The organism is Actinoplanes sp. NPDC051343 (assembly GCF_044455125.1).
Classification (GTDB): Bacteria; Actinomycetota; Actinomycetes; order Mycobacteriales; family Micromonosporaceae; genus Actinoplanes.
The window spans coordinates 342,978-532,342 of the sequence record NZ_JBITEL010000003.1; the positions used below are offsets into that span (position 1 = coordinate 342,978).

The window sequence follows — 189,365 nt, forward strand, 5'->3', positions numbered from 1 at the left end:
TGAATCCCGCGGCGGTGAACAACGCGTCGACCGCCGCGTCGGGGCTGGACGGGCTCAACGGGCCTTCTGTCCGGGCATCCAGCATATGGGCCGGCAAAAACGGAGCGAAGACCTCGTCCACCTCGCGCCAGGCCCGGCCCGCAACTCCGAACGTCGAGATCACACATCGCCCATCAGCGACCAGCCGGCCACGCCAGTGCCGCAACGCGGCCACCGGATCAGGCAGGAAGAACAACACCAGCGACGCGGTGACCGCATCGAACATGCCCAGGCCAGGGTCGGGCCGTTGGGCGTCGCCGAGCTCGACCCGCACATTGGGCGACCCGGCCGACGCCGCCCGGCACTGCGCCACCATCGCCGGCGACACGTCGACCCCGACCGCCGAGCCAACGAGCGGGGCGACCCGAACGAGGACCGCGCCCCGGCCGCATCCCAGATCAATAACCCGCTGGCCCGGGCGTGGGTCGAGCACCTGCACCAAACCATCGGCAATCGGGCCGAAGAACTCGACGCCAGTCGTGTCATAGACCGGGGCGAGCTGGTCAAACATCGAAGCGACCCGGGCCGCCTCGGACGACGTATCCGACATCGCGTCATTGGATCGACCCACCCCACCGATGTCAATGACCGGCCACCACCGGAAGTCGAGCACCGCAGTCACCTACCGGGCGCGTCGACGGTCCCGACATCGCCGTATGACGACGCCGACAACCGGCCCACCGACGAGCAGGCCGCGATGGTCCCGCGCAGGCCGGCGGGTCATGCGCACCAGCTGTTACGCGCCCAGATCGGCGAGGCGGTGGCGGAGGGTGGCGGCGGCGGACTCGTCGATCGTGGCCAGCAGGTCGATGGCCGGCCGCCACGCCGCGCCGGCCGCCTCCCGGTCGCCGGTCGCCACGTACGTGTCGCCGAGGTGGGTCAGCAGGGTGGCCTCCAGGTAGCGGTCCTCGGCCTTGCGCGCCATCGCGAGAGCCGTGCGGTAGGCGTCGGCGGCCCGGGCGTACTCGCCGAGGTGGTGATGGGCGTAGCCGATGGTGTCCCAGGTGTCGGCCAGGGTGCGGTGGTTGGCCGGGTCGATCAGGGTCAGCGCCCGCCGGCAGTAGGTCAGCGCCCGGGCATGGTCACCGAGCCGGACGTGGCACCAGCCCACGGCGTTGAGTGCCCGGGCCAGCTCGTCGGTGTCGCCGGTCCGTTCCGAGCACGCGACGGCCAGCTCGGAGTGGTGCAGCGCCCGGTCGACGTTGTCGAGGGTGTCGTACATGTAGGACAGCGAGTGGTGGGTGATCGCCTGTCCGGTCAGGTCGCCCGCCTCCTCGTACAGTCGCAGCACCGCCCGTAGCTGGGCCTCGGCCTCGGCCTCGCGGCCCAGCAGGGTGAAGCCGTGCGCGAGGCGGCGGTGGGCGTACGCCCGCGCCCGCGGATCCCGGGTGACTCCCAGCGTGAGCTCCCACGACCCGACGAAGTCCTGCCAGTGGCCCAGTCGCTCGAGAGCCGTGTCGGCCGCCCAGGCCAGCTGCCACGTCTGCCGGTCCAGGCCGGTCTCGGCGGCCCGGCCGAGGACGGCGAGCAGGTTGGCCCGTTCGGCGGCGAACCAGACCGCCGGGTCGGCCGCGTCGTCGATGCTCGTTCCCGTCGCTGGTTCGGCCAACTCGAGGATGCGCGTCGATCGCAGCGGGTTGAGCAGCCGGTCGGCCGCGGCGGCGGAGTGCAGATAGTGGTCGGCGAGCCGGGCGAAAGCCTCGTCCGGCCGGTCGCTCTCGGAGATCAACTCCATCGCGTACGCCCGGAGGAGGTCATGCAGCGCGTAACGGCCGGAGCCGTACTCGATGAGCAGTGACGCCCGGGTCAGTTCGGTCAGGCCGGCCCGGACGTCGATGCCGGCCAGACTTTCGGCGGCGCGGATCCCGAAGTCGGTCCCGGGATGCAGTCCGAGAAGGCGGAACAGGTGGGCGCCCGCGGTGGTGAGGGCCCGGTAGGACCAGGAGAACACGGCCCGGACCCGAGTCAGCGAGTCGCCGGCGTCGAGCGAGTCCAGTTGCCGTCCGGCCTGGCCCAGCTCACCGGCGAGCGCCGCGAGCGGGAAGCTCGTCTCCTGTGCGCGGGCGGAGACGATGGCGAGGGCGAGCGGCAGTCCCGCACACAGGGTGACGACGCGCGCGGCGTGCTCCTCCTCGCGCTGGACCCGATCGGCGCCGAGGCGCCGCAGCAGCAGCTCGCGCGACTCGGCCGGGGACATCACGCCGAGCGACAGCGGCCGGGCGCCGTCGATGGCGACCAGACCGGTCAGCCGGTTGCGGCTGGTCACCAGGACGATGACGGACGCGTTGCCGGGCAGCAGTGGGCGAACCTGGTCGGCGTCGTGCGCGTTGTCGAGGACGACCAGCATGCGGCGGCCGCTGATCAGGCTGCGGTAGAGGGCCGCCTGCGCTTCCAGGCCCCGGGGTACGGCGGTGGCCGGCACTCCGAGCGCATCGAGGAACCGGCGGACGGCGTCGGCGGGCTCGGTGGTGCGGCCGCCGGGGTCGAAGCCGCGCAGGTTGATGTAGAGCTGCCCGTCCGGGAAACGCCCGGCTACCCGGTGCGCCCAGTGCACGGCCAGCGTGGTCTTGCCGACCCCAGCGGTTCCCGACAGGCCGACGATGACGACGGCGCGGTCCTCCTCGGTGAGCCCGGCGGCATGCCGGTCGAGCTCAGCGATCGCAGCCGTCCGTCCCGCGAAGCCCCGGATGTCGGCCGGCAACTGCGCCGGTCGCACCGGCAGCTCCTCGCCCGGCCGCGCGGCGCCGTTCGCCAGGGCGCGGTCCGGACCCTGCAGCATCTCGACGTACATCCTGTGCAGGAGCGGACCGGGATCGACGCCCAGCTCCTCCCGCAGTACCGCCGCCTGTTCGTGGTAGACGCTGATCGCCTCCGCCTGGCGCCCGTCGCCGGCGAGCGCGGTCATCAGCAACCCGGTGACCCGCTCCCGCAACGGCAGCGCGCGTGCGATGGCCTGCAGCTCCGGGATGAGCTGACGGTGCCGCCCGAGCCGCAGCTCGCATTCGGCACACTCCTCGAGGACCGCCAGCCGCAACTCCTCCAACCGCGTCGCATGCTGCTCGACGACACTGCCCGGCAGCCCGGCCAGCGGGCGTCCACGCCACAGTCGCAACGCCGCCCGGAACCCGTCGGCGGCATCGCCGAACTCGCCGCGGGCCGCACTCACGCGGGCTTCGCCGACCATGCCGGAGAACCGGTTGAGGTCCAACTGTCCGGCGCCGACCACGAGCTGATAGCCGAAACCGTGAGTGCGTACGAGCCCCTTCGCCGTCCCGAGCGCGCGCCGCACCTGGGAGACCGCGGCCTGGATCTGTTTGCGGGCCGTCGCCGGCGGGGCGCCGTCCCAGACCGTGTCGGCCAGTTCGTCGACGGTGACGGTGCGGCCCTCCTGCAGCAGCAGGGCGGCGAGGACCAGCTGATTCCGGACACCGCCCAGTGGCAGGCTCCGTCCGTCGAGCCGTACGTCCAGCGGTCCGAGGACGGCAAAGAGCGGCTGTGTGGTCCCCATGATTGCTTCGCCCACCGCAGCACGCTATCGAAGAGATTCGCTCCACAGGGGGCACTGGTCCGCATGGCAGGAACTCGCCAATACCGGATCGATACCGAGCGCAGACCGGTCCACCGAACACTACGGGGACATCGCGACACACACGGTGCGTCGCGCAATCAGCCCATCGACGCAGGAGCACTCATGACAACACGAAATGTTCGGATCCGACTTGGCATGGCGGTCCTTGCCGGTGCCGCCGCCATGCTTGCGCCGGCCGACGCGCAGGCCGCCACCGCCAACAGCACCGGCGGCTACAGCTTCGACTGGAGCTACGGCCACCGCGTTTCGAGCTGCGACAACCGGTCGGACAGCCACTCGGTGCTCGCCCGGTGGTACGACGGCAGTCACTTCGGCACTGTCATCGACGGCAACGGCGCGAACAACGGTTGTGCGGACAGCTCGTACCAGGACGTCGCGGCCAAGAAGCACCAGTCGTGTTACCGGGGCACGCTCGGTGAGAGCTGCGGCGACTACGTCTACACCGGCTACTAGCAGACCGGGGCCGGCGGCCACCCGCCCTGGTCGCCGGTCCTGTAGTCCCCGGAACTCCAGATTGGGTTTGTCGTGCCTCGATTCGTGCAATTGGCGGCGCTCACGGCCGCTGCCGCCGTCGTGGTGCTCTGCGGTTGGTCGATCCTCGCCGGCCACGCCGTTGACACCGCCCGGCAGACACGCCTGGCCCAGCGCGTTCCCGCCACGGCCGGCCCGGCCGACGCTGCCGCGGCCCGTTACGCCGAGACTGCGGACGTCATCAACGGACGGCAGTATCCGGTGATCGCCCTGCTCCCGGGGGGCGCCGCCGTCGCACCGCCGCCCGGTCTGCCACGCTGGCCGGCGCCTGGCGAGGCATGGCTGTCGCCGGCGTTGCTGGCCCTCGACCACGACGGGGACCTCCGCAGCAGGTACGGCCACACCGGCGGATCGATCCTCCCGGCCGGCCTCACCGACACCGGTGAGCTGCTCGTCTACTACCAGCCGGCCACCGACCCGGCAGCCTTCACCCAACGCTGGACACCCATCTCCGGCTGGGGTGGGCACCCCCCGACCGGCGATAGCCTGCCACGTCCGTCGATCTTGCCGGTGTGGCTCGCCGCCGTCCTGACGGCCGGCCTGGTCCTCGCCCTGGCCTCGGCGGCGGGCGCTCGGACGACAGTGACTGGAGCGGGCATCTCCATCCAGCGATCCGTCCGGATGCTGGCCGCGGCCGGCCTGGGTGCGACGGTCGCAGCCGTCGCATCGTGGCTGACCGTCCGCTTCGGGGTGGCCTTGCCGGGCACCGGTCACGGCCTGGCGGGAGACGATCTGGAACCGGCGGGAGGCCGGCTCCCGATCCTGGCGGGTGCCGCGGCCGCAGCCGTCACCGCATCCGCGCTGCTAGGGGTGGCCATGGCCGGCGCCCTCCGGGGTCTGCGTCGCCGGCTGTCCGCCTCCTGTCACCGGTTCGCGGGCAGCGGTTGGCCGGGCACGCTGCTGGTCGGCAGCGGCTTGATGCTCGGTGCCGGTGTGATCGGCGTGCCCATCTCGGACCGACTGCTCCTGGCCGCGGGCGTCACGCTGGTCGCTGCGACACCGTTCCTGCTGCTCCGCCGCGTCGCCGATGCCGGTCACCGGCTGGCCCAGCACCCCTCCGCCCTGGCCAAGATCATGGGTCGGTGGCTACGCACTGAACCGACAGCACTGGTGGTCCTCGGGACCGTCCTGGTCGTCATGCTCACCCCCGCCGCCTGCCTGCAGACCGCATTGACCCGCACGGACGGCGACCCGGGCCGATCCTTGTGGCTGCAATCCACGGTCGGCTATCAGATCGTCGAGATATCCGGAGTCGCCGACCCCGCTGACCGGGCGCGGGTCGTCGGCCTCATGGGCGCCGACCATGTTCTGGAAGTCGACACTGCCGGCCGGACCCCGGTGCTTACCGGCACCTGCGCGGCGCTCCGGCAACTCGGTCGTTCGCCGGGCTGCCCGACGGCACCGACACCGGCGACCGAGGCCTACGCCGAGTTCAGCGCGTTCGGCCGGGCCTTGACCGCCATCGGGATGCTCGCTCCGGGCCCCTCCGGTGCCTCCGTGTCCTCGGTACGGACCGGCGACGAGACACGCGCGCTGCTGGTGCTCAACGCCGACGGCGCGGCCGGCTACCGGGTCATCGCACGCCTTGCCTTCATGGCACTGCCGGTGCCCTCGCTGCGTCTCCCCGGCCAGGAGTGGCTCGGTGCGGTGCGGAAGCACCAGGACGACGCCGCGTGGGTCCGCCTGGTCGCCGTCCTTGCCGCGGCGATGACCGCGACCGTTGCGATCTTCGGTGCGGCGGCCGGCCTGAGCGCCGCATCGGCCAAGTTCCCAGCGCGTCGACGAGACGTCTTTGCCGCCTTCGTGTTACCTGTCGCAACCGTGAGCATCTTGGCCGGTGCAGTTGCGCTGGTGGCAGCCCTGGCGGTCTACGGCGCCCATGGCACCGGCAAGATCGCCCTCGCCATCCCGCTTGTCGCCCCGCTTACCGTCGTGGTCGCCGCCGTTGTCGGCGGGGTTCTCGCGATATCTACCCGCGGCCCGTCGGTCGGGGTGCGGATCGGGCCGATCGGCCATCCTGTCGCAGCGCGCTCGGACGCTCCTCGGTGACCTCACGGCAGATGCTCAGTGCTCGCCGATACATCTGCTTGTGGCCGCTTACAACGGGGATTTCGCGTAGCGGCGGCAGGGAACCGCGACGGTGCCGGTCGCCGTTGCCGCCTCGTAGTCGAAGCCGCCGGCGTCGTGCCAGCCCTGGCGCTCGTAGAACCGCCGGGCGCGGGCGTTGCCCGGCACCACCGCCAGCCAAGCGCCGGCGAAACCGGCCGCCGCCACCTGGCGCTCGGCCTCGGACAGCAGGACGGCGGCAACCCCGGCGCCCCGGTGCGCGGCGGCAACGTAGACCTGCTCGACCTCGTCGCCGCGGACCATGATGAAACCGGCCACCTCGCCTCCGACGACCGCCACCGTCGTGTCGCCCACCCGGGCGGCCGCGCGCACCGCGAACGACTCCGGTGTGCGGAGGGAGGCCAGCGCCTCGGGCACGTGGCCGGCATGGCCGTCGCGCCAGCCGTGATGCCAGATGTCCGTGATGACATCGGCGTCGTTGGCCGTCGCGGCGCGCAACTCGACATCTGTCATGTCCGGCCGCCGATCCACAGTGGAATGCAATGATCGCCGGTATCAGGATACGTCTCTGACGGGAGGCCGTGCGTTCCTCAAACGGGCCGTCACCCCACCTGGTCCGCGACGCCGGCATCCGGCAGTTCCTCGACGTCAGCACCGGCATGCCGACCGCGGAGAACACCCACCAGGTGGCCCAGGCCGCCGCGCCCGAATCCCGTATCGTCTACGTCGACAACGACCGATACTTGCCGGGTAGTACGCACACGTTCGGATACAGGTCGTACGCACGGCCCACGCTGGAAAGCGACTCAGTGGCGGCGAGCACCTTCAGCAGCACCAAGACCTGCCGCTCCGGCGAGGCCGGCACCTTCTCCACCTCGTCGTGCGCGAAGCGGTGCGCCTTGTATGACGGGGCCATCTCGACGCGCCAGGCCGGTCGCCAGTGCGCGTCCAGCGCGCCGACCAGGCGGTCGGGCCGCCCGGTCGGCCCAAGCTGGGCGATAAACCCGCGCATCGTCTTGACCAGTTCCCCGGCCTCGGTTCGTGCCGCCCTCTCCCGGATGCCGTGAAACGCCCGAAAGGAAAACTCGGCCAGCAGCGGCCAAGTCCACCCGCTCACGCTGCCACACCGGTACGACATCCTCGGCGATCGGCGGCGCGCCGTTACATCCCGAGCGGCTCCGGCGGGACGTTGCCGAGGCTGGTGTCGCCGCCCAGCGACGGCGGCAGGTACTGCTGCTGGGCATGGCTCGACTGCTTGTGCTCGCGCAGGTACTGCCGGAGCTGGTGGATCATGTCCTCGGGCGCGGGGAACTCCGGCGGCTGCCCGTTCGCGATCCGGAAGCGGGCCTTGCCCGAGATGCCCATGACCATCTCGATGGCCGGCTGACCGGAGACCATCAGGCGCAGCAACTGCCGCTGCGTGACCTCCACCGTCTTGTCGTCCTCGGAACCGGCCTCGGTCAGGCCGGTGCGGTGCAGCGGGAAGCTGACCCGGTTGCTCTCCGTCTCCAGGCCGCCGACATCCTGCAAGTGGTATTCCTTGGTGCCATCGGCGATGGTCGCCCCCGTGCTCATCTCCCAGATGCACTCGTAGGTCGAGAAGCGGTAATTCGTCGCGAAGACGACGAGGACCTTGTAGTGCGAGGCCCGGACGGCGTTGTCGTCACCGATCGCGAACTGCAGGTGGAACCCGTTGGCGGAGGAGGGGAAGCCGGAGAAGACCAACAGGTTCACGCCCTTCTGGATCGTGAACTCGCCGCCCATGTTGATCTTGAGTTGTCGATGGGCGTTCTCCACTGCCAGGTTCAGGCCCTCGGACAGGTAGCCGTCCATCTCCTCGTCGGTGGCGCGGGGGTACGCGCGAGCCATCGCCCCGTTGTAGGCGTTGCTTCGGCTGATCAGGGTGCGGGCGCCGCGGAACCCGGCCACCGACCCAGCGATGAGCATGATCAGGCCGAGGCAGGCGCCGCTGCCGGCGTCACCCGCGGCTGCCGTGATGATCCCGATGAGGACCAGCAAGCCGCCTCCTGCGGCGAGGATCCCGGGCTTGGTGTAGTCGGGCGGTTGCGGAACGGGGACGAAGTACTTGTTGACCCGCTCTTCGCGGAGTTCGAGCTGCTGGGGATACATGGTGGTCCTTGTTCTCTAGTACCGGTTGAGGAGTTGCCAGACCCGGCATTCGCGCGCGGGCACGTGCCGTCGGATCTCTTCCGCATGGGTGGTGCTGACCTGGCCGATGCCGGACAGGTCGGGTCGCGGTCCGGGCATGTGCCCGCGGACGTAGTAGTCCTCGTAGACCAGCGCGAGCAGCGCACCGGCGTGCGGTGAGCCCGGGGCCCGGCGCAGCGCCGCGTTCAGGACCCGTTCAACCGCTTCGACGGCCATGGCGGAGTGCATCGCCGGACGGCGACCGCCCAGCATCGTGAGCGCCCAGTAGTAATAGGTGTCCGAGGACTGCCGTTGGCGGCCCTCGACCACTCGCAGCGTGTCGAGCGCCTCCGGGTAGCGGCCGAGCGCCAGCTGCCCGAGGAAGCGCACGAAGTCGGGATCGGTCCGCAGCGGGTCGCCGAACGTGCCGGCCAACCATGGCTCGTGGTCGACGAGGGTCGCGAGCGGGATCATCCACGCGGCCGTTCCCGGCACCGAGGCGACCACCATGCCGATCACGCAGCCGGTCTCCTCCTCGACAACGGCGCCACCGCTGAACCCCTTGTCGATCTGGCTGGTCCAGCCGTCGAGCGGGTCCATCTGCAGCCAGCGCCCGGACGGGTCCGTGCCGGACACGCGGGCCTTCGCCCACCGGCCGAAGTCGTCCCTGGCGTTGCGGGGCAGGCCGAGCAGGCGCACGGTGCTCCCGGTCCGGGGAGCGGAACGTGGAGCCATCGGCGCGAGTTCGCCGGAGTGTCCGGTGATGTCGACGACCGCGATGTCGGCCCGGTCATCGGCGGGCCAGCCGCCCGTGGGCCGCACCGGCCGCTCGCCGAGCGACCTCACCTCGCAGGTCCGGCTCTCGCCGATCACGTGCGCGCAGGTGAGCCCGCGGGTGGCGGTGACCGCGAAGCCGGAGCCGGCGCCCACGATCGTCAGCCGCCAGGACTCTTCCGCCGGAGTCATCGAGGTGTCCGTTTCCAGACCATCTCGATGCCGATGTTGGCCTCGACGCCGGTGCGGGCGATGACCGCCCCCGCCTCGGCGTTGAACTTGATCCCGAACACGAGCTTGATCTCGTCCGGTTCGGTCGTGGTCCGCATGGTCGCCAGGACCGAACGGGTCGCGTCCCGGATCCGGAGCAGGTTCTCGTCGAACGTCTCCTGGGCTTCCCGCATCCGGTCCCGGCCGCCCACGCGGACCGCGCCTTGGTCGCGGTCGTCGACCTCGACGATCACCGACTCCCCGCCGGAGAGCCGGAAACGCACCAGATCTACCGCGGAATGATCACTCACCGAGGCCGCCTCCATCGATATGAGTTACCGAGTGGAGGCAAGCTATCAATGTGCTAATTGGACGCATACGGCCGACCGGACCGCCCTCGGGAGCGCTCGGGCAGCTCGGGCAAGCTGCGCGGGTGACCGCGGGCCCCGATGTTGTTCGCGCTTGAGCGGTTCTGTCCGTGTGGGGAACCGGAAGTAGGCGCCGTTCCGCACCGCCACAGGGCGCGCGCCCGGACGGACAACAGGACGGCCCTTGCCAGCCGGACCGGGACCGGTGGCCCCGTCGCACCGGAGTGGTTTGGTCGGGACCACCCGGAGCAGGGGTGGGGTGAGACCATGATCCGGTGACGATCGCGGATGCCTATCGGGAATTCGATCTCTACGAGCGCTTCCTCGGTTGGTCGACGCCGTAGGATGCGCGGCGTGACGCTTGAAAGGTTCGACGCCGGCACGCCCCACCCCGCCCGGCGTTACAACTATTGGCTCGGCGGCACGGACAATTTCGCGGCCGACCGGGAGTCCGGTGACCTGCTCGCCCGGTCGTACCCGACGGCCCGGATCGCTGCCCTGGCCAACCGGGCCTTCCTCGGCCGAGCGGTCGGCTATCTGGCCGGCGAGGCCGGCCTGCGGCAGTTTCGTCGACATCGGCACCGGCTTGCCGACCGCCGGCAACACCCACGAGGGCGCGCAGCGCATCGCGCCCGACTCCCGCATCGTCACGTCGACAATGACCCGCTCGTGCTGGCGCACGCGCGGACGCTGCTCACCGGAACGCCCGAGGGCGCCACCGAATACCTCGACGCCGACCTGAGAAGCCCGGCTGCGATCCTCGAGGCGGCGGGCCGCACCCCCTCGACCTGCCCCGGCCGATCGGGCTGATCCTCCGAAGGGTTGGCGATCGTCGAGCCGGGTCTGGTGCCCTGTAACCGTTGGCGTCCGGAGCCCGGCCAGGATCTGCGCGAGGTCGACGAGTTCGGTGCCGTTGCTTTGAAGCGCTGACCCCCGGCGTACGGGAAATGGCGTCGGCCTCGCAAGGCCGGCGCCATTTCGCTCAGGACCATGCGCTTCGGCGGCGTTGCAACAATTGCCCGCCGATTTGCAAAGAGGGGGCGTGCTCTATTGCCACACCGTCGGATAAGCGTTTCCGGGACGGATTTGATTGCCGAAATCTCTCACCGGCGGTGTCGCCGACGGTGGCTGATCAACCTCAACCTGTGATCTACCAGGGCATACGCATAACGATCCGATCTCGGGGCGGCGGGAAAGTCGCCCACCCAGTACCGTCCGCGTGGCTGAACCAACGAATCGCGGATTGGACTCCACCATAATGTCGGTCGACCAGCAGTATCCCCCGCCGCCCGGGCAGCCGGGTTATCCGCCGGCGCCGCCGCAGCAGCGCGGCTTCAGCGGCCTGGCGATCACCGGCTTCATCCTGGCCTTCCTGATCGCGCCGCTCGGCTTCATCCTGAGCCTGATCGCGGTCTTCACGACCGGTGCCGCCAAGGCCCGCGGCCGCGGCCTGGCGATCGCCGGCGTGATCATCTCGCTGATCGTCATGATCGGCGTCGGCTCGCTGATCTACGCCGTCTCCAAGTCGACGGTGGCCGACCCCGGCTGCGTCGCCGGTAAGGAGGCCATCCTCAAGGGCCCGAGTCAGCCCGACCAGGCCCAGCTCCAGAGCATGATCGACGACCTCAACGCGGCGGCCGGCAAGGCCAAGCACGACAACGTGCGCGACGCGATGAAGGCGCTGGCCAACGACTACACGAGCCTGCTGAACGGCATCAAGTCGGGCAAGGTCCCGGCCGGCATCGTCGACAAGGTCACCGCCGACGGCCAGAAGATCGACGACCTCTGCACGATCAGCACCAAGTAACTCAGGCATCGAAAGGGCGGCACCGGCCATTCGCCGGTGCCGCCCTTTCGTCGACAGCGACACCGGTGCGGTGCCGGCGTTCACGGGCAGGACTGGACCGGCCTGATCATGGTGGCGGTGGTCAGCGGCACCTGGACGGTGCCGGTCGCCGTGCGGATCGTCGTCACGCCGTTCGATGTGGAGGTTACGGTGCCGCAGGCGGTGCCGACCTGGAGGAACGGGCCGGATTTCGGCGGGGCGTACCAGGTCGTGCCCACGGCGGCGACCAGGAGTGCGGCGCACACGAGCACCAGGCGTACGCCCAGGCGCAGCGCCCGGACCGCGGCAATCACCTCTTGATGGTCGCCGGCCGGCGGGGGTGGCAGGTCGGCGACCGGTGTGACCGCGAGGCGGCCGTGCGCCGCCCGAAGCAGCGCCAGCGCACCCGCCGCGCCGCTGATCAGCGCGGCCAGCAGCAGGACGCCGACCAGCGCGGCCCAGCCGGTCGCCAGCGTGGTGACGTCGGTGCGGCCCTTGATCAGGCCGAAGCCGAGCAGGGCGACCAGCAGGGCGCCGAGGCCGTTGCGCCAGGCCAGGGCCGCGGTGCGGACGCGGTCGAGTTCCGACTTGAGGAGGCCGGCGATCTCGCGGGCCCGGCGCAGGTCGTCCGGGGTCGGGGTCGGGCCGGGACGCAGGCGGATCACGGCTCGGTGTCCAGCTCGACGGTCCAGTAGGCGCCGCAGCCGGCCTGGCCCTCGGCCCGGGGCGGATGGTCGGCCACGCATGTGCAGAAGATCGTCCGGTAGGTCGGTGCAGGCGTCGCCGGGTCGTCGCGGAACACCTCGGTGACCAGCGTGAAGCTGAACGGGTCGTGGCAGCGGGGGCAGCCGCCGCTGAGTACTACCGCCGAGCCGAACTCGCGTGCCGTCAGGGTGGCGGCCGCCTCCTGGGCGTAGGCGTCGTCGGTTACCTCGGCGTACGGCAGCGGCTGCATGCCGTCGATTTTAGGGGTGCGGGGCGAAATTCACGTTTATCTAGATAGGCACGTCGAAGCCCGCTTCACACGTAATTTACAAAAATCAATATTTTCGAGCATCAATTTCTGTCCTATGGTGACGCTCAACCCCCTTACTTCGCGAAGGAGCCACCATGCGACTGCGCTCGGCCCACCGGCTGGCCACCGTACTGGCCACTGCCGCCCTGCTCAGCCCGGTTTCCGCCGGCACGGCAACCGCCGCCGCCGACGGGTTCGGGCCCGCCCACCACCCGGCCGGGGCCGCTGCCCTCCGGACGGTCGGCGGCACGTTCAACATCAACGGTTACAACTGGGGCGGCTACGCGGCCACGGGCACCTTCAGCTCGGTCGCCGCGACCTGGTCCGAGCCGACCGTGAAGTGCAACTCCCGCAGCGACCTGTACGCGCCGTGGGTCGGCATCGACGGCTACTCGTCCTCGACCGTCGAGCAGACCGGCGTCGCGACCGACTGCTCCTCCGGCTCGCCGGTCTACCAGGCCTGGTACGAGATGTACCCGGCCGCGCCGGTCTACCTGAGCTCGTCGAGCTACCCGGTGCGGGCCGGTGACAGCATCCACGCCTCGGTCACCCACACCAGCGGCAGCACCTACACGCTGGCGATCAGCGACACCACCCGCGGCTGGAACTACTCGACCAACAAGTCGCTCTCCGGCGCCCGCAACGCCAACGCCGAAGCGATCATCGAGTCGCCTCCCGGCAAGTACCCGAACTTCGGCACCCTCAAGTTCACCTCGGTGACCGCGAACGGCTCGCCGATCGGCAACTACAGCCCGGTCGCGATGGACCCGAGCGCCAACGGCGTCTACGAGGCGCACGCCAGCGCCCTGTCCGGCGGCAACAGCTTCACCATGACGTACTCGCACGAGTGATCGGGGCGCGCCCGCCCGCGACCGGCCGGGAAACTTCCGGTACGACGCCGGCCGGGCGGGACGCGCGCTAGATTTCTGGCGTGACGATCGCCGATCTCGACGTCGAGCCGGCATCGACCGGCCGGGCGCGCCGGATCATGGCGCCGTCCCGGTCGGTCGCGCTGTTCGTCATCGGGCTGTGCACGCTGATCGTGGTCACCGGGTCGGTCCGGTGGGCTTCCCGCGCCGCTCACCTGCTGTGGGTGAGCCCGTACGACCGGGACAACGACACCGTGACGCTGACACCGACGACGCTGTTCGTTTCCCATCGGGCGACCCTGACGGCGTACGACCTGGCCGGCGGTGCGGTGCGATGGTCGGCCCCGGCACCCGCGGTCGTGCCGACGACCCCGTCGGAAGCCGGCGGGGTCGTCGTGGCACCGGCGGCCTTCGAACGATACTTCGAGCGGCCCGACCTCCTCCTGTCCCGGACGACCCTCACGATCGCCCGGGACGCGCGGACGGGCGAGCAGCTGTGGATGGCGCAGGGGGCGCCGCAGGACGTGACCGCGCAGTCGGTGCTGCTGCTCGACGACACCGGCGACGTTCCTCAGCTGCGCGCGGTCGCGCCGCGCGACGGCCGCACACTGTGGAGCCGGGCGGCACCGGGCCTCGCCGGCGTGGTCGTGGCCGGCGATGCGGTGGTCACGGCCGACACGGGCGGGCGGCTCACGGTCGTGAGGTACGCCGACGGTTCCACTACGCGTACGGAAAAAGTGCCGTGGCCGGGCAACGCCCGGCTGACCGTCGCCGCGGGCCGTCTGATCGTCACCGGCCAGGGACCCACCGGACAGACGAATACCGTGTACCGGCCCGACACGCTCACCGAGATGTGGCGGGCCGGCGGCGCACTCTTCGACTGCCACGCCGTCGTGTGCGGCGCCGAGCCGCGCGGCCTGGCCGGCTACGACCCGGACACCGGTGCACGCCGCTGGCGGCAACCCGGCATGACGGTCGCCTGGCCGGTACGCACCGACCGGATTATCGCGTCGTCCGAGCTCAGCGGCCAGTTCCAGCTGCTCGACCCGGCGACCGGGCGGCCGCTCGGCGAGGCCGGCGCCGGCGGCGGCGCCGGCACCTGGCGTCCCGACGGGCGAACTGTCGTGTCCGACCCGGCGGCGCCGTCGTCGGCCTACGAGGTACGCGGCGACGGCACGATCGTCCGCCTCGACCTGGGTACCGGCGGTCAGGACGTCGAGGGCACGATCGACGGCGGGGGCTGGGTGGGCTGCCGCAATGTTGCGAAGTACCTGGTGTGTCTGCAGAGCTCGCGCCTGACGGTCGCCGCGATCGGCTGATCTCACTCCTGGACCGCACGCGCATCGGCGAATGTCGAACGTTCGGGGGAGATCAGCTACCGGGAGCGGCCGATAGTCTCGGGCCGTGACGCGGACGGGCCCGGTCGACGCAGCGCGGTGGTACGTGGCCGCCACAGTCGCCGTTGCCGTACTCGGCACCGGATGGTGTGTGGCCTACCTGACGGTCGGCGCCGGGTCCGAAGCGATCGCCTATGTCTTCGTTCCGGTCGGTGGTGCGCTGGCGACCGCCTCCATCCGCCGGCTCGCCCGGGGCGGGGCCGGCCGTCGTTTCTGGCGCGCCGTCCTGCTCGCCATGGGCGCGATCACGATCGGATACGCCTGGCTGGCCGTGGACATGATCACCCACGCGGCCGAGGCCCGTACCCGCAGCACGCCGGTGCCCGCCGCGGCCTGCGTGGCGCTGGGGTTCCTGATCGCCATCTGGGGGCTGGCCCGGGTGCCGGTCGCCGCGACCGGTGGCGTCGAGCGGTGGCGCATGGTGCTGGACCGGACGATCGCCTTCCTCGGCTGCGCGGCCGCCCTCTGGTACGTCGGACCGGCCCCGATGCTGTCCGCCCGCGAGCCGTGGAGCCGGCAGGCGATCCTGCTGGTCGGCCTCGGTTTCGTGGTCGCGGTCGGCGCGGCGACGAAGGTGTCCTACATTGCCGGCGGCCCGGTCGACCGGGTGGCGATGCGGCTCATCGCGGCGGGCGGCGGTGTCCCGGCCGGGGTGGTCGCCGTCCTCGCGGTCCAGTTCGGATATATCGCCAGCGTCCCGGCCCAGGCGATCGTGATGCCGCTGGCCCCGGTGCTGCTCACGCTCGGCGTGGCGGCTCAGGGACGCGCCGACCGGGGACTGCGCCGGGACACCGGCGGTGCCGGCGTGCTCCTGCCATACCTGGCCATGGTGGCGGTCGACGTGCCGCTGGTCGCGGTCGCGTTCGGCGCGCCGCTTCGCTGGCCGGTCCGCGTCGCCCTGATCGCCGCGGTCGTGGTGACCGCGCTGGTCACGGTCCGGCAATACCTGGCGTACCGGGAGAACGCGCGGCTGCTGGAGAACACCCGGGTCCAGGAGGAGCGGCTGCAGTACGAGGTCAGCCACGACGGCCTGACCGGGCTGCCCAACCGGGCGCTGTTCCGCGACCGGCTCGCGGCCGCCCTGGCCACGGCCGGCCCGGTGTCGGTGCTCCTCGTCGACCTGGACGACTTCAAGACGGTCAACGACCTGCTCGGCCACGGGGTCGGCGACCGCCTGCTGGTCTCGGTCGCCGGGCTGCTGCGGGCCGAGGCCGGGGACGCCGGCCTGCCGGTACGGGTCGGGGGTGACGAGTTCGCGGTGCTGCTCGCCGGCGACGGCGCCGGCCCGGAGGACCTCGCCGGGCGGCTGCTGGCCGCGCTCAGCCGTCCGATCAGCGAGCACCGCCTGCTGGTGCAGGCCAGCATCGGGATCGCCGACGCGGGGCCGGACGCCACCGTCGACTCGGTGCTGCTGGACGCCGACGTCGCCATGCACACCGCCAAGCAGGGCGGCAAGGCCCGATTCATGCGCTACGCGGACGGCATGCGGGAGCCCGTCCTCGCTTACATGCAGCTCGGTGGCGAACTGCGGCGAGCCCTGGAGAACGATGAGTTCCGGGTGGTCTACCAGCCGATCATGCGGCTCGGCGACAACCGCCTGGTCGGCGTGGAGGCCCTGATCCGGTGGCATCACCCGGCCCGCGGCGTGGTCGGACCGGCCGAGTTCATCCCGGCCGCGGAACGCACCGGCCTCATCGTGCCGGTGGGACGCTTCGTGCTGCGCGAGACCTGCCGCCAGGCGGCGGCGTGGCTGGCCGAGTTCGGCCCGGACGCGCTGAAGGAGGCCGGCCTGAACGTGTCGGCGCGGCAGCTGCACGACCCCGATTTCGTGGCCGAGGTGGCGAGCGCGCTCGCCGACTGCGGGCTGCCCTGCGAGCGGTTGGTGCTCGAGGTGACCGAGTCGGCGGTGCTCCGCGGCCGGCAGGTTTCCCGGGCGCTGTACGAACTCGACCGGATGGGCGTCCGCCTCGCCCTGGACGACTTCGGCACCGGCGAGTCGTCGCTGAGCCTGCTGCGGGCCTTCCCGGCCGCGGTCATCAAGCTTGACAAGTCGTTCGTGGACGGCATCGAGATCGACGACGGACGACCGGCCGCCGCCGACGCCCGGAAGGCGGTGGCCCGCGCCGTGATCCAACTCGCTCACGCGCTCGGCCTCGACACCGTCGCCGAGGGGGTCGAGAGCGCCGAACAGGTGGCCGTGCTCCGCGATCTCGGCTACACCGTCGGCCAGGGGTTCCACCTCGCGGAACCGATGACCGCCGACGGCGTTTCACGCCTGCTTGCCCGTCAGCAGTCCGGAGCGCTGCATCTCTGAACGTATTCGTGTGAGCACTGTTTGTTCGTGCGGATCACGAGGGTATGGTGTGGGCCACAGTGCCCGTCCGGTCTCGCGACGGCCGTACGGAGGAGAGAGCGTGCCGGTCACCGGTCAGCGGGTCGTGCGTCGGACCCTGGGGCGCCGGTTGACCCGGCTGCGCGTGGCGACCGGGAAGAGCAGACGCGAGGTCGCGGAAGCGAAACTCGGCATCTCCGAACCGACCCTGCATCGCATCGAGACCGGCAAGGTCCCGGTGACGGTGGCCAACGTGCGCGCGCTGTGCTGGCTGTACGGCGTGGACGAGAGCGTGACCAACGCCCTGTCCGACCTGGCGCTGGGCACGTCCCAGGAGGAGTGGTGGGACGCGAACCCCGCGATTCCGGACTGGTTCAAGCTCTACGTCGGACTCGAGGCGAGCGCCAGCGCCATCCGGACGTACGAGGGCGAGGTCGTCCCCGGCGAGCTGCAGACGGAGCAGTACGCCCGCGCGATCTACGGTGCCGAGCGGTCACTGGAGGGCGACGCGATCGAGCGGCACGTGAAGCTGCGGATGCAACGCCAGGCCGCGACGGCGGCCCGGCACCCGAAGCCGCAACTGGTCACCGTGCTCGGTGAGGGGGTGCTGACCCGGCAGGTGGGCGGCCCCGGCGTGCTGGCCGCGCAGATCGAGCACCTGTGCGGGGTCGCGCGACAGGAGCACGTCGAGATCCTGGTGGTGCCCTGGTCGGCCGGTGCGCACGCCGCGATGGCCGGGGCGTTCCGGATCATGGACTTCGACGACCCCGAGGACCCGGACGTGGTCTATCTGGAGTCCCACGTCGGCGCGTTGTATCTGGAGGAACCGGCCGAAGTGCAGGAATACCGGCGCATCTTCGGCTTGATCTGCGAGGCCTCCGTGCCGATCGCGACCTACGCATCGAATGGCGGCCATCGTTAAATGAGTGACTCCCGCAAGGCGGCGACCGCCGCCCGCATGTACGACTACTACCTCGGCGGCGTGCACAATTTCCCCGCCGACCGGGAGGCCGCCGACGCGGTCATCGAGCGGTTCCCGTTCATTCCCGGTGCTGCCCGGGCCAACCGCGCCTTCGTCGTCAACGCGGTACGGCACCTGTCGGAGTCCGGCATCCGGCAGTTCCTCGACATCGGCTCCGGAATTCCGACCGTGGACAACGTGCACTCGATAGCCCGGCGGATCCATCCGGAGACGCGGGTCGCCTACGTCGACATCGATCCGGTGGCGGTGGCCGAGAGCATGGAGATCCTGGAGGGCGACGATTGCGCGCTAGCGGTGCGCGGCGACGTCCAGCAACCACGGGCGGTCGTCGGGCACACGGAGGTGCGCCGGTTGCTCGACTTCGACCAGCCGATCGGTGTGATCCTGGCCGCGGTCCTGCATTTCGTCCCGGAGCATCGGGTCGCCGACGATGCGGTGACCGAGCTGATCGGGTCGGTCGCTGCGGGCAGCCACTTCGTCGTGTCGCACAGTGCCGCCGAGAGTTTCCGGCTGTTCACCGCCACCGAGGACGTCTACCAGCGCCGCACCTCGACCCCCGGCACCGTGCGGACCCGTGCGGAGGTCGAGCGTCTGTTCACCGGGCTCGAGCTGCTCGATCCCGGAGTGGTGTGGGCTCAGGAGTGGCGCCCCGGCGCCGTGACGCAGCGCGTCGACAACCCGGGTGCCGGCGGTATCTGGGTCGGTGTCGGCCGCAAGCCCTGACCGTCACCCGGTCAGCAGCTGGTCGAACTCGCCCTTCTTGGCCCCGTCGAGGAACGAGTCCCACTCTTCGACGGTGAAGCGCACCGTGCTCACCTCGGGTCGCTTGCTGTTGCGTACCTCGATCAGACCCGCGTGCCGCCGCACCTCGACACAGCTACCGCCGTTGCCGGTCGACCTGCTCGACATGATCCAGTCGCTGTCGCCATGCATTGCATTGCTCCTTATAACCGACGTCACTCTTCGTGATCTAGTCGCACTGACGCGTGTTTCAACACCGGACCAATACGTACAAATGCCTTGGCCAGCGATTGCCTCTTCTTTCGTGATGAAATTTCGCGTACCGAGCGTAGGCGATGGCCAGAAGTCGCTGCGAGGGGCCGGACTGAACTTCTGCACTGTGAAATCTTGCACCGTGGAAGTTTGACAGGGGATGATGGCGATCACGCTGCGGCGTGAATCGTTCGGCAAGCTCCACTGTGTCAACGGTGACAATCCGCTGTGGTCAGAGGGGACGTCAATGGAAATCCTCGGTCAGGCCGACCGTCTGCCGGCGCACGCGCCGGACGGCGAGGAGGCGGCCGGGGCCGAGCTGGAGCGGCTACGGGCACAGGTCGCCGTGCTGGAGTCCGAGCGTGCCGCGCTGTGGTGGGCCATCCACCATGACGACCTCACCGGCCTGGCCAACCGCCGGCTGCTCAACACCGTCGGCCCGGAGATGCTCCGCAAGGCCGCGCGCTACGCCGTGCTGGTGCTCGACCTCGACGGCTTCAAACCGGTCAACGACCGGTACGGCCACGCCGTCGGCGACGCGGTGCTGTGCACCATCGGACGGCGACTGTCCAATCTGGTCGACGGCCTGGTGGTCCGCCTCAGCGGCGACGAGTTCGCGGCGATCCTCACCGAGGCGTCACTCGCCGGCGCCCACCGCGACTGGACCCGCCTGGTCGGCGCGATCTCGGACGCGGTGGCCGAGCCGATGACCATCGACGGCAACCGGCTCGCCGTCACCGCGTCGATCGGCGTCACCACCGGCCACTGCGGCCCGGCCACGATGACCGAGCTGATCCGCCGCGCCGACCTGGCGATGTACCACGCCAAGACCAGCCGCCACCGGTCGTACATCGCCTGGGACCGCCAGTAGAGCGTACGGTTGCGGACGTGGAACTCGTCGGGGTTCAGAAGACTCTCGGCCCCGTCCTCAAAGCCAAAGCGCTGGACAACCGGCTGCCGGCCCCGATCCTCGGCGACCCCTACGCCGAGCAGACGATGCGCCGCCTCGACCCCGGCTACGACCGGGGCCGCTTCGGCGCCAGCCAGCTGGGCCTCGCCGCGCGAGCACACCACCCTGATCGGCTCCGACGTCACCGACCTCAGCTGGCTGGAGCGAATCCCCCGTGGCCGGGCGGTGCTGGTGATCGCCGAGGGACTGGTGCCCTACCTGACGGAAGTCGACGCCCGGCGGCTGCTGACCGGCATCGTCGACACCTTCCCCGCCGGGCAGATACTGTTCGACACGGTTTCGGTCTCGGCGTGGCGTACCTCGAGATGGGATCCGCTCGCGCGCAGATACAACGCGCAGTTCCACTCCGGCTTCGACGACACGGCGGCTCTCGCGGATTGGCACCCGCGGCTCGAATACGTCGACGAGGCGCCGATGAACGACTCGCCGGTGCTGATGGCCAAGGCGCCCCCGGCCATCCGCAGCATGTTCCGCCTCATGAACCTGTTGCCAGGCTTCAAACGGTCCAGCCGCATCCTCCGGTTCCGGTTCTGACCCACCGAGGCCGAGAGCCGCGCGATCCGCCGGCTACTCGAGGAGGCGGAAGCGGTAGAGGCCGGCCGCGCCGGCGACGGTGAGGGTGTGGGCGGAGGTCCAGGTGCAGGTGTACGCCACCTGGTCGACCCGCATCATCGCGATCGCCCCGTCGGCCGGGTGCCAGATCTGGATCGCGCGCCGGCTGTCGACGGTGGCCAGATGACGGCCGTCCGGGGAGACGGCCAGCGATCGGATCAGGGCGCCGCCCGCGGTGCGGAAGCGGGTGCGGTGCTGGCTTTTCAGGTCGAACAAGTCGAGTACCGGGCCGCGGGCGACCCCGATCCTGCCGCCGTCGGACGAGACCGCCACGGCTCCGATGATGCCGCTAGCGCCCGTCGCGCGGCGGCGGATCGTGCCGGTGGCCGGGTCGAGCAGCAGGATGTCGTCCTCGGCGGCGACCACCAGGGTGTTGCCGTCCGGGCTGAACGCGGCCGTGGCCGCGCCCCGCAGCAGCCAGAGTGCGCGCCCGTCGGTGCTGTCCCACATCTGCAGCGGCGCGTCCGGTCCCCAGGTGGCGATCAGCGCGCCGCCCGGCGCGATGAGGGTCGAGGCCGCGTCGCCCTGGTGGCCGAGCAGGGCCGCCCGGATGCCGCCGGTGACCGTGTCGCGGATCGTACGGTCGTCGCCGAGCACGAACCAGGCGCCCTCGTCGGCGACCGCGGCCGCCGAGACCGGGCCGGGCGCCGCCACGAAATGCGAGCCGATGTTGATGGCCTGGTCGGTCGCGGTCAGCAGCGTCCGGCCGTCGGGGGAGAGGGACACCGCCCGCAGTGGCCCGCCGGTCGGCACCGACCGCGGCCCGAAGCCGGCCTCCCAGACGCGCACCAGTTCGTCCTGACCGCCGGTGGCCAGCCACCGCCCGCCGGGGGCGACCACGAGCGCGTCGACCCGCCCGTCGACCCAGTTCAGGGAGTCGGTGCTGCCCCGGTGGCCGGGGTAGCGGCGAAGCTCCCGGCCGCTCGCCGACCACAGGAGAACCCGGTTGTCGGTGCCGCCGACCGCGAGCCAGCTCTCGTCGGGCGCCCAGGCCAGGCATTGCGCCGGTCCGCCCAGCCGGGTCTCGTCCGATGTCCGCAGGTCCCACCGGAGGGTCGCCGAGGACCAGAGGGTGGCGGCCAGGAACCGGGCGGACGGGCTGACGGCGAGCGCCGAGACGACGCTGCCGGTCGAGAAGTGGAGGGTCTTGCGGCCGGAGCCGACGTCCCAGACGCGCACCTCGCCGGTGAAGTCGCCCGCGGCCACGAAGCTGCCGTCCGGGGCGACGGCCAGCGACCGCACCGCCGCTCCCGCCCCGCGCAGCGTGCGTTTCGCCCGCCCGCTGACCGCGTCCCACAGCCGCACCGAGCCGTCCTCGCCGCCGGTCGCCAGCCAGCCGCCGCCCGGCGAGATCGCCACCGCCCACACCTGCCCGGTGCCGCAGTCGAGTTCGGCCAGCGCCTCGCCGGAGGCGGCGTCCCACAGACGTACGAGGTGGTCGTTGCCGGCGGTGGCCAGCCACCCGCCGCTCGGCGCGATCGCCAGCGCGTGGACCGCGTCCGGATGGGCGTCGATGCGCAGCCGCAGCGAGCCGTCGGTGAGATCCCATGCACGCACCTGGCCGGTCACCGTCCCCGCGGCGAGCCAGCTTCCGTCCGGTGCGACGCCGAGGGCCTCGGTCCACGTTCCCGCGGCGAGGGTGCGGACCAGCGCCGGATCGAGCGGGTCGGGCAACGCCCCGTCGACCGCCAGGACCGGCCGGCCGGGCGTCCGTAAGCGGCTGTGCAGGATGTCGGTCACGGCATGTGGCGGGTCGGTCGGTGCCAGCAGGTGCGCGGCCCGGGTCAGCTTCCGGCGCAGATCGCCGGAGGGCGTCCGGGCGAGGTCGGCGAGCGGTCCGGCGAGGCCGTCCCGCTCCAGGCGTACGGCGAGCCAGTCCGGTCCCGGCGGTTCCCGGTCGGCGGCGAGCAGATGTTCGACGTAATGGTGCCGCAGGTAGTGGGAATCGGCAGGCGTCGGGGTGCTGTCGAGCAGGGCGGCGTGCAGGGCGGGCGCGCCGGCGGCGGCTCCCGGCAGCCGTACGGTGGCGCCCACGCCCGTCGAAGCCCGCGCGATCAGCCGCAGGTCGGCCAGCCGGGAGAGCAGCGCGTCACCCTCGTCCGGAGTCAGCCGGCCGGTTTCGAACCAGAACCCCAGCACCAGCTCGACCGGCACCGCGTCGTCGGCGAACACCGCCAGTTCGGCCCACCGGTCCCGCTGGTCCGGCCGGAGCAGGTCGGCGAGCGCGGTCACGGCGCCGTCCCGTTCGAGCGCGAAGGCGACCACCCGCGGGTCGGGCCGGTCGGCGAGCAGCCGGTTGGCCCGACGCAGCGACCGCGGCAGCCCGTCGCCGAGCGCGGCCAGCTGGGCGACCGTCTCCTCGGGCAGCGGCGGCCGCCCGGCCATCAGCACCGATCGGGCCAGTTCGGGCGGCATGCGGCCGAGCGGTACCGACAGGCCGGTCCCGGCGGCCAGCGACGCGTCGTGGGTCGTGACGAGACGAGACGAGACTCCGGTGACCGGGAACGCGGCGAGCTGCTCGGCCGAGCACACGTCGTCGAGGATCAGCAGGTAGGGCGGCCGGTCGGCGAGCACCGCGGCGAGCTGTCCGGCGGCGTCGGCCACATCGGACCCTGGATGCGCCTGGGCCGCGTCCCACCCGCGTACGAGATTTGTCACCTTGGCCGCCAACGCACCCAGCCGGGCGTGCGGTCCGAGAGTGACCCAGTGGATGCCGCGGAAGCGGCGCTTGATGCGCGGGTCGGCCTGCACGAGCCGGGCCAGCGTGGTCGTCCCGGAACCGGTCGGCCCGTGCACCGTGACCGTCATGCGCGGCTCGCGCAGTGCCTCGGCGACGCGCGCCACTTCCTCGGCCCGGCCCAGCTTCCCGCCGCGCGGTATGAGCTCCCCGGGAGGCGTCCTCGCGCCTCGGAGACGGGCCGTGACCTGGCGGAAGTCCATGATCAATTGTTCCGGCCGGCCGCCGGTCCGTCCTTGCCGCCGAGCCGGTAGTGGGAGCGGCGAGCCGGGCGGACGACCGGCGTGTCGAGCTGATCCATGGGCGACATCATTTCGTTCGGCGGCCCGCGTGCGAAACCCCGGAACGGGGGTAAGGTCTGATCTCGTGGGCGTACGAACCTGGATCGAGGGCTGGCCGGTCTATCGTCAGCTGACCGGGACCGATCCGCTCGGCCGGGGTGCCGCGGCGCAGTCCGACCATTCCAGGTCGCTGACCTCCCGCACCGAGACCGCCGATTCCGTGGCCCGCTCCGTGTGCCCCTATTGCGCGGTCGGTTGCGGACAGAAGGTCTTCGTCAAGGACGGCAAGGTCGTCCAGATCGAGGGCGACCCGGACAGCCCGGTCTCGCGCGGCCGTCTCTGCCCCAAGGGCTCGGCGAGCCTGAGCCTGGTGACCAGCGACCGGCGGCAACAAAAGGTCCTCTACCGGCGGCCCTACGGCACCGACTGGGAGACGCTCGACCTCGAGACGGCGATGGACATGATCGCCGACCGGGTGCTGGCCGCCCGCGAACAGACCTGGGCCGACCAGGACGAGAACGGCAAGCCGCTCAACCGCACGCTGGGCATCTCGAGCCTGGGCGGCGCCACGCTCGACAACGAAGAGAACTATCTGATCAAGAAGCTCTTCACCGCGATCGGCGCTATCCAGATCGAGAACCAGGCTCGCATTTGACACTCCGCCACCGTCCCCGGTCTGGGGACTTCGTTCGGCCGTGGCGGGGCCACCAGCTTCCTTCAGGATCTGGCTAACGCCGACTGCATCGTGATTCAGGGTTCCAACATGGCTGAGGCCCACCCGGTGGGCTTCCAGTGGGTGGTGGAGGCCAAGAAGCGCGGTGCCAAGATCATCCACGTCGATCCGCGATTCACCCGCACGAGCGCGCTGGCCCACACCTATCTGCCGGTGCGCGCGGGAGCGGACATCGCGTTCCTCGGTGGGGTGATCAACTACATCCTCACCAACGAGAAGGACTTCCGGGAGTACGTCCTTGCGTACACCAACGCGTCCATGATCGTGAGCGAGGACTTCCGCGACACCGAGGACCTCGACGGCCTGTTCTCCGGTTACGACCCGGAGACCAACACGTACGACCAGTCGAGCTGGATGTACGCCGGCAACGAGGAAACCGCGGCGGACTCGGGTGACTCCCATGTCGGCCGGGAGACCGCGTCCGGGCTGCGCAACGAGTCGCACGGCGTACCGGTGCCGGGCGACGTGCCGCGCGACCCGACGCTGCAGGATCCGCGCTGCGTCTACCAGATCCTCAAGCGGCACTACGCCCGCTACACGCCCGAGGCCGTCGAGCGGCTCTGCGGCGTGCCCCAGGACAAGTTCCTCGAGGTCTGCGAGGCCTGGACGGCCAACTCGGGCCGCGAACGCACCAGCGCGCTGGTCTACTCGGTCGGCTGGACCCAGCACAGCGTCGGCGTCCAATACATCCGCACCGGCGCGATCATCCAGCTGCTGCTGGGCAACATGGGCCGGCCCGGCGGTGGCGTGCTGGCGCTGCGCGGGCACGCCAGCATCCAGGGTTCGACCGACATCCCAACCCTGTTCAATCTGCTGCCCGGCTACCTGCCGATGCCGCACCACTCCAAACACGAGTCGTTCCGGGACTGGGTCGACGAGATCCGCCAGCCCGGCCAGAAGGGCTTCTGGTCCAACGCCGAGTCCTACGCGGTCAGCCTGCTCAAGTCCTACTTCGGCGACGCCGCGACGAAGGACAACGACTGGGGCTTCGGCTGGCTGCCGAAGATCACCGGCGATCACGGTACGTACCGGCAGACGCTCGACATGATCGACGGGAAGATCAAGGGGTTCTTCCTGCTCGGCCAGAACCCGGCCGTCGGGTCGGCGCACGGCCGCGCCCAGCGGATCGGCATGGCCAACCTCGACTGGCTTGTGGTCCGCGACCTCTACATGATCGAGAGCGCCACGTTCTGGAAGAACGGTCCCGAGGTGGCGACCGGGGAGATGAGTCCTTCCTCGGTCAAGACCGAGGTGTTCTTCATGCCGGCGGCCTCACACGTCGAGAAAGAGGGCACCTTCACCCAGACCCAGCGGATGCTGCAGTGGCGGGAAAAGGCGGTCGAGCCGCCGGGCGACGCCCGCAGCGACCTCTGGTTCTTCTACCACCTCGGCCGCCGCATCAAGGAGCGGCTGGCCGGCTCGACGCTGCCCCGCGACCGCGGCATCCAGGCGTTGACCTGGAACTACGGTGACGATGAGCCGGACGGCGAGGCCGTGCTCCGCGAGATCAACGGGTACGACCTGACCACCGGCGAGCCGCTGTCCACGTTCAACCAGATGAAGCCCGACGGCTCGACCTCCGGCGGCTGCTGGATCTACACCGGTGTCTTCGCCGACGGGGTCAACCAGGCCGCCCGCCGTAAGCCGGGAAGCGAGCAGAACTGGGTGGCCGGCGAGTGGGGCTGGGCGTGGCCGGCCAACCGGCGCACGCTCTACAACCGCGCCTCGGCCGACCCGGACGGCAAGCCGTGGTCGGAGCGGAAGAAGTACGTCTGGTGGGACGCCGACAAGGGCGAATGGACGGGCGAGGACGTGCCCGACTTCGAGAAGGGCAAGGCGCCGAGCTATCGGCCGCCCGAGGGCGCCGAAGGCGTCGCCGCGATCTCGGGTGACGACGCGTTCATCATGCAGGGCGACGGGAAGGGCTGGCTCTACGCGCCGAGCGGCCTGATCGACGGCCCGATGCCGACCCACTACGAGCCGGCCGAGTCGATGGTCCGCAACCCGCTCTACACCCAGCAGGCCAACCCGACCCGCAAGGTCTACGACCGGTCGGACAACCTGACCAACCCGAGCCCGCCCGAGCCGCACGCCGACGTGTTCCCGTTCGTGTTCAGCACGAGCCGGCTCACCGAGCACCACACCGCGGGCGGCATGAGCCGTCAGCTGGCCTACCTGTCCGAGCTGCAGCCGGAGATGTTCGTCGAGGTGTCGCCCGAACTGGCCCGCGAACGTGGTCTCAGCCACCTCGGCTGGGCGCACGTGGTCACCGCGCGGGCCGCGATCGAGGCGAAGGTGCTGGTCACCGACCGGTTGACGCCGTTGCGCATCGAGGGCCGCATCGTGCACCAGATCTGGCTGCCCTACCACTGGGGCGGCGAGGGCCTGGTCACCGGCGACTCGGCCAACGACCTGATCGGCATCACGCTCGACCCGAACGTGCTCATCCAGGAGAGCAAGGTCGGCACCTGCGACATCCAGCCCGGCCGCCGGCCCATCGGTCCGGCGCTCCTGACGTACGTCGAGGACTATCGTCGGCGCGCGGGCCTGACGCCCGACCACCACACGCCGATCGTGACCAAGGACGAGGTGCCGGATGCCCAATAGCCTGTTCGGCCCGCTCGACCCGGCCCCCGAGGCGGGCTACGTCGACGCGCCACCGCGGGTCGGCTTCTTCACCGACACGTCGGTCTGCATCGGCTGCAAGGCGTGCGAGGTGGCGTGCAAGGAGTGGAACGCCATCCCGGACACCGGGTTCAACCTGCTCGGCCAGTCCTACGACAACACCGGCGGCCTGTCGGCCAACTCGTGGCGGCACGTGGCGTTCATCGAGCAGCCGCGGGCGTCGACCGGCGCGGGCACCGACGTGCCGGGAGCCTTCGCCGGGCTGCCGGTCGGGCCGTCGGTGAGCGCACAGACCGCGGTCGTCGCTTCGACCACGACCGTGCCCACCGGCACCGAGCCCGGCATCACGCCCGCCGTCGATGCGCTCGCCGCGGCCGCGACCATCGGCACCTCTTCATCCGGTTCCTCCGGCACGCAGTTCCTGGGCATGCCGGGATCGGACCTGCCCGGCCGCACGATCGACGCGCCGCGGAGCGATTTCCGCTGGCTGATGATGTCCAACGTGTGCAAGCACTGCACGCACGCCGGCTGCCTCGACGTCTGCCCGACCGGGGCACTGTTCCGCACCGAGTTCGGCACGGTCGTCGTGCAGGACGACATCTGCAACGGCTGCGGCTACTGCATTCCGGCCTGCCCGTACGGGGTGATCGACCGCCGCGAGGACGACGGCCGGGCCTGGAAGTGCACGATGTGTTACGACCGCATCGGCGACGGTCTGCGGCCGGCCTGCGCGACCGCCTGCCCGACCGAGTCGATTCAATACGGCGAGCTCGACGAGTTGCGGGAGCGGGCCGCGGCCCGGGTCGCCGCGCTCCACGAGCAGGGCGTCGAGTCGGCCCGGCTCTACGGCCACGACCCGTCCGACGGCGTCGGCGGCGACGGCGCGTTCTTCCTGCTGCTCGACGAGCCCGAGGTGTACGGGCTGCCGCCCGACCCGGTCGTGGCGACCCGCGACCTGCCGCAGATGTGGAAGAAGGCCGGCCTGGCCGCCCTGACGATGGCCGCCGCCGTGGTGGTCTCGTTCTCCGGAAGGCGCCGATGAACGATCACCAGTCGAGCAACGGGTCCGGCGGGAGCGACAGTGGCTCCCGGGCCGAAAGCGTCTCGCAGCCGGTGGCCGGATCGCAGCCGGTGGCCGGATCGCAGCCGGTGGCCGGATCGCAGCCGGCGGGCGGGTCGCAGCCGGCGGGTGAGTCGCGGGCCGGGGATGGCGCGGGGGGCGGCGGGGGCGGCGCGGGGCGCGGCGGGGATGCCGGGGAACGGCGGCGCCGCGGTGGCGGCGACCGGGCGATGGTGCCGCCGGCGAACTTCCGGTCCTACTACGGGCGGCCGATCGTGCGGGCGGCGCCGTGGGAGAAAGACATCCCTTCCTACCTGTTCACCGGCGGTCTCGCCGCCGGGTCGGCGCTGCTTGCGCTCGGCGGCCAGCTCAGCCGCCGGACGGCGCTGCGCCGGGCCGGCCGGCTGAGCGCGCTCGCCGCGGTCGGCGTGAGCACCTACTTCCTGGTCAACGACCTCGGCCGGCCCGAGCGGTTCGTCAACATGCTGCGGGTGGCCAAGCCGACGTCGGCGATGTCGATGGGCACCTGGATCCTCTCCGGCTTCGGCGTCGCGGCCGGCGCGGCGGCGGTCGCCGAGGCGGCCCCGCTGCTGCCCCGGCGCGGGTTGCTCGGGCTGGTGCGCAAGGTGCTGCCGCCGGTAGGCGCGGCCGCGGGTCTCGGGGCGGCGGCGTTGGCGCCCGGCCTGGCGACGTACACCGCGGTGCTGCTGGCCGACACGTCGACGCCGAGCTGGAACGCCGCGCGCAACGAACTGCCGTTCGTCTTCGCCGGGAGCGCGATGGCCAGCGGCGCCGCGGTCGGCATGATCGCCGCGCCGGCCGACCAGGCAGGGCCGGCCCGTCGGATGGCCGTGCTCGGCGCCGGGCTCGAGCTTTACCACGCCCACCGGGTCGAGAACGGGATGGGCCTGCTCAGCGAGCCCTTCCATCAGGATCAGGCCGGGAAGTGGCTGCGCGCCGCCCGTACGCTCACCGCCGCGGGCGCCCTCGGGGCGCTCGCCGGGCGACGCAGCCGGCTGATTTCCGCGCTGTCCGGGGTTGCCCTTCTCGCCGGTTCCGCATTGACGCGTTTCGGCGTCTACGAAGCGGGTATCGCGTCGGCCAAGGACCCGAAATACACGGTCGTCCCGCAACGGGAACGGCTCAACGACAAGCTTCGCTGATCAAGCGTTCCTCCTGCTCGAACACAAGATGCGCAAGGGCGTCGGGGCCGGTAGCGTCATTGACTAAAGTCGATCAAGGCGCGCCCCCGGCGAGGAGGTCGAGATGGCGACGTCCAGCACCAATACCCCCGAACAGGTGACCGACGAGAGAAATCCCACCCGTGGCCGCTGGTGGATCGTTGTCGCCGCAGTTCTCGTCCAGCTCGCCCTCGGCGCGGTCTACGCGTGGAGTGTCTTCAACAAACCACTGCAGGCGGAGTTCGGCTGGAGCAAATCCGAGGCCGTACTCCCGTTCGAGTTCGCGATCGGCACGATTTTCATCGGCAGTCTGATCGGTGGCCGCATTCAGGACCGTCGTGGTCCGCGCACGGTCGCGCTCGCCGGTGTCGTGCTCTATGCGATCGGCACCATGCTCGCCTCTCTGGTCAACACCAGCGGCCAATTGTGGCTGCTCGTCGCGACCTATGGAGTGCTCGGCGGCATCGGTCTCGGCGCCGCCTACATCACGCCGATCGCGATGCTGTCGAAATGGTTCCCGGACCGGCGTGGCCTGATCACCGGCATCGCGGTGGCCGGCTTCGGCTTCGGCGCCGTGCTCACCGCCCCGGCGGCCAAGGCACTGCTGAACGGCACCGACGACAAGACGAGCGTCTTCCTGCCGCTCGGCATCGCCTATCTGATCGCGGGTGTGGTCGGGGCGCTGTTCTTCCGCAACCCGCCCGAGGGCTATCAGGTGCCCGGCTTCGTGCCCGCCTCGACCGGGCGGGCGGTCGCCGGAACCCGCAACTACACGCTGCCCGAGGCGCTGCGCACCAAGCAGTGGTACATGCTGACGGCCGTTCTGACGCTGAACGTGACCTGCGGCATCGGATTCATCTCGCAGGCCTCCGACGCGGCCCAGAGCGTGGCCGGGGTGTCCGCGGGCACGGCGGCCACGATGGTCGGCGTGCTCGGCCTGTTCAACGGCGGCGGCCGCATCTTCTGGGCCTGGCTGTCGGACCGTACGGGCCGGATGACGGCGTTCCTCGGCATGCTGGCGTTGCAGCTCGTGTGTTTCGCGATCCTGCCCTGGGCGTCGGCGTTCGCGCTGTTCGCGGTCCTGGCCGCGCTGATCTACCTGGCCTACGGCGGCGGGTTCGGGACGATGCCGGCCACCGCGGCCGACTACTTCGGCACGCCCAACGCGGGTGCGATCTACGGCGCGATGATCGTGGCGTGGAGCATCGGCGGCGTGGTCGGGCCGCTGCTCACCGCGGCGCTCTACGATGCCGACAACCAGAGCTACACGCTGCCGTTCCTGGTGCTGGCCGCGATCGCCCTGGTGTCGCTGGTCCTGCCCCGGATCACCCGGATGCCCTCCGAACCGGCGACGGTCGAATAGCGGCCGGGGGCGGCACGGTCCTCGAGGCTGTGCCGTCCCCGCTCCGACCGGGACGCGGATCTCGGGGAGCCCGCCCGGCGTCTAGCATTCACGGCCATGGACGCCAGCGAAATCGCCACTGACGAACCGGATCCGCGCGCGATCGCCGCCGAGCGGCTGACCTTCTTCGCCGACGCGGTCATCGCGATCGCCATCACGCTGCTCGCCCTCGAGTTGAGTGCCCCCGAGGGGCGCACCAACCGCGAAGTGCTGCACTCGATGTATTTGCATCGCGACGAATACATCTCGTTCGTCATCAGCTTCTATGTGATCGGTTTCTACTGGGCCCACCATCACAAGGTCTTCCGCTATGTCACCGTGCTCGGCGGCCGGCTCGTCTTCCTCACCCTGCTGTGGCTCTTCCTGCTCGTGCTCGATCCGTTCGCCACCCGCGTGCTCAGCGGAGACGGCGGATTCCAGGTGCGATTCGTGTTCTATGCGCTTGTGCAGACGCTGGCCGGCCTGGTGTGGCTGTTGATGGTCGCCCAGATCCAGCGGCACGGCCTCTATCGAGCCGCCACCCCGCCCGACCTCTTCAAGAACGCCTATTTCGGTACGGGCGGGCTGGCGGCCGGTTTCCTGCTGTCCATTCCGTTCGCGTTCTTCCTCAGCGATTACGCCTACGACCTCTGGATCGTCGTGCCGATCGGGACGGCGCTGGTCCGGCGGCTGTTCTTCAGCGGATCTCCAGCGTGATTCCCTCGCCCCGCGAGGGGAAAAGCTCGCCGACGATCGGGTGACCGGGGATTTCGCCCGCGATCAGCAGCCCGCCCGACGTCTGAGCGTCGGCCAGCAGGAGCAGTTCGTCCTCGGTCGCCGAGCCCGGGTCGAGGTGCGGGCGCACCCAGTCGAGGTTGCGCCGGGTGCCGCCACTGACGTACCCGTCGCGGAGCGCCTCCCGGGCGCCGTCCAGATAGGGGACCGCGGCCGCGTCGACGCGGGCCGTCAGGCCGCTCGCGCGGGCAAGTTTGTGCAGGTGGCCGAGCAGTCCGAAGCCGGTGACGTCGGTCGCGCAGACCACGCCGGCCTTGAGGGCGGCCTCCGACGCGTCCCGGTTGAGGGCGGTCATCGTGGCGATCGCCTGCGCGAACACCTCCCCGGTCGACTTGTGCCGGCTGTTGAGCACGCCGATGCCGAGCGGCTTGGTCAGCGTGAGCGGCATGCCGGCCGCGCCCTGGTCATTGCGCATGATCCGGTCGGGGTCGGCGACGCCGGTGACCGCCATGCCGTACTTCGGTTCCGGGTCGTCGACGCTGTGCCCGCCGGCGACGTGGCAGGCGGCCTCCCGGGCCACGTCGAGGCCGCCGCGCAGCACCTCGGCGGCCAGTTCCATCGGCAGCAGCTCCCGCGGCCAGCAGAGCAGGTTGACGGCGACGACTGGCGTTCCGCCCATCGCATAGACATCGGAGAGCGCATTCGCCGCGGCGATGCGGCCCCAGTCGTACGCGTCGTCGACCACCGGCGTGAAAAAGTCGGCCGTGGCGACGATCGCCGTGCCCCGCTCGATCTTCACGACCGCCGCGTCGTCCCCGTCGTCGAGGCCGACCAGCAGCTCACCGGGCCCGTTCGGCGGGGCGCCGACCAGCCCGGCAACCACCGACTCGAGTTCGCCGGGCGGGATCTTGCAGGCGCAACCGCCGCCGTGGGCGTACTGGGTGAGCCGAGTGATCGTCATGCGTCCACTTTTACACCGTTGCCGTCGGTTAGGGTGATCGGCGGAGGCGTTCAGGTGGCTGGTGCCCCTCCCGGTCTTCAAAACCGGTGTGACCCGGCACCCGGGTCAGGCGGGTTCGATTCCCGTCCGCCTCCGCTATCTGTTTCACAACAGACTGTTCAGAACAGCTGGGTCGCCGGCGTGATCGAACGCCACCACAACCACCGCATTCACGGCCGACAGCTGCCGGAACCGCATCCTGCTTCCCCGCCTCTTCCCGCTGAAAATCATGAATAGCGGGCCACTTTGGCCGGATACGATCCGTCGATGTCTACGGTAACCATTCGGCGGGGCGGCCCGGCCGACGTACCGGCCGTGCTGGCGGTTTTCGACGGTGCGGTGCGGTGGCTCGTGGCGCGCGGGCAGGCCGGCCAGTGGGGGAGCCGGCCGTTCTCCTCGATCCCGGAGACGGTTGCCCGCGCGGAGAGGTACGCGAGGTGGGACGGCTTCTTCGTCGCCGTCGGTGCGGGCCAGGTCGTCGGTGCCCTGGTCGTCGGCGAGTCGTCCGAGCCGGTGCCGGCGCCGGTCGAGCCCGAGCTGTTCGTCAACCTGCTGGTGACCGACCACTCGGACGCCGCCCGGGGCGTCGGCGCACTCCTGCTCGAACACGCGGCCGTCCTGGCCGTCGCGCGCGGAGTCGGCGTGCTGCGGCTGGACTGCTACGCGGGCAACGGCGGCGGCCTGGTCCGCTATTACGAGCGGCAGGGCTTCACCGCCACCGAGACGTTCACAGTCGACCAGCCGGGCGGCCCGTGGCCGGGCCAGGTGCTGGAGCGGCGTCTGCCAGGGCGGCGGTGATCTGCCGCGTGGTCTGCTCGGCGATGCGCGCGTCGCCGGCCGCGTAGGCGCGGTGGGCCGGCAACCCGCCGGTCAGGGTCCAGCCGCGGCCGCGGGCCCACGTTGCCTCGTCGAGGTCGAGCGCCGCGCGGAAGGCGGCCCTCGGGGCCGGTTCCAGCAGGGTGTACGCGATCTGCAGGTCGGTCGCCGGATCGCCCGCGCCGAGGCCGCCGAAGTCGATGACCGCGCTCAGCCGCCCGTCGGCCGCGAGCAGGTTGCCGGTGTGGAAGTCGCCGTGGAACCAGACCGGTGGGCGGTTCCAGGCCGGGGCGTCGAGGGCCGCCTGCCACACCCGGGTCAGCGCCGCCGCGTCGAACACCCCGGCGAGGTCGGCGATCGCCGACCGCGTGACCTCGTCGCGAGCCGCGAGCGGTCGACCCGACAACGCGGCCGCCGCGGAGGGAACGGGCAGCCGCTGCAGAGTGGACAGGAACTCGGCCAGGGTGCGGGCGGTCCCGACCGAGGCGCCCAGCCCGGCGGCGGACGACCCCGGCAACCAGCGCGACACTCCCCACGGCCAGGGATAGCCGAGGTCGGGCCGCCCGACCGCGACCGGGGTCGGCACGGCCAGTGGCAGGTGCGGTGCGAGGAACGGAAGCCACGCCAGATCCTTGGACGCCTGGCCGATCGGGCCCGGGTGCCGCGGGAACCGCGCCGACAGGCCCGGCCCCAGCCGGTAGATGACGTGGTCGGATCCGGCCGGCTCGAGGCGGCGGAGCGGCAGGTCACGCCACTGCGGGAACTGCGAGTCGACCAGCCGCCGGGCCAGCGAGACGTCAACCGGAAACACCCGTCGAAACTGTCAGGCGGCGGGACGGATCTCGACAGGATTACCGTACGGGGGTGACGGATGCGCGACGGCTGGTGCCGCGTACGGATGTGGTGTTGAACGATCCGCGCCTGAGGGAGGCCGCGGAGCGCTTGGGCCGCCCGGTCGTGAAGGCGGCCGTGGCCGCCGCCCAGCAGCGGGCCCGCGAGGGTGATCTGGCTCCCGAGGCGGTGGCCGGGGCGGCCGTCGCGGCGTTGCCGGGCACCGCGGGCGGCCTGCATCCGGTGCTCAACGCGACAGGCGTCGTGCTGCACACCAACCTGGGCCGGGCGGCACTGTCGGGCGCGGCCCGGGAGGCGATCGTGGCGGCGAGCGGGCACACCGATGTCGAGCTCGATCTGGGCACCGGCAAGCGGGCGCGGCGGGGCCGCGGTGCGATGGCGGCGCTGCACGACCGGGTGCCCGAGGCGGGCGCCGTCCATGTCGTCAACAACGGCGCGGCCGCTCTGGTCCTCGCGGCGACCGCGCTCGCCCGCGACCGGGAGATCATCGTCAGTCGCGGCGAGATGGTGGAGATCGGCGACGGCTTCCGCCTGCCCGACCTTCTGGCCTCGACCGGTGCCCGGCTCCGGGAGGTCGGCACGACCAACCGCACGACGGTAAAAGACTACGCAGACGCCATAAATCCGGACACCGGCTTCGTGCTCAAGGTCCACCCGTCGAACTTCGTCATCAAGGGCTTCACCAGCGGCGCGGCGGTCAGCGACCTGAAGACGCTCGGGGTCCCCGTCGTTGCCGACATCGGCTCCGGCCTCCTGCAACCGGATCCGCTCCTGCCCGACGAGCCCGACGCGGCCACCATGCTGAAGAAGGGCGCCGACCTCGTCACCGCCAGCGGCGACAAACTGCTGGGCGGCCCCCAGGCCGGCCTCATGCTCGGCACCCAATCCCTCATCGAGAAGCTCCGCCGCCACCCCCTGGCCCGGGCTCTGCGGGTCGACAAACTCACCCTCGCCGCCCTCCAAGCCACCCTGGAAGGCCCCGAGACCCCCACCTGGCAAGCACTGAGGACACTCCCAGAAGCCCTCCGGCTCCGCACCGAGCAGGTCCTCGAAGCGATCGGAAGCGGGCCCGTCACCCTCGAGAAAACCGAGGCCGTCGTCGGTGGCGGTGGGGCGCCCGAGGTTGCGCTCCCGTCGTGGTCACTGTCGCTGCCCGAGGCGTACGCGAAAAGCCTGCGCGAAGGCACCCCGCCGATTGTCGGAAGGGTCGAGCACGGCCGCCTTCTGCTCGATCTCCGCTGCGTGCCCGCCGACCGGGACTCCGATGTCGTCGAGGCCGTCCAGCGATGCATGTCGTAGCCACCGCCGGCCACGTCGATCACGGCAAGTCGACGCTGGTGCGCGCCCTGACCGGCATGGAGCCGGACCGCTGGGCGGAGGAGAGGCGCCGGGGCATGACCATCGACCTGGGCTTCGCCTGGACGACGCTGCCGTCGGGGGCGACCGTCGCGTTCGTCGACGTGCCCGGCCACGAGCGGTTCGTGCCCAACATGCTGGCCGGGGTCGGCCCGGTGCCGGCCGCGATGATCGTGGTCGCGGCCGACGAGGGCTGGATGCCGCAGTCAGCCGAGCATCTGGCTGCCCTGGCCGCCCTGGACGTGCGGCACGGCCTGCTGGTCGTGACGAGAAGTGACCTCGCCGATCCGTCGGCCGCGATCACCGAGGCGCGGGCGGAGATCGCGAAGACGTCGCTGGGTGCGGTGCCCGCGGTGGCGGTGAGTGGCGCCACCGGCGCCGGCCTGGACGATCTCCGGCTCGAGATGGACGCCTTGCTGGAAGCGCTGCCGGCTCCGCAGCGGGAAGCGCCGGTCCGCCTGTGGATCGACCGCGCGTTCACCGTCAAGGGCGCGGGCACGGTGGTCACCGGCACCCTCGGCGCCGGCAGGATCAAGATCGGCGACGAGCTGCGGCTGGGCGATCGGACGGTCCGGGTCCGCGGGCTGCAGAGCATGGGCGCGGCCGAGACCGAGGTCGCCGCCGTGGCCCGGATCGCGGTCAACCTGCGAGGCGTCGAGAAGGACGCGGTCAGCCGGGGCGACGCGCTCCTCAGCCCGGGGCATTTCCGCGACACCGACCTCATCGACGTGCGCGTGCACGGCGACGCCGCCACCGACCTGCCCGCGGCAATCACCCTGCACGTCGGCTCGGCCGCGGTCCCGGTGCGGGTCCGGCCCCTCGGTGCGGACACCGCCCGGCTGCGGCTCGCCCGCCCACTGCCGCTGCGCATCGGCGACCGGGCGCTTCTCCGCGACCCGGGCAAGCATCACGTGGCCGGGGGAGTGACGGTGCTCGACGTCGTACCCCCCGGTCTTGGCCGCCGGGGAGCCGCCGCGGCCCGGGCCGCCGATCTGTCCCGCATGGACGGTGTCCCGGACCTGGCCGCCGAGGTCGCCCGGCGACGGTTGATCCGGGCCGGTGATCTGGCTGCGATGGGCGTCCCCTTGTCGTCGCCGCCGACCGTGCCGGGCTGGTTCGTCGCTCCCGATCTGTGGTCCGATCTGTCCGACCGGGTGGAGTCGGAGGTCGCCAGTTACCAAAAGCAGAATCCGTTGGAGCCCGGCATGCCCGTCGATGCTCTTCGGCACCGTCTGAAACTGCCGGATCGAGCCCTGGTCGAGGCCCTGATCCGTCCGCCGCTGTCGCTCCGCAACGGCCGCGTCGCTGCGGGCGACAAATCAGATATGTCCGAGCTGGCGGGTCTCATCGATCAGGCCTTCAGCGGTCTGGCCCCCTTCGCCGCCCCCGAAGCCAACGACCTCACCGCTCTCGGACTCGGCCCCCGCCAACTGGCCGCCGCGGTTCGCATCGGACTCCTGATCCAACTGGCTCCCCAGGTCGTCCTCCGGGCCGGGGCCCTCGACGAGGCCGGGACCGTTTTGTCGAAGGTATCGACACCCTTCACTCTCAGTGAGGCCCGGCGGGCACTCGGCACGACCCGCCGGGTCGCGGTTCCCCTGCTGGAACTGCTGGACCGCCGAGGCATCACCCAGCGTCACGCCGATGATCGGCGGACAGTGACCTGACCGGATCAGTTCTTCTCCGGGACGCCCCCTGTTTGCGGTCGCCGGGAGAAGAATGGCGGCCATGAGCCCGATCAACCGCCGTGGATTCCTGGCGATGGCCGGCGGTGCCACCGCCATGGCCACGCTGTCGCCCAGCATCGCGCGTGCGGCGGCCATCCCGGCCGACCGCCGCACCTCCAGCATCAAGGACATCGACCACATCGTCGTCCTGATGCAGGAGAACCGGTCGTTCGACCACTACTTCGGCTCGCTGCGCGGGGTGCGCGGCTTCGGCGACCGCACACCGGTGACCCTCCCGGACGGTCAGTCGGTGTGGCACCAGAGCGGTGTCCTGCCGTTCCGTCCCGAGGCCGACGACCTGGGCCTGCAGTTCATCCAGGACCTGGCGCACGGCTGGAACGACGGGCACGACGCGTTCGCCGGCGGCCGCTACGACAACTGGGTGCCGGCCAAGACGCCGACCACGATGGCGTACCTGACGCGGGAGGACATCCCGTTCCACTACGCGCTGGCCGACGCGTTCACGGTCTGCGACGCGTACCACTGCTCGCTGCTGGGTCCGACGGACCCGAACCGTTATTACATGTGGACCGGTTACGTCGGCAACGACGGCAAGGGCGGAGGCCCGGTCGTCACCAACGACGAGCTGGGCTACGGCTGGACGACCTATCCCGAGCGGCTGGAGCAGGCCGGCGTCTCCTGGAAGATCTATCAGGATCAGGGCGTAGGGCTCGACGCGGCCGGCTCGTGGGGCTGGACCCAGGACGCCTACATCGGCAACTACGGCGACAACTCGCTGCTCTACTTCGACAACTACCGCAACGCGGCACCCGGCAGCCCGCTCTACGAGAAGGCCCGCACGGGAACCGCCGGCAGCGACTTCTTCGCGCCTCTGCGGAACGACGTCGTCAACGGCAAGCTCCCGCAGATCTCCTGGATCGTCGCCCCCGAGGCGTACACCGAGCACCCGAACTGGCCCGCCAACTACGGCGCCTGGTACGTCGCCCAGGTCCTCGACGCGCTGACCGCCGACCCTTCGGTGTGGGCCCGCACGGCGCTGTTCATCACCTACGATGAGAACGACGGCTTCTTCGACCACATGGTCCCCGGCTATCCCACGGCCGGCCAGTCAACCGTGTCGACCGCGGGCGAGTTCCTCGACGAGAGCGGCTTCACCCCGGGCCCCTACGGTCTCGGCGTCCGCGTCCCGATGGTCGTCGTCTCCCCGTGGAGCACCGGCGGTTACGTCTGCTCCGAGGTCTTCGACCACACGTCGATCATCCGGTTCATGGAGAAGCGGTTCGGCGTCCACGAGCCCAACATCTCGCCCTGGCGCCGCGCGGTCGCCGGCGACCTGACCGCCGCATTCGACTTCGGCAAGACCCGCACGACGCCGCCCCATCTGCCCGGCACCGCCGGCTACCAGCCGCCGGACCGCGACCGGCACCCCGATTACGTGCCGACACCACCGGACGACCCGAAGCTCCCGCACCAGGAGCCGGGCCGCCGCCCGGCCCGGCCGGTGCCCTACGACCTGGCCGCCGACGCCCGCTACCACGGGTCCAAGCTGGAGATCACCTTCGCCAGCCGGGGCTCGATCGGCGCGGTCTTCTACGTAACCCGACCCGGCACCGACCCGCAGACCTTCACGGCCGCCGCGCACACCCACCTGACCGGCACCTGGCCGGCCACCGCCGACGTCACGGTCCACGGCCCGAACGGCTTCCTCCGCCACTTCCGCGGCGCCGGCGTTGACGCCACGATCCGCCACGACCGCCTCACCCTGGCCAACCCGTCCGGCCGCCCGGCCCGCGTCCTGCTCACCGACGCCTACACCGGCGACCGCACGGTGGTCCGCCTCAACCCCGGCCAGAGCCAGGTCCACAAGATCCGCCTGCGCGACGGCTGGTACGACGTCTCCCTCACCGGCGACCTCGACAAAACCTACGCCCGGCGGCTGGTCGGCCACATCGAGGACGGCAGGCCGAGCCTCAGCCAGCCGTAGTAGGGGGGTGCCCGACGGCGCCTGCGCCCGCTACGAGGCGTCTCCCGGCTGCTGCCATCTGCCCCGGCGGACCACGTCGGCCCGGGGAAGCCGCCGGGAGCGAAGGTCACGGGCCGGTTCCTGGCTGTACCCGACGGAGATCGCCCCGATCGGGTTGTACTGCGGTGGCACCCCGAACTCCTGGCGGAACGTGTCGATCCGGTCGGCGGGCAGGCCGAAGAAGCAGGCACCGAGGCCGGCGTCGACGGCGCTCAGCAGCATGAGCATCGAGGCGAAGCCGGCGTCGATGTCCCAGTACGGCGCCGGCCACCAGGCGTCCGAGCGGTCGGTGTGGCCCTTGTCGGACTGGGCGTACCGGTCGAGGTAGGCGTCCTTGTTCGCGAGCGGAACGATCAGCAGCGGCGCCTGAACGTTCGCGGCGAACCAGCGGTCGGGGTCCTCGGCGGGGCGCGCGGCGGCCCGGAAGAGCTCGATGTCGGCGGGCGTGTCGAGGACCAGGAAGCCCCAGCCCTGCGAGAACCCGGCCGAGGGCGCTCGCAGTCCATTGTCGATGATGCGGTCGACGACCTCGGGCGGAACCGGCCGGTCGGTGTCGTAGTGGCGAACCATGCGGCGCCGCCGCAGAACGTCCTGAAAGTCCATCTGCGCAACGTACCCGGGGCGCGCTATCGCTGCCGGGCCGTTGAAATCGCCGATCCGGCAGAATCTGGGTATGCGACTGGAGCCGATGACCGACGACCGCTACCGGAGCTACTACTCGGAGCAACTCAACTCCTACGCCGTCAGCATCGAGAAGAGCGGAGTCCCACGGGAGGAAGCGGTCCGGCGCGCCAAGGAGGGCACCGACGCCCTGCTCACCCGGGGTCTGCGCACCCCGGGCCACCATCTCCTCGTCGCCTGGAACGACGACGAGGAGGAGGTCGGCCACATCTGGATCAAGCTGACCGACAACCGCGCCTACGTGTACGACATCGCCGTCCCGGAGCACCTGCGCCGCCGGGGTTTCGGACGCTCCATCATGGAGCTCGCCCAGCAGTGGTGTCGCGATCAGGGCGCGACCGAGATCGGCCTGCACGTCTACGCCCACAATCCGGGCGCCCGCAGCCTCTACGAACAGCTCGGCTTCACCGAGACCGGCCGCCTGATGAACAAGCCTCTCTGAAGTTACCCACACGGCCACGGTCGGACCGTGCGGGTCGATCAAAGCCGGAGGCTACGGCAACATCACTACCTTCCCGCTGGCCCGGTTCTCCTCCATGTAGCGGTGGGCCGCGGCCACCTCGTCCAACCCGAACACCCGGTCGACGTTCGGCCGGTAGACGCCGGCCGCGACGTCGTCGACGATCCGCTGGAGCGTCGCCGCGCCCGCACAGCCCCGGAGGTCGTTGCTGTGGAAGGCGGTGAGCCGCGTCCCGGACGGGATCGTCGCGATCGGCTCGAAGTCGCGGAGCAGCCACCCGCTCAGCGAACCGGCCACGCACACCGTCCCGCCCCGCCGGACCAGGCGCAGCGACTCCGCCACCGTGTCCGTGCCGACCAGGTCGAGGACGTGGCTCGCCCAGTCGTCCCGCGGCCGTCCCGGCTCGACCAGGACGTGTTCGACGCCGGCCGCGGTCAGCGCCGCCGCCTTGTCCGGCCGCCGGGTCGTCGCCGCGACCTCGATGCCGCGGCCGGACGCGATCGACGCCGCGGCCGTGCCGACCGAGGACGTCCCGCCCCGGATCAGCAGCCGGTCACCCGGACCGGCACCCAGGGCGTCGAGGGCACCGTACGCCGTCAGGTAGGTCTCCGGCAGCGCGGCCAGCACCTCCCGGGGCAGCGCGGTGGTGATCGGCATCAGCAGGTCGTCGGGCAGCAGCGCGTACTCGGCATAGCCGCCGTCGAAGTCGCGCCCCATCTCGCCCATCACGGCGGCGACGGTCGTCCCCGCAGGCACTGCGGCCGAGGCCTGAACGTTCGTCCGCCCGGGCGGCGGCCGTCCACCGGTAGATTGCCAAGTTATGCCCGAGGCCCGCCAATCCCGCGTCTGGCCGTCCGGCGGCGTGCACCTGTGGCCGTCGGGCGGAACGAGCGAGGCCCATTCCCATTCCCGCGGCCATCTTGTCTACGCGGCCCGTGGCGTCCTCGCCGTCCACTCCGACCGGGGCACGTCGATCGTCCCGGCCAACCGCCTCGCCTGGACGCCGCCCGGCGCCACCCACCACCACCGCGCCCACGGCGAAACCGACATGCGGATCGTCTTCCTGACGGCCGCCCTGACCGGGCGCCTCCCGCCGCGCCCGGGCCGACAACTCCCCGCTGGCCGCGCTGGGCCGGGCGGTGGGTGCCGGGGCCCGCACTCTGAGCCGCCTCTTCCGCGACGAGCTGGGCATGACCTTCTACGAGTGGCGAACCCAGCTACGCATCTGCCACGCCCTTCTGCTGCTGGCCGACGGCCACGACACGACCCGCGTGGCCCACGCCTGCGGCTGGTCCAACCCCAGTCACTTCATAGCCGCCTTCACCGCGGTCGTCGGCACCACCCCGGGCCGTCACCGCTTGACGGACTCAACCGTAAGTCGTAGCTTACGGTAAGCCATGACGAACGCAACCGCGATGCTGAGCGCCCTGGGTGACCCCACCCGGCAGGCCATTCTCGACAAGCTGACCCACGGGCCCCTCGCCGTCGGCCAGCTCGCCGACGTGCTGCCGGTGAGCCGCCCGGCCGTCTCCCAGCACCTCAAGGTGCTCAAAGAAGTGGGCCTGGTGATCGACCGGCAGGAGGGCACCCGCCGGCTCTACCAGGCCGATCCCGAGGCCTTGGCGGTGCTGCGCGCCTACCTCGACGCGTTCTGGGAGCGTTCGCTGGCCGCCTTCCGAGACCGGGCAACCGACGACAGGACCGGAGAAGCCCATGATTGAGACAGATAGCGCGGTGCGCCGGGAGGTCGTCGTCGACGTTCCCCCCGCGCGCGCCTTCGAACTCTTCACCGCCGACATGACCTCGTGGTGGCCCGCCGACCATCACATCGGCTCGGCCCCGATCGCCGAGATCATCGTCGAGCCGCGGACCGGCGGCCGCTGGTTCACCCGGCACGAGGACGGCACCGAGACCTCGACCGGCGTCGTCGTGGTCTGGGAGCCGCCCGGCCGCTTCGTGGTCACGTGGCAGATCGGCGCCGACTGGAAGTTCCACACCGACCTGGTCACCACCGTCGAGGTCCGCTTCGAGCCGGTTGGGGACGGGCGCACCCGGGTCCGGCTGGAGCACCGCGACCTCGACGCCTTCGGCGCCGATGCGGCCGCGATGAAGGAGACCTTCGAGGATCCGGGCGCCTGGCAGGCCACGCTCCGGGCGTACGCGTCGGTCGCGTCATGACAACCCGCTACGTGGTGCTCTACCACTCGGCCGAGGATGTGGCCGCGAAAGCACCGGCCCATTTCCCCGCCCATCTGGCGCGCATCCACGAGTTCCGCGACCGGGGCGAGATCCTTTCGATCGGCACGTTCGCCGATCCCCAGGAGCAGGGCGCCATGGCGATCTTCCCGACCCGTGAAGCGGCCGAGGCGTTCGTCGCCGACGACCCGTTCCTCCTCCACGGCGTCGTCAAAGATCATGAGATCCGCGAGTGGACCGACATCATCGGTTGAGGGCCGGCTCCAGCCGCAGGAACGGCAGCCGGCGGCCCAGTTCGCGCAGGTCGGCGTCGGAGCCGCCGATCTCGTAGCCCGTCCGGCGGGCGACCACACGGGCCGCCCGCCGGTGGCGCCGGCCGTAGGCGAGCAGCACCGCCGAGCCCTCCTCGGCATCGAGCGCCCGGGCCTCGACCGGCTGCTGATGCGCGCCGATGATCATCGTCGTGCGCGGCGCCGCGAGCAGGTTGCGGTACCAGTCGCCGCGCGGCCCGAAACCGGACGCGACCGTCACCGCGCCACCGGACCGGTCAACCACTTCGAGCACCACCTCGTGCCGCCGCCCGGTGCGCCGCCCCACGTGGTGGACCAGCACCAGCCGCCGCCCGAAGATCCATCCGAGCCGGGCTCGGTAGAAGCCGGGCTCGGTAGAAGAAGGTCGGCAGCCTGAGAAGCCGTCGGCCAAGGCCGCCGGGAGGGTCCGGCTTGCTGAGCGTACGCACGGAATCAGCGCTTGGCCCGTGCCGGCTGCACCGGGCCGTGGTCGTCCGGATCGAGGCGCAGGACGCCGTCGATCGCCGCGATCATCGGCATGATCACCCAGTTGTAACAGGGAACGGCCACCGCCTCGGCGAGCTCGTGCACCTTGGGCGCGGTCACCGTGGCGTCGATGTGCGGGATGTCGGGCCGGACGTCGCTCCTGACTGCCCCCAAGTCGTTGCTCAGCGCGATCATTGCCCTATGCACTGGTTGTGCGCCAGCCCTTGGCCCACACGGTCAGGTCAGACGTATAGGGCCGTCCACCCCGGGTATCCGCAGCTAGGAGACCGGGAAAGACGACATGACACGCACGACGGCGCTCGCAGGCGGCCGCCGGCAGTTGCCGGCACACCCCGCGCAACGGGCCCGGCCTGGCTCGACACGTACCTCTTCAGGGGGTTGCCATGCTCTTCGCCGACCGTGACGAGGCGGGCCGCGAGCTCGCCCAGGAGATAGCGCGCCTCTGCCCTCCGCGCTCGGGCAGCCAACGGCCGCTGGTGCTGGCGCTGCCCCGTGGCGGCGTACCGGTGGCGGCCCACGTAGCCGCCGCGATCGGCGCCGACCTCGACGTGGTCGTAGCCCGCAAGATCGGGGCGCCCGCCCGGCCCGAGTACGGCATCGGCGCGATCGCCGAGGACGGACCGCCCCTCTTCGACGTCGACGCCCTGGACGCGCTCGGCCTGACCGAAGCCGACCTGGCCGAGACCGTAACCGCCGAACGCGCCGAGCTGGCGAGGCGCATCCAGCGCTACCGCGGCGACCGGCCGCTCCCGTCGGTCACCGGTCGCACGGTCATCCTGGTCGACGACGGGCTGGCCACCGGCGTCACCGCGGTCGCCACCCTGCGCCGGCTGCGGCTACGAGCCCCGGCCAGGCTGATCCTCGCCCTGCCGGTCTGCGCGAGCGCCGCCCGCGCCCTGGTCGACGCCGAAGCCGACCAGGTGATTTGCTTGCACATGCCGCCGCTGTTCCGTGCGGTCGGCCGGTGGTACGACAACTTCGACCAGCTGACCGACGCCGACGTAGACCGCGTGCTCCACGCCCCGGTGCACTGACCGGCCGGCCTGCTGCTGCGGGCCCGTCAGTCTCCACCGCAGGACGGGCCGCTTACTGAACGGCCGGCCTGCTGCTGCCGGCCCGTCAGTCTGCACAGAGGGCCGCCACACCCCCCGGCCCGCCGCGCAGAGGACGGCCGCTTACTGAACGGCTGGCCTGGTGCTACCCGCGCGTCAGTCTCCACCAGACGGACGGGCCGCTTACGGTGCGGTCGGCGCGCAGGTCGATGCGTACGGCTGCAGGCCCGGGAAACGCCTCGGCCGCGCCGATCGTCTGGCCGGCGCGCACCGAGGCGCCCGGCGCCGAGGTGGTGACCTTGACCGGTACCGTGAGGCCCGGCCAGCCGATGACCTTCAATGCGGACGCCGCGCTGACCGTCGCCTCCTCGCCCCACTCGGTCGTGATCTTGCCGATCGGCTGGGCCGGGATGATCGAGTAGCTGCGGATCACCGACCGGGCCGAGGTCAGCAGTTTGTGCACGACCTTGTTGACCCGCGCGAGCTGGGCCGGCGTGCCCTCGCCGGGCTGGTTGAAAACCGCGCCGACGATCGTCAGGACCTGCCCGTCGAGCTCGATGCGGCTCGCGAACACCAGGTTGCCGCCGGCCTCCGTCGTCGACCCCGTCTTGATGCCGAAAACGCCGTCCTTGCCGAGCATGCCGTTGTAGTTCTTGATCTTCCCGGCGACCGGGATCGTGGCCGACGGCTCGGCGATGATGTCGGCGAACACCTCGTCCTGCAACGCCGCGCGGGCAAGAATTACCTGGTCGGCGGCGGTGCTCACGGTGGTCGGCAGGAAGCCGCTCGGATCGGTGTACTTCGTGCCGGTCATCCCCAGCTCGGCGGCGGCGTCGTTCATGTCGTCGATGAACGCGTCCTCGGTTCCGGCGTGCCACACGCCGAGCATGTGGGCGATGTTGTTGGCCGACGGCAGCATGAGAGCCTCGAGCGCCTGCCGCTCGGTGATCCGCTCACCCGTCTTCACCTTGACCAGCGACTGCCCGCTCGGCATGCGCGACTGGTAGTCCTCCACATCGGCGGCACTCACGGTCAGCACGGGACCGGGGCCGCCGGCGGTCAGCGGATGGTTCTTGAGAATCAGGTACGCCGTCATCACCTTGGCGACACTCCCGATCGGCGCCGCCTTCTTGCCGTTGACCCCGCCCAGGCGCCCCAGCCCCTCAACCATCATCTCGGCCGAGCCGGCCTTGGGCCACGGAAGCTTGAGCGCCGACCCCGGAATCCTGATGCTCCGAGCAACGTCGACCGTGATCGTGGGCGAGGGCGGCGTCCGGCGAAGCTGGACGGTGGCGCCGGAGGTGAGCGCGGCCAGAACCACGATCAGCGCCAGGAGCAGGGCGCGGCGCTTGGTCAGACGCAGCCGGAGGGCGATCGGCGCGGGGTGGGCGGTCTCGCCGGGCTCCTTCTGAGGCGCGACAACCTGCGTGGCGTCCGCGGGGGCAGCATCTCCGGTCGGCGACGACGATGCGGCGGCCGCGGTGGTTTCCGCCGCCGACGGCGCAAGCGAGGTGCTGTCCGCCGTCGCGGGTGACGTGCCGTTCGCCGATGCGGTTCCCTCATCCGGCGATGGCGGTGCGGCGGGTTCAGGGGATGGGGTGTCCTTGGCCAGCGGTGACGGTGCGGCGGGTTCGGCCGATGCGGTTCCGATGGCCGGCGAGAGCGGCCCGGCCGGTTCGGCGGATGCCGCGTCCTCAGCCGGCGATGGTGGCGGGGCCGGTTTGGCTGTTGCAGTGCCCTTTGCGGGCGCGGAGGCGGGTTTAGTCTTCGGATTGATCGGCTGGGTTGCTTCCGCGGGTGGAGCGGTATTCGACGGGAGCACCATCGGCCGCGTGGCATCGCCGCCGGGCCCAGGCTCCTCGGTTTTCGGTGTGGCCGCTGGCTGAGCCGGTTGGGTGGGCGCCACGGCCGCGCCAGCTCCGGCGGTCTTGTCGGGTGCCGAAGGCGGGGCAGCCGAAGGCGTGGCGGCCGGGGGCGCGGCAGCCGAAGGTGGGGCGGCGGGGGGCGGGGCAGTCGAAGGTGAGGCGGGCGGAGCGGTCGACGGCTCGGCGGCAGCCGAGGGCCCCGCGGTCTTCGGAGACGCTACGGACGCGGTGCCTTTCGCGGATCCCTTCGGGTGCGCGGCAGTCGGCGGTTCCGCGAGAGCCGAACCTCGTCGGGGATCGGGCGGCACAACTTCGGGCGACGCGGGTGCGGCCGGTGGCGTGGCCCCTCCGGAGGCCTTGGCCGGTGTCACTGGTTGAGCTTCCGTCGGCGTCTCCGCGCCCTTCGCGGGCATGGCGGAGGGTGTCGCCCGTCCGGAGGCTTTGACCGGTGTCACCGGTTGAGCTTCCGCGCCCTTCGCGGGCATGGCCGATGGTGTAGCCCGCCCCGAGGCTTTGACCGGTGTTGCCGGTGGGGCAGCGGCCGCCGGCTCCGCGGCCTCCGGCTGGCCGGAATCCGGCGGCGTTGTCGGTCCGGAGGCCTCCTCCGGCGCCGCCGATTCGGGAGCACCTTTCTCCCGAACAGGCGACGAGGCCGTTTCCTTCGAATCCCCGGCCGCCGGTGACATCGGCCGCGCGATGCCCTTCGCCGGCGTCCCCGGCCGGTCAGCGGTCGGCTGCGCTTCCGGCGTCGTAGCCGCCGCGTCGTTGTCAGCGTCCGTTGTCTCCGGGGTCGGCTCGGCACTCCCCGATGCTGTCGGTTCCGGCGCCGCCCTCGCAGCCACCGCCTGAGATCCGCCCGCGCCGGGGGAGTCAGCCGACCCGGCCGCGCCTTCAACGCCGCCCGACCGTTCAGGATCGGCCGCGTCCCCAGAGGCTTGCGGAGCACCACTCGACGACCCGACGTTGGCCGCGGTTGCCGGCCCCGGAGCCGAAGCCGGCTTCGAGGGTGACGCGGCTTTGACCGGCGAGGTCGGCGCCGCGGCCGGGGGTGGCCATGGCGGCGGCGCGGACGGCGAGGCCGAGTCTGCAGCGGCCGGCTTCGTCGGTACTTTTGCTTCCGACTGGGCGATAGGCTGCGTCGAAGCGTCCGCCTCAACCGTGCCCGGGCCATCCGGCTCGGCCGCCTTCGCCATCCGTTCGCTCCTTTCCCGGCCCGGACCACCCGGGCGCCGGGCCATTATTCCCGGGTTCCCCAAACCGGGAAATGTCGCCTGCACGATTGCGCACCCGAACCAACCACCACTAGGAGTGGTACACCCTGGCAACGTCGACTCCCGGGAGTTCGGATGACCGCGACACTGCCTCAGACCAGCACCGCTACCTCGCCGGCACGCGTCGCCCGCATTGCGGCCGTCGTGTTCGTCGTCGCCAATCTGGTGATCGTCGAGGGGATGTTCTTCACCGCCGGTCCTCCGGCCCACAACACGCTGAGGGCGGTCGGCCGTTTCCTCGGTCTGCATCTGGCGTTCGTGATGGCCTTGCAGCTTCTGCTGATCTCCCGCCTGCCGTTCCTGGATCGGCGTATCGGCATGGACCGTCTGACCACCTGGCACCGCTGGACCGGTTTCACGATCTTCTGGCTGGTGTTGTTGCACCCCACGTTCGTGCTGCTCGGCTATTCCGAGCTCGACAAGCTCTCGTTCTTCGGCGAGTTTTCCAACCTGGCCGGGCAGACCCCGGTCCTTTTCGGCATGGTCGCGGCGGCCCTGGTTGTGCTCATGGGCTTGTTCTCCATGCGTTTCGCACGGCGCCGCCTTTCGTACGAGGCATGGCACGCTCTCCACCTCGTCGTCTACGTCGTGATCGTCCTCGCCATCCTGCATCAGCTGTCCGAGGGCACCGCTTTCCAGACGAACGCTCTGACGCGGCTCTATTGGTGGGCGCTCTGGGCGTTCGCGATCGGCGCCCTGGTCGTCGGCCGCATGATCGTCCCGCTGGTTCGTAATGCCCGGCACCGGCTGACCGTCGCCGCGGTGGTGCCCGAGTCCGGCGATGTCGTCTCGGTCTATGCGACCGGCCACGATCTGGGCCGCCTCAATTGTCGGGCCGGCCAGTTCTTCCTTTGGCGGTTCCCCGGCGACAACGGCTGGTTCCAGGTCAATCCGTGGTCGTTGTCGGCGGCTCCCGACGGCCGGCGTCTCCGCCTCACGGCGAAGGGCATCGGAAAGACCAGCAGCTCTCTGCGCAATCTTCAGGTGGGGGCGAAAATCTTCGCCGAGGGACCGTACGGGGCATTCACCGCCGACCAGCGCACTCGCCCGAACGCGCTTCTGATCGCCGGGGGGATCGGTGTCACGCCGATTCGGGCGCTGCTCGAGGACGAGCAGATGACGGGTGACATTGTTGTTCTCTATCGGGTGCGGGACGAGGCGGAGGCGGTGCTTCTCGGCGAGTTGCGCAATCTGGCGTCGATGCGCGGCGCCCGGCTTCACCTGGTCACGGGGCGTACGGGTGCGGGGTCACCGCCGTTCGACCCGTTCGGCGCCGAAAACCTGAGTCGTATGGTTCCGGACGTGACCGACCGTGACACGTACGTCTGCGGCCCGATGCCGATGACCGAGGCGGTCCTGCGGGGTCTCCGCGGGCTGAACGTGCCGTCCGCGCAGGTCCACGCGGAGGTTTTCCGCCTGGCGAGTTGAGGTTGCGGGCATCCCCTAGGGTGCCCGAGTAACTACGTTCCGGCGCCGTCTGATCACGACGTTGTTCCGCTCACTTCGCTCGTGAGGGTGGCAGGATGCCGTCATGCCTTCCTCCACCCGGCACTTGGGCGAACGCATCGGCCGCCCCGCCGCCGAGGTCTACGCGTTCGTCGCCGACCCGGCCAACCTCCCGCGCTGGTCCTCCGGCCTCGGCAGCTCGATCCGGCAGGTCGACGGCGAGTGGATCATCGAGTCGCCCGAGGGCGAGCTCCGCTTCGAGTTCGTCGCGCGCAACGACCTCGGGGTTCTCGACCACCGCGTCACGTTCCCGAGCGGTGACATCTTCTACAACCCGATGCGCGTCGTCCCCTACGACGACGGCTGCGAGGTCACCTTCGCGGTCCGCCGCTTCGGCGACATCTCCGACGCCGACTTCGACCGCGACACCGCCGCCGTGGCGGCCGACCTGGCCAAGCTGCGTGAGGTGCTGGAAGCAGGCGGTTGACCGCCGCCGGGGTTAACCGCGGGGCAGATAGCGCGCGGCCACCGCGGCCGGTTGCTCGACCACCCGTCCGGCCTGCAGATCCCAGGCCAGGCGGATGAACTGCGCGTGCGTCCACGCCAGCGGCGTAGCCGAGAACGTCGGACGCCCGGGGGCCGGACCCGCCTGATCCCACACCTGCTCCGGCAGCATGTCGCCCGGCCCGGCCGCGGCGGCCATGGCCGCGAGCTGTCGTGCGGCGGTGGACGAATCGCCAGCGGCCAGCGCCCATTCACCGCGTTCGCCGTTCAGCAACGGCCACGCGCGCCCCCGCGACACCATCGAATCGGGCGGTTCGTCGTACTCCCACTGGCTTCCGTCGGCCTGTTCGCCGTAGCCGTCGAACGACGCCCGATGCCAGTAGAACCCGTTCGGCGTGGCCACCCCGAGTTGGCGATCCACCACCGACAGGCTGTTCACGATGTCCCGGTCACGCGCCGGGAGGACGCCCAGCCGCACCAGCTCGAGGAAACTCGGGTCGACGACCTTCCGCTGGTCCATCGCCGACGGTCCGCTGTCCCCGATCGCATACGTGGTACCGAGGTCCGGGTGGCCATCTTTGGTGAGTCGCAGGAAGTAGGGCCGCGGAGAATAGGGCCCATTCGTGGTGACCGTCCATTCCTTGACCCGGGCCCGCCAGTTGTCCGCCGTGGACAGATATCGGCGAGCGGCGGCGGCATCGCCGTTGGCCGCTGCGATCGTCGACGCGCAGACCAGCCCGGCAATGGAAGCAGCGATAGTTCCCGGTGAATAGCCCGACTGGTTTTCCCACCTGTCCTGCGGTGTGAGCGGCGCTGGAGGATAGTTCACCAGGAAATCGGCCGCGCGCCGCACGTGGGCCCAGGTGGAGGCGTCCCGCCTGCCCAGCTGATAGGCGAGCACGATCGGCAGCGCCACCTCGTCCAGTTGCAATCCGCCCCACACCGGTGTGCCGTCCACGCGGGAATTCTGCGGGAACGACCCGTCGGCTTTCTGCTGCACGCCGAACAGGAACGACAGCGCCCGCGAAGCGCCGGAAACGTCGCCGGCGGCCAGCAGGCCGGTCGCTATCTGATAGAGGTCACGCGACCAGACCAGGTGATAGGGCCCGGACGGATCGTCCTGACCGAAGGCCCACGGTGCCGCCGGCGCCGCCACGAAAGCGCCCGGATGCGTCTTGTCCTCACTCGCGGCGAGCACCATCGTCGACATTCGATAGAGCCGCCGTTCCGACGACGTCTTCAAAACCGAGGGCGGCGGCTTCAGAGCCGAGAGATAACGGTTCCAGCCGTACGCGTACGCCCGTTGTATGCGCGGGAATCCCGCCCGGAGTGACCCCCGTGCCGTGTCGAGCGCGGCGGAGGCGCTGGCGCCGAACGCCAGTGCGAGGGTGGCATGCCGCCCGATCTGTCCGGTCTGCACGAGGCTGCCGGCCGAGGACGACCGGTAGTGCCAGTCCATCCGCCCGTCGGCCAGCAGGTCGGTCCGGCCGTCGCTGATCCCGGCGAAGCCGCTGGACGTGGCACGGAACCCCGGCGAGGCCATCAGCGCGCTCGACATCCCACCGTCGGTAGCGGTCAATGCGTCACCCTCGGTGCGCCCCGCATCCCCGCCGCGGCTGTTCGCCAATGCCGGGTCGAAGATCACGTAGGCGGTGACCGGCCCGGACACCCGCACGTCCACCAGCACCGTGTTCTGGGCCGGATCGGTCGTGTACGACGCGCTCAGACGCCATCCGGGCCCGCGGAACGCCTGCCGGAAGTCCAGGGTCGGGGATGTGGAGGTCGCCGTGGCCGGCCATGCGTGCCCGTGACCGTCGGCGACGACGAACGTGAGGCCTCGCGCGGCGGGCGCGTCGACCGTCGGGTAGAAGATCTCCCCGAGCCCGCCCGAGCGCTGCACGGTGGCCCAGACCGTGCTCGCGCTCGATCGCGCGGTCAGGAAGCCGGCCTTGTCCGCCGGGAGATATTGCTGGTCAACACCGGGAGCCCCGGGCGCATTCGCCGGGGTCAATCCCAAACTGAGTGCGACCAGACCGCTCACGAAGCGTCGTTGCCTCATACCGAGCGGTATACACCCAGCCGCCCGGGCGCGCCATCCGGGAACGGGTGCAGTGATGTGGATCCGGTGGACAAGCGGGTACCTCTGGAGTTGGCTGATGAGGCGCAATCTTTACCGGAGAGAAGGACAACACATGCAGTACCGGCAGCTTGGCCGTACCGGCCTGAGGGTCTCGACGTTCACCCTCGGCACGATGGGCTTCGGCGGCACCGGCTGGGCCACGCCCGTCGGCAAGATCGACGTGGACGGGGCCCGCGAGGAGATCGAGATCGCCAAGGACGCGGGCGTCAACATGATCGACACCGCCGACGTCTACTCGGAGGGCCTGGCCGAGGAGATCCTCGGCCAGGCGCTCGGTAACACCCGCGAGGACTGGTTGATCGCGACCAAGGTCCGCATGCCGATGGGCGACGGCCCGAACGACGCCGGCCTGTCCCGACACCACATCATCCGTGGTGCCGAGGCCAGCCTGCGGCGGCTCGGCACCGACTACATCGACCTCTTCCAGGTGCACGAGTGGGACGGCCACACGCCGCTGGAAGAGACCCTGACCGCGCTCGACGACCTGGTCCGCAGCGGCAAGGTGCGCTACGTCGGCTGCTCCAACTACGGCGCCTGGCAGATGATGAAGGCGCTCGGCATTTCCGACCAGCGGCACATCGAGCGGTACGCGAGCAACCAGCTCTACTACTCGCTGCAGAACCGCGACATCGAGACGGAGATCGTCCCGGCCGCGGTCGACCAGGGCGTCGGCATCCTGGTCTGGAGCCCGCTCGCCGGTGGCCTGCTCTCCGGCAAATACCGTCGCGGCGTCGACGCCCCGGCCGGCAGCCGGCACCTGACCGAGTGGTCCGAGCCGCCGGTCCACGACGAGGACAGGCTCTACGACACGATCGAGCTCGCGGTGAAGATCGGCGAGTCGCACGGCGTCTCGGCGGCCCGGGTCTCCCTGGCGTACATCGCCCAGAAGCCGGCGGTAACCTCGATCATCGTGGGCGCCCGCACGCCGGAGCAGCTGCGCGACAACCTCGCCGCGGCCGACCTGGTGCTGACCGCGGACGAGGTGAAGGCGCTCGACGACGTGAGCAGCACGCCGCTGAGCTACCCGTTCTGGCACCAGCGCAACACCAGCACCGACCGGCTCTCCGAGGCCGACCTGACCCAGATCAACCACTACCTGTAACGGCCGGCCGCTTAGATCAGAAGGCCACCGACGGCAGCCCCAGCGCCTCACCCACCGAGGCGTTGGTGAGCTGCCCGGCGTGCACGTTCAGCCCGAGCGCGAGCGCCGGGTCCTGCTCGAGCGCCTTCTCCCAGCCGAGGTCGGCCAGGCGCAGCGCGTACGGCAGGGTGGCGTTGGTCAGCGCGTACGTCGAGGTGTTGGGCACCGCACCCGGCATGTTGGCCACGCAGTAGAAGACCGACTCGTGCACCCGATAGACCGGGTCCTCGTGGGTCGTGGCGTGCGAGTCCTCGAAGCAGCCGCCCTGGTCGATCGCGATGTCGACCAGCACCGAGCCGGACTTCATCCGCTTCACGAGGTCATTGCTGACCAGCTTGGGAGCTTTCGCACCGGGCACCAGCACCGCGCCGATCACCATGTCGGCCTCGAGCACCGACTGCTCGATCGCGTACGCCGACGACACAAGCGTCTTGACCCGCCCGCCGAACTGGGCGTCGATCTGCCGCAGCCGGTTGATGTTGAGGTCGAGGATCGTCACCTCGGCACCCAGGCCGAGCGCGATCGTCGCCGCGTTCACCCCGGAGACGCCGCCACCGATCACCGTGACCTTGGCCGGCGCCACGCCCGGCACGCCACCCGGCAGCACGCCCCGGCCGCCGCTGTTACGCATCAGGCTGTACGCCCCCACCTGCGGCGCGAGCCGTCCGGCGACCTCGGACATCGGCGCGAGCAACGGCAGCGAGCCGTCGGCCAGCTGCACCGTCTCGTACGCGATGGCGGTCGTCCCGCTGTTCATCAGCGCCTTGGTGCCCTCGGCGTCGGCGGCGAGGTGCAGGTAGGTGAACAGCACCTGCCCGGCCCGCAGCCGGTGGTACTCCTGCGCGATCGGCTCCTTGACCTTGAGCAGCAGGTCGGCCTGCGCCCACACGCTGTCCGCATCGGGAATGATCGTCGCGCCCGCGGACCCGAAGTCGCCGTCGGTGATCGCCGATCCGGCACCGGCGCCGGCCTGGATCAGGACCTGGTGACCACGACGCACGAACTCCGCAACCCCGGCCGGGGTGATGGCCACCCGGTACTCGTGGTTCTTGACCTCGGTCGGCACACCGATCCGCATGACTTGTTCCCTCTCCGTAACTGCGAGCGCCGTTGCTCCCTTGCCGTTAGCCTGAAACGATGTGCTGCGGAGATGCAACAGTGGCGCATAACATTCTGGCGGTAGCGCCGAGCACGAACAACATGCGAAACGACGGTGGTCAATGACCGACGTACCGAAGGATCTTCGAAGTGTCGACGACATCGACAGAGAGTTACTGACCCTCCTCGAGGCCGACGGCCGCATGCCCAACAACGCCCTGGCCGAGCGCGTCGGCATAGCCCCGTCGACCTGCCTGACCCGCATCCGCCGCCTCCGCGAGATCGGCGCCATCCGCGGCTTCCACGCCGACGTCGACCCGGCCTGGATCGGCCGCCCGATCGAAGCGATGATCGCCGTCCGCATCCGCTCCGAGTCCCGGGACGCCATCGGCAAGTTCGCCGAGTCCCTGGCCGGCATCCCCGCGGTCCGCGACGTCTACTTCGTCTCCGGCTCCTACGACTTCCTCCTCCACGTCGCCGCCGCCGACGTGGACGACCTGCGCACAGTCATCACCGAACGCCTCAGCGGCACCCGCCTGATCGCCGGCACCGAGACCTACCTCATCTTCGAACACCGCCGCGGCGCCTGACTCACCCGAGCGACCCGCTGCCGGCTTTCCAGACGTACGCGGGTGGATGACGCTCACGGGCCCGTGTGCTCGCGACCTCGGCGTCACCCAGCCTCCTGCCGCGCGTCGCGCACCTTTGCATGGTCACCCTGCCTCCGCGCATGGTCACCCTCCGGCTCCGGCTCCGGCTCCGGCTTCGCTTCCGCTTCCGTCGGTCCGCTCCGGCCCGGCCGGGTTCCGGGCTCTTCCGTCGCGGCACACCCACGGCGATGCGACCGGCCGGTCGGTAGCGGAACCGGCTGCGCTTTCAGGCCGTGGGCGTCGCCGACGGGACAGCAGTCGAGTCGTCCGACGGCGCGGGTGTCGCGTCGTCCGAGGGCTCCGGGGTGACGTCGTCCGAGGGCTCCGGGGTGACGTCGTCCGAAGGCTCCGGCGTAGCGTCGTCCGACGGGGTGGTCGGCGACGCGGCGGGGGTCGATGCGCTCGGTGCGGGCGTGGGGGAGTGCTTGACCGGGGGAAGCGTCGCCTCGATCTGCGTGGCCGTGTAGGCCGACGCCTGGTGGAAGCCGATCACCGAGATCCGGGCACCGGCCGCCAGCGCCGCCGCCGACTTGTTCTTGCCGCTCAAGTGGACGCGGGTGGTCGCGGTCACTGCGATGGTCACGGTCTTACCGCGTACGTCCTTGGTGCCGCCCTTCGCAGCGACCGTGACTGTCCCCGCGACCGAATCAACCGCGGTGATCGTGCCGGTCGCCGTGAAGGCGACCTTGGCCGGCTTGACGGGCTTGGCCGGCTTGGCGGGGCGGTGGGACGAGGCCGGGGCGGGCTTGGCGGGATGCCCGGAGGATGACGATGCGGACTTGGCGTAAGCCGCCGTGGTGGCCGAGACGGCCGGGGCGATGACCGCGACGGCCAGCGCCACCGCAGCCGTGGTGCGACGAATCCGCACGTGAGCTCCTAATTTCGAGGGGAGCTCGATCGTGACCCCGCTGAGTTGCAAGGCCGGGTGCCGGCCGGTTGCAAGCAGCGGCGCCCCCCGGGCTGGAGGGGGCGCCGCCGCCGTTTACCGGGACCTACTTGTTGAGGGTGCAGGGGGCCGTGCCCTCGACGTTCAGGTCCGGCCGGGCTGCGTTCCGGCCGATCGCCGTGGCGATCCGGTTGATCGTGGAGACCCGCTTGTCCGCCAGCGGGCCGAGGATGGCGTTCTGGATGAAGTTGGGTCCGCCCTGGCCGATCGTGCTGGCCAGGCGGGCGTTCGCCTCGCTGATCTGGGTCTGCAGGAGGGCGAGGTTGCGCTGCACCTCGGCCTGAGCCTGGGCCGGGACGGACGGCAGGCCGGTGAGTTCGGGGCAGTTCACGGTCGGCGCGGCCGCGGTCTGGTCACCGGGGCCGGCCGTTGCGACGGCGGTCGGCTCGGGCGTCGCCACGGTGCCGCTGTTGCCGACCGCGCAGGTGCCGAGGCCCTGCTCGTCGAGGACCGGCTTGGTGGCGTGCCGGCCGATCGAGATGACGATGCGGTCGATTGTGGAGACTCGCTTGTCCTTGAGCGGGCCGAGGATGGCGTTCTGCACGAAGTTGGGTCCGCCCTGACCGGCGGAGCTCGCCAGGCGGTTGTTGGCCTCGGCGATCTGGGTGTTGAGGAGCGTGAGGTTGCGTTCGACCTCGGCCTGTGACTGAGCCGGGATGGCCGGGAGCTTGTCGGCCACGCTCGGGCAGGAGATGGTCCCGGCGGCCGAGCCGTTGGCACCGGAGTTCGCGCCGGTATTTGCGCCGGAATTTGCGCCGCCCGCGGCGGTGGGCACGGCCGTGGGCTCGCTCGCCGAAGCGGCGCCGCCCTGGTTCACCTTGCAGGTCCCGAGCGCGTTCTCGTCCAGGCTCGGCTTGGCGGCGTGCCGGCCGATCGAGATGACGATGCGGTCGATCGTGGAGACTCGCTTGTCCTTCAGCGGGCCGAGGATCGCGTTCTGCACGAAGTTGGGTCCACCCTGACCGGTCGAGGTCTTCAGGCGGTTGTTGGCCTCGGCGATCTGGGTGTTGAGCAGGGCGAGGTTGCGCTCGACCTCGGCCTGTGACTGGGCCGGTACGGCGGGCAACGCTTCGGCGACCCCGGGACAGACGATCGTGGGAACGGTAGACTCACTCGCCGACGCCACACCGAGGCCGACGCCGACGATGGTCACCGCGACCGCCGCGACGCCGGCGATCTGCCAGCGTCGACCGACCCGGAGCCCGGCGAACCTGCCCGGCCGCCGATACGCGTTGGTACGGGTTCGATACATGGACCTGTGCCTTCCTGGGGGACCGCGAGCGCTCGGTCGTTCCGCGCTCTCACCCGGCCTTACGGGAGCGCTCCCACGGAGGGATCAGGTTCTAAGGAATTCTTAAGATTCGCCCCCGGTCGGGCGGTCGGAAGGTCCTTCTGAACAGCCACGAGGCTTCATGTCGAATCCCGGGGTGCGGCCGGTCGCCGCTCGACGAAGCCGCCGGAAGAGGCACGTCCGTCGCGTGCCTCTTCCGGCGGAGTAAAGGCGGCGAGCCCGATTTGCAGAGAGAGGCGGGCCCGCCGCGGTCCTTTATGAGCAGGCCGCCGAGCTGAGCTTCACCGAGGCCGGCGGGCTCGCAGTCCCGTTGGCAGTGAAGCCGATCGTCACCGAGGCCCCGGCCGCGAGCGTTGCGGCATAGGAGGGCGCCGCCGCGGTCACCGTCGTCCCGCTCTGGGTCACGGTCGCGTTCCAGCCGCTGCCCAGCGTCACTCCGGACGGCCAGGTCCAGGTCACCTGCCACGGGTTGACCGCCGCGCTGCCGGTGTTCTTCGCCGTCACCGAACCTTGGAAGCCGCCCTGCCAGGCGTTGTCCTGCTTGTAGATAGCCGTGCAGCCGCCGGTGGCCGGAGGAGTGGTGCCGCCGCCCGGAGGCGTGGTGCCGCCGCCCGGAGGCGTGGTGCCGCCGCCCGGAGGCGTCGTGGTCGTGCCGCCGCCGTTCGGCACCGGCGGGATCAGGTACGGCTGGAGGATCGACTGCTTGGCCTGGTTGACCGTGGTCCAGTCGTCACCCACGATGCCGCCGGTGTCGCCCGAGTCCGGGTTCCACGACCAGTACGTGAACGACATCCCGTTGACCCCGGAACCCATGTACGCCATCAGGCTCTGCAGCCAGACCTTGTCGATGTTGCTCTGCAGCGTGGTCCCGAACTCGCCGACCATGATCGGGGCGATGTTCTGCTTGTAGAGGTAGCCCCAGTAGTTGTCCCAGATCGCCGGCATGTTCGCCGGGTAGGACGGGTCGTCGAACCACGTCTGGTGGTACACCGAGGTCGCGTACTCGTGCGGGGAGTAGACGACCCGGTTGGCCACCGACAGCTCGACCGGCTGCGCGCCCGCCTTCGTCAGGTTGCCGCCCCACCAGCCGCAGTTCTCGTCGTTGCTGGTGTCGTTGTCATAGACGTTGTTCTCGCCGCCGCTCGGGCAGCTCACGCCCTCGACGAAGATCAGCCAGTTCGGCTGCACCGAGAGGATCGCGTTGCCGGCTCGCTCGGCGGCCAGCCGCCAGTCCCGGGCCTGGTCGCCGCAGCCCCAGCAGGCGCCGGTCGAGTTGGGCTTGGTGCCCTCGGCGTGCGGCTCGTTGTGCAGGTCGGCCCCGATCACCGTGGTGTTGCCCGCGTAGCGCCGGGCGAGCATCTGCCAGTCCGCGATCCAGGTGCTCTCCGGGACCGCCGACGTGTACCAGAGCGGGGTCTGCTGGGCGGTTGTCGGGCGGTGGCGGTCGAGGATGACCCGCATGCCCTTGCTGCCCATGTAGTCGATGACCTTGTCGAGGATCTGCAGCGGCGAGAGGCCGACCAGATCGGGGTTCGTGTTGGTGTTGATGCTGGTGGCGACCGCGTTCGACTTCAGCGCGTCATCCGAGAACGGGATGCGCACGGTGTTGTAGCCCAGCGAGGCCATCTGGTCGATCATGTTGTGCCACGGGTTGCTCGCCCAGAGACCGTGGAAGGTCTTGTTGTCGGTCTCCATGCCGAACCAGTTGAGGCCGGTCAGCCGGACCGTCGCTCCGGTGCTGTCGACGATCTTGTTGCCGCTGGTGTGCAGGTAGCCGGTGCCGGTTCCGCCGGTGGCGGCGGAGGCGGTGACCGGTAGGGCGGTGATCAGTGCCGCGGTGGTGACAACCGCGGCGAGTCCGCCGATCAGGGCGGACAGGCGTCTGCGGGACATGCGACTCCTTCGGGGACGGGGAGAGGGGTCACCCGGCTCATCGTGACATGGGAGCGCTCCCATCACAAGTCACCACCATCGATGTATAAGCACTGTTACGTTGAGGCCATGGATCTGCTCGACAGCAGCTACTGGCACAACATCCATGCCGTGCTCGGCGCCATCGACCAGGACATCGCCGGCCTTTACACCGAGACGGGCATCGAGGGCGTCCGCACGCGTTTCGTCGGTCCGCTGATCAGCATCAACCGGTTCGGCCCGATGACGATCCGCCGGCTGGCCGACCGCTGGGACGTCTCGCATTCCGCGATGAGCCAGACCGTGGCCGCCATGCGCACCGCGGGCCTGGTCGAGAACGCCCCGGCCGCCCCCGGCGTCGACGCCCGCACCCGGCCGGTCCAGCTGACCGGCCGCTCCCGCGAGCTGATCCCGTTTCTCGAGGCCGAATGGCGTGCGACCGAGCTGACCGTGCGGGAGCTCGACGCCGAGCTGCCGTACCCGTTGAGCCGCGTCGCCGACGACCTCGCCGCCCTGCTCAAGCGGCGCTCCTTCGCCGAGCGCCTGCGCGGCAACCTCTCATGAACGCCCTCGTCGACATTCGCCCCCTGCGGGAGAACCGCACCTACCGGCGACTCTGGCTGGGCACCACCGCGTCCGGGTTCGGCGGCCAGTTCAGCGGTTTCGCGACCATCTACTACGTCTGGCAGCGCACACACAGTGCCGCCGTGGTGGGGCTGGTCGGCCTCGCCGTGGGGGTTCCGCTCATCGTTCTGGCCCTGGCCGGCAGCGCTTTCGTCGATCACGTCGACCGCCGCCGGCTGGCCGTCGTCTGCACCTGGGTCCAGCTACTCGTCTCGGCCACGATGACCGCGGTCGCGTTCACCGATTTCGGCGGCGTTCCCGCCATGATGCTGCTGGTCGCCGTCTCGTCGGGGGCTTCCGCGCTGGGCGGCCCGGCCCGGCGGACCTTCCTGCCGGCGCTGCTGGCCGGCGAACGTCTGGCCGCCGGCCTCGCCCTCAACCACTCGTCGTTCCAGCTCGCCATGCTGACCGGCCCGGCCGCGGCCGGCGCCCTGACCGCCGCGTTCGGCCTGCCGTGGTGCTTCGCCTTCGACACGCTCTCGTTCGTCGCCGCACTGATCGGTCTCGCGGGCCTGCCCGGGGGCATCACCGGCGGCGAGGGCCCGGCCGGCCTTGCCGCGGTCAAGGCCGGCATCTCGTACGCGGCCCGCACCCCCCAGGTGCGCGGCGCCCTCCTGGCCGATCTCGCCGCCACCGTGTTCGCCATGCCGTTCGCCTTGTTCCCGGTCATCAACGCCGAGCACTTCGGCGGCCGCCCGGAGGTCCTCGGCCTGTTCACCACCGCCGTGGCCGTCGGCGGAGTGACAGCATCCGTCCTGTCCGGCCTGGCCACCCGCCGCCGCCGTCCCGGCGTCGTTCTGCTGACCTGCGGCTCGGTCTGGGCGGTGTCGCTGGGCCTGGCCGGCACGGTGACCCACCTTCCCGCGGTGCTCGTCCTCCTGGCCTGCGCGGGGGCGGCCGACACCTGGGCCGTCGTCTCCCGGGGCACGGTCGTCCAGACCGTCACTCCCGACGCCTACCGGGGCCGGGTGTCCTCGTTGGAATTCGTCGCCGGGGCGGCCGGTCCCCAGCTGGGCAACATGCGCGCAGGACTGGTCGCCGCGGCCACGTCCGGGGGAGCGGCCCTGGCCATCGGCGGCCTGACCGGTGTGGCCGCGACGGCCTTGATCGCCGTCACAACGCCGGCGCTCCGCCGGTTCACGACCGATCAGTGAAGGATTGCTCAGGCCGAGCCGATTCGCTCAGGCCGAGCCGATTCGCTCAGGCCGAGCCGATTCGCTCAGGCCGAGCCTCGCACGACGAGCCGGGTGCTGAGGATGACCTCGTCGCCACCGGTCTCGTCGCCGTCGAGTTTGGCCAGGAGCAGACGCACGACCTCGCGGCCCATCTCGGCGATCGGCTGGTCGACGCTGGTCAGGGGCGGGTCGGTGTGGCGGGCGATGACCGAGTCGTCGAAGCCGATCAGCGCGACGTCATGGGGAACCCGCCGGCCGTGCTGGCGCAGCACGCGCAGAGCGCCGACCGCCATCATGTCGGAGGCCGCGAAGACCGCGTCGACCTCGGGGTGGAACTCGAGCAGCCGCTGCATCGCGGCCGCCCCGCTCTCCTCGCTGAAGTCGCCGAACGCGACCGGCCCGTCGCCGACGACGTCGCGATAGCCGTCGAGCCGGGCGATGCCGGCCGCCATGTCGAGCGGACCGGTGATCGCCGCGATCCGGCGGCGACCCTGCCGTTGCAGGTAGGCGACCGCCTCGCGCGCGCCGCCCCGGTTGTCGGCGTCGACGAAGGTGCCCCGCTCGGCATAGGTCGGCCGTCCGACCCGCACCGTGGCAACCCCGCGCTCCTCGAGCAGCGACGGAAGCGGGTCGTCGCCGTGCACCGAGAGCAGCAGCGCCCCGTCCACGTGCTGGCGCGTCAGGTACCCCTCGAGCGTCCGGCGTTCCTCCGGCGACTGCCCGATCATGAGGACCATCTGCAGGTTGCGCGCCACCAGCACCGACGAGATCGTCTGCACGATGCGCCCGAAGAACGGCTCGGCGAAGAACCGTTCACCCGACTCGAAGATCACAAGCGCGATCGAGTCGGTCCGCTGCGTCACCAGGGCCCGCGCGGCCCGGTTGGGCACATAGCCCAGCTCGGCGATGGCGTCCTCGACCGCCTGCTTCGCCCGCGGGCTGACCTGCGCCGATCCGTTCACCACGCGGGAGACCGTGCCGCGTCCGACGCCGGCTCGCAGGGCCACTTCTTCCAGGGTCGGTCGCCCGCTGGCCCGGTTTCGCTCCGTCGTCATGGCGTTGCACCTCCTCCGCGCGATCAGAGGTCGCGCCCGACACAAAGTACCTGTCACGCGCAGCCCGCACGGCCCGCGCTCGACACAAAGTACCTGCATCACCCGCCCAAAAGCATGATCACTTTGTGCCCAACCCCCACTAACCCGATATCAAAACCGGTCTTTCGGGCGTCGGCTCGCGTCTCGGCACAGCCTGAACAAGTACGCCTTTTCCCCTCCCCCGCAAGCACAGCGCCAGCACTCCGCCTCCGGCGGCTGCCGCGGCCACCCGCCTGCCACAACAGGCCGTCCCCGGCCGCCGGCCGGGCGGCCGGCAGCTGCTCTCGCCAGGCAGCAGTCGCGCCGAGCAGCCACCGGCCGAGCCGACCACCAAGGCGCCGGGGCCAACGTTTTCCGAGGTGCTTTCGGAAAGCGTCCGCGCAGCGTTGACCGCGGATGCCGCACTCAGGCGCACCAGAGCCGTCATGGTGCCAACGACGAGCCGCCATCGAACGCGGCTCCCGCGCTGCCCGTCGGAGCGGCCCGCTATGTGCCGGCAGCCCGGTCAAGGTCTTCGAGGCGGGACTGGAGCACGGCGGCCCGGGCCTGGGTGATCCCGTCCTCGCCAACCCGGATCTGGATCTTCTTCCGCAACGCCTGAACCTGCCCGGTCAGGTCGGAACCCTGCGCGTTGGAGAGGGGCCCCAGCAGGTTGAGCAGATCCTGCGCCACATCCCCCCGAATCTGCCCCGAAGCCTCACCACCCTCGACGGCGTCCCGCATCCGGCTGACCGCATCCTCAAAACTCAGGCTCGCCTTGGGGGAGGGACGCCCCGACGTCGCTGCCGCGGTCGTAGTCGTAGGAGCCGCGGTAGTAGCAGTCACGCCAGGTAGCGCCGAAGCCGTAGCCGCCGGCGGCACCGCAACGTCCCGATCGGCGTCCCGATGCGTCCAGGTGAGCACAGCAAAGGCCCCGGCCAGCGCCGCCAGCACCACCGCCGCACCGATCCCGAAGGCGGTCCGCCGCCGAGGCGCCCCAGCCATGTCCAGCGTGGCCGCCGAAGCCCGCCCGGTCGCAAAATCCCGCGTCCCACCGGGCCGCCGCACCCCGGGAGGTCCCGATCCCGGCCGCAGCACCCCGCCGCCGGCGCCCCGCCCACCCGGCCGCCACCCTTGAGCCTCATCACTGTCGGTATAGGCAAACGACGACCGCCCAGCCCCACCCGAAGACCGCGCCACGCGCTCCCCGGCCCCGTCGTAGCCCCCACGCCGCCTGGACGATCCGCCCGCCGCAGCGCCCCCGACCCGCGCGCCCGTCGGCGTGTCCTGACCCGCGGCCGAGCCGCCGAGGCCGGCCTCGCCCACCCCCGCGTAGCCGGGCAACCCACCCCGCACATCCGCAGCCCCGGGTGCCTCGGCCGCACCGAGCCCGGCCGCAGGGCCCGGCCGCCCACCGCCCGTCCCGAACTGGCGCGCCGGTCCGCCTTGCCCTTCCGCTGCTCCAGCGGAGGCGGCCGCTACCCACTGGTCGGCTGATACGCCGGCCGCCCGCACCAGATTGCCGACCGATCCGCTAGCCCCGGCCCGCGACGTGTTGCCGCCGTTCCCTCGGACCTGAGAAGCGTCGCCGCCGTTCTCTCCGGCCCGAGATGCGTGGCCGCCGTTCTGCCCGGCCCGAGACGCGTTGCCGCCGTCCCCTCCGGCGCGCGAAGCGTGCTCGTCCTTCTCCTCAGCGTGAGATGCGTGGCCGCCGTTTTGCCCGGCCCGAGACGCGTTGCTGCCGTTCCCTACGGCCCGCGAAGCGTGCTCGTCAGTCTCCCCGGCCTCGGGAATGTTGCCGCCGTTCTCCCCGGTCTGAGGAGTATTGCTGCCGTTCTGCCCGGCTTGTGAAGCGTTATCGCTGTTCCGCCCGGCCCAGAAAGCGTGGTCGTCGTTCTCTCCGGCCCGAGGAGCGGGAACGCCATTCTTCCCGCCCAGGTCTCGCCCGTCATTTGCTGCCTCGGGCCAGGCGGCCTGGCTGACCGTGGGGCCCGCCGCCGGGCTGACCGTGGGGCCCGCGGCTGGGCTCACCGCCAGGCTGACCGCGCGGTCAGCCGCTGGGACGACCGCGGCGGCTGCCGGTGCCGGCGGCCGTGACCGCAGCGCCACCGCCAGCAGGTCGGCCCGCAGCCGGGCCGCTGTCGGGCGTCCGGCCGGATCGGCGTCCAGGCACCGATCGACCACGTCGCGGAAGTCGGCCGGAAGCGATTGCGGCAGCTCGGACGGCCCGTTCACCCGGGCCGCCGCCAGTTCCTCCCAGGTCTCCACCGGGTAGGGCGGGTCGCCGGTGACCATTTCGAACAGCAGCACCCCAACGCCGTACACGTCGGTGGCCGGCTCGGCCGGCATGCCGTCGAGGCGCTCCGGTGCAACGTAGGCCGGGGTTCCGAAGGTCGCCCCGGTGTCGTCGTCGTCCGGCTCGCCTGCCGCCACGCTGATGCCGAAGTCGAGGATCTTCACGCCGTTCGGGGTGAGCATGACGTTGCCCGGCTTGATGTCGCGGTGGACCACCCCGCTGGCGTGCGCCGCCGCGAGTGCGTCGGCTACTGCCGCCCCGATGTGGGCCGCCTCGGCCCAGCCGATCAGCTCGCGGTCAACCCGGGCCGCCACCGATTCGCCGGTCAGCAGCTCCATGACCACGAACGGCACCACCGTGCCGTCGGGGCGTACGGCCTCGCGGTAGTCGTGGACCGCCGCGATGCCGGGATGCGACAGCCGGGCCGCCATGCGGGCCTCGCGCCAGACGACCTGGGGCCCGGTGGGGAGCTTGACCGCGACCGGCCGGTCGAGCAACTCGTCCTCGGCCCGCCAGATCTCGGCCATGCCACCGGTCTCCAGCAGTGAGACCAGGCGATAGCGGCCCGCCATCAACGCGCTCGCGACCGGCCAGTCAGAGCTCATTGAGGAACATTCGCCCAGCCGGGTCCCGGTGTCAACCGTCCTGTGAAGCTTTAAGACGGACCGAACTTATCGTTCGATCGCTACGTAATCGAGGTCGCCGGCGAAGTAGTCGCACCCCACCGACCGCTGGTCGCACTCGGTCTTGCCACCGATCGACAGCGGCCAGTTGTTGGCGATGCGCCCGGTCGGGCCGTACTTGCCGGCCGCGGTACGCCCGTCGATCGTCAGGCTCACGCCTCCGTCCGTCCGCTCGCAGCGGATGACGTGCCACCTTCCGTCGTTGATCTTCTGCGACCCGGTGACCAGCACCTGGCCCGCCGATCCGCGGAACCAGCACTGCACGTGTCCGTTGGGGATCTGCAGTTTCCAGCTGCCGCCGGGCACGGTGGCCTGGCCCTTCTGGACGATGTTGCCGAACTGGTAGATCGTGCGTAGTCGCATGGTGACCGCGAAATCGCCGCTGCCCGGGTTGAGCAGGTCGCTGCTCGGAACGACGATCAGGTGCCCGGGGTGGGTCGGCGGGGTGTCCGGCTCGAGGCGCGGGAACCGGAAGCCGAGCGCGCCGTCGTAGTAGGAGCCGACGCCGACCTCGTCGCCGACCCGGCCATTCAGCCCGTTACCGGAGCTGTCGTGCATGGTGCGGGAGCCGGCCGGCTCGTCCATGGCCCAGATTGCCACCGGGTAGTCGGCCGCCGCGCTGGCGGTTCCCGAGGTGCAGGCGAGGACCGCCGTGGAGCCCGCCAGCACGACGATAAGGCGTCGGATCTTCATGGTTCATCCCCGATGGCGACATGTATGCCCAATATAACGAGGATGATCTTAAGCGGCGTTTATGACCGAATAATGGCAAAGTAAGCGATCCGGGGGCGCCGGGGTTCCCCGCACGCTTGACATCTGGTTGACCACGAGACGCCGGATGACATGATGACTGCGACCACCCGGCGTCAGGTGTCCGGCGGAAAGGACTGCGGCCATGGCGCGCTTCGAGGCGACGACCTCCGACGAGGCCGGCCGCGTCCGTGTTGCACTGGCCGGCGAGTGCGATCTCGAGGTGCGCGAGGAAATGACCGCCACCCTGCTGGACGCCCTCCATCGCAGCCCGGTGGTGGTCGTCGACCTGGGCAGCCTCGACTTCCTCGACTCCAGCGGCGTGCACGGGCTGATCACCGCCCACCACGCGGCCAAGAAGTCCGGCCGGAAGCTGTTCGTGGTCAACCCGACGGGTGCCGTGGCGACGGTTCTCGATCTCACCGGCGTCGGCGCTCTGCTCAGCCCGCCCCCGGGCTCCGGCTGTGTGAGTCCATGACCGGAGGCCTGCGGCACTACGAGATGAGCTACGACCGTCCGGCCGACCTGGCCGAGGTGCGCGCGTTCGTGCGAGCCAGTGCCGGCCATCTCGGCCTGCCCGAGCGCCGGGCCGACCTGCTCACTCTGGCGGTCAGCGAGCTGGCGACCAATACCCTGCAGCACACCGCGGGCGGCGGCCGGGTGCGCCTTCGGGCCGAGCCGGGCCGCCTGCTCTGCGACGTCATCGATCGGGGCCCGATGCGCCTGCTCGGCCGGGAGATGCCGGCCGCCCAGGAGGTACGCGGCCGGGGCCTCGCCATCGTGGAAAGCATCTGCGACGAGGTGGGCATCGAGTCCGAGGACGGTAGCACCCGGGTGTGCCTGACCTTCCTGCTCGAGGTCGAGCCTTAAAGCACCCGTGCCGTAAGCGTGCACGTGTCGTCGTCCGGGCTCGGGCGGTTGAGACGCGACGCGAGCTGGGCAATCGTTGCGTGGTCCACATCGGCCGAGGCGGCCACGACCAGGTCGGTCACCTCCGTCAGGAGGGGCGGATCACCGAGCGTACGGCGTTCGACCAACCCATCGGTGTAGAGCAGCACCAGGTCGTCGCGGGCGAGCCGGAGCGTGCTCACCGGATAGATCGTGTCCCCCTCGGCCCCGAGCAGCAGCCCTGTCGGCAGATCGAGGGGTACCGCCGCGCCGCCCCGCGCGAGCAGCGGTGGCGGGTGGCCGGCCCGTGCCCAGCACAGCTCGCCGGCCACCGGGTCGAAGACGGCGAGCACCGCGGTGCCGGTGATCTGCAACTGCAGGCAGAGCCGGTTGAGGTGGGCCAGCAGCAGCGACGGGTCGTCGATGCCGATCGACAGCCAGGCGATCAGGGCGAAGCGGAGGTGGGCCATGCCGCTGGCCGCACCCACCCCGTGCCCGGCCACGTCGCCTACCGCCAGCACGGCCCGGCCGCCCGGCAGCTCGTCGGCGTGGTACCAGTCGCCGCCCACCCGGACGGCGCTCTCGGCCGGGAGGTAACCGGCCATGACCTCGAGGCCGGGCAGCGGGAACGGCGCCGCCGGGATGGGCTGGATCAGGTTCTGCAACTGCCCGGCCAGCCGGTGCTCGGCCAGGGCGGTGATCTCCCGCGTACGCAATCGGTCGTTGAGTCGTTGGATCGCCGAGCGTGAGCTCTCCCGGGTGGTGACGTCCTGCAGGACGGCATTGATTTTCAGCGGGGTTCCGTCCGCGTCGCTGACCACGTCGGACAGGATGCGCAGGTGCTTGACCACCGGCCCGGTCCGGAACCGGACCGTGACGTCGGACGCCGATCCGCTGTCCATGGTCTGCCAGGCCGCCTCGCTCATCCCGCGATCATCGGCCAGCATCGCCGCCGCCTGCTCGGCCCGCGACAACGGGCCCAGCGTCGGGTCACGTTCGAAGATCCGGTACATCCCGGGCGACCACTGGCTGGCCCCGGTCGTCATGTCGTACTCGGCCCAGCCGAGGCTGCCCAGCAGCTCGGTGATCTCCAGGCGGCGACGATCCTCGTCGAGGCGCTGCCACCAGACGAGCAGCCCGCCGAGGACCCGGTGCACGGTGACGTCGAAGGTCGAGTGCGCGACGATGCCGGAGCGCTTCTCCTCGTACCGGAACTCGCCCATCTCGTCCGGCTCGCCGGTGCGCAGCACGTCGAGGTACATCTGCCAGAGCCGGCCACCGACGATGGTCGGGTAAAGGTCGCTGAGCCGGGCGTGGAGCCGGGAGGCGCCGCGGCCGTAGATGTCGTGCGCGTCGCCGCTGGTGGCGGCGATCAGGAAGTCGGCGACCGAACCGTCCTCGCCGATCTCCGGCAGCAGCCAGGAGCATCCCGCCGGCACGACGGCGAGGATCTGGCGCACCACGGCCTGCACGGCCTCGTCTGCCACCCGCTCAGCCTAGTGCGGCATCCCGGATATGCGGTTTGTCTTCCACCGCGCGGATGACCACTATCGATCGCAGTCGACGTCGGGGGTGTCGGTGATCGCTGCGCGCATTCGCCTGCTGCGCCTGCTCGGGCGGGCGGGTACGGCCCTTTCGTCGCTGCTCGGGGTGCTGCAACTGATCCGGGCCGCCCTGCCGGTGGCCCAGGCTCTGGCGGTGGGCCGTCTCGTCGCCGTCCTGTTCCGGCGCTCACGACAATCGCCGGGCCCTGACCGCGGCCACGCTGGTCGCCGGTCTGTTCCTGACCGAACAGGCGGCGTGGCAGCTGACCGGCATGGTCCGGGCATGGTGGTCAAGCGGATCGACGGCCGAGTCACCGAGCAGGGCACCCACGAGGAGCTGATGGCGGCCGACGGGGCTGATGCCCAGCTGTACCGGTTGCAGGAGCGCGCCTACCGCTTAAGCGCCGGCCTGTCGACGCGTGACCCGTCAAGCGGGCGGCGCCAACCGCTGAGGGGCCGGGCCCGTCGACTCCCGGATGGTCAGGTGGGTCGGCAGTACGACAGCGCGCCGCTGAGGTTGGGCCGACGAGGCGTCCAGGTGGGACAGCAGGAGTGAGACGGCGACCCGGCCGGCCTGTTCGATCGGAGCGGTCAGGGTTGTCAGCGGCGGGTTGCAGAAGTCGGCGCCGAAGATGTCGTCGCAGCCCACGACGCTCACGTCCGCGGGCACCCGCACGCCCCGCTCGCGCAGCCGCGCCAGGATGCCGATGGCGAGCAGGTCGTTGAAGGCGATGTAGGCGGTCGCCCTGGTGTTGAGCAGCGCGTCGGCGGCGGCCGAGCCGAACATGCGGCCGCGCGGGAACGGCCCGACCCGCTCGAACGCGCGCCCGTAGCGCTGCCCGGCTGCCTTCAGCGCCTGCCAGCGGGCCCGGTTCGACCACGAGTTCTCCGGGCCGTAGGCGTACGCGATGTCGCGATGCCCGAGCGATACGAGATGCTCGACCGCCAGTGCCATGCCGGCCGGAGTGTCGATCACCACGCTGGGCACGCCACGCACGTTGCGGTTGACCGTGACCAGCGAGATTTCGGCTGCGAGATCGGCCAGTGCCCGCTCCGGCAGCCGGGACGCGGTCAGGATCGCGCCGTCCATCCAGCGGCGCATCTTGCGCAGCATCTCGGCCTCGTGCTCGCCCGAGTCCTCGGTGTCGATGAGCAGTTGCGCGTACCCGGCCGCCTTCAACTGCTGCTGCGTGCCCCGAATCAGACCGAAGTAGAACGGATTGGTCACGTCGGAGACGAGCACGGCGATCGTGCCGGTGCGCCCCGAACTGAGTGCCCGCGCCTGCGAGTTGGGCACGTAGTCGAGTTCCCGGGCGGCGGCTTCGATGCGCTCCCGGGTGGCGGCGCTGACCCGGCCCGGCTTGTTCAGCGCGCGCGACACCGTCGAAGGCGCCACCCCGGTCGCCTTCGCGATGTCGGTGATGGTGACGGCCCGCCGAGCTCTCATGCCTGTGCTCCCTTTTGGGCCAGCCAACCAGGCGTGGCAAAATTTGGCAAACGATTGCCATCCACATTGATCGATTGTTAACTTCCCGGCATGACCACACGGCGAGTGTTGATCGCGCTTACCGGCGCGGTTCTTGTCACCTCCGGCCTCACGGCCTGCGGCGGGTCCGGCGATTCCGCTGGTGGCGCCGGCACGACGATCAACGTGCTGATCGGCGCCAACACGATCTATCCCGAGCAGCAGCGGCAGTGGTTCTCCGACGTCTCGGCGCGTTTCGCCAAGGAGAACAGCGGATCCACGATCAAATTCGAGACGTTCGCTTCCGCGAACGACGAGCTCACCCGCATCCAGACGTCGGTGCTTTCCGGTCAGGGCCCCGATGTGTACGCGCTGGGCACCACGTTCACGCCGACCGCGTACGCGACGGGAGCCTTCCAGACGCTCAGCGCCGACGACTGGACCAAGATCGGCGGCCGCGAGAAGTTCGTCCCCGCCGATCTGGGCATCTCCGGCCCGGACGCCCAACACGAGGCCGGCATCCCGTTCGCCAGCCGCCCGTTCGTGATGGCCTACAACAAGGACATGCTCGCCGCGGCCGGCATCGACAAGCCGGCCAACAGCTGGGACGGTCTCCTTGCCCAGGCCAAGAAGACGACCGGTGCCGGCAAGTACGGCCTGGCGATCGGCTACGCGGACGGCTTCGACCCGTGGAAGTTCGTCTGGGCGATGTCGGTGCAGGCGGGAAACCCGCTGGTCGACGGCAAGACGGCCACGCTGAGCGACCCGCGCACGATGACGGCTTACAAGACCTACCTGGGCTGGCTCGCGACCGACAAGGTCGTCGACCCGGCCGCGGTCGCCTGGAAGAACGCCCAGGCCGTGGCGGCGTTCGGCGAAGGGAAGGCGGCTTTCCTGCCGATGGTGTCGGCCAGTTCGCGGCCGGCCCTCGACAAGTCCTCGGTCGCCGGTAAATATGCTTACGCCCTGATGCCGACGATCCCGCCCGGCGCGACCGCCGTACCGGCCGGCGGCAAACCCGCCGCGAGCATCCTGTCGGGCGACAACCTGGTTGTGGCGAAGTACTCCAAGCACAAGGACCTCGCCCTCGCCCTGGTCAAGCAGCTCACCAGCGCCGACAGCCAGGAGGCGTACTACAAGCTGCTCGGCGAACTCCCGACCAACGCCGAGGCGGCCGCCACGCTGAAGAACGACCCGGTTCTCGCACCCATCGTCGACTCGGCCTCGAAGTCGGTCGGCACCCCGTTCACCGGCGGCTGGAGCCAGATCCAGCTGGCCCTGGTCAACGTGGTTGTCCAGTCGATCCCCGACCTGTCGGCGGGCAAGGTCGACGACGGCAAACTCAACGGCCTGGTGCGGAAGGCGCAGGCCGACGCGCAGGGCGCACTGGACAAGGCGAAGTGACGACCCGCACCCCGGCCCCGTCGTCCGAGCAATCGGCCGGCGGCGCCGAGCTGTACCGGTCCGGTCCGGACCGGCCCCGCCGGGTGACCCGAGCCAACCGCCCACTGTGGATGCTTCTACCGGGCGGCCTGCTCACGCTGGTCGTCATCGTGGTCCCGCTGGTGGTGGCCGTCTACATCTCGCTCGCCGACCTCGACCAGTACACGATCCGCGAGTGGGTGCACGCCCCGTTCATCGCCCTGGACAACTACCGCGAGGCACTCACCGACTCGCCGCTGCTGCACGGCATCGGCCTCAGCGTCGCGTACGCCGCGCTGGTCACCGTCGTGACCCTGCCGATCGGGGTGGCGGCCGCACTCGCCACCCAGGACCGCTTCCGGGGCCGCGGGCTGGTCCGTTCCATCTTCCTGGTGCCCTACGTGCTGCCGGCCTTCGTCGTCGGCACGGTCTGGCGCATCATCCTGCAGCCGGAGGGGATCGCCAACAGCTGGCTGGGCCACCTCGGCTGGCATCCCGGGCTCTGGCTGAACGGCCCCAAGAGCTTCTGGGCCCTCGTGATCGTCCAGGTCTGGGCGTCCTGGCCGCTCATCTACCTGCTCGCGGTCGCCGGACTGCAGTCGATCGACCCGACCGTGCACGAGGCGGCGGCGCTCGACGGAGCGGGCTGGTGGGCGAAGTTCCGGCACGTGATCGGACCTCACCTGCGCGGCCCGCTCGCACTCGCCCTGATCATCGCCTTCCTGCACAACGTCAACAACTTCACACTGCCGTTCGTCCTGTTCGGCGTTCCGGCACCGCATGATGTGGAGGTGCTGCCGGTGCTGACCTGGGTGGAGAGCTTCCAGAACCTGAGGTTCGGGCTGAGCGCCGCGATGGCCGTGATCTCGCTGGTGCTGATCGTCATCCCGATGGCCGTCTACCTGCGGGCGGTCCGCCTCGCCACCGGCGAGGACGGGGCACAGCGATGACCACCGCCCGGTCCGACGAGGTCGCCCGGATGCTGCCTCGGCCGCTGCGGGCGGTCGTCCTCGTGCTGCTCCTGGTCCTGGTGCTCGGACCCGTCCTTTACGTGATCTTCGCATCGGTCAGCCCGGATCTGTCGGTGGCGGCCGGCCATTTCCTGCCCAGCCGTTTCGAACCTGCCAACTACGTGCACATCTGGTCGACCGTGGACCTGGGCGAGGGGCTGGTCAACAGCCTGATAGTGGCCGGGTCGGTAGCCGTGTTGTGTGCCTTTGTCTCGCTGCTGGCCGCGTACGTCCTGGTGGCCTTTGCCTTCAAAGGCCGGCTTTTGATCTTGCGCGGGTTGCTCGCGCTGCAGAGCGTGCCCGGCACGCTCCTGCTTTTGCCGGTGTTCGTGCTGTTCTCCAGCATCGGCAGCACTCTCGGGGTGACTGTGATCGGCACCCGGTGGGCCCTGTTCCTCACCTATCTGACCTTCGGTCTCCCGTTCTCGACCTGGGTGATGGTTACCTACCTGCGCGGCCTGCCCCGCGAGCTCGACGAGGCCGCCCGCGTCGACGGCGCCTCGTCGTGGACCGTCCTGACCCGCATCGTTCTCCCGCTGAGCTGGCCCGGCCTCATCGTGTCGGCAATCTTCGCCTTCCTGCTCGGCTGGAACGATGTCCTGTTCGCCTCGGTGATGACCAACCCGGAAACCCGGACCGCGGCGGTCACCCTGCAGGTCTTCGGAGCGACCCAGGAGGGCGGTGCCCTGCCGCTCTACGGCCAGTTGATGGCGGCCGCGCTGGTCTGCGCGGCACCGGTCGTGGCCCTCTATCTGATCTTCCAGCGCTATCTCATGAGTGGGCTCACCTCGGGAGGGGTCAAGTGACCTGGAAGCTGTCCGGCTTCGGCGATGAGATCGACGCGGACCCGGTGGTCCAGCTGAGCGTGCTGAGTGCGCTCGGCGCGGGGTTCATCGAGGTACGCAGTGCCTGGGGCGCCAACGTCGTCGACCTGACCGATGACCAGCTGGCATCGCTCGGCCGGCTGATCTCCGAGCGGGGGATGGGCGTCTCGGCGATCGCGTCGCCGCTCGGCAAGGTCGACTATCAGTCGTCCTTCGACGCCGAGTTGCACCGTTTGTCGCGGGCACTTTCGGCGGCCCACGTGCTCGGTGCCCGGTACATCCGGATCTTCTCCTTCTACCGTCCGGCCGGCGTGGCCCCGGCGGCGATCCGCGACGAGGTGCTGCGGCGCCTCTCGACGATGGCCTCGGTCGCCGAGCGCAACGACATCGTGCTGCTGCACGAGAACGAGAAGGAGATCTACGGCGACATCCCGTCCCGAGTTCTCGACCTGATCGAGTCGGTCGGCTCGGACGCCCTGCGGGTGGCGTGGGACAACGCCAACTTCGTCCAGGTCGGCGTGAAGCCCTTCACCGACGGCTACGCCATGCTCCGCCCTCACCTCGAATACCTCCAGGTCAAGGACGCGGTCGCGGCGACCGGCACGGTCGTGCCGGCCGGGGAGGGCGACGGCGAGCTTCGGGAGACGCTCACGGCGCTGCGCGATGACGGGTACGCGGGATACGCCTCCCTCGAACCTCATCTCGCCATGCAGTCGTCGACCGGTGGCTTCTCGGGGCCGGCCGAGTTCGGTCGCGCCGCCCGCGCCTTCGCGGCACTGACCCAGGAGATCGGAGTATCGCTGGCATGACTGATCAGCTCACCGTGGCGATCGTCGGAGCGGGGATCATCGGCCGCAACCACGTGGCCGCGATGCTGCGAATCCCGCAGTTCCGCATCGTTGCGGTCGTCGACCCGATCGCGCCCGCGGCCACTCGGCTTGCCGCGGCGATCCCTACTTCGCCCGCCTGCTTCGCGAGTCTGGACGAGGCCCTCGCGGCGGCGAGGCCGCAGGTCGTCGTCATCTGCACGCCGAGCGGCCAGCACGTCTCGCAGGCTCTCATGGCCCTGAACTCCGGCGCACATGTGGTCATCGAGAAGCCCCTCGACGTGTCCGTCGCTAAGGCCCGGCCGCTGGTCGACGCCGCCCGATCGGCGCCCCGGCAGGTCGTCTCCGTGATCAGCCAGCACCGCTTCGACCCGGCGACCGTCACGGTGAGCGCGGCGATCTCGGCCGGCCGCTTCGGCACGCTCACCTCGGCTGTCGCGACCGTCCCCTGGTGGCGCGGCCAGGACTATTACGACTCCGCCGGCTGGCGGGGAACACTGGCGCTGGACGGCGGCGGTGCCCTGATGAATCAGGGCGTCCACACTCTCGATCTTCTTCTGCACTTCCTGGGCCGTCCGGTGTCCGTGTTCGCGTACACGGACCGGCTCGCCCACACCGGGATCGAGGTCGAGGACGTACTGGTGGCGGTGCTGCGGTTCGAATCCGGGGCGCTGGCGACGCTGCATGCGACCACGGCCGCCTATCCCGGCTCCGGTGTTCGGCTCCAGGTGCACGGATCCGAAGGCTCTGCCGTCCTCCATGACGATCAGCTCGAATCCGCTTCCTTTGCCGAGCCGGACACCCTGGCCGATGCCGAGCCGGCGGGGACGCCCAAACCGGAGGACAACTTCATCATCGGGCATTTACGGCAGTATGAGGACATAGTGGAGGCGATATTGACCGGGCGGCCGCCGGGAGTCGGCGTCGAGGACGGTTTCCTCGCACTTTCGGTGGTCGAAGCCATTTACAGGTCGGCAAGCTCCGGCCAGCCCGAGTCGATTGATGGGGTCTCTCGATGAAGTTTTCGGTCTTCACGGCCTCGACACCCGAGTGGACTCCGGCCGAGGCGGCCCGGAATCTTGCCGACCAGGGTTGGGACGGCGTCGAATGGCGAGTCACCGACCAGGCACCGGCCGATCCGCCCAGCTTCTGGGCCGGCAACCGGGCGACCTGGCCACTGACCGGTCTCGAAGAGAGCGTTCCGGAGATCGGGCGCGTCACCAGCGAGGCGGGTCTCGAGTTCTCCGGCGTCGGGGCGTACGTCAAGGTCAGCGACCGGCCGGACGTCGTCCGGGTGCTCTCGGCGACGGCCGCCCTCGGGGCCGGGCGGGTTCGGCTCACCATGCCGGCGCTGGGTGACGACACGTATCCGGCGCTGTTCGCGCAGGCGCGCGCCGACCTCGAATGGGCAGCCGCCCGAGCCGAGGCTCACGACGTCAAGATCCTCGTCGAGCTGCACCACCGCACGATCGTGTCGTCGGCGTCGGCCGCGGTGCGACTGGTGGACGGCCTCGATCCGTCGCATGTCGGGGTGATCCACGACGTCGGCAATCTGGTGATCGAGGGCCACGAGGATTTCCGCGCCGGCCTCGAGATGCTCGGCGACCACCTGGCTCACGTCCATGTCAAGAATGTCGCCTGGCAGGTGGACGGCGCCCACCCGGACGGGTCGGTCGCGTGGCGGGCCGAGTGGTCACCGTTACGGTCCGGTCAGGCCGACCTCTCGGCCTATTTCCGCGCTCTATCGGCGGTGGGGTACGACGGATGGGTGACCGCCGAGGACTTTTCCGTCGATGTTCCGCTCCCCGAACGCACCCGCGACAACCTCGTTTACCTGCGGTCTCTCAGCGAATCGGCGGAACTCTCGTAATGGCGTTATCACGTCCCACTTGCTCTCGCTAAATACCAGTTCAGCTTGGTAGAGTCCGCGCCGATCACGCCAGCGCCGTCGGCGCCTACGGAGGTCTCCACGTGTCTGACAACCGCATGAAGGATCGGGTCAAAGTGCTGCTGAATGGGACGTCATCGGAAGGTGAGACCTCCGAGCACGCGCTGGTCTCTCCTCCGCAGCAGCCGGCTCACCCCAACCAAGCCCTCCAGGTGCTGACGCTCGCGCAGCGCACTGCCGAGGAACACGTCGCCCGGGCTCACCACCAGGCCGACAAGATTCGCACCGACGCGCTGGCCGCGGCCGAGCAGATCGCCCGCGACGCACAGGTGCACGCCCACAACGTCCGGCGCGAGGCCGACAAGGTGCTCACGGACGCCCGTGCCGCGTCCGAGCAGGTCGCTCGCGACTCACACGCCCGAACCGAGGAAGCGCGGCGGATCGCTGACAAGATCGTGGCGGAGGCCCGTGCCCAGTCCGAGCAGATAGTGGCCGAAGCCCGCGCCAGCTCGGAGCACCTCAACCACCAGGCCCGTCAGCGCTACGACGATGTCGTAGGCAGCCTGGGCACCAAGCGCGAGGCGCTGCAGAACCAGATCGAGGCTCTGGAGCACTTCGACCGGGAGTACCGGTCGCGCCTCACCGCGTTCATGCAGAACCAGCTGCGTGCGCTCTGGGTCGATCAGCCCCAGACGAACATGGACCTGCCCGAGCACGCGCTGCTGCCCGAGGTAGCGGCCCATCCGAACGCGCAGAACATGCACCAGGGCCAGCAGATGATCGTCGACGAGCGCGCTCCCGAAGCGTCCGTGGGCGGCCCTCGTCACGGCGTCGAGGAGTCCGAGGACTCCGTGCCGGCGCAGCGACAGAGCCCCGAAGAGGACGAGAACGACGACGAGGAGGAGCTCACCGAGCGGTGAGCTGTGCCTCCGCGGCGTGATCAAGCCGGTGCCGGCCCTGAGGGGCGGGCGCCGGCTTGCTCTTTTCGGCGCCCTCGTCGCATCGGCCCTCGTCGCGTCGGCTGTCGTCGCTCAAACGTCGGGTCAAGCCTCGAAACGTCTGGTCGCGCCTTGATGCGTCTCGATCCGGCGAGGCAGGGGGCATGACGGGGTCCCTGCAGAGCAGCAGAGACTGCAGGGACCCCGGTTCATCATGCTATCGCTGCCGATTCGGCAGGTCTCCCGCCCCCGTCCGGTCGGTTGGCCTCGTCAGCCATGGTGCGTCGTCGCACCCGAGGCTGGGCGGGAGCCCTGCCCACACTGTGGAGTTGTCAAGAAACGAGTCTGTTCATGCCGGGACAGGGGTCGACTCCCGGCGCTATCCCGGCGTGACCGTGGCCGGCACGTTCAGCTGCCAGCGGTCGTCGAGCGTCAGCGTGACCGTCTCCCGCGGAATGACCGGCTCGGGCGAGTCGACGGACTGAAACGTCTCGGTGCTGCGGATGAGCAGGTCGCCGGCGGCGATGTCCTGACGCCAGATCACTCCGTCGAGCCGCCCGGCGCGTGTCACCGGCACCTCCAGTGACCCCGGGAAGCCAGGTGCGGCGGCGCCTTGTCCGAATGCCGCCTCGGCCACGACCTCGCGGTCGGTCAGCTGGGTCATGGTGTTGCGATCGGGAAAGCCGAAGCGGGCGGTCAGCCGGGCGTCGGGAGAGAGCGGAGGCACGGCCAGGCCGAGCCGACTCTTGCGCCAATCGGGATCGACCAGGAACCGTGCCGCGCGCATGGACAGGCCGGTGTGCGACTCGGTCCGCTCGATCGTCTCGCGCCAGGCCGTGCTCTTGGTCTCGCCGGTGGCATCCGCGGTTCGGGTGTCGAAGCCGGCCACGCTCAGCCGCACCCGATCGGGAATGAAGACTGTCGCCGGGTGGGCGAAGCGCTCCGCGACCCGGGCCATCAGCTGTTGGCGCGCCAGGTCGAGTCGCGGATGGTTCAGGTAGACCATGCCGATGATGACGTCGAACGGGCCGATCGCCGCGTCGGCGTCGTCGAGATCGCAATCCAGGAAAGTCACGCGGTCGCCGACGCCGTTTTCCTCGGCGAGCCGCCGGGCCATCGGGAGCGGGCCACCGTCGATGCCCACCACGTGGCGCGCGCCGAACTTCGCGGCCATGATGGCCAGGGTGCCGAGCGCGCCGCAGCCGGCGTCGAGCACTGTCGACCCCGCGTGGACGTGTCGGGCCAGGGCAAGACGCAACGCCAGCAGGCGCTCGGGGTGATGAGCGAGCAGGGACAGGTGGGACAGAGGAGCGCTTCCCTCGGGGTCGAACGGCATGCGTCAACAGAACCATTGACACCTACGCGGTGTCAACTACGATGTTGACATGACCGCGATTCCTCCTCTCTTCGATCTCATCCGTGACGTCCTCCTTGATGGGACAGCCGAGCCCCGAGATCCGATCCGGCACATCGGCCACGCGGAGCGACTGGCCGGCGAGTTGACGCATCTCGGCGAGAGCCTGGTCGGCTTTTTCGTCGAGCAGGCGCGCGCCGAGGGGCTTTCGTGGGCCGACATCGGTGCGCCGCGCGGCTTGAGCCGGCAGGGCGCTCAGCAAAGATATGGGCCGTTGCTGACCCACCTGACCATCGCCGACCTTGTCGAGGCGGGCGCACTGCGGCAACTCGGCGAGGCGGCGTTGGCCGCGCTGCACCGCGCCGAAGTGCACTCGGCCCGTCTGGGCCGCGATGCGATCGACAGCGGCGATCTACTTCTGGGCGTGCTGGACGATGACGAAAGTCCGGCCGTGGCCGCGATCAGGGAGCTCGGGGTCGACCCGGTCGTCCTCCGCTCGGAGCTCGAGCAGTCGGCGGAGGGTTCGGGTGGCCCGGGGCAGCGTCATGGCTCGGCCGCATTCGAGTCCGGGAAAGCGAGCGACACCGGCGGGGACCAGTCGGTCAGGCTGTCTCTGAGCGTAGAAGCGCGACGAACTCTCGACGGAGCGCTCGCCGAGGCGCGAGGCCACCGCGTCGGTCCCGGTCACCTGCTCCTGGGCATGTTGCGCAACCCGGCCGGTCGGGCCGGTCGGGTCCTCGGCGCGCGCGGCATCACCAAATCTTCGGCGATGGGAGCCATCCTCGCCGTCGGCAATCACCAGACCGCGGAAAGGGAATGACGGCGATGGATCAGGTGATGGCAGGCCTTCGTGCCCTACCGACGACGGGCTTCCTCGTGCTGAGGGGCTCCGAGACCGTCCTCGACTACGGCGACAACACCAGTCCGGCATATCTGGCCTCGGTGCGTAAGAGCGTGTTGTCCGTGCTGTTCGGGCGTTCGGTCGGGAACGGCTCCATCGCGCTCGACGCCACTCTGGGGGAGCTGGGCATCGACGATGTCGGCGGCTTGCTGCCGATCGAACGGCAGGCCCGGGTTCGTGACCTGCTGACGGCAAGGTCCGGCGTCTATCACGCGCCATCGACGGCGACCGGCCTCGAGGAGGGTGCTCCGGAGCGAGGGTCCCAAAAGCCGGGAGAGCACTTCTTCTACAACAACTGGGACTTCAACGTGCTCGGCACGATCTTCGAGCGCTGCACCGGGCGGGCGGTCTTCGACGCGCTGGCCGAAGACATCGCGGAGCCGCTCGGCTTCCAGGACTTCGACCTCGGGCGGCAGCGACTGCTCGGCCGGTCCGACCGGTCGGTCCATCTCGCCCATCACTTCTTCCTGTCCGGCCGCGACCTCGGCCGCATCGGTCAGATGATGCTCAACGGCGGCCGCTGGGGCGATCGGCAGGTCGTGCCCGCCGAGTGGGTCGCGGCGAGCACGACGCCACAGGTAGGGCTCGAGGCCGGGGCGCCCATGGGGTACGGCTACCTCTGGTGGATCCCGCAATCGCTGCCCAAAGGCACGTTTCTGGCGATCGGTAACTGGGGGCAATACCTGCTCGGCATCCCGCCGAACACCGTGGTCGTGCATCAACGAGCCGTCCCGGACGACCTGGTCGTCGCTCGAGCCGACGGATCCGCGCCGGCCGGGCCCGTCGGCGCCGTCACCCCGCGGCAGTTCATGGGCCTGGTCCGCACGGCACTCAAGGAATTGGGAGGATGAGGCCTCGACGGGTGAAACAGAGATTGCCGAATTCGCCCGAAAGAGCGGGAAGTTATCCGGCGTGTACACCACCCGGACGCAAAACGGCCGCGAGAGCATCCGGGATAGAGCAAAAGCACCACGGCGCACCAACGCCCGGCGCATGCTGTTCTGAATAACGCCGGAAGCGAGATGGCCGGAGCGCGCATGGCTGTAGTGCTGATCGCCGAGGATGACGAGGACATTGCCGTGATCCTCACCCGGCTACTCAAGCGGGCAGGACACACCGTGTCGCGCGAGCCGGACGGTCTGGCCGCATTCGAGTCGGCGATCGCCAACCGGCCTGATGTGGTGCTGACCGATCTGGGCATGCCTCGGATGGACGGCCTGGAGCTGTCGCGGGCTATCCGCAGCCACCCCGATCTCGCCGGCATCCCGATCCTCATGCTCAGCGGTCAGCTGCATCCCGGTGACACCCAGCCGGCCGAGGCCGGAGTCTGTGCGGTGCTGCTCAAACCGTGCCCCAACGACCGCGTCGTCGCCACAGTCGGCGAGCTCGCCCAGTACGGCAGCCACGCGCACGGCACCGGCGCGGCGGAGTGCCCCCGCCGCAGCGTCGTCACCGCCTGACGGACCGGATCGCCGACGCCAGCGGTAGTGGGCGCCAGCGGTGGTGGGCGCCAGCGGTGCCGAGTGCCAGCGGTGCTGAGTGCCAGCCGTGGTGGGCGCCGCCGTGGTGGGCGCTGGCCTTGGTGAACGCTGGCCCTGATTAACGCCCGCCTTGATGGGCCGGCGTCCGCGAGTCGGCGTCCGCGAGTCGGCGTGCGCGAGTCGGCGTGCGCGAGTCGGCGTGCGCGAGTCGGCGTGCGGAGTCGGCCTGCGCGAGTCGGCCTGCGCGAGTCGGCCTCCGTGAACAGGCCTCTGTGGGCCCGGCGCCTAGGTCGGGAAACGGCTGCCCGTTTCACGTCACTGCGTTCTTGCGCACCTAGAGTGGTCGGATGCTGTCGTCGACGCCCCGTACTCGGCACCGCCGGATCAAAGAGAACGGGCGTAGCGAGCCCGCCGAGCTGCTTGCCGTGCTGGCGGCGGGGCGGATTGCGCACCTCGGCGTCGTCGTCGACGGGCATCCGATGGTGGTGCCTACTGTCTATGGGTTCGACGCGGAGCGGATCTATCTGCACGGGTCGGTGGCCAGCCGGAGCCTCACCACGGGCGCCGAAGTGTGTGTGACGGTTACGGTGTTCGACGGGCTGGTGCTTGCACGGTCGGTGTTCGAGCACGGCATCAACTATCGGAGCGCGATGATCTACGGGGTGCCGGAGTGGGTTCGCGACGACGAAGCTAAGCTGCACGGCTTGCGGGTGCTCACCGAGCACGTGGCGCCCGGTCAGTGGGACTATGCCCGGCAACCCTCGCGCAAGGAGCTCGCTGCCACCGCACTGCTCGCGCTCTCCCTTGGAGAAGCCTCGGTCAAGGTCAGTGACGGCCCGCCGGACGACGGTGACAGTCCGGACGCTGCGCTTGGGCTCTGGGCGGGTCAGCTCCCGGTGGTCACGACATGGGGCGTGGCGGTCCCCGATCCGGCCCTCCCATCCGGAACCGGCCTGCCGTCCCACCTCGCGGCCTACGAAGGCCGCCCGGCCTGAGCCGGGAGAGCGGGAAGAGTTGGGGGATGAGGTCCGGCGCGGCCTGAGGTGGGCGAGCCGTGAGGACGGGCGAGGTGGGCGAGCCGTGAGGACGGGCGAGGTGGGCGAGCCGTGAGGACGGGCGAGGTGGGCGAGCCGTGAGGACGGGCGAGGTGGGAGAGCCGTGGGCTGAGAGCCGAGGTCGGAGAGTCCCGAGTTGAGAGCCGCGGTTGGAGAGTCCAGATGCGAGAGCGGCGAGCTGAGAGCCGAGGCGGAGAACCGCGAGCTGAGAGCCGACCCGGTCGACCCGCAGAAGAAGCCTCGTCGACCCGCAGAAGAAAGCCTCGGAGCGGGTCAGTGCACCACGGCCAGGCCGCGGTCGGTGTTGTTGAAGCGCCTCCCGTCCGTCTCCGTCACCGTCACGATGTCTTCGATGCGGACGCCGAAGCGGCCCGGCAGGTAGATCCCGGGCTCGATCGAGAAGCACATCCCCGGCACCAGCGGCCTCTCCTCGCCTTCCACCAGGTATGGCGGCTCGTGCGTCGTCACCCCGATGCCGTGGCCGGTGCGGTGGATGAACTGCGGGCCGTACCCGGCTGCCGTGATGACTTCGCGGGCGACCCGGTCGATTTCCTGGCAGCTCACCCCGGGCCGCACCGCCGCGAATGCCGCCTCCTGGGCCTCCCGCACGATTCCGTGCACCTTGACCAGCAGGTCGGACGGCGCGTCGACGACCACCGTGCGGGTCGTGTCCGAGCCGTATCCGTCCATCAGGCCGCCGAAGTCGAGTACCACCGCGTCCCCGGGGGAGATGGTCCGGGGGCCGGCCGAGTGATGCGGGTCGGCGCCGTTCGGCCCGGACGCGACGATCGTGAAATCGACCGACGAATGCCCGAATTGTCGGAGCAGGCCGGCCAGGTCGAGAGCCACGTCCTGCTCCCGGCGCCCGGCGAAGGGCACGGACAGGATCGATGTGTAGGCCGCGTCGGCCGCCGCCCCCGCGGCCTCCAGGCGGGACAGCTCGGACGAGTCCTTCACCGCCCGCAGCATGGGCAGCGCGTCGGAAAGGCCCCGATAGCCCGTTCCCGGCCGCGCCCCCATCAGCCCCAGCAGGTGCAACGCCCACGTCGAGTCCGACACCCCGTACGACCCGGAGGGCGTGAGCAGCCCGGCGGCCAGCGCGTACGGGTCGTCGCCGTCGCGCCAGTCGAGCAGGTCCAGCGTGAGGACCGCCGCCGCGTCTCCGCGTTCCAGCGCCGGAACGATCAGTGCCGGCGGGTGGGCGCGGGTCAGGACCAGCAGCGTGAGCCGTTCGGTCTCCGCCGGCGGCCGGTAGCCGGTCAGCCAGGTCAGGTCGGGTCCGGGGCTGACGAGAATCCCGTCCAGGCCTTCCGCCGTGGCGGCCGCCACGGCCCGCGACATCCGCACGGCGTAGTCAACAGAATCCATGCGTCGACCTTAAGCAGCCGCCGCGACCAGCTCCTGGGAAACACTGGTCACCGCGCGCCCCGCCACGTCGGCCCGATCGTGGAGTTCCCGGAGGGTGGCGGCCTGGCCGGCCACGTCACGCTTCTGGGCGTACGCCTCGAGCCGCGCGCAGGCCCCGGCCAGCCGATGGGCGCCGAGCGTGCCCGACGACCCTTTCAGCCCGTGGGCCAGCCGGTCCACCCGCGCGTGGTCGCCGTCGACCACCGCGTTGTCGATGTCGGCCAGCACCGCCGGGAGGCGCCGGGCGAACGCGAGCAGGATGTCGGCCAGCCGCACCTGGTTGGCGAAGTCGGCGCCCGCGATCGCAGCGATCGAGGCGCGGATGTCGTCGTCCTCGCCGGTCGGGGGCGCCGCCGGGGTGGCCCGGGGGTGGCCTCCGGACAGCACCAGGTCGAGGTCGGCCTCCTGGATCGGCTTGGCCAGGAAGTCGTCCATCCCGGCCCGTCGCCCCGCCGCCTGGTCGTCGGCCGTTGCGTTCGCGGTCAGCGCCACGATCCGCGGCGAGCCGTGCGCGGGCGGCGCCGAGCGGATCTCCTCGGTGGCTGACAGCCCGTCCAGGACCGGCATCTGCACGTCCATGAGCACCAGGTCGTACGCCACCTCGTGCACCGCCCGCACCGCGTCGGCCCCGTTGTCGACGATGTCAACCGTGTGACCGCGGCGGGTCAGCATCAGCTCGGCCACCCGCTGGTTGATCGGGTTGTCCTCGGCGAGGAGCACGTGCAGGGGCGGCTGGTGCGTCCGGCGGCGCCGGGCCGGCGTACGGGAGGAAAGCGCGACGTTTTCGTCGCTCAGCCCGACCGCCGCCTCGACCGTGAAGGTCGAGCCCGATCCGGGTGTGCTCGTGACCTGGATCGTGCCGCCCATCGCCTCGGCGAGCCGTCGGCTGATGACCAGGCCGAGCCCGGTGCCGGTCCGCCCGCGGGTGCCCGGATCGGCCTGGCTGAACGCCTGGAAGAGCCGGTCGAGCTGGTCGGGCGGTATGCCGATGCCGGTGTCGCGGACCGCGATCCGTAGGCGGTCTTCAACGAAGGTGACCCGTACCGAGACCCCGCCCCGATCGGTGAATTTCACCGCGTTGCCGAGCAGGTTGACCAGGATCTGCCGCAGCCGTGTCTCGTCGGCGATCACGGTCAGCGGGCAGTTGGGTGCCATCTCGACCGAGAGCCGCAGGCCTTTGGCATCGGCGGTGAGCGCGACCAGGTTGACCGCGTCGTCGAGCAGTCCGTGCAGGTTGACCGGCTGTTCGTCGAGGACCAGTTCGCCCGCCTCGATCTTGGAGAAGTCGAGGATGTCATTGATGATCACGAGGAGCGACTCGGCGCTGCCCCGCACGATGTCGACGAGTTCCTGCTGCCCGGCGTCGAGGGGGCCGTCGTTGAGCAGGCTGGTTCCGCCGATCACCGCGTTCATCGGGGTGCGGATCTCGTGGCTCATCGCGGCCAGGAACGCCGACTTGGCCGCGGTCGCGGCGAGCGCCTCGTCGCGGGCGGTCGCCATCGCGGCCATCGAGGAGTTGACCGCCCGGGCCATCTGGGCCAGTTCGGCCGGGCCGGTCACCTCGGCCGGCCGGGTCAGGTCGCCCTCGATCACCCGCTCGGCCGCTTCGGTGACCACGTGGGCGGCCGAGGTGATCCGCTTGGTGATCCAGCGGCCGGCCGCGGCGACGAACAGCGCGGTGCCGACCGACACCGCGATGATCAGCAGCCGGGTGCGGCGGGCGCTCTGGTCGATCGCGTCGAGATGCTGGTCGAGCACCGCGTTCTCGCGGTCGTGCATCGCGTCGACCAGCGCGGTGACCCGGTTGAAGTCATTTTCGGCCGGCGCAGCGAGGTCGGGGGCGGCCAGCAGCGGCCGGATCTGGCCGATCAGCCGCTGCTGCGCCGGATCGTCGGCGGTGTCGTGCTGAACCTCGTCGAGGGTCTGGTCGAGCAGGCCGGCCGTGTCGCGGTAGAGCTGCAACGAGGCCGTGTTGTGGTCGCTCAGGTATTCGCGCTGGGTGCGGTCGGTGGCGTTGACCAGGTCGCCGAGCTTCCCGATCCCGCCGAGCACCCGGTGCGACCGGGTGAGCGGCTGCTGGGCGTGCATGAGCGCGCCGATCCGGGCGTACGCCGCGGCGCCGACCACGCCGAGGGCGACCAGGGCGACCGCGAATCCGGCGGTGAGCATGCGGCCCACCGTCCAGCGCACGCCCTTCCGGCGGGCGGGCGTCGTCATATGGTTACTCGAAGTAGAGGCGCCAGCTTTTCCAGCGCCGCCTCCACCCGCGCCAGCTCGGCGCCGACCCGTCCCAGCGTGAGATCGGGGTCGGGCACCCGTCCGTCGCGGGCGGCGCGCTCGATCTCGGCGAAGATCGCGGCAAGGGTGTCGGCGCCGAGGTTGGACGCCGACCCCTTCAACCCGTGGGCGTGGTTGCGTATCTCGCCCGGGGTGCCGCCGCGCAGCAGTTCGGCCAGCCGATCCACCCCGACCGGGGTCTTGGCCAGGAAGGAACGGATCAGCCCGCCGACCAGTGCGCGTTCCGGCCCGTCCGGTTCCGGACCGGTGATGTCCGCCAGCCGGGTGCGGATCTCGTCCTCCCGGCTGTGCACGTCCATGCGTACATCCTGCTGCGCCCGGCTCCCGGGCGCTCCGCTTTCCGGCAACGCCCGGCACCGGGCGTGTCGCACCAGACAGCCGAATCGCTCACCCGCCCCGAGCTTCGGCCGATGGATTACGCGTGACCACCCAGACCCGCGCCCCCTGGCGATACGTCCTGGTCACCGGCGGGATCATCGCTGTCTCCACGATCTGGTACCTGCTGCAGGTCACGGTCGGCGCCGGTCCGGATGCCATCGCATACGTGACCATGCCGGTGACCGCGGCCGTCGGCGCCCTCGCGGCCCTGAACCTGGTGCGCCGCGGCTCGCTGAGCCGCCAGGCCCGCCGGTTCTGGCGGTTCATGATCTTCGCCTTCGGCTTTCTCAGCGCGGGCTACGCGCTGCTGACCGTGGCCGCCTTCCGCGAGTCCCCGGTGCTGCCGTCGATGCCGGTGCCGGCGGCGGCGCTGGCCGGAGCGGGCTTCCTCACCGCGATGTGGGCGATGGTCCGGGTGCCGCTCGGCATCACCAACTCCGGCGAGCGGTGGCGGCAGTGGCTCGACCGCTCGATCGCCTTCCTCGGCTGCGGAACCGTGCTCTTCCACTTCGGGTTGGCGCCGCTCATGATGTCGGCCGGGCAGTGGAGTGTCCAGGCGATCACGCTGATCGGCATGTCGTTCGTGCTCGCGATCGGCGCGGTCACCAAGGTCGCCTACATCCGGGGCGGCCCGATCGACCGGTCGGCGTTGCGGATGATCGGCGGAACAGGTCTGGTCGCGGCTGCGACGGCGGTGCTGATGACGACCGCCGGCAACCCCGGCACGATTCCCGCTCAGGCCGTCCTGATGCCGCTCGCGCCGGCGCTCGGCGTACTCGCCGCCCGCCGGCAGTGGAACTCCACCGGCGCCCGGCCCCGGCGGGCGAACACGTGGCTGCCCTATCTGGCGGTCGCGGCGGTCGACGTACCGCTGGTAGCCGTCATCCCCGGAAGCCTGACCTGGACCGACCGGTTGGTGATCGTCGCCTCGGTGATCGTTACCGGTCTGGTGACCGTCCGGCAGTTCGTCGCCTTCCGCGAGAACGCGCGGCTGCTGCGCGAGAAGCGCGCCTCCGAGGAGCGCCTGCAGCACGAGGTCAGCCACGACGGCCTGACCGGTCTGGCCAACCGGGCGCTGTACCGGGAGCGCCTGGCCGTCCAACTGGCGACCGGCGACACGACAGTGCTCCTGGTCGACCTCGACGACTTCAAGACCGTCAACGACTCGCTCGGGCACGACGTCGGCGACCGCCTGCTCATCGCGGTGGCCGAGGTGCTGCGCGCCGAGACCGGCGCGGACGGCCTTCCGGTACGCCTCGGCGGCGACGAGTTCGCCGTCCTCGTCACCGAACCGACGGCCCTCGGCGAGACCATCGCCCAGCGGATCCTCGACGCGTTCGGGGGCCCGGTCAGCGAGCACCAGCTGCTGGTGCACGCCAGCATCGGCATCGCCACCGGGGCGGCCGGCAGCCCGCTCGACCGCCTGCTGCGCGACGCCGACGTGGCGATGTACTCCGCCAAGCAGCGCGGCAAGGCCAACTGGGTCCGTTACCACGAGGGCATGGAACAGCCGGTCTCCACGCACGCCCAGCTCGGCGGCGAGCTGCGGCGGGCACTGGACGGGGGCGAGTTCGCCGTCTTCTACCAGCCGATCGTCGCGCTCGCGACCGGCCGGATCGTCGGCGTCGAGGCGCTCGTCCGCTGGCTGCACCCGGCCCGCGGCGTGGTCGGCCCGGCCGAGTTCATACCGGCCGCCGAGGGCACCGGCCTGATCGTCCCGCTCGGCCGGTATGTGCTCCGCGAGACGTGCCGGCAGGCGGCCACCTGGCTGGCCGAGTTCGGCCCGGACACGCTGCAGAAGGTCGGGCCGAACGTGTCGGTGCGGCAGCTGCACGACCCCGACTTCGTCCGCGACGTGCGCGAGGTGCTGGCGGAGACCGGGCTGCCGGCCGACCGGCTGGTGCTCGAGCTGACCGAGTCGGCCGTGCTGCGCGGGCCGCAGGTGTCGCGGACCCTGCACGAGTTGCACGACTTCGGCGTACGGATGGCGCTCGACGACTTCGGCACCGGCGAGTCGTCGCTGAGCCTGCTGCGCTCGTTCCCGGCTTCGATCGTCAAGCTCGACAAGTCGTTCGTCGACGGCATCGAGCTCGACGAGCCCGGCTCGGCGGCGGCCGACGCCCGGCAGGCGGTGGCCCGTGCGGTGCAGCAGCTGGCGGGCGCGCTCGGCCTGGACACCGTGGCCGAGGGCATCGAGAACCAGGAGCAGGCGGACCGGCTGATGTTGCTCGGCTACACGCTGGGTCAGGGCTACCACATGGCCCGGCCGATGCCGGCCGCCGACATGACTCGGCTGCTCGCTTCCCAGCGCGACCACGCCGCCGCTTAAGGTACGGCCCATGACTGAGCTGGAACAGGACGACGGCACCCGAACCGCCCGGTCGCTCGAGGCCTGGCTCGGCACGCTGACGTTCGCCGATCTCACCACCGACGAGGTCACGGCCCGGCTGGTGGACGGGGTGGCGCGCTGGGGCGAGAGCCAGGGCTGGCGGGTCTACCGCCGGGCGCCCAGCGTCTTCCCGCTCCCGCCGCCGCTGCGCGGCAACTCGGTGGTCGACGTGGCCTGCGCCCGGCCCGAGGCGCCGCCGATCGTCGTCGAGGTGGACCGGCTGGAGCGCCGCCGCACGGTCGACAAGCTTCTTGCCGAGGCGGCCGCCGGTCGCCTGGCGATCCTGGTGCGGTGGGGGAGCGGACCGTTCACTGCGCCGCCGCTGCCGGTGCACCTGGTGACCCGGGAGGCGTCCCGGCAGCGCGGCCGCTGGCACACGATCGTGGAGCTCCCGGCGCCCCGGCATTCCGGCGCGCTCGCGGCCGAACCGGAGGAACTCCCGTGGGGGGAAAAGTGAATAATTCGGGTACCGTGTCCGCGCCCCTGGGACAGGCTGGAGGGGTGCAGCCCGGCCGCTCCTCCCGACACCCGGCGTCCTGGTGGTCCCAGTTCCAGGACGTCACCGACCGGTTCGATGCCGCCTCGGTGACCGAGGTGCTGGCCGACGAGATCATCCCTAAGATCTCCAACCCGCTGCTGCGCCGCGAGGCCGAGATCGCGACCGAGGTGGTCGTACGCCACCTCAACAAGATTTCGAGCCCCGAGCTGGCCGAGCGGGCCGCCAAGTCGACCGCCCGGCTGATCGCCACCGTCGAGCGCCTGAACGAGCGCGCGACCAGCGAGGACCTGGCCACCGGCGAGACCGCCGCGCTGGTGCACGTGCTGCAGGGCCGGTACGCCGACGCGGCCAGCGAGGCCGAGCCCTTCGTCGGCACGGTCCCGCTGATCAAGGCGTTCGTGGCCGCGCTGCGCCTGGAATACTTCGACGTCGCCCTGACCGTGAAGCTGATCGGTGCCGGTCAGGGACCGTCCAGCGCGGTGCAGACCGGTCTGGCGATCGGCCGCTACGGCTGGTGGCCGGACTGGTTGCTCAAGATCGTGGCCGACCGCGCCATGGCCGGCAAGCTCGACAAGGAGACGATCGCGGCGCTCGACCGCTGCGCCTACGCCGAGCTCAGCCCGGCCCAGTCGCGCATCGCCAGCCGGATCCTCAACGGCGACCAGAACATGATCGAGGCCTCGGCGAACCGGCTCGAGGACCTCGGCGAACAGGACGCCGCGAACAAGCTGCGCCAGGGCGACCTGACCGCGGTCGCCCTGGCCGCCCGGCTGATCCCGCTCTAGGCACCACCGGCTTCCAGCGTGACCGTCTGTGGCTGGAAGGATGCCCCGGTCACGTCGACACCGGCCGCCTTGACCTGCGCGAGCGCCTGGTTGATGTAGTCGTTGGTGTAGGCCGAGGCGTCCGGCTCCTTCTTGAGCACGGTGTCGCCGGTCTGGTTCTTGGTGTGCAGCGAGATGTCGACCGTCTGCTTCCACGCCGCGCTGTCGACCAGGCCGATCCCGCCGGTCGACGGCCAGATCAGTTTGTTCACCTCGTTGACCTGCCACAGCTGGTGGCTCTTGCCGAGCTTCGAGCCCTTGGCCACCACCATGTCGCGGCACTTCTGCAGGTTGTCCCGGCAGAATGCCCAGCCCTTGATGGTGCCGGCCAGGAACTTGACCGTCTGCTGCTGGTAGGCCGGGTTGCCGAGCTTGGCCGTGTTGGCCCACACCGCGTCCTGCAGCATGGCCGAACCGTTCTGCTTCCAGTCGATGATCGAGAAGTCGTCCGGGGTGTACAGCTTGCCGGTGGCCGGGTCCCTGGCCTCCAGCAACTGGGCGTACTCGTTGTAGCTCATCGCCTGGGCGGCGTCGATCTCGTGCTTGAGCAGCGCCTGCATGTCGAACTGCTGCTGCACGAGGGTGACGTCCTTGCCCGGGTCGAGCCCGGCCTTGGTCATCCCGGCGAACAGCTCGAACTCGTTGCCGAAGCCCCAGTTGCCGATCTTCTTGCTCTTGAACTGGGCCGGCGAGGTGATGCCGCTGCTCTTCCACGCGACCTGATAGGTGCCCGAACGCGCGAAGATCTGCCCGACGTCGGTGATCCCGGCGCCCTGCTCCCGCGAGGCCAGCGCCTTGGGCACCCACGCGACCGCGTAGTCGGCCCGGCCCTGCGCGAGCACGGTCTGCGGGACGATGTCGGTGCCGCCCTCGAGCAACTGCACGTCGAGGCCCTGCTCGGAGTAGAAGCCCTGGTCGACGGCGGCGATGTAACCGGCGAACTGGGCCTGGTAGAACCACTGCAGCTGAAGCTTGATCGGGATGAGCCCGCTCGCGTCGGCCTTTCCGGTAGAGGTCTTGTCGGCGGTTCCGCAGCCGGCCAGCACGAGCACCGTTGCTGCGGCCATGGTGGACAACAGGCGAATCTTCGACATCGGAGCACCGTCCTATGTGATGAGTCGAGCCCGGTACGGCATGGCCAGCCGCTCGATGAGCAGCGTGGTGAGGTAGAAGACGAGTCCGAGCAGGCAGGCGCCGACCACGAAGGCCCAGGCACGGGGATAGGCGGTGAACGCGGCCGCGGACGTGATCCGCGAGCCGAGCCCGGTCTGCAGCCCGCCGAAGTACTCGGCGACCACCGCGGCGATCACGGCCAGCGACGACGCCTGCCGCAGGCCGGTGAAGACGTACGGGAGCGCGCCGGGCAGGCGCACCTTGGCGGCGAAGGTCCACCCGCTCGCCGCGTACGAGTGCATGAGCTCGCGATGGATCGGGTCGACCTCGCGCAGCCCGCGCAGCGTGTTGACGAAGACCGGGAAGAACACCACGATCCCGGTGACCAGCCGGCGGGGGATGCTGCTGGTCGTCTCGAACATGTTGTTGAGGATCGGCGCCAGCGCGATGATCGGCAGCGCGTTGGCGACCGCGGCGAACGGGATCGACGCCTCGCTCAGCGGCCGCCAGCGGGAGGCGGCCAGCGCGACGAGAATCGCCACGACCGACCCGCCGATCAGGCCGACCAGCGCATTGGCGCCGCTGGCCAGGGCCGCGTGCCAGATGTTGGCGCGCTGCTCGACGAACTCGCTGCCGATCTCCGACGGCGCCGGCAGGATGAACGGCGCGATCCGGCCCAGGGTCACGGTCGCCTGCCAGGCCGCTAACGCGACCAGGCCGACGACGACCGGCGGCAGGACGACCCGCATGCGCTTCATGCGGCTTCCGCTCTTTCGGTACGCGGTGACCGCAGCGCCCGGCGCACCTCGGTGATCTTCGAGAAATACGCCTCGGACTGCCGGCCGGCGTCGTCCCGCGACGGCAGCGACACCTCGATCGAGGCCGTGATCCGGCCCGGCCGGGCCGACATCACCACCACCCGGTCGGAGAGGAAGACCGCCTCCGAGATCGAGTGGGTGACGAAGACCGTGCTGGTGCCGGTCTTCCCGCAGATCGCGAGCAACTCCGACTGCAGCCGCTCGCGGGTCATCTCGTCGAGCGCGCCGAACGGCTCGTCCATCAGCAGCAACGGCGGCTGCACGGCGAGCGCCCGGGCGATCGCCACCCGCTGCTGCATGCCGCCCGACAGCTGCGCCGGGTAGTGCGAGGCGAACTCGGCCAGCCCGACCAGCCCGAGCATCTCCTGGGCCCGGGCCCGCCGGTCGGCTCGGGACATGCCCCGCAGTTCGAGCGGCAGTTCCACGTTGCGCAGCACGGTCCGCCACTCGAACAGCCCCGACTGCTGAAAGGCGATCCCGTACGCCTGCTGCTTGCGCGCCGCCCCGGCGCCCTGCCCGGCGACGGTGACCGTGCCGGCGCTCGGCGGGATCAGATCGCCGATCAACCGCAGCAGGGTGCTCTTGCCGCACCCGGACGGCCCGATCAGCGAGACGAACTCGCCGTCGCCGACCGTCAGATCCACCTCGGACAGCGCGACCACCTCGTCGGGCCGGCCGGGGTTGAACACCTTCGTGACCTTGTCGATGATCACCGCGCTCACAGGGTCACCACCTCCACGTGGCGCCGGTGCCGCATCAGCGGCAGTTCGAGCAGGCTGACCGCGCCGGCGACGAGCAGACCCAGCAGGGCCGCCCCGAGCATCGCCGTGTAGACCTTCGCGGGGTCGGTGGTCGCCTCCCGCGAGTATTCGATGATCAGGCGGCCGATGCCGCCCCGGGTGCCGGTGGAGATCTCGCCGACCACCGCGCCGACGACCGCGGCCGCCCCGGCGAGCCGGAGGGACGGGAACAGGTAGGGCAGCGACGCCGGGAGGCGAAGCTTGACCAACGTGCGCCACCACCCGGCCGCGTAGCTGCGCATGAGCTCCACCCCGCTCACCGACGGCGACTCCAGACCGCGCAGCATGCCGACGGCGACCGGGAAGAAGGCCAGGTAGGAGGCGATCACCGAGACCGTCGCCCAGGGCGGCATGATGGTGCCGCCCCACCCCGCCACCAGTGGCGCCAGCGCCACCAGAGGCACGGTCTGGCTGAGGATCACATAGGGCAGCAGGCCTCGCTCGACGATGCGGAAGTGCTGCATCAGCACCGCCAGGACCAGCCCGACCACCGCGCCGACGACGAAACCGGCCGCGGTGATCCCGAGCGTGAAGCCGCAGGCCGACAGCACCACCAGCCAGATCGGCTGCCCGCCCGTGATCTCGGGGCGGCCGAGCCGCTGCAGCACCGTCCACAGGTGTGGCATCGAGAGGTCGTCGGCCCGGGGCAGGATGCGCACCCCGAACAGGAGCGTCCCGTCCGGACTCCCGACCGCCTTGTAGCCCTCCCACAGCGCGACGAAGACGGCCAGGCCGGCGACAGCGAACAGGAGGCGTCTCACGGCAGGACCGGGATGATCTGCGACCCGTAGGCCGCGAGCGTCGACTCCTTCGCATCGTGTTGCAGGTAGACGGCGAACTGGTCGACGCCGAGGTCGCGCAGTTCGCTCAGCCGCTTGAGGTGGTGCTCGACCGGCCCGAGGATGCAGAACCGGTCGACCACCTCGTCGGGCACGAACGTGGTGTGGGTGTTGCCGGCCCTCCCGTGCTCGGCGTAGTCGTAGCTCTGCCGGCCCTTGATGTAGTCGGTCAGCACCTGCGGCACCGCGCCGTTGCTGCCGTAGCGCGCCACGATGTCGGCCACGTGGTTGCCGACCATCCCGCCGAACCAGCGGCACTGCTCGCGCTGATGGGCCAGATCGTCGCCCACGTACGCCGGCGCGGCCACGCAGAACTTGATCGCCGCCGGGTCGCGCCCGGCCTTCTCGGCCGCGCGGCGCACGGCCGCGATCATCCAGGCGGCGATGTCCGGGTCGGCGAGTTGCAGGATGTAGCCGTCGCCGACCTCGCCGGTCAGGGCGAGCGCCTTCGGCCCGTACGCCGCGACCCACACGTCGAGCCGGCTCGCCGACGCCCAGGCGAGCTGCAGTTCCTGCCCCCGCACCGTGACCCGTTCGCCGCTCGCCAGTCCGCGGATCACCTGCACCGACTCGCGCAGCTGGGCCAGCGTCTGCGGCTGGAGCCCGAGCACCCGCAGCGCCGAGTCGCCCCGGCCGATCCCGCAGATGGTCCGGTTGCCGTACATCTCGTTGAGCGTGGCGAACAGCGACGCCGTCACGGTCCAGTCGCGGGTGCCGGGGTTGGTGACCATCGGCCCGACGATCACCCGCTCGGTCTCGTCGAGGATCTTGGAGTAGATGACGAACGGCTCCTGCCAGAGCACGTGCGAGTCGAACGTCCACACGTGACTGAAACCGGCCGCCTCGGCCTTCTTCGCCAGGTCGATCACCACCCGGGCGGGTGGGTCGTTCTGCAGCACGACGCCGATGTCCATCGCGGCCCCCTCAGAGCAGGTAGTCGGAGAGACCGCGCGGCAGGTATTTGCCCCGGCCGGCCCGGCCGGTGTACGTGCCGCCCGTGCTGATCACCTCGCCGCGGGAGATCACGGTGTCGACCTTGCCGGCGATCTCCCAGCCCTCCCAGGCCGAGTAGTCCATGTTCATGTGGTGTGTCTCGACGCTGATCCGGGTGCGGCCGTCGGGGTCGTAGAGCACCACGTCGGCGTCCGAGCCGGGTGCGATCACGCCCTTGCGCGGGTAGAGGCCGAACATGCGGGCCGGTGTCGTCGCGATCGTCTCGACCCAGCGGGCCAGTGACAGCTTGCCGTCGACCACGCCCTGATAGAGCAGATCGACCCGGTGTTCGACGCTGCCGATGCCGTTCGGGATCTTGGAGAAGTCGCCGAGGCCCATCTCCTTCTGATCCTTCATGCAGAAGGGGCAGTGGTCGGTCGAGACCACCGACAGGTCGTTGGTGCGCAGTCCCTGCCAGAGGTCGGCCCGGTGGCTTTCGTGCTTACTGCGCAACGGCGTCGAGCAGACCCATTTGGCGCCCTCGAACCCGGGCGCGCCCAACTGGTCTTCCAGCGTCAGGTAGAGGTATTGCGGGCACGTCTCGGCGAACACGTTGCGGCCGAGGTCGCGGGCGTTGCGCACCTGTTCGAGGGCCTTCGACGCCGACAGATGGACGATGTAGAGCGGGCAGTCGGCGGCCACGCCGGCCAGCCAGATCGCCCGGCTGGTCGCCTCGGCCTCGAGTTCCTGCGGCCGGGTGATGCCGTGGTGGATCGGGTCGGTCTGGCCGCGCTCGAGCGCCTGCTTGACCAGGACGTCGATGGCCGGCCCGTTCTCGGCGTGCATCATGATCATGGCGCCGTTGTCGCGCGCCTTCTGCATGGCTCGCAGGATCTGCCCGTCGTCGGAGTAGAAGACGCCCGGATAGGCCATGAACAGCTTGAAGCTGGTGATGCCCTCGCTCGCGACCAGCTGGTCCATCGCCTTGAGCGCGTCGTCGTCCACGCCGCCGAGGATCATGTGGAAGCCGTAGTCGATGTGGCACTGACCCTGCGTCTTGGCGTGCCAGGCGGCCAGGCCGTCCTGCACGACCTCGCCCGTGCGCTGGATGGCGAAGTCGATGATCGTGGTCGTCCCGCCGATCGCCGCCGCCCGGGTGCCGGTGTCGAAGGTGTCGCTGGCCTGGGTGCCGCCGAACGGCATCTGCATGTGGGTGTGCGCGTCGATCGCGCCCGGAATCACGTACTTGCCGGTCGCGTCGATCGTCTCGACGTCCTCCGGGCCGCGGCCGGGCGCGAAGACCGCCGCGATCGTCTCGCCGTCGATCAGCACGTCGGCCGCGCTCGCCCCGGTCGGCCCGACGACCGTGCCGCCCTTGATCAGCATCATCGTCACAGCTCCACCGTGCGCGTGTACGACTCCGGGCGGCGGTCGCGGTAGAACTGCCAGCGCTCGCGGACCGTCCTGATCAGGCTCAGGTCGAGGTCGCGCACGATCAGCTCGGGGTTGTGCGTGTCGCCGACCTCGCCGACGAACTTGCCCTCCGGGTCGGCGAAGTAGGACTGGCCGTAGAAGTCGTCGTCGCCCAGCGGCTCGATGCCGACCCGGTTGATCGCGCCGATGAAGTATTCGTTGGCCACCGCGCTGGCCGGCTGCTCGAGCTGCCAGAGGTAGCTGGAGAGGCCACGGCTCGTCGCCGACGGGTTGAAGACGATCTGTGCGCCGCCCAGGCCCAGCTCGCGCCAGCCCTCCGGGAAGTGCCGGTCGTAGCAGATGTAGACGCCGACCTTGCCGACCGCGGTGTCGAAGACCGGGTAGCCCAGGTTGCCGGGGCGGAAGTAGAACTTCTCCCAGAAGCCGTTCACCTGCGGGATGTGGTGCTTGCGGTATTTGCCGAGGTAGCGGCCGTCGGCGTCGACCACCGCGGCGGTGTTGTAGAGAACGCCCTCCTGTTCCTTCTCGTACATCGGCAGGACCATGACCAGGCCCAGCTCGGCCGCGAGGGCCTGGAAGCGCTCGGTGGTCGGGCCGGGGATCGACTCCGCGTACTCGTAGTAGGCGGCGTCCTGCACCTGGCAGAAGTACGGGCCGTAGAAAAGCTCCTGGAAGCAGATCACCTTGGCGCCCTGTGCGGCGGCGTCGCGCGCGTAGTCCTCGTGCGCCTTGATCATCGATTCCTTGTCGCCCGTCCACGTGGTCTGGACGAGGGCGGCGCGGATGACGTCGGTCATGAAACGCCCCTCTCCTTGATCATCCGCGCTGGTCAAGCGCGTCCTGTGATCACTTGTTCTACTCCCCGTTAGACATCTTGAGCTAGACCAGAGCTTCCTGGCTCCGCTTCGATCGCCTTGCTTTCGCGTCCCGAATGCCGTAGGACTCTAGCGACACAGGTTCGGGCGGACAATTGCCCGAATGTAACGGAACGTTTCGGAGACGTAACTTGCTCGGGTTGATCAGCGGCGCCGTCGACGACCGCAGCGCGCGGGGGATCGCCGCGGCCGTGAGCCGTCTGGTGACCTCGGGCCGCCTGCCCGCCGGCAGCCGCCTGCCGACCGTCCGCGACGTGGCCCGCGAACTGGGGGTCAGCCCGACCACGGTCAGCGAGGCCTGGCAGAGCCTGGGGCGGGCGGGGGCGATCCGCACCCGCGGCCGCTCGGGCACGTTCGTGGCCGGCCCGGTGCTGTCCCGCGGCGACTGGCGTTACACCCAGCTGGCCGGTCCCGCCGTCCCGGTCGCCCGTGACCTCTCCACCGGGGTGCCCGACCACGACCTGCTGCCCGACCTGACCGAGGCGCTGCGGCGCATCGGCGACGGCCGGCTGACCAGCAGCTATCTCGACGAGCCGGTGCTGCCCGGCCTCGAGGCGGTGCTGCGCGAGCGGTGGCCGTTCCCGCCCGAGCGGCTCACCGTGGTCGACGGCGCCCTCGACGCGCTCGACCGCATCCTCGGCGCGGTCGTGCGCTTCGGCGACCACGTGCTGGTCGAAAATCCGACCTTCGCCCCGATCCTCGACCTGCTGCAGACCGTCGGCGCGACCGTGGTCGGGGTGCCGATCGACGACCAGGGCCTCGAGCCCGCGGCGCTGGCCGCCGCTCTCGACGGCTACCCGCCGGCCGCGCTCGTTCTGCAGCCGCGCGCGCACAACCCGGCGGGGGTGAGCATGTCGCCCGGGCGGGCCGCCGAGCTCGCCGGGGTGCTGGCCGGGCACCCGGACGTGCTGGTGATCGAGGACGACCACGCCGGCGACATCGCCTCGGCGCCGCCGGTGAGCATCGGGCGGCATCGGCCCGAGGGCACGGTCCACGTGGCCAGCTTCTCGAAGAGCCACGGTCCCGACCTGCGTCTGGCCGCGGTCGGCGGGCCGGCCGCGGTGGTCGGCGCGGTGGCCGACCGGCGGCTCCTCGGGCCGGGCTGGTCCAGCCGGCTGCTCCAGGGCGTACTCCTGGACCTGCTGACCGACCCGGCGGCCGTGGCCCGGGTCGCCGCCGCTCGCGACGCTTATGCGTCGCGGCGGACGGCCCTGCTCAAAGAGCTGGCCGGGCACGGCGCCGAGGCGACCGCGGCCGACGGCATCAACCTCTGGTTGACCGTCGACGACCAGCAGATCGCCATGGTCTCGCTGGCCGCGCAGGGCATCGCGGTGGCGCCGGGCGCGCCGTTCTGCGTGACTCCGCTGCGCTCCGATCACGTCCGTGTCACCGTCGGGCTGGTGGCCGGTGGTTTCGACGACCTGGCCGGCGCGCTCGCGTCGGCCGCTCATCTGGACAGCCGCGGCAGCGGCGCCCGGGAGCGGGCGCACCCGCGCGGCTGGCGCTGACCCTTGGAGGATTCCTTGTCCGACGACCTGCTCGCCCGCCACCGCGCCGTGATGCCGGGCTGGATGCCGATCTACTACGGCGACGACGCCATCGAGCTGGTCGCAGGCTCGGGGCGGCGGGTGACCGGCTCCGACGGCCGCACCTACCTCGACTTCTTCGGCGGCGTGCTGACCAACATGATCGGCTACGACATCGCCGAGATCAACGAGGCGGTGCAGCGTCAGCTGTCGAAGGGGATCGTGCACACCTCGACGCTCTATCTGATCGGCGAGCAGGTCGCGCTGGCCGAGAAGATCGCCCGCCTCAGCGGCATCCCGGACGCGCGGGTGTTCTTCACCAACTCGGGCACCGAGGCCAACGAGTCGGCGCTGCTGTTCGCCACCAACATCCGCCGCTCCAACCAGATTCTGGCGATCAAGAACAGCTACCACGGCCGCACGTTCGCGACCATGGCGATCACCGGGCACCGCAGCTGGTCGTCGAGCTCGCTGAGCCCGCTCAACGTCTCCTGGCTCGCCTCGGCCGACCGGCTGCGCGGGCGGATGGCCGGCCTGGCACCGGGCGACCTGGCCGAGGCGGCGGTCGACGACCTGCGCGAGGTGCTGACGACGGTGACCGCGGGCGACGTGGCGGCGCTGATCGCCGAGCCGATCCAGGGTGTCGGCGGCTTCGTGGCCGGACCCGACGGGCTGCTCGGCGCCTATCAGAAGGTGCTGGCCGAGCACGGCATCCTGCTGATCGCCGACGAGGTGCAGACCGGCTGGGGCCGCACCGGCGAGCACTTCTGGGGTTACCAGGCGCACGGCGTGACCCCCGACCTGATCACTTTCGCCAAGGGCATCGGCAACGGGTTCGCGCTCGGCGGCGTGGTCGGCCGGGCCGAGGTCATGAACGCGGTGCAGGCCATCAGCTTCTCCACCTTCGGCGGCAACCCGCTGTCCGCGGCGGCCGGCAACGCGGTGCTCGACTACGTGCTCGACCACGACCTGCAGGGCAACGCGTCCCGGGTGGGCTCGATCCTGCTCGACGGGCTACGGGCGCTCGACCTGCCGCTCATCGGCGAGGTGCGCGGCAAGGGCCTGATGATCGGCATCGAGCTGGTGCGGCCGGGCACCACCGAGCCCGACCCGGCGGCCACGGTGCGGGTCTTCGACGAGTGCCGGGCCGGGGGCCTGCTGGTCGGCAAGGGCGGCCTCTACAGCAACGTGCTGCGGATGGGGCCGCCGCTCACCCTGACCGAGGACGAGGCGCGCGAGGGTCTGGCGATCCTGACCGATGCCCTGACCCGGGTCAGCGCCGAGGCCCACGTCGCCTGAACGACCCGGGCCGGAAAACACCGCAGACCCGTCACCTGGAAGGGGTGACGGGCCTGCGGCTGTGACGGAATCCGGTTTTAGACCGCCGGTTCGGCGCGGTCCGCGTCGGGGGAGGGCACGCGAGGAACCGGCGGCGGTCTAGGTGCTGCTGTGATGGGCGATCGGCTGTTCCGAATCGGTCAGCGAAGCCAGGGGATCGAGCGGTCGAGCAGGCCGCGCGAATTCAATTCATGCCGCAGCGGGATCTTGTCGTCGACGAAACCGTCCCAGTTGACGCCCCAGTAATTGGCGGTGTGGGGCGAGTCGCCGAGCAATTGCTTCTGCACCGGCGTGCGGTTGGACCACCATTCGCTGTCGCGGTCGATCGGCATGTCGTCGAGCGGCCGGATCCACCGGTAGGTGTAGCCCACGAACAGCATTTTGCGGGTCACCGTGCTGGTGTTGGGCGAGCGGGAGTGCCAGAGGCGGCGATCGAAGATGAAGCAGTCGCCCGGGTTGGCGGTGATCTCGACGGTGCCCTTGGGGTCGGGGTTCTCAACCGAGGTGTCGGCCGGACGCTCCAGCGAGTTGTCGAGGTGGCTGCCCGGGATCACCTTGGTCGCGCCCCGGCCGGTGCGCGACAGGTCGGACAGCACGTACCCGATCTTCAGGGAGAACATCGGCCGCGGGACGTCACCGCCGAACACCTCGGGGTCCGAGTTCTGCCGGTAACCGTCCTGGTGCCAGCCCCACGACGGCTTCTCGTCCGGACCCTGCGGCGGCGTCACGTCGAGGTGGTTGTGGTGGGAGTAGATGTTCCACCCGGCGAGACCCCAGATGAACGGGAAGGTCGTGGGCTGGGTCAGCAGTTCGCCGAACGCCTCGTCGCGCGGCAGGAAGCCGAGCATGTGCAGCGTGCCGTCCTTCTTGAGCTTGCCGGCCGCCTGCTCCTGGGCGTACACCCGATCGACCGCCTCCTCGAGCCGGGCCCGGTGCTCCTCGGAAAGGGCGTTGCGCACCAGCAGCACGCCCTGCTCGAGGAATTCGGTGCGCTGCTCCGGCGTGATGCTCTCAAAACCGGTCAGGCCCGGATAAAACTCGGCGGAACTCATTCCCGTTGTCCCCCTTGAGATCTCCACATAGATCTGCGCGGGCCCCTGGTTTCTGGGCGCGCGCTCGATGGAGAAGACGTGACCAGCCCTCGTTTACGTTGCAGCTCTTTCGAAAAAAATCAAAGAATTACTGATCGTGATCGCAGAAACGGGAAAATGAGGACTTCGGGCAATTTGGGGTCCTTGCACCGATCGGATATCCTTCGGCATCCTGATCGGACGAATCCCAGGTTTCCGGTACGGTTTGCCCGTCAGTTCCTTACCCGCCGCACAACGGTCGGCGAACCATGGCGCGCGGTGTCGAGCTTGGGAACCCGCAATGGCGGTCGCCCCAACACAAGTTGAACATTCAATCCATGGTCGTCGACCTCTTCAGGTCTGACGTTTCGGGCGCGACGCTGGCGGAGTGACCCAGTCAACCGTCATCTTGGCCCTGGTGGTCGTCACAGCCCTCGGCTTCGACTTCACCAACGGGTTCCACGACACCGCTAACGCGATGGCGACGTCCATCGCCACCGGGGCGCTGCGGCCGAAGGTGGCCGTTGCCCTCTCCGGCGCCCTCAATCTCGTCGGCGCCTTCCTCTCCGTCGAGGTAGCGCTCACCGTCTCCAACGCCGTCGTGAAGATCCAGAATAAGGACGGCTCGCCCAAGGCCGACCTGGTCGGCGACGGCGGCAAGGCGCTGCTGCTGATCGTGCTGGCGGGCCTGATCGGTGGCATCGTCTGGAACCTGCTGACCTGGCTCCTCGGCCTGCCGTCGAGCTCCTCGCACGCGCTTTTCGGCGGCCTCGTCGGCTCGACCATCGCGGGGCTGGGCTGGACCGGCGTCAACTGGGTCGGCGACGGCACCAAGCTGGACGGCGTCGTCGGCAAGGTGATCCTTCCCGCGGTGGCCTCCCCGATCATCGCCGGCATCGTGGCCGCCGCCGGCACCTGGCTGATCTACAAGGTGACCCTCGGGGTCGTGGCGCGCTTCACCGACAACGGTTTCCGCTGGGGCCAGATCGGCAGCGCCTCGCTCGTCTCGCTGGCGCACGGCACCAACGACGCGCAGAAGACCATGGGTGTCATCACGCTCGCCCTGATCGCCAGCGGCAACTGGCACGACACCAAGGGCATCCCGTTCTGGGTCAAGATCGCCTGCGCGCTGGCCATCGCCCTGGGCACCTATCTCGGCGGCTGGCGGATCATCCGCACGCTCGGCAAGGGCCTGGTCGAGATCGCCCCGCCGCAGGGCATGGCCGCCGAGTCGGCGTCGGCCGCGGTCATCCTGGCCTCGAGCCAGCTCGGTTTCGCGCTCTCCACCACCCACGTCGCGACCGGCGCGATCCTCGGCACCGGCGTCGGCAAGCCGGGGGCCCAGGTCCGGTGGAAGGTCGCCGGCCGGATGGTCGCGGCCTGGCTGATCACCCTCCCGGCGGCGGCTGTGGTCGGCGCCCTGATGTGGTACATCGGACACATCGTCGGCGGCGGTGTCGCCGGCGCGGTCGTCGTCTTCGTGATCCTGCTGGGCCTGGCCGGGTTCATGTTCTACCGCTCACGGATCGACCCGGTCGACCACAACAACGTCAACGACGACTGGGAAGGCACTCCGCAGCAGCCGGAGCGCGTCCCCGCCGGCGCGGCAAGCTGAGAGGGCACCCGACATGCACAACGTGACACTGGCTCTCCAGGGCGCCTGGAAGGTGCTGGCCGCCAGCCTGATCCTGGGCGCCGGCCTCCCGCTGATCTTCGCTCTCGGCATCCGCTCGCTGGCCTGGGGAGCGGGCGGCGACGCCGAGGTCCACGCCACCGGCGTGACCGGCCCGAAGGCCAACCCGGCCGGTACGGTCCTTGCCTGGGTCCTCTTCATCGTCGTGCTCGCGGGCGTCGCGCTCGGGATCACCTTCGTCGTGGCGACCGGTTTCGGCAAGGTCATGACCTTCGACCACATTTATCCGACGATCCACTCCAAGTGACAGATAGGTAGGCGAGTGCGGTGGGAGATTCCCGCTCCAGCTTCCTGACGCGCGCCGTGGACTGGCTGCGCGCCGGTTACCCGACCGGTGTGCCTCGGCAGGACTACGTCGCCCTGCTCGGCATCCTGCGCCGCAAGATGACCGAGGAGGAGGTCAAGAAGATCGCCACGGCCCTGGCCGACCAGTCGATGGGCAGCGACGACCCGATCTCGGCCGCGGACATCGAAAACATGATCAGCGGCGAGATGCTCCAGAACGCCACTCCGGAGGACGTCGTACGGGTCTCGGCCCGGCTCGCCGCCGGCGGCTGGCCGCTGGTCGACCCGCCTAACGACTGAGTGAACTGAACAAGAACGGCCGGGGCCTGGAGGCTCCGGCCGTTTGCTGTCCGTGCGGCAAAGGCGACATACCGCTCACCTTAGGGAAACAACAGGTTAACAGCGGCGGAACATCGAAAAGGTTCCGTTCACCCCCTAGGCCCCGGTCGGCAACGTCGGTGACGATCACCTGGTGACCCAGACTTCAGTGATCCTGGCACTGGTGATCGTCACGGCTCTTGCCTTCGACTTCACCAACGGGTTTCACGACACCGCGAACGCGATGGCCACCACCATCGCCACCAACGCCCTGCGGCCGAAGACCGCTGTCGCTCTGTCCGGCGTACTCAATCTGGTCGGCGCCTTCCTGTCCGTACAGGTCGCGCTCACCGTCACCAACGCCGTCGTCAAGATTCAGAACAAGGACGGCTCGCCGCAGGCCGGCCTGACGTCCGACGGAGGAAAGGCGTTACTGCTCATCGTGCTCGCCGGCCTGGTCGGCGGGATCGTCTGGAACCTGCTCACCTGGCTGCTGGGCCTGCCGTCCAGCTCGTCGCACGCGCTCTTCGGCGGGCTGATCGGCGCCTCGATCGCGGGCCTCGGCTGGGCCGGGGTCAACTGGAACGGCGACGGCTCCAAGCTCGACGGCGTCGTCGGCAAGGTGCTGCTACCGGCCGTCCTGTCGCCGGTCATCGCCGGCGTCATCGCCGCGGTCGGCACCTGGATCGTCTTCAAGGTCACCACCGGACTGGCCGCCCGCTACACCGATCGCGGCTTCAAGTGGGGCCAGATCGGCAGCGCCTCGCTGGTCTCCCTCGCGCACGGCACCAACGACGCCCAGAAGACGATGGGTGTCATCACGCTGGCTTTGATCGCCAGCGGCGACTGGTCCGACACCAAGAGCATCCCGCTCTGGGTGAAGGTCGCCTGCGCCCTGGCCATCGCGCTCGGCACCTACTTCGGTGGCTGGCGCATCATCCGCACGCTGGGCAAGGGCCTGGTCGACATCAAGCCCGCGCAGGGCATGGCCGCCCAGATGGCGTCGGCCGCGGTCATCCTGTCCTCGAGCCACCTCGGGTTCGCACTCTCCACCACCCACGTGGCGACCGGCTCCGTGGTCGGCTCCGGCCTGGGCCGGCCCGGCGCGCTGGTGCGCTGGCGGGTGGCGGGCCGCATGGTCGCCGCCTGGCTGATCACCCTTCCGGCCGCCGCGGTGGTCGGCGCGGTGATGTGGTGGCTCGCCCACCTGCTCGGCGGTCTCGCCGGCGCACTGATCGTGTTCGCCGTGCTGATCGTCACCGCGGTCGCGGTCTGGCTGCGGGCCCGCAAGACCCCGGTCGGCCGGCACAACGTCAACGACGAATGGGAGGCCGCAGCCGACGACCGCGGACCCCTCGAGTTGGTGGGCTGAGGAATGAACAACCTGCATTTCGCCCTCGACGGCGCCTGGCGAGTGTTCCTGGCCAGCCTGATCCTCGGTGCCGGCCTGCCGGTGCTCTTCGGCCTCGGCATCCGCTCACTGGCCTCCGGCGGAGAGGCTCCGGCCCCCGTCCCGGCCAGGATCACCGCCTACCTGCTCTTCACCGTCGTGATCCTGGGCGTGCTGCTCGGTCTCACGTTCATCGTGGCGACCGGCTTCGGCAAGGCGCTCAGCTTCGAGCACATCTATCCCACGATCGTCGCCAAGCACTAGTTTTCCGGCCAGATGGTGACCGGGCCGTCGGTGAGGTGGCAGACCACCGCACCGGCGGCCGCGTCGCAATGGCCGAACGCGTCGTCGGTGGTGCCGAGGACGCGCACGGCCATCCGGTCCGGGTCGAAGCGGCCGACGAAGCCGGGGTGGCCGTTGCTCACCGCGTACGTCAGGAAGCCGTCGGATCCGACAACCTGGCGCCAGCCGCCGAGATCGAGCCGCACCTGCCCGGTCTCGGGGTCGAGGACCGTGAGCGGTACCTGATCGGGCGTGCCGTCGCCGTTACCGGCCAGCAGATATCTGCCGGTCCGCGCGGCGTAGGTCCAACGGTCGGAGGTCCAGCGGGTTTGCCCGGTCGCCGGGTCGAGGGCGACCAGTTCCGGCAGATAGGCGCACAGCACGGTGCCGCAGTCCGGTTCCAGCGAGGCGTCCGGGAACTTCCACGAGCCGGTCGGCACATGCCAGCGCGGGGTCAGGCCGGGCAGCGTGTAGGCGGTCGCCCCGGATGCGTCGTCGCCGACCAGGAACAGGGAACCGGCCGGCGCGGCCAGCGCCCCGGACGCCGCCGCCTGGACCGTCGCGACGTGCTTGCCGGTCAAGGCGTCGTAGCTGTCCAGCCGGCCCTGGGGGCCGGCGGACACCAGCCACCGCGGCATCGAGCCCGGCTGCTCGGCGGCCAGCAGCAGGCCGCCGGCGGGCGCGAGCACCTGCCAGCGGTACAACCCGGTCCGCAGGTCGACCGCGTCGATGTCCTCGGACGAGTCACGGTCGTCGGCGAGAAGCACGACCCCGCCGGTGGCCGAGGCGCCGCGCACGACACCGAACTGCCACCAGTCCGACCGGCCTGTCGCGTTGTCCATCGCGATCACCGCCGAGCGCTGGCCGACCGTGGTCTCCACAAGCGTGGTCGCGCCGGCCGCCAGCACCCCGGCCACCGGCTCCGGGATCTGCAGCGTGGTGCGGGCCAGCAGCGTGCCGTCGGGCAGCCGGTAGGTGCGCATCAACCGCGGCCGGCCGGTCGGGGCGGCGTCGACCACGTACAGGCGGTTGCCGCTGACGAAGACGTTGTCCTGGTTCTGCGCCGTGATCAGGGTGGCGCGCACCTGCTCGGGCACCGGCGGCGTGGCCGGACCGAGCAGGGCGATCAGGAGCAGGCTCAGCACGGCGAGGGCGGAACGGCCCCGGGGATGCGACCGCCCCGGCCGATCGTGCACGGCCGGGGCGGTGTCGAGGCCGATCAGCGCGGAGGGCACGCCGCATTCTGCCTGCCGGTCAGCCCTTGGTCGAACCGAGGGACAGGCCGGCGATGAACTGCTTCTGCAGCAGCACGTAGATCAGCACCGTCGGGACGGCCGCGATCAGGGCGGCCGCCGCGATCAGGTTCTGGTTGGCGACGAACTGGCCCTGCAGGTTGGCCAGCGCCGAGGTGATCGGGCGCTTGTCGCCGGTCGAGATCAGCGTGATGGCCCAGAAGAAGTCGTTGTAGACCCAGGTGACCAGCAGGGTCGCCAGCGCCGCCAGGGCCGGCCGGCACAGCGGCAGCGTCAGCCGCCAGTAGCGGGTCCACAGCGAGGCGCCGTCCAGCAATGCCGCCTCGTCGATCTCCAGCGGCACCGACTTCATGAAGTTGCTGAGCACGAACACGCAGAACCCGAGCTGGAACGACAGGTTGATCAGGATCAGGCCCAGGTACGAGTTGTAGATGCCCAGCGCCAGGTAGATCCGGTAGAGCGGGGTGATGATGACCTGCTGCGGGAGCAGGTTGCCGGCCGTGAACAGGATCAGCAGCGGGATGTTCCACTTGAAGCTGAGCCGGGACACGACGTACGCCACGCAGGACGCGAGGAACAGGGCCAGCAGCACCGCCGGCACCGTGACGTAGATCGAGTTGAGGAAGAACTTCCACATCCCGGACTGGCTCCACGCGTTCGCGAAGTTCGACAGCGTGAGGTGGTGCGGCAACGACACGTATCCGAGCTTGTTGGTCTCGGAGATCGGCCTCAGCGCGACGTAGAGCGCGAAGACGATCGGCGTGATCCAGAGCACGGTCATCACGATCATGAACAGCTGGGACGCCCAGCTCGCCACTCGTGGGCCCATCGGCGCGCCTTGCTTCGCGGCGTGGGCCGGATGCTCGGTGTGCGAGGCCGGCGAGGTCGTCACGGCGGTCATGGCTGCTCCTCCCGGCGGAACGCCTGCCAGAGAAAGATCGAGATCGGGACGAGAGAGATCACCAGCAGGATGACGCCGAGCGTGGAGCCGAAGCCGATGCGCTGGGTCTCGCCGACGATGTTCTGGGTGACCGCGACCGAGAGCAGTTCCAAGCCGCGCAGCGGATTGCCGCCGCTGGTGATGTAGACCAGGTCGAACGCGCGCAGCGACTCGATCACGGTGACCACCAGGACCACGATGTTGATCGGCCGCATCGCCGGGAAGATCACTCGCCAGAACGTCTGCCAGCCGGTCGCGCCGTCCACGGTCGCGGCCTCGCGCAGCGACGGGTCGACCGCCTTCAGGCCGGCCAAGTAAAGGATCATCACGTACGGCGCCTGCCGCCAGCTCGCCTCGACCAGCAGCGCCCACAGGTTGAGGTGCGGGTTGCCGAGCCAGTCGATCACGTTGTCGTTCTGGTTGTGGTGCACCAGCGTGTTGATCAGCCCGAGGTTGGGCGAGTAGATCAGCTCCCAGATGATGCCGATCAGCGCCAGGGACAGCATCACCGGCAGGAACAGCAGGCTCTGGTAGACGCGGGTGCCCTTGATGCCGCGGTCGAGGATGACCGCGAACAGCATGCCCAGCGGGGTGGCGATCACGATGAAGACCCCGAGCCAGATCGCGTTGTGCTGCACCGCGGGCCAGAAGTCGGGGTAGTTGGTGAACGCCTGCTTGTAGTTCTGCACGCCGTTCAGGCAGCCCGGCTGCGGGATGCCGGGTGCGGTCGGGAAGTTTGCGCAGGACTGGAGCTTGATGCTGCCGATGCCGGTCCACTTGGTGAACGACAGGAAGATCGAGCCCAGCGCCGGGATCCAGATCAACGCGAGGTCGAGCAACAGCGGGATGCCGAGCATGCAGGCCGCGACGAGCTTGTCGCGGCGGGTGAGCGTACGCCCGCGGCGGCGGCGCCGAGGCGCCGCCGCCGGAGCAATGGTGGTTTCTGCCATCAGCTGAAGATCGTCTTAGCCTGCGACTCGGCGTTCTTCTGGATGGTCTGGATCGTGCCCGGCGTCGGGTCGTCGATGAACTGCTGGATCAGCTTGATCATCGCGTTGGCCATGTCCGGCACCGTGTCCCGGTCCATGAACTGCGAGACGTTCTTGCACTTCGCGATCTCGGCGACCGACTTCTTCTGGATCGCGTTGTAGGTCGGCACCTGCAGGCCCTGGGCCAAGCCGACGTCCCATGCGTCGGTCTTGAGGAACGCGGCCTCGGCGTCGCCGGTGCCGATGTACTCCAGGACCTTCTTGGCCGCGGCCTGGTTCTTGCCCTTCTTGGGCAGGATGAAGCCGTCGGCGGGGGCGTCCATGAAGTCGGTGCCCCACTGCGGGTCGATCGCCGGGTAGACGAAGAAGTCGAGGTCGTCGAGGTTCTTCTTGTCGTAGTTGGCGGCGACCTGGTTGGAGCCCTGGAACATCAGACCGGCCTGCTTGTTCTCCAGCGCCTTGGCACCGTCCTGCCAGGTGCGGCCGTTGGCCGCGCTCTGCATGTACGGCATGATCTCGCGCCAGTGGTCGAAGACCTTGGTGACGCCGGGGTCGGTCCACGGAACTTCGTGCTTCATCAACTTGATGTGGTAGTCGTACCCGTTGGTGCGCAGGTTGATGATGTCGAAGGTGCCCAGCGCCGGCCAGCCGTCCTTGTCGGCGAACGCCTGCGGCACGATGCCGTCCGACTTCATCTTCTTGAGCAGGGCGACGTAGGCGTCCCAGGTCGTCGGGACGGTGTAGCCCTTCGACGAGAAGACGCTCTTGTTGTAGAAGACGACCCACGGGTAGTTGTAGATCGGGACCAGGTAGTAGTGCCCGTCCAGGCCTTTGGAGAGGCTCTTCGCGGCGTCGTTGAAGTTGCCGCCGATCTTGTCCCACACGTCGTCGAGCGGGGTGAGCAGGCCCTGCGCGGCGAAGAACTGCAGCCGGTAGCCGGCGAACCAGGTCGCCAGCGAGTCCGGCGTGCCCTGCAGGTAGTTGCTGATGTTGTTCTGGAACGTGTTGTGGTCGGTCGTGTTGACCGTGACCGGCACCTTGGTCGAGGTCGTCGCGCCCTGGGTGAGCGTGGCGAACGCATCCTTGGGCGCGGCGTCGGAGTAGTTCGAGCCGAACGTGATCGGGCTGGTGTCGGAGCCCGACGAGCTGCCGGACGATTTGTCGTCGTCGCCGCACGCGGCCAGCAGCGGCGCGGCCAGCCCGGCAGCGGCGACCGCACCGGTGCCCTTGAGCAGGTTACGCCGGCTCATCCCGGACCGGTTGCTTGCGAACGGACTTGACATGGACCGCCTCCTGAGTGGACCTGCCGCCTCGTGGGACGGCGGTCGTTATCGCGTTTGGGAGTAATTATGAAACCAAACGAACAAAGTTCAACGGATACGGCCAAGTCAAAACGCAGTTATGCACGACTGTCAAGGCTCTGTTTCATCAAGATTTCACCGAAAGATCAACTGTCCAGGTCAGGGGCGGTCGGCTGCGCCGGGCGAGTCCGCTTGCGCTGGTCACGGTCCAGCTCCCGAGCGTACGGTCGGGGGCCGCGCACCCGGCTCCTGGACCCCTCCGCCACCCTAGGCCGCACAATTGTGCACGTGCACAAAGGGGCCCCGGGCGTGCCGGCAGTGCGGGCCGGCTGGGCCGACCCGCACCTCGCCTCAGCCGCGAAGGGCCCGCGCCAGCACGCCGATGTCGGCCTGGTCGGTGAACAGGCCGTCCACGCCGGCGTTCAGGAACGTGACCTGCTCGTCGATCGCCCGGCCGTACGCGTTCGGGTCGGTACCGACCCGGTAGTCGGCCGGCAGGAACTGGTTCTCGGCCCGGAAGGTGTACGGGATGACCTTGAGCCCGGCCGCGTGGGCGTCGTGCACCAGCGACGTCGGCTTGCCCAGCGTGTCGTCCGCATTGCGCCCGATGACCTGCACCTTGTCCGGTCCGATGCCGTCGACGAAGGTCGACAGCTCCTTCAGCCCGGCCGGGGTCAGATAGTCGGCGTAGCTACGCGGGTCGCTGAACGGTGTCCCGGCCGCACTGGTCAGGAAGACCAGGTGGACGTCGACCCGGTACCGGTCGTTGAGGTCGCGCAGGTTGTGCGCCTCGAACGACTGGATCCAGACGTTCGCGCTCCGATGGTTGAGGTGGTTGCGGTCGAGGGCGCGCACCAGCGGGGTCTCCAGCTCGAGGCCGAGCCGCCGGAAGTACGTCGGGTGCTTGGTCTCCGGGATCACGCCGATGTCGCGGCCGAGTTCCTTCGACAGGCGGGCCCGCAGATCGAGCATCTCCTGGAACGTCGGCACCTCGAACAACCCGTTGTACATCGTGTTGTGCTGCCGGACCGCGGGCAGCCGCTCGACCGCGCGCAGCGTCTTCAGCTCGGCCAGCGTGAAGTCGTGCGTCCACCAGCCGGTCGTGCTGACGCCGTCGAGCAGCACGGTCCGCTTGCGGTCGGCGAACTCCGGCCGGGCCGCCACGTCGGTGGTGCCGCCGATCTCCGGCTCGTGCCGGCAGACCAGCACGTGGTCCTTCGTCGAGACGAGGTCCGGCTCCATGTAGTCGGCGCCCATGCGGGCGGCCAGCTCGTACGAGGCGAGGGTGTGCTCGGGGCGGTATCCGGCGGTTCCGCGATGACCCATGACCAGCGTGTGCGTGGTCTTGCCGTGCGCGAGGGCCGGCGTGGCCACGGCGGCGGTCAGGGCGGGCGCGGCGGCGGCGGCGGCGCCCATCCGCAGCACCTGGCGGCGGTCTGCCACAGATTCTCCACGGGGCTTCGCGCCCGGCGACGGTCGCCGGGCGTCCCGTGGGCAGTCGACCGGCCTCAACCGTCCGTCAGAAGAAGATCGTGTGGCGTGTTCCGGAACGGCTCGGTAAGCGTCGAAACAGGTCACCTGTCCGGGGGACCCGCGCCGATGTGTCGGCGATTTTCATCGGGGAGTCTCATGCGGTCGTTCGTCAACGAGCCTCGCCCGCCCGGCGCGCCCGGGCGTTCCGGTCGCGACTGGACGATCGTCGGCGTGTTCGCTGCGCCGGCCGTCCTCGAGGCCCTGACCCGGCCCGGCCGTACGCGAGCGAACTGGCCCGCCTGGCTACCCCGGCCCTGGCCGGGCCGCCGGTCCACCTGGCGATCGACGGCAATCTCGACAACCTCCCGCCGGCCGTCGGCGCGGCCCTGTTCCGGCCGGCCCAGGAGGCGGTGACCAACGCCCGGCGGCACGCCCGGCACGCGACCCGCATCGAGATCCGGGTCGCCGCCGACGACACCTCGGAACGCGCCGTCCTCCTGGGCGGCGTCTTCACCGCCGGCCCCAACCCCGACCGCGGCTGGAGCGTGACTGCGACCCTCCCGCGGGCGGTTTCAGCCGGCTGACCCCCAAACAGCTGAGTAGGTTGGGCCGCATGGCGGGTGCGGTGATAGTGATCGTGGCGGGCGTCGTGGTCGCGCTGGCCGGCGCCCTGGGCCTGACCGGCCGACTGCCCCGCAACCGGCTGGTCGGCGTCCGCACGGCCGCCACCATGCGCAGCGAGGAGGCCTTCCGCCAGGGCAACCGCGCGGCGGCGCCGGCGATCATCCTCGGCGGCCTGCTCGCCGTCCCGGGCGGCGCGGCGGTGCTGCTGGGCGCCCCCAAGGCCACGGTCTTCCCGGGCATCCTGCTCATGGTCATCCTGGCCTTGGCCGGCGCCGCACGAGCCAACCGGGCTACCCGCATCCAGTAATACTGTCCCTATGGGCCCGGCGCTGAGCTACCACGACGCGGCGCGGATGCTCGGCGGCGACACGGCGAAGATCCAGAAGCTGGTCGACGTGCTGATCGGGGCAGGCATGATCGCCCTGGTCGGCCCGTTCCGTGACGTCCTGGGCTGGTTCGACGCCAAGGCCGAGCTGAGCAAAATCACCGAGCACCTGATCACCGGCCTGGTCGAGCGGCAGCGCTCGCTGTCCCGCCACGAACGCTCCGAACGCCTCCGAGCCGCCCACGTCGTCCTGGTGACGGCCGCGTTCTTCGAAGTCCTGGCCGAGGCCGAGGTGCCGCTCGACCCGGGCGGCCTGCGGTTGAGCCCGGCCGAGCAGCAGTCGCTCGCCTCCCGCGCCGCGCGGATCGCGGCGGCACCGGCTCCCGGCCCGGCCGAGTCGCACGAGGAGTTCCGGGCCCGGCTGACCGGCTTCTACCGCGAACTGGCCACCGTGGTGACCGACTTCGGTTCCGGGCTCACCGTCTGGGAGCACCTCGGCCCGTTCGCTCTCGACCAGGCGAAACGCACGCTGGCTGACCTCGCCGAACCGGCCGTGGAACGTTTCGACAGCCTGCTCGGCCGGCTCGCCGCCGAGTTCCCGGAAGTCGCGTTCTGGGCCGGCATACGCGAGCACAACGCGATGCACGCCCGGCTGCGGGACACCACCGCGGGGCTGGCCGCTCTCGGCGAAGTGCTCGAGGCCATCGCGGTCGGCCGGGCACCGGACGACCGCCGCGCGGGCCTCGCCCGGACCTACGCGGCGGCGCTCGACCGGCCGATCGCCGAGGCGGGCGAGGTGCCGCCGGGGCTTCGCCTCCCCACGCTCGGCCGGGCCTTCGTCGCCCAGGCCTACCGCGTCGCCGAGGTGACCGGCCCGGCGCCGCTGAGCAGCGAGGACTGGTGGGAGAGGCGTCCCGCTCGTAACGATCTGCTGGCGTTCCTCACCGCCCGGCTCACCTCGCCGGAGCTGACGGCCGCGCCGATGCTGGTGCTGGGGCAGCCCGGCTCGGGCAAGTCGGTGCTCGCCCGTGTCCTCTCGGCCCGGCTGCCCGCCGGCGACTTCTTGCCGGTGCTGGTGGAGCTGCGGTCGGTGCACGCCGCGGCCGACGTGCAGGAACAGATCGAGCAAGCGGTCCGGATCGACACCGGTGAGCGGGTCGAGTGGCCGGCGCTGAGCCGCTCCGCCGGCGAGGCGCTCCCGGTCCTCATCCTCGACGGCTTCGACGAGCTGCTCCAGGCCACCGGGGTCAGTCAGACCGACTACCTGCTGCGGGTGGCCGCCTTCCAGCGCCGGGAGGCCGACCAGGGCCGCCCGGTCGCGGTGATCGTGACCAGCCGCATCAGCGTCGCCGACCGGGCCCAGGCGCCCGAGGGCGCGGTGGCGGTCCGGCTGGAGCCGTTCGACCGCGCCCGGGTCGGCGCGTGGCTCGACATGTGGAACCGCACCAACGCCGCGGAGGTCGACCTGGAGACCGTCCTGCGCTATCCGGACCTGGCCGGCCAGCCGCTGCTCCTGCTGATGCTGGCGGTCTACGACGCCGAGGGCAACAGCCTCCGCGACGTCGGGACGCTACGCACCGATCAGCTGTACGAGCGTCTCCTCGAACGGTTTGCCCGGCGCGAGGTCGAGAAGCGGGGCGCCGGCCTGCCGGTCCGCGACCGTGACCGCCGGACCGAGCTGGAGCTCCGCAAGCTCAGCGTGGTGGCGTTCGCCATGTTCAACCGGGGTGCGCAGTGGGTGACCGAGGACGAGCTGGACGCCGACCTGCGCGCCCTGCCCGGGCTGGCCGGTGGTGATCCGGCCGGGTCGCCACCAGCGGGTCTGCGGGCGCCGATCCGGGCCGCCGAGCTGGCCCTCGGGTCGTTCTTCTTCGTGCACCGGGCTCGCGCGACCCGGGACGGCCTCGGGCTGTCCGCGTTCGAGTTCCTGCACGCGACGTTCGGCGAGTTCCTGGTCGCCCGGCTGATCCACCGGATCGTACGGGACATGGTGGCCCGGGAACGCGCGTCCACCTTCGCGACCGGCGTGGCCGTCGACGACGCCCTCCTGCGCGCACTGCTGTCGTTCGCGCCGCTGGCCGGCCGCCGCCAAGTCGTCGCGTTCGTGCACGGCATGGCCGGTGACCTGTCGCAGGAGGACCGCGCCGACTGGGCCGGCCTTCTGGTCCGGCTCTTCGGCGCGGCCCAGCAGCCCCGCCCGCCCGACGTCTTCGACGCCTACCTGCCGGGCCGACTGACCGTGCCGGCCCGGATCGCCGCGCACACCTCGAACCTGCTGATCCTCATGCTGTGCACGACCGACGTCACCGCCGGCCGTCTGTCCGGTGCCACCGAGGCCGACGACCCGTACGGCATCCGGACCGTCCGCTCCTGGAAGGAGCTGGCTTTGCTCTGGCACTCCCAGGCGGGCCCGAGCGGCTGGGGCGGGCTGCTCGACCATGTACAGGTCGACCGTGTCCGGCGCGACCGGTACCGGGACGTCGCGCTCAGCCTGCGGCTGGACGTGCCGACGACCGTCCCGCCGGTCGACATGAACTGGGTGCTCGGCGTCGAACGGCCGGAGGAGGACGCGCTGGGGGACGCCCGCACCTGGATGTTCCTCGACGAGGGACGGCAGGTGCGGAGGGAAACGCACTTCAGCTGCGATCGGACCGACGACTTCCAGCAGCACGCGGTCGAGCCCCTGCATCAGGCCGGCATGGCCTATGCCGGCGACCTCGTCTACCTGCCGCGGGGCGAGGCGCCGGTCAACGTGCTCGGCGCTTTTCTCCGCCTCCAGTACGACCGCGAGTTGGGCCGCGCCGACCGAGACGCCTTGTACCGGCGGGCGGAGGCCTGGACCGACGAGTTCCCGGGTGCCGGCGAACTGCTGCTCCGGTGCGTGGAACTCGATCGGGACGCCGACCCGCACGTAGTGATGGAAATCGTCGGCGTGATCGTCGCCCGCGACATCGACTCCCGGACGCGCGAGGCGGTTCTCCGCTGCATCCTCGCGCACCCCGGCCTGGCCGGCCACGACAACATACTGAGTGTGGTCGGGCCGATCCTGGACACCCACGACTGGACCGATCTGCACCTGGAGGTCGCGATCCGGCTGTGCGAGCAGAAGGTCTTCCGCTACTTCCTCAGCGGGGACCGCGCCCACCGGCTGATCGAAACCTACGGGAAGACCCGCCCCGACTTCGCCTCCCGCATCGGCATCCTCGTCGACGACTAGCTGCGCTCTCAGAGGCGGAGTTCCGACCAGTCCAGCAGCCCGGCTCCCAGGTCGCGGACCGTGGCCAGCAGGCCGAGGCGGGCAGCCCGCAGGGCCGGGTTCTCGTCCATCACGAAGACGTCGACGAAGAAGTCGGCCAGCGGCACCGCCAGTCGGCGGGTGATGGCCGTGAACCGGACCAGGTCGGGTTCGTCCAGGGTCGACAGTTCGGCCGCCACCTCGGCGACCGTGGCGTGCAGCCGCAGCTCGGCCGGCTCGACCAACGCCGACTCGTCGTAGGAGTCGGGGGTGTCGGGTGGCACGATCCGGCGGCAGCGCTGCAGCGCCTCGGCCACGCGTACGAAGTCCGGGTCGAGGACCAGGGAGTCGAGCTGGGAGAGGAGCCGGTCGGCGACCGACGGGCGGGCGTGGTGGGGCAGCACGGCCCGTACGCGGTCGACCGGCCGGCCCTCCTCGACCAGCACCTGCTCGAGCCGCTTGGCCAGGAACTCGCGGGCCGACAGCAGCACGTCCTCGCTGACCACGACCGGCTGCCGGGCCGCCGCGAACGCCAGTCCGTCGGTCAGGCTCAGCCCGGACAGCGCAGGCAGGGCGCGGTGCACGGCGATCAGGCCGAGGAACGCCCGGCGTACGGCGAACGGGTCGCTGCTGCCCGTCGGCAGGCCGACCGTGGCGGCCAGGCCGGCGATCAGGTCGAGCCGGTCGGCGAGCGACAGCAGCGCGCCGGGCAGCGACGACGGCAGCCGGTCGCCGGTGTTGCGGGGCAGTTCCGCCTCGAAGATCGCCGTTGCGACGGACGGGGTCTCGCCCGCGTTCTCCGCATAGTCCTGGGCGAGGACGCCGGCCAGCGACGTCATCTCGGTGACCAGTTGCGAGCCCAGGTCGAACTTGACCAGCTGGGATGCCCGTTCCAGGGTCGCCGACCAGAGGTTCAGCGGCGACGCCAGATCGGCGGCCACGCCCGCGATGCGCGCCGCCCGGTCGGCCATCGACCCGAGCTTGTCGGTGAACGTGAGCCGGGTCAGGCGTTCCCGCATCGCCGGGAGCGGCACCTGCCGGTCGGCGCGGTAGAAGAAGGCGGCGTCCTCGTAACGGGCCCGCAGCACCGCCTCGTTGCCGGCCCGGACCAGTTCGAGATCGACCGGCCCGTTGGCGACGGTCACGAACATCGGCAGCAGCGAACCGTCCTCGGCCGAGCGTACCGGCAGATAGCGCTGGTGCTTGCGCATCACGGTCGTCAGCACCGCCTCGGGCAGCGTCAGGTAGCTCTCGTCGAACGTGCCGAGCAGCGGAGCCGGGGCCTCGACCAGGTAGGTGATCTGTTCGATCAGCGCGGCCTCCCCGGCCACGTCGACGCGACCGTCCGGGTACACGCTGTCCTGCGCTCCGGTGACGATCAGCTCTTCGCGGTCCTCGGGGTCGGCGACGATGCCGTTGATCGCCAACGTCTCCATGAAGGTCTCGGCCGACGCCACCTCGACCACCGGCTGGGCCGCGGTGCGCAGCACCCGGGTGGTGCGGCCGGCCGCCATCGTGCCGACCGCGACCGGGATGACGTCGTCGCCCCACAGGGCGGTCAGCCAGCGGATCGGCCGGCTGTAGCTGAGCTGCGGATCGTTCCACCGCATGTTCTTGGCGCCGCGCAGGCCGGAAACCACCTTCGCGAGCAGGGGGGCGAGGACCTCGGCGGCCGCGCCGCCGGCTTCGTGCCGGCTCACGGTCACATGACGTACGCCGTTGAAGTCGGACTCCTCGACCTCGCCGGCCGTGATGCCGTGGCCCCGCAGGAAGCCCTCGAGCGCCTTGGTGGGGGAGCCGTCGGGGGCGTACGCGGCCGTGACTTTGGGGCCACGCACGACGCGTACGGAATCGGACTCGCGAGCCGCGACCGAACCGACCACCGCGACCAACCGCCGGGGTGTCGCGAACACCCGGACCTCGTCGTGAGTGAGCCGCGTCGCGGCCAGGCCATCGGTGACCGCTTTGTGCACGTAGTTCTTGGCGGTGCGCGCTTCGGACGGCGGCAACTCCTCGGTGCCGATCTCGAAGACCAGGGCGCGGGGCTGCGCCCGCTCGGCCGGAAGCGCGACCGGGCGGGCCGGCGGCAGCGCCTGGACCTCACCCAGCGGATGCCCTTGCTCCGCGCGGCGGGCCTCCCAGAGCCGGGCCACGTCGCCGGCCAGCCGGCGCATGCGGGCGAACTCGGCCGCCCGGTCGGCGGTCGAGACGGCACCGCGGGCGTCGAGCACGTTGAACGCCTGCGAGCACTTCAGCACGTACGTGTGGGCGGGCACCGGCAGCCCCGCGTCGATGAGGCGTTGCGCCTCCGCCGCGTACAGCTCGAGCAGCTGCCGGTTGGCGGCGACGTCGGCGTCGTCCAGGTAGTAGCGCGACATCTCGTATTCGCCCTGGCCGAACACCTCGCCGTACGAGATCCCCGGCGCGTACTCGATGTCCTTGAAGTGGGTCTTGTCCTGCAACGCCATGATGATGCGCTCGATGCCGTACGTGATCTCCACGCTGACCGGGTCGAGGTTGATGCCGCCGGCCTGCTGGAAGTACGTGAACTGGGTGATCTCGAGCCCGTCGAGCCACACCTCCCAGCCCAGACCCCAGGCGCCGAGCGCGGGGGAGGCCCAGTTGTCCTCGACGAACCGCACGTCGTGCGCCTTCACGTCGATGCCGAGCGCCTCGAGGCTGCCCAGGTAGAGCTCCTGGGGGTGGCCCGGGTCGGGCTTGAGGATCACCTGGAGCTGGGTGTGGGTCTGCAGGCGGTTGGGGTTTTCGCCGTAACGCGAGTCGTCGGGCCGCACCGACGGCTCGACGTAGACCACCCGCCACGGCTCCGGACCGAGCACCCGCAGGAACGTCGCCGGGTTGAGCGTGCCCGCGCCGACCTCGGTGTTCATCGGCTGGACGGTCAGGCAGCCCTGTTCCGTCCAGTACGCGGTCAGCCGGGCCAGCGCGTCCTGCATCGTCAGCATGGGTCCGAAGTCTAGGAGGTGGGCTGGAGGGGTACGTGCGATATATGACCGAGCTGCTCGTAGGTGATCTGTACAACTTCCAGGACCTGCTGTCTTCCTCGGAAGCCGCCCTGGTGTCGAAGGTGCGTGAGTTCCTCGCAGCCGAGGTCGTCCCGATCGCGAACGATCACTGGGCGCGTGCCGCCTTCCCCTCGCACCTGGTGAAGCGCTATGCAGACCTGGAGATCGCCGGCAAGGTGCACTCGTCGCTGCTCAACGGCTGGCTGGCCCTGGAGATGGCGCACGCCGACGCGTCGATGGCCACGTTCTACGGCGTCCACTCCGGCCTGGCGATGGGCAGCATCCGCACATGCGGCTCGCCCTCGCAGCAGGAGCGGTGGCTGCCCTCGATGGCCTCCTTCGACAAGATCGGGGCATTCGCACTGACCGAGCCGACCGGCGGCTCGGACGTGGCGGCGGGCCTGCGCACAACGGCCCGTTTCGCCGACGGCACGTGGATCCTGAACGGCGAGAAGCGCTGGATCGGCAACGCCACCTTCGCCGACCTGATCGTGGTCTGGGCCCGCGACGTGGCCGACAACCAGGTGAAAGGCTTCGTGGTCCCGTCTTCCGCCCCCGGCTTCACCGCCACGAAGATCGAGAACAAGATCGCCCTGCGCATCGTCCAGAACGCCGACATCGCCCTGCGCGACGTCCGGGTGCCCGAGGAGGACCGCCTGCAGAACGCCAACTCCTTCAAGGACACCGCCAAGGTGCTCCGCCAGACGAGGAGCGGCGTGGCCTGGGAGGCGGTCGGAGTCATGCTCGCCGCGTTCGAGATCGCGCAGGAGTACGCCTCTTCGCGAACCCAGTTCGGCAAGCCGATCGGCGCGTTCCAGCTGGTACAGGACCTGCTCGTCCGTATGGTCGGCAACCTGACCGCCTCGCTCGGCATGTGCGTGCGCCTCGCCCAGCTGCAGGACGCGGGCCGCTACCGGGACGAGCACTCGGCGCTTGCCAAGGCGTACTGCACGACCCGCATGCGCGAGGTGGTCGGCTGGGCGCGCGAACTGCTGGCCGGCAACGGCATCGTCCTCGACTACGACATCGGCCGCTTCGTGGCCGACGCCGAGGCCCTCTACTCCTACGAGGGCACCCGCGAAATCAACACCCTGATCGTCGGCCGGGCCATCACGGGCCAGAGCGCCTTCGTCTGATCCCAATCCGTCTCGTCACAGGCGCCGACAAATGACCACGACGCTTACGGACATCGACCGGCCGGATTCGGCGGGCTAATACACCGCGACCTTGCGTAGTCATCAATGCAACATCAATTCCGCTGGGTATTACTGGAACCCTTTAGCGCTCGAATTTTTTCCTCGATTTGTTCGCGCGCCGCCAACGTGGTATCCCGGAACTGCGAGTCCAAAATCACCACCGCCTGCTCTTCACTCAGCGAGAAGGCCTCTACGACCTGGGCGACAGCGACCTCCGAAGAAGACGCGTGCTGAGCGATCGTAATAACGTCAAGGGCCCGGGTCGCGGCTATCAGCTTGGCTTCAAGCAGCCGGAGTTGACGTACGTTCTCGCTCTGATGATCAGCCTGAGTCATGCGCGAATCATAGTAATCGGTCTCCCGGAACGCCTCCTGGTTTACCCGTAGGGCGTTACCGATCTGCCGCGGATGACGCGCGGCGACCGGCGCGGTCGTGACGTGTCGTACGTGTCGCTAGGGTCCGGGCGCGCGCTCTTACCGATGAGAGTGCTTGCCGGATTACGAGCAGAACCACTCGAAAGATTGCCACCGTACCGTTCGGCGTTCGCCATGTGCTCGTTGCCGACGACTGCGGGACGACTGAACCAAGGTTGTTGTCATGATGACTGTTGAAGCGCGGTCGTCCCGTCGACCGAAAGGTCAGAGCTTCTGGCGCTCGGTGCTGTACACGGACTTGGCGACGGTGGTGGTGGTGGTGGTGGCGGCGGGCGGCCGTTGCTTGGTGGTCACCAGGATCGCGATGTCGGAGGAGGCGCCGATCACCAGCACCTGTTGGAGGCCGTTCTTGATTTTCGGTTGCACGAAGCTGGCTGCGTTCCGGTCGCCTTTGATGTTTCGCCGGGCGCTGCCCCAGATGCCGCCGTCGGTGGCGCCGGCCTTTGTGGTCGCGAATTTCACGCCGCCACCGGGGTGGTCGAACCGGTAGATCCGGATAGTGACGTAGGCGCCGTGCTTGTCGATCCACCGCCGGACGTACCCGTCCGTGAAGTCGACATCATCCAGGTTGAACTCGCCGAGATCGCCCGGGGCGCCCATGCCGAGGCCGGCGAGTTCGGCGGCCGCGGTCGTATCGGTGAGGGTCTCGGCGGCCTTGACGCCCGGCCACTTACGGGCACCCTCCGGCGCCCCCATCATGAAGCCCTTGAGGTCGCCGGTGTGCACGACGTCGCTGTCCGAGGGCTCGGTCGCCGGGTCGGTCGGAGCGTCGGCCGGGGTCTCGGCCGGGTCGGCGGTGGGCAGGGCGACCGGCCGCCCGGTGCTGGGCTGCGGTTCGCTGAGGTGGTTGACCACGAAGAACGTCGTCGTACCGGCACCGAGGCACAAGAGCGCGACGATTCCGGTCACCACGCTCACGATCAGCCCGGCCCGGGAGGGCTTCGGGGGCGGCGGGGGCGCGGCATAGCCAGGCTGTGCCCCCGGACCTGGGAAAAACGGACCGGGCGAACTGCCTGGTGAGTGATCGAGCACCGCGACAGTGTCGTGACCGGCTCCAGCCGGGGCAATACTCTGATCGGCCAAGATCAGAGCAGGTGGGTCCGGCTACGTCTCCACCAATGCGGCTGTAGCGCCGTCCTCGGTGCGGGCGCGGCGACGCTCGCAGCGGATCTGCGCCGCCGCCACCCCGCCGAGCATTGCCGCCCAGACGACGGCCATACCGGCGCTGATGAGCGCCTGGCGGGTCGGGCCCGCGTGCAGCACCGCCACGGCCGGAAGCGGCAGCACGGCAGTCCAGGCCGCCGCAACAGCACCGACGGTCAGCCCGGCACGGGCACGGATGCTGCCGTGGCCGGTGAGCGTGGCGGCGCGCAGGCGGCGCCGATAGCCCGGTCCCGCGACGTCCACGGCGGCCTTGGCCGCTTCGTCCGGGAACGCGAGCCGTACGACGTCGTCAGCGCGCAGTACCTCGACCGTGAGGAGCCGCCGCCACACCGCCAACAGGGTCACGACCGTGGCAGCGATCAGAGCCGCTACCAGCACGATCGAGAACCCGGTGCCGGCGATAGCCGCGCAGGTCATCGCGGCGAGCGACAGCGTCCAGAAGCCCGGATGCAGGAGCTTCCGATGGGCCAGCGGGCTGCGAAGGTGTTCGAGTTCATGGGCGAGGAACGCATCACCGGCAGATCGATTCCCGGCGTGCATTTTCAGGAAACCTACGTTCAGGACCAGGATCTGACGGCTGAACCACCGATAGCTGTGCAACACGGTGCGGGAAGGCACCGTGTCGATCCGCACGCTGATGGTAGGAGCGGAGTGAGACATGGTGCCGAGGACATTCTTGACGGCGTCGTCGAACTGCCCGCCGGTTGATCCCCACTCAGTGTCGCGTGGGGGCACGCCCCGCATGCCGGACAGCCGGTGGGTCTGGTCCTGCAACCACCACACCAGATCGTCCCAGCGGTGCGGACGGCGACGCCGGCGCGTGGCACCGGACAGGGCGAGGCTCGTACGGCGAGCGCCACCCAGCAGCCATAAGGCGCTCAACACCTTGGTCAGCTTTCCCGGGCACCGCTCGATCAGCGCCGCCCACTCCTCGGCGTACCGTTCCCGCGCCTGCGGATCGCCGATCCGCCGGGCCGCCACCCGCACGATCCGCCGCGCGATCGACGGTGCCAGCTCGCCGAGTTCGTTGGTGATCAGCGAGAGGACGAACCCGCCGCCGGCGGTCAGGAGGGTGACCAGTACGCCGGCCATCACGCCCAGCCCGGGAGGTACCAGGGGCGCCGCCGCGGCGCCTGGACGGGTGCGGGCCGGATCGGCGCGACCTGCACGTGGACGGCGGCCAGTTGCTCCACATCCGCGCGGTACGTCCGGCGTCGCGGGCCGTCGGGGCGTACGGCACTGTCCCACTGGCTGCGGATCCAGCCACGCTGTTCCAGCCCGATCAGAGGCGGATAAACCGCGGCGAGGCCCCGACCGGCGGTCGCGGCGATGTCGGCGCCGTCCAGCGGGCGGTCGGAGCCGAGAAGGACGGCCAGCACGGTGAGCTCGTCGCTGCTCGCCGGCGGCCTGGCCACGTTGCCCATCGTATCGAGGGGCAGCTCGAACAGGCTTCACCCAGGCGGGGCATCATCATGGCCGCCGCAACCTCCGGCCAACCGCGCGAACCGTGGAACCAGAGGCGGCGAGGCGATGGCTCGCGAGCCCTCGGGGTGGAAAGATTCCTGGCCGTGAGGTCTCTGGTGGGGTGGGTGCGGGGCAAGGATCCGCAGCTGGTGGCGGTGCGGCGGGCAGGTCGCATCATGATCGTGGCGTGTCTTGGGTTCTACATCTGCCGGTACGTGCTCGGCCGGCCCGCGATGGCGCCGTACGCGCTGTTCGGCGCCGTCGCGCTCGGTGCCCTGTCGCAGATTCCCGGCAGTCCGCGGCAGCGGGCCCGCACCCTGCTTGCCGTGCTGCCGGTGGGCTGGGCCCTGGTCACGCTCGGCACCGTGCTGTCGGTGACCAACTGGGCGGCCGCCGGCGGCATGTTCCTGCTCGGCTTTGCCGTCAGCTTCGTCGGTGTGGGCGGCCCCCGGCTGGTCGGGCTGGCCGCCGGCATGCAACTGCTCTACATTCTGCCCTGCTTCCCGCCGTACGATCCGGGCTCGCTGCCCTCTCGGCTGGCGGGCCTCACCATGGCCGTGTTGCTCCTGGCCGCGGCCGAGGTTCTGCTCTGGCCGGATCCCGCGCCGGTGCCCTACCGGAAGCGGCTCGGCGATGCGGTCGGCGGGCTCGGTGCCTGCCTGTTCGCGCTGGCCGACAGCTGGGGCGGTGACCCGACCGGCCGGGACCGGCTGGCCGCGCTGCTGCCGGAGGCTACCGACGCGGCCGACGCGCTGCGGCCCTCGCGGCTTCCTCCGACGCAGCGGCCCGCTTCGGCCGGGCGGCGGGACCGGGCGCTCAGTTCGGCCGCCGGCACTTCGCGGCTGATGCTGGGGCGGGCCGTCGACCTCTACTTCACCGAGGTGGAGGACGCGATCACGCTGCCCGCCGCGACGAAGCTGCTGCGGGAGACCGCCGGCTGTGTCGAGGCGGCCGCGGCCTGGCTGCACGGCACCGGGCCGGTGCCCGACACCGGGCGCATCTCGGGCGCGCTCAACGAGTTTCGCATCGCCCGCATGAACACCGACCCGAACGGGCTGCCGCCGGAGCGGTTGCGGCTGGGGTCGATGGCGTTGGCGCTCGGCGAGTGGACGAAGTCGCTGATTTTCGTGATCCGGGTGGCGGCGGGGCTGCTGCCCGATCACCCGGACCCGACGCCGCCGGCCGCGCAGCCGGGCCAGTTCTGGTTCGCGTACCGGAAGGTTCCGAACCTCTGGTGGCACCGCCTGCGGGAAAATCTCACCCCGCGCTCGGTCTATTTCCAGGGCGCCCTGCGTCTGGCCGTCGCCTTGGCGGCGGCCCGGATGCTGGCCGGGGTCTTCGACCTGTCGCACGGGTTCTGGGTGCTGCTGACGATTTTGACCGTGCTGCGCACCAGCGCCGCCGAGACGCGGTCGGCGCTCAAGCCGGCGCTGGTCGGCACCGTGGCCGGTTCGGTCGTGGCGGCGGTGCTGCTGGTCGTGGGCGTCGACCCGACCGTCTACGCGATCATCCTGCCGTTCGTGATGTTCATCGGGTTCGCGGCCGGGCCGCTGCTCGGGTTCGGCTGGTCGCAGGCACTGTTCACGCTGGTCATCACGCTGGTGTTCGCTCAGGTGACGCCGGTCGACTGGCGGCTGGCCGAGGCGCGCGTGCTCGACGTGCTGGTCGGGGCCGGCGCGGCGGTGCTGATCGGCCTGTTCGCCTGGCCGCGGGGCGGGGGCGGCGAGTTGCACCGGGCGGTCGGCAACTTCATCGGCGCCGCCTCGCGGGTGATCCGCGAGACGGTGTCGGTGATGGCCGACGGCGAGCGGCCGGGCACCGCGCTGCCCGAGGCCCGGGCGGCGGGCATGCTCGCCGACGCTTCCTACGCGCTCTATCAGAGCGAACGGCACGATGCGTCGACCATCGATTGGCAGGCCACTCTCGTGGCCGGGCATCATGCCGTACGCGGGGCCGAAGTGCTGATCCGGTCGTGCCCGGCCGGCGGCCTGCTGCCGAGCGTGGGGCCGTTGACCGCGACCGCGTGGGATGTGGCCCGCCGTTTCGAGCGGGCGTCGGAGGGGCTGCTGGCCCGGGACCGGGGTTTCGTCGACCGTCCGGCGCCGGATCGTGCCGAGCCGGTCGAGTGGCCCAACGACCTCGGCCCGGAGCTGTACGTCATCGCCGACCTGCGGGCCTGGTTGGACGGTCTGCGCGACGACGTCACGCGGATCGCCGGCCGTCCCGAGCGGGTGGACCGGCTGCGTGACCGGGTTTCGCAGCTCGCCGACGGCGCTACCTGAAAGATCATCAACTTCACCCTCCTGGGCCTCTGGTGGGTGGCCGTCCAGGAGCTCGAACACCTACGCCAGACCGGGGCGGGCCGGATGGCCTGTCGCGGTGGGGCGAGGTGGCCGCAGAGGAGGAAGAGGCCACCCGGATCAGCATTCCAGCGACTCCTCGGATCCACTGACCAACCGACCTTCGGCCATGCTGTCGGCGATCTCCCAGAACGATTCGGGCCATTCGCCGGCCGCGTTCATCTGGTTGAGCACCTGCCAGTGGTGGCTGCTCTCCATGGCGTTCTGCGCCCGCTTCACCTCGACCTCGTTGCCGGCCGCGCGGGCGCGTTTCCAGTCGGCGATCCAGCCGCAACCGACCACCTTGGTCACCTCGGCCCCGAACTGGTAGGGGTCGTTGGCGCCCAGGTCCTGCAGTGCCGCCTTGGTGAAGCCGGGCGGCAGCGGGATGTCGACCAGCACCTTGTCGGCCGCCGACCCGGCCCGCTCCGGGGTGACGATCTCCGGCGGCATCGCGGCGAGGAACGTCCGGGCGTCGACCTGCCTGATGTGCGTCAGCGTCGCGGCGAAACTTTCCGGGGTCCAGCCGGTCGGCCCGGTGCGCATCTCGACGAACAGGCCGTTGCGCGGTTTGAGCATGACCGCGAAGTCGGACGGGCTGTACGTGAACCGGTTGCCGGCCATGCCGTCCACCGTGACCGCCACCGGCGGGCTGACGTCGAGCCGGTCCTGGTAGTAGGAGTCGTACGCGGACGCGGGGTACCAGTCGAATTCCAGCTCGCGGTCGCCGTCGGCGAACCTGATCGTCCCGCTCTGCCCGGCGAACCCGTAGACGGTGGTGGCCTTCCAGCCCGGTTCCTGGATGAGCATCCGCGGGCTGTCCTCGACCGCCTTCAGGGCGATCGCCGGGGACGCGGAGGCGGAGGCGGCCGGCTCCGCGACGGGTGAATTTCCCGGCCGGCTCTGCAGCGTGGCGACCGTGACGACGGCCGTCACGGCGGCCGCCGCGGCGATCGGTCCGGCGAAGCGTCGCAGGCGGGACGGCCGCCGCTCGGCGACGATGTCGTCCAGGAGGTCTTGGTCGGCGCCGTCGAGGTGTTGCATCACCTCGGGCCGGTAGGGGTCGGCTTCGCGCAGCATGTCGTCGGTCATTTGCCCTCCTCGGGGAGGCCTATGGTCAGCACGTCACGTTCATGTCCGGCCGCGTCGGAAGCGTGACCGAGGAGATTGCGCAGCCGGGTGCGCGCCCGGGACAACCGCGTGCGGACGGCGGACGGGCTGATCCGGAGCACCGCCGCCACCTCCCGCGGCTCCAGCCCTTCCCAGGCGGTGAGCATCAGCAGTTCGCGGTCGGGCTCGCCGAGCATGCCGAGCGCGTCCCGGACGGCGAGCCGCGAGGGCAGGTCGAGGTCGGGGGAGGACTCGGCGAACGAGAGCAGGCGCTGGCGGAGCCGCTCCCGGCGGGCGTCGCCGCGGTGGTGGTTGGCCAGCACGCGACGGGCCACGCCGTACAGCCAGAGCCGGGCCTCGTCGCCCGGCGGCATTTCCTTGAATCGCCGCCAGGCGACCAGGAACGTCTCGGCGACGACGTCGGCCGCGTCGGCGGGCTGCGGGACCCGCCGCGTCGCGTACGCCAGCACCGCCTCGAAGTTGTCGGCGTACACGCGCCGGAAGCGTTCCTCGGAGCTCATGACCCTTCCATGTCCGGCTGTCGGCCGAACGTTACCGGCTCAGGCGGCCTGACCGGCCCGGCGATATCCGCCGCCGGACGCCTTGGTGTCCCGTTTCGCCTCGTACATCGCGGCGTCCGCGACCTTGATCAGGGCGTCGTACTCGGTGGCGTCGTCCGGGAACAGCGCGATCCCGACGCTCCCGCCGATCTGCACCTGGACGCCGTCGATCTCGAACGGCGACCGCAGCTTGTCGACGATCCGCTCGGCCACGTGCTCGGCCGCGGCGGCATCCGGGTCGCAGGTCAGCAGGATCGCGAACTCGTCGCCGCCCAGCCGGGCGACCACGTCGTTGTCCCGCACCGAGGAGAGCAGCCGCTTGGACACCTGCTGCAGCAGCACGTCGCCGGCCTGGTGCCCGGCGGTGTCGTTGACCTCCTTGAAGCCGTTGAGGTCGAGCAGCATCACGGCCGCCCGGGTGCCGGTGACCGCGGCCTGTTGCACCGCCTCGGACGCCCGCCCGTGCAGCCGGGAGCGGTTGGGCAGCCCGGTGAGGGAGTCGTGGTACGCCTGGTGACTGAGCTGGGCCACGTGGGCCTGGGCGGCCTGCCGCATCTCGGCGCTGTCGACGATCAGGGCGCCCTCGACCGAGAGCTGTTCGGCCAGGATGCGGTCGCGGCTGGTCCAGTCCCGGGTGCCGCTGGTGTCGCCGCACAGGATCATGCCGACCGCGCCCTGGTTGGAGAGCAGCGGCAGCGCGAGATAGCAGCGCAGGCCGACGCTCTGCACGAGCCCGCCCGGCCGTACCTGGGCGGTCGACGCGTCGCCGACCAGGGCCGGCCGGCGGTCGGCGGCGATGCCGCGCCAGATCGGGGAGCCGGCCGCCGGCTGGCCGACCAGGGTCTCGATCTCCGACGGGAGGCCGGCGCTGTGCACGTACCGGATCCGCCCGTCCCCGTCGACCAGGTAGAGCGCGGCGAACTCGGTGCGGAACGCCTCGGCGGTCGAGGCGGCGAGGACCCGGCCGGCCGCCTCGATGCTGGTCGCGGCCATGCCGCCCTCGAACAGGCGGCGGATGATCGTCGAGGTGTGCGACACGAACTGCCGCTGCTTCTCGGCCGTCAGCCCCTGCAGCGTGCTGGCGAAGTGCAGCGCGATCTCGGCCAGCACCTCCGGGCGCAGGGCGTCCAGAACGCTGCCGGTGAGCAGGAGGACGCCGACGGTCTGCCCGCCGATTCGCAGGCGTACGGCCATCTGCTCGCCGCTGATCAGCGGTGGCGCACCGGCCGCCATGCGGAAGACCTTGCCCGCGGTGAGCAGGTCGCGGCGGCCGGCCGGGCCGACCTGGGCGCACGCGTTCATGAGGCCGGTCTCGGAGTCGAGTTCGAAGACGGTGGCGGCGGTGAGCCCGCCGGCGGCCCGCAGGTGGGGTTCGGCGAGTTCGAGGACGTGCTGCATGGACGGGGTGTCGCGGGTCATGAACGAGACGAGTTCAGCGAGCAGCGCTTCCTGCGCATCTTCGAGAGTCGTCTGGGTCATGGCCCAAGAAATCGGCACCGCTGTCAAGGGGTTGAGGGTTCGGTTTGCACGAACCTACCCGTGCATTGATGCCGATCGAACCTTGACGGAACCTGAGTAAAATTGTTGGATTGTGTTGCCTTCTTTCTCGCGGAAGGGAACATCAAGCATGAAATCTCCCGTCCTCTTGCTCGTCGCCGCGCTCCTGGGTGTGCCCGGCGCGGCCGCGCCACCCACCTGGCACGCCGGCATCCCGCCGCTGGCCACCCGCTGGACCTCCCAGGTCGGCCCCACCAACGCCCTGCCCGAATATCCTCGCCCCCAGATGACCCGCTCGAAGTGGCAGAACCTCAACGGTGTCTGGGAGTTCGCCGCCGACAAGGGCCAGGCCGTGCCGGCCGGGCAGAGCCTGGGCGAGCGCGTGCTGGTGCCCTATCCGATCGAGTCGGCCCTCTCCGGCATCCAGCGCCACGAGGACCGCATGTGGTACCGCCGCACCTTCACCGTCCCCGCGGGGTGGAAGGTCGGCTCCGGCAACCGGCTCGAACTGCACTTCGGCGCCGTCGACTACGACGCCAAGATCTATGTCAACGGCACCCAGGTCGCCACCCACCGCGGCGGCTACGACGGCTTCGACGTCGACGTGACCGACGCGCTGAAGGGCACCGGCCCGCAGGAACTGATCGTCTGGGCCGAGGACCTGACCGACGCGACCGGCCAGCCGATCGGCAAGCAGCGCCGCACCTCCGACCACGGCATCTTCTATCAGGGCAGCTCAGGCATCTGGCGCACGGTCTGGATGGAGCCGGTGCCGGCCGCGCACATCGCTTCGCTCACGCTGACCCCTTCGGTCACGCAGGGCGTCCTGAAGATCAAGGTCAACACCGTTTCCGGTACGGGGTTGAGCGTGCGAGCCTCCGTGCCTGGCGGCGGCTCGGTAACCGGCCCGGCCGACACGGTGTTGTCGCTGCCGATGAAACACGCCCGGCTGTGGTCGCCGGACAACCCGTATTTGTACGATCTGACGGTCAAGCTCTCCTCCGGTGATCAAGTCGGGTCCTACTTCGGGATGCGCGAAGTAGGCACGGCCAAGGGCGCCGACGGCAAACTCCGGATCACGCTGAACGGCAAGATCACGTTCAACATGGCCAACCTCGACCAGGGCTTCTGGCCCGACGGCCTCTACACGGCTCCCACCGACGCCGCCCTCAAGTGGGACCTCGAGCAGGACAAGACGATGGGCTTCAACGCCGTCCGCAAACACATCAAGGTCGAACCCGACCGCTGGTACTACTGGGCCGACAAGCTGGGCCTGATGGTGTGGCAGGACATGCCGTCGTCCAACACCGGTCCGGTCCCGGCCGAGTGGCGGGCCCAGTTCGAATCCGAACTTCGCGCGTTGGTCGACACCCACAAGTCGTGGACGTCGATCGTCGCCTGGATCCCCTTCAACGAGGGCTGGGGCGAGTGGAGCAGGGACGACACCGGCCGCATCGCCGACGACGTCAAGGCGCAGGACCCGACCCGGCTGGTCGACCCGATGAGCGGAGTCAACTGCTGCAACTCGCACGGCGACTCCGGTAAGGGCGACGTGATCGACTTCCACCAGTACCTGGGCCCGGCCTCACCGGCGCCGTCCGGCAACCGGGTGGCGATCGACGGCGAGCACGGCGGGTTCGGCCTCAAGACCTCCAACCACATGTGGTTCGGCGACGGGCAGGCCTACGAGATGGAGCCCGACTCGGCCACGCTGACCGCGAAGTACGTCGCCAACCAGCAGGACGTGCTCACCTCGGCCCAGTACTGCGGGATCAGCGGGGCCATCTACACCCAGCTGTCCGACGTGGAGGGCGAGCTCAACGGGTTCTTCACGTACGACCGTACGGTCACCAAGATGGACCTGCGGCAGGTCCGCACCATCAATCAGAAGATCATCAAGCAGGCGGACGGTTCGGGTTCCAGCGTGCCCACTCCGCCGCCCGGCACGCCGGGCCTCACGGGCGTCGCGTTCTGGCCCCTGGACGGCTCGTACGGCACGTTGACTCCGGCCGGCGACCCGTCGTTCGTCGCCGGGCACAACGGGCAGGGTGTCGCCTTCAACGGCACGTCGCAGTACCTCGACGCGGGCAAGCCGGTCCTCAACACGGGCTCCGACTACTCGGCCGCGGCGTGGGTCAAGCTCGACAAGGCCGACGGTGCCTTCCAGACCGTGGTGAGCCAGGACGGCCCGTCGAACAGCGACTTCTTCCTGCAGTACTCGGGGGCCGACCAGAAGTTCGCGATGAGCTTCGCCGGCGTGCGCGCGCTGGCGTCGTTCAAGCCGGCCGTGGGCCAGTGGTACCACCTGGTCGGCGTCCGCGACACGGTCAAGGGGGAGCTCCGGCTCTACGTCGACGGCGCCTTGGACGGAACGGCAAGCGCCTGCCTCCCGCAGGCCGCTCCGACCGGCAACACGGTGATCGGCCGCGGCCGGTACGGCGGCAACCCGGTCGACTACCTCGATGGCACCGTCGACCAGGTGCACCTCTACGACCGGGCCCTGTCCGCCGACGAGATCAAGCAGCTGTACGACTCGGGCCAGTAATCAGCATCGCAGTGCAATGAACAGCCCTCGCCCCCATCCGTCCCCGGGTGGGGGCGAGCTCGTACTTGACCACCACCGGCCCCGCCGGATCAGTCGGAGGCCGTCTCCAGGGAGCTCTTCCGGGCGTCGGCCACGTCGGCCATCAGGTCTTCCCAGGCCGGGTCGCGGCGCAGCGGCGGCAGCGTGACCGCACCCGCGGAACGCGCCGCACTGTATTCCCACCATGCCGCCACCCGGATCGGCCACAGTCCCATGCGGACCGCCCCGGCGAGGAAGCACCGGTGCGCGAGCAATGTCGCGGCCAGGATGTCGGGGTCGAGCGCGGCGCCCGGCGTATCGAGGGTCCGGCCGAGCGCCCGCACGTCGCGGTGCATCTCCGAGTACGCGATGAGGTTGGGCATCGCCGGGACCCGCAGGTCGTGGCCGGGGATGACCATGCTGTCGGCGTAGGCCGGAGCGAAGACCAGGTCGTCGGTGGTGACGATGAGCGGCAGGATCTCGCGGCCGCGGCGCACGTCGAGCTGGACCGCCGCGGCGCCGGTCGGCACGAAGACGCTCTCCGCCGCGGTGATCTCGCCCGGGTCGAGTTCCGCCGTGTCGCCCAGAGCCGGGACGTGCACATGCAGCGCCCCGCGCTTGACCGCGACCTCGACACCGGAGATGGAAGACAGCGCGTCGGTCAGCTCGAATACGTGCACGCTCCTGTTATACGCCCCCGTTAAGACACTCCTAAAGATCGCTTGTTAACCGAACGTTTCTGGGTCATTGCGGTGGGAGCGCTCCCATGTAATGCTGTCCCCAAGCCGGGTAGCGATGCCCCTCGATGCGCTAACCGGCCTGATCCCCTCGGCGCACACGTGCGCCGCCGCATGTCTCGAGGAGCCACCACATGAGACCTGTCCTCATCCGCGGACTGACCGCGGCCGCCGCCGTAACGCTCATCTCCGGTCTCGGCATAGCCGTCGCGACCAGCGCGAGCGCCGCGGCCGGCTGCCGGGTCGACTACTCCGCCAACTCCTGGTCGACCGGCTTCACCGGCACCGTCAACGTCACCAACCTCGGTGACGCGATCTCCGGTGGGTGGACCGTGGCCTGGGACTTCCCCGGGAACCAGACGGTGACCCAGGGGTGGAGCGCGACCGTCACCCAGTCGGGTAAGCACGTCACCGCGACCAACCCGTCCTGGTCGCCCGCGATCGCTTCCGGCGCATCGGTCAACTTCGGATTCAACGGGAACTACTCGGGGACCAACACGAACCCGGCGACGTTCACGCTCAACGGTGTTGCCTGCACCGGCTCCACCGGCCCGACGACCGGCCCGACCACCGGCACCACCACGCCGCCGACGACGTCCCCCACGACGCCGCCGACCACCGGCCCGACCACGCCGCCGAACAACGGCACCAAGGCCGACAACCCGTACGCCGGCGCCAAGGGCTACGTGAACCCGGAATGGAAGGCCAAGGCCGACGCCGAGGCCGGCGGCAGCCGCGTCTCCAACAGCCCGACCGCGGTCTGGCTCGACCGGATCGCCGCGATCAACGGCACCACCGACAGCAGCTCGAACGGCAGCATGGGCGTCCAGGCGCACCTCGACGCCGCTCTCGCGCAGGGCGCCGGGTACATCCAGTTCGTCATCTACGACCTGCCCGGCCGCGACTGCGCCGCGCTGGCGTCCAACGGTGAACTGGGCCCGAACGACCTGCCCAAGTACAAGAGCGACTACATCGACCCGATCGCCGCGATCGAGGGCAACGCCAAGTACAAGAACCTGCACATCATCAACATCGTCGAGATCGACTCGCTCCCGAACCTGGTCACGAACACCTCGGGTCAGGCCGGCGCGACCGCGATGTGCGACACGATGAAGGCCAACGGCGGATACGTCCAGGGTGTCGCGTACGCCCTGAACAAGCTCGGCGCCATCGGCAACGTCTACAACTACGTGGACGCCGCGCACCACGGCTGGATCGGCTGGGACTCCAACTTCGCCCCGACCGCCGACCTGCTCTACCAGACCGCGGTGGCCTCCGGCAGCGTCAACAACGTGACCGGCTTCATCACCGACACTGCGAACTACTCGGCGCTGCAGGAACCGTACTTCAACATCAACACCACGGTGAACGGTACCTCGGTGCGGCAGTCCAAGTGGGTCGACTGGAACCAGTACGTCGACGAACTGTCGTTCGCTCAGGCGTTCCGCACCAAGCTGGTCTCCGACGGCTTCTCGTCCAACATCGGCATGCTGATCGACACCTCCCGCAACGGCTGGGGCGGCGCGAACCGGCCCACCAAGGCGAGCACGGCGACCGACGTCGACACCTTCGTCAACCAGTCGCGCATCGACCGCCGCATCCACGCCGGCAACTGGTGCAACCAGGACGGCGCCGGCCTCGGCGAGCGCCCGAAGGCCGCCCCGGCCACCGGCATCGACGCCTACGTCTGGGTCAAGCCCCCGGGCGAGTCGGACGGTTCGAGCTCCCTGATCCCGAACAACGAGGGCAAGGGCTTCGACCAGATGTGCGACCCGACCTACACCGGCAACGCCCGCAACGGCAACAACAAGACCGGCGCCCTGCCGAACGCGCCGATCTCCGGCGCCTGGTTCTCAGCCCAGTTCCAGCAGCTGATGACCAACGCGTACCCGCCGCTCTCCTGACCTGACCCGCCCCCGAAGAAACGCCGGGTCCCGCTTCCTTCCCACGAGGAGCGGGGCCCGGTGCTGTACTTATGGCTTCGCTTCGCTCCGCGGAGCGCTCGCCCCTTTTGGTCGGCGTCATGACACGGCGTTTTCTGACGCCCGTGCTCTTTGCGGGCGTCAGAAAACGCCGGGCCATAACGCCGACGGGCGAACGCTGGGTTGCTGACTGGTGGGGGCTAGGTTGCTGGGGTATGGAGCTGTTTGCGGCGGCGGGGACCGTTACTGGGAATCGGTACTCGGCGAACTTTGATGCCTACCGGCTCGAGGTGGCGGGGCCGCTGGCGGTGGTCGCCGACGGGATGGGCGACGGTGCCGGCAGCGCCTTCGCGAGCCGGACCTCGGTCGAGCAGTTCGTCAAGACCGTTCGCGAGGCCACGGAGCCTCACTCGCCTGCCGCGCTGCGGCAGGCCGTCGCCTCCCTGCATCTTTCGGTACGGAAGTTCGCCCGCGACCACCCCGGCCTCGCCGGCTGTACCCTCACCGCCCTGGTCGGGGACGCGGGCGCAGGAGGCTGGGTGGTGCAGATCGGGGACAGTCGCCTCTACCGCCTCCGCAACGGCCTGCTCGAACTCCTCACCAGCGACCACACCGCGGCCTGGACGGGTCTGCTGCACGGCTGGTTCGGCCACGAGTCGGCCGAGGCGCGGGCGGCCCGTTACCGCCTGACCCGCTACATCGGCCACCCCGACACCCCCGAGCCCGACGTCCTCAACGTCAGCCTGCAGCCCGGCGACGTCTATCTACTGTGTACGGACGGCGTGGCCGACCAGCTCACGTACGACCAGATCGGCGACGCCCTGCAGACCCCGCCCACCGCCGTGGACCGCCTCCTCGACCGCACCCTCACCGCCGGCGGCGCCGACAACGCCACCGCGATCGTCCTCGCCGCCTAGCGAAGCCGCGGCTCGGGACCGGCGACAATGCCCGTGTGGCGCAAGACGAGATGCCGCTGCCCGCGGGCCGCATGACGGCCGGCATCACGCGGCGGGGCGGGAGCGTGTTCAGGCCGGTCGGGTCGTGGAGTGCGGCCGTTCACGAATACCTGGGCCATCTCGGCAGGGCCGGGTTCGACGGTGCGCCCCGGGTGCTCGGCGTGCGGGACGGGCGGGAGGAGCTGACCTTCCTGGAGGGTGAGGTCGGGGTCGACCCGGACTGGGAGCCGGGTCTTCCGCCGCACCTGCCCGGCTTTGCCCGCAGCGACGACGCTCTGGCCGCCGCCGGGCGGCTGATTCGGCGCCTGCACGAGGCCTCGCGCGGGTTCGTGCCCGAGCATGTCGGCTACCGCTTCCATCCGCATCCGCCGCGGCCCGGCGAGATCGTCTGCCACGGCGACCTGGGCCCCTGGAACACCGTCTACCGCGACGGACTGCCGGTGGCGTTCATCGACTGGGACGCGGCCGGTCCGCGCGACCCGGTCGTCGACGTCGCGGCGGCCGCCCGCGCGTTCGTGCCGCTGGCGTCCGGGGTGCCCGTCGAGGGCGCCCGGTTGCGGCTGTTCGCCGACGCCTATGGCTTGGCCGACCGTCGCCGCATCCTGCCCGCGCTGACCGCGGCGACCCTGGCGACCACCGAGAACATCCGCTCCTGGCCCCTCGACGCGGCCGGGCTGGCCGGGGCGCTGGAGTTCGTGGCCGGCGAGCTGCGGTGGCTGCACGGTGTGCTGCCGTCCCTCGAGCGGGCACTATCGGGTCATGACTGACTTCACCACGCTGCCCGCCGGCCTGCCGGTGCCCGAGGATGACGGCGCCGCCGCTCATCTGCCCGGGGCCGCGCTGCCCGCGCTGACGCTGTCCGCCAGCGACGGCAGCCGCGTCGACCTGCGTGGGCTGGGTGAGGGGCGCACGATCCTCTACCTCTACCCGCTCACCGGCCGTCCCGGTGTCGACCTGCCGCGGGGCTGGGACGAGATCCCGGGCGCCCGCGGGTGCTCGACCGAGGCGTGCGATTTCCGCGACCACTTCGCCGAGTTGCGCGAGGCCGGGGCGTCGAGGGTGTTCGGGCTGTCCAGCCAGGATCCGGCCTACCAGGCCGAGGTGGTCGAGCGGCTGAGGCTGCCGTTCGTCATGCTGTCCGATCCGGGGTTCGCGCTCGGCTCGGCGCTCGGCCTGCCGACGTTCGCCGCGGACGGGCATGAGCGGCTCTACCGGCGCCTCACGCTGGTCGTCATCGGCGGACGCATCGAGCACGTCTTCTACCCGGTGTTCCCGCCCAGCACGCACGCCCAGGAGGTGCTCGACTGGGTCCGGCGAGCCGGCTACTGAGATGAGCGCAGCTCGGCCGCCTCGGCCGTGCGGGACTCGATGATCTGCTTGGCGAAGGCCAGGGCGGCCCGGTTGCTGCCCTGGGCCTGTTCCTTCTGGGCGAGGGCGACCGCCTCTTCCTGGTGGGCGGCCAGGGCCTTGACCGGGTCGTCCTTTCCGGCCGCCGTTTTCGGGGCGGGGGAGAGCGTCACGCCCCAGGTCGTCAGCCATCCGGTCATCCGGCTGATCTCGTCCCGCTCGGTGCTGATGATCGCGTCGGCGAGTACCTGGCGGTCCGGCTGCTGGGCGACCTGCTCGGCCAGTTCGATGCCGGCCCGGTGGTGGGGGATCAGCGCCTCGACGAAGGCGACGTCGCCCGCGTTGTGTTCCGGTCCGGCGGTCGGCGTCGCCGGTGCGGCGCTCTGGCACGCGGCGAGACTCGCCGCGCCGAGCAGGGCAGCGACGAGTCTCGATGAACGGCGCATGGGCCGACGCTATCAGTAAACAGTCTTATCGGTCCCGGTGCCGGGGCATGCTGTAGAAGCCGGTCGGCAGCGTCTGGGTTTCCTGATGCCAGCCGGGCCCGCCGGCCGCCGCCCGGCGGTTGCGGGAGCGCACCCGCATCAGCAGGGCCACGCCGGCGAACACGAACACCGCGCCGACCCCCAGGCCGGGCAGCAGTACGCCGGAGCCGCTCGACTTCTTCGCCAGGGCGGCCGGGTCGGCGTTGGCCGACGACGGCAGGTTGGCCACCACGGCTTCGGTCGGCTGCGGACTGAACGTCGGGGTCGCCGAGGGCGAGGCCGACTTGGACGGCTTGTTGGCGACCGCGGTGACGATCCGGGACGAGGCGCTCCCGGTCGCGAGCACCTGCCCGCGCTGGCTGAGCGCCTGGGTGGAGAAGTTCACCGAGCCGTTGTCGGGGCCGGTGAAACTCACCGTCCACTTGGCGGTGACGTTCTGGTTGCGGCACAACTGCCCCGGGTCGAGCTGCTCGTCGACCACCCGGGCGTCCTCACCCTGGAAGCGGGCCCGTACCGGAACGGATTGACCGTTCTCGACCCGATTGACCCGGACCTGGTCGAGGCTGACCCCTTTGGTAGATATGACCAGCGCCCACTTGACCTTGGCGCATCGGCCCTGCAGGCGATCGCTCGTGGTCGAAACGACCGCGCTGAGTGTATGAGCATCCTTACCGACAGTGAACGTGTCCGGCGCTTGCGTGACCTTTACGTCAAACCCGGGCAGATCGGCCACGGCGGGGGCGGCCCAGGTCATCGTCGCGGCGACGACGGCGAGGGCGGCGGCGGCCCAGGTGGCGTACCGCTGGGGCATGGTTCTCATCTCCTCAACTGCGGCTTTGCGTCCGCATGCTTACCGGATGGTTCGTCGCAGGGCGACGAAAGGTTCATCCGGCGTGACGAGTCACTCTACGAGTCGCCTTATTTTTTGCTTAGCCAGCGGCTCCTCATAGGTGTCTGCCCAGCTCAGCACCCTTCTTCGCGGCGGAGGAGGAAAGTACCTGACAAAAGACGGGCGCGGCGTTCATCCGATCCCGGTCGCGCTACGTAGATGGGGGAGGGCACGAAGGGGGCGACTTTCTCCAGCGTGCCTGCCAAGAGCATCAGCACGGGGCATCCCCCACGGATGCCGGCGTCCCACCGCCCAAGGGGACGTGACCGCTGCGGAGAACGAGGAGTCAATGGCCCGGACGAAGAACAACCAGCGATCCGCCAGTCGTGTGGCAGTCGAGGTCGGTGCTACCGGAACCAGCCCAGTATCCAAGATGACCGTGCTCATCCTGATCGTCAGCGTCATCGCGGCGATCTGGGCGGTGTCGATGATGCTTCCGGCGGGACGAGTCGGCTACTACTACTTCTTCCTCTACGCCGAGTACTACTTCGGCGTCATCGCGCTGGTGGCCCTCTCGATCACCATCATGGTGGGCCTCGTCGCGACCGACCGATTGGTCCTGTCCATCCGGCAACGGGTGATGCTCCAATCGGCTCACCGCACCACCGGCCTCATCGCCGTCTCCTCCCTGGTCGTGCACGTCTGGACCAAGGTGGTCGACACCCAGCTCCCGATCAGCGTCGTCGACGCCTTCATCCCCTTCATGGCGCCGTACAACCGGGTGCTGATCGGCTTCGGCACGATCTCCGCCTGGATCATGATCCTGGTGATGTGGACCGGCATCGCCCGCGCCCGCTTCATCGGCCAGGACCGGCCGTGGCTGTGGCGCTCGATCCACGCGATCTCGTACCTGATGTGGCCGATCGCGCTGCTGCACGGACTCGGCGCCGGCCGCCCGGCCAAGGCCTGGGTCAACGTCAGCTACATCCTCTGCATCCTGGTCGTGCTGATCGGCCTGGCCGTACGCCTCTCGGTGAGCCTCAACCGCAAGAAGGACTTCTCGTCGACGATGGGTACGTCCGGCGCGTCCGGCATGCGCCCGGCCGGCCAGATGGTCCCGACCGCGGCCGCCCCGGCCAAGCGCGGCCGAGGCCGCGAGCGCGCCCCCGAGCCGGAGACACTCGGCCCGGTCGCGGTGCTCGACTGGGCACCGGCCGCCGCGCCGCCGATGCCGCCACCGGTCATGGAGGAGCCACCGGCTCCGCGCCAGCGCCGCCCCCGCGACGACGACTTCGACTACGAGGACCAGCCGCGCCGCCGCCGGTTTGCGGACGACGACGAGTTCACCGGCACCCAGACCCGGATGCGCCGCCCGGACTTCGAGGACACCTCGGCCCGGATGCGCCGCCCCGAGATGGACGACACCTCGGCCCGGATGCGCCGCCCCGAGATGGACGACACGTCGACCCGGATGCGCCGCGTCGAGATGGACGACACCTCGACCCGGATGCGCCGCGTCGAGATGGACGACAGTCGCTACGACGAGGCCCCGCGCGGTCGTGGCTACGAGGAAGAGGCGCCGCGCGGCCGCCGGCGGGCCAACGACGACTTCGAGTACGACGACGCCCCCCGCGGGCGGCGGCGAGCCGACGACGACTACGACGACATCCCGCGCCAGCGCGGCGGATCCCACTACGCGGCCGACGGCCGCTACGGGAGGGATGAGGTCGACGCGCCCCGGGCCCGGCGTGACCGGGGCGCCTACGACGACGAAAGCGCCGACCCCATTCGCTCCGATTCGGGGCGGCACAGCCGCAGCCAGTTCGTGGACTTCACCGACGAAGACCAGGGCTACCTCGAGCCGGACGACACCCCGACGCTTATCGACATGGCGTCGCGCCGGGCCCGCCGCGAGGCGGCTCAGCAGGAAACCGTACGGGGTCAGGCGGGCCGGGGGGCTCGCCGCGGTGGCCGCGGGCGGGGCAACGACGATGCGGCTGACGACGGTTACTGGTCGCAGTTGCGAGGGGAAGCGAATTGAGCACGGCCCAAGTTCCGCCGGTCACCTCGATCGGCGTTCCGCGGATCACCGCGGGCTTTGACGAGTACGGTCGCCTGGACCTTCTGGCCCACCAGGAGGTGCACGGCGGATTCGCGGCGCTGTCCTCCGGCGAGTTGATCGGGCTCGCCGAGCGGATCGAGCTGCGTGGTCGCGGCGGGGCGGGCTTCCCGTTCGCCCGCAAGGTCCGTGCCGTCGTCGACTCCTGCCGCCGGCAGGAGCTTCCGCCGGTCGTGGTCGTCAACGGCACCGAGGGTGAGCCGCCGTCCTGGAAGGACAAGGCGATCCTCACCCGCGCCCCGCACCTGATCCTCGACGGGGCCGCGCTGGCCGCGGCCGCGCTGGACGCCGAGGAGATCGTCATCGGCATCGCCGACGACGGCATCGGCCAGAGTTCGATCACCGCGGCGCTGGCCGAGCGTCGGATGCCCTGCCCGACCCGCATCGTGACCGTTCCACACCGGTTCATCTCCGGCGAGGGCGGCGCGCTGGTCCGCGGCATCAACGGCGAGGCGCACATCCCGCCCGGCCGCAAGGTGCGGTCGAGCGACAACGGCGTGATGGGCCTGCCCACCCTGCTGTCCAACGCCGAGACGTACTCCCAGCTGGCGATCGCGGCGCGGCTCGGCCCGTGGGAGTACAACGCGGTCGGCATCCCCGAGGAGCCGGGCACGGTCATGCTGACCGTAGGCGGCTCGTCGACCGCTCCGGCCGTGGTCGAGGCGCCCAGCGGCACACCGCTGCTGGACGTGCTCGAGATGTGCGGCGCCGACATCGGTCCGGGCCTGCTCGTGGGCGGCTACCACGGCAAGTGGATCACCGCCGAGGCGGCGCAGACCGTGACGATCTCCCGTAAGGGTTTCGCCAAGGTCGGCGGCACGCTCGGCGCCGGCATGCTGATCCCGATCGGCTCCAAGACGTGCCCGCTCGGCGAGGTCGCCCAGGTCGTGCAGTACCTGGCCGGCGAGTCGGCCGGTCAGTGCGGCCCGTGCCGCCTCGGCCTGCCCGACCTGGCCCGCGCGGTCCAGCTGGTGTCGCTGGGCGGCAGCGCGCTGGAGAACGTCCGTCAGGCGGCCGGTGTGGTGAAGGGCCGTGGCGCGTGCAGCCACCCGGACGGCACCGCGCGCTTCGCGCTGTCCGCGCTGGAGACTTTCACCGCCGAGGTGGAAGCACACGCCAACGGCGAGGGCTGCGGCAAGCCGATCCGCGGCATCCTGCCCCTGCCGTACACGGCGGAGCAGGGCGCCCGGAAGCTGGCGCTGGACTGGTCCCGCTGCGACGGGCACGGACTCTGCTCGGCCGTCGCCCCCGAGATCATCCGCCTCGACGCGAACGGGTTCCCGGCGTTCCCGCAGACCCCGCTGCCGCCGTGGCTGGAGAACGGCGCCCGCAAGGCGGTCAACGTCTGCCCGGCGCTCGCCCTGCGGCTGACCGAGGCCGTACCGGCCAACTGAGCAAGCGGCCGCGGCGAACCTCGATGTCGTGGGCGGTCGCGCCGAGGACCGCGGCCCAGAACGGCGCGACGGCGGTTCGGTCGGGGCTGTCGAGGCCGAGTCCGAGCTGGACGACCCCGGCGGACGAGGGGCTCAGGCCGGCCTGTGCGGCCAGGTCCGAGATCGTACGGGCGCGGCGCCGGCCAGCTCGTCGAGGGCGCGCGGGAGGGCCAGGTCCCGCTCGGTCACGCCGCCCTCGTCGTGGCTCGACAGAAGGACCCCGACCGCGGAAGGCCGCAGGTCGAGGTCCGGGTGGTGATTTGCCGCCTTGGCCGCCGCGCCGATCCGGTCGATCAGCGCGAGGCCGGTGGCGAAGTCCCCGGTCGGAATGCGGGTGGCGATCCGGCTGAGCAGAAGCGTCCAGCCGGGTGGCAGTGCCCGGGCGCCCTCGGGGTACGGGAGCTTGGTCATGGCTCCCATAGTGCCGTCAGACGGCGGGCGGGTAGGCCGTGGCGTACTCCGGCTGCTCGGCCGGCATCAGGATCCACAGGACCGGGTAGATCAGGATCTGGCTGCCCGGGATGACGAAGAGGATCAGCATGAACAGCAGACGTGCGATCCACGGGTCGAGCCCGAACCGGCGGCCGAGGCCGGCGCACACGCCACCGAGCAGGCGGCCCTCCCGCGGCCGGACAAGGCCCTGGCGGGACATCGCGTCGTGGACGGTGTTCATTGGGGTGTCTCCCTCGCTCGAGTAGCTGACTCGTCAAGAGTGGCTGCCGGGGACACCGGGAAACCATCGGGAAAGGCCCTGAGCTGTCCCTGAGGCCGGAACCTGGGGAAAAACCGGCAGACGTAGCCGAACCGGCCGTCAATCGCGAGAAACGTACATGTTAGCTGCACAATCCCGTTGTTTCGAGAGATCATTACTTCATGTACGTAGCACCTCACGCGCTGTGCCCGTTGTCGTGAAAAGCCGTACGTTCGGGATCTTGTCGCCGTTCGTCGGCGGCGACTACTACGGCGCGATCATCGCCGGCGCCAATGACGCCGCGGTGGCCGGCGGCGACCGGATCATGGCGATCCAGACGCTCGACCCGGGCGCGCACAGCGCCGACCGGGCCGGGCTGCCCGACTTCCGGCGCCCCGTTTCGTGGCGCCACCTCGCCGGTCTCATCGTGCTGCCCGGTGCCGTGCACACCGACTACGCCCGGGGCGCCCGCGCTGCCGGCCTGCCGGTCGTCTTCGTCGGCCACGACGCGACCGACGCGGGCTGCTCGGCGGTACTGGCCGACAACCGCAGCGGGGTGCGCGAGGCGGTCGCCCACCTGATCGGGCACGGCCACGAGTGGATCGGCTTCGGGGGTCATCTCGCCCACTTCGACCTGCGGGAACGCCACGAGGGGTACCGCGAGGGGCTGCTCGCGCACGGCATCGTGCCCCGGCCCGAGCTGCTCTTCGAAACCGGGGACAATCACGAGAGCGGCGGCGAGGCGGTCGCCGACGCGCTGATCCGGGGCGGCATGCCGGCCACCGCGGTGGTGCTGGGCACCGACCGCAACGCGATCGGGCTGGTGCAGCGGCTGCGGGCGGCCGGCTACGCGGTGCCGGGCGAGCTGGCCGTGGTCGGCTTCGACGACATCGCCGACGCCACGTTCCTGCGGCCCAGCCTCTCGTCCGTGCGGCAACCCCTCGACCGGATCGGCGCGACGGCGTACGAGCTGGTCCGCGAGTCGCGTGCGGAGCCGGAAGCACGGCACGTGCCGACGATTTTCCTGCCGCGCGACTCGTGCGGTTGCGCGACCGGCGGGCTCGCGGTCAACGACGAGCAGACCCGGCGGCTGTTCGCGCAGGTGCAGTACCTGCAGACGACCCTGAACACCCAGCACGAGCTGGGCATCGAGCTGCTCGGCAGCCGGGAGCACGAACCCCGTACGCTCGCCTGGCTGGGGGACACCCCGGCCGTCGCCGGGGTCCTCGCCATGTGGCCCCTCGGGGTTGTCCCCGAGCCGGCCGGAGATCCCCGGCTCGAGATCGTCGGCACCTACCAGGGCGGTGCCGCGGCCGAACCGGGCCGCGAGATGCCGATCAGCGAGTTCCCGCCGAGCGGCCTGTTCGAGCTGGCCGACGGTGCGGCCGGCAACGCCGTGTTCGTGGTGCCGGTGCGCAGCAGCACCAACGACTGGGGTCTGCTCGCCGCGGTCGGCCGCATCCAGGCGACCACCCCGCCCGGCCGCGAGCTGATGAACCAGTCCGGTGCGCTGCTCGCCGCGGCGCTCGACCGGCAGGCGATGGTGGCCTCGCTGCGGGACAAGGAGGAGTCGCTGCGCAGCGCCGCCCTCCACGACCACCTGACCGGCCTGCCCAACCGGGTGCTGCTGGAGGACCGTCTCGACCAGGCCCAGCTGCGGGCGACCCGCCAGCCCGGCCACCGGTTCGCGATCCTGCTGCTCGACCTGGACGGGTTCAAGGCGGTCAACGACTCGCTCGGGCACGCGGCCGGCGACCAGCTGCTGATCGAGGTGGCCAGGCGGCTGCTCGGTCTGCTCCGCAAGTCGGACACGGTGGCCCGGCTGGGCGGCGACGAGTTCGTGGTGCTGCTCGACGGCATCGCGAGCCCCGGGTGGCAGAACATCGTCTGCGAGGCGATCACGTCGTCGATCGCGGAACCGTTCGAGATCGACGGGCGCTCGGTCGAGGTCGGCGTCAGTATCGGGGTCGCGGTTTCGGCCGAGGGCGTCTCCGATCCCGACCATTTACTGCGTGAGGCCGATGCGGCAATGTACAAGGCCAAAGAGCTCACTAAGCGCCGCTGATTCGGCGTTCTTATCTTGCATTTCATATAGCCGCGTAGTGCTTGAGATGCCTGGGCATTCGCGCTTTCCGGAATGTCATGGGTCGATTGTTACGCCATTGATCGACACGGTCGTCCTGGTGAGCCCGGTCGCGGCCGGACGGCGTGGCGTGCTGCCATCCGCGAGCGGCGCCGGGCCTTAAAGTACCTGGTAGGAGCCCGCGCCGGGGCCGGCGTCGCTCGAGACTAACACAATGGTCCGTGCCGCTCCAATGAACCTTTACTGAACTCACAACGGCGTTTAAATCGGTTGACAAGACTGCAGGCGTATATAACAGACGTTGGTGACTATCAATGGGTTGACCCATCGATCTTGATCGTGTTAGCTTGTGGCTCCACAGGGGACGCAATCGAAGGAGTCAGAGTGCGAAAAAAGATTCTCGCTCGCCTCGGAGTAGTAACCATGGCCGCCGCTCTCGGCGTGTCCGCCCTGCCGCAGTCGGCATTGGCCGCAGGGGCCAGCAACCATTGTTCACTTCGCACCTGCACCGTCACCGCGAGAAACTTCCCGGGTGGGACGATCTCCGTGGACGCCGACTCGGGCGGCACCTCGGACACCGCCTTCTGGGGCCTTACCGACGGCACTTCGCCCAATCCTCGGTGCAGCGTCAGCTTCCCGACCAACGACCCGCCGCGCTCGTGGACGTGCTCCGGCATTCACTCCGGAACGGTGACGGTGATCCTGACCGGGCCGGCGCCGCTCTCCATCGGCGTCCGGTGGTAAGTCCGCGGACGCGGTAATCGGCTGATCTCCGCAACTTCGTGGTAGATCCGCACGATCGGTAGTTGCGTGGAGCCGTCTCGAAGGCATGTTCCTGCCGGCGGCTCCACGCCTGCCTCCAGCGGCGCCCGATCACGCGTCGCACGCAAGGCCGTCCGACGCGCCGCGAGGCCGACGCGCTGAGCGGAACCGGCCGGCGGTGGTCCAGTGCCGCGGTGGTCCAGTGCCGCGGTGGTCCAGTGCCCCGGTGGTCCAGTGCCGCCGTAGTCCAGCGCCGCCGAGGTTCGGTCCCGGCCGGAGTTCAGTCCCGGCCTGAATTCGGTCCCGCCGGCGTTCAGTTGTCGCGGTCGGCCAGCGCCGTTGCCGCCTCTTCGAGGAGCGCCTCGATCGCGGCGGCCGGGTCGGCCGGCGGGTCGGGGAAGGGTGCCGGCTGCTCGCAGCGGTCGAGGAGCAGCTCGATCAGGCCTGCACGGTCGAGGATCGGGCCGGCGTCGATGCCGCCCGGCAGGATGCGGATCTCGACCGTGTCCCGCAGCGGCGGGTGGTCGGTCAGCACCTGGGTCAGGTTGATGTCGAAATACTTCGTCAGCTCGCCCTCGTCGGCCGCCTTGCGCAGCTGCTCGACCGGCGCGCCGCCGTCGGCGGCCGCGACGAGAGCCTGCGGCAAGGGGGCCAGGCGCCGGCACCGGGGGTTGGTCTGCAGGAGCGTACGCAGGGGCTCGCGCCAGTGTGCGAAGAGGCGGACCAGGTTGCTCAGGGCGTGCGCCGAGCGGAACGGCCCGCCGTCGACGTGCAGGTGCACCGCCGCCTCGGCCGGCACGGTGAAACCGAGCTCGCGGGCCGGCCCGAGCAGTTCCTCGAGGGCCGCCTCATGATCGCCGGTGAGCGGCGGTGTGACGATCTCGCAGGGCCGTTCCCGCTCGCCGCCCTGCGGAGCGGCCAGCGCGATCGTGACCCCGCCCAGGTCGTCGAGCCGGTAGATGTCGTCGATGCGGTGCACGACCGAACCCCAGAGCTGGGCGGTCGCGTCGAGCGCGGCGTCAAGCGTGCCGCCCGGGTCGCTGTGCCGTTCGAGCAGGCGCAGCAGCCGCGGGTCGTCGCTGAGGACGCGCCACCAGCCGGGCGGCGGCGTGGCCCGCGCATCGAGACCGGCCAGCAGGGTGATGTCGTCGACCAGGGTGCAGAGGGGCGAGCCGTCGGCCCGCCGCACCTCGAACCCCTGGGTGAGATGCAGGAACCGCCCCAGGCCAGGGACCAGGGACGGTTCGCTGTCGGCATGCCACACCGGGTGGATCCGCCCCCCGCAGCGGCCGGCCAGCTCCACCGCGAGGGTGCGCCGGCTCAGCCCCTGCGGGGCCATCAGCTCGATCTCGAATCCGGTTCGCCGGTGCAGCAGTGCGGTCACGGCTTGATCGGGAGACTTTCCCCGGCGAGCAGCTTCTGGCCGCCCTCGACCTTGGCCTGGTACGTCGACACGTGCCAGATCTTGCCCAGCTTGACCGCGTCCGCCTGGGTGTAGCCGGCGTCCCAGAACTTCAGCTCGGCGGCCTGCTCCTTGGCGGCCTTGACGTTGGCCGGCTTGGGCTTGAACGGCAGCGCCTGGTGGGCCTCGATCTTCTTACCGGCAACGACCTTGGCGTCCGACGGGTCGGAGAGGTGCCATGCCTTGGCCAGCTTGACCGCGTCGTCCCACACGTAACCCGCGTTGAAGAACGCGTCGAGCGCGGCCTGGTCGGCCTTGACCTGCGGGTCGTCCTGTGACGGCGGCGGCGTGTCCGGGTTGCCGGTCGGCTTGATCGGCAGGGTCTCGCCGGCGAGCAGGCGACGGCCGGCCTCCGACTTGACGTTGCCGATGTTGGCCTTGCTGTGCCACAGGGTGGCCAGCTGGACGGCGTCGTTGTAGCCGTAGCCGGCGTTGAAGTAGGCGTCCCAGTCCTTCTGCTGGTCGGCGTCGCTGTAGGAAGCGGCGACCGACGGGACGTCATTGGGCAGGCCGGCGGCGTTGATGCCGGTGGGGCCGGTGTTGCTGTGGGCGTTGCCGGGCAGGAACGCCGGCAGGTTGATGCCCGCGGCGATCAGGCCGGCGCCGAGCACGGCGCCCCCGGCCACCTGGGCACCCCGGCGACGACGCTTGTATTTGCGGGAAAGCTCCTGCACGCGGGCATAGACGGCGCCCGGGTCCGGAGTGTTCTTTTCGTGGGACTCGAAGGCCTCGCGCAGCTGGTCTGCGTGCTGGGTCACGACTTCTCCTCGGCGTGAATCCGGTTCTGCTGCTCCGAGAGCCGGAGCTTCTTGATCGCCCTCGACGCATGGCTGCGGACCGTGGCCGGCGAACAGTTGAGCAACTCGGCGATCGCCTCGTCGTCCTGCTGCTCGTAGTAGCGCAGCACGAGCACCGCTCGTTGCTTGCGCCCCAGCGTGGCCAGCCGGCTCCAGAGTTCGTCCGCCTCGACGACCCCGTCGGCGTGGTCGAGGACCCCGCCGCGGGCGTCGTGGATGTCGACCAGCCGTTCGCCGACCGTGTGCACGTTGCGGAAGGCCCAGGTGCGACGCCAGGAGAGGTACTCGTTGAGCACCATCCGCCTGACGTAGGCCTCGGGGGAGTCCGCCTCGCTGATCCGGCGCCATTTGACCTGCGCCCGGGCCAGCGCCTCCTGTACGACGTCCTGTGCCAGGTCGTGGTCGCCGGTGAGGACGACCGCGTAGCGCAGGAGACTGGGAAGCCGGGCCACCGCGAATTGCTCGAAGGTCACGGTCATAAGACGGATCCCATGCCTGAGTTGTGCACCGTTTACCGAGAAGAATTTCCCCGCCGGACTAGTCCCTGGTCAGGCCCGCTCTCCGCAGGGCCTCGGCCATCTCGCTGTTGATCGGGGCGGACTGCTGGCCGCCGCGCGGGCCGCCACCCTGCCGCTGCTGCCCGCCGCCCTGTCGCTGCTGGCCGCCGCCCTGTCGCTGCTGCCCGCCGCGGCCCTGACCCTGGCGCCCGGGCTGGCCGCCGCCCTGTCGCTGCTGCCCGCCGCCGCCCTGGCGTCCCGGCTGGCCGGGCTGGCCCGACTGGCTGGGCTGGCCCGACTGGCCGGGCTGGCCCGACTGGCCGGGCTGGCCCGACTGGCTGGGCTGGCCCGACTGGCCGGGCTGGCGGTCGTCGCGCGGGCGGCCGCCGCGGGTCGGCTCGTCGGTCAGGCGCATGGTCAGCGAGATCCGCTTGCGGACCTCGTCGACCTCGAGCACCCGCACCTTGACCACGTCGCCCGACTTGACCACCTCGCGCGGGTCCTTGACGAACGTGTTCGACAACGCCGAGACGTGCACCAGGCCGTCCTGGTGGACGCCGATGTCGACGAACGCCCCGAACGCGGCCACGTTGGTCACCACGCCCTCGAGCACCATGCCCGGCTTGAGGTGGGAGATCTTCTCGACGCCCTCGGCGAAGGTGGCGGTGGTGAACTCGGGCCGCGGGTCGCGCCCCGGCTTCTCCAACTCCTTGAGGATGTCGGTGATCGTGGGCAGGCCGACCGTGTCGGTGACGAACTGCTCCGGGCGGATCGCCTTGAGCAGCGGGCTGTTGCCCATGGCCGCCTTCAGGTCGGCGCCGGCCGAGCTCAGGATCGTGCGGACCACGGGGTAGGACTCCGGGTGCACGCTCGACGCGTCGAGCGGGTCGTCGCCGTCCGGGATGCGCAGGAAGCCCGCGCACTGCTCGAACGCCTTGGGGCCGAGCCGGGCCACCTTCTTGATCTCGCTGCGGGTCTTGAACGGCCCGTTCGCGTCGCGGTGCAGCACGATGTTCTCGGCCAGGCCGGCGCCGATGCCCGAGACCCGGGTCAGCAGCGGGGCCGAGGCGGTGTTGACGTCGACACCGACCGCGTTCACACAGTCTTCGACCACGGCGTCGAGGGAACGCGAGAGCTTCATCTCGGAGAGGTCGTGCTGATATTGCCCGACGCCGATCGAGCGCGGGTCGATCTTGACCAGCTCGGCCAGCGGGTCCTGGAGGCGGCGGGCGATCGAGACCGCGCCGCGGAGCGAGACGTCCATGCCGGGCAATTCCTGGGCGGCGTACGCGGAAGCGCTGTAGACCGAGGCGCCGGCCTCGGAGACCATCACCTTGGTGAGCCCGGCCTCCGGGTGCCGCTTGATCAGGTCGGCGGCCAGCTTGTCGGTCTCCCGCGAGGCGGTGCCGTTGCCGATCGCGATCAGGTCGACGTTGTGCTTGCCGGCCAGGGTGGCCAGGCGGTGGATCGACTCGTCCCACTTGTTCTGCGGTACGTGCGGGTAGATCGTGTCGGTCGCGACGACCTTGCCGGTCGCGTCGACCACGGCGACCTTCACGCCGGTGCGGAAGCCCGGGTCGAGGCCCATCGTCGCGCGGGTGCCGGCCGGCGCGGCGAGCAGCAGGTCGCGCAGGTTGGCGGCGAACACGCGTACGGCCTCGTCCTCGGCCGCCTGCCAGAGGCGGACCCGCAGGTCGGCGCCGAGGTGGATGAGGATGCGGGTGCGCCAGGCCCAGCGGACGGTGTCGAGCATCCACCTGTCGCCCGCGCGCCCCTGGTCCGAGATGCCGTTGCGGCCGGCGATGCGGGCCTCGAAGTTGCCTTCTTCGCCCGCGGGCGTCGGCTCCATCGTCAGGTCGAGAACGTCCTCCTTCTCGCCGCGGAACATCGCCAGGATGCGGTGCGACGGGAGTTTGACGAACGGCTCGCCGAAGTCGAAATAGTCCGAGAACTTGGCGCCGTCGGTCTCCTTGCCCTCACGCACCCTGGCGACCAGGCGTCCCTTCGTCCACATCTGCTCGCGCAGGTCACCGATGAGGTCGGCGTCCTCCGCGAAGCGCTCGATCAGGATCGAGCGGGCGCCGTCCAGAGCGGCCGTCGCGTCGGCCACGCCCTTTTCCGCATCGATGAACGCCTCGGCCGACGCCCGCGGGTCGAGGGTCGGGTCGCCGAGGAGTTGGTCGGCCAGCGGCTCGAGGCCGGCCTCCCGGGCGATCTGGGCCTTGGTGCGCCGCTTCGGCTTGTAGGGCAGATAGATGTCCTCCAGCCGGGCCTTCGAATCGGCGGCGAGGATGGCCTGCTCGAGGGCGTCGTCGAGCTTGCCCTGGGAACGGATCGACTCGAGGACGGCCGCGCGGCGATCCTCCAGCTCGCGCAGGTAGCCCAGGCGTTCCTCCAGGGTGCGCAGCTGGGTGTCGTCCAGCGTGCCGGTGACCTCCTTGCGGTAGCGCGCGATGAACGGCACCGTCGCGCCGCCGTCGAGCAGCTCGACCGCCGCTGTCACCTGGCCCTCGCGGACCCCGAGTTCCTCTGCAATGCGCTGATGGATCGCTGTCGTCACGTCGACGATTCTTACCGAGCCGCCGTGCCCTTGTCGCGCCGCCCCGCTCGATGCATTCTCTGATCACCCGCCGGAGCGGGGATAGGGTCATATTTATGCAGGCGACCATGTTTTACGGGCCCGAGGACATCCGCTGGGAACACCGGCCCGACCCCAAGATCGAATTGCCGTCCGACGTCGTCGTCCGCGTCACCGCGGCCTGCGTCTGCGGCTCCGACCTGTGGGGCTTCCGTGGCTTCCACCCCGAGGGCGACCCGCGTCCGATCGGCCACGAGTTCGTCGGCGTGGTCGAGGAGGCCGGCGCCGGGGTCGCCACGGTCAAGGCCGGTGACTTCGTGGTCGCCCCGTTCGTGATCAGCGACAACACCTGCGTCAACTGCCGCAACGGCGTACAGACGTCGTGCCTGCACCGGCAGAACTGGGGCGGCCTCGACCTTCACGGCCGCCAGATCGACGGCTGCCAGGGTGAGTACGTGCGGGTCCCGCTCGCCGACGGCACCCTGGTCGCCACGCCCGGGCAGCCGGGCAAGGAGCTGATCCCGGGCCTGCTCGCCCTCTCCGACGTGATGGGCACCGGCCACCACGCGGCCCTCGCGGCCGGTGTCGGCCCCGGCCGGACCGTCGCGGTGGTCGGCGACGGCGCGGTCGGCCTCTGCGCGGTGCTCGCCGCCGTACGCCTCGGCGCCGAACGCGTCATCGCCTGCTCCTCGCACGCCGACCGTCAGGCGGTGGCGACCCGCTTCGGTGCCACCGACGTCGTCGCCGAACGGGGCGACGACGCCGCCGCCGTGGTGCGCGACCTGCTCGGCGACACCGGCGCCGACTGCGTGCTCGAGTGCGTCGGCACCGAGGCCTCGATGGACCAGGCCATGGCGACCGCCCGGCCCGGCGGCAGGATCGGCTTCGTGGGCGTGCCGGTCGGAGGCTCCCAGGTGCGGATCGGTCCGATGTTCCAGCGCAACATCGCGGTCGGCGGCGGCGTCGCCCCGGTCCGCGCCTACCTCGACGAACTGCTGCCCGAGGTGCTCGACGGGCGGCTCGACCCGGGCCCGGTCTTCGACCTCGAACTGCCGATGGCCCAGGTCGCCGACGCCTACCGGGCCATGCACGAGCGCCGGTCGATCAAGACGTTGCTCTGGCCCTGACGTTGCGCTCCAGGGCCCACAGCGCCGCCTCGGTCCGCGAGGCGGCGCCGGTCTTGCGCAACAGGTTGGAGACGTGCACGGTCACGGTGCGCACCGAGATCTCGAGGGCGCGGGCGATCTGCTTGTTCGACATCCCCTCGGCGATGCAGCCGAGCACCTCACGCTCGCGTGCGGTGAGATCGTCCGTCTGCGGTGCCGCCAGCTCGCGCAGGCCCGCAGGGCTCAGGCGGGCGATCAGCTCGGTGATCAGGTACGGGTTTCCTTCGGTACGCCGCCACACCGCCGACGTGATCTCCACGGTCACGGCTTCCACGCCGTACGCGTGCCGCAGGAGCTCGCCGACCTCAGCCTGCGCCAGACCGCTCAGATGGCGCCGGACGGCGCCCGGTCGCCCGGTGAGCCGGGCGAGCGTCCGGGCCGTGAGCTGGGGCGAAACGGCCTCCTCGGGAAGCTGGCTGGTGACCAGCAGCAGGGCCGGAAGGTCGGTCGCGGCGAGCTCGGCGACCAGGTTGAGGCTCGCCGGGTCAAGAGCATGAAGATCTTCCACCACGAGTACGGCCGGGGAGGTGCCGATCAGCGCCCGCACGGTCGTCACGGCGATGCGCAGCAGGGCGTCCGGCGTGTACCGCTCACGAGGGACATCCGGGTCCTGTTTCAGCCAGGACAGGGCGCCCTCGGGCACGTCGGGGATGTCGGCGTCGCTTTTCGCCAGCACCGCGGCCAGCCAGTCGTAGGGCGCCGGGGAGTGCACGCGGGCCGCCCCGGACAGGACCGTGGTCGATCCGGCAGCCTGCAGCAGCGCCCCGACCAGCGCACTTTTGCCTGTTCCGGCGGCACCTGTCAGCACGGCGGTGACCGGCCGGTTTTCTGCGCGCACGATGTCGAGGGCCCCCCGCAACTCCTCGAGCGCGGGCGCCCGCCCCACCATCGGCACCGCCATCACCACCCAACACTACGTAGGAGGTACTAGAGACTTCTGCGAGGGTGTTTGGCAGTCTTGTGACATGACGCTAGTTGTCCGGGCGGTCGCCGCCACCGATCAGGGCCTGGTGCGGTCCAACAACGAAGACGCGGTGTTCGTCGGCAACCGCCTCCTCGTGGTGGCAGACGGCATGGGCGGTCTCCCGGCCGGCGAGCTGGCCAGCGACATCCTGGTGCAGGCAATGGGCGTCGTCGATGAGCTGCCCGACACCGGCGAGCCGCTGCAGGATCTGATCGCCGCCCTGCAGACCGCCAACGAGCGCATCGAGGCTGCGGTCGCCGACGACGACGCCCGCGACGGCATGGGCACGACGGTCACCACGCTGCTGCTGTCGGGCGACCGGGTGGCGATGCTCAACGTGGGCGACTCCCGCTGCTACCGCCTGCGCGACGGCTCACTGAGCCAGCTCACCCGCGACGACACGTACGTGCAGGCGCTGGTCGACCAGGGCGTTCTCACGCCCGACGACGCGCGCCGGCACCCGCAGCGGGCCCTGGTGACCCAGGCCGTGCAGGGCGGCCCGTTCCGCCCGGCCGGCCGCATGATCCCGGTGCAGGTCGGCGACCGGTTCCTGCTGTGCAGCGACGGCCTGTCGGACTACGTGGAAGACAGCGTGATCGCCGAAACCCTGCGGTCCAACGCCGACCGCAAGACGGCCGCGGCCGAACTGGTCCACCGCACACTGGACAACGGCGCCCCCGACAACGTCACCGTGATCGTCGCCGACATCGACGAGGTCGACCAGGGCCCGTCCTAGGCGCACGGCCGCGAGGTCGCCTTGCTCCTGCGGATCCGGTAGGCGCCGCTGTTGCTCACGGTGTAGCGGATGGTCCAGTGCGTGCAGGTCTCGGAGGAGCGGCCGCGCGGGCCGTCACCCGCGGTCTGGTGGCTGACGAAGGTCACGTCGGCGGCGAGCAGGCCGCCGGAGGTGTCGGCGAGGCCGGTCAGCGCGATGTCCGAGTCGGTGGTCGAGCGGGTGCCCCGGGCCAGGGCGTTCATCTCGGCCGGGTCGGACGGGTCGACCGAGCCCGCGGGGTCGAGCACCGAGCCGACCGCGTCGTAATTCTTGTCGTTGACGCCGCCGAAGTAGGTGTCGAACATCGCGGCCACGCCGGGCGCCCGTTCGTCGGTCACGCCGGGGCCGATGGCGACGATGCCGCTCGGGGCGGGCGGGTCGGTGGTCGGGTCGAGCGTCTCTGCGGTCTCGGGCGGGTCCGAGGTGTCGGTGGGGTCCGTCGTGGCCGGGTCCGTCGTGTCGACGGTGGCCGGGGCGGCGATCGGTGCCGTCGTGGTGGAGGCGGGCGCCGGATGGTCGTCCTTGGAGAGCAGACGGGGCACCACGATCGCGGCGGCGACTCCCGCACCGACCAGGGCGACCGTCGCGACGGCCACGATCCAGCGGACGGGGAGCGGCTGGTGGCGGCTGTGGTGATCGTCGGGCGCCGTCGGCTCGGCTTCCCGGGCCGGCGTCGCTTCCCAGGTCGGCGTCGAGTCCCGGGCCGGCGTCGCTTCCCGGGCCGGCGTCGCTTCCCAGGCCGGCATCGCGGGCGTCCACGGGTCGGCGGCCGGCGAGGGAGGCGCGGGCGCGGGCCTCGGCGCCGGTCTTCCGGTGGCGAGCGGGCGCGTTGCGCACACCGCGCAAACCGGTGCGTCGTCGTCGTTCGGCTCGGCACAGCTAGGGCAGATCCACATGCGACGACTTTCTCGAGACCGGCGATTCTCTCCGCCAATGACTAGCACTTTTCGTCGCAACCGGAAATGCTGCCCGTACCCGAATTAGACGGAACGATGTCGGCCGCCTGACCAGGCCGTTTCGCCGTTCGGGGGAGGCGCCGCAGGTGGCCGGTGACGCCCGGAACTCCTCATCTCTTCGGTCCATTCTCGCTGACTGATCGATGTGGTCGACTACGCATCGTCGCGAAAGGGAAATCAGCGAGATGACTTATACCGACGCCGAGCAACACGCGTTCATCCATGCCGACGGCATCTCGAAACAGCCGGGGACGCCGCTCACCTCGACCACCCGCTATCTGAGCGGGGCGGCCTACGTCGACCAGAAGTACGCCGAGATCGTGATCGACGAGATGATCGGCGAGAGTCATCGGGCGGTCGCCCCGGCCCTCGGCTACGACCTCGTGACGATCATCCGGCACTGCTTCCGGGCCCAGCGCCTCTGGTTGCGGCAGAACGCCCTGCTCACGCTCGTGTTGCTGGTCGGGGCGTTCGTCTTCACCGGGCCGACCGTGACGCTGTTCGTGGTCTGCCTGCTGGCGTACCTGTTCATGCCCGACCGCACGCGGGTCCGCCGGAAGGGCCGGCCGGCCTGGCAAGTGGTCGTCGGGCTGCTCCTCGTGGTCGGGCTCGGCGGCTGCCTGTTCGGTCCCGCCGCGGCGCTGCTCTCGATCGTGGGGTCGGGGTCGTTCTCGGGCTCCAGCCTCGGATCGACATACGATTCGCCGGCCGGTAGCGACTCGACCGGCTCGGTGGTCAAGTTCGGTCTTGGCCTGCTCGCCGTGGTCGTCGGGCTGATGGTCGTGCTGACCCTGCACCGCTACTGGATGATCGACATCATCACCACCGACCTGGCCCGCGGCAAGCCGGCCGGGCGGCTGCGTCCGGAGGCCCGCGAGGTGGAGCACCGCCTGGGGGTCGTCGGGGCGGCTCAGTCCGGCAACATCGTGCTGCACGCCGGGTTCGAGCCGTTCGTCGGCGCTGGTGAGCGCATCAACGCCTGGGCGGTGGCGACCGAGTTGCGGGCCCGGCCGCCCCAGGGCGCCGAACCGGGGGCGGGTCCCGGTCCCCGGGTCGACATCGACCCGAACGGGCTCATGCATCACCTACGGCACCGGCTGGCCTCGATGCGGGGCCGCGACCTGCCGGGCCCGGCCCAGATCATCGGTCTGCAGTTACGCGACCAGGTCGTCTCCTCGGGCACCCGGTGGCACGACTACCCGCTGATCGACGACCGGACCCGGCTGCCGTACTCGTTCGCCGAGCCGGCCACCGTCGAGGCGATCATCCGGTCGCCGCAGACCAGCGCACGGCACTTCCTGCGGGCCAGCGTCGGCGCACCGGACCGGGCCGCGCTCGGGGCCGACGGCCGCACGATCATGCCGGCCGAGCACCAGAGCGCGATCAGCTCGACGTTCATCCACGTCGCGGTCGAGGGCGGCCTGCTCTACGTCGAGCTGGTGTCCACGGTGCTCGGCCCGATCCGGCAGGCCTACCTGGACATCGACCGGTACTCGGCGACCGACGACCGGCTGAGCCCGGCCGTCGGCGAGGCGTTCCGGAGGTTCCTCGGCGACGTCGCGGTGGCGCCGTTCCGGCTGGTGCGGGCGCTCTACCGGCGGCTCACCCTGATCGGCGCGATGCACAAGGCCGACCAGGAGGCGGCACGCGAGCCGGTGTACGACTTCGGCTCCCGCATCGACGTGCGGGAGCTGGCGAGCCGGCCGTCGTACGCGAACTATCTGCAGGGGCTGGACGCCGAGAAGTACACCCGGCTGATCGACAAGCGGGTGACCGAGGCGATCGACGAATACCTGGTGTCCCAGGGTGTCGACTCGGCCGACTTCGTGGCCAAGGCGAACTTCTACCAGTACAACAACAGCGCCGTCGTCGCCGGGGACGTGAACGGCTCGATCGCCGTCGGCATGGGTGCCAAGGCGAGCCAGGCCGGCGTGACCATCACGACCGGACAGGGCAGGGGAGTGTGACGTGAGCAACGAGATCCGCATCGGCGGTTCGGCGTACGGGGCCATCGCCAACGGGCCGAAGGCCCGGGCCGTGCAGCGGGATGTCTCGATCAACCACGCCGGAGGCGGCAGCGAGGCCTTCCTCTCCGCGCTGGCGGCGTTCCGGACGCTGGTCGACCAGAACGCGGACCGGATCCCCGAGGCGGCCAAGGTCCGCAAGGACGCACAGTCGATCGAGGACGAGTTCCGGAGCCCGGAGATCGACGCGCCCGCGATGCGCGACACGATCGTGCGGATCATCGGCCGGGTCGGCATGGTCGGCACGGTGCTGGAGGCGGCCAACAACCTGCGGGAGCTGATCGACACTCTGGTGCACTGAAACGGCGGCTCAGTCGGCATCTATCGTCAGGCGGACCGCTACGGTGTCGCCGACGTCCAGCTGCTCGGCCTTCCGGACCCAGGTTTTGATCGGGACCAGGTAGGCGCCGTCCTTGGGCCACAGGGACGTCGTCCACTGGGTGGCGCCGACGGTGACGCCGACCGGAATCATGCCCCAGCCGTAACTGACCAGCGACGCCGCCGAGGCGATGTCGCGGCAGTGCGGCTCCGGCACCGTCACGAAGTGCCAGGGGGCCGGGCCGCGCCAGAACCACAGGTCGCCGGTGAACTCGATCAGCATGGCTCGGACTCGGCGTCGCTCTGGCGGATCCGGTACGCATCGTCGTGGCTCAGGGTGTAGACGATGTCCCACTCGGTGCAGGTCTCGGCGGGCCGGTCGTGCGGACCCTCGCCGGCCTTCTGGTTGCTCCGGAAGGTGACCTCGGCCGAGAGCAGCCCGTGGCCGGCGTCGTCGAGCGAGGTCAGCGTGACGTGCGAATCCCTGGTCGAGCGGGTGCCGTCGGCCAGCTCCTGCATGTCGTCCTCGTCGTCGGGGTCGGTGGTGCCGTCGGGGTCGAGGACCGTGCCCACGGCCGGGTAGTCCTTGGCGTTGATGCCGTTGAAGTAGACGTCGAGCATCGCGGCCACCTCGTCGGCGCGGTCGTCCGTGATGTCGGGTGCGATGGCTACCGCCGGGCCGCCCTCTTCCGGATCGGGGGAGGACGGGGGTGCGCTGGAGCCGGTCGCCGTCGTCGGGGTCGGTGTGCTGCCGCCGTTGTCGTGCGAAAGCAGCTTGGGGACCACGATCGCCGCGGCCACGCCCGCGCCGGCCACGAGCACGGCCGCGATCGTGATGACCCGGCGGGGCCGGACGCCGTTGCGCTGCGTGACTTGGATCGTTGCCGGGCGGGTCGGCGGTTGCGGGGCGGGGACGATCGTGCCCACGAAGGGCCGGGTCGGCGCCGGTACCGCGGCCGAGGTCGGGGCGCCGGAGCCGGGGGCGTGGTGGAACGGTGACAGGACGGTCTCGGTGTCGGCCCGCGAGGCCCAGGGATCGACCGGAACCGGGTATTCCGGGCGGGATCCGCCACCCGGGCCGGATCCGCCACCTGGGCTGGGCCCGCTACCTGGGCTGGGCCCGCTACCTGGGCTGGGCCCGCTACCTGGGCTGGGCCCGCCACCTGGGCTGGGCCCGCCACCTGGGCTGGATTCGCCACCCGGGCTGGATTCGCCACCCGGGCTGGATTCGCCACCGGGACCGGATCCGGCACCCGGGCCGGAAAGCCAGCGGGTGCCACAAACCGGGCAAACGTGGGTCTTGTCGTCGTTGTGTGCGGCACATTTGGGGCAGATCCACATACGACGGCATCCTCAGCTGTGCCTCGGCGATTCCTCGGGACCCCATTCTTACCGGAGGCGCTGCTCAGCGAAGCCGGGCGCCCTGGTGAACTAGCCTCGGGGGCATGCTGATCACGACTGAGCGGCTGGTGCTGCGGCGCTTCCGGGCGGCCGACGCCACCGCCCTCGCGGAGTACCGGTCCGATCCGGAGGTGGCCCGCTACCAGTCGTGGGATGCGCCGTTTCCGCTGCTGCGGGCCGAGACCGCGGTGACCAACTTTATCGCCTCCGACCCGGACAAGGCGGGCTGGTTCCAGTACGCCATCGAGCACCCCGGCGAAAAGGCGCTGATCGGGGACGTGGCCGTGCACCTGCACGACAACCTCAAGCAGGCCGAGGTCGGGTTCACGTTGGCTCGCGCGTACCAGAAAAAGGGTTTTGCGACCGAAGCCGTCGGGGCCGTGCTGGATCGGCTCTTTCGCGTGCAAGGTCTGCACAAGGTGACCGGGGAGTGCGACGCCCGCAATGCCGGCTCCGCCGCTCTGATGGAGCGGCTCGGGTTCACGCGGGAAGGGCACCTGCGCCAGCAGACCTGGATCAAGGGTGAGTGGACCGACGACCTGATCTTCGGCCTGCTGGCGGAGGAGTGGTTGCTAGACCGGGCGCAGCCAGACCGCGCCGAGCGGCGGCACCCGCAGTGACACCGAGAAGTCGAGCCCGTGCCAGGGGAGCGCCTCGGCCTCGACCGAGCCCAGGTTGCCGACACCGGAGCCGCCGTAGAGCTCGCTGTCGGTGTTGACCACCTCGGCCCAGTGGCCGGGCCGGGGCAGGCCGATGCGGTAGCCCTCGTGCGGCACCGCCGCGAAGTTGACCACGCAGACCAGCGGGTCGCCGTTCGGGGCGAAGCGGATGAACGAGAACGTGTTGTGCTGCGAGTCTTCGCTGGTGATCCACCGGAAGCCGGACGATGACGTGTCCTGGCTCCAGAGGGCCGGGGTTTCGCGGTAGACCCGGTTGAGGTCGCGCACCAGGCCGTGGACGCCGGCGAACTGGGGGTTGTCGAGCAGGCCCCAGTCGAGGCCGCGCTCCTCGCTCCACTCCCGCATGTCGCCCAGCTCGCCGCCCATGAACAGCAGCTGCTTGCCGGTGAACGCCCACATGAAGCCGAGCAGCGCCCGCGTGTTGGCCAGCTTCTGCCAGTCGTCGCCGGGCATCTTGCCGGTCAGCGAGCCCTTCCCGTGCACGACCTCGTCGTGGCTGATCGGCAGGATGTAGTTCTCACTCCACGCGTAGACCGTCGCGAAGGTCATCTGGTGGTGGTGCCACTGCCGGTAGACCGGCTCCTTCTCCATGTACGAGAGGGTGTCGTTCATCCAGCCCATGTTCCACTTGAAGCCGAACCCGAGACCGCCCAGGTGGGTTGGGCGGGTCACGCCCGGCCACGCGGTCGACTCCTCGGCCACCGTGATCACGCCGGGGTTGTTCTTGTAGACGGTCGCGTTCATCTCCTGCAGGAAGCTGATCGCGTCCAGGTTTTCCCGCCCGCCGTACTGATTGGGCGTCCACTCGCCTTCCTTGCGCGAGTAGTCGAGGTAGAGCATCGAGGCGACCGCGTCGACCCGCAGGCCGTCGGCGTGGAACTCCTCGCACCAGTAGACCGCATTGGCGACCAGGAAGTTGCGCACCTCCTTGCGGCCGAAGTCGAAGACGTACGTGCCCCAGTCGGGGTGCTCGCCGCGCCGCCAGTCGCCGTGCTCGTACAGCGGTGTCCCGTCGAAGCGCGCGAGCGCCCATTCGTCCTTCGGGAAGTGCGCGGGCACCCAGTCGAGGATCACGCCGATGCCGGCCTGGTGCAGCTTGTCGACCAGGAAGCGGAACTCGTCGGGGTTGCCGAACCGCGACGTGGGGGCGAAGTAGCCGGTGACCTGATAGCCCCAGGAGCCGCCGAACGGGTGCTCCATGACCGGCATCAGCTCGACGTGGGTGAACCCGGCGTCGACCACGTATTCCACCAGCTGAGTGGCCAGTTCCACGTAGGACAGGCCCGGCCGCCACGAGCCGAGATGCACCTCGTACGCGCTCATCGGTTCCTGGTGCCACTGCTTAGTCGCCCGCTCACGCATCCAGGCCTCGTCGCCCCATTCGTGGGACGACTCGAAGACCACCGACGCGGTCGCCGGCGGCACCTCGGTGTGCTGGGCCAGCGGGTCGGCGTGCTCGCGCCACACACCGTCGCGCCCGAGGATCTTGTATTTGTACCGGGTGCCCACGTGAGCGTTCGGGATGTACAGCTCCCAGACGCCGGAACTGCCGAGCGAACGCATCGGCCATCCGTCGTACGGCCCCCAGCCGGCGAAATCGCCGACCACCTGAACCCCCCGGGCGGCCGGCGCCCAGACCGCGAACCCGACACCGGTGCCGCGAGGCTGGGCCCCCAGCACCTTCCACAGCTTCTCGTGCCGGCCCTCGCCGATCAGGTGCAGGTCGAGCTCGCCCAGGGTCGGGAGATGACGGTACGGGTCGTCGCACTCGACACCGTCGACGTCGAGCCGGTAGTCGAGAACCGTGCCAGGAAGTTCGGCGGCGAAGACGCCGTCCGGGTGCACCTGCACCATGGCGACCCGCTCGTCGCCCGCGATCACCGACACCGCCTTGGCGCCCTTGCGCAGCGTGCGGATCACGGTGTGGTCGCCGCTCGGATGGGCACCGAGCACCGAGTGCGGGTCGTGGGTCTCGCCGGCCACGATGCTGTTCAGGGTGCGCTGGTCAGCTGCCAGGGCGGAGGTCACGAAAGGCTCCTTAATGGGGTTCAGCCGACGAGCCGGGCGATGGATCGCAGCGGGATGCGCAGCCACCCCGGCCGGTGCCGTGCTTCGTATGCGGCCTCGTAGACCGCCTTGTCGAGCTCGTACGCCGCCAGCAGGTCGGCGTGCTCGCGCGGGTCGAAACCGGCCGCCTTGGCGTATCCGTCGCAGAACGCCGCCCGGTTGCGGTCGACCCACTCGCGGGCCCGGGCGGCCAGATGCTCGTTGTCGGACTGGTCGACGAGCAGTTGGTAGGCCGCGTATTCGTAGCTGCGCAGCACGCCCGCGATGTCGCGCAGCGGCGAATCGGGCATGCGTCGCTCGTCGAGGGGTGCGCCCGGCTCGCCCTCGAAGTCGATCAGCAGCCAGCCGCCCGGGGTGCGCAGCACCTGACCCAGGTGCAGGTCGCCGTGGACGCGCTGAACTGTCACCTCGCGGCCGGTGAGGTTGCGGAACTGCTGCTCGATGCGCGGCACGTACTGCTGGATCTCGCCGACCGCGTTGGCCGCCGACCGCAGCCGGGCCAGCACCGCGTCGACCGGGAACGGCGCCGGGCCGCTGCCCAGCGCGGCGGCCAGGTCGGAGTGCACCGACGCGACCGCCTCGCCGAGACGGTAGGACTCGCTATGGAAGTCGCCGCCGACCTGGTCGGCCCGCATCTCGGCGTCGGCGAACAGGTCGCGGGCGCTGGCCGTGGCCATCGCCCAGCCCTCGGCCGAGTTGGCCGCGTACGCCGTGACCATGCCCAGCGGGCACGACTCGCCGCTCTCGGTCGTCTCGAACGAGCCCAGGAGCTTGGCCACGTGGACGTTGCCGGACCGGCCGAGCACCCGGTTGAGCTCGATGTCGGGGTTGATGCCGGCCGAGACCCGGCGGAAGACCTTGAGGATGGCCTCCTGCTCGAAGATCACGCTGGTGTTGCTCTGTTCGGCGTCGAACACCCGCGGCGCCGTGTCGAGCGGGAACGTCGCTCCCGGCTCGGGCTGGAACACGACGTCACCGACCGTACCGCCGGCGGCGATCAGCTCGAGCAGCCGGCGGGCGGCCCGCGGATCGTAGAGCGCGTCGTAGCCGGTGCGGTTGTCAGCGGTGCCGATCGTTGCGACGGTGCTGTATTCGACGATCGGGCCCGAGTCCCAGGCCACCACCACCTGGTAGCGCTCGGAGCTGCCGTCGGTGTATTCGACGTCGATCAGCACCAGGTCGAGATTGTCGGCGAGCGTCGTAGACGACGCCTGCTTGACCGAGGCGAGGGTGCGGGCACGCCCCGCGTACCACCTCTGCTCGGGGAGCCACTCGGCGAAAGGCAGCGTCATTGCTTCTCCTCGGCACCGCACAGCTGGAACCAGTAGAAGCCGTGGCCCGGCAGAGTCAGAAGGTAGGGCAACTGGCCGATCCGCGGGAAGTTCACGTGCCCGGTCAGCTCGACCGGCGTGTACCCGTTCCAGTGCTGCAGGTTGAGTTCGATGGGTTGCGGGAACCGCGACAGGTTGTTGACGCAGAGCACCACGTCGTCGCCGTCCTCGCGCAGGTAGGCCAGCACGGACGGGTTGGACCCGCCGAGCTCGCGGAACGTGCCGACGGCGAACGCCTCGTGGCGGCGGCGCACGGCGAGCATCGTACGCGTCCAGTTCAGCAGCGAGGTGGAACTGTCCCGCTGGGCCTCCACGTTGACCGACTGGTAGCCGTACACCGGGTCCTGGTTGGCCGGCAGGAAGAGCCGGCCCGGGTGGGCGGTGGAGAAGCCCGCGTTGCGGTCGGGCGTCCACTGCATCGGGGTGCGTACGCCGTCGCGGTCACCCAGCCAGATGTTGTCACCCATGCCGATCTCGTCGCCGTAGTAGAGCACCGGCGAACCGGGCAGCGACAGCAGCAGGGCGGTGAACAACTCGATCTGGTTGCGGTCGTTCTCCAGCAGCGGGGCCAAGCGCCGGCGGATGCCGACGTTGGCTTTCATCCGCGGGTCCTTGGCGTATTCGGAGTACATGTAGTCGCGCTCTTCGTCGGTCACCATCTCGAGCGTCAACTCGTCGTGGTTGCGCAGGAAGATGCCCCACTGGCAGTTGTCCGGGATGGCCGGCGTCTGCGCCATGATCTCCGAGATCGGGAAGCGCGACTCCCGCCGGACCGCCATGAAGATGCGTGGCATCAACGGGAAGTGGAACGCCATGTGGCACTCGTCGCCGCCGCTGCGCGGGTCGCCGAAGTATTCGACCACGTCGGCCGGCCACTGGTTGGCCTCGGCCAGCAGCACCCGCCCCGGGTACTCGTCGTCGATCACCTTCCGGCAGTGCTTGAGGAAGGCGTGGGTCTCGGGCAGATTTTCGCCGTTCGTGCCCTCGCGCTCGTACAGATAAGGGACCGCGTCCAGCCGGAAGCCGTCGATGCCCAGGTCGAGCCAGAAGCGCAGAACGTCGATCATCGCTTCCTGCACGGCCGGGTTGTCGTAGTTGAGGTCGGGCTGGTGGGAGAAGAAGCGGTGCCAGAAGAACTGCCGGCGCACCGGGTCGAACGTCCAGTTCGACTCCTCGGTGTCGACGAAGATCACTCGAGCGTCCTTGTACTGGTCGCTGGTGTCGCTCCATACGTAGAAATCGCCGTACGGGCCGTCGGGGTCACGGCGTGACTCCTGGAACCACGCGTGCTGGTCACTCGTGTGGTTCATCACCAGGTCGGTGATCACCCGGATGCCGCGCTTGTGTGCCGCGTCGAGCAGGGCCACGAAGTCTTCGACGGTGCCGAACTCGGGGAGCACCCGATAGAAGTCACTGATGTCGTAGCCGCCGTCGCGCAGCGGCGACTGGTAGAACGGCGGTAGCCAGAGACAGTCGACGCCCAGCCACTGCAGGTAGTCGAGCCGCTCGATCAGGCCGCGCAGATCGCCGGAACCGTCGGAACTCGAGTCGTAGAACGCCCGGACGAGGACCTCGTAGAAGACCGCGCGCTGAAACCAGGTGCGGTCCGCGGGTAGCGAGCGTGCGTGGCCGAAGTCGTCCGCGTTGGGATGCTCGACCACACCGTCCTCGACATGGCTGCCCTCGGCCGGATCGAACTCGCTCTCGAGATCAGTCATCAGGTTCCCACCTACCCACGTGCCGGAAAATGAATCAAAGACGCGGCTGCACAACGAAGATGTGGGCCGGTTCGACGTACGGATCGATCCGGACCGGGTTGTGCTGCCCCCACTCGTAGGTTGCCCCGGTGACCTGGTCGGTGACCGTGAAACGGTCATGCCAGTCCATTCCCAGGGCCGGCATGTCCAGCACGGTGTTGCCCCACTGCACGTTGCCGGAGTCGAACGTGACCACCACCAGCACGGTGTTGCCGGTCGTCTCGTCGCGCTTGGAGAAGCAGAGCAGCGCGCCGTTGTCGACCTCGTGGAACACCAGGTTGCGCAGCCAGTGCAGGGCCGGGTTGGCGTCCCGGGTCCGGTTGAGCATCGTGATGTAGGGCGCCAGGGAGCGGCCGTTGCGCTCGGCGGCCGCCCAGTCGCGCGGCCTCAGCTCGAACTTCTCGTTGTCGAGGTATTCCTCGGCGCCCGGCCGCGCGACGTGCTCGAACAGCTCGAACCCGGAGTACATGCCCCAGGAGGGCGAGAGGATCGCGGCCAGCACCGCCCGGATCTTGAACATCGGCGGGCCGCCGTGCTGCAGCGACTCGTGCAGGATGTCCGGGGTGTTGGGCCAGAAGTTGGGCCGCATCCAGTCGAGCGAGGCGATCAGCTGGCCCATGTATTCGCGCATTTCCCAGGCCGAGGTGCGCCACGTGAAGTACGTGTAGGACTGGCTGAACCCGATCTTGCCGAGGCCGTTCATCATGGCCGGCCGGGTGAACGCCTCGGCCAGGAACAGGACGTCCGGCTCCTCCTCCTTGACCTTGGCGATCAGCCACTGCCAGAAGTTGAGCGCCTTGGTGTGCGGGTTGTCGACCCGGAAGATCTTGATGCCCTGCGCGACCCAGTGCCGCACGATGCGCAGCACCTCCTCGCGCAGGCCCTTGTAGTCGTTGTCCCAGTTGAGCGGGTAGATGTCCTGATATTTCTTGGGCGGGTTCTCCGCGTAGGCGATCGTGCCGTCGGCCCGCGTGGTGAAGAACTCGGGGTGCGACGTCACCCACGGGTGGTCGGGTGCCGCCTGCAGCGCCAGGTCCAGCGCGACCTCGAGCCCGTGCTCCTCGGCCTTCGCGACGAACGCGCGGAAGTCGTCCAGGGTGCCCAGCTGGGGGTGGATCGCGTCGTGGCCGCCCTCGTCCGAGCCGATCGCCCACGGCGAGCCGACGTCCTCCGGGCGGGCCACCAGCGTGTTGTTGCGGCCCTTGCGGTTGACCTTGCCGATCGGGTGGATCGGCGGAAGGTAGAGCACGTTGAAGCCCATCGCGGCGACGGCCGGGATGCGTTCGGCCGCGGTCGCGAACGTGCCGTGCCTGATCGGGGTCCCCTCGGGACTGACCTCGGCGCCCTCCGAGCGGGGAAAGAACTCATACCACGACGAGTAGAGCGCGCGCGGGCGATCGACCCAGATCGCGTACGACCGGGTGGTCGTCACCAGGTGACGGACCGGGTTGTCCCACAGCAGTTCCTCGAGGTCGAGCGCGGGGGAGACCCGGGCGAACAGCGACCGCTGCTCGTCGCGCAGGGCGGCCGCCGCGTCGCGCACCCGCTCCTCGTGCTCGCTCGGCACGATCTTGGCGGCTAGGTCGAGCACCTCGGCGCCCTCGTCGATGTCGTTGTGCAGATCCTCGAGGCCCTGGCCCGCCCCGATCTTTTTCACCACGGCGTCCCGCCACGTGCGGTAGGGGTCGTCGAACGCCTCCACCGTGAACGTCCACCGGCCGACCCGGCTGGGGCGGATCACCCCGTGCCACTGGTCGAGGCCGGGCTCGCCCGGCAGCATCCGGGTGAACGGCTCGGCCTCACCGTCGGGGCCACGCCAGACCACGTTGACACCGAGAGCGTTGTGGCCTTCGCGATAGGACACCGCGGCGACCGGCACCAGTTCGCCGACGACCGCCTTGGCCGGGTAACGGCCACAGGACACCGAGGGCGTCACGTCCTCGATGGGGAAACGACCGGTCATGATCTCCACCGTAGTCAGAAGGGCGTGGGCGGGGTCGGCAAAAAGTGAGACATCGTCAAGGCATACTTCTCCGCAGTGGAGCCGTCGCAAACGACGCAGAGCCGACCTGTTCAACCTACCGGAGCGCGCCCGGCCCGCCTCATCCGCACCGCGCCTTGGCGCCGCCCACGAATTCGCTGATTCGGCCCCGCACAGCACCCGTTCATGCTTACCGGGCTTGATCATCGGCACGTTACCGGCCGGCAAAATCACGTTTCCCGATCGGCGCCCGCGCGGGAAAGCCGGCGGACGCAACAGCCGCCCCGGCAGTCTGCCCGGGATCGTCGAGGTCGACACATGACTGCGCCCCGCGGCCGGACCGGATCCGGTAGCAGAACGGTTTCGCCGAAGGGCGTTCGAGCCCTCCGGGGAGCACGTCGGTTGCCGGAGGGTCCCACTCCGGTGACCCTGCTCAGCACCCCTGCCCCGCCCGCCGACCAGATCCTCGACGCGGCACCGACCGGCTGCCGCGCCCGAACGGATCGGAGCACAACGTGGCGAGTCCCTCTGGTGAGCTTTCCCCGGTGATCGCGGCGAGCACCCACTGGCTCTCGCGCGCCTACCCGGCGGGCAGCCCCGACTCCATCGCGCACACCCTGTCCGAGCTGCAGGCCCGGCAGGCGATCACGGTCGCCGCCTGGCTGCGCTACCCGACCGAGATGGACGCGGCCCTGGTCGCGATCGCCGGCCCGGGCGGCTCGGCCGTCCTGGACTGGCGCGCCGGCAGCGAGCCGGACGACGAGGCGCTCGAGGCCGAGGGCTGGCGCACCTGGGTCGACGAGGTCGTCGTCTCGTGGGCCGCCTGCCTGCTCGCCGACCCGATGCTGGCCCGCCGCGGCGTCGACGCGGTGCTCGCGGCCGTCCCGTCGGACACCTCGCGACCCAGCCCGTACCCGCGCATCCCGGGCGACGTGCCGCACGAGTTCCGCCGGCTGCTGACCCCGGACGAGCGCGACCTCAAGGCGGCCGTCCTGCTGCGCCACCCCGACCTGCTCGAGTCGATCGCCGAGCTGCACCGGGACACACTGCTCTACCTGCTGGACGCTGAGCAGAACGAGGCCGCTCTGCCGGCTTGATCTGGTTGTTGTTCTGAGTCCCGCCCCGGCACTGGGTGGGGCCGAGTACAGCACGGGGGTGCGACACATTCGGCGGGCTGTCCACCGGCTCGACGACGCGTACACAAGAAAGCCGCCGCCCTCGATGGGCGGCGGCTTTCTCGGTCTTGGTCTCAGCTGTCAGCGAGCCGGGCGGGGAAGCCGCCGGTGGCGATCGGGCCCCAGCGGTCGATCGTGATGCGGATCAGGGACTTGCCCTGGTCTTTCATCGCCTGGCGGTATTCGTCCCAGTTGGGGTGTTCGCCTGAGATGACGCGGAAGTATTCGACCAGGGGCTCCAGCGCCTCGGGCAGGTCGAGCACCTCGGCCGTGCCGTCCACCTGCACCCAGGCGCCGCCGAAGTCGTCCGACAGGATCAGGGCGGAGACCTGCGGGTTGCGACGGATGTTGGTGGCCTTGACCCGCTCGGGGTAGGTCGAGATGACGATGCGGCCCTCGGTGTCGACGCCGCAGGAGTTGGGCGACGACTGGGGACGGCCGTCCCGGCGGGTGGTCATCAGGATCGCGTGGTGCCGGGGGCGGATGAACTCGAGCAGTTGCTCGCGGTCGGCCCGGGTGTTGGTCGCGATGGTGCGGGGCACGGAAACTCCTCAGTTGTTCGCGGGTGCGCGGCCGGCCTGGGCGCCGCTGGTCCCGCCGCCCTCGGCGTGGGCCTGCGCCGCGGCGTCGACCGGGACGACCCCGGGGCCGTGCGCCTGCTCGGCGGTGACCGCGGCGCCGATGATGCCGGCGTTGTTGAGCAGCGTCGCCGCGACCATCGGGGTGCGGATGTCGATCAGCGGGAAGAAGCGGTCCGACTTCTTGCTGACGCCGCCGCCGATGATGAACAGCCGCGGCGAGAGCAGCGCCTCGACGGCGCGCAGGTAGTCCTGCACCCGGCCGGCCCATTTTTCCCAGCTCATGTCGTCGGCCTCGCGGGCCCGGTCGGACGCCCGGGTCTCGGCGTCCTTGCCGTCGAGCTCGATGTGGCCGAACTCCGTGTTCGGGATCAGCTTGCCGTCGAGGAAGAGCGCGCTGCCGATGCCGGTGCCGAAGGTCAGCATCATGATGAGGCCGGCCTGGTCGCGGCCGGCCCCGAACGCCACCTCGGCCACACCGGCCGCGTCGGCGTCGTTGAGCACCGAGACCGGCATGCCGAGCCGGTCGGTGAAGAGCTGCGCCGCCGGGGCGTCGAGCCACGACTTGTCGACGTTGGCCGCGGTGCGGGTGACGCCGTCGACGACCACACCGGGGAAGGTGATGCCGACCCGGTCGTAACCGCTGAACTGCGCCGCGACCTCGGCCACCGCCTCGACCACACTGGTCACGTCCGACGGTTGGGGTGTCACCACCCGGTAGCGCTCGGCTAGGAACTCGCCGCGCACCGTGTCGACCGGTGCGCCCTTGACCCCGGAGCCGCCGATGTCGATGCCGAGAATGGCCATCCTGTTTCCCGTCTCCAGTTCCGAAGATGTTTCTCGCTGTCTACCACGGGGCACCGACATCGCATGGTGGGCGGTTGACCCGCTGGGGTCCTCTTACCCTCATCGTGGGGGGTAAGACTCATACTTTCGGCTAGGCACGGCTCCGCTAATCAGATAACCTCAACGCTGAACGGTCGCCGCACGCGGGCACGGCTCTCTGCCCGCCCATGGAGGACCACAGCGATGACCCTGCTCTACGCCGAGACAAGCACCGACAGCGCCACCGAGCTGCTCCACGCGCTCGCCGACGACCCCACCCGGCCCGGTCTGCGTGACCGCACGATCGAGGCGTGGCTGCCGCTGGCCCGCCACCTCGCCCACCGCTACTCCGGCCGCGGAGAACCCGCCGACGACCTGATCCAGACCGCCACCGTCGGCCTGATCAAGGCGGTCGACAAGTTCGACCCGGACCGCGGCGTCGACTTCGCCGGCTACGCCATCCCGACCATCATCGGCGAGATCAAGCGGCACTTCCGCGACCGCACCTGGTCGGTTCGCGTGCCCCGCCGCCTGCAGGAACTGCGCCTGGCGATCACCGAAGCCAACAGCACCCTGACCCACACGCTGGGCCGTTCGCCGACGGTGCCGGACATCGCGGGGCACCTCGGAGTCTCGGAAGAGGACGTGCTGGAAGGGCTGGAAGGCGCCCGCGCCTACAACGCCACCTCGCTGTCCACCCCGGTCTCCGCCGACGGGATCACCGAGCTCGGCGACACGCTGGGCGGCGAAGACCACGAGTACGAGCTGGCCGAGACCCGGGTGGCGCTCGGCCCAGCGCTGGCGACGCTCGACGAGCGCGAGCAGAGGATCCTCACGCTGCGCTTCTACGGCAACCTGACCCAGTCGCAGATCGCCGACCAGATCGGCATCTCCCAGATGCACGTCTCGCGTCTGCTCGGCCGGGCGCTCACCAAGCTGCGCACGCAGCTGGCCGCCGGCCTCTAGGCCCGCGCCCCTTTCGCGCCTGCCGGCGGGGGAAACCCGCCGGCAGTTGTGCGCCCGTGACCTGCTCCCACCGGTAGGGTCCCCGGGCAATCGCGAGGCCCTTGTCGAAAGCTCAGATCGGGACGCCCCGGGCCGATCTGGCCGGAGAACAACAGGGCGGACCGAGGGGAGCACCGTGGCGGGCAACCAGCTGGTGGCTGTCTCGCCCTATGGCCCGCTGGCCGACCTGGCTTTCGAGACCTACGACCTCACCGCGCACGGCCGGCACCTGGAAGCCCTCGCCGAGGCGGACCGGGCCGAATTCGTGGTCCACCTGTTCGGCGACCATCGCACCGCTCGGGTGATCCGGCTGGGCCGGGTCTATGCGCTGGCCGCCCTGGGCCGGCTGGACGAGGCGCTCGCCGTCGGAGAGGCACTCGTGGCCGAAACCGGGGAGGCCACCGCCCCGCTCGCCACCAAGGCCAAGATTCTGGCCGACGTCGCCGACTCCCTGCTGCGGCTGGGCCGGATCGACGACGGCCTCAACTATGTCGCCCGCGCCTGGGGACTGCTCGAGGTGGCTCCGCGCGGCACCGTCCGGTACGTGTCCGCCATGTCCTCGCTGTGTGACGCGGCTCGGGCGGCCGAGCTGTTCGAGCTGGCCGACGACTGCATCCGTACGGCGATCGAGACGTTCTCGACCGGCGCCGACCCGGTCTATCGGGAGGCCGTCCTTCTTCAGAAGGCCGAGCTCCTGCTGGAGTGGGGGCTGCGCCTGGAGCAGATCGGCCGGCAGGAGGAGGCGGCCGGGCTGTTCGCGCGCAGTGCCGCGACCCTCGACGACTGGGACGAGCTGCAGGAGTCGGGGCCGATCGGTGCCGCGCTGCTGGCGGTCGGTGCGGCCAAGACCGGGCGGCCCGAGCTCGCGTTGGACCTGATCGAGAAATATCTGTGGCCGATGCGGGAGGCGGGTCAGAAGCACGAGGCCCGGTTGCTGCATCTGGCGTACGGCCTGGTGCTGCGCGACCGCGGTGATCTGGCCGGCGCGCACCGCGAGTTCGTGGCCGCCGACGAGCTGGCCGGTCTTCCGGGCCAGCACCTGCTGTTCCGTTACGAGCTGGCGCAGGTGGCTGCGCTGGAGTCGCCCGGGGTGGCCACGCAGACCATGTTCCGCGCGCTGACCAACCAGTTGGAGCTGCTGTGGCGGCTGCGGCTGGATCGGCGGACGATGCTGCGGCAGGCGATCCGCCGGGTCGAGCTGGAGGCGGCGCGGGAGCGGGCCGACCGGGCCGCCGCGTCGGACGCGCTGACCGGGCTCGGCAACCGGCGGTTGTTCGATCGGCTGATGGGTGATCTGCGGGGCGCCGGCGCGCTGCTGCTGATCGACGTCGACCATTTCAAGGGGATCAACGACACGTTCTCGCACAGCATCGGCGACCGGGTGCTGGGTGAGATCGCGGGAGTCCTGCGGGACCACTGCCGGCAGGGCGAGGTGGCGGTGCGGTTCGGCGGGGACGAGTTCGCGATGCTGCTCAAGACCGGGCCGGTCGAGGCGGCGCGGGTCGGCGAGCGGATCCGCCAGGTGGTCGTGAGCTACGACTGGAATGTCGTGGCGCCCGGTCTGCGGGTCACGCTGAGCATGGGGCTGGCGACGTTCGCCGACGGAACGAGCGGCCACGAGCTGTTCGACCTGGCCGACCGGCATCTCTACACGGCCAAGCGCAACGGTCGCAATCAGCTCGCAGCCGCCTGAAAGCCGAAGTCACTCGGCTCCGCTCGCGTTCCAGTTGAGCTGGACCAGCAGGGTGCGGGCCTGGTCGGCGACCTCGGGGTCGGTGGTGACCGCATATTGCCCGGCCTGCAGCGAACTGCGGGACGCGAAGTCGCGCCGGCCCCCGGTGGCGGCGTGGGCGATCGCGCCGAAGACCGCGCCCCAGACCGCGCCGATCAGCAGGCAGACGAAGATGACGGCGAACCAGTTCGAGTTGCTGAAGATGCCCAGCAGCAGGCCGATCAGCAGGCCGAACCAGGCGCCGCTGGCCAGTCCGGCGCCGGCCGCCCGGAGGGTGGTGAGGCGCCCCAGCACGTTTTCGACCAGGCGCAGGTCGGTGCCGATGATCGCGGTGCGCTCGACCGGGAACTTGTTGTCGGACAGGTGGTCGACCGCCTGCTGCGCCAGGGCGTAGTCGGCATAGCTGCCGACGACGACCGTGGCGGTCGCGGCGATCGGGCCCCCGGTCTGCGACGGCAGGCGGGGCACGCCGGCTGGTCCGGGCGGTACCGAGGAGGTGGCGGGGCCGGCGGCCGGAGGAACTGCGCCGGCTGCCGGGGAGTCGTCGGCTGGAGTGGTCATTTCGGGCCTCCCGATGAGGGGGATCAGTCCGTTTCCGAAGTGGCGGGTGCAGGGGCCGGGGCGGTCACGACCGGAAGGGGCCGCCGGCGGGGGCCGGAGGTGAGCCGCACCCAGAAGACGAAGGAGCCGGCCGTGGCGGCGGCCATCACGGCCGAGCCGGCGAGGAAGGCGATCCGCCCGGACACCAGGCCCGGGTGGAACCGCTCGGAGAAGGCGACCGCGAGCATGCCGAGCACGCCCGCGGTAGCGGTGATCGCGAAGGCGGCGAGCAGCGGCCACTGGGCGAGCCGGCTCGGGCGTTCGCCCGGCTCCGGCTTGCGCAGCCGGAGAACCCGGATGACGAAGACGGCGGCCGCGCCCCAGGCCAGCACGACAAGCATGGCCGCCATGGTGTCGCTGGGACGGTGCCATTCGGCCCACACCGTCGCGATCGCGATCACGGTGACGTAGACGAAGCCGATCAGGGCGACCGTACCGCGTACGGCCCGGGGCAGGACCAGGACCAGCGCGTACACGACGGAGGCCGCCGCGGCCGTGTGGCCGCTCGGGAAGGAGTTCGGACCGGGGAAGTGGTCGAGGTCGGGCCGCACCAGGTGGCCCTTGAGCAGTTCGACGCTGCCGTTGGCCCCGAGCACCAGGAAGGCCGCACCGACCGCCAGGTCGACCCGCTTGCGCAGAATGCCGATGGCCGCCGCCACCACGCAGACCAGCACCACGCTGGCCAGCGTCGTGTTGTCGAGGGCCCGGCCGAGCACCTCGTCCATCTTGGGGTGGTGCACCCCGCTGCGGAGGGCGGCGTTGTCGACCGCCTGCCCGAGCGAGGTGCGGACGAAGAGCCGGTAGACGAGGTACGCCCCGGCCGCGGCCAGCGCCGCGATCGCAAGCGGTAGCAGTACGTGGCCCGGGCCGCGCCGGGGCGCCCTCAGATCGACTGTCTGCTCTCGCGATGCCAGGGCCGTCATCGGCTGGGGTCCTCCTGCTGTGGTGAACGGGGACGGCGGCAATGTGCCCAGCCGTCGTGATTTTCAAGCCCCATCAGTCTCCCGGGTCTCGCTGAGAGCTTCCAGTGCCACCCAACCGTCAACGCAACTCAGCCGCAACCTCGCACGCTCTGGCCCCGCAACTGCGCGACGAGATCTTCGTCAGGACGCCGACGAAGTACGAAGGGGACGTTTTCATGCGCAGGTTGACCCGACGCATCATCGCCGGGCCGTTGCTGGTCCTGGCCGCGGGGGCCGGGACCGGTCTCGCGCCGGACGCCGCACAGGCGGCGACCGGCATTTCCGCGACCATCCGCGTGAGCAGCACGCTGATGGTCCGCGCGGCCGCCACGCTCGACTCGAGGGTGCTGGGGAGTCTGCGCAACGGCCAGAAGGTGACGGCGCTGTGCGGCGTCACCGGCCCGAGCGTCCGCGGCTCGATCCGTACGACGACGCAGTGGGACAAGCTGAGCACCGGCGGCTATGTGACCGACGCGTACGTCGCGGCCGCCCGGGGCATCCCGCGCTGCACGACGCCGCAGGCGCAGAAGGTGCAGGCGAAGCCGGCCACCAAGACGACCTACAAGGTGGGAACGGTCCGCAGCGCGGACGGCAAGGTCAACATCCGGACCGGGCCGTCGCCCTTGTCGCCGGTCAAGCGGACCGTGCTCACCGGGGCCAAGGTGCAGGAGGTCTGCGGCGTGGTGGGCACGCTGGTCAAGGGCACCGTGCGTACGACGACCCAGTGGAACCGGCTGAGCGACGGCACGTACATCTCGCACGCGTACGTCGTCACGCCGACCCTGCACCTGTGCCCGGGTGCCGCCTCGACGCCGCCGGCGTCGACCCCGGCGCTGACCCCGGACCAGTTCGTCGCCGCCGCGGTGCCGGGCGCGCAGGCCGGCTGGCGCGAGTACGGCGTGCCCGCCTCGACGACGATCGCGCAGGCGATCCTGGAGTCCGGCTGGGGCCGCAGCAGCCTCTCGACGACCGACCGCAACTACTTCGGCATCAAGTGCCAGGGCAGCAGCTACGGCACGCTGGCCTCCGGCTGCCACGTCTACCACACCACGGAGTGCGGCAGCACGGCCGCTTCCTGCTATGCGACTTCGGCGAGCTTCCGGACGTACGCCACGATGGCGAACTCGTTCCGTGACCACGGCAACTTCCTGAAGGTGAACAGCCGTTACAAGCCGGCCTTCGTCTACACCAAGGACGCGAACAAGTTCATCTGGACGGTCTGGAAGGCCGGCTACGCCACCGACCCCACCTACTTCACCAAGGTCACCGGCCTGATGGCGACCTACAACCTGTACCAGTACGACACCTGGAAGTGAGCTCGCAGTGACGGCCCCCGTCGGCCGAACCCGGTCGGCGGGGGCGTTTTGCGTTTTATGCTGCGTTTGGTGAAGCGCGCGGAGAGAAACCGTCGAGGCGAGGCGAGCATGCGCCGTGGTCGTCTCGGTGGTCCCGTGCTCGCCCTGGCCGTACTGGTCGTGGGCATCGCCGCCACCGCCGGAATCGTCATCGCCCTGCGGGCCGACCAGCGGGACAACGCCGAACAGGTGATGGACCAGCGGACCGCGGTCGCGCTGGCCGCCGTGCAGACCGAGGCCGAGCGCTACCGGGCCCTGCTCCAGGCGACCGCGGCCGGCATCAGCACCGACGACAGCTTCACCTGGGACGACTACGACGTCGTGACGGCGCCGCTGGCGACCGCCGATCTGGTCGGCGCGTCCAGCGTCGCGTACGTCGTCCCCAGCCGGACCCAGCAGATCGCCGCGACCCAGGCTCTGTGGCGCAGCCGCGGAGCCGACGGCCTCACGCTGCGCCCGACCGGACCGGCCGGCATGCACTACTTCACCATCTTCACGCGGATGCTCAACGAGGACAGTGAGGCGCTCGACGGCCTCGACGTGCGCGGCTCGCCGGAGGCGTCGGCCGCGCTCTCCTACGCTCAGCAGATCGGGCAGCCGACCGTCTCCGACACCTACGTGCTGCTGAGGGACCGCAATCTTCCGGCCGCCCAGCAGCAGCACTCGTTCGTCTTCGCGGCGCCGATCTGGACGCGTGCGCCGATTCCGCAGTTCCGCGGCTGGATCGTGCTCGGGATGCGGGGCCAGGACTTTCTCTCCGGCGTTCTGCGTACGGTCAGTCAGGGCCAGCTGGACGGGAGCCTGCTCGCCACCACGGCCGGGGGTGCCCGTTCCCAGGTCGCCGACTATCACGTGCCCGGGCGGCCGTCGCTGACCCGCCGCAACGACTTCACGGTCGCCGACCAGGATTGGACGCTGGTCACCCGGGCCGACCCGGCGCGCCTGCCGGGGGCTCACAGCGTGCTGCCCGCCACCGTGCTGCTCGGCTGCCTGGCCATCACCACGATCCTGGCCGGCCTGGTCTGGGTGCTCGCCACCGGACGGTCCCGGGCCGTGGCCCGGGTGCACGAGGCGACCCGTGAGCTGCGGGAGGCCGAGGCCGAGAGCCGCCGGCAGGCCGGTCTGCTCCAAGCGATCATGGACAGCATCGGGGACGGCGTCGGCGTGGTCGACGAGCACGGCGCGTTCCTGCTGCACAATCCGGCGGCCAAGGCACTGCTCGGTATTCAGCTGGACAACGACCACCCGGAGGCCTGGCAGGAGCACTACGGGCTGTTCCGGCCGGACGGGCGTACGCCGTTCCCGGTCGACGAACTGCCGCTGATGCGCGCGCTGGCCGGGCAGCCGTCGGACGGCGTCGAGATGATCGTCCGTAATCCGCAGCGGCCGGAGGGGTTGCTGCTCAGTGTCGACGGCCGGCCGCTGGACGTCCGGGCCGGTCAGCGTGGTGCGGTCGCGGTCTTCCACGACATCACCGAGCTGCGCCGCTACGAGAACGACCTGGCCGTCTTCGCCGGGGTGGTCGCGCACGACCTGAAGGCGCCGCTGGCCGTGGTGCGCGGGCACTGCGAGGCGGCCGACGAGGATCTCTCCTGCGTCTCCGACGCCGCGGACGTCCGGGCCACGCTCGGCCGGGTGGTGCGGGCCGTCGACCGGATGGCCGCCCTGATCGACACGCTGCTGGCGTACGCGACCGCCCGGGACGCCCCGCTCAAGGTCGAACGGATCGAGCTGGGACCGCTGGTCGAGGACGTCGTGCACGATCGCGTGTCGTACCGGCCGGACGGCGAGCAGCCCGACCTCTACGTGGGCCCGATGCCGGCGGTCCGCGCCGACCCGGCGATGCTCCGTCACGTCCTCGACAACCTGATCGGCAACGCCCTCAAGTACGTGCGCCCGGGCGCCACGCCCCGGGTCGACGTCACCGCCTCGCCGGAACCGGGTGCCGGCGTACGCATCGAGGTCGCCGACCGCGGGATCGGCATCCCGGACAGCGACAAACCGGAGGTCTTCGAGACCTTCCACCGGTCGACCGAGGTCGCCGGCTACGCCGGCACCGGCCTCGGCCTGGCCATCTGCAAGCGGATCGTCGAACGGCACGGCGGCACGATCGGTGTCGCCGACAACCCGGGCGGCGGCACGCGGTTCTTCTTCACCCTGCCTCTGGAGGTATCCGACATGTCAGAACCGGAAGATGACATCGCGGTCCGGGCCGCTCTGGAACGGGCCCTGGCCGAGCGGGTCAACATGGAGAACTCGCGGCTGCCCGGAATGAGCGCGCTGCCCGCCGCCGAGCCGAGCGCGCACCACGAGCCGGCTGCCCGGCTGCGGGCGCCGGTGCCGGACCATCAGCACGGGAACTAGTTTTGGTGGTATGACGATTCCTTCCCTGCCGTTGTCGAAGGCCGCCGACGGGACCACACCCGAGATGCCGCTGCTCGGCTTCGGCACCTGGCAGATCCGCGGTGACGCGGCCTACCAGGCGGTCCGCGACGCCCTCGAGGCCGGTTACCGGCACCTCGACACCGCCACCATGTACGGCAACGAGGCCGAGGTCGGCCGCGCGCTCAAGGACTCCGGCGTGCCCCGCGACGAGGTCTTCGTGACCACGAAGCTGCCGCCCGAGCGCGCGGGTAAGGAGCGGGCCACGCTCGATGCGAGCCTGCGGGCGCTCGGCCTCGACGCCGTCGACCTGTGGCTGATCCACTGGCCGCCGTCGAAGCGTAAGGCGGTCGACGTCTGGCGTCAGTTCCTGGCCGCCCGCGACGCCGGCCTGATCCGCGCGGCCGGTGTCAGCAACTTCGGCATCGACGAGATCGACGAGCTGTTCGCCGAGACCGGGGAGCGCCCGGCGGTCAACCAGATCCGGTTCGGCCCGACCCTGTGGGACCGGGCCGAGGTCGAGGCGCACCGCGAGCGCGGCATCGTGGTCGAGGGCTACTCGCCGTTCAAGACCACCAACCTGCACGACCCGGTGCTGACCGGCATCGCCACCGCCCACGGCGTCGACCCGGCCCGGGTGGTGCTGCGCTGGCACATCCAGCACGAGATCGTGGTGATCCCGAAGTCGCAGACGCCGGAGCGCATCGCCCGTAACGCCGACGTCGACGGTTTCACGCTCACCGCGGACGAGATGGCCGCGATCGACGCCCTGTCGCGAACGCGGCGTTAATCACCAGCAGTTCGCCCTCTGATACGCCTATTGTTGCTGCGCCATGTCTATAACACCCGAGCTGCGCAACCGCATCGCCGAGCTCCTTCCCCGCGACGAGCGCCGGCTCCAGCGCCGCCTCGAGGGCACCCGCAAGATCTCCGACGAGGCGGCTCGCAGTGCGGTGCTCCAGGAGATCGCGGCCGAGGCCGAGCAGGCCCGGCTGCGTCTCGACGCGCGCCTGGCGTCGGTGCCGCCGGTCACCTACCCCGAGTCGCTGCCGGTCAGCCGGCGCAAGGACGACATCGCCGCAGCCATCCGCGACCACCAGGTCGTGGTGGTGGCCGGCGAGACCGGCTCCGGCAAGACCACCCAGATTCCCAAGATCTGCCTGGAGCTGGGCCGGGGCGTGCGCGGCCAGATCGGGCACACGCAGCCCCGGCGCATCGCGGCGCGCACGGTCGCGGAGCGCATCGCCGAGGAGCTGGGCCGCCCGCTCGGGTCGACCGTCGGCTACAAGGTGCGGTTCACCGACCAGGTCGGCGACGACACGCTGATCAAGGTGATGACCGACGGCATCCTGCTCGCCGAGCTGCAGAACGACCGCATGCTGCATCGGTACGACACGCTGATCATCGACGAGGCGCACGAGCGCAGCCTCAACATCGACTTCATCCTGGGCTACCTTCGCGAGCTGCTGCCGAAGCGGCCCGATCTCAAGGTGATCATCACCTCGGCGACGATCGAGACCGGGCGGTTCGCGCAGCATTTCGCCGCTCCGGACGGCACGCCGGCTCCGGTGATCGAGGTGACCGGGCGGACCTACCCGGTCGAGGTCCGCTACCGGCCGCTGGTGACGACGACGGTCGAGGACGAGGACTCGGCGGGTGGTCGGGAGGAGCCGATCGACCAGATCGACGGGATCGCCGACGCGGTCGACGAGCTCGGGCGCGAGGGCGACGGCGACATCCTGGTCTTCATGTCCGGCGAGCGCGACATCCGCGACACCGCCGACGCGCTCGCCAAGCGCAACCTGCGCAACACCGAGATCGTCCCGCTCTACGGCCGGCTCAGCGCGGCCGAGCAGCACAAGGTCTTCGAGCGGCACTCGCAGCGCCGGGTCGTGCTCGCCACAAACGTCGCCGAGACGTCGCTGACCGTGCCCGGCATCCGCTACGTGATCGACCCCGGCACGGCCCGCATCAGCCGCTACTCGAACCGGCTCAAGGTGCAGCGGCTGCCGATCGAGGACGTCTCGCAGGCCAGCGCCAACCAGCGCAAGGGCCGCTGCGGGCGGACGGCCGACGGCATCTGCATCCGGCTCTACTCGGAGGAGAACTTCGAGGCCCGGCCCGAATTCACCGAGCCCGAGATCCTGCGCACCAACCTCGCCAGCGTCATCCTGCAGATGACCAGCCTCGGCCTGGGCGACCTGGCCCGGTTCCCGTTCATCGACCCGCCCGACCCGCGCAACATCAACGACGGCGTGAAGCTGCTCGAGGAACTCGGGGCGCTCGACCAGCGCCGCCTCACTCCGATGGGCCGCCAGCTGGCCCAGTTGCCGGTCGACCCGCGCCTCGGCCGCATGGTCATCGAGGCCGACAAGCAGGACTGCGTCGCCGAGGTCATGGTGATCACGGCCGCGCTCTCGATCCAGGACCCACGCGAGCGCCCGGTCGACAAACAGCAGCAGGCCGACGAGAAGCACGCCCGGTTCACCGACAAGGAATCGGACTTCTTCAGCTACCTCAACCTGTGGCGCTACCTGCGGGAGAAGCAGCAGGAGCTGTCCGGCAACCAGTTCCGCCGGCTGTGCCGTTCCGAATTCCTCAACTATCTGCGCGTACGCGAGTGGCAGGACATCTATTACCAGCTGCGGCAGGTCGTCCGTACGCTCGGTTTGACCTTGACCGAGGACCGGGAGGAAGTTGCCGAGGGCCCGCACGTGCACACCGCGCTGCTCTCCGGTCTCCTCAGCCACATCGGTCTCAAGGAGACCGACAAACGCGAATACCTGGGCGCCCGCGGGGCCAAGTTCGCGATCTTCCCCGGGTCGGCGCTGTTCAAGAAGCAGCCGCGCTGGGTGATGTCGGCCGAACTGGTCGAGACAAGCCGCCTGTGGGGCCGGGTCAACGCCCGCATCGAACCCGAGTGGGCCGAAAAACTGGCACCCCACCTGGTCAAACACAGCTACTCGGAGCCGCACTGGGAAAAGAAGCAGGGCGCGGTGATGGCCTACGAGAAGGTCACGCTCTACGGCCTGCCGATCGTGCCCCGGCGCCGGGTCGGCTACGCCAAGATCGATCCGGCCCTGTGCCGCGAGCTGTTCATCCGCAACGCGCTGGTCGAAGGCGACTGGGAGACCCACCACAAGTTCTTCGAGGAGAACCGCAAGCTCCTCGAACGGATCGAGGAGATCGAGAACCGCGCGCGCCGGCGCGACATCCTGGTCGACGACGAAACGGTGTACGCGCTATACGACGCCCGCATCCCGGCCGACGTGGTCTCGTCCCGGCACTTCGACGCGTGGTGGAAGAAGGCCCGCCGCACCGACCCCGACCTGCTCACGTTCACCCGCGACCTGCTGGTCAACGCGGGCCGCGACGCGGTCGACCCGAACGCCTACCCCGACGCGTGGCTGGCCGACGGTGTGCGGCTGCCACTGAGCTACTCGTTCGAGCCCAACAGCAAGTCCGACGGCGTGACCGTGCAGGTGCCGGTGGCGCTGCTCAACAAGCTCGACCCATCGGATTTCGTCTGGTCCGTGCCCGGGTTCCGGAAAGAGGTCGTGGTCGCGTTGATCCGCGCGCTGCCCAAGGCGCTACGCACCAACTTCGTGCCGGTCCCGGACTGGGCCGAGGCGGTGCTCGACCGCATCCCGGCCCGGCGAGGCCCGCTGCCCGACGCGGTCGGTAACGAGTTGCGGCGGCTGACCGGCACGATCGTTCCGCCCGGTGCGTGGCAGCCGGCCCAGGTGCCCGACCACCTTCGGGTGAATTTCCGGGTCGTCGACGAGCACGGAGCGGTGGTCGGCGAGGGCCGCGACCTGCCTGCTCTGCAGAGAGAGCTCGCCCCCAAGGTGCAGCAGACGATCTCGGCCGCCGCCGGCAACCTCGAGCGGCGGGGGATCACGACAAACGATTTCGCCGCGATTCCGCGGCGGGTTGCCCAGGTACGCGGTGGCTACGAGGTAAACGTCTTCCCGGCTCTGGTCGACGAGGGCGACTCGGTGGCGATCCGCGTCTTCGAGGACGAGCCCTCGCAACGGCTCGCGATGATCGCCGGCACCCGGCGGCTCCTGCTGCTCACGCTGCCGCCGGCCGCCCGCTACCTGCAGGGGCGGATGGACAACCGGGCCAAGCTGGAGCTGTCCCGCGCCAACCCGTACCGGTCGATCGCCGACCTGCTCGACGACTGCGCCGGCGCCGCGATCGACCAGCTGGTGGCGGACGCGGGCGGGCCGGTGTGGTCGTCGGTCGAGTTCGCCTCGCTGCGCGACACGGTGCGCCAGGACCTGGTCGACGCGACCGAGGGCGTGGTGACCGAGGTGCGGGCGGTGCTGGCTTCGGCGTACGAGGTCGACCAGCGCGTCCGTACCCTGCGCGACCCGGCGATGGTCGCGGCCCTTGCCGACATCCGGCAGCAGCTCAAGGGCCTGGTGCACACCGGGTTCGTCACCGAGACCGGGTGGAAGCAGCTGCACCACCTGCCACGCTACCTGCGCGGCATCGTCTACCGCCTCGACCGTCTCGGCGGCAACCTGGCCCGCGACCGGCAGCTGATGGCCCAGATCCACGAGATCGAGGCGGAATACCGGGAGCTGCGGTCCGACCTGCCCGACAGCCCCGGCCTGAGAGAAATCCGGTGGATGATCGAGGAACTTCGGATCAACCTGTTCGCACAGACGCTCGGCACCGCCTACCCCGTTTCCGACAAACGGATCTACAAGGCGATGGATCAGCTGCCCGTGTAGCGGGCCCGTAGGCACTCGGGTGCCGTTCGGTTACCCCCCTATCGGGCGGGTCCGGCAGGCCCTAGCGTTCTCGCCATGACGACGAACGAGTTCCTCGCCGCCGCCCCGATCCTTCACGCCGACATCGCCCTGCTGGACGACATGATGGCGCGGGTCGGTGTCGACGGCCTGCTCGCCGCCATGACCGAGCCGTCCGTGCTGGCACAGGTCGACCAGCACGCCGCGGCGGTGCGCGACGCACTCTCCGAGGCCGGCCGCCGGGCCGATGCGGCCGGGCTTGCGGCGTACGCGAAGTCCATCGCGTTCGCGGCCCGGCGCGCCGGTCGCCCGCTGCCGTCGCCGGGCACCGCCCCGATCTGCGGGCCGGGCTGGCTGGCCGCCGACTGGCACCAGATGCGCGTGGTCGCCGTCTGCGCCATCGCGGACGCGAACGGCCTACTGTGACGCAAGCGCCGTAACGGATCGCCCCGAGCGCGATCTCTTAGGTATGAAGATCGCAATTGCGCTGGCCCTGGTGGCCGGCATCGCCGGGACGTCCACTCCCGCCCTGGCTTCGTCGTCGGATGTTCCCGCTCCGTCGCTGGTCGCCCGCTACACGTTCGACGCCGGGGCGGTGAACGGCCAGGTGTCCGACTCGTCGGGGCACGGGCCGGCGCTCACCGTGCGGGCCGTCGACAACGGTGTGGTGCAGTTCCCCGGTGGGGTGGCGGGCGGGAAGTACGCCGCGTTCCCCGCTATCTGCGCGACCGCCACGCCGTGCCCGCGGAGCCTGCTCGAGGGGGCCAGCACGGCCGGCCTCAACCCGGGAACCCAGACGTTCCGGTGGTCGGCCCGGGTGTTGATCAATAAAGCGCAGGTCAAGGGCTCGGCCAACATCATGCAGAAGGGCGTGGCCGGCACCGGCAGCCAGTGGAAGATGCAGATCGGCGCCACCCAGGGGCGGGCCCAGTGCGTGGTCGGCGGGACCGGGCTGACCGGCGGCTACCTGGTGCGGTCGTTGTCCACGGTGACCGACGGCCAGTGGCACAAGATCCTGTGCCAGCGGTCGGGCACCGCGCTCAGTGTCTATGTGGACGACGTCCTCAAAGGGACCGCGACTCTCCCGGCCACGCTGTCGATCTCGAACAACCTGCCGATGCGGATCGGCGGCGCCAACTTCAAGAACAGCGACATGTACCACGGCCTGCTCGACGACGTGTACGCCGAGCTCGGCTGAGACAGTGGGTGCGGCCGGGCCCTCGTCTCAGCTTGCGAGCTTGAAGTAGGGCTCGGCCGCCTCCAGCCGCGGCACCGGCACGCCCAACCGGCGCGCTTCGGCCAGGGTGTCGCGGCAGACCGCGCGCAGCTCCTCCGGATTGGCGTGCGCCTCGAGCAGCAGACGCACCGGCGGAAAGTGACCGAGCAGCCAGGCGAGGGCGGGTGCGGTCAGCCAGGCCGGCGCCCGGTACGGCAGCACGTCGCCTCGATGCCGCCGCAGGTCGACGCCGCGCGCCTCGACGAGCGGCAGCAGTTCACGGATGGCGAGCAACGCCTCGCGGACCCGGCGCGGTGCCCCGGCCAGCCCGGCCAGTGAGCCCAGCTTCAGGCTCTGTGTGTGCAGGCCGGCGTTCTGCACGAAGTGGAGCGACAGCCAGCCGCGGAAGTCGGCCTGCTCACGGAACCGGAATCCGGCCTCGCGGAACGCCGTGCGGACGGCCAGCTCGCGTTCGGTCGGTGGCCGGTCGAGAGTGCCGAAGAAGATCATGGGCAGCAGGGCGCCGCGCAGGACGCCGTCGTCGCCGAAGCCGCCTCCGGCACCGGGGAAGCCCCAGGCGACCTGGTCGGCCGGCAGGGCCGCGACCGCCGCCGACGGCTCGACCCAGAGGTTGTTGAAGACGAGCACCGTGGCCCGGCCCACGCGTGGCCCCAGGAAGGCCGCGGCCTCAGCGAACCCGTAGTGCTGAACGCTCAACACGATCAGATCGAAGTCGTGGTCCGGTTCCAGCGACTCGCGGTAGCGCACCGGCCAGCTCTCGGTGACGGGCTCCCCTCGAAGGCGACGCCGCGCGTCGAGCACCTCGAGGTCGATGGCCGCCCCGTACGCCGCCGCGCGCCCCGGCCGCACGTAGAACTCGACCTCGTGCCCGGCCCGCTCCAGGGCCCATCCGTAGATCGCGGCGATTACGCCCCGGCCGAACATCAGGATCTTCATCGCACCTCATGGCTTACGACCCTCGCGGCCTACAATTGGAGATCATCTCCACTTCCAAAATATGGAGACAGTCTCCACTTGTCAATGCGAGGCCCCGCGTGACCGATCCCAAGCCGCTGCGCGCCGACGCCCGCCGCAACCGCGACGCCGTGCTCGCCAAGGCCCGGGAGGTCTTCGCCACGGGCGGCTTCGACATCCGCTTCGACGACTTCGCCCGGCTGGCCGGCGTGGGCACCGGCACGCTCTACCGCCATTTCCCCACCCGCGAGGCGCTGGCCGAGGCGGTCTACCGCGAAGAGATCACCGCGATGTGCGCCCGTGCCCGCGAACTGCAGGCCACGCTGCCCGCTCCGGAGGCGTTGGGGGCCTTCCTGCGCGGCTTCGTGAGCCATCTCGACGGCCATCAGGGCCTGGCCCGTACGCTCGCGACGCTCATGGCTACCCGCTCCGGCGCCCTGGCCGAGGGTGGCCGGGCGTTGAGCCAGGCGATTGCCGACCTGTTGGCCGCCGCCGTCCGGGCCGGCGCCGTCCGCGACGACGTGGGTGCGGGCGCCGTCATGATGGCCCTGCACGGCATCTGCTCGGCCTACGACCATCCGGGTTTCCGGCCCGACGCGGACGCCGCCATCAACCTCGTGCTCGACGGACTGCGCCGTCAAGCGCCCTGATTGGTGCCGGCGGGTGTGCCGGCGGGTCGGTGCCGGCGGGTCGGTGCCGGCTGATCGGTGCCGGCGGGTCGGTGCCGGCTGATCAGTGCCGGCGGGTCGGTGCCGGCCGGGGGAGGCTGACGCCGCCGAGCCGGGGCGTCATGCAGGGCACGGCGATCGTGAAGGTGGCTCCGGTGGGCCGGGTGGGCGCATAGCTGATGCTCAGACCGCCGGCGCGGGCGAGCTGACTGACCAGATAGAGCCCGAGCCCGGTGCCCGGCGCGGTGGTGGCCACGCCGGTGTCGGCCCGCGTGAAGCGCTCGAACAAGTGCGGAACGAACTCTTCCGGAACCCCCTCACCGTGATCGGACACGTCGACCATGATCTGATCGCGGCGGTTGCACACCGTCACGGTGATCGGCGGCCGGCCGTACTTGGCGGCATTGGCCAGCAGGTTCCCCAGGATCAACTGCAGATGGGCCGGATCGGCCAGGCCTTCGGTCTGGTCCGGCGCGACGACGGTGATCGGAGCCGAATGGCCGCCCTGATGGGCGGCGACCGCTTCCCGTACGGCGTGCGAGACGTCGATGCGGACCGCGCGGGCGGCCAGCGCCCCCGCGTCGAGCTGGGCCAGCGTCAGAATGTCCGTGACCAGGTCCGCCGCGCGATGACCGGCGGCCGTCATGCGCCGCACGTCCGACAGCTTGTCCTCGTCGGGTATCTCCGGCCAGTCGTCGAGCAGCAGTTCGCCCAGGCCGACGATGCCGGCCAGCGGCTGGCGCACGTCGTGGCTGAGCATCGCCATGAAGTCGGCCAGATGGGCGTTGGCCTCCTGCAACTGTTCGGCGCGCTGGGCGAGTTCCGCCTCGTGCTCGCTACGTACGCGCTCCAGCGCCCGCCGCTCGGTCATGTCGACGATCTGGGTGGTGAAGTACTGCGGGCGTCCGTGCCGGTCGCGCAGCAGCGCACCGGTGACCGAGGTGTCGAGCGTCGCGCCGTCGGCCCGCAGGTACCGCTTGTCGAGGTCGAAGCCGTCGGCCCGCCCGGCCAGGCAGTCTCGGCCCGCGACCGTGGCGGCCGGCCGGTCGTCGGGGTGGATGACCTCGGCGCACGACGTGCCGATCAGGTCGTCCTCGGTGCGCCCGAGCATCTGAGAGGCCGCGGGATTGACCCGCAGGAACCGGCCCTCGGTGTCGGTCAGCGTCATGCCGATCCGGGAACCGTCGAACACCCGCCGGAAGCGGTCCTCGCTGAGCTGCAGATCCTGGCGGCTGCGGCGGGCTCGCGCGGCGGCCGCGACCACGAGCAGCCCGACCACTGCGGCGCCGCCCAGCCCGGCGTGACCGGCGGTCTCGTTGCCGGCCAGCGACGCGAACAGCACGTCCTCGCGGACCGCGGCCGACAGCCGCCACGGGGTGCCGGCGATCGGTGCCGACGAGTAACGCCACCACCGTCCGGCGGCGTGGTAGCGGCCCTGCCCATGCCGGCGCAGCGCCGCGGCGAGCGATGGATCGGCACCGGCCAGGGTCGGCGTACTGCCGGTGAGAGCCCGGTTGGCGGCCACGACGTTGCCGACGGCATCGACCAGCTGGACGCGGGCGCCGGCGAACGACAGGGCGGTCGTCAGATAGGCGGTCAACGGGCTGTGCTTGATGTCGACCGCCCCCGAGAACACCCGCCGGCCCGACGACGTGGCGAACGGAACGGCGAAGGCCACCACCGGGTTCTGCTCGGCCGCCGACGGCACCACCGGCGACACGGCGGGCCGGCCCTGCCGGAGGGCGGTGCGCAGATGCGCGTATCGACCGGCCAGGTCGCGTCCGATCACCGACGGGTCGGGCGGGATCACCTGCAGCGCCCGGCCCCGGTCATCGATCAGGACCGCGGCCGGGTACCCGAAGCCGGCGACGGCCCGGGCGAAGTCCCGCGCGTTCACCGTGCGGTCGGTCAGCGACGCGTCCGCCTGCACCCGTTCCCGGGCGATCAGATCGGCTGTATAGCTGGTGACGAAGTCGCCGATGAGGCCGACCCGGAGCTGAAAACGCTGCGCCAGCGCCTCGCGGCTGTTGTGCTGCTGCCACACCAGTCCACCGGCCGCGGCCATGGTCAGCAGCAGCCAGATCAACATCGGGACGACAACCGGACGCCATGAGGCGCCGAGAGCCCGCCGGAACTCCACACTGCGACATCGGCCCGAAACCGCGCGACCTGAGCGAAAACGCCGGGCGAGGTCAGAGATCGGCCACCCGGATGGTGTCGAGCGCCGGGTCGGCGGGGTCGGGCAGGACCATGCCGGCGGCGACGCCGGTGCGGAGATAGTCGATCAGTTCGGCGGAGATGCGCTCGCCCGGGATCAGCGCGGGAATGCCCGGCGGGTACGGGGTGACCTGCTCGGCGCAGATGCGGCCGACCGCGTCGGCGATCGGGACGGTCCGGGTCGGGCCGAAGAAGGCGTCCCTCGGCGTCAGGACCGGTTCGACCTCGAAGCTGGACGGGTCGGGCAGGTCGACGGGTTTGGCGGCCGGGAGGGTCGCCGAGGCACCGACTAGACGGTGTACGGCGTCCACGAGCCGATCGGCGGTGCCGGCGTCGTCGGCCATCGACAGGGTGGCCAGGATGCGCCGGTGATCGGAGAGGCCCACATCGACCCGGCAGTTCTCGCGGAGCCAGTCGGCTGCCTGGTACCCGCTGATGCCGAGGCCGCTGACGTCGATCAGCACCTGCAGCGGGTCGAGGTCGTGACTGGCCTCCTCGTGCAGCAGTTCGTCGCGCAGCACGTGCAGCCCGTCGAGGGCCTCGAGCCGTTCGCGGACGTCTTCGGCGAGCGCGAGCGCGTCCGACAGCAGCCGGGTGCCGTGTTCGACCATCTGCCGGCGCCAGCCGTCGATGGCGGCGTACACGATGGTGTTGGGACTGGTCGTCATCAGCAGGTCGGCGCAGGCGGCGAGGTGCTGCCGGTCGATCAGGTCGCCCTGGGAATAGAGAACCGAGCCCTGCTCGAAGCCGGCGCCCATCTTGTGCACGCTCACCACGCACACGTCCGCGCCGGCGTCCATCGCCCAGGTCGGCAGGGCGTCGTGGAACGGAAGGTGGGCACCCCACGCCTCATCGATGATCAACGGCTTCCCGCGCCGATGACAGACATCGGTGAGCGCCGCGATGTCGGCGCACGTTCCGTACGGCGTGGGGCTGACGATCAGCGCGCCCGCCGCGTCCGGATGCCGCTGGAAGGCCTCGTCGAGCTGGCGCGGGGACGGCGGATGGGCCAGGTGCAGTTCGTTGTCGTAACGAACGTCGACCCAGCGGGGTTCGACGCCGCTGAAGATGAGGCCGGCGACGATCGACTTGTGCGCGTCGCGGCCGATCAGCAGCTCGCCCCGGCCGCCCGCGACGGCGAGCATCGCGGCCTTGACCGACAGCGAACTGCCGGCGGTGGACAAGAACGCCTGGTCCGCGCCGACCGCGTCGGCCATCAGCTCCTCGGCCTCGGACAGGAAACCGTGCGAGGACGAGCGGTCGTCGAGGCCGCTGGAGGCGAGCAGATCCGCGCGGTAGGTCTCGGCGCCGAGGATGTCGCGGGCCCGGGGGTCGGCGCCGCGCCCCTGGCGGTGACCGGGCGGTGTGAAACCGTACCGGTCCTGCCGGTGGTAGTCGGCCAGCGCGTCCAGCAGAGGGGCACGGCTGTGGTCGAGGCGGCGATGACTCATGCGCTGTCTCTACCGCACGACCCGCGACATAAACGCCTACCCGCCGGTCGTCAGCCGACCGAGGTGTCGTTGTCGGCCAGGCACTCGGCCCGGGCGTCGATGGCCTTGGCCTCGGCCGTGACCCGATCGGCCAGGGCATGCAGCCGCTCGCGTGTCGTTTCGTTCGGCGCGGCCTCCGCACTGCGGTGCAACATCGCTTCCGTTTCTTCCAGCTGGGCCGCGGTGGAGTGCATCACCGCGGCGGTGCGGTCACCGTTGCCGACTCGATCGCCCGTCGTCATAGCCGTCCCATACCCCGACAAGACGGCCGATTAATCCTCGAGAATCACCGGAGGCACGCCGATCGCCATGATCGCCGTGTCGTCCTCCAAGCCGTTCCCGAAGCCGTTCAGCAGGTCGATGAACGCGTCGACGACGGCGGCCGCATCGGCCGGGGCGAGGTCGTCGACGAATTCGGTTACGGCCTCCACACCGAAGCGCTGGTTGCCGAGGCCGGTCCGGGCCTCGGTGACGCCGTCGGTGTAGAGCACGAGAGTGTCGCCGGGCCGTGCGGTCAGCACGGTGTTGGTGTAGGTCGAGCCCGGGAACACGCCGACCAGTCGCCCCTTGGTGTGGTGCCGGTGTGCGGTCCCGTCGGCGCGCAGGAGCAAGGGCTCGGGATGGCCGCCGCTGGCGATCACCGCGCTGAAGCCCTCCGCCTCGAGGGCCAGGATGCCGAACACCACTGTGCAATAGCGGGCGTCCTGGCGGTACTCCTGGTAGAGCACCTGGTTGAGGTTGTCCAGCACCGCGGCCGGATCCGGGTCGTAGACCGCGGCGGCCCGCAACGTGTACCGGGCGAGGGCGGTCACCGCGGCCGCGTCGACGCCCTTGCCGCTGACATCGCCCAGGAAGAATGCCCAGCGGCCGTCCGTCAACCGGAAAAGGTCGTAGAAGTCGCCGCCCACCTCGTAGATCGATGCCATCTGGTAGTGCGCCGCCGTGGTGAGGCCGGGCGGTGTCTGCAGCACCGAGGGCAGCAGGCTCCGCTGCAGATCGGCCACCAGGTGCCGGAGACGCTGCCCCTCGCCCTCGGCGACCCGCCGGGCGTGGAGCAGCTCCTGCTCGTAGGCGCGCCGGTCCCGGCCGTCGAAGAGGATGGTGCGCACCACCTCGGGCCGGCCGTCGCCGCCGGGCCGCACGATCGAGCTGACCAGGACCGGGAATGCGGCACCGTCGCTGGTCCGCAGGTCCAGCGAGATGCCGCTGATCTCGCCCTGCATGGCGAGCAGGGGTGCCAGGTGGGTCTCGTAGTAGATCCGGGCGCCGAACGTGAGCAGGTCGCCGAGCCGCTTCCGGCCGACCAGCTCGTCGGTGGTCAGGCCGAGCCAGCCGAGCAGGGTCGCGTTGATCCGGATGATCGTGCCGTCCGGAAGCGTGGACAGGTTGCCGCACGGGGAGTTCTCGTACAGGTCGTCGGCGGTGTCGTCGAGCAATGCGGGAAACCTTGCCTCTTCATGATCGTGATGGGGCACCACGGAGCTCGGCTGATCCACCAGGGTAGCCGCGCCCCGTCGGATTTCTGTCGGACCCCCGGCGTATACCGGGTCCATGAGGTGGTCATCGCTCGAGGAGCAGCAGCCCCGCCTGGCGTCGATGGGCCGGCAGCGGCTGATCGGGCCCGGCGTGGTCCTGGTCGTGACGATCCGGCGGGACGGCACGCCGCGGCTGAGCCCGGTCGAGCCGTTCCTGCTCGATGGAGAGCTGTGGCTGTCGATGATGCCGACGTCGTGGAAGGCGGCCGACCTCGATCGTGACCCGCGGGTGCTGGTCCACAGCGTGATCACCTCGCGGGACGGTGCGGAGGGCGAGTTCAAGGTCCGCGGGGTCGTGCGAGACCAACCCGATCCGGAGGTGCAGAGGCGCTATGCCGAAGCGGTGGCCGGGGCGTTGGGCTGGTCGCCGGAGCCGGGCCGATTCCGGCTCTTCGCGGTCGACGTGCTCGGCATCTCGGTGATTCGTTACGACTCGTCGACGGGCGATCAGTTCGTGACCCGGTGGCCGACCGGCGGCGAGTTCGTGCGGCGCGGCACGTCGGCGACCACGCTCGGGCCGCCGTCGCCGGCCGCCGACCTACTCGTCGTGCCAGGACACTGAGCTGATCCGCCACCCGCCGGGCATCCGCACGAACTGGAAGGTCTTGTGGCCGCCCCCGGTGAACGGCGTGCCGTCCTGCACACCCTTCTTGGCGTAGCGGCACGAGTGCTGGGCGATGTCGCCGAACACGTCGGTGCGGCCGCTGACCTCCCACTCGCTGAAGCCGGTGAGGCGGCCGCTCGCCAGCAACGCCTGCCGCGGCTCGAGGAACGCACCGATGTCGTAGACGGCCGGCTCCGGTTCGCCGGCCCGGATGATCAGCGCCTGGGGGAGAAGGGCGTCGCGCAGCTGGGACATGTCGGCGCCGGGGACGAACGCGGCGAAGAAGACCCGGACGAGTTCGGCGATGGCCGCGGTGTCTTCATCGGCCGTGACCTGCTGCACCATCGCCTCATCGTAGTGACTCGCTCAGCTGAAGGGCTGCAGGAAGCTCGACCGGTCCCAGCCGTCGGCTGCCGCGCGGACCTTCTCGAACAGGGCGGTGAACTCGTCCGTACGGGGGTGGATCTCCACGGCGAAGCCGAGCGACGGCGCGAGGTCGTACTGGGTGATGTTCAGGCCGGCCGTCGAGGCGGTCATCGCCGGCGGAATGTCGTGGCCCTCGAAGCGGGCAGCGACCGAAGCCGGATCTTCCACCACGTACGCCAGGTGCTGAAGGGTCGGCAGCGAGCCCGCCCGGAAGAACTTCCCGGCGGCGGCGGGAGCCGCCGAGTGGATCTCCTGGATCTCGATGAAGAGGTCGCCGTGGGCGGCGAAGGCCGCGCTGTGGTCGAACGACGCCGGCCGGCCGTCGACCGTCAGCGTGTCGAAGTGGATGTGTTCCAGCGCGAGGAACGGGCCCACGCCGGCCAGCTCATACCACCGGCGGGCGGCCTCCGACAGGTCGCGGACGACATAACCGAGATGATGCAGGATCATGGCGTTCAAAGTAGATCACCGGGGAAACATGCCGATCCGGCCGTGATATTCGTGGCCGAGCTCGTCGGTGTCGGAGCCGACCAGCAGGCCCTGAGGAACGGCGACGAAGACGCGGACGCCGACGCCGCGGGTCCGGGTCGGGTTCCATGACAGCGCGCGGCCGGTGGAGGCGTCGAGTGCGCCGATGCCGGGGCGGACCACCGCGCCGGGGCCGGGCGTGAAGACCGGCGGCTGACCCGGGTTCTTGATCTTGTGCCCGTACGGGTTGTCGAGGTACAGCTGGTGGCCGCCCACGTAGACGGCCGCGCCGGTCACCGCCACGGCGAACAGCGAGTTGCCGCCGGTGTGCTGCACCCAGACCGGATCGTGGCGGCCCGTGCCGGCGGTCTGGAAGCGCGCCGCGGCGTCGCAGAGCTTGTCCGGACCGGACGTGCCGCCGGTCGAGACGACGACGAAGTAGGAGCCGTCCGGGGAGAACTTGACCTGCCGCAGATAGGCCTGGAAGTCGGGGGCGCACGGCGGCGCGTACGCGGTGGTGTACCAGCCGGTCAGCGCGGCCGTCGGGCCGGTGATGTCGAACATGGCGATCCGGGAGCGGTCCGTGCTGCCCGACCGGAGCAGCGAGCCGACCACCACCATCTGGCGGCCGTTGGGGGAGATGGCGACGTCCTCGACGTACGTCCGGATCAGCCCGGGCGCCGAGAAGCGGGCGTCGAAGCGGGAGTCGAGCCGGCCCGAGAAGGCGTCGAGGCGGGCGAGTCCGGCCCGGGCCACCCCGTCGGCGGCCGTGAACGTGCCCCCGGCGTACAGCCATCCGTTCTGGACCGCGAGCGTTCGCACGTCCCCCTTGTTGATCCGGCCGGAGAAGGATCCGATCCGGGAACCGGACAGCGACAGCCGCGCCAGGCCGCGCGCCGACGACCCGTTCACGGTCGTGAAGGACCCGCCCGCGTAGACCGTGTCGCCCGGCCCGGCGGCCAGCGCGAACACCGGTCCGTCGACCGCCGGCGCGAACGACCGGACCGAGCCGTCGCGCAGGTCGAAGGCGAAAATGTTCCGCCGGGTGAGGACATGCCGGCGACTGCTGTCGGCCACCGAGTGGAAGCTGCCGCCGACGACCACGGTGTTCCCGACCACGGCCATCGTCCACACCGTGCCGTCGAGCACGTGCGGCGTGTAGTCGACCGGGTTGTCCGACACCACGGTCGGCTGGGCGAGGTCGGCGGTGGCCGGGGTGATGCCGCCGGCCAGCGCGGCGACGACCGCGACAGCCGCGGCCAGAAAGCGGCCGGGGACACGAATCTTCACACCCGGTAAAACGATCATGAAGGCAAAGGGTCGCGGGGGGCGGGGGGGGGGGCCCCCCCCCCGGGCCGCCGCGGGGGGGGGGGGCCCCCCCGGGGGGGGGGGGGCCCACCCGGCCCCCCCCGGGGAAGGCGCACGAGAACCGGCGG

The 189,365-nt window shown here is 70.4% G+C and carries 167 protein-coding genes, 1 tRNA gene and 3 pseudogenes (1 of these 171 only partly in view); 89 read left to right on the top strand and 82 right to left on the bottom strand.

What is annotated here, in order from left to right; genetic code table 11:
* Both ACIA5C_RS12130 and ACIA5C_RS12135 read right to left on the bottom strand, forming a co-directional pair.
* Positions 1 to 652, bottom strand: partial view of a class I SAM-dependent methyltransferase gene (locus ACIA5C_RS12130; RefSeq protein WP_396053589.1) — the 5' portion only. The gene continues 236 nt to the left of window position 1, outside the view; only the first 652 of its 888 coding nucleotides appear in the window; the start codon lies at positions 650 to 652; its stop codon lies beyond the left edge, outside the window.
* 123 nt (positions 653 to 775) lie between these two features.
* Positions 776 to 3,547 carry a BTAD domain-containing putative transcriptional regulator gene (locus ACIA5C_RS12135; RefSeq protein WP_396053591.1) on the bottom strand — a complete coding sequence of 924 codons (2,772 nt, stop codon included), beginning with the start codon at positions 3,545 to 3,547 and terminating at the stop codon, positions 776 to 778.
* Positions 3,548 to 3,763: 216 nt separating this feature from the next.
* Between ACIA5C_RS12135 and ACIA5C_RS12140 the strand changes: the two genes are divergently transcribed.
* Complete coding sequence (locus tag ACIA5C_RS12140) at positions 3,764 to 4,081, top strand: hypothetical protein (RefSeq protein WP_396053593.1); 318 nt, start codon at positions 3,764 to 3,766, stop codon at positions 4,079 to 4,081.
* 72 nt (positions 4,082 to 4,153) lie between these two features.
* On the top strand, positions 4,154 to 6,208 hold the full coding sequence (locus ACIA5C_RS12145) for a hypothetical protein (protein ID WP_396053595.1): 2,055 nt from the start codon (positions 4,154 to 4,156) through the stop codon (positions 6,206 to 6,208).
* A gap of 48 nt (positions 6,209 to 6,256) precedes the next feature.
* Here the strand turns inward: ACIA5C_RS12145 and ACIA5C_RS12150 are convergent, their stop codons facing one another.
* Positions 6,257 to 6,739, bottom strand: a complete 483-nt coding sequence (locus ACIA5C_RS12150) for a GNAT family N-acetyltransferase (protein WP_396053597.1) — start codon at positions 6,737 to 6,739, stop codon at positions 6,257 to 6,259.
* A 67-nt stretch (positions 6,740 to 6,806) separates the two neighbouring features.
* Between ACIA5C_RS12150 and ACIA5C_RS12155 the strand changes: the two are divergent.
* Positions 6,807 to 6,963 (top strand): annotated as a pseudogene (locus tag ACIA5C_RS12155) (SAM-dependent methyltransferase); the annotation flags it as partial.
* Here the strand turns inward: ACIA5C_RS12155 and ACIA5C_RS12160 are convergent.
* Genes ACIA5C_RS12160 through ACIA5C_RS12175 form a run of 4 tightly spaced genes read right to left on the bottom strand, consistent with a single transcriptional unit; the run spans position 6,948 to position 9,669 of the window.
* The gene (locus tag ACIA5C_RS12160) at positions 6,948 to 7,343 is read right to left on the bottom strand and encodes a hypothetical protein (RefSeq protein ID WP_396054365.1); all 396 of its coding nucleotides are present in this window, start codon (positions 7,341 to 7,343) and stop codon (positions 6,948 to 6,950) included. The pseudogene ACIA5C_RS12155 and the gene ACIA5C_RS12160 overlap by 16 nt on opposite strands.
* A 44-nt stretch (positions 7,344 to 7,387) precedes the next feature.
* A complete protein-coding gene (locus ACIA5C_RS12165; RefSeq protein ID WP_396053599.1) occupies positions 7,388 to 8,356 on the bottom strand; it encodes a hypothetical protein in 969 nt (322 codons plus the stop codon).
* Between the two features lie 15 nt (positions 8,357 to 8,371).
* Positions 8,372 to 9,340, bottom strand: a complete 969-nt coding sequence (locus ACIA5C_RS12170; protein ID WP_396053601.1) for a trypsin-like peptidase domain-containing protein — start codon at positions 9,338 to 9,340, stop codon at positions 8,372 to 8,374.
* Positions 9,337 to 9,669: a CU044_2847 family protein gene (locus tag ACIA5C_RS12175; RefSeq protein ID WP_396053603.1), complete on the bottom strand. Its 333-nt coding sequence runs from the start codon at positions 9,667 to 9,669 to the stop codon at positions 9,337 to 9,339. The genes ACIA5C_RS12170 and ACIA5C_RS12175 overlap by 4 nt, the downstream gene beginning before the upstream one ends.
* A 402-nt stretch (positions 9,670 to 10,071) precedes the next feature.
* Here ACIA5C_RS12175 and ACIA5C_RS12180 point away from each other — a divergent pair.
* Positions 10,072 to 10,541, top strand: a pseudogene (locus tag ACIA5C_RS12180) (SAM-dependent methyltransferase); the annotation flags it as partial.
* 428 nt (positions 10,542 to 10,969) lie between these two features.
* Complete coding sequence (locus ACIA5C_RS12185) at positions 10,970 to 11,533, top strand: hypothetical protein (protein WP_396053605.1); 564 nt, start codon at positions 10,970 to 10,972, stop codon at positions 11,531 to 11,533.
* Positions 11,534 to 11,613: 80 nt separating this feature from the next.
* On the opposite strand, the gene ACIA5C_RS12190 is transcribed toward ACIA5C_RS12185, so the two are convergent.
* Together ACIA5C_RS12190 and ACIA5C_RS12195 are read right to left on the bottom strand one after the other, a co-directional pair.
* A complete protein-coding gene (locus ACIA5C_RS12190; protein ID WP_396053607.1) occupies positions 11,614 to 12,216 on the bottom strand; it encodes a hypothetical protein in 603 nt (200 codons plus the stop codon).
* Positions 12,213 to 12,506, bottom strand: a complete 294-nt coding sequence (locus ACIA5C_RS12195; RefSeq protein WP_396053609.1) for a hypothetical protein — start codon at positions 12,504 to 12,506, stop codon at positions 12,213 to 12,215. Before ACIA5C_RS12195 ends, ACIA5C_RS12190 begins: the two co-directional genes overlap by 4 nt.
* A 155-nt stretch (positions 12,507 to 12,661) precedes the next feature.
* Here ACIA5C_RS12195 and ACIA5C_RS12200 point away from each other — a divergent pair, with 155 nt between their 5' ends.
* The 5 genes from ACIA5C_RS12200 to ACIA5C_RS12220 all read left to right on the top strand — a co-directional run bounded on the left by ACIA5C_RS12200 (position 12,662) and on the right by ACIA5C_RS12220 (position 18,869).
* Positions 12,662 to 13,417: a G1 family glutamic endopeptidase gene (locus ACIA5C_RS12200; protein ID WP_396053611.1), complete on the top strand. Its 756-nt coding sequence runs from the start codon at positions 12,662 to 12,664 to the stop codon at positions 13,415 to 13,417.
* Between the two features lie 80 nt (positions 13,418 to 13,497).
* Positions 13,498 to 14,754 (top strand): PQQ-binding-like beta-propeller repeat protein, encoded by a 1,257-nt coding sequence (locus tag ACIA5C_RS12205; RefSeq protein ID WP_396053613.1) that lies wholly within the window; start codon positions 13,498 to 13,500, stop codon positions 14,752 to 14,754.
* A gap of 85 nt (positions 14,755 to 14,839) precedes the next feature.
* The gene (locus ACIA5C_RS12210) at positions 14,840 to 17,146 is read left to right on the top strand and encodes a putative bifunctional diguanylate cyclase/phosphodiesterase (protein WP_396053615.1); all 2,307 of its coding nucleotides are present in this window, start codon (positions 14,840 to 14,842) and stop codon (positions 17,144 to 17,146) included.
* A 100-nt stretch (positions 17,147 to 17,246) separates the two neighbouring features.
* Positions 17,247 to 18,086 carry a helix-turn-helix domain-containing protein gene (locus ACIA5C_RS12215; RefSeq protein ID WP_396053617.1) on the top strand — a complete coding sequence of 280 codons (840 nt, stop codon included), beginning with the start codon at positions 17,247 to 17,249 and terminating at the stop codon, positions 18,084 to 18,086.
* Positions 18,087 to 18,869 carry an SAM-dependent methyltransferase gene (locus ACIA5C_RS12220; protein ID WP_396053619.1) on the top strand — a complete coding sequence of 261 codons (783 nt, stop codon included), beginning with the start codon at positions 18,087 to 18,089 and terminating at the stop codon, positions 18,867 to 18,869.
* 3 nt (positions 18,870 to 18,872) lie between these two features.
* On the opposite strand, the gene ACIA5C_RS12225 is transcribed toward ACIA5C_RS12220, so the two are convergent.
* A complete protein-coding gene (locus ACIA5C_RS12225) occupies positions 18,873 to 19,079 on the bottom strand; it encodes a DUF397 domain-containing protein (protein WP_396053621.1) in 207 nt (68 codons plus the stop codon).
* A 307-nt stretch (positions 19,080 to 19,386) separates the two neighbouring features.
* Here ACIA5C_RS12225 and ACIA5C_RS12230 point away from each other — a divergent pair, with 307 nt between their 5' ends.
* Together ACIA5C_RS12230 and ACIA5C_RS12235 are read left to right on the top strand one after the other, a co-directional pair.
* The gene (locus ACIA5C_RS12230; RefSeq protein ID WP_396053623.1) at positions 19,387 to 20,010 is read left to right on the top strand and encodes a GGDEF domain-containing protein; all 624 of its coding nucleotides are present in this window, start codon (positions 19,387 to 19,389) and stop codon (positions 20,008 to 20,010) included.
* 270 nt (positions 20,011 to 20,280) lie between these two features.
* Positions 20,281 to 20,643 carry a hypothetical protein gene (locus tag ACIA5C_RS12235; RefSeq protein ID WP_396053625.1) on the top strand — a complete coding sequence of 121 codons (363 nt, stop codon included), beginning with the start codon at positions 20,281 to 20,283 and terminating at the stop codon, positions 20,641 to 20,643.
* A 33-nt stretch (positions 20,644 to 20,676) separates the two neighbouring features.
* On the opposite strand, the gene ACIA5C_RS12240 is transcribed toward ACIA5C_RS12235, so the two are convergent.
* Positions 20,677 to 23,661: an NB-ARC domain-containing protein gene (locus ACIA5C_RS12240; RefSeq protein ID WP_396053627.1), complete on the bottom strand. Its 2,985-nt coding sequence runs from the start codon at positions 23,659 to 23,661 to the stop codon at positions 20,677 to 20,679.
* A gap of 163 nt (positions 23,662 to 23,824) precedes the next feature.
* Between ACIA5C_RS12240 and fdh the strand changes: the two genes are divergently transcribed.
* The 5 genes from fdh (at position 23,825) to ACIA5C_RS12265 (ending at position 31,436) form a co-directional block, all read left to right on the top strand.
* On the top strand, positions 23,825 to 27,079 hold the full coding sequence (gene fdh, locus ACIA5C_RS12245) for a formate dehydrogenase (protein WP_396053629.1): 3,255 nt from the start codon (positions 23,825 to 23,827) through the stop codon (positions 27,077 to 27,079).
* On the top strand, positions 27,069 to 28,139 hold the full coding sequence (locus ACIA5C_RS12250) for a 4Fe-4S dicluster domain-containing protein (RefSeq protein ID WP_396053631.1): 1,071 nt from the start codon (positions 27,069 to 27,071) through the stop codon (positions 28,137 to 28,139). The genes fdh and ACIA5C_RS12250 overlap by 11 nt, the downstream gene beginning before the upstream one ends.
* Positions 28,136 to 29,320, top strand: a complete 1,185-nt coding sequence (gene nrfD, locus ACIA5C_RS12255) for an NrfD/PsrC family molybdoenzyme membrane anchor subunit (RefSeq protein WP_396053633.1) — start codon at positions 28,136 to 28,138, stop codon at positions 29,318 to 29,320. The genes ACIA5C_RS12250 and nrfD overlap by 4 nt, the downstream gene beginning before the upstream one ends.
* A gap of 103 nt (positions 29,321 to 29,423) precedes the next feature.
* A complete protein-coding gene (locus ACIA5C_RS12260; RefSeq protein WP_396053635.1) occupies positions 29,424 to 30,701 on the top strand; it encodes an OFA family MFS transporter in 1,278 nt (425 codons plus the stop codon).
* A 96-nt stretch (positions 30,702 to 30,797) separates the two neighbouring features.
* Positions 30,798 to 31,436 (top strand): TMEM175 family protein, encoded by a 639-nt coding sequence (locus ACIA5C_RS12265; protein ID WP_396053637.1) that lies wholly within the window; start codon positions 30,798 to 30,800, stop codon positions 31,434 to 31,436.
* On the opposite strand, the gene selD is transcribed toward ACIA5C_RS12265, so the two are convergent.
* Positions 31,417 to 32,415, bottom strand: a complete 999-nt coding sequence (gene selD, locus ACIA5C_RS12270) for a selenide, water dikinase SelD (protein ID WP_396053639.1) — start codon at positions 32,413 to 32,415, stop codon at positions 31,417 to 31,419. The genes ACIA5C_RS12265 and selD overlap by 20 nt on opposite strands.
* A 42-nt stretch (positions 32,416 to 32,457) precedes the next feature.
* On the opposite strand from selD, the gene ACIA5C_RS12275 reads away from it, so the two are divergent.
* Positions 32,458 to 32,550: transfer RNA gene (locus tag ACIA5C_RS12275), tRNA-Sec, on the top strand.
* Between the two features lie 171 nt (positions 32,551 to 32,721).
* A complete protein-coding gene (locus ACIA5C_RS12280) occupies positions 32,722 to 33,252 on the top strand; it encodes a GNAT family N-acetyltransferase (protein WP_396053642.1) in 531 nt (176 codons plus the stop codon).
* On the opposite strand, the gene ACIA5C_RS12285 is transcribed toward ACIA5C_RS12280, so the two are convergent.
* Positions 33,182 to 34,081, bottom strand: a complete 900-nt coding sequence (locus ACIA5C_RS12285) for an aminoglycoside phosphotransferase family protein (protein WP_396053644.1) — start codon at positions 34,079 to 34,081, stop codon at positions 33,182 to 33,184. The genes ACIA5C_RS12280 and ACIA5C_RS12285 overlap by 71 nt on opposite strands.
* 53 nt (positions 34,082 to 34,134) lie before the next feature.
* On the opposite strand from ACIA5C_RS12285, the gene selA reads away from it, so the two are divergent.
* From selA to ACIA5C_RS12300, 3 genes are all read left to right on the top strand, one after another.
* A complete protein-coding gene (gene selA / locus ACIA5C_RS12290; protein WP_396053646.1) occupies positions 34,135 to 35,421 on the top strand; it encodes an L-seryl-tRNA(Sec) selenium transferase in 1,287 nt (428 codons plus the stop codon).
* On the top strand, positions 35,409 to 37,145 hold the full coding sequence (selB, locus tag ACIA5C_RS12295; protein WP_396053648.1) for a selenocysteine-specific translation elongation factor: 1,737 nt from the start codon (positions 35,409 to 35,411) through the stop codon (positions 37,143 to 37,145). The genes selA and selB overlap by 13 nt, the downstream gene beginning before the upstream one ends.
* 61 nt (positions 37,146 to 37,206) lie before the next feature.
* On the top strand, positions 37,207 to 39,150 hold the full coding sequence (locus ACIA5C_RS12300) for a phosphocholine-specific phospholipase C (protein ID WP_396053651.1): 1,944 nt from the start codon (positions 37,207 to 37,209) through the stop codon (positions 39,148 to 39,150).
* A gap of 30 nt (positions 39,151 to 39,180) precedes the next feature.
* Here ACIA5C_RS12300 and ACIA5C_RS12305 read toward each other — a convergent pair whose 3' ends face one another.
* On the bottom strand, positions 39,181 to 39,792 hold the full coding sequence (locus ACIA5C_RS12305; protein ID WP_396053653.1) for a nitroreductase family protein: 612 nt from the start codon (positions 39,790 to 39,792) through the stop codon (positions 39,181 to 39,183).
* Between the two features lie 70 nt (positions 39,793 to 39,862).
* Here ACIA5C_RS12305 and ACIA5C_RS12310 point away from each other — a divergent pair, with 70 nt between their 5' ends.
* Positions 39,863 to 40,312, top strand: coding sequence for a GNAT family N-acetyltransferase (locus ACIA5C_RS12310; RefSeq protein ID WP_396053655.1), 450 nt, complete (start codon positions 39,863 to 39,865; stop codon positions 40,310 to 40,312).
* Between the two features lie 51 nt (positions 40,313 to 40,363).
* Here ACIA5C_RS12310 and ACIA5C_RS12315 read toward each other — a convergent pair whose 3' ends face one another.
* Positions 40,364 to 41,056, bottom strand: coding sequence for a zinc-binding dehydrogenase (locus ACIA5C_RS12315; protein WP_396054321.1), 693 nt, complete (start codon positions 41,054 to 41,056; stop codon positions 40,364 to 40,366).
* 94 nt (positions 41,057 to 41,150) lie between these two features.
* On the opposite strand from ACIA5C_RS12315, the pseudogene ACIA5C_RS12320 reads away from it, so the two are divergent.
* The 5 genes and pseudogenes from ACIA5C_RS12320 to ACIA5C_RS12340 all read left to right on the top strand — a co-directional run.
* Positions 41,151 to 41,333, top strand: a pseudogene (locus ACIA5C_RS12320) (AraC family transcriptional regulator); the annotation flags it as partial.
* Between the two features lie 187 nt (positions 41,334 to 41,520).
* Complete coding sequence (locus ACIA5C_RS12325; protein WP_396053657.1) at positions 41,521 to 41,724, top strand: helix-turn-helix domain-containing protein; 204 nt, start codon at positions 41,521 to 41,523, stop codon at positions 41,722 to 41,724.
* Positions 41,725 to 41,727: 3 nt separating this feature from the next.
* Positions 41,728 to 42,051: an ArsR/SmtB family transcription factor gene (locus ACIA5C_RS12330; RefSeq protein ID WP_396053659.1), complete on the top strand. Its 324-nt coding sequence runs from the start codon at positions 41,728 to 41,730 to the stop codon at positions 42,049 to 42,051.
* A complete protein-coding gene (locus ACIA5C_RS12335; RefSeq protein WP_396053661.1) occupies positions 42,044 to 42,508 on the top strand; it encodes an SRPBCC family protein in 465 nt (154 codons plus the stop codon). The genes ACIA5C_RS12330 and ACIA5C_RS12335 overlap by 8 nt, the downstream gene beginning before the upstream one ends.
* On the top strand, positions 42,505 to 42,780 hold the full coding sequence (locus tag ACIA5C_RS12340; RefSeq protein WP_396053663.1) for a YciI family protein: 276 nt from the start codon (positions 42,505 to 42,507) through the stop codon (positions 42,778 to 42,780). The genes ACIA5C_RS12335 and ACIA5C_RS12340 overlap by 4 nt, the downstream gene beginning before the upstream one ends.
* On the opposite strand, the gene ACIA5C_RS12345 is transcribed toward ACIA5C_RS12340, so the two are convergent.
* Positions 42,770 to 43,228, bottom strand: coding sequence for a nitroreductase family deazaflavin-dependent oxidoreductase (locus ACIA5C_RS12345; protein WP_396053665.1), 459 nt, complete (start codon positions 43,226 to 43,228; stop codon positions 42,770 to 42,772). The genes ACIA5C_RS12340 and ACIA5C_RS12345 overlap by 11 nt on opposite strands.
* Positions 43,229 to 43,269: 41 nt before the next feature.
* Complete coding sequence (locus ACIA5C_RS12350; protein ID WP_396053667.1) at positions 43,270 to 43,497, bottom strand: hypothetical protein; 228 nt, start codon at positions 43,495 to 43,497, stop codon at positions 43,270 to 43,272.
* A gap of 209 nt (positions 43,498 to 43,706) precedes the next feature.
* Between ACIA5C_RS12350 and ACIA5C_RS12355 the strand changes: the two genes are divergently transcribed.
* Positions 43,707 to 44,357, top strand: coding sequence for a phosphoribosyltransferase (locus ACIA5C_RS12355; RefSeq protein ID WP_396053669.1), 651 nt, complete (start codon positions 43,707 to 43,709; stop codon positions 44,355 to 44,357).
* A gap of 163 nt (positions 44,358 to 44,520) precedes the next feature.
* On the opposite strand, the gene ACIA5C_RS12360 is transcribed toward ACIA5C_RS12355, so the two are convergent.
* Entirely contained in the window at positions 44,521 to 45,696 is a 1,176-nt protein-coding gene (locus ACIA5C_RS12360; RefSeq protein WP_396053671.1) for a D-alanyl-D-alanine carboxypeptidase family protein, read from the bottom strand.
* Between the two features lie 106 nt (positions 45,697 to 45,802).
* On the opposite strand from ACIA5C_RS12360, the gene ACIA5C_RS12365 reads away from it, so the two are divergent.
* From ACIA5C_RS12365 to ACIA5C_RS12375, 3 genes are all read left to right on the top strand, one after another.
* Positions 45,803 to 46,261: a hypothetical protein gene (locus tag ACIA5C_RS12365; protein WP_396053672.1), complete on the top strand. Its 459-nt coding sequence runs from the start codon at positions 45,803 to 45,805 to the stop codon at positions 46,259 to 46,261.
* 1,325 nt (positions 46,262 to 47,586) lie between these two features.
* A complete protein-coding gene (locus tag ACIA5C_RS12370) occupies positions 47,587 to 48,939 on the top strand; it encodes a ferric reductase-like transmembrane domain-containing protein (RefSeq protein WP_396053674.1) in 1,353 nt (450 codons plus the stop codon).
* Positions 48,940 to 49,042: 103 nt separating this feature from the next.
* Positions 49,043 to 49,444 (top strand): SRPBCC family protein, encoded by a 402-nt coding sequence (locus tag ACIA5C_RS12375; protein ID WP_396053676.1) that lies wholly within the window; start codon positions 49,043 to 49,045, stop codon positions 49,442 to 49,444.
* Between the two features lie 12 nt (positions 49,445 to 49,456).
* Here ACIA5C_RS12375 and ACIA5C_RS12380 read toward each other — a convergent pair whose 3' ends face one another.
* On the bottom strand, positions 49,457 to 51,520 hold the full coding sequence (locus ACIA5C_RS12380) for a glycoside hydrolase family 15 protein (RefSeq protein ID WP_396053678.1): 2,064 nt from the start codon (positions 51,518 to 51,520) through the stop codon (positions 49,457 to 49,459).
* 133 nt (positions 51,521 to 51,653) lie between these two features.
* On the opposite strand from ACIA5C_RS12380, the gene ACIA5C_RS12385 reads away from it, so the two are divergent.
* Entirely contained in the window at positions 51,654 to 52,703 is a 1,050-nt protein-coding gene (locus ACIA5C_RS12385; protein WP_396053680.1) for an aldo/keto reductase, read from the top strand.
* Between the two features lie 16 nt (positions 52,704 to 52,719).
* On the opposite strand, the gene ald is transcribed toward ACIA5C_RS12385, so the two are convergent.
* Positions 52,720 to 53,820: an alanine dehydrogenase gene (gene ald, locus ACIA5C_RS12390; protein WP_396053682.1), complete on the bottom strand. Its 1,101-nt coding sequence runs from the start codon at positions 53,818 to 53,820 to the stop codon at positions 52,720 to 52,722.
* Between the two features lie 142 nt (positions 53,821 to 53,962).
* Between ald and ACIA5C_RS12395 the strand changes: the two genes are divergently transcribed.
* Positions 53,963 to 54,430 carry an Lrp/AsnC family transcriptional regulator gene (locus ACIA5C_RS12395; RefSeq protein WP_396053684.1) on the top strand — a complete coding sequence of 156 codons (468 nt, stop codon included), beginning with the start codon at positions 53,963 to 53,965 and terminating at the stop codon, positions 54,428 to 54,430.
* Between the two features lie 286 nt (positions 54,431 to 54,716).
* Here ACIA5C_RS12395 and ACIA5C_RS12400 read toward each other — a convergent pair whose 3' ends face one another.
* The 3 genes from ACIA5C_RS12400 to ACIA5C_RS12410 all read right to left on the bottom strand — a co-directional run bounded on the left by ACIA5C_RS12400 (position 54,717) and on the right by ACIA5C_RS12410 (position 58,620).
* On the bottom strand, positions 54,717 to 55,358 hold the full coding sequence (locus ACIA5C_RS12400) for a hypothetical protein (protein ID WP_396053686.1): 642 nt from the start codon (positions 55,356 to 55,358) through the stop codon (positions 54,717 to 54,719).
* Between the two features lie 124 nt (positions 55,359 to 55,482).
* Positions 55,483 to 56,688, bottom strand: coding sequence for a hypothetical protein (locus ACIA5C_RS12405; RefSeq protein ID WP_396053688.1), 1,206 nt, complete (start codon positions 56,686 to 56,688; stop codon positions 55,483 to 55,485).
* A gap of 294 nt (positions 56,689 to 56,982) precedes the next feature.
* Complete coding sequence (locus tag ACIA5C_RS12410) at positions 56,983 to 58,620, bottom strand: cellulase family glycosylhydrolase (RefSeq protein ID WP_396053690.1); 1,638 nt, start codon at positions 58,618 to 58,620, stop codon at positions 56,983 to 56,985.
* A gap of 108 nt (positions 58,621 to 58,728) precedes the next feature.
* Between ACIA5C_RS12410 and ACIA5C_RS12415 the strand changes: the two genes are divergently transcribed.
* On the top strand, positions 58,729 to 59,202 hold the full coding sequence (locus ACIA5C_RS12415; protein ID WP_396053692.1) for a MarR family transcriptional regulator: 474 nt from the start codon (positions 58,729 to 58,731) through the stop codon (positions 59,200 to 59,202).
* Entirely contained in the window at positions 59,199 to 60,416 is a 1,218-nt protein-coding gene (locus ACIA5C_RS12420; protein ID WP_396053694.1) for an MFS transporter, read from the top strand. Before ACIA5C_RS12415 ends, ACIA5C_RS12420 begins: the two co-directional genes overlap by 4 nt.
* A 65-nt stretch (positions 60,417 to 60,481) precedes the next feature.
* Here ACIA5C_RS12420 and ACIA5C_RS12425 read toward each other — a convergent pair whose 3' ends face one another.
* The 3 genes from ACIA5C_RS12425 to ACIA5C_RS12435 all read right to left on the bottom strand — a co-directional run bounded on the left by ACIA5C_RS12425 (position 60,482) and on the right by ACIA5C_RS12435 (position 65,182).
* A complete protein-coding gene (locus ACIA5C_RS12425; RefSeq protein ID WP_396053696.1) occupies positions 60,482 to 61,492 on the bottom strand; it encodes a LacI family DNA-binding transcriptional regulator in 1,011 nt (336 codons plus the stop codon).
* A 525-nt stretch (positions 61,493 to 62,017) separates the two neighbouring features.
* Entirely contained in the window at positions 62,018 to 64,411 is a 2,394-nt protein-coding gene (locus tag ACIA5C_RS12430) for a protein kinase (RefSeq protein ID WP_396053698.1), read from the bottom strand.
* 66 nt (positions 64,412 to 64,477) lie between these two features.
* Positions 64,478 to 65,182 carry a LamG domain-containing protein gene (locus tag ACIA5C_RS12435; protein WP_396053700.1) on the bottom strand — a complete coding sequence of 235 codons (705 nt, stop codon included), beginning with the start codon at positions 65,180 to 65,182 and terminating at the stop codon, positions 64,478 to 64,480.
* A 202-nt stretch (positions 65,183 to 65,384) separates the two neighbouring features.
* On the opposite strand from ACIA5C_RS12435, the gene ACIA5C_RS12440 reads away from it, so the two are divergent.
* Both ACIA5C_RS12440 and ACIA5C_RS12445 read left to right on the top strand, forming a co-directional pair.
* The gene (locus ACIA5C_RS12440; RefSeq protein ID WP_396053702.1) at positions 65,385 to 65,717 is read left to right on the top strand and encodes an STAS domain-containing protein; all 333 of its coding nucleotides are present in this window, start codon (positions 65,385 to 65,387) and stop codon (positions 65,715 to 65,717) included.
* Positions 65,714 to 66,109: an ATP-binding protein gene (locus ACIA5C_RS12445; RefSeq protein WP_396053704.1), complete on the top strand. Its 396-nt coding sequence runs from the start codon at positions 65,714 to 65,716 to the stop codon at positions 66,107 to 66,109. The genes ACIA5C_RS12440 and ACIA5C_RS12445 overlap by 4 nt, the downstream gene beginning before the upstream one ends.
* Here ACIA5C_RS12445 and ACIA5C_RS12450 read toward each other — a convergent pair.
* On the bottom strand, positions 66,106 to 67,614 hold the full coding sequence (locus ACIA5C_RS12450) for a PP2C family protein-serine/threonine phosphatase (protein WP_396053706.1): 1,509 nt from the start codon (positions 67,612 to 67,614) through the stop codon (positions 66,106 to 66,108). The genes ACIA5C_RS12445 and ACIA5C_RS12450 overlap by 4 nt on opposite strands.
* A gap of 484 nt (positions 67,615 to 68,098) precedes the next feature.
* Complete coding sequence (locus ACIA5C_RS12455) at positions 68,099 to 69,118, bottom strand: LacI family DNA-binding transcriptional regulator (protein ID WP_396053708.1); 1,020 nt, start codon at positions 69,116 to 69,118, stop codon at positions 68,099 to 68,101.
* A 90-nt stretch (positions 69,119 to 69,208) separates the two neighbouring features.
* Between ACIA5C_RS12455 and ACIA5C_RS12460 the strand changes: the two genes are divergently transcribed.
* The 7 genes from ACIA5C_RS12460 (at position 69,209) to ACIA5C_RS12490 (ending at position 76,027) form a co-directional block, all read left to right on the top strand.
* Positions 69,209 to 70,540: an extracellular solute-binding protein gene (locus ACIA5C_RS12460; protein ID WP_396053710.1), complete on the top strand. Its 1,332-nt coding sequence runs from the start codon at positions 69,209 to 69,211 to the stop codon at positions 70,538 to 70,540.
* Entirely contained in the window at positions 70,537 to 71,508 is a 972-nt protein-coding gene (locus tag ACIA5C_RS12465; protein ID WP_396053712.1) for a carbohydrate ABC transporter permease, read from the top strand. The genes ACIA5C_RS12460 and ACIA5C_RS12465 overlap by 4 nt, the downstream gene beginning before the upstream one ends.
* On the top strand, positions 71,505 to 72,374 hold the full coding sequence (locus ACIA5C_RS12470; RefSeq protein ID WP_396053714.1) for a carbohydrate ABC transporter permease: 870 nt from the start codon (positions 71,505 to 71,507) through the stop codon (positions 72,372 to 72,374). The genes ACIA5C_RS12465 and ACIA5C_RS12470 overlap by 4 nt, the downstream gene beginning before the upstream one ends.
* Positions 72,371 to 73,201 carry a sugar phosphate isomerase/epimerase family protein gene (locus ACIA5C_RS12475; protein ID WP_396053716.1) on the top strand — a complete coding sequence of 277 codons (831 nt, stop codon included), beginning with the start codon at positions 72,371 to 72,373 and terminating at the stop codon, positions 73,199 to 73,201. The genes ACIA5C_RS12470 and ACIA5C_RS12475 overlap by 4 nt, the downstream gene beginning before the upstream one ends.
* Complete coding sequence (locus tag ACIA5C_RS12480; RefSeq protein WP_396053718.1) at positions 73,198 to 74,238, top strand: Gfo/Idh/MocA family protein; 1,041 nt, start codon at positions 73,198 to 73,200, stop codon at positions 74,236 to 74,238. Before ACIA5C_RS12475 ends, ACIA5C_RS12480 begins: the two co-directional genes overlap by 4 nt.
* On the top strand, positions 74,235 to 75,089 hold the full coding sequence (locus ACIA5C_RS12485) for a sugar phosphate isomerase/epimerase family protein (RefSeq protein WP_396053720.1): 855 nt from the start codon (positions 74,235 to 74,237) through the stop codon (positions 75,087 to 75,089). Before ACIA5C_RS12480 ends, ACIA5C_RS12485 begins: the two co-directional genes overlap by 4 nt.
* A gap of 101 nt (positions 75,090 to 75,190) precedes the next feature.
* Complete coding sequence (locus ACIA5C_RS12490) at positions 75,191 to 76,027, top strand: hypothetical protein (protein ID WP_396053722.1); 837 nt, start codon at positions 75,191 to 75,193, stop codon at positions 76,025 to 76,027.
* Positions 76,028 to 76,424: 397 nt separating this feature from the next.
* Here ACIA5C_RS12490 and ACIA5C_RS12495 read toward each other — a convergent pair whose 3' ends face one another.
* On the bottom strand, positions 76,425 to 77,381 hold the full coding sequence (locus ACIA5C_RS12495) for a methyltransferase domain-containing protein (RefSeq protein ID WP_396053724.1): 957 nt from the start codon (positions 77,379 to 77,381) through the stop codon (positions 76,425 to 76,427).
* Positions 77,382 to 77,430: 49 nt separating this feature from the next.
* Here ACIA5C_RS12495 and ACIA5C_RS12500 point away from each other — a divergent pair, with 49 nt between their 5' ends.
* The 4 genes from ACIA5C_RS12500 (at position 77,431) to ACIA5C_RS12515 (ending at position 80,776) form a co-directional block, all read left to right on the top strand.
* Positions 77,431 to 78,219: a Clp protease N-terminal domain-containing protein gene (locus tag ACIA5C_RS12500; RefSeq protein WP_396053726.1), complete on the top strand. Its 789-nt coding sequence runs from the start codon at positions 77,431 to 77,433 to the stop codon at positions 78,217 to 78,219.
* A gap of 17 nt (positions 78,220 to 78,236) precedes the next feature.
* Positions 78,237 to 79,151: a serine hydrolase domain-containing protein gene (locus tag ACIA5C_RS12505; protein WP_396053728.1), complete on the top strand. Its 915-nt coding sequence runs from the start codon at positions 78,237 to 78,239 to the stop codon at positions 79,149 to 79,151.
* Between the two features lie 186 nt (positions 79,152 to 79,337).
* Positions 79,338 to 79,760, top strand: coding sequence for a PleD family two-component system response regulator (locus ACIA5C_RS12510; protein ID WP_396053730.1), 423 nt, complete (start codon positions 79,338 to 79,340; stop codon positions 79,758 to 79,760).
* A gap of 368 nt (positions 79,761 to 80,128) precedes the next feature.
* Positions 80,129 to 80,776 (top strand): pyridoxamine 5'-phosphate oxidase family protein, encoded by a 648-nt coding sequence (locus tag ACIA5C_RS12515; protein WP_396053732.1) that lies wholly within the window; start codon positions 80,129 to 80,131, stop codon positions 80,774 to 80,776.
* 333 nt (positions 80,777 to 81,109) lie between these two features.
* On the opposite strand, the gene ACIA5C_RS12520 is transcribed toward ACIA5C_RS12515, so the two are convergent.
* The 3 genes from ACIA5C_RS12520 to ACIA5C_RS12530 are packed head-to-tail and all read right to left on the bottom strand — an operon-like array spanning position 81,110 to position 84,840.
* A complete protein-coding gene (locus ACIA5C_RS12520) occupies positions 81,110 to 82,204 on the bottom strand; it encodes an aminopeptidase P family protein (RefSeq protein WP_396053734.1) in 1,095 nt (364 codons plus the stop codon).
* Positions 82,205 to 82,213: 9 nt separating this feature from the next.
* A complete protein-coding gene (locus ACIA5C_RS12525; protein ID WP_396053736.1) occupies positions 82,214 to 84,460 on the bottom strand; it encodes an ATP-binding protein in 2,247 nt (748 codons plus the stop codon).
* Positions 84,457 to 84,840, bottom strand: coding sequence for an Hpt domain-containing protein (locus tag ACIA5C_RS12530; protein ID WP_396053738.1), 384 nt, complete (start codon positions 84,838 to 84,840; stop codon positions 84,457 to 84,459). The genes ACIA5C_RS12525 and ACIA5C_RS12530 overlap by 4 nt, the downstream gene beginning before the upstream one ends.
* 122 nt (positions 84,841 to 84,962) lie before the next feature.
* On the opposite strand from ACIA5C_RS12530, the gene ACIA5C_RS12535 reads away from it, so the two are divergent.
* From ACIA5C_RS12535 to ACIA5C_RS12545, 3 genes are read left to right on the top strand one after another with little or no spacing between them, the layout of a single operon-like run.
* Entirely contained in the window at positions 84,963 to 87,248 is a 2,286-nt protein-coding gene (locus ACIA5C_RS12535; RefSeq protein ID WP_396053740.1) for a putative bifunctional diguanylate cyclase/phosphodiesterase, read from the top strand.
* Between the two features lie 10 nt (positions 87,249 to 87,258).
* Positions 87,259 to 87,765 carry a hypothetical protein gene (locus ACIA5C_RS12540; protein ID WP_396053742.1) on the top strand — a complete coding sequence of 169 codons (507 nt, stop codon included), beginning with the start codon at positions 87,259 to 87,261 and terminating at the stop codon, positions 87,763 to 87,765.
* Positions 87,766 to 87,809: 44 nt separating this feature from the next.
* Positions 87,810 to 88,592, top strand: coding sequence for a hypothetical protein (locus ACIA5C_RS12545; RefSeq protein ID WP_396053744.1), 783 nt, complete (start codon positions 87,810 to 87,812; stop codon positions 88,590 to 88,592).
* On the opposite strand, the gene ACIA5C_RS12550 is transcribed toward ACIA5C_RS12545, so the two are convergent.
* The 7 genes from ACIA5C_RS12550 to ACIA5C_RS12580 are packed head-to-tail and all read right to left on the bottom strand — an operon-like array spanning position 88,589 to position 95,365.
* The gene (locus ACIA5C_RS12550) at positions 88,589 to 89,725 is read right to left on the bottom strand and encodes an ABC transporter substrate-binding protein (RefSeq protein WP_396053746.1); all 1,137 of its coding nucleotides are present in this window, start codon (positions 89,723 to 89,725) and stop codon (positions 88,589 to 88,591) included. The genes ACIA5C_RS12545 and ACIA5C_RS12550 overlap by 4 nt on opposite strands.
* Positions 89,726 to 89,737: 12 nt before the next feature.
* On the bottom strand, positions 89,738 to 90,502 hold the full coding sequence (locus tag ACIA5C_RS12555; protein ID WP_396053748.1) for an ABC transporter permease: 765 nt from the start codon (positions 90,500 to 90,502) through the stop codon (positions 89,738 to 89,740).
* The gene (locus tag ACIA5C_RS12560; protein WP_396053750.1) at positions 90,499 to 91,284 is read right to left on the bottom strand and encodes an ABC transporter ATP-binding protein; all 786 of its coding nucleotides are present in this window, start codon (positions 91,282 to 91,284) and stop codon (positions 90,499 to 90,501) included. Before ACIA5C_RS12560 ends, ACIA5C_RS12555 begins: the two co-directional genes overlap by 4 nt.
* Complete coding sequence (locus ACIA5C_RS12565) at positions 91,281 to 92,123, bottom strand: ABC transporter permease (protein WP_396053752.1); 843 nt, start codon at positions 92,121 to 92,123, stop codon at positions 91,281 to 91,283. The genes ACIA5C_RS12560 and ACIA5C_RS12565 overlap by 4 nt, the downstream gene beginning before the upstream one ends.
* A complete protein-coding gene (locus tag ACIA5C_RS12570; RefSeq protein WP_396053754.1) occupies positions 92,120 to 93,115 on the bottom strand; it encodes a TIGR03842 family LLM class F420-dependent oxidoreductase in 996 nt (331 codons plus the stop codon). The genes ACIA5C_RS12565 and ACIA5C_RS12570 overlap by 4 nt, the downstream gene beginning before the upstream one ends.
* A gap of 10 nt (positions 93,116 to 93,125) precedes the next feature.
* Positions 93,126 to 94,523, bottom strand: a complete 1,398-nt coding sequence (gene hydA / locus ACIA5C_RS12575; protein WP_396054323.1) for a dihydropyrimidinase — start codon at positions 94,521 to 94,523, stop codon at positions 93,126 to 93,128.
* A 2-nt stretch (positions 94,524 to 94,525) separates the two neighbouring features.
* Positions 94,526 to 95,365 carry a nitrilase-related carbon-nitrogen hydrolase gene (locus ACIA5C_RS12580; RefSeq protein ID WP_396053756.1) on the bottom strand — a complete coding sequence of 280 codons (840 nt, stop codon included), beginning with the start codon at positions 95,363 to 95,365 and terminating at the stop codon, positions 94,526 to 94,528.
* A 218-nt stretch (positions 95,366 to 95,583) separates the two neighbouring features.
* On the opposite strand from ACIA5C_RS12580, the gene ACIA5C_RS12585 reads away from it, so the two are divergent.
* On the top strand, positions 95,584 to 96,951 hold the full coding sequence (locus tag ACIA5C_RS12585; RefSeq protein WP_396053758.1) for a PLP-dependent aminotransferase family protein: 1,368 nt from the start codon (positions 95,584 to 95,586) through the stop codon (positions 96,949 to 96,951).
* Positions 96,952 to 97,002: 51 nt separating this feature from the next.
* Complete coding sequence (locus ACIA5C_RS12590) at positions 97,003 to 98,268, top strand: aspartate aminotransferase family protein (RefSeq protein WP_396054326.1); 1,266 nt, start codon at positions 97,003 to 97,005, stop codon at positions 98,266 to 98,268.
* A gap of 179 nt (positions 98,269 to 98,447) precedes the next feature.
* Here ACIA5C_RS12590 and ACIA5C_RS12595 read toward each other — a convergent pair whose 3' ends face one another.
* Positions 98,448 to 99,359, bottom strand: coding sequence for a phytanoyl-CoA dioxygenase family protein (locus ACIA5C_RS12595; protein ID WP_396053760.1), 912 nt, complete (start codon positions 99,357 to 99,359; stop codon positions 98,448 to 98,450).
* A 406-nt stretch (positions 99,360 to 99,765) separates the two neighbouring features.
* Between ACIA5C_RS12595 and ACIA5C_RS12600 the strand changes: the two genes are divergently transcribed.
* The 5 genes from ACIA5C_RS12600 to ACIA5C_RS12620 all read left to right on the top strand — a co-directional run bounded on the left by ACIA5C_RS12600 (position 99,766) and on the right by ACIA5C_RS12620 (position 103,327).
* On the top strand, positions 99,766 to 100,992 hold the full coding sequence (locus ACIA5C_RS12600) for an anion permease (protein WP_396053762.1): 1,227 nt from the start codon (positions 99,766 to 99,768) through the stop codon (positions 100,990 to 100,992).
* Positions 100,993 to 101,005: 13 nt separating this feature from the next.
* Positions 101,006 to 101,317 carry a hypothetical protein gene (locus tag ACIA5C_RS12605; RefSeq protein WP_396053764.1) on the top strand — a complete coding sequence of 104 codons (312 nt, stop codon included), beginning with the start codon at positions 101,006 to 101,008 and terminating at the stop codon, positions 101,315 to 101,317.
* 20 nt (positions 101,318 to 101,337) lie between these two features.
* Positions 101,338 to 101,655, top strand: coding sequence for a DUF3349 domain-containing protein (locus ACIA5C_RS12610; protein ID WP_396053766.1), 318 nt, complete (start codon positions 101,338 to 101,340; stop codon positions 101,653 to 101,655).
* 172 nt (positions 101,656 to 101,827) lie between these two features.
* A complete protein-coding gene (locus ACIA5C_RS12615; protein WP_396053768.1) occupies positions 101,828 to 103,045 on the top strand; it encodes an anion permease in 1,218 nt (405 codons plus the stop codon).
* Between the two features lie 3 nt (positions 103,046 to 103,048).
* Positions 103,049 to 103,327 carry a hypothetical protein gene (locus tag ACIA5C_RS12620; protein WP_396053770.1) on the top strand — a complete coding sequence of 93 codons (279 nt, stop codon included), beginning with the start codon at positions 103,049 to 103,051 and terminating at the stop codon, positions 103,325 to 103,327.
* On the opposite strand, the gene ACIA5C_RS12625 is transcribed toward ACIA5C_RS12620, so the two are convergent.
* From ACIA5C_RS12625 to ACIA5C_RS12645, 5 genes are all read right to left on the bottom strand, one after another.
* The gene (locus ACIA5C_RS12625; protein WP_396053772.1) at positions 103,324 to 104,580 is read right to left on the bottom strand and encodes a PQQ-binding-like beta-propeller repeat protein; all 1,257 of its coding nucleotides are present in this window, start codon (positions 104,578 to 104,580) and stop codon (positions 103,324 to 103,326) included. The two genes, ACIA5C_RS12620 and ACIA5C_RS12625, sit on opposite strands and share 4 nt — an antisense overlap.
* Before the next feature lie 19 nt (positions 104,581 to 104,599).
* Complete coding sequence (locus ACIA5C_RS12630; RefSeq protein ID WP_396053774.1) at positions 104,600 to 105,499, bottom strand: carbohydrate ABC transporter permease; 900 nt, start codon at positions 105,497 to 105,499, stop codon at positions 104,600 to 104,602.
* The gene (locus ACIA5C_RS12635) at positions 105,496 to 106,488 is read right to left on the bottom strand and encodes a carbohydrate ABC transporter permease (protein ID WP_396053776.1); all 993 of its coding nucleotides are present in this window, start codon (positions 106,486 to 106,488) and stop codon (positions 105,496 to 105,498) included. The genes ACIA5C_RS12630 and ACIA5C_RS12635 overlap by 4 nt, the downstream gene beginning before the upstream one ends.
* Positions 106,488 to 107,810, bottom strand: coding sequence for an ABC transporter substrate-binding protein (locus ACIA5C_RS12640; protein WP_396053778.1), 1,323 nt, complete (start codon positions 107,808 to 107,810; stop codon positions 106,488 to 106,490). Before ACIA5C_RS12640 ends, ACIA5C_RS12635 begins: the two co-directional genes overlap by 1 nt.
* A 369-nt stretch (positions 107,811 to 108,179) precedes the next feature.
* Positions 108,180 to 109,271 (bottom strand): glycerophosphodiester phosphodiesterase, encoded by a 1,092-nt coding sequence (locus ACIA5C_RS12645; RefSeq protein WP_396053780.1) that lies wholly within the window; start codon positions 109,269 to 109,271, stop codon positions 108,180 to 108,182.
* Positions 109,272 to 109,429: 158 nt separating this feature from the next.
* Here ACIA5C_RS12645 and ACIA5C_RS12650 point away from each other — a divergent pair, with 158 nt between their 5' ends.
* Genes ACIA5C_RS12650 through ACIA5C_RS12660 form a run of 3 tightly spaced genes read left to right on the top strand, consistent with a single transcriptional unit; the run spans position 109,430 to position 113,467 of the window.
* The gene (locus ACIA5C_RS12650; protein WP_396053782.1) at positions 109,430 to 109,885 is read left to right on the top strand and encodes a sensor histidine kinase; all 456 of its coding nucleotides are present in this window, start codon (positions 109,430 to 109,432) and stop codon (positions 109,883 to 109,885) included.
* A 29-nt stretch (positions 109,886 to 109,914) separates the two neighbouring features.
* Positions 109,915 to 110,232, top strand: a complete 318-nt coding sequence (locus ACIA5C_RS12655) for an SdpI family protein (RefSeq protein WP_396053784.1) — start codon at positions 109,915 to 109,917, stop codon at positions 110,230 to 110,232.
* Between the two features lie 10 nt (positions 110,233 to 110,242).
* Positions 110,243 to 113,467, top strand: a complete 3,225-nt coding sequence (locus ACIA5C_RS12660) for an NACHT domain-containing protein (protein ID WP_396053786.1) — start codon at positions 110,243 to 110,245, stop codon at positions 113,465 to 113,467.
* A gap of 8 nt (positions 113,468 to 113,475) precedes the next feature.
* Here the strand turns inward: ACIA5C_RS12660 and ACIA5C_RS12665 are convergent, their stop codons facing one another.
* Positions 113,476 to 116,451 (bottom strand): glycine--tRNA ligase, encoded by a 2,976-nt coding sequence (locus tag ACIA5C_RS12665; protein ID WP_396053788.1) that lies wholly within the window; start codon positions 116,449 to 116,451, stop codon positions 113,476 to 113,478.
* A 44-nt stretch (positions 116,452 to 116,495) separates the two neighbouring features.
* Between ACIA5C_RS12665 and ACIA5C_RS12670 the strand changes: the two genes are divergently transcribed.
* Entirely contained in the window at positions 116,496 to 117,647 is a 1,152-nt protein-coding gene (locus tag ACIA5C_RS12670) for an acyl-CoA dehydrogenase family protein (protein ID WP_396053790.1), read from the top strand.
* A 113-nt stretch (positions 117,648 to 117,760) separates the two neighbouring features.
* Here the strand turns inward: ACIA5C_RS12670 and ACIA5C_RS12675 are convergent, their stop codons facing one another.
* The 4 genes from ACIA5C_RS12675 to ACIA5C_RS12690 all read right to left on the bottom strand — a co-directional run bounded on the left by ACIA5C_RS12675 (position 117,761) and on the right by ACIA5C_RS12690 (position 120,720).
* Positions 117,761 to 118,042 carry a hypothetical protein gene (locus tag ACIA5C_RS12675; RefSeq protein ID WP_396053792.1) on the bottom strand — a complete coding sequence of 94 codons (282 nt, stop codon included), beginning with the start codon at positions 118,040 to 118,042 and terminating at the stop codon, positions 117,761 to 117,763.
* A 303-nt stretch (positions 118,043 to 118,345) separates the two neighbouring features.
* Positions 118,346 to 119,050: a hypothetical protein gene (locus ACIA5C_RS12680; RefSeq protein ID WP_396053794.1), complete on the bottom strand. Its 705-nt coding sequence runs from the start codon at positions 119,048 to 119,050 to the stop codon at positions 118,346 to 118,348.
* A 195-nt stretch (positions 119,051 to 119,245) separates the two neighbouring features.
* Positions 119,246 to 120,397 (bottom strand): hypothetical protein, encoded by a 1,152-nt coding sequence (locus ACIA5C_RS12685; RefSeq protein ID WP_396053796.1) that lies wholly within the window; start codon positions 120,395 to 120,397, stop codon positions 119,246 to 119,248.
* Positions 120,397 to 120,720, bottom strand: a complete 324-nt coding sequence (locus tag ACIA5C_RS12690; protein ID WP_396053798.1) for a hypothetical protein — start codon at positions 120,718 to 120,720, stop codon at positions 120,397 to 120,399. The genes ACIA5C_RS12685 and ACIA5C_RS12690 overlap by 1 nt, the downstream gene beginning before the upstream one ends.
* A gap of 153 nt (positions 120,721 to 120,873) precedes the next feature.
* Between ACIA5C_RS12690 and ACIA5C_RS12695 the strand changes: the two genes are divergently transcribed.
* On the top strand, positions 120,874 to 123,051 hold the full coding sequence (locus tag ACIA5C_RS12695) for an FUSC family protein (protein ID WP_396053800.1): 2,178 nt from the start codon (positions 120,874 to 120,876) through the stop codon (positions 123,049 to 123,051).
* Between the two features lie 138 nt (positions 123,052 to 123,189).
* On the opposite strand, the gene ACIA5C_RS12700 is transcribed toward ACIA5C_RS12695, so the two are convergent.
* From ACIA5C_RS12700 to ACIA5C_RS12710, 3 genes are read right to left on the bottom strand one after another with little or no spacing between them, the layout of a single operon-like run.
* Positions 123,190 to 124,200 carry a hypothetical protein gene (locus ACIA5C_RS12700; protein WP_396053802.1) on the bottom strand — a complete coding sequence of 337 codons (1,011 nt, stop codon included), beginning with the start codon at positions 124,198 to 124,200 and terminating at the stop codon, positions 123,190 to 123,192.
* A complete protein-coding gene (locus tag ACIA5C_RS12705) occupies positions 124,197 to 124,739 on the bottom strand; it encodes an RNA polymerase sigma factor (protein ID WP_396053804.1) in 543 nt (180 codons plus the stop codon). The genes ACIA5C_RS12700 and ACIA5C_RS12705 overlap by 4 nt, the downstream gene beginning before the upstream one ends.
* A 39-nt stretch (positions 124,740 to 124,778) precedes the next feature.
* Positions 124,779 to 126,257 (bottom strand): diguanylate cyclase domain-containing protein, encoded by a 1,479-nt coding sequence (locus ACIA5C_RS12710; RefSeq protein ID WP_396053806.1) that lies wholly within the window; start codon positions 126,255 to 126,257, stop codon positions 124,779 to 124,781.
* Between the two features lie 148 nt (positions 126,258 to 126,405).
* Between ACIA5C_RS12710 and ACIA5C_RS12715 the strand changes: the two genes are divergently transcribed.
* The gene (locus ACIA5C_RS12715) at positions 126,406 to 128,820 is read left to right on the top strand and encodes a LamG-like jellyroll fold domain-containing protein (protein ID WP_396053808.1); all 2,415 of its coding nucleotides are present in this window, start codon (positions 126,406 to 126,408) and stop codon (positions 128,818 to 128,820) included.
* Positions 128,821 to 128,909: 89 nt separating this feature from the next.
* Here ACIA5C_RS12715 and ACIA5C_RS12720 read toward each other — a convergent pair whose 3' ends face one another.
* Positions 128,910 to 129,518: a hypothetical protein gene (locus tag ACIA5C_RS12720; protein ID WP_396053810.1), complete on the bottom strand. Its 609-nt coding sequence runs from the start codon at positions 129,516 to 129,518 to the stop codon at positions 128,910 to 128,912.
* Positions 129,519 to 129,709: 191 nt separating this feature from the next.
* Here ACIA5C_RS12720 and ACIA5C_RS12725 point away from each other — a divergent pair, with 191 nt between their 5' ends.
* The 4 genes from ACIA5C_RS12725 to ACIA5C_RS12740 all read left to right on the top strand — a co-directional run bounded on the left by ACIA5C_RS12725 (position 129,710) and on the right by ACIA5C_RS12740 (position 133,782).
* On the top strand, positions 129,710 to 131,479 hold the full coding sequence (locus ACIA5C_RS12725; protein ID WP_396053812.1) for a glycoside hydrolase family 6 protein: 1,770 nt from the start codon (positions 129,710 to 129,712) through the stop codon (positions 131,477 to 131,479).
* A gap of 308 nt (positions 131,480 to 131,787) precedes the next feature.
* Positions 131,788 to 132,414, top strand: a complete 627-nt coding sequence (locus ACIA5C_RS12730) for a PP2C family protein-serine/threonine phosphatase (RefSeq protein WP_396053814.1) — start codon at positions 131,788 to 131,790, stop codon at positions 132,412 to 132,414.
* A 35-nt stretch (positions 132,415 to 132,449) separates the two neighbouring features.
* Complete coding sequence (locus tag ACIA5C_RS12735) at positions 132,450 to 133,220, top strand: phosphotransferase (protein ID WP_396053816.1); 771 nt, start codon at positions 132,450 to 132,452, stop codon at positions 133,218 to 133,220.
* Complete coding sequence (locus ACIA5C_RS12740; protein WP_396053818.1) at positions 133,213 to 133,782, top strand: peroxiredoxin; 570 nt, start codon at positions 133,213 to 133,215, stop codon at positions 133,780 to 133,782. Before ACIA5C_RS12735 ends, ACIA5C_RS12740 begins: the two co-directional genes overlap by 8 nt.
* On the opposite strand, the gene ACIA5C_RS12745 is transcribed toward ACIA5C_RS12740, so the two are convergent.
* Together ACIA5C_RS12745 and ACIA5C_RS12750 are read right to left on the bottom strand one after the other, a co-directional pair.
* Positions 133,776 to 134,246 (bottom strand): DUF305 domain-containing protein, encoded by a 471-nt coding sequence (locus ACIA5C_RS12745; RefSeq protein WP_396053820.1) that lies wholly within the window; start codon positions 134,244 to 134,246, stop codon positions 133,776 to 133,778. The genes ACIA5C_RS12740 and ACIA5C_RS12745 overlap by 7 nt on opposite strands.
* Before the next feature lie 25 nt (positions 134,247 to 134,271).
* Positions 134,272 to 135,105, bottom strand: a complete 834-nt coding sequence (locus ACIA5C_RS12750; protein WP_396053822.1) for a hypothetical protein — start codon at positions 135,103 to 135,105, stop codon at positions 134,272 to 134,274.
* A gap of 442 nt (positions 135,106 to 135,547) precedes the next feature.
* Here ACIA5C_RS12750 and ACIA5C_RS12755 point away from each other — a divergent pair, with 442 nt between their 5' ends.
* Both ACIA5C_RS12755 and ACIA5C_RS12760 read left to right on the top strand, forming a co-directional pair.
* On the top strand, positions 135,548 to 137,155 hold the full coding sequence (locus ACIA5C_RS12755) for a translation initiation factor III (RefSeq protein WP_396053824.1): 1,608 nt from the start codon (positions 135,548 to 135,550) through the stop codon (positions 137,153 to 137,155).
* The gene (locus ACIA5C_RS12760) at positions 137,152 to 138,627 is read left to right on the top strand and encodes an NADH-ubiquinone oxidoreductase-F iron-sulfur binding region domain-containing protein (protein WP_396053826.1); all 1,476 of its coding nucleotides are present in this window, start codon (positions 137,152 to 137,154) and stop codon (positions 138,625 to 138,627) included. The genes ACIA5C_RS12755 and ACIA5C_RS12760 overlap by 4 nt, the downstream gene beginning before the upstream one ends.
* 132 nt (positions 138,628 to 138,759) lie before the next feature.
* Here ACIA5C_RS12760 and ACIA5C_RS12765 read toward each other — a convergent pair whose 3' ends face one another.
* Complete coding sequence (locus ACIA5C_RS12765) at positions 138,760 to 139,077, bottom strand: 4a-hydroxytetrahydrobiopterin dehydratase (RefSeq protein WP_396053828.1); 318 nt, start codon at positions 139,075 to 139,077, stop codon at positions 138,760 to 138,762.
* A gap of 16 nt (positions 139,078 to 139,093) precedes the next feature.
* A complete protein-coding gene (locus tag ACIA5C_RS12770) occupies positions 139,094 to 139,339 on the bottom strand; it encodes a PspC domain-containing protein (RefSeq protein ID WP_396053830.1) in 246 nt (81 codons plus the stop codon).
* A 259-nt stretch (positions 139,340 to 139,598) separates the two neighbouring features.
* Between ACIA5C_RS12770 and ACIA5C_RS12775 the strand changes: the two genes are divergently transcribed.
* Positions 139,599 to 141,422 (top strand): diguanylate cyclase domain-containing protein, encoded by a 1,824-nt coding sequence (locus ACIA5C_RS12775; protein WP_396053832.1) that lies wholly within the window; start codon positions 139,599 to 139,601, stop codon positions 141,420 to 141,422.
* Between the two features lie 402 nt (positions 141,423 to 141,824).
* On the top strand, positions 141,825 to 142,184 hold the full coding sequence (locus ACIA5C_RS12780; RefSeq protein WP_396053834.1) for a hypothetical protein: 360 nt from the start codon (positions 141,825 to 141,827) through the stop codon (positions 142,182 to 142,184).
* Positions 142,185 to 142,515: 331 nt separating this feature from the next.
* Here ACIA5C_RS12780 and ACIA5C_RS12785 read toward each other — a convergent pair whose 3' ends face one another.
* From ACIA5C_RS12785 to ACIA5C_RS12800, 4 genes are read right to left on the bottom strand one after another with little or no spacing between them, the layout of a single operon-like run.
* On the bottom strand, positions 142,516 to 143,586 hold the full coding sequence (locus ACIA5C_RS12785) for an amidoligase family protein (RefSeq protein ID WP_396053836.1): 1,071 nt from the start codon (positions 143,584 to 143,586) through the stop codon (positions 142,516 to 142,518).
* Complete coding sequence (locus tag ACIA5C_RS12790; protein WP_396053838.1) at positions 143,583 to 144,422, bottom strand: hypothetical protein; 840 nt, start codon at positions 144,420 to 144,422, stop codon at positions 143,583 to 143,585. The genes ACIA5C_RS12785 and ACIA5C_RS12790 overlap by 4 nt, the downstream gene beginning before the upstream one ends.
* Positions 144,419 to 144,940 carry a SigE family RNA polymerase sigma factor gene (locus ACIA5C_RS12795; protein ID WP_396053840.1) on the bottom strand — a complete coding sequence of 174 codons (522 nt, stop codon included), beginning with the start codon at positions 144,938 to 144,940 and terminating at the stop codon, positions 144,419 to 144,421. Before ACIA5C_RS12795 ends, ACIA5C_RS12790 begins: the two co-directional genes overlap by 4 nt.
* 58 nt (positions 144,941 to 144,998) lie before the next feature.
* Positions 144,999 to 147,518, bottom strand: coding sequence for a Tex-like N-terminal domain-containing protein (locus ACIA5C_RS12800; RefSeq protein ID WP_396053842.1), 2,520 nt, complete (start codon positions 147,516 to 147,518; stop codon positions 144,999 to 145,001).
* A gap of 95 nt (positions 147,519 to 147,613) precedes the next feature.
* Here ACIA5C_RS12800 and ACIA5C_RS12805 point away from each other — a divergent pair, with 95 nt between their 5' ends.
* The gene (locus ACIA5C_RS12805; protein WP_396053844.1) at positions 147,614 to 148,663 is read left to right on the top strand and encodes a zinc-dependent alcohol dehydrogenase family protein; all 1,050 of its coding nucleotides are present in this window, start codon (positions 147,614 to 147,616) and stop codon (positions 148,661 to 148,663) included.
* On the opposite strand, the gene ACIA5C_RS12810 is transcribed toward ACIA5C_RS12805, so the two are convergent.
* The gene (locus ACIA5C_RS12810) at positions 148,641 to 149,603 is read right to left on the bottom strand and encodes a LuxR C-terminal-related transcriptional regulator (protein WP_396054328.1); all 963 of its coding nucleotides are present in this window, start codon (positions 149,601 to 149,603) and stop codon (positions 148,641 to 148,643) included. The genes ACIA5C_RS12805 and ACIA5C_RS12810 overlap by 23 nt on opposite strands.
* A 64-nt stretch (positions 149,604 to 149,667) precedes the next feature.
* On the opposite strand from ACIA5C_RS12810, the gene ACIA5C_RS12815 reads away from it, so the two are divergent.
* A complete protein-coding gene (locus ACIA5C_RS12815) occupies positions 149,668 to 150,402 on the top strand; it encodes a PP2C family protein-serine/threonine phosphatase (RefSeq protein WP_396053846.1) in 735 nt (244 codons plus the stop codon).
* Here the strand turns inward: ACIA5C_RS12815 and ACIA5C_RS12820 are convergent.
* Positions 150,399 to 151,187 (bottom strand): hypothetical protein, encoded by a 789-nt coding sequence (locus tag ACIA5C_RS12820; protein ID WP_396053848.1) that lies wholly within the window; start codon positions 151,185 to 151,187, stop codon positions 150,399 to 150,401. The two genes, ACIA5C_RS12815 and ACIA5C_RS12820, sit on opposite strands and share 4 nt — an antisense overlap.
* A gap of 395 nt (positions 151,188 to 151,582) precedes the next feature.
* Here ACIA5C_RS12820 and ACIA5C_RS12825 point away from each other — a divergent pair, with 395 nt between their 5' ends.
* Complete coding sequence (locus tag ACIA5C_RS12825; protein WP_396053850.1) at positions 151,583 to 153,364, top strand: hypothetical protein; 1,782 nt, start codon at positions 151,583 to 151,585, stop codon at positions 153,362 to 153,364.
* 1 nt (position 153,365) lies between these two features.
* Entirely contained in the window at positions 153,366 to 153,722 is a 357-nt protein-coding gene (locus tag ACIA5C_RS12830) for a DUF5955 family protein (RefSeq protein ID WP_396053852.1), read from the top strand.
* Positions 153,723 to 153,731: 9 nt separating this feature from the next.
* On the opposite strand, the gene ACIA5C_RS12835 is transcribed toward ACIA5C_RS12830, so the two are convergent.
* Both ACIA5C_RS12835 and ACIA5C_RS12840 read right to left on the bottom strand, forming a co-directional pair.
* A complete protein-coding gene (locus ACIA5C_RS12835; protein WP_396053854.1) occupies positions 153,732 to 154,022 on the bottom strand; it encodes a DUF1905 domain-containing protein in 291 nt (96 codons plus the stop codon).
* Positions 154,016 to 154,666 (bottom strand): hypothetical protein, encoded by a 651-nt coding sequence (locus tag ACIA5C_RS12840; protein ID WP_396053856.1) that lies wholly within the window; start codon positions 154,664 to 154,666, stop codon positions 154,016 to 154,018. Before ACIA5C_RS12840 ends, ACIA5C_RS12835 begins: the two co-directional genes overlap by 7 nt.
* Before the next feature lie 518 nt (positions 154,667 to 155,184).
* On the opposite strand from ACIA5C_RS12840, the gene ACIA5C_RS12845 reads away from it, so the two are divergent.
* Positions 155,185 to 155,760 carry a GNAT family N-acetyltransferase gene (locus ACIA5C_RS12845; RefSeq protein ID WP_396053858.1) on the top strand — a complete coding sequence of 192 codons (576 nt, stop codon included), beginning with the start codon at positions 155,185 to 155,187 and terminating at the stop codon, positions 155,758 to 155,760.
* Here the strand turns inward: ACIA5C_RS12845 and glgB are convergent.
* The 4 genes from glgB to ACIA5C_RS12865 are packed head-to-tail and all read right to left on the bottom strand — an operon-like array spanning position 155,713 to position 162,938.
* Positions 155,713 to 157,848, bottom strand: a complete 2,136-nt coding sequence (glgB, locus tag ACIA5C_RS12850; protein WP_396053860.1) for a 1,4-alpha-glucan branching protein GlgB — start codon at positions 157,846 to 157,848, stop codon at positions 155,713 to 155,715. The two genes, ACIA5C_RS12845 and glgB, sit on opposite strands and share 48 nt — an antisense overlap.
* 20 nt (positions 157,849 to 157,868) lie before the next feature.
* Entirely contained in the window at positions 157,869 to 159,179 is a 1,311-nt protein-coding gene (locus ACIA5C_RS12855) for a maltokinase (RefSeq protein WP_396053862.1), read from the bottom strand.
* A complete protein-coding gene (gene treS, locus ACIA5C_RS12860) occupies positions 159,176 to 160,936 on the bottom strand; it encodes a maltose alpha-D-glucosyltransferase (RefSeq protein ID WP_396053864.1) in 1,761 nt (586 codons plus the stop codon). The genes ACIA5C_RS12855 and treS overlap by 4 nt, the downstream gene beginning before the upstream one ends.
* A 34-nt stretch (positions 160,937 to 160,970) precedes the next feature.
* The gene (locus tag ACIA5C_RS12865; RefSeq protein ID WP_396053866.1) at positions 160,971 to 162,938 is read right to left on the bottom strand and encodes an alpha-1,4-glucan--maltose-1-phosphate maltosyltransferase; all 1,968 of its coding nucleotides are present in this window, start codon (positions 162,936 to 162,938) and stop codon (positions 160,971 to 160,973) included.
* Between the two features lie 533 nt (positions 162,939 to 163,471).
* Between ACIA5C_RS12865 and ACIA5C_RS12870 the strand changes: the two genes are divergently transcribed.
* Positions 163,472 to 164,053 (top strand): hypothetical protein, encoded by a 582-nt coding sequence (locus ACIA5C_RS12870; RefSeq protein ID WP_396053868.1) that lies wholly within the window; start codon positions 163,472 to 163,474, stop codon positions 164,051 to 164,053.
* 152 nt (positions 164,054 to 164,205) lie between these two features.
* On the opposite strand, the gene ACIA5C_RS12875 is transcribed toward ACIA5C_RS12870, so the two are convergent.
* Positions 164,206 to 164,673, bottom strand: coding sequence for a PPOX class F420-dependent oxidoreductase (locus ACIA5C_RS12875; protein WP_396053870.1), 468 nt, complete (start codon positions 164,671 to 164,673; stop codon positions 164,206 to 164,208).
* A 9-nt stretch (positions 164,674 to 164,682) separates the two neighbouring features.
* Positions 164,683 to 165,516: a polyphosphate--glucose phosphotransferase gene (gene ppgK / locus ACIA5C_RS12880; protein WP_396053872.1), complete on the bottom strand. Its 834-nt coding sequence runs from the start codon at positions 165,514 to 165,516 to the stop codon at positions 164,683 to 164,685.
* Between the two features lie 222 nt (positions 165,517 to 165,738).
* Between ppgK and ACIA5C_RS12885 the strand changes: the two genes are divergently transcribed.
* Together ACIA5C_RS12885 and ACIA5C_RS12890 are read left to right on the top strand one after the other, a co-directional pair.
* The gene (locus tag ACIA5C_RS12885; protein ID WP_396053874.1) at positions 165,739 to 166,500 is read left to right on the top strand and encodes an RNA polymerase sigma factor SigF; all 762 of its coding nucleotides are present in this window, start codon (positions 165,739 to 165,741) and stop codon (positions 166,498 to 166,500) included.
* Positions 166,501 to 166,675: 175 nt separating this feature from the next.
* The gene (locus ACIA5C_RS12890; RefSeq protein WP_396053876.1) at positions 166,676 to 168,232 is read left to right on the top strand and encodes a diguanylate cyclase; all 1,557 of its coding nucleotides are present in this window, start codon (positions 166,676 to 166,678) and stop codon (positions 168,230 to 168,232) included.
* Between the two features lie 9 nt (positions 168,233 to 168,241).
* Here ACIA5C_RS12890 and ACIA5C_RS12895 read toward each other — a convergent pair whose 3' ends face one another.
* Positions 168,242 to 168,832 (bottom strand): general stress protein, encoded by a 591-nt coding sequence (locus ACIA5C_RS12895; RefSeq protein WP_396053878.1) that lies wholly within the window; start codon positions 168,830 to 168,832, stop codon positions 168,242 to 168,244.
* Positions 168,833 to 168,855: 23 nt separating this feature from the next.
* Positions 168,856 to 169,794, bottom strand: coding sequence for a phosphatase PAP2 family protein (locus tag ACIA5C_RS12900; protein ID WP_396053880.1), 939 nt, complete (start codon positions 169,792 to 169,794; stop codon positions 168,856 to 168,858).
* A gap of 215 nt (positions 169,795 to 170,009) precedes the next feature.
* Here ACIA5C_RS12900 and gsmA point away from each other — a divergent pair, with 215 nt between their 5' ends.
* The 6 genes from gsmA to ACIA5C_RS12930 all read left to right on the top strand — a co-directional run bounded on the left by gsmA (position 170,010) and on the right by ACIA5C_RS12930 (position 179,528).
* Complete coding sequence (gene gsmA / locus ACIA5C_RS12905; RefSeq protein WP_396053882.1) at positions 170,010 to 171,149, top strand: sporangiospore maturation cell wall hydrolase GsmA; 1,140 nt, start codon at positions 170,010 to 170,012, stop codon at positions 171,147 to 171,149.
* A 108-nt stretch (positions 171,150 to 171,257) separates the two neighbouring features.
* A complete protein-coding gene (locus tag ACIA5C_RS12910) occupies positions 171,258 to 173,552 on the top strand; it encodes an ATP-binding protein (protein ID WP_396053884.1) in 2,295 nt (764 codons plus the stop codon).
* A 10-nt stretch (positions 173,553 to 173,562) separates the two neighbouring features.
* Positions 173,563 to 174,360, top strand: a complete 798-nt coding sequence (locus tag ACIA5C_RS12915) for an aldo/keto reductase (protein WP_396053886.1) — start codon at positions 173,563 to 173,565, stop codon at positions 174,358 to 174,360.
* 43 nt (positions 174,361 to 174,403) lie between these two features.
* Complete coding sequence (gene hrpA / locus ACIA5C_RS12920) at positions 174,404 to 178,312, top strand: ATP-dependent RNA helicase HrpA (RefSeq protein ID WP_396053888.1); 3,909 nt, start codon at positions 174,404 to 174,406, stop codon at positions 178,310 to 178,312.
* A 75-nt stretch (positions 178,313 to 178,387) separates the two neighbouring features.
* Complete coding sequence (locus ACIA5C_RS12925; RefSeq protein WP_396053890.1) at positions 178,388 to 178,756, top strand: DUF6401 family natural product biosynthesis protein; 369 nt, start codon at positions 178,388 to 178,390, stop codon at positions 178,754 to 178,756.
* Positions 178,757 to 178,799: 43 nt separating this feature from the next.
* Positions 178,800 to 179,528 (top strand): LamG-like jellyroll fold domain-containing protein, encoded by a 729-nt coding sequence (locus tag ACIA5C_RS12930; RefSeq protein WP_396053892.1) that lies wholly within the window; start codon positions 178,800 to 178,802, stop codon positions 179,526 to 179,528.
* A gap of 27 nt (positions 179,529 to 179,555) precedes the next feature.
* On the opposite strand, the gene ACIA5C_RS12935 is transcribed toward ACIA5C_RS12930, so the two are convergent.
* Positions 179,556 to 180,503, bottom strand: a complete 948-nt coding sequence (locus ACIA5C_RS12935) for a ketopantoate reductase family protein (protein ID WP_396053894.1) — start codon at positions 180,501 to 180,503, stop codon at positions 179,556 to 179,558.
* Between the two features lie 98 nt (positions 180,504 to 180,601).
* On the opposite strand from ACIA5C_RS12935, the gene ACIA5C_RS12940 reads away from it, so the two are divergent.
* Entirely contained in the window at positions 180,602 to 181,171 is a 570-nt protein-coding gene (locus ACIA5C_RS12940) for a TetR/AcrR family transcriptional regulator (protein ID WP_396053896.1), read from the top strand.
* 82 nt (positions 181,172 to 181,253) lie between these two features.
* On the opposite strand, the gene ACIA5C_RS12945 is transcribed toward ACIA5C_RS12940, so the two are convergent.
* The 4 genes from ACIA5C_RS12945 to ACIA5C_RS12960 all read right to left on the bottom strand — a co-directional run bounded on the left by ACIA5C_RS12945 (position 181,254) and on the right by ACIA5C_RS12960 (position 186,332).
* Positions 181,254 to 183,278, bottom strand: a complete 2,025-nt coding sequence (locus ACIA5C_RS12945) for an ATP-binding protein (protein ID WP_396053898.1) — start codon at positions 183,276 to 183,278, stop codon at positions 181,254 to 181,256.
* A 103-nt stretch (positions 183,279 to 183,381) separates the two neighbouring features.
* Complete coding sequence (locus ACIA5C_RS12950) at positions 183,382 to 184,857, bottom strand: aminotransferase class I/II-fold pyridoxal phosphate-dependent enzyme (RefSeq protein ID WP_396053900.1); 1,476 nt, start codon at positions 184,855 to 184,857, stop codon at positions 183,382 to 183,384.
* 50 nt (positions 184,858 to 184,907) lie between these two features.
* Positions 184,908 to 185,138, bottom strand: coding sequence for a hypothetical protein (locus ACIA5C_RS12955; protein WP_396053902.1), 231 nt, complete (start codon positions 185,136 to 185,138; stop codon positions 184,908 to 184,910).
* 30 nt (positions 185,139 to 185,168) lie between these two features.
* On the bottom strand, positions 185,169 to 186,332 hold the full coding sequence (locus ACIA5C_RS12960; RefSeq protein WP_396053904.1) for a PP2C family protein-serine/threonine phosphatase: 1,164 nt from the start codon (positions 186,330 to 186,332) through the stop codon (positions 185,169 to 185,171).
* 115 nt (positions 186,333 to 186,447) lie between these two features.
* Between ACIA5C_RS12960 and ACIA5C_RS12965 the strand changes: the two genes are divergently transcribed.
* Positions 186,448 to 186,993 carry a pyridoxamine 5'-phosphate oxidase family protein gene (locus tag ACIA5C_RS12965; protein WP_396053906.1) on the top strand — a complete coding sequence of 182 codons (546 nt, stop codon included), beginning with the start codon at positions 186,448 to 186,450 and terminating at the stop codon, positions 186,991 to 186,993.
* Here the strand turns inward: ACIA5C_RS12965 and ACIA5C_RS12970 are convergent.
* From ACIA5C_RS12970 to ACIA5C_RS12980, 3 genes are read right to left on the bottom strand one after another with little or no spacing between them, the layout of a single operon-like run.
* Positions 186,970 to 187,380 carry a nuclear transport factor 2 family protein gene (locus ACIA5C_RS12970; protein WP_396053908.1) on the bottom strand — a complete coding sequence of 137 codons (411 nt, stop codon included), beginning with the start codon at positions 187,378 to 187,380 and terminating at the stop codon, positions 186,970 to 186,972. The genes ACIA5C_RS12965 and ACIA5C_RS12970 overlap by 24 nt on opposite strands.
* 21 nt (positions 187,381 to 187,401) lie before the next feature.
* Positions 187,402 to 187,911, bottom strand: a complete 510-nt coding sequence (locus ACIA5C_RS12975) for a VOC family protein (RefSeq protein ID WP_396053910.1) — start codon at positions 187,909 to 187,911, stop codon at positions 187,402 to 187,404.
* A 15-nt stretch (positions 187,912 to 187,926) separates the two neighbouring features.
* Positions 187,927 to 189,237: a PKD domain containing protein gene (locus ACIA5C_RS12980; protein ID WP_396053912.1), complete on the bottom strand. Its 1,311-nt coding sequence runs from the start codon at positions 189,235 to 189,237 to the stop codon at positions 187,927 to 187,929.
* Positions 189,238 to 189,365: the final 128 nt, after the last annotated feature.

What these genes read in the sequence shown, in the direction of transcription:
- ACIA5C_RS12170 (WP_396053601.1), bottom strand. Translation starts at nt 9,340, where the DNA reads ATGACTCCGGCGGAAGAGTCCTGGCGGCTGACGATCGTGGGCGCCGGC.
- ACIA5C_RS12590 (WP_396054326.1), top strand. Translation starts at nt 97,003, where the DNA reads ATGCCGGGCTGGATGCCGATCTACTACGGCGACGACGCCATCGAGCTG.
- ACIA5C_RS12685 (WP_396053796.1), bottom strand. Translation starts at nt 120,397, where the DNA reads ATGGCCGGCGTACTGGTCACCCTCCTGACCGCCGGCGGCGGGTTCGTC.
- ACIA5C_RS12520 (WP_396053734.1), bottom strand. Translation starts at nt 82,204, where the DNA reads ATGGATTCTGTTGACTACGCCGTGCGGATGTCGCGGGCCGTGGCGGCC.
- ACIA5C_RS12895 (WP_396053878.1), bottom strand. Translation starts at nt 168,832, where the DNA reads ATGACCACTCCAGCCGACGACTCCCCGGCAGCCGGCGCAGTTCCTCCG.
- ACIA5C_RS12900 (WP_396053880.1), bottom strand. Translation starts at nt 169,794, where the DNA reads ATGACGGCCCTGGCATCGCGAGAGCAGACAGTCGATCTGAGGGCGCCC.
- nrfD (WP_396053633.1), top strand. Translation starts at nt 28,136, where the DNA reads ATGAACGATCACCAGTCGAGCAACGGGTCCGGCGGGAGCGACAGTGGC.
- ACIA5C_RS12470 (WP_396053714.1), top strand. Translation starts at nt 71,505, where the DNA reads ATGACCACCGCCCGGTCCGACGAGGTCGCCCGGATGCTGCCTCGGCCG.
- ACIA5C_RS12945 (WP_396053898.1), bottom strand. Translation starts at nt 183,278, where the DNA reads ATGTTGATCTGGCTGCTGCTGACCATGGCCGCGGCCGGTGGACTGGTG.
- ACIA5C_RS12230 (WP_396053623.1), top strand. Translation starts at nt 19,387, where the DNA reads ATGGAAATCCTCGGTCAGGCCGACCGTCTGCCGGCGCACGCGCCGGAC.
- ACIA5C_RS12550 (WP_396053746.1), bottom strand. Translation starts at nt 89,725, where the DNA reads ATGTCGAAGATTCGCCTGTTGTCCACCATGGCCGCAGCAACGGTGCTC.
- ACIA5C_RS12505 (WP_396053728.1), top strand. Translation starts at nt 78,237, where the DNA reads ATGGCAGGCCTTCGTGCCCTACCGACGACGGGCTTCCTCGTGCTGAGG.
- ACIA5C_RS12935 (WP_396053894.1), bottom strand. Translation starts at nt 180,503, where the DNA reads ATGAAGATCCTGATGTTCGGCCGGGGCGTAATCGCCGCGATCTACGGA.
- ACIA5C_RS12885 (WP_396053874.1), top strand. Translation starts at nt 165,739, where the DNA reads ATGACCCTGCTCTACGCCGAGACAAGCACCGACAGCGCCACCGAGCTG.
- ACIA5C_RS12500 (WP_396053726.1), top strand. Translation starts at nt 77,431, where the DNA reads ATGACCGCGATTCCTCCTCTCTTCGATCTCATCCGTGACGTCCTCCTT.
- ACIA5C_RS12330 (WP_396053659.1), top strand. Translation starts at nt 41,728, where the DNA reads ATGACGAACGCAACCGCGATGCTGAGCGCCCTGGGTGACCCCACCCGG.
- ACIA5C_RS12970 (WP_396053908.1), bottom strand. Translation starts at nt 187,380, where the DNA reads ATGGTGCAGCAGGTCACGGCCGATGAAGACACCGCGGCCATCGCCGAA.
- ACIA5C_RS12385 (WP_396053680.1), top strand. Translation starts at nt 51,654, where the DNA reads ATGCAGTACCGGCAGCTTGGCCGTACCGGCCTGAGGGTCTCGACGTTC.
- ACIA5C_RS12670 (WP_396053790.1), top strand. Translation starts at nt 116,496, where the DNA reads ATGACCGAGCTGCTCGTAGGTGATCTGTACAACTTCCAGGACCTGCTG.
- ACIA5C_RS12820 (WP_396053848.1), bottom strand. Translation starts at nt 151,187, where the DNA reads ATGCCGGCCTGGGAAGCGACGCCGGCCCGGGAAGCGACGCCGGCCCGG.
- ACIA5C_RS12975 (WP_396053910.1), bottom strand. Translation starts at nt 187,911, where the DNA reads ATGATCCTGCATCATCTCGGTTATGTCGTCCGCGACCTGTCGGAGGCC.
- ACIA5C_RS12165 (WP_396053599.1), bottom strand. Translation starts at nt 8,356, where the DNA reads ATGTATCCCCAGCAGCTCGAACTCCGCGAAGAGCGGGTCAACAAGTAC.
- ACIA5C_RS12420 (WP_396053694.1), top strand. Translation starts at nt 59,199, where the DNA reads ATGAACGCCCTCGTCGACATTCGCCCCCTGCGGGAGAACCGCACCTAC.
- ACIA5C_RS12950 (WP_396053900.1), bottom strand. Translation starts at nt 184,857, where the DNA reads ATGAGTCATCGCCGCCTCGACCACAGCCGTGCCCCTCTGCTGGACGCG.
- ACIA5C_RS12425 (WP_396053696.1), bottom strand. Translation starts at nt 61,492, where the DNA reads ATGACGACGGAGCGAAACCGGGCCAGCGGGCGACCGACCCTGGAAGAA.
- ACIA5C_RS12745 (WP_396053820.1), bottom strand. Translation starts at nt 134,246, where the DNA reads ATGCGCCGTTCATCGAGACTCGTCGCTGCCCTGCTCGGCGCGGCGAGT.
- ACIA5C_RS12555 (WP_396053748.1), bottom strand. Translation starts at nt 90,502, where the DNA reads ATGAAGCGCATGCGGGTCGTCCTGCCGCCGGTCGTCGTCGGCCTGGTC.
- ACIA5C_RS12310 (WP_396053655.1), top strand. Translation starts at nt 39,863, where the DNA reads ATGCGACTGGAGCCGATGACCGACGACCGCTACCGGAGCTACTACTCG.
- ACIA5C_RS12810 (WP_396054328.1), bottom strand. Translation starts at nt 149,603, where the DNA reads ATGGCGGTGCCGATGGTGGGGCGGGCGCCCGCGCTCGAGGAGTTGCGG.
- ACIA5C_RS12725 (WP_396053812.1), top strand. Translation starts at nt 129,710, where the DNA reads ATGAGACCTGTCCTCATCCGCGGACTGACCGCGGCCGCCGCCGTAACG.
- hrpA (WP_396053888.1), top strand. Translation starts at nt 174,404, where the DNA reads ATGTCTATAACACCCGAGCTGCGCAACCGCATCGCCGAGCTCCTTCCC.
- ACIA5C_RS12380 (WP_396053678.1), bottom strand. Translation starts at nt 51,520, where the DNA reads ATGAGGCAACGACGCTTCGTGAGCGGTCTGGTCGCACTCAGTTTGGGA.
- ACIA5C_RS12315 (WP_396054321.1), bottom strand. Translation starts at nt 41,056, where the DNA reads ATGGGCGAGATGGGGCGCGACTTCGACGGCGGCTATGCCGAGTACGCG.
- ACIA5C_RS12370 (WP_396053674.1), top strand. Translation starts at nt 47,587, where the DNA reads ATGACCGCGACACTGCCTCAGACCAGCACCGCTACCTCGCCGGCACGC.
- ACIA5C_RS12340 (WP_396053663.1), top strand. Translation starts at nt 42,505, where the DNA reads ATGACAACCCGCTACGTGGTGCTCTACCACTCGGCCGAGGATGTGGCC.
- ACIA5C_RS12515 (WP_396053732.1), top strand. Translation starts at nt 80,129, where the DNA reads ATGCTGTCGTCGACGCCCCGTACTCGGCACCGCCGGATCAAAGAGAAC.
- ACIA5C_RS12280 (WP_396053642.1), top strand. Translation starts at nt 32,722, where the DNA reads ATGTCTACGGTAACCATTCGGCGGGGCGGCCCGGCCGACGTACCGGCC.
- ACIA5C_RS12845 (WP_396053858.1), top strand. Translation starts at nt 155,185, where the DNA reads ATGCTGATCACGACTGAGCGGCTGGTGCTGCGGCGCTTCCGGGCGGCC.
- ACIA5C_RS12805 (WP_396053844.1), top strand. Translation starts at nt 147,614, where the DNA reads ATGCAGGCGACCATGTTTTACGGGCCCGAGGACATCCGCTGGGAACAC.
- ACIA5C_RS12930 (WP_396053892.1), top strand. Translation starts at nt 178,800, where the DNA reads ATGAAGATCGCAATTGCGCTGGCCCTGGTGGCCGGCATCGCCGGGACG.
- ACIA5C_RS12570 (WP_396053754.1), bottom strand. Translation starts at nt 93,115, where the DNA reads ATGGACATCGGCGTCGTGCTGCAGAACGACCCACCCGCCCGGGTGGTG.
- ppgK (WP_396053872.1), bottom strand. Translation starts at nt 165,516, where the DNA reads ATGGCCATTCTCGGCATCGACATCGGCGGCTCCGGGGTCAAGGGCGCA.
- ACIA5C_RS12700 (WP_396053802.1), bottom strand. Translation starts at nt 124,200, where the DNA reads ATGACCGACGACATGCTGCGCGAAGCCGACCCCTACCGGCCCGAGGTG.
- ACIA5C_RS12395 (WP_396053684.1), top strand. Translation starts at nt 53,963, where the DNA reads ATGACCGACGTACCGAAGGATCTTCGAAGTGTCGACGACATCGACAGA.
- ACIA5C_RS12795 (WP_396053840.1), bottom strand. Translation starts at nt 144,940, where the DNA reads ATGACCGTGACCTTCGAGCAATTCGCGGTGGCCCGGCTTCCCAGTCTC.
- ACIA5C_RS12835 (WP_396053854.1), bottom strand. Translation starts at nt 154,022, where the DNA reads ATGCTGATCGAGTTCACCGGCGACCTGTGGTTCTGGCGCGGCCCGGCC.
- ACIA5C_RS12855 (WP_396053862.1), bottom strand. Translation starts at nt 159,179, where the DNA reads ATGACGCTGCCTTTCGCCGAGTGGCTCCCCGAGCAGAGGTGGTACGCG.
- ACIA5C_RS12225 (WP_396053621.1), bottom strand. Translation starts at nt 19,079, where the DNA reads ATGCATGGCGACAGCGACTGGATCATGTCGAGCAGGTCGACCGGCAAC.
- ACIA5C_RS12655 (WP_396053784.1), top strand. Translation starts at nt 109,915, where the DNA reads ATGGCGGGTGCGGTGATAGTGATCGTGGCGGGCGTCGTGGTCGCGCTG.
- ACIA5C_RS12540 (WP_396053742.1), top strand. Translation starts at nt 87,259, where the DNA reads ATGACTGAGCTGGAACAGGACGACGGCACCCGAACCGCCCGGTCGCTC.
- ACIA5C_RS12675 (WP_396053792.1), bottom strand. Translation starts at nt 118,042, where the DNA reads ATGACTCAGGCTGATCATCAGAGCGAGAACGTACGTCAACTCCGGCTG.
- ACIA5C_RS12240 (WP_396053627.1), bottom strand. Translation starts at nt 23,661, where the DNA reads ATGGACTTCCGCCAGGTCACGGCCCGTCTCCGAGGCGCGAGGACGCCT.
- ACIA5C_RS12335 (WP_396053661.1), top strand. Translation starts at nt 42,044, where the DNA reads ATGATTGAGACAGATAGCGCGGTGCGCCGGGAGGTCGTCGTCGACGTT.
- ACIA5C_RS12755 (WP_396053824.1), top strand. Translation starts at nt 135,548, where the DNA reads ATGACCGTGCTCATCCTGATCGTCAGCGTCATCGCGGCGATCTGGGCG.
- ACIA5C_RS12300 (WP_396053651.1), top strand. Translation starts at nt 37,207, where the DNA reads ATGAGCCCGATCAACCGCCGTGGATTCCTGGCGATGGCCGGCGGTGCC.
- ACIA5C_RS12925 (WP_396053890.1), top strand. Translation starts at nt 178,388, where the DNA reads ATGACGACGAACGAGTTCCTCGCCGCCGCCCCGATCCTTCACGCCGAC.
- ACIA5C_RS12440 (WP_396053702.1), top strand. Translation starts at nt 65,385, where the DNA reads ATGGCGCGCTTCGAGGCGACGACCTCCGACGAGGCCGGCCGCGTCCGT.
- ACIA5C_RS12220 (WP_396053619.1), top strand. Translation starts at nt 18,087, where the DNA reads ATGAGTGACTCCCGCAAGGCGGCGACCGCCGCCCGCATGTACGACTAC.
- ACIA5C_RS12325 (WP_396053657.1), top strand. Translation starts at nt 41,521, where the DNA reads ATGACCTTCTACGAGTGGCGAACCCAGCTACGCATCTGCCACGCCCTT.
- ACIA5C_RS12750 (WP_396053822.1), bottom strand. Translation starts at nt 135,105, where the DNA reads ATGAGAACCATGCCCCAGCGGTACGCCACCTGGGCCGCCGCCGCCCTC.
- ACIA5C_RS12480 (WP_396053718.1), top strand. Translation starts at nt 73,198, where the DNA reads ATGACTGATCAGCTCACCGTGGCGATCGTCGGAGCGGGGATCATCGGC.
- ACIA5C_RS12200 (WP_396053611.1), top strand. Translation starts at nt 12,662, where the DNA reads ATGCGACTGCGCTCGGCCCACCGGCTGGCCACCGTACTGGCCACTGCC.
- ACIA5C_RS12635 (WP_396053776.1), bottom strand. Translation starts at nt 106,488, where the DNA reads ATGGCAGAAACCACCATTGCTCCGGCGGCGGCGCCTCGGCGCCGCCGC.
- ACIA5C_RS12445 (WP_396053704.1), top strand. Translation starts at nt 65,714, where the DNA reads ATGACCGGAGGCCTGCGGCACTACGAGATGAGCTACGACCGTCCGGCC.
- ACIA5C_RS12705 (WP_396053804.1), bottom strand. Translation starts at nt 124,739, where the DNA reads ATGAGCTCCGAGGAACGCTTCCGGCGCGTGTACGCCGACAACTTCGAG.
- ACIA5C_RS12260 (WP_396053635.1), top strand. Translation starts at nt 29,424, where the DNA reads ATGGCGACGTCCAGCACCAATACCCCCGAACAGGTGACCGACGAGAGA.
- hydA (WP_396054323.1), bottom strand. Translation starts at nt 94,523, where the DNA reads ATGATGCTGATCAAGGGCGGCACGGTCGTCGGGCCGACCGGGGCGAGC.
- ACIA5C_RS12965 (WP_396053906.1), top strand. Translation starts at nt 186,448, where the DNA reads ATGAGGTGGTCATCGCTCGAGGAGCAGCAGCCCCGCCTGGCGTCGATG.
- selB (WP_396053648.1), top strand. Translation starts at nt 35,409, where the DNA reads ATGCATGTCGTAGCCACCGCCGGCCACGTCGATCACGGCAAGTCGACG.
- ACIA5C_RS12580 (WP_396053756.1), bottom strand. Translation starts at nt 95,365, where the DNA reads ATGACCGACGTCATCCGCGCCGCCCTCGTCCAGACCACGTGGACGGGC.
- ACIA5C_RS12460 (WP_396053710.1), top strand. Translation starts at nt 69,209, where the DNA reads ATGACCACACGGCGAGTGTTGATCGCGCTTACCGGCGCGGTTCTTGTC.
- ACIA5C_RS12355 (WP_396053669.1), top strand. Translation starts at nt 43,707, where the DNA reads ATGCTCTTCGCCGACCGTGACGAGGCGGGCCGCGAGCTCGCCCAGGAG.
- ACIA5C_RS12150 (WP_396053597.1), bottom strand. Translation starts at nt 6,739, where the DNA reads ATGACAGATGTCGAGTTGCGCGCCGCGACGGCCAACGACGCCGATGTC.
- ACIA5C_RS12485 (WP_396053720.1), top strand. Translation starts at nt 74,235, where the DNA reads ATGAAGTTTTCGGTCTTCACGGCCTCGACACCCGAGTGGACTCCGGCC.
- ald (WP_396053682.1), bottom strand. Translation starts at nt 53,820, where the DNA reads ATGCGGATCGGTGTGCCGACCGAGGTCAAGAACCACGAGTACCGGGTG.
- ACIA5C_RS12915 (WP_396053886.1), top strand. Translation starts at nt 173,563, where the DNA reads ATGACGATTCCTTCCCTGCCGTTGTCGAAGGCCGCCGACGGGACCACA.
- ACIA5C_RS12660 (WP_396053786.1), top strand. Translation starts at nt 110,243, where the DNA reads ATGGGCCCGGCGCTGAGCTACCACGACGCGGCGCGGATGCTCGGCGGC.
- treS (WP_396053864.1), bottom strand. Translation starts at nt 160,936, where the DNA reads ATGACTGATCTCGAGAGCGAGTTCGATCCGGCCGAGGGCAGCCATGTC.
- ACIA5C_RS12305 (WP_396053653.1), bottom strand. Translation starts at nt 39,792, where the DNA reads ATGGACTTTCAGGACGTTCTGCGGCGGCGCCGCATGGTTCGCCACTAC.
- ACIA5C_RS12510 (WP_396053730.1), top strand. Translation starts at nt 79,338, where the DNA reads ATGGCTGTAGTGCTGATCGCCGAGGATGACGAGGACATTGCCGTGATC.
- ACIA5C_RS12765 (WP_396053828.1), bottom strand. Translation starts at nt 139,077, where the DNA reads ATGACCAAGCTCCCGTACCCCGAGGGCGCCCGGGCACTGCCACCCGGC.
- ACIA5C_RS12195 (WP_396053609.1), bottom strand. Translation starts at nt 12,506, where the DNA reads ATGCAGCCGCTGCCGTACGCCGAGGTAACCGACGACGCCTACGCCCAG.
- ACIA5C_RS12525 (WP_396053736.1), bottom strand. Translation starts at nt 84,460, where the DNA reads ATGACGACGCCCGCCCGCCGGAAGGGCGTGCGCTGGACGGTGGGCCGC.
- gsmA (WP_396053882.1), top strand. Translation starts at nt 170,010, where the DNA reads ATGCGCAGGTTGACCCGACGCATCATCGCCGGGCCGTTGCTGGTCCTG.
- ACIA5C_RS12375 (WP_396053676.1), top strand. Translation starts at nt 49,043, where the DNA reads ATGCCTTCCTCCACCCGGCACTTGGGCGAACGCATCGGCCGCCCCGCC.
- ACIA5C_RS12250 (WP_396053631.1), top strand. Translation starts at nt 27,069, where the DNA reads ATGCCCAATAGCCTGTTCGGCCCGCTCGACCCGGCCCCCGAGGCGGGC.
- ACIA5C_RS12530 (WP_396053738.1), bottom strand. Translation starts at nt 84,840, where the DNA reads ATGGACGTGCACAGCCGGGAGGACGAGATCCGCACCCGGCTGGCGGAC.
- ACIA5C_RS12955 (WP_396053902.1), bottom strand. Translation starts at nt 185,138, where the DNA reads ATGACGACGGGCGATCGAGTCGGCAACGGTGACCGCACCGCCGCGGTG.
- ACIA5C_RS12265 (WP_396053637.1), top strand. Translation starts at nt 30,798, where the DNA reads ATGGACGCCAGCGAAATCGCCACTGACGAACCGGATCCGCGCGCGATC.
- ACIA5C_RS12710 (WP_396053806.1), bottom strand. Translation starts at nt 126,257, where the DNA reads ATGACCCAGACGACTCTCGAAGATGCGCAGGAAGCGCTGCTCGCTGAA.
- ACIA5C_RS12980 (WP_396053912.1), bottom strand. Translation starts at nt 189,237, where the DNA reads ATGATCGTTTTACCGGGTGTGAAGATTCGTGTCCCCGGCCGCTTTCTG.
- ACIA5C_RS12640 (WP_396053778.1), bottom strand. Translation starts at nt 107,810, where the DNA reads ATGTCAAGTCCGTTCGCAAGCAACCGGTCCGGGATGAGCCGGCGTAAC.
- ACIA5C_RS12770 (WP_396053830.1), bottom strand. Translation starts at nt 139,339, where the DNA reads ATGAACACCGTCCACGACGCGATGTCCCGCCAGGGCCTTGTCCGGCCG.
- ACIA5C_RS12135 (WP_396053591.1), bottom strand. Translation starts at nt 3,547, where the DNA reads ATGGGGACCACACAGCCGCTCTTTGCCGTCCTCGGACCGCTGGACGTA.
- ACIA5C_RS12740 (WP_396053818.1), top strand. Translation starts at nt 133,213, where the DNA reads ATGACTGACTTCACCACGCTGCCCGCCGGCCTGCCGGTGCCCGAGGAT.
- ACIA5C_RS12140 (WP_396053593.1), top strand. Translation starts at nt 3,764, where the DNA reads ATGGCGGTCCTTGCCGGTGCCGCCGCCATGCTTGCGCCGGCCGACGCG.
- ACIA5C_RS12350 (WP_396053667.1), bottom strand. Translation starts at nt 43,497, where the DNA reads ATGATCGCGCTGAGCAACGACTTGGGGGCAGTCAGGAGCGACGTCCGG.
- ACIA5C_RS12825 (WP_396053850.1), top strand. Translation starts at nt 151,583, where the DNA reads ATGACTTATACCGACGCCGAGCAACACGCGTTCATCCATGCCGACGGC.
- ACIA5C_RS12430 (WP_396053698.1), bottom strand. Translation starts at nt 64,411, where the DNA reads ATGAGCTCTGACTGGCCGGTCGCGAGCGCGTTGATGGCGGGCCGCTAT.
- ACIA5C_RS12495 (WP_396053724.1), bottom strand. Translation starts at nt 77,381, where the DNA reads ATGCCGTTCGACCCCGAGGGAAGCGCTCCTCTGTCCCACCTGTCCCTG.
- ACIA5C_RS12620 (WP_396053770.1), top strand. Translation starts at nt 103,049, where the DNA reads ATGAACAACCTGCATTTCGCCCTCGACGGCGCCTGGCGAGTGTTCCTG.
- ACIA5C_RS12715 (WP_396053808.1), top strand. Translation starts at nt 126,406, where the DNA reads ATGAAATCTCCCGTCCTCTTGCTCGTCGCCGCGCTCCTGGGTGTGCCC.
- selD (WP_396053639.1), bottom strand. Translation starts at nt 32,415, where the DNA reads ATGACGATCACTCGGCTCACCCAGTACGCCCACGGCGGCGGTTGCGCC.
- ACIA5C_RS12405 (WP_396053688.1), bottom strand. Translation starts at nt 56,688, where the DNA reads ATGTATCGAACCCGTACCAACGCGTATCGGCGGCCGGGCAGGTTCGCC.
- ACIA5C_RS12410 (WP_396053690.1), bottom strand. Translation starts at nt 58,620, where the DNA reads ATGTCCCGCAGACGCCTGTCCGCCCTGATCGGCGGACTCGCCGCGGTT.
- ACIA5C_RS12595 (WP_396053760.1), bottom strand. Translation starts at nt 99,359, where the DNA reads ATGAGTTCCGCCGAGTTTTATCCGGGCCTGACCGGTTTTGAGAGCATC.
- ACIA5C_RS12815 (WP_396053846.1), top strand. Translation starts at nt 149,668, where the DNA reads ATGACGCTAGTTGTCCGGGCGGTCGCCGCCACCGATCAGGGCCTGGTG.
- ACIA5C_RS12630 (WP_396053774.1), bottom strand. Translation starts at nt 105,499, where the DNA reads ATGACCGCCGTGACGACCTCGCCGGCCTCGCACACCGAGCATCCGGCC.
- ACIA5C_RS12455 (WP_396053708.1), bottom strand. Translation starts at nt 69,118, where the DNA reads ATGAGAGCTCGGCGGGCCGTCACCATCACCGACATCGCGAAGGCGACC.
- ACIA5C_RS12435 (WP_396053700.1), bottom strand. Translation starts at nt 65,182, where the DNA reads ATGAAGATCCGACGCCTTATCGTCGTGCTGGCGGGCTCCACGGCGGTC.
- ACIA5C_RS12865 (WP_396053866.1), bottom strand. Translation starts at nt 162,938, where the DNA reads ATGACCGGTCGTTTCCCCATCGAGGACGTGACGCCCTCGGTGTCCTGT.
- ACIA5C_RS12415 (WP_396053692.1), top strand. Translation starts at nt 58,729, where the DNA reads ATGGATCTGCTCGACAGCAGCTACTGGCACAACATCCATGCCGTGCTC.
- ACIA5C_RS12665 (WP_396053788.1), bottom strand. Translation starts at nt 116,451, where the DNA reads ATGCTGACGATGCAGGACGCGCTGGCCCGGCTGACCGCGTACTGGACG.
- ACIA5C_RS12910 (WP_396053884.1), top strand. Translation starts at nt 171,258, where the DNA reads ATGCGCCGTGGTCGTCTCGGTGGTCCCGTGCTCGCCCTGGCCGTACTG.
- ACIA5C_RS12605 (WP_396053764.1), top strand. Translation starts at nt 101,006, where the DNA reads ATGCACAACGTGACACTGGCTCTCCAGGGCGCCTGGAAGGTGCTGGCC.